The organism is Dermatophilaceae bacterium Sec6.4 (assembly GCA_039636865.1).
Taxonomy (GTDB): Bacteria; Actinomycetota; Actinomycetes; order Actinomycetales; family Dermatophilaceae; genus Allobranchiibius.
In genome coordinates, this window is the sequence record CP144172.1 from 572,626 (window position 1) to 801,613 (window position 228,988).

The 228,988-nt window shown below is 66.1% G+C and carries 222 protein-coding genes, 1 pseudogene and 2 riboswitches (2 of these 225 running past the window's edge); of the genes and pseudogenes, 115 read left to right on the top strand and 108 right to left on the bottom strand.

Translation table 11 applies throughout. The annotated features are described in order from the left end of the window. A protein-coding gene (locus V3G39_02820; GenBank protein XAS76988.1) for a geranylgeranyl reductase family protein crosses the window boundary here: on the bottom strand, window positions 1-260 show its start. Its footprint begins 892 nt before the window's first position; only the first 260 of its 1,152 coding nucleotides appear in the window; its start codon is at window positions 258-260; its stop codon lies off the left edge, out of view. Window positions 261-386: 126 nt separating this feature from the next. On the opposite strand from V3G39_02820, the gene V3G39_02825 reads away from it, so the two are divergent. The 10 genes from V3G39_02825 to V3G39_02870 all read left to right on the top strand — a co-directional run bounded on the left by V3G39_02825 (window position 387) and on the right by V3G39_02870 (window position 10,481). After that, window positions 387-1,895, top strand: a complete 1,509-nt coding sequence (locus tag V3G39_02825; GenBank protein XAS78165.1) for an NAD(P)/FAD-dependent oxidoreductase — start codon at window positions 387-389, stop codon at window positions 1,893-1,895. A 1-nt stretch (window position 1,896) separates the two neighbouring features. Continuing rightward, window positions 1,897-3,162, top strand: coding sequence for a glycosyltransferase family 4 protein (locus tag V3G39_02830; protein XAS76989.1), 1,266 nt, complete (start codon window positions 1,897-1,899; stop codon window positions 3,160-3,162). Beyond that, a complete protein-coding gene (locus V3G39_02835) occupies window positions 3,159-3,869 on the top strand; it encodes a class I SAM-dependent methyltransferase (GenBank protein XAS76990.1) in 711 nt (236 codons plus the stop codon). The genes V3G39_02830 and V3G39_02835 overlap by 4 nt, the downstream gene beginning before the upstream one ends. Next, window positions 3,866-5,005, top strand: coding sequence for a prenyltransferase (locus tag V3G39_02840; GenBank protein XAS76991.1), 1,140 nt, complete (start codon window positions 3,866-3,868; stop codon window positions 5,003-5,005). Before V3G39_02835 ends, V3G39_02840 begins: the two co-directional genes overlap by 4 nt. Next, window positions 5,005-5,616, top strand: coding sequence for a class I SAM-dependent methyltransferase (locus tag V3G39_02845; protein ID XAS76992.1), 612 nt, complete (start codon window positions 5,005-5,007; stop codon window positions 5,614-5,616). The genes V3G39_02840 and V3G39_02845 overlap by 1 nt, the downstream gene beginning before the upstream one ends. Beyond that, a complete protein-coding gene (locus V3G39_02850; GenBank protein XAS76993.1) occupies window positions 5,585-6,082 on the top strand; it encodes a DUF2599 domain-containing protein in 498 nt (165 codons plus the stop codon). Before V3G39_02845 ends, V3G39_02850 begins: the two co-directional genes overlap by 32 nt. 314 nt (window positions 6,083-6,396) lie before the next feature. Next, complete coding sequence (locus tag V3G39_02855) at window positions 6,397-7,026, top strand: hypothetical protein (GenBank protein ID XAS76994.1); 630 nt, start codon at window positions 6,397-6,399, stop codon at window positions 7,024-7,026. Window positions 7,027-7,059: 33 nt separating this feature from the next. Then, window positions 7,060-8,151, top strand: coding sequence for a CoA transferase (locus V3G39_02860; protein XAS76995.1), 1,092 nt, complete (start codon window positions 7,060-7,062; stop codon window positions 8,149-8,151). A gap of 74 nt (window positions 8,152-8,225) precedes the next feature. Further along, entirely contained in the window at window positions 8,226-8,780 is a 555-nt protein-coding gene (locus V3G39_02865; GenBank protein ID XAS76996.1) for a DJ-1/PfpI/YhbO family deglycase/protease, read from the top strand. A 93-nt stretch (window positions 8,781-8,873) separates the two neighbouring features. Beyond that, complete coding sequence (locus V3G39_02870) at window positions 8,874-10,481, top strand: APC family permease (GenBank protein XAS76997.1); 1,608 nt, start codon at window positions 8,874-8,876, stop codon at window positions 10,479-10,481. On the opposite strand, the gene trxA is transcribed toward V3G39_02870, so the two are convergent. Further along, window positions 10,482-10,847: a thioredoxin gene (trxA, locus tag V3G39_02875; protein XAS76998.1), complete on the bottom strand. Its 366-nt coding sequence runs from the start codon at window positions 10,845-10,847 to the stop codon at window positions 10,482-10,484. A gap of 126 nt (window positions 10,848-10,973) precedes the next feature. Here trxA and V3G39_02880 point away from each other — a divergent pair, with 126 nt between their 5' ends. From V3G39_02880 to V3G39_02895, 4 genes are all read left to right on the top strand, one after another. Next, entirely contained in the window at window positions 10,974-11,744 is a 771-nt protein-coding gene (locus V3G39_02880; protein XAS76999.1) for a dienelactone hydrolase family protein, read from the top strand. A gap of 16 nt (window positions 11,745-11,760) precedes the next feature. Further along, on the top strand, window positions 11,761-12,375 hold the full coding sequence (locus V3G39_02885) for a nitroreductase family protein (protein ID XAS77000.1): 615 nt from the start codon (window positions 11,761-11,763) through the stop codon (window positions 12,373-12,375). Between the two features lie 293 nt (window positions 12,376-12,668). Beyond that, the gene (locus V3G39_02890; GenBank protein XAS77001.1) at window positions 12,669-13,121 is read left to right on the top strand and encodes a cysteine dioxygenase family protein; all 453 of its coding nucleotides are present in this window, start codon (window positions 12,669-12,671) and stop codon (window positions 13,119-13,121) included. A 67-nt stretch (window positions 13,122-13,188) separates the two neighbouring features. Continuing rightward, window positions 13,189-13,983 carry a crotonase/enoyl-CoA hydratase family protein gene (locus V3G39_02895; GenBank protein ID XAS77002.1) on the top strand — a complete coding sequence of 265 codons (795 nt, stop codon included), beginning with the start codon at window positions 13,189-13,191 and terminating at the stop codon, window positions 13,981-13,983. Here the strand turns inward: V3G39_02895 and V3G39_02900 are convergent. Further along, the gene (locus tag V3G39_02900; GenBank protein XAS77003.1) at window positions 13,943-15,151 is read right to left on the bottom strand and encodes an MFS transporter; all 1,209 of its coding nucleotides are present in this window, start codon (window positions 15,149-15,151) and stop codon (window positions 13,943-13,945) included. The genes V3G39_02895 and V3G39_02900 overlap by 41 nt on opposite strands. A gap of 111 nt (window positions 15,152-15,262) precedes the next feature. Between V3G39_02900 and V3G39_02905 the strand changes: the two genes are divergently transcribed. Genes V3G39_02905 through V3G39_02930 form a run of 6 tightly spaced genes read left to right on the top strand, consistent with a single transcriptional unit; the run spans window position 15,263 to window position 23,068 of the window. Next, window positions 15,263-15,814, top strand: a complete 552-nt coding sequence (locus tag V3G39_02905) for a DoxX family protein (protein ID XAS77004.1) — start codon at window positions 15,263-15,265, stop codon at window positions 15,812-15,814. A 48-nt stretch (window positions 15,815-15,862) separates the two neighbouring features. Continuing rightward, window positions 15,863-17,908, top strand: coding sequence for an NAD(+) synthase (locus V3G39_02910; GenBank protein XAS77005.1), 2,046 nt, complete (start codon window positions 15,863-15,865; stop codon window positions 17,906-17,908). Further along, window positions 17,892-18,386, top strand: a complete 495-nt coding sequence (locus V3G39_02915; protein XAS77006.1) for a hypothetical protein — start codon at window positions 17,892-17,894, stop codon at window positions 18,384-18,386. Before V3G39_02910 ends, V3G39_02915 begins: the two co-directional genes overlap by 17 nt. Then, window positions 18,383-18,847, top strand: coding sequence for a hypothetical protein (locus V3G39_02920; protein ID XAS77007.1), 465 nt, complete (start codon window positions 18,383-18,385; stop codon window positions 18,845-18,847). The genes V3G39_02915 and V3G39_02920 overlap by 4 nt, the downstream gene beginning before the upstream one ends. 47 nt (window positions 18,848-18,894) lie before the next feature. After that, a complete protein-coding gene (locus tag V3G39_02925) occupies window positions 18,895-22,143 on the top strand; it encodes a DEAD/DEAH box helicase (protein ID XAS77008.1) in 3,249 nt (1,082 codons plus the stop codon). A 49-nt stretch (window positions 22,144-22,192) separates the two neighbouring features. After that, window positions 22,193-23,068, top strand: a complete 876-nt coding sequence (locus tag V3G39_02930) for an SDR family NAD(P)-dependent oxidoreductase (GenBank protein XAS77009.1) — start codon at window positions 22,193-22,195, stop codon at window positions 23,066-23,068. Between the two features lie 15 nt (window positions 23,069-23,083). Here V3G39_02930 and V3G39_02935 read toward each other — a convergent pair whose 3' ends face one another. From V3G39_02935 to ligD, 4 genes are all read right to left on the bottom strand, one after another. Then, window positions 23,084-24,052 (bottom strand): beta-carotene 15,15'-dioxygenase, Brp/Blh family, encoded by a 969-nt coding sequence (locus V3G39_02935; protein XAS77010.1) that lies wholly within the window; start codon window positions 24,050-24,052, stop codon window positions 23,084-23,086. 101 nt (window positions 24,053-24,153) lie between these two features. Next, window positions 24,154-24,987, bottom strand: coding sequence for a bacteriorhodopsin-like (locus V3G39_02940; protein XAS77011.1), 834 nt, complete (start codon window positions 24,985-24,987; stop codon window positions 24,154-24,156). A 126-nt stretch (window positions 24,988-25,113) separates the two neighbouring features. Next, window positions 25,114-26,028: a MerR family transcriptional regulator gene (locus tag V3G39_02945; protein XAS77012.1), complete on the bottom strand. Its 915-nt coding sequence runs from the start codon at window positions 26,026-26,028 to the stop codon at window positions 25,114-25,116. 41 nt (window positions 26,029-26,069) lie between these two features. Continuing rightward, window positions 26,070-27,023, bottom strand: coding sequence for a non-homologous end-joining DNA ligase (ligD, locus tag V3G39_02950; protein ID XAS77013.1), 954 nt, complete (start codon window positions 27,021-27,023; stop codon window positions 26,070-26,072). A gap of 200 nt (window positions 27,024-27,223) precedes the next feature. Between ligD and V3G39_02955 the strand changes: the two genes are divergently transcribed. The 4 genes from V3G39_02955 (at window position 27,224) to V3G39_02970 (ending at window position 31,536) form a co-directional block, all read left to right on the top strand. After that, a complete protein-coding gene (locus V3G39_02955) occupies window positions 27,224-27,469 on the top strand; it encodes a hypothetical protein (GenBank protein XAS77014.1) in 246 nt (81 codons plus the stop codon). A 65-nt stretch (window positions 27,470-27,534) separates the two neighbouring features. Further along, window positions 27,535-27,795: a hypothetical protein gene (locus V3G39_02960; protein XAS77015.1), complete on the top strand. Its 261-nt coding sequence runs from the start codon at window positions 27,535-27,537 to the stop codon at window positions 27,793-27,795. A gap of 11 nt (window positions 27,796-27,806) precedes the next feature. Next, entirely contained in the window at window positions 27,807-29,627 is a 1,821-nt protein-coding gene (gene glmS, locus V3G39_02965; GenBank protein ID XAS77016.1) for a glutamine--fructose-6-phosphate transaminase (isomerizing), read from the top strand. A gap of 136 nt (window positions 29,628-29,763) precedes the next feature. Then, window positions 29,764-31,536 carry a long-chain-acyl-CoA synthetase gene (locus tag V3G39_02970; GenBank protein ID XAS77017.1) on the top strand — a complete coding sequence of 591 codons (1,773 nt, stop codon included), beginning with the start codon at window positions 29,764-29,766 and terminating at the stop codon, window positions 31,534-31,536. 92 nt (window positions 31,537-31,628) lie between these two features. Here the strand turns inward: V3G39_02970 and V3G39_02975 are convergent, their stop codons facing one another. Continuing rightward, entirely contained in the window at window positions 31,629-32,387 is a 759-nt protein-coding gene (locus V3G39_02975; GenBank protein ID XAS77018.1) for a histidine phosphatase family protein, read from the bottom strand. Here V3G39_02975 and V3G39_02980 point away from each other — a divergent pair. The 5 genes from V3G39_02980 (at window position 32,386) to V3G39_03000 (ending at window position 36,276) form a co-directional block, all read left to right on the top strand. Beyond that, window positions 32,386-33,039 carry a histidine phosphatase family protein gene (locus tag V3G39_02980; GenBank protein ID XAS77019.1) on the top strand — a complete coding sequence of 218 codons (654 nt, stop codon included), beginning with the start codon at window positions 32,386-32,388 and terminating at the stop codon, window positions 33,037-33,039. The genes V3G39_02975 and V3G39_02980 overlap by 2 nt on opposite strands. 169 nt (window positions 33,040-33,208) lie before the next feature. Next, window positions 33,209-33,856 (top strand): N-acetyltransferase, encoded by a 648-nt coding sequence (locus V3G39_02985; protein ID XAS77020.1) that lies wholly within the window; start codon window positions 33,209-33,211, stop codon window positions 33,854-33,856. Next, window positions 33,771-34,445, top strand: coding sequence for a 4a-hydroxytetrahydrobiopterin dehydratase (locus tag V3G39_02990; GenBank protein XAS77021.1), 675 nt, complete (start codon window positions 33,771-33,773; stop codon window positions 34,443-34,445). Before V3G39_02985 ends, V3G39_02990 begins: the two co-directional genes overlap by 86 nt. A gap of 232 nt (window positions 34,446-34,677) precedes the next feature. Then, entirely contained in the window at window positions 34,678-35,604 is a 927-nt protein-coding gene (locus V3G39_02995) for an alpha/beta hydrolase (protein XAS77022.1), read from the top strand. A 114-nt stretch (window positions 35,605-35,718) separates the two neighbouring features. Beyond that, window positions 35,719-36,276 carry a hypothetical protein gene (locus V3G39_03000; GenBank protein XAS77023.1) on the top strand — a complete coding sequence of 186 codons (558 nt, stop codon included), beginning with the start codon at window positions 35,719-35,721 and terminating at the stop codon, window positions 36,274-36,276. Between the two features lie 22 nt (window positions 36,277-36,298). Here V3G39_03000 and V3G39_03005 read toward each other — a convergent pair whose 3' ends face one another. Continuing rightward, complete coding sequence (locus V3G39_03005) at window positions 36,299-37,117, bottom strand: hypothetical protein (protein XAS77024.1); 819 nt, start codon at window positions 37,115-37,117, stop codon at window positions 36,299-36,301. A gap of 103 nt (window positions 37,118-37,220) precedes the next feature. On the opposite strand from V3G39_03005, the gene V3G39_03010 reads away from it, so the two are divergent. The 3 genes from V3G39_03010 to V3G39_03020 all read left to right on the top strand — a co-directional run bounded on the left by V3G39_03010 (window position 37,221) and on the right by V3G39_03020 (window position 40,679). Next, window positions 37,221-38,888, top strand: a complete 1,668-nt coding sequence (locus V3G39_03010) for an FAD-binding dehydrogenase (GenBank protein XAS77025.1) — start codon at window positions 37,221-37,223, stop codon at window positions 38,886-38,888. Between the two features lie 208 nt (window positions 38,889-39,096). After that, the gene (locus V3G39_03015) at window positions 39,097-40,170 is read left to right on the top strand and encodes an AI-2E family transporter (protein ID XAS77026.1); all 1,074 of its coding nucleotides are present in this window, start codon (window positions 39,097-39,099) and stop codon (window positions 40,168-40,170) included. A gap of 2 nt (window positions 40,171-40,172) precedes the next feature. Continuing rightward, window positions 40,173-40,679 (top strand): NUDIX domain-containing protein, encoded by a 507-nt coding sequence (locus V3G39_03020; GenBank protein ID XAS77027.1) that lies wholly within the window; start codon window positions 40,173-40,175, stop codon window positions 40,677-40,679. Between the two features lie 129 nt (window positions 40,680-40,808). Here V3G39_03020 and V3G39_03025 read toward each other — a convergent pair whose 3' ends face one another. The 3 genes from V3G39_03025 to V3G39_03035 form a co-directional block, all read right to left on the bottom strand. Further along, window positions 40,809-41,786 (bottom strand): NAD(P)H-quinone oxidoreductase, encoded by a 978-nt coding sequence (locus V3G39_03025; protein ID XAS77028.1) that lies wholly within the window; start codon window positions 41,784-41,786, stop codon window positions 40,809-40,811. A 152-nt stretch (window positions 41,787-41,938) separates the two neighbouring features. After that, window positions 41,939-42,478, bottom strand: coding sequence for a nucleotidyltransferase family protein (locus V3G39_03030; GenBank protein ID XAS77029.1), 540 nt, complete (start codon window positions 42,476-42,478; stop codon window positions 41,939-41,941). Window positions 42,479-42,482: 4 nt separating this feature from the next. After that, the gene (locus V3G39_03035; protein ID XAS77030.1) at window positions 42,483-42,629 is read right to left on the bottom strand and encodes a hypothetical protein; all 147 of its coding nucleotides are present in this window, start codon (window positions 42,627-42,629) and stop codon (window positions 42,483-42,485) included. A gap of 177 nt (window positions 42,630-42,806) precedes the next feature. Here V3G39_03035 and V3G39_03040 point away from each other — a divergent pair, with 177 nt between their 5' ends. Then, window positions 42,807-43,109 carry a DUF427 domain-containing protein gene (locus tag V3G39_03040; GenBank protein ID XAS77031.1) on the top strand — a complete coding sequence of 101 codons (303 nt, stop codon included), beginning with the start codon at window positions 42,807-42,809 and terminating at the stop codon, window positions 43,107-43,109. Between the two features lie 59 nt (window positions 43,110-43,168). On the opposite strand, the gene V3G39_03045 is transcribed toward V3G39_03040, so the two are convergent. After that, entirely contained in the window at window positions 43,169-43,942 is a 774-nt protein-coding gene (locus V3G39_03045; protein XAS77032.1) for an IclR family transcriptional regulator, read from the bottom strand. Between the two features lie 152 nt (window positions 43,943-44,094). On the opposite strand from V3G39_03045, the gene hutH reads away from it, so the two are divergent. From hutH to V3G39_03075, 6 genes and pseudogenes are all read left to right on the top strand, one after another. Then, window positions 44,095-45,645, top strand: a complete 1,551-nt coding sequence (gene hutH / locus V3G39_03050; GenBank protein XAS77033.1) for a histidine ammonia-lyase — start codon at window positions 44,095-44,097, stop codon at window positions 45,643-45,645. 48 nt (window positions 45,646-45,693) lie between these two features. Continuing rightward, a complete protein-coding gene (hutU, locus tag V3G39_03055; protein XAS77034.1) occupies window positions 45,694-47,349 on the top strand; it encodes a urocanate hydratase in 1,656 nt (551 codons plus the stop codon). Window positions 47,350-47,391: 42 nt separating this feature from the next. Then, window positions 47,392-48,570 carry an allantoate amidohydrolase gene (locus V3G39_03060; protein ID XAS78166.1) on the top strand — a complete coding sequence of 393 codons (1,179 nt, stop codon included), beginning with the start codon at window positions 47,392-47,394 and terminating at the stop codon, window positions 48,568-48,570. Beyond that, window positions 48,567-49,883, top strand: coding sequence for a formimidoylglutamate deiminase (locus V3G39_03065; GenBank protein XAS77035.1), 1,317 nt, complete (start codon window positions 48,567-48,569; stop codon window positions 49,881-49,883). The genes V3G39_03060 and V3G39_03065 overlap by 4 nt, the downstream gene beginning before the upstream one ends. After that, window positions 49,880-51,043 carry an imidazolonepropionase gene (gene hutI, locus V3G39_03070; GenBank protein ID XAS77036.1) on the top strand — a complete coding sequence of 388 codons (1,164 nt, stop codon included), beginning with the start codon at window positions 49,880-49,882 and terminating at the stop codon, window positions 51,041-51,043. Before V3G39_03065 ends, hutI begins: the two co-directional genes overlap by 4 nt. Before the next feature lie 380 nt (window positions 51,044-51,423). After that, window positions 51,424-52,728: pseudogene (locus V3G39_03075) on the top strand (N,N-dimethylformamidase beta subunit family domain-containing protein). 44 nt (window positions 52,729-52,772) lie between these two features. On the opposite strand, the gene ugpC reads toward V3G39_03075, so the two are convergent. Next, the gene (gene ugpC, locus V3G39_03080) at window positions 52,773-53,852 is read right to left on the bottom strand and encodes a sn-glycerol-3-phosphate ABC transporter ATP-binding protein UgpC (GenBank protein ID XAS77037.1); all 1,080 of its coding nucleotides are present in this window, start codon (window positions 53,850-53,852) and stop codon (window positions 52,773-52,775) included. A 162-nt stretch (window positions 53,853-54,014) separates the two neighbouring features. Here ugpC and eda point away from each other — a divergent pair, with 162 nt between their 5' ends. Then, the gene (eda, locus tag V3G39_03085) at window positions 54,015-54,716 is read left to right on the top strand and encodes a bifunctional 4-hydroxy-2-oxoglutarate aldolase/2-dehydro-3-deoxy-phosphogluconate aldolase (GenBank protein XAS77038.1); all 702 of its coding nucleotides are present in this window, start codon (window positions 54,015-54,017) and stop codon (window positions 54,714-54,716) included. A 25-nt stretch (window positions 54,717-54,741) separates the two neighbouring features. Here the strand turns inward: eda and V3G39_03090 are convergent, their stop codons facing one another. The 7 genes from V3G39_03090 to V3G39_03120 form a co-directional block, all read right to left on the bottom strand. Beyond that, window positions 54,742-55,716 carry a 1,4-beta-xylanase gene (locus tag V3G39_03090; protein XAS77039.1) on the bottom strand — a complete coding sequence of 325 codons (975 nt, stop codon included), beginning with the start codon at window positions 55,714-55,716 and terminating at the stop codon, window positions 54,742-54,744. Continuing rightward, entirely contained in the window at window positions 55,709-56,815 is a 1,107-nt protein-coding gene (locus V3G39_03095; protein XAS77040.1) for a beta-propeller fold lactonase family protein, read from the bottom strand. Before V3G39_03095 ends, V3G39_03090 begins: the two co-directional genes overlap by 8 nt. Next, window positions 56,808-57,647, bottom strand: coding sequence for an NAD(P)-dependent oxidoreductase (locus V3G39_03100; GenBank protein XAS77041.1), 840 nt, complete (start codon window positions 57,645-57,647; stop codon window positions 56,808-56,810). Before V3G39_03100 ends, V3G39_03095 begins: the two co-directional genes overlap by 8 nt. Then, window positions 57,638-58,627, bottom strand: coding sequence for a mannonate dehydratase (locus tag V3G39_03105; protein XAS77042.1), 990 nt, complete (start codon window positions 58,625-58,627; stop codon window positions 57,638-57,640). The genes V3G39_03100 and V3G39_03105 overlap by 10 nt, the downstream gene beginning before the upstream one ends. Beyond that, entirely contained in the window at window positions 58,624-59,484 is an 861-nt protein-coding gene (locus V3G39_03110; protein XAS77043.1) for a hypothetical protein, read from the bottom strand. The genes V3G39_03105 and V3G39_03110 overlap by 4 nt, the downstream gene beginning before the upstream one ends. A 14-nt stretch (window positions 59,485-59,498) precedes the next feature. Then, entirely contained in the window at window positions 59,499-60,713 is a 1,215-nt protein-coding gene (locus V3G39_03115; protein XAS77044.1) for an AGE family epimerase/isomerase, read from the bottom strand. A 68-nt stretch (window positions 60,714-60,781) separates the two neighbouring features. After that, window positions 60,782-62,068, bottom strand: a complete 1,287-nt coding sequence (locus V3G39_03120; protein ID XAS77045.1) for an ROK family transcriptional regulator — start codon at window positions 62,066-62,068, stop codon at window positions 60,782-60,784. A gap of 522 nt (window positions 62,069-62,590) precedes the next feature. Between V3G39_03120 and V3G39_03125 the strand changes: the two genes are divergently transcribed. The 10 genes from V3G39_03125 to V3G39_03170 all read left to right on the top strand — a co-directional run bounded on the left by V3G39_03125 (window position 62,591) and on the right by V3G39_03170 (window position 76,246). After that, window positions 62,591-63,559, top strand: coding sequence for an extracellular solute-binding protein (locus V3G39_03125; protein ID XAS78167.1), 969 nt, complete (start codon window positions 62,591-62,593; stop codon window positions 63,557-63,559). 165 nt (window positions 63,560-63,724) lie between these two features. Beyond that, window positions 63,725-64,654 (top strand): sugar ABC transporter permease, encoded by a 930-nt coding sequence (locus V3G39_03130; protein ID XAS77046.1) that lies wholly within the window; start codon window positions 63,725-63,727, stop codon window positions 64,652-64,654. Continuing rightward, entirely contained in the window at window positions 64,651-65,490 is an 840-nt protein-coding gene (locus V3G39_03135; protein XAS77047.1) for a carbohydrate ABC transporter permease, read from the top strand. Before V3G39_03130 ends, V3G39_03135 begins: the two co-directional genes overlap by 4 nt. Before the next feature lie 120 nt (window positions 65,491-65,610). Then, window positions 65,611-68,232, top strand: coding sequence for a glycoside hydrolase family 2 TIM barrel-domain containing protein (locus V3G39_03140; GenBank protein ID XAS77048.1), 2,622 nt, complete (start codon window positions 65,611-65,613; stop codon window positions 68,230-68,232). A gap of 56 nt (window positions 68,233-68,288) precedes the next feature. Continuing rightward, a complete protein-coding gene (locus V3G39_03145) occupies window positions 68,289-69,230 on the top strand; it encodes a sugar kinase (GenBank protein XAS77049.1) in 942 nt (313 codons plus the stop codon). A gap of 87 nt (window positions 69,231-69,317) precedes the next feature. Beyond that, window positions 69,318-71,603 (top strand): glycoside hydrolase family 2 protein, encoded by a 2,286-nt coding sequence (locus tag V3G39_03150; protein XAS78168.1) that lies wholly within the window; start codon window positions 69,318-69,320, stop codon window positions 71,601-71,603. Further along, on the top strand, window positions 71,507-72,106 hold the full coding sequence (locus tag V3G39_03155) for a DUF5110 domain-containing protein (protein ID XAS77050.1): 600 nt from the start codon (window positions 71,507-71,509) through the stop codon (window positions 72,104-72,106). The genes V3G39_03150 and V3G39_03155 overlap by 97 nt, the downstream gene beginning before the upstream one ends. A 36-nt stretch (window positions 72,107-72,142) precedes the next feature. Next, complete coding sequence (locus V3G39_03160) at window positions 72,143-73,507, top strand: cellulase family glycosylhydrolase (protein ID XAS77051.1); 1,365 nt, start codon at window positions 72,143-72,145, stop codon at window positions 73,505-73,507. A 65-nt stretch (window positions 73,508-73,572) separates the two neighbouring features. Then, a complete protein-coding gene (locus V3G39_03165; protein ID XAS77052.1) occupies window positions 73,573-74,442 on the top strand; it encodes a substrate-binding domain-containing protein in 870 nt (289 codons plus the stop codon). Between the two features lie 367 nt (window positions 74,443-74,809). Continuing rightward, window positions 74,810-76,246 (top strand): DUF222 domain-containing protein, encoded by a 1,437-nt coding sequence (locus V3G39_03170; protein ID XAS77053.1) that lies wholly within the window; start codon window positions 74,810-74,812, stop codon window positions 76,244-76,246. Window positions 76,247-76,296: 50 nt separating this feature from the next. Here the strand turns inward: V3G39_03170 and V3G39_03175 are convergent, their stop codons facing one another. The 6 genes from V3G39_03175 to V3G39_03200 are packed head-to-tail and all read right to left on the bottom strand — an operon-like array spanning window position 76,297 to window position 85,921. Further along, the gene (locus tag V3G39_03175) at window positions 76,297-79,860 is read right to left on the bottom strand and encodes a hypothetical protein (protein ID XAS77054.1); all 3,564 of its coding nucleotides are present in this window, start codon (window positions 79,858-79,860) and stop codon (window positions 76,297-76,299) included. Next, window positions 79,857-80,825, bottom strand: a complete 969-nt coding sequence (locus tag V3G39_03180; protein ID XAS77055.1) for a glycosyl hydrolase — start codon at window positions 80,823-80,825, stop codon at window positions 79,857-79,859. Before V3G39_03180 ends, V3G39_03175 begins: the two co-directional genes overlap by 4 nt. 16 nt (window positions 80,826-80,841) lie before the next feature. Then, on the bottom strand, window positions 80,842-82,164 hold the full coding sequence (locus V3G39_03185) for a glycosyl hydrolase family 28 protein (GenBank protein XAS77056.1): 1,323 nt from the start codon (window positions 82,162-82,164) through the stop codon (window positions 80,842-80,844). 30 nt (window positions 82,165-82,194) lie between these two features. After that, window positions 82,195-83,424 carry a D-mannonate dehydratase ManD gene (gene manD, locus V3G39_03190; GenBank protein ID XAS77057.1) on the bottom strand — a complete coding sequence of 410 codons (1,230 nt, stop codon included), beginning with the start codon at window positions 83,422-83,424 and terminating at the stop codon, window positions 82,195-82,197. Further along, on the bottom strand, window positions 83,421-84,914 hold the full coding sequence (locus V3G39_03195; GenBank protein XAS77058.1) for a mannitol dehydrogenase family protein: 1,494 nt from the start codon (window positions 84,912-84,914) through the stop codon (window positions 83,421-83,423). Before V3G39_03195 ends, manD begins: the two co-directional genes overlap by 4 nt. Then, a complete protein-coding gene (locus V3G39_03200) occupies window positions 84,911-85,921 on the bottom strand; it encodes a LacI family DNA-binding transcriptional regulator (GenBank protein XAS77059.1) in 1,011 nt (336 codons plus the stop codon). Before V3G39_03200 ends, V3G39_03195 begins: the two co-directional genes overlap by 4 nt. A 195-nt stretch (window positions 85,922-86,116) precedes the next feature. Here V3G39_03200 and uxaC point away from each other — a divergent pair, with 195 nt between their 5' ends. From uxaC to V3G39_03220, 4 genes are all read left to right on the top strand, one after another. Continuing rightward, on the top strand, window positions 86,117-87,547 hold the full coding sequence (uxaC, locus tag V3G39_03205; protein ID XAS77060.1) for a glucuronate isomerase: 1,431 nt from the start codon (window positions 86,117-86,119) through the stop codon (window positions 87,545-87,547). 105 nt (window positions 87,548-87,652) lie between these two features. Then, window positions 87,653-88,621 (top strand): acetylxylan esterase, encoded by a 969-nt coding sequence (locus tag V3G39_03210; GenBank protein XAS77061.1) that lies wholly within the window; start codon window positions 87,653-87,655, stop codon window positions 88,619-88,621. 356 nt (window positions 88,622-88,977) lie between these two features. Continuing rightward, the gene (locus V3G39_03215; GenBank protein XAS77062.1) at window positions 88,978-92,304 is read left to right on the top strand and encodes a hypothetical protein; all 3,327 of its coding nucleotides are present in this window, start codon (window positions 88,978-88,980) and stop codon (window positions 92,302-92,304) included. A 241-nt stretch (window positions 92,305-92,545) separates the two neighbouring features. Beyond that, window positions 92,546-93,430: an oxygenase MpaB family protein gene (locus V3G39_03220; protein XAS77063.1), complete on the top strand. Its 885-nt coding sequence runs from the start codon at window positions 92,546-92,548 to the stop codon at window positions 93,428-93,430. 2 nt (window positions 93,431-93,432) lie between these two features. Here V3G39_03220 and V3G39_03225 read toward each other — a convergent pair whose 3' ends face one another. Beyond that, window positions 93,433-93,750, bottom strand: coding sequence for a DUF4235 domain-containing protein (locus V3G39_03225; GenBank protein ID XAS77064.1), 318 nt, complete (start codon window positions 93,748-93,750; stop codon window positions 93,433-93,435). An 89-nt stretch (window positions 93,751-93,839) separates the two neighbouring features. Beyond that, a riboswitch (TPP riboswitch) is annotated at window positions 93,840-93,943 on the top strand. 20 nt (window positions 93,944-93,963) lie between these two features. On the opposite strand from V3G39_03225, the gene V3G39_03230 reads away from it, so the two are divergent. From V3G39_03230 to V3G39_03245, 4 genes are read left to right on the top strand one after another with little or no spacing between them, the layout of a single operon-like run. After that, window positions 93,964-95,100 carry a thiamine ABC transporter substrate-binding protein gene (locus V3G39_03230; protein ID XAS77065.1) on the top strand — a complete coding sequence of 379 codons (1,137 nt, stop codon included), beginning with the start codon at window positions 93,964-93,966 and terminating at the stop codon, window positions 95,098-95,100. After that, entirely contained in the window at window positions 95,079-96,806 is a 1,728-nt protein-coding gene (locus V3G39_03235; GenBank protein ID XAS77066.1) for an iron ABC transporter permease, read from the top strand. The genes V3G39_03230 and V3G39_03235 overlap by 22 nt, the downstream gene beginning before the upstream one ends. Next, on the top strand, window positions 96,806-97,849 hold the full coding sequence (locus V3G39_03240; GenBank protein ID XAS77067.1) for an ABC transporter ATP-binding protein: 1,044 nt from the start codon (window positions 96,806-96,808) through the stop codon (window positions 97,847-97,849). The genes V3G39_03235 and V3G39_03240 overlap by 1 nt, the downstream gene beginning before the upstream one ends. Window positions 97,850-97,901: 52 nt before the next feature. Next, window positions 97,902-98,936: a phosphatase PAP2 family protein gene (locus V3G39_03245; GenBank protein ID XAS77068.1), complete on the top strand. Its 1,035-nt coding sequence runs from the start codon at window positions 97,902-97,904 to the stop codon at window positions 98,934-98,936. 84 nt (window positions 98,937-99,020) lie between these two features. Here V3G39_03245 and V3G39_03250 read toward each other — a convergent pair whose 3' ends face one another. Continuing rightward, complete coding sequence (locus V3G39_03250) at window positions 99,021-99,830, bottom strand: thioesterase family protein (protein ID XAS77069.1); 810 nt, start codon at window positions 99,828-99,830, stop codon at window positions 99,021-99,023. 236 nt (window positions 99,831-100,066) lie between these two features. Between V3G39_03250 and V3G39_03255 the strand changes: the two genes are divergently transcribed. The 5 genes from V3G39_03255 (at window position 100,067) to V3G39_03275 (ending at window position 105,903) form a co-directional block, all read left to right on the top strand. Next, window positions 100,067-101,278 (top strand): hypothetical protein, encoded by a 1,212-nt coding sequence (locus V3G39_03255; GenBank protein ID XAS77070.1) that lies wholly within the window; start codon window positions 100,067-100,069, stop codon window positions 101,276-101,278. A gap of 115 nt (window positions 101,279-101,393) precedes the next feature. After that, window positions 101,394-101,930 (top strand): PadR family transcriptional regulator, encoded by a 537-nt coding sequence (locus V3G39_03260; protein XAS77071.1) that lies wholly within the window; start codon window positions 101,394-101,396, stop codon window positions 101,928-101,930. Next, entirely contained in the window at window positions 101,927-102,697 is a 771-nt protein-coding gene (locus V3G39_03265; protein ID XAS77072.1) for an ABC transporter ATP-binding protein, read from the top strand. Before V3G39_03260 ends, V3G39_03265 begins: the two co-directional genes overlap by 4 nt. Beyond that, window positions 102,694-104,133 carry an FtsX-like permease family protein gene (locus V3G39_03270; GenBank protein XAS77073.1) on the top strand — a complete coding sequence of 480 codons (1,440 nt, stop codon included), beginning with the start codon at window positions 102,694-102,696 and terminating at the stop codon, window positions 104,131-104,133. Before V3G39_03265 ends, V3G39_03270 begins: the two co-directional genes overlap by 4 nt. Window positions 104,134-104,538: 405 nt before the next feature. Beyond that, window positions 104,539-105,903 (top strand): DUF222 domain-containing protein, encoded by a 1,365-nt coding sequence (locus V3G39_03275; GenBank protein XAS77074.1) that lies wholly within the window; start codon window positions 104,539-104,541, stop codon window positions 105,901-105,903. Between the two features lie 157 nt (window positions 105,904-106,060). Here the strand turns inward: V3G39_03275 and V3G39_03280 are convergent, their stop codons facing one another. Then, entirely contained in the window at window positions 106,061-107,725 is a 1,665-nt protein-coding gene (locus V3G39_03280; protein XAS77075.1) for a long-chain fatty acid--CoA ligase, read from the bottom strand. Between the two features lie 127 nt (window positions 107,726-107,852). Next, entirely contained in the window at window positions 107,853-108,746 is an 894-nt protein-coding gene (locus tag V3G39_03285; GenBank protein ID XAS77076.1) for a hypothetical protein, read from the bottom strand. Window positions 108,747-108,857: 111 nt separating this feature from the next. On the opposite strand from V3G39_03285, the gene V3G39_03290 reads away from it, so the two are divergent. Next, entirely contained in the window at window positions 108,858-109,607 is a 750-nt protein-coding gene (locus V3G39_03290) for a fructosamine kinase family protein (GenBank protein XAS77077.1), read from the top strand. Between the two features lie 71 nt (window positions 109,608-109,678). Here V3G39_03290 and V3G39_03295 read toward each other — a convergent pair whose 3' ends face one another. After that, entirely contained in the window at window positions 109,679-110,302 is a 624-nt protein-coding gene (locus V3G39_03295) for a hypothetical protein (GenBank protein ID XAS77078.1), read from the bottom strand. Between the two features lie 134 nt (window positions 110,303-110,436). Between V3G39_03295 and V3G39_03300 the strand changes: the two genes are divergently transcribed. Both V3G39_03300 and V3G39_03305 read left to right on the top strand, forming a co-directional pair. Further along, complete coding sequence (locus tag V3G39_03300) at window positions 110,437-111,726, top strand: MFS transporter (GenBank protein XAS78169.1); 1,290 nt, start codon at window positions 110,437-110,439, stop codon at window positions 111,724-111,726. A 126-nt stretch (window positions 111,727-111,852) separates the two neighbouring features. Continuing rightward, a complete protein-coding gene (locus V3G39_03305) occupies window positions 111,853-113,409 on the top strand; it encodes a S53 family peptidase (GenBank protein XAS77079.1) in 1,557 nt (518 codons plus the stop codon). 99 nt (window positions 113,410-113,508) lie between these two features. Here V3G39_03305 and V3G39_03310 read toward each other — a convergent pair whose 3' ends face one another. The 8 genes from V3G39_03310 to V3G39_03345 form a co-directional block, all read right to left on the bottom strand. Next, entirely contained in the window at window positions 113,509-114,855 is a 1,347-nt protein-coding gene (locus tag V3G39_03310; protein XAS77080.1) for a DUF2254 domain-containing protein, read from the bottom strand. A gap of 242 nt (window positions 114,856-115,097) precedes the next feature. After that, the gene (locus V3G39_03315) at window positions 115,098-115,985 is read right to left on the bottom strand and encodes an SDR family NAD(P)-dependent oxidoreductase (protein XAS77081.1); all 888 of its coding nucleotides are present in this window, start codon (window positions 115,983-115,985) and stop codon (window positions 115,098-115,100) included. 13 nt (window positions 115,986-115,998) lie between these two features. Continuing rightward, entirely contained in the window at window positions 115,999-117,639 is a 1,641-nt protein-coding gene (locus V3G39_03320; protein XAS77082.1) for a GMC family oxidoreductase, read from the bottom strand. Beyond that, window positions 117,636-118,385, bottom strand: coding sequence for a gluconate 2-dehydrogenase subunit 3 family protein (locus V3G39_03325; protein ID XAS77083.1), 750 nt, complete (start codon window positions 118,383-118,385; stop codon window positions 117,636-117,638). The genes V3G39_03320 and V3G39_03325 overlap by 4 nt, the downstream gene beginning before the upstream one ends. Continuing rightward, window positions 118,385-118,831: a hypothetical protein gene (locus V3G39_03330; protein ID XAS77084.1), complete on the bottom strand. Its 447-nt coding sequence runs from the start codon at window positions 118,829-118,831 to the stop codon at window positions 118,385-118,387. The genes V3G39_03325 and V3G39_03330 overlap by 1 nt, the downstream gene beginning before the upstream one ends. Beyond that, window positions 118,828-119,289, bottom strand: a complete 462-nt coding sequence (locus tag V3G39_03335) for a hypothetical protein (protein XAS77085.1) — start codon at window positions 119,287-119,289, stop codon at window positions 118,828-118,830. Before V3G39_03335 ends, V3G39_03330 begins: the two co-directional genes overlap by 4 nt. A gap of 1 nt (window position 119,290) precedes the next feature. Next, on the bottom strand, window positions 119,291-121,093 hold the full coding sequence (locus V3G39_03340) for a glycoside hydrolase family 15 protein (GenBank protein ID XAS77086.1): 1,803 nt from the start codon (window positions 121,091-121,093) through the stop codon (window positions 119,291-119,293). Continuing rightward, window positions 121,093-121,260, bottom strand: a complete 168-nt coding sequence (locus tag V3G39_03345; protein ID XAS77087.1) for a hypothetical protein — start codon at window positions 121,258-121,260, stop codon at window positions 121,093-121,095. The genes V3G39_03340 and V3G39_03345 overlap by 1 nt, the downstream gene beginning before the upstream one ends. A gap of 142 nt (window positions 121,261-121,402) precedes the next feature. Here V3G39_03345 and V3G39_03350 point away from each other — a divergent pair, with 142 nt between their 5' ends. Together V3G39_03350 and V3G39_03355 are read left to right on the top strand one after the other, a co-directional pair. Continuing rightward, window positions 121,403-121,912 carry an OsmC family protein gene (locus V3G39_03350; GenBank protein ID XAS77088.1) on the top strand — a complete coding sequence of 170 codons (510 nt, stop codon included), beginning with the start codon at window positions 121,403-121,405 and terminating at the stop codon, window positions 121,910-121,912. A 48-nt stretch (window positions 121,913-121,960) separates the two neighbouring features. Beyond that, the gene (locus V3G39_03355; GenBank protein ID XAS77089.1) at window positions 121,961-122,302 is read left to right on the top strand and encodes a tetratricopeptide repeat protein; all 342 of its coding nucleotides are present in this window, start codon (window positions 121,961-121,963) and stop codon (window positions 122,300-122,302) included. Window positions 122,303-122,372: 70 nt separating this feature from the next. Here the strand turns inward: V3G39_03355 and V3G39_03360 are convergent, their stop codons facing one another. After that, a complete protein-coding gene (locus V3G39_03360) occupies window positions 122,373-122,921 on the bottom strand; it encodes a YceI family protein (protein XAS77090.1) in 549 nt (182 codons plus the stop codon). An 89-nt stretch (window positions 122,922-123,010) separates the two neighbouring features. On the opposite strand from V3G39_03360, the gene V3G39_03365 reads away from it, so the two are divergent. Beyond that, on the top strand, window positions 123,011-123,478 hold the full coding sequence (locus V3G39_03365) for a MarR family transcriptional regulator (GenBank protein XAS77091.1): 468 nt from the start codon (window positions 123,011-123,013) through the stop codon (window positions 123,476-123,478). A gap of 110 nt (window positions 123,479-123,588) precedes the next feature. Here the strand turns inward: V3G39_03365 and V3G39_03370 are convergent, their stop codons facing one another. Genes V3G39_03370 through V3G39_03380 form a run of 3 tightly spaced genes read right to left on the bottom strand, consistent with a single transcriptional unit; the run spans window position 123,589 to window position 126,647 of the window. Next, window positions 123,589-124,758, bottom strand: a complete 1,170-nt coding sequence (locus tag V3G39_03370; protein ID XAS77092.1) for a low temperature requirement protein A — start codon at window positions 124,756-124,758, stop codon at window positions 123,589-123,591. Between the two features lie 60 nt (window positions 124,759-124,818). Further along, window positions 124,819-125,838 carry a sigma-70 family RNA polymerase sigma factor gene (locus V3G39_03375; GenBank protein XAS77093.1) on the bottom strand — a complete coding sequence of 340 codons (1,020 nt, stop codon included), beginning with the start codon at window positions 125,836-125,838 and terminating at the stop codon, window positions 124,819-124,821. A 17-nt stretch (window positions 125,839-125,855) separates the two neighbouring features. Beyond that, complete coding sequence (locus tag V3G39_03380; GenBank protein XAS77094.1) at window positions 125,856-126,647, bottom strand: VOC family protein; 792 nt, start codon at window positions 126,645-126,647, stop codon at window positions 125,856-125,858. Between the two features lie 278 nt (window positions 126,648-126,925). Between V3G39_03380 and idi the strand changes: the two genes are divergently transcribed. The 9 genes from idi to V3G39_03425 all read left to right on the top strand — a co-directional run bounded on the left by idi (window position 126,926) and on the right by V3G39_03425 (window position 134,872). Further along, on the top strand, window positions 126,926-127,552 hold the full coding sequence (idi, locus tag V3G39_03385) for an isopentenyl-diphosphate Delta-isomerase (protein ID XAS77095.1): 627 nt from the start codon (window positions 126,926-126,928) through the stop codon (window positions 127,550-127,552). Continuing rightward, the gene (locus V3G39_03390) at window positions 127,549-128,244 is read left to right on the top strand and encodes a 1-acyl-sn-glycerol-3-phosphate acyltransferase (protein ID XAS77096.1); all 696 of its coding nucleotides are present in this window, start codon (window positions 127,549-127,551) and stop codon (window positions 128,242-128,244) included. Before idi ends, V3G39_03390 begins: the two co-directional genes overlap by 4 nt. 47 nt (window positions 128,245-128,291) lie before the next feature. After that, window positions 128,292-129,365 (top strand): glycosyltransferase family 2 protein, encoded by a 1,074-nt coding sequence (locus tag V3G39_03395; GenBank protein XAS77097.1) that lies wholly within the window; start codon window positions 128,292-128,294, stop codon window positions 129,363-129,365. Beyond that, window positions 129,362-130,540 carry a cytochrome P450 gene (locus V3G39_03400; protein XAS77098.1) on the top strand — a complete coding sequence of 393 codons (1,179 nt, stop codon included), beginning with the start codon at window positions 129,362-129,364 and terminating at the stop codon, window positions 130,538-130,540. Before V3G39_03395 ends, V3G39_03400 begins: the two co-directional genes overlap by 4 nt. Window positions 130,541-130,583: 43 nt before the next feature. Further along, complete coding sequence (crtI, locus tag V3G39_03405; GenBank protein ID XAS77099.1) at window positions 130,584-132,077, top strand: phytoene desaturase family protein; 1,494 nt, start codon at window positions 130,584-130,586, stop codon at window positions 132,075-132,077. Then, window positions 132,074-132,982: a phytoene/squalene synthase family protein gene (locus V3G39_03410; protein XAS77100.1), complete on the top strand. Its 909-nt coding sequence runs from the start codon at window positions 132,074-132,076 to the stop codon at window positions 132,980-132,982. The genes crtI and V3G39_03410 overlap by 4 nt, the downstream gene beginning before the upstream one ends. A gap of 19 nt (window positions 132,983-133,001) precedes the next feature. Next, window positions 133,002-133,361 carry a lycopene cyclase domain-containing protein gene (locus V3G39_03415; protein XAS77101.1) on the top strand — a complete coding sequence of 120 codons (360 nt, stop codon included), beginning with the start codon at window positions 133,002-133,004 and terminating at the stop codon, window positions 133,359-133,361. Window positions 133,362-133,370: 9 nt separating this feature from the next. Continuing rightward, window positions 133,371-133,706 (top strand): lycopene cyclase domain-containing protein, encoded by a 336-nt coding sequence (locus V3G39_03420; GenBank protein ID XAS77102.1) that lies wholly within the window; start codon window positions 133,371-133,373, stop codon window positions 133,704-133,706. A 128-nt stretch (window positions 133,707-133,834) separates the two neighbouring features. Then, complete coding sequence (locus V3G39_03425; GenBank protein XAS77103.1) at window positions 133,835-134,872, top strand: 2-oxoglutarate and iron-dependent oxygenase domain-containing protein; 1,038 nt, start codon at window positions 133,835-133,837, stop codon at window positions 134,870-134,872. A gap of 47 nt (window positions 134,873-134,919) precedes the next feature. On the opposite strand, the gene V3G39_03430 is transcribed toward V3G39_03425, so the two are convergent. Further along, window positions 134,920-136,512: a DHA2 family efflux MFS transporter permease subunit gene (locus tag V3G39_03430; GenBank protein ID XAS77104.1), complete on the bottom strand. Its 1,593-nt coding sequence runs from the start codon at window positions 136,510-136,512 to the stop codon at window positions 134,920-134,922. Between the two features lie 105 nt (window positions 136,513-136,617). On the opposite strand from V3G39_03430, the gene V3G39_03435 reads away from it, so the two are divergent. Next, a complete protein-coding gene (locus V3G39_03435) occupies window positions 136,618-137,244 on the top strand; it encodes a TetR-like C-terminal domain-containing protein (GenBank protein ID XAS77105.1) in 627 nt (208 codons plus the stop codon). Window positions 137,245-137,535: 291 nt separating this feature from the next. Here the strand turns inward: V3G39_03435 and V3G39_03440 are convergent, their stop codons facing one another. Further along, on the bottom strand, window positions 137,536-137,856 hold the full coding sequence (locus tag V3G39_03440) for a TraR/DksA C4-type zinc finger protein (protein XAS77106.1): 321 nt from the start codon (window positions 137,854-137,856) through the stop codon (window positions 137,536-137,538). Between the two features lie 48 nt (window positions 137,857-137,904). Here V3G39_03440 and V3G39_03445 point away from each other — a divergent pair, with 48 nt between their 5' ends. Continuing rightward, entirely contained in the window at window positions 137,905-138,486 is a 582-nt protein-coding gene (locus V3G39_03445; protein ID XAS77107.1) for a hypothetical protein, read from the top strand. Between the two features lie 168 nt (window positions 138,487-138,654). Here the strand turns inward: V3G39_03445 and V3G39_03450 are convergent, their stop codons facing one another. Continuing rightward, window positions 138,655-139,746, bottom strand: a complete 1,092-nt coding sequence (locus tag V3G39_03450; GenBank protein ID XAS77108.1) for a hypothetical protein — start codon at window positions 139,744-139,746, stop codon at window positions 138,655-138,657. 277 nt (window positions 139,747-140,023) lie between these two features. Here V3G39_03450 and V3G39_03455 point away from each other — a divergent pair, with 277 nt between their 5' ends. Both V3G39_03455 and V3G39_03460 read left to right on the top strand, forming a co-directional pair. After that, window positions 140,024-141,427 (top strand): hypothetical protein, encoded by a 1,404-nt coding sequence (locus V3G39_03455; GenBank protein XAS77109.1) that lies wholly within the window; start codon window positions 140,024-140,026, stop codon window positions 141,425-141,427. Window positions 141,428-141,456: 29 nt separating this feature from the next. Next, the gene (locus V3G39_03460) at window positions 141,457-142,674 is read left to right on the top strand and encodes a cysteine desulfurase-like protein (protein XAS77110.1); all 1,218 of its coding nucleotides are present in this window, start codon (window positions 141,457-141,459) and stop codon (window positions 142,672-142,674) included. A gap of 99 nt (window positions 142,675-142,773) precedes the next feature. On the opposite strand, the gene yidD is transcribed toward V3G39_03460, so the two are convergent. Genes yidD through V3G39_03475 form a run of 3 tightly spaced genes read right to left on the bottom strand, consistent with a single transcriptional unit; the run spans window position 142,774 to window position 144,250 of the window. Next, complete coding sequence (yidD, locus tag V3G39_03465) at window positions 142,774-143,202, bottom strand: membrane protein insertion efficiency factor YidD (GenBank protein XAS77111.1); 429 nt, start codon at window positions 143,200-143,202, stop codon at window positions 142,774-142,776. After that, entirely contained in the window at window positions 143,195-143,452 is a 258-nt protein-coding gene (locus tag V3G39_03470; protein ID XAS77112.1) for a hypothetical protein, read from the bottom strand. Before V3G39_03470 ends, yidD begins: the two co-directional genes overlap by 8 nt. 33 nt (window positions 143,453-143,485) lie before the next feature. Next, a complete protein-coding gene (locus V3G39_03475) occupies window positions 143,486-144,250 on the bottom strand; it encodes an ABC transporter permease (protein ID XAS77113.1) in 765 nt (254 codons plus the stop codon). A 128-nt stretch (window positions 144,251-144,378) separates the two neighbouring features. On the opposite strand from V3G39_03475, the gene V3G39_03480 reads away from it, so the two are divergent. Beyond that, window positions 144,379-145,743 (top strand): HAMP domain-containing sensor histidine kinase, encoded by a 1,365-nt coding sequence (locus V3G39_03480; protein XAS77114.1) that lies wholly within the window; start codon window positions 144,379-144,381, stop codon window positions 145,741-145,743. Here V3G39_03480 and V3G39_03485 read toward each other — a convergent pair. Beyond that, window positions 145,719-146,393, bottom strand: coding sequence for a response regulator transcription factor (locus V3G39_03485; GenBank protein XAS78170.1), 675 nt, complete (start codon window positions 146,391-146,393; stop codon window positions 145,719-145,721). The genes V3G39_03480 and V3G39_03485 overlap by 25 nt on opposite strands. Window positions 146,394-146,442: 49 nt before the next feature. Then, window positions 146,443-147,198: a phosphatase PAP2 family protein gene (locus tag V3G39_03490; protein XAS77115.1), complete on the bottom strand. Its 756-nt coding sequence runs from the start codon at window positions 147,196-147,198 to the stop codon at window positions 146,443-146,445. A 186-nt stretch (window positions 147,199-147,384) separates the two neighbouring features. Between V3G39_03490 and V3G39_03495 the strand changes: the two genes are divergently transcribed. Beyond that, window positions 147,385-147,789, top strand: coding sequence for a hypothetical protein (locus V3G39_03495; protein XAS77116.1), 405 nt, complete (start codon window positions 147,385-147,387; stop codon window positions 147,787-147,789). 66 nt (window positions 147,790-147,855) lie between these two features. Here the strand turns inward: V3G39_03495 and V3G39_03500 are convergent, their stop codons facing one another. Next, window positions 147,856-148,809, bottom strand: a complete 954-nt coding sequence (locus tag V3G39_03500; GenBank protein ID XAS77117.1) for a sugar-binding domain-containing protein — start codon at window positions 148,807-148,809, stop codon at window positions 147,856-147,858. Between the two features lie 147 nt (window positions 148,810-148,956). On the opposite strand from V3G39_03500, the gene V3G39_03505 reads away from it, so the two are divergent. Then, on the top strand, window positions 148,957-149,394 hold the full coding sequence (locus V3G39_03505; protein ID XAS77118.1) for a VOC family protein: 438 nt from the start codon (window positions 148,957-148,959) through the stop codon (window positions 149,392-149,394). A 79-nt stretch (window positions 149,395-149,473) separates the two neighbouring features. Here the strand turns inward: V3G39_03505 and V3G39_03510 are convergent, their stop codons facing one another. The 6 genes from V3G39_03510 to V3G39_03535 all read right to left on the bottom strand — a co-directional run bounded on the left by V3G39_03510 (window position 149,474) and on the right by V3G39_03535 (window position 153,876). Beyond that, complete coding sequence (locus V3G39_03510; protein XAS77119.1) at window positions 149,474-150,238, bottom strand: N(G),N(G)-dimethylarginine dimethylaminohydrolase; 765 nt, start codon at window positions 150,236-150,238, stop codon at window positions 149,474-149,476. A 42-nt stretch (window positions 150,239-150,280) separates the two neighbouring features. Further along, complete coding sequence (locus tag V3G39_03515) at window positions 150,281-150,955, bottom strand: HAD-IA family hydrolase (GenBank protein ID XAS77120.1); 675 nt, start codon at window positions 150,953-150,955, stop codon at window positions 150,281-150,283. Window positions 150,956-151,138: 183 nt separating this feature from the next. Beyond that, window positions 151,139-151,867, bottom strand: coding sequence for an urea carboxylase-associated family protein (locus V3G39_03520; GenBank protein ID XAS77121.1), 729 nt, complete (start codon window positions 151,865-151,867; stop codon window positions 151,139-151,141). Then, window positions 151,864-152,589: a guanitoxin biosynthesis heme-dependent pre-guanitoxin N-hydroxylase GntA gene (gene gntA, locus V3G39_03525; GenBank protein ID XAS77122.1), complete on the bottom strand. Its 726-nt coding sequence runs from the start codon at window positions 152,587-152,589 to the stop codon at window positions 151,864-151,866. The genes V3G39_03520 and gntA overlap by 4 nt, the downstream gene beginning before the upstream one ends. Before the next feature lie 83 nt (window positions 152,590-152,672). After that, window positions 152,673-153,206, bottom strand: coding sequence for a hypothetical protein (locus V3G39_03530; GenBank protein ID XAS77123.1), 534 nt, complete (start codon window positions 153,204-153,206; stop codon window positions 152,673-152,675). 169 nt (window positions 153,207-153,375) lie between these two features. After that, entirely contained in the window at window positions 153,376-153,876 is a 501-nt protein-coding gene (locus V3G39_03535; protein ID XAS77124.1) for a hemerythrin domain-containing protein, read from the bottom strand. Between the two features lie 365 nt (window positions 153,877-154,241). Between V3G39_03535 and V3G39_03540 the strand changes: the two genes are divergently transcribed. Together V3G39_03540 and V3G39_03545 are read left to right on the top strand one after the other, a co-directional pair. Continuing rightward, entirely contained in the window at window positions 154,242-154,934 is a 693-nt protein-coding gene (locus tag V3G39_03540) for a TVP38/TMEM64 family protein (protein XAS77125.1), read from the top strand. Continuing rightward, window positions 154,931-155,428 carry an SRPBCC family protein gene (locus V3G39_03545; protein XAS77126.1) on the top strand — a complete coding sequence of 166 codons (498 nt, stop codon included), beginning with the start codon at window positions 154,931-154,933 and terminating at the stop codon, window positions 155,426-155,428. Before V3G39_03540 ends, V3G39_03545 begins: the two co-directional genes overlap by 4 nt. Before the next feature lie 63 nt (window positions 155,429-155,491). Here V3G39_03545 and V3G39_03550 read toward each other — a convergent pair whose 3' ends face one another. Continuing rightward, window positions 155,492-156,172, bottom strand: coding sequence for a hypothetical protein (locus V3G39_03550; protein XAS77127.1), 681 nt, complete (start codon window positions 156,170-156,172; stop codon window positions 155,492-155,494). 31 nt (window positions 156,173-156,203) lie between these two features. Between V3G39_03550 and V3G39_03555 the strand changes: the two genes are divergently transcribed. Beyond that, window positions 156,204-156,389: a hypothetical protein gene (locus tag V3G39_03555; protein ID XAS77128.1), complete on the top strand. Its 186-nt coding sequence runs from the start codon at window positions 156,204-156,206 to the stop codon at window positions 156,387-156,389. A gap of 6 nt (window positions 156,390-156,395) precedes the next feature. On the opposite strand, the gene V3G39_03560 is transcribed toward V3G39_03555, so the two are convergent. From V3G39_03560 to V3G39_03585, 6 genes are all read right to left on the bottom strand, one after another. Next, a complete protein-coding gene (locus V3G39_03560) occupies window positions 156,396-156,944 on the bottom strand; it encodes a GNAT family protein (GenBank protein XAS77129.1) in 549 nt (182 codons plus the stop codon). Between the two features lie 160 nt (window positions 156,945-157,104). Continuing rightward, entirely contained in the window at window positions 157,105-158,727 is a 1,623-nt protein-coding gene (locus V3G39_03565) for an iron ABC transporter permease (GenBank protein XAS77130.1), read from the bottom strand. A gap of 30 nt (window positions 158,728-158,757) precedes the next feature. Then, the gene (locus V3G39_03570; GenBank protein ID XAS77131.1) at window positions 158,758-159,885 is read right to left on the bottom strand and encodes an extracellular solute-binding protein; all 1,128 of its coding nucleotides are present in this window, start codon (window positions 159,883-159,885) and stop codon (window positions 158,758-158,760) included. A gap of 61 nt (window positions 159,886-159,946) precedes the next feature. Continuing rightward, window positions 159,947-161,053: an ABC transporter ATP-binding protein gene (locus V3G39_03575; GenBank protein ID XAS77132.1), complete on the bottom strand. Its 1,107-nt coding sequence runs from the start codon at window positions 161,051-161,053 to the stop codon at window positions 159,947-159,949. A gap of 31 nt (window positions 161,054-161,084) precedes the next feature. Then, entirely contained in the window at window positions 161,085-162,203 is a 1,119-nt protein-coding gene (locus V3G39_03580) for a hypothetical protein (GenBank protein XAS77133.1), read from the bottom strand. A gap of 239 nt (window positions 162,204-162,442) precedes the next feature. Continuing rightward, window positions 162,443-162,982: a PepSY domain-containing protein gene (locus tag V3G39_03585; protein ID XAS77134.1), complete on the bottom strand. Its 540-nt coding sequence runs from the start codon at window positions 162,980-162,982 to the stop codon at window positions 162,443-162,445. Window positions 162,983-163,228: 246 nt separating this feature from the next. Between V3G39_03585 and V3G39_03590 the strand changes: the two genes are divergently transcribed. Next, the gene (locus V3G39_03590) at window positions 163,229-164,005 is read left to right on the top strand and encodes an HAD-IB family hydrolase (GenBank protein XAS77135.1); all 777 of its coding nucleotides are present in this window, start codon (window positions 163,229-163,231) and stop codon (window positions 164,003-164,005) included. A 21-nt stretch (window positions 164,006-164,026) separates the two neighbouring features. On the opposite strand, the gene V3G39_03595 is transcribed toward V3G39_03590, so the two are convergent. From V3G39_03595 to V3G39_03605, 3 genes are all read right to left on the bottom strand, one after another. After that, window positions 164,027-165,412, bottom strand: a complete 1,386-nt coding sequence (locus V3G39_03595; protein ID XAS77136.1) for a HAMP domain-containing sensor histidine kinase — start codon at window positions 165,410-165,412, stop codon at window positions 164,027-164,029. 1 nt (window position 165,413) lies between these two features. Next, a complete protein-coding gene (locus V3G39_03600) occupies window positions 165,414-166,091 on the bottom strand; it encodes a response regulator transcription factor (protein XAS77137.1) in 678 nt (225 codons plus the stop codon). A gap of 678 nt (window positions 166,092-166,769) precedes the next feature. Beyond that, window positions 166,770-167,867 (bottom strand): cellulase family glycosylhydrolase, encoded by a 1,098-nt coding sequence (locus V3G39_03605; GenBank protein XAS77138.1) that lies wholly within the window; start codon window positions 167,865-167,867, stop codon window positions 166,770-166,772. A gap of 117 nt (window positions 167,868-167,984) precedes the next feature. Between V3G39_03605 and V3G39_03610 the strand changes: the two genes are divergently transcribed. From V3G39_03610 to V3G39_03620, 3 genes are all read left to right on the top strand, one after another. After that, complete coding sequence (locus V3G39_03610; GenBank protein XAS77139.1) at window positions 167,985-168,758, top strand: SCO family protein; 774 nt, start codon at window positions 167,985-167,987, stop codon at window positions 168,756-168,758. Window positions 168,759-169,024: 266 nt separating this feature from the next. Beyond that, on the top strand, window positions 169,025-169,642 hold the full coding sequence (locus V3G39_03615) for a hypothetical protein (GenBank protein XAS77140.1): 618 nt from the start codon (window positions 169,025-169,027) through the stop codon (window positions 169,640-169,642). 383 nt (window positions 169,643-170,025) lie between these two features. Then, window positions 170,026-170,940: a bifunctional methylenetetrahydrofolate dehydrogenase/methenyltetrahydrofolate cyclohydrolase gene (locus V3G39_03620; protein ID XAS77141.1), complete on the top strand. Its 915-nt coding sequence runs from the start codon at window positions 170,026-170,028 to the stop codon at window positions 170,938-170,940. 79 nt (window positions 170,941-171,019) lie between these two features. Here the strand turns inward: V3G39_03620 and V3G39_03625 are convergent, their stop codons facing one another. Beyond that, on the bottom strand, window positions 171,020-171,808 hold the full coding sequence (locus tag V3G39_03625; protein XAS77142.1) for an MBL fold metallo-hydrolase: 789 nt from the start codon (window positions 171,806-171,808) through the stop codon (window positions 171,020-171,022). Window positions 171,809-171,952: 144 nt separating this feature from the next. Further along, a complete protein-coding gene (locus tag V3G39_03630) occupies window positions 171,953-172,576 on the bottom strand; it encodes a maleylpyruvate isomerase family mycothiol-dependent enzyme (GenBank protein ID XAS77143.1) in 624 nt (207 codons plus the stop codon). A gap of 75 nt (window positions 172,577-172,651) precedes the next feature. Here V3G39_03630 and V3G39_03635 point away from each other — a divergent pair, with 75 nt between their 5' ends. Continuing rightward, window positions 172,652-173,656 (top strand): NAD-dependent epimerase/dehydratase family protein, encoded by a 1,005-nt coding sequence (locus V3G39_03635; GenBank protein ID XAS77144.1) that lies wholly within the window; start codon window positions 172,652-172,654, stop codon window positions 173,654-173,656. A 66-nt stretch (window positions 173,657-173,722) separates the two neighbouring features. Here the strand turns inward: V3G39_03635 and V3G39_03640 are convergent, their stop codons facing one another. The 8 genes from V3G39_03640 to V3G39_03675 are packed head-to-tail and all read right to left on the bottom strand — an operon-like array spanning window position 173,723 to window position 183,021. After that, the gene (locus V3G39_03640; protein ID XAS77145.1) at window positions 173,723-175,066 is read right to left on the bottom strand and encodes an MFS transporter; all 1,344 of its coding nucleotides are present in this window, start codon (window positions 175,064-175,066) and stop codon (window positions 173,723-173,725) included. Beyond that, window positions 175,063-175,563 (bottom strand): universal stress protein, encoded by a 501-nt coding sequence (locus V3G39_03645; protein ID XAS77146.1) that lies wholly within the window; start codon window positions 175,561-175,563, stop codon window positions 175,063-175,065. The genes V3G39_03640 and V3G39_03645 overlap by 4 nt, the downstream gene beginning before the upstream one ends. A 29-nt stretch (window positions 175,564-175,592) precedes the next feature. After that, window positions 175,593-177,596: a proton-conducting transporter membrane subunit gene (locus tag V3G39_03650; protein XAS77147.1), complete on the bottom strand. Its 2,004-nt coding sequence runs from the start codon at window positions 177,594-177,596 to the stop codon at window positions 175,593-175,595. Next, window positions 177,593-178,408: a hypothetical protein gene (locus V3G39_03655; protein XAS77148.1), complete on the bottom strand. Its 816-nt coding sequence runs from the start codon at window positions 178,406-178,408 to the stop codon at window positions 177,593-177,595. The genes V3G39_03650 and V3G39_03655 overlap by 4 nt, the downstream gene beginning before the upstream one ends. A 22-nt stretch (window positions 178,409-178,430) precedes the next feature. After that, window positions 178,431-179,933, bottom strand: a complete 1,503-nt coding sequence (locus tag V3G39_03660) for an NADH-quinone oxidoreductase subunit C (GenBank protein XAS77149.1) — start codon at window positions 179,931-179,933, stop codon at window positions 178,431-178,433. Further along, window positions 179,923-181,422 (bottom strand): proton-conducting transporter membrane subunit, encoded by a 1,500-nt coding sequence (locus V3G39_03665; GenBank protein XAS77150.1) that lies wholly within the window; start codon window positions 181,420-181,422, stop codon window positions 179,923-179,925. The genes V3G39_03660 and V3G39_03665 overlap by 11 nt, the downstream gene beginning before the upstream one ends. Before the next feature lies 1 nt (window position 181,423). Next, window positions 181,424-182,089, bottom strand: a complete 666-nt coding sequence (locus V3G39_03670) for a hypothetical protein (GenBank protein XAS77151.1) — start codon at window positions 182,087-182,089, stop codon at window positions 181,424-181,426. 11 nt (window positions 182,090-182,100) lie between these two features. Continuing rightward, complete coding sequence (locus V3G39_03675) at window positions 182,101-183,021, bottom strand: NADH-quinone oxidoreductase subunit H (GenBank protein XAS77152.1); 921 nt, start codon at window positions 183,019-183,021, stop codon at window positions 182,101-182,103. A 79-nt stretch (window positions 183,022-183,100) separates the two neighbouring features. After that, window positions 183,101-183,174, bottom strand: a riboswitch (Fluoride riboswitch). 95 nt (window positions 183,175-183,269) lie between these two features. Between V3G39_03675 and V3G39_03680 the strand changes: the two genes are divergently transcribed. Further along, window positions 183,270-183,848: a histidine phosphatase family protein gene (locus tag V3G39_03680; protein ID XAS77153.1), complete on the top strand. Its 579-nt coding sequence runs from the start codon at window positions 183,270-183,272 to the stop codon at window positions 183,846-183,848. Here the strand turns inward: V3G39_03680 and V3G39_03685 are convergent. The 3 genes from V3G39_03685 to eno form a co-directional block, all read right to left on the bottom strand. Beyond that, entirely contained in the window at window positions 183,845-185,362 is a 1,518-nt protein-coding gene (locus tag V3G39_03685) for a hypothetical protein (protein ID XAS77154.1), read from the bottom strand. The genes V3G39_03680 and V3G39_03685 overlap by 4 nt on opposite strands. Next, complete coding sequence (locus tag V3G39_03690) at window positions 185,359-187,002, bottom strand: hypothetical protein (GenBank protein ID XAS77155.1); 1,644 nt, start codon at window positions 187,000-187,002, stop codon at window positions 185,359-185,361. The genes V3G39_03685 and V3G39_03690 overlap by 4 nt, the downstream gene beginning before the upstream one ends. Before the next feature lie 112 nt (window positions 187,003-187,114). Further along, window positions 187,115-188,371, bottom strand: a complete 1,257-nt coding sequence (gene eno / locus V3G39_03695; GenBank protein XAS77156.1) for a phosphopyruvate hydratase — start codon at window positions 188,369-188,371, stop codon at window positions 187,115-187,117. 302 nt (window positions 188,372-188,673) lie between these two features. Here eno and V3G39_03700 point away from each other — a divergent pair, with 302 nt between their 5' ends. Next, window positions 188,674-189,957 carry an MFS transporter gene (locus V3G39_03700; protein ID XAS77157.1) on the top strand — a complete coding sequence of 428 codons (1,284 nt, stop codon included), beginning with the start codon at window positions 188,674-188,676 and terminating at the stop codon, window positions 189,955-189,957. 129 nt (window positions 189,958-190,086) lie between these two features. Here the strand turns inward: V3G39_03700 and V3G39_03705 are convergent, their stop codons facing one another. Both V3G39_03705 and V3G39_03710 read right to left on the bottom strand, forming a co-directional pair. Then, the gene (locus V3G39_03705; GenBank protein ID XAS77158.1) at window positions 190,087-191,673 is read right to left on the bottom strand and encodes a hypothetical protein; all 1,587 of its coding nucleotides are present in this window, start codon (window positions 191,671-191,673) and stop codon (window positions 190,087-190,089) included. Next, the gene (locus V3G39_03710) at window positions 191,670-193,265 is read right to left on the bottom strand and encodes a hypothetical protein (GenBank protein ID XAS77159.1); all 1,596 of its coding nucleotides are present in this window, start codon (window positions 193,263-193,265) and stop codon (window positions 191,670-191,672) included. Before V3G39_03710 ends, V3G39_03705 begins: the two co-directional genes overlap by 4 nt. A gap of 852 nt (window positions 193,266-194,117) precedes the next feature. Between V3G39_03710 and V3G39_03715 the strand changes: the two genes are divergently transcribed. From V3G39_03715 to V3G39_03730, 4 genes are read left to right on the top strand one after another with little or no spacing between them, the layout of a single operon-like run. After that, the gene (locus V3G39_03715) at window positions 194,118-194,942 is read left to right on the top strand and encodes a DUF4397 domain-containing protein (protein ID XAS77160.1); all 825 of its coding nucleotides are present in this window, start codon (window positions 194,118-194,120) and stop codon (window positions 194,940-194,942) included. Window positions 194,943-194,982: 40 nt separating this feature from the next. Continuing rightward, a complete protein-coding gene (locus V3G39_03720; GenBank protein XAS77161.1) occupies window positions 194,983-195,633 on the top strand; it encodes a class F sortase in 651 nt (216 codons plus the stop codon). 3 nt (window positions 195,634-195,636) lie between these two features. Next, entirely contained in the window at window positions 195,637-196,215 is a 579-nt protein-coding gene (locus tag V3G39_03725) for a sigma-70 family RNA polymerase sigma factor (GenBank protein XAS77162.1), read from the top strand. Then, window positions 196,212-196,880 carry an anti-sigma factor gene (locus V3G39_03730; protein XAS77163.1) on the top strand — a complete coding sequence of 223 codons (669 nt, stop codon included), beginning with the start codon at window positions 196,212-196,214 and terminating at the stop codon, window positions 196,878-196,880. The genes V3G39_03725 and V3G39_03730 overlap by 4 nt, the downstream gene beginning before the upstream one ends. Window positions 196,881-197,019: 139 nt before the next feature. On the opposite strand, the gene V3G39_03735 is transcribed toward V3G39_03730, so the two are convergent. Next, window positions 197,020-197,649 carry a hypothetical protein gene (locus tag V3G39_03735; protein ID XAS77164.1) on the bottom strand — a complete coding sequence of 210 codons (630 nt, stop codon included), beginning with the start codon at window positions 197,647-197,649 and terminating at the stop codon, window positions 197,020-197,022. A gap of 318 nt (window positions 197,650-197,967) precedes the next feature. Between V3G39_03735 and V3G39_03740 the strand changes: the two genes are divergently transcribed. Further along, window positions 197,968-198,291 (top strand): GNAT family N-acetyltransferase, encoded by a 324-nt coding sequence (locus V3G39_03740; GenBank protein ID XAS77165.1) that lies wholly within the window; start codon window positions 197,968-197,970, stop codon window positions 198,289-198,291. 167 nt (window positions 198,292-198,458) lie between these two features. Further along, window positions 198,459-198,953, top strand: coding sequence for a GNAT family N-acetyltransferase (locus tag V3G39_03745; protein XAS77166.1), 495 nt, complete (start codon window positions 198,459-198,461; stop codon window positions 198,951-198,953). 66 nt (window positions 198,954-199,019) lie between these two features. On the opposite strand, the gene V3G39_03750 is transcribed toward V3G39_03745, so the two are convergent. Further along, window positions 199,020-199,286, bottom strand: a complete 267-nt coding sequence (locus V3G39_03750) for a glutaredoxin domain-containing protein (GenBank protein ID XAS77167.1) — start codon at window positions 199,284-199,286, stop codon at window positions 199,020-199,022. A gap of 4 nt (window positions 199,287-199,290) precedes the next feature. Then, the gene (locus V3G39_03755; protein ID XAS77168.1) at window positions 199,291-199,896 is read right to left on the bottom strand and encodes a peroxiredoxin; all 606 of its coding nucleotides are present in this window, start codon (window positions 199,894-199,896) and stop codon (window positions 199,291-199,293) included. A 192-nt stretch (window positions 199,897-200,088) separates the two neighbouring features. On the opposite strand from V3G39_03755, the gene V3G39_03760 reads away from it, so the two are divergent. From V3G39_03760 to V3G39_03770, 3 genes are read left to right on the top strand one after another with little or no spacing between them, the layout of a single operon-like run. Further along, the gene (locus V3G39_03760) at window positions 200,089-200,238 is read left to right on the top strand and encodes a hypothetical protein (GenBank protein ID XAS77169.1); all 150 of its coding nucleotides are present in this window, start codon (window positions 200,089-200,091) and stop codon (window positions 200,236-200,238) included. Between the two features lie 9 nt (window positions 200,239-200,247). Further along, window positions 200,248-200,904, top strand: a complete 657-nt coding sequence (locus tag V3G39_03765) for an SRPBCC family protein (GenBank protein XAS77170.1) — start codon at window positions 200,248-200,250, stop codon at window positions 200,902-200,904. Next, window positions 200,901-201,590 carry a DUF4166 domain-containing protein gene (locus tag V3G39_03770; protein XAS77171.1) on the top strand — a complete coding sequence of 230 codons (690 nt, stop codon included), beginning with the start codon at window positions 200,901-200,903 and terminating at the stop codon, window positions 201,588-201,590. The genes V3G39_03765 and V3G39_03770 overlap by 4 nt, the downstream gene beginning before the upstream one ends. Here V3G39_03770 and V3G39_03775 read toward each other — a convergent pair. The 10 genes from V3G39_03775 to V3G39_03820 all read right to left on the bottom strand — a co-directional run bounded on the left by V3G39_03775 (window position 201,559) and on the right by V3G39_03820 (window position 213,597). After that, entirely contained in the window at window positions 201,559-202,497 is a 939-nt protein-coding gene (locus V3G39_03775; protein XAS77172.1) for a hypothetical protein, read from the bottom strand. The genes V3G39_03770 and V3G39_03775 overlap by 32 nt on opposite strands. 105 nt (window positions 202,498-202,602) lie before the next feature. Then, a complete protein-coding gene (locus V3G39_03780) occupies window positions 202,603-203,742 on the bottom strand; it encodes a GNAT family N-acetyltransferase (protein XAS77173.1) in 1,140 nt (379 codons plus the stop codon). Further along, window positions 203,742-204,683, bottom strand: coding sequence for a hypothetical protein (locus V3G39_03785; GenBank protein XAS77174.1), 942 nt, complete (start codon window positions 204,681-204,683; stop codon window positions 203,742-203,744). Before V3G39_03785 ends, V3G39_03780 begins: the two co-directional genes overlap by 1 nt. Next, complete coding sequence (locus V3G39_03790) at window positions 204,680-205,864, bottom strand: glycosyltransferase family 4 protein (GenBank protein XAS77175.1); 1,185 nt, start codon at window positions 205,862-205,864, stop codon at window positions 204,680-204,682. Before V3G39_03790 ends, V3G39_03785 begins: the two co-directional genes overlap by 4 nt. Beyond that, window positions 205,864-206,658, bottom strand: a complete 795-nt coding sequence (locus V3G39_03795; protein XAS77176.1) for a polysaccharide deacetylase family protein — start codon at window positions 206,656-206,658, stop codon at window positions 205,864-205,866. The genes V3G39_03790 and V3G39_03795 overlap by 1 nt, the downstream gene beginning before the upstream one ends. Next, a complete protein-coding gene (locus V3G39_03800) occupies window positions 206,655-207,332 on the bottom strand; it encodes a hypothetical protein (protein XAS77177.1) in 678 nt (225 codons plus the stop codon). Before V3G39_03800 ends, V3G39_03795 begins: the two co-directional genes overlap by 4 nt. After that, window positions 207,329-208,624 carry an O-antigen ligase family protein gene (locus V3G39_03805; protein ID XAS77178.1) on the bottom strand — a complete coding sequence of 432 codons (1,296 nt, stop codon included), beginning with the start codon at window positions 208,622-208,624 and terminating at the stop codon, window positions 207,329-207,331. Before V3G39_03805 ends, V3G39_03800 begins: the two co-directional genes overlap by 4 nt. After that, window positions 208,621-210,069: an oligosaccharide flippase family protein gene (locus tag V3G39_03810; GenBank protein XAS77179.1), complete on the bottom strand. Its 1,449-nt coding sequence runs from the start codon at window positions 210,067-210,069 to the stop codon at window positions 208,621-208,623. Before V3G39_03810 ends, V3G39_03805 begins: the two co-directional genes overlap by 4 nt. Next, complete coding sequence (locus V3G39_03815) at window positions 210,066-212,153, bottom strand: glycosyltransferase (protein XAS77180.1); 2,088 nt, start codon at window positions 212,151-212,153, stop codon at window positions 210,066-210,068. Before V3G39_03815 ends, V3G39_03810 begins: the two co-directional genes overlap by 4 nt. A 1-nt stretch (window position 212,154) precedes the next feature. Further along, window positions 212,155-213,597: a sugar transferase gene (locus tag V3G39_03820; protein ID XAS77181.1), complete on the bottom strand. Its 1,443-nt coding sequence runs from the start codon at window positions 213,595-213,597 to the stop codon at window positions 212,155-212,157. 500 nt (window positions 213,598-214,097) lie between these two features. On the opposite strand from V3G39_03820, the gene V3G39_03825 reads away from it, so the two are divergent. Continuing rightward, on the top strand, window positions 214,098-215,267 hold the full coding sequence (locus tag V3G39_03825) for a helix-turn-helix domain-containing protein (GenBank protein XAS77182.1): 1,170 nt from the start codon (window positions 214,098-214,100) through the stop codon (window positions 215,265-215,267). 30 nt (window positions 215,268-215,297) lie between these two features. On the opposite strand, the gene V3G39_03830 is transcribed toward V3G39_03825, so the two are convergent. Both V3G39_03830 and V3G39_03835 read right to left on the bottom strand, forming a co-directional pair. Continuing rightward, entirely contained in the window at window positions 215,298-215,993 is a 696-nt protein-coding gene (locus V3G39_03830) for a hemerythrin domain-containing protein (GenBank protein ID XAS77183.1), read from the bottom strand. Window positions 215,994-216,012: 19 nt separating this feature from the next. Then, complete coding sequence (locus tag V3G39_03835; GenBank protein ID XAS77184.1) at window positions 216,013-216,717, bottom strand: TetR/AcrR family transcriptional regulator; 705 nt, start codon at window positions 216,715-216,717, stop codon at window positions 216,013-216,015. Between the two features lie 515 nt (window positions 216,718-217,232). Here V3G39_03835 and V3G39_03840 point away from each other — a divergent pair. Beyond that, window positions 217,233-217,751: a hypothetical protein gene (locus V3G39_03840; GenBank protein XAS77185.1), complete on the top strand. Its 519-nt coding sequence runs from the start codon at window positions 217,233-217,235 to the stop codon at window positions 217,749-217,751. A gap of 40 nt (window positions 217,752-217,791) precedes the next feature. On the opposite strand, the gene V3G39_03845 is transcribed toward V3G39_03840, so the two are convergent. Then, window positions 217,792-218,268 (bottom strand): SAM-dependent methyltransferase, encoded by a 477-nt coding sequence (locus V3G39_03845; GenBank protein XAS77186.1) that lies wholly within the window; start codon window positions 218,266-218,268, stop codon window positions 217,792-217,794. 164 nt (window positions 218,269-218,432) lie between these two features. Here V3G39_03845 and V3G39_03850 point away from each other — a divergent pair, with 164 nt between their 5' ends. Next, window positions 218,433-219,434 (top strand): EamA family transporter, encoded by a 1,002-nt coding sequence (locus tag V3G39_03850; protein ID XAS77187.1) that lies wholly within the window; start codon window positions 218,433-218,435, stop codon window positions 219,432-219,434. Window positions 219,435-219,443: 9 nt separating this feature from the next. Here the strand turns inward: V3G39_03850 and V3G39_03855 are convergent, their stop codons facing one another. Beyond that, window positions 219,444-220,124 (bottom strand): NAD(P)-binding domain-containing protein, encoded by a 681-nt coding sequence (locus V3G39_03855; protein XAS77188.1) that lies wholly within the window; start codon window positions 220,122-220,124, stop codon window positions 219,444-219,446. Window positions 220,125-220,299: 175 nt separating this feature from the next. On the opposite strand from V3G39_03855, the gene V3G39_03860 reads away from it, so the two are divergent. Together V3G39_03860 and V3G39_03865 are read left to right on the top strand one after the other, a co-directional pair. After that, a complete protein-coding gene (locus tag V3G39_03860; GenBank protein ID XAS77189.1) occupies window positions 220,300-220,482 on the top strand; it encodes a hypothetical protein in 183 nt (60 codons plus the stop codon). A 212-nt stretch (window positions 220,483-220,694) separates the two neighbouring features. After that, window positions 220,695-221,144: a hypothetical protein gene (locus V3G39_03865; protein ID XAS77190.1), complete on the top strand. Its 450-nt coding sequence runs from the start codon at window positions 220,695-220,697 to the stop codon at window positions 221,142-221,144. Between the two features lie 20 nt (window positions 221,145-221,164). On the opposite strand, the gene V3G39_03870 is transcribed toward V3G39_03865, so the two are convergent. Together V3G39_03870 and V3G39_03875 are read right to left on the bottom strand one after the other, a co-directional pair. Continuing rightward, a complete protein-coding gene (locus tag V3G39_03870) occupies window positions 221,165-221,692 on the bottom strand; it encodes a signal peptidase I (protein XAS77191.1) in 528 nt (175 codons plus the stop codon). 107 nt (window positions 221,693-221,799) lie between these two features. Beyond that, window positions 221,800-222,555, bottom strand: a complete 756-nt coding sequence (locus V3G39_03875; GenBank protein XAS77192.1) for a hypothetical protein — start codon at window positions 222,553-222,555, stop codon at window positions 221,800-221,802. Between the two features lie 375 nt (window positions 222,556-222,930). On the opposite strand from V3G39_03875, the gene V3G39_03880 reads away from it, so the two are divergent. Continuing rightward, the gene (locus V3G39_03880; protein XAS77193.1) at window positions 222,931-223,773 is read left to right on the top strand and encodes a GNAT family protein; all 843 of its coding nucleotides are present in this window, start codon (window positions 222,931-222,933) and stop codon (window positions 223,771-223,773) included. A gap of 181 nt (window positions 223,774-223,954) precedes the next feature. After that, on the top strand, window positions 223,955-224,623 hold the full coding sequence (locus V3G39_03885) for an SDR family oxidoreductase (GenBank protein XAS77194.1): 669 nt from the start codon (window positions 223,955-223,957) through the stop codon (window positions 224,621-224,623). Between the two features lie 23 nt (window positions 224,624-224,646). Here V3G39_03885 and soxR read toward each other — a convergent pair whose 3' ends face one another. After that, window positions 224,647-225,198, bottom strand: a complete 552-nt coding sequence (gene soxR / locus V3G39_03890) for a redox-sensitive transcriptional activator SoxR (protein XAS77195.1) — start codon at window positions 225,196-225,198, stop codon at window positions 224,647-224,649. A 6-nt stretch (window positions 225,199-225,204) separates the two neighbouring features. Here soxR and V3G39_03895 point away from each other — a divergent pair, with 6 nt between their 5' ends. Both V3G39_03895 and V3G39_03900 read left to right on the top strand, forming a co-directional pair. Further along, window positions 225,205-225,789 carry a questin oxidase family protein gene (locus tag V3G39_03895; GenBank protein XAS77196.1) on the top strand — a complete coding sequence of 195 codons (585 nt, stop codon included), beginning with the start codon at window positions 225,205-225,207 and terminating at the stop codon, window positions 225,787-225,789. Between the two features lie 35 nt (window positions 225,790-225,824). Continuing rightward, window positions 225,825-226,151, top strand: a complete 327-nt coding sequence (locus V3G39_03900) for a hypothetical protein (GenBank protein ID XAS77197.1) — start codon at window positions 225,825-225,827, stop codon at window positions 226,149-226,151. Window positions 226,152-226,191: 40 nt separating this feature from the next. Here the strand turns inward: V3G39_03900 and V3G39_03905 are convergent, their stop codons facing one another. Next, window positions 226,192-226,482: a hypothetical protein gene (locus tag V3G39_03905; protein ID XAS77198.1), complete on the bottom strand. Its 291-nt coding sequence runs from the start codon at window positions 226,480-226,482 to the stop codon at window positions 226,192-226,194. A gap of 545 nt (window positions 226,483-227,027) precedes the next feature. On the opposite strand from V3G39_03905, the gene V3G39_03910 reads away from it, so the two are divergent. Together V3G39_03910 and V3G39_03915 are read left to right on the top strand one after the other, a co-directional pair. Then, window positions 227,028-227,330 carry a hypothetical protein gene (locus V3G39_03910; protein ID XAS77199.1) on the top strand — a complete coding sequence of 101 codons (303 nt, stop codon included), beginning with the start codon at window positions 227,028-227,030 and terminating at the stop codon, window positions 227,328-227,330. Window positions 227,331-227,362: 32 nt separating this feature from the next. Next, a complete protein-coding gene (locus V3G39_03915) occupies window positions 227,363-227,815 on the top strand; it encodes a universal stress protein (GenBank protein XAS77200.1) in 453 nt (150 codons plus the stop codon). A 27-nt stretch (window positions 227,816-227,842) separates the two neighbouring features. On the opposite strand, the gene V3G39_03920 is transcribed toward V3G39_03915, so the two are convergent. From V3G39_03920 to V3G39_03930, 3 genes are all read right to left on the bottom strand, one after another. After that, window positions 227,843-228,205, bottom strand: coding sequence for a DUF488 family protein (locus V3G39_03920; protein ID XAS77201.1), 363 nt, complete (start codon window positions 228,203-228,205; stop codon window positions 227,843-227,845). 42 nt (window positions 228,206-228,247) lie between these two features. Continuing rightward, window positions 228,248-228,676 carry a PRC-barrel domain-containing protein gene (locus V3G39_03925; protein ID XAS77202.1) on the bottom strand — a complete coding sequence of 143 codons (429 nt, stop codon included), beginning with the start codon at window positions 228,674-228,676 and terminating at the stop codon, window positions 228,248-228,250. Window positions 228,677-228,914: 238 nt separating this feature from the next. Beyond that, on the bottom strand, window positions 228,915-228,988 hold the final stretch of the coding sequence (locus tag V3G39_03930) for a TMEM165/GDT1 family protein (protein ID XAS77203.1). The gene runs 526 nt beyond the window's last position; only the last 74 of its 600 coding nucleotides appear in the window; its start codon lies off the right edge, out of view — the gene reads right to left on this strand; the stop codon is at window positions 228,915-228,917.

Consider the following 228,988-nt stretch of genomic DNA (forward strand, 5'->3'; position numbering starts at 1 on the left):
AGTCGGCGGTCGCTGTGCCGGTCCGTCCAGCGCCCGCCGGCGAGGGTCACGGTGGCGCGGTGGATGTCGGCGCGGGAGGGCACCTGGAAACCGGCCGGCAGGTTGGCCAGCGTCGGCCCGATGAGCCCGCCCCCGCAGGTCTTGTAGCGGGGGAACTTGGCCCGGTCCAGCAGCAGCACGTCGGCTCCTGCGGTGGCAGCTGCATGGGCGGCACTCGAACCGGCGGGCCCGGCGCCCACCACGATGAGGTCATATGGCATGGGATCAGTCTGCCGGGCGTTCGAGTGGCTGCGCGCATCCGGTCACGGCGGGGACGCCGTGAATTGCGGACCCCTTCGCACAAGGGCGGATCGGTTAGGGTTACTCGAGGGTAATCAGCAGCTGTGGTGGAGGGTTTTATGCATGATCTGTCGGATCACTACGACGTCATCGTCGTCGGCGCAGGGCTGTCCGGCATCGACGCGGCCTACCGGCTGCAGACGATGTGCCCGGACAAGGACTACGCGATCCTGGAGGCACGCAGCAATCTCGGCGGCACCTGGGATCTGTTCAAATATCCTGGCGTGCGGTCTGATTCGGACATGTACACACTCGGCTTCCCCTTCGAGCCATGGACCAGCGACAAGTCCATCGCCGATGCCGCCGACATCCTGGGCTATCTGAAGTCCACGGCCGCGAAATACGGCATCGACCAGCGCATCAGTTACGACAGCAAGTTGCTGGCCGCCGACTGGACGAGCGCCGATGCGCGCTGGACGCTGACCGTGGGCACACCGACCGGCGACCGGACGGTGACGGCGAATTTTGTCTACCTCTGCTCCGGTTACTACGACTACGCGCAGGGTTACACGCCCGAGTTCGCCGGTCGCGAAGACTTCACCGGGCAGGTCGTACATCCGCAGTTCTGGCCCGAAGACCTGGACGTCGATGGCAAGAACGTCGTGGTGATCGGCTCCGGGGCGACCGCGGTCACGCTGGTGCCCGCTCTCGTCGAGCGCGGAGCACGGCCCACGATGCTGCAGCGCTCGCCGTCCTACGTCGTCAGTCAACCGGAGATAGACACCGCGGCCGCGAAACTACGCAAGCGACTGCCCAGCCAACGTGCGCACGACATCGTGCGATGGAAGTACGTGTTGGCGACGCAGGGTTTCTACCAATTCGCCCGGCGGATGCCGAAAACTGCAAAAATGTTGCTGCGCAAGGGAACCGAGGCCGAACTGAAAGGTAGCGGCGTAGCGATCGAGCACTTCATGCCGCGCTACAACCCGTGGGATGAGCGGCTGTGTGTCGTGCCCGGCGGCGATCTCTTCAGGGCGCTGCGCAGGCAGCAGGCCGAGATCGTCACCGACACCATCGACCGCTTCGTACCCGAGGGTGTGCGGACCTCGGACGGGCGGGTGCTGCCGGCCGACATCATCGTCACCGCGACCGGCCTCAATATGCTCGCCGGCGGCGGCGCCACACTGCGCGTCGACGGTGAGCCGGTGCAGTTGGGCAACCGCTATATCTACCGGGGGATGATGCTGGAGGGTGTCCCGAATGCGGCAATGTGCATCGGGTACACCAACGCGTCGTGGACGCTGCGCGCCGACCTGTCATCGCAGTACTTCTGCAGGTTCGTCAACCACCTTGACGCGACCGGCGCGGCGTACGGCTACCCGACCGCGCACGAGAGGATGCGTAGCAAACCTGCCATCGACCTGCAGTCCGGCTATGTGCAGCGCTCGATCAAGGACTTCCCGCGTCAGGGCGATCGGATGCCGTGGTTCCTGCGGCAGAACTACGTGCGGGACAACCGCGACATCAAACGCGCCGACATCACGCAGGACATGACGTTCGTGGCAGCGGGCGCGGTGCAGACGCCGAACGACGATCTGCACGTCGGCGTGGCGTGACGTGCGCGTTGCGCTGTCGTCCTACCGCTCCAAACCCCACTCGGGTGGGCAGGGCGTCTACGTCCGCAACCTCTCGCGGGAGCTCGTAGCGCGCGGCCACCAGGTGCAGGTGTTCAGCGGGCCGCCCTACCCGGAGCTGGATCCCGGCGTCGGGCTGACCCGCGTGCAGAGCCTCGACCTCTACCGCCACCCGGATCGCTTCCACCACCCGAAATGGTCTGAATTGCACTCCGATGTGGACGTATTGGAGTACCTCACGATGTGTACGAGCGGCTTCCCCGAGCCGCGCACCTTCGGCGTCCGGTTGGAACGACTGCTGCGGCACCGGGTCGACGAATTCGACATCCTGCACGACAACCAGACACTCGCGCCGGGCATCCTGCGGCTGGAACGGTGCGGGCTGCCGCTGCTCACCACGATCCACCACCCGATCAGCCGTGACCGGCGTTTGGAGTTGGAGGCTGCGCAGGGATGGCAGCGGCTCACCAAACGCCGCTGGTACGGCTTTGTCTCGATGCAGGCGCGTGTCGCGCGGCGGAGCGCCCACCTGCTGACCGTCTCGCAGAACTCTGCGATAGACATCGAGCAGGACTTCAAAGTCTCGCCGGACCGGATGAGCGTGGTTCCCGTCGGTGTCGACATACAGACATACCGGCCGCCGACCCTGCCGCGGGTGCCCGGTCGGATCGTTACCATCGCCAGCGCAGATGTGCCGCTGAAGGGGCTGGACGTGCTGATCCGGGCGCTCACCGCGATGCCCGCGAGCGCGTGGAGCGAGCTGTACGTCGTGGGTCGTGCCTCGGATCGCACGGGCAAAGCCCTTGCTGAGGCGGGGCTGCTGGACAAGGTGGCGTTCGTGCACGACCTCAGCGCCGCAGACCTCGCCGCGCTGATCGGCTCGGCGCAGGTCCACGCGATCCCCTCTCTCTACGAGGGGTTCTCACTCCCTGCCGTCGAGGCGATGGCCTGCGGTACGCCGATCGTCGCCTCCCGCGTAGGGGCGCTGCCGGAGCTGGTCGCCACCGATGCCGGGTTGCTGGTGCCGCCGGGAGACGCCATGGCGTTGGGTCATGCGCTGACCGAGGTTCTGGCCGACCCGGCCCGGCGCGCGATGATGGGTGAGGCCGGTCGTGCGCGCGCGTGTTCGACCTACAGCTGGCGGGCTGTCGCGCAGGCGACCGAGCGCGTGTACGAGCGGGTGGTCGCCGATCGACGTGCGGTGACTGAGGCGACAGCGGTAGGCGCGGCGAAGGAGAATGCAGCGTGATCACGATCAGGTTCGACGCGTTCGACGTGCAGGCGGGGATGAGTTTCATCGATGTCGGTTGCGGTCAGGGCCGGCACTCCTACGAGGCCTACCGGCGCGGTGCGCACGTCACGGCGTTCGACCTGTCCGAGTCCGACCTCGCCGACGTGAAGTCGATGTTCGGTGCGATGGAGCTGGAGGGTGAGGGCGGCGAAGGTGGCACTGCTGAGGTGCGACACGGCGATGTGACGGAGATGCCCTACGCCGACGGTACCTTCGACCGGGTACTGGCTTCGGAGATCCTGGAGCACATCCCGAACGTGGATGAGGCGATCGCTGAGATCGCCCGCATCACGAAACCCGGTGGGCTGGTCGCGGTGACCGTACCGCGTAACTGGCCCGAGCAGATCTGTTGGAAGCTCTCCGATGAGTACCACGAGGTCGAAGGCGGCCACGTGCGGATCTTCAAGGCTTCTGACCTGGTGGCCAGGCTGACTGCGGCCGGCCTGGAACCGATCGGCCAGCACCACGCGCACGCGCTGCATTCGCCCTACTGGTGGATCAAATGCGCGTCCGGCACCGAGAATGAGAACGTGCTTACCCGTAGCTACCACCGGATGCTCGTCTGGGACATGATGTCGGCGCCGAAGGTGACCCGGCTCGCGGAACGGGCGCTGAACCCGGTGCTCGGCAAGAGCTTCGTGGTCTATCTGCGTAAGCCGGTATGACGGGGCAGCCGCTCGCGGTACCCGGCATACTGAGTGCTGAACAGATAGCTCACACAGGTCGATTCATCGCATCTCAGCAGTCGGCCGATGGTGCGATCCCATGGTTCACCGGCAGTCATCTGGACCCGTGGGACCACGTCGAGTCGGCGATGGGACTGTCGGTGTCCGGGCATCATGGCGCGGCGCTCGCTGCCTACGACTACCTGGCCCGCGCGCAACGGCGCGACGGTTCGTGGCCGATGGTGACACGCGGTGCCCACGTCGAGGACGCCGCAGCCGACACCAACCAGTGTCTGTACATTGCGACGGGGGTGTGGCACCACTACCTGGTGACCGGGGATGCCGACGTGGTGGCTCGCTACTGGCCGACCATCGAGCGCGCAGTGGGGTTCGCCTCAGGCGCCGTGCTCGGTTCAGGCGCCCTCGCGTGGGCGGTGTCTGCCGTCGGGCAGGTGCAGGATTTTGCGCTGGTCACCGGTAATGCGAGCGCTGCCCAGTCACTGGAATGCGCGGTATCGATCGCCGAACGCCTTGGTCACGACCGGCCCGCCTGGCGCGCATTGAGCGAAGGAATACATGACGCGCTGAGGGTGCTACCGACGGCGTTCGCCGACCGAGACCGTTTCTCGATGGACTGGTACTACCCGATCCTCTGCGGGAGTATCCGTGGCGATGCGGGGCGGGCCCGGATGGATGCTTCCTGGGACCGCTTCGTGTGGCCCGAGCGTGGGTGCCGGTGCGTCGAGGATCAGCCGTGGATCACCGCTGCCGAGACCGCCGAGCTGGTGGCCGCCCTCGATGCGTTGGGCGAGTATGACCGGGCAGCAACCATGTTTGCCGATATTCAGTTCCTGCGTGATGAGGAGTCCGGCGGCTACTGGACGGGCCGGAACATCCCGCAGGGTGTGCACTACCCGGTGGAGCAGACAAGCTGGTCCGCGGCCGCCGTACTATTCGCCGCCGATGCACTGACCCAGACCACGGGTGGCGCCGATCTCTTTCGCGACGCGAACTCTGCCCGCCCTTCATCGGCTGCCCGCTCTGCATCAAAAGGTGGCGAAAACGTCGACGGTTTGGCCTATAGCTCCACCATTCGACCGTTTGCCCACCCTTCGATGGAGGGGGAGGTGCGCTGATGGCGATTCCCGCGGAGGCCGCTCAGCGGGTGGCGCAGATCACCGGTTTCATGCCGACCGACGAGGGCGAGGCGTTGTACGACGTCGCGTGCGCTGCCGGCGCGGGCACCTGGTTGGAGATCGGTACCTACTGCGGCAAGTCGACCTATCTGCTCGGTAACGCGGCCCGGGTTGCGGGGGCTCGCCTGGTCACTGTCGACCACCACCACGGCTCGGAGGAGAACCAGCCCGGGTGGGAGTGGCACGACACCTCGATGGTCGACGCGGTCAGTGGTCGGCTGGACACGTTTCCGTACTTTCGACCGGTGCTCGACGAGTTGGACGATGTGTGTTCGGCAGTGGTCGCGCAGACCGAGGTCGTCGCCCGCTGGTGGTCGACCCCGATCGAGTTGCTGTTCCTGGACGGCAACCACACCGAGCAGACCGCGCAGCACGACTACCGGGCCTTCGCGCCGCATGTCACGCACGGCGGACTACTGCTCGTGCACGACGTCTTCCCCGATCCGGCCGACGGCGGACAGGCGCCCTGGCACGTCGTGCAGGCGGCACTCGCGGATGGTTTCGAACAGGTGGCGCAGCATGGCTCGCTCCGCGTACTACGTCGTCCCTAGCGCTCTCTTGATCGCGGGCGCCCTTGTCGTTACCGGATGCTCGCAAGGTCGTAGTGCTGCACCGGCGTCGACTGCCGGGTCCCCAGGTGCTGCCTCCAGCAGTGTCCCGCCCAGTTCCAATACGCACCGCCCCTCCCCGTCGGGTGTAGTTCTGACCCCCACCCCGGCGTATATCGAGCGCGTTCGATGGGTGCCAGGCGACCGAGGCCGCAGCCTGCACGTGGTGCCCACGGCTACGGGCCGGTCCACCAGGATCGGCGGCGCGATGGCCCGTGCGTGGCGCCAGGTGGTGCAACGGGCCCCGGCAGCGAACACGCCCACGATGAAGGCGCAGTTCGACTGTCATTGGGAACTTGCCCGGCTCGCCGCCCCGAACAAACCGTCCTGGAACTTGGAGACCTGGCGACCGGTGGTAAGCGCACAGCGCATGTTCGACACCCGCTGCAACCCCGGCGGCCCCGAATAGCCGGACCGGTGCCGCGTGGTCCCAGCCCTTCAGGCATGCGTATCGGCGCGGAGGAGAAGCGCGATCCCAATGCGCATCGGGGCCGTCATTGCCGGACATCTCCTCCCTGCTCATACATCTCCCCTGGACGGGGCCGAGGTCGGGACGCCTGGATGGTCCGCCTCGCCCGCTGAGCGTTGCAGCTGAACTGATGCTGATTCGTGATCTCCGGCGCCCAACCACAGCAATTCGTAGAGCGTCTCAATGAATGTCACGGAGGCTTCGCTCCACGGAGTCGGTCTTCCTGCCATTCATCGCATACCAAGGGGAGAGTCATGAAGAAGTTGAGCAAGATCATCTGCACGGTCGGGGTCGCCACCGCATCGGTCGGGGGTGCAGCAGGGATCAGCAGCGCGCACGCGGCGACACCGGCCGTGAACCAGTACGTGCACGGGAGCACCGCGATCGCGAGGTTCGACACCTACGCTGCATGCGCGCCGCACGCCGCGTGGATGAAGTCCCTGGTGAAGGAGAACGCGGTGTCCCACCACGCCATGCTCAAGCCCGGAGAACCAGCCAACGCGCGGGCTGCCTACCGCACCATGTGCTACCCGACTGCCACCGGGCAGTGGAGCTACTACGTGTTCTACACGGCGACGGCTCCGCTCGTAAAGGGTGACGCGCACGTCGCAACCTGGTTGCCCGGTGACCACGTGAACTACTTCCAGCACCACATCTGGCATGCGGGCACGCAGTGGTCCAAGGCTGCGTGCAACGGCGCGTTGAACTCGATGGTCAAGAAGACCATCGCGGGCGCGGACATCAGGCTGACCTCAGCCCCGTCCTCGTGCACCTACGAGAACGGGTGGACCTACACGGTCGACTACCTCGGCACTTCGACCAGCTCCGGGTTGTACGGCGACAAGTTCTCGTCGCAGTGGGCCGTGTGGGACATCCTCTACTGAGCTACCTCATCGGGCACGACTAGCGTCGGGCACATGACGGGTGCTCTGGACGGACTGCTGATCGCCGACTTCGGCCGGGTGCTGGCCGGTCCGTACGCCACGATGATGCTGGCTGATCTGGGTGCCGAGGTCGTCAAGATCGAACGACCCGGCACCGGTGACGACACCAGATCCTGGGGTCCGCCGTTCGACGATCGGGGGATCGCGACGTACTACCTCAGCGTCAACCGCAACAAGCGAAGCGAGGCCCTGGATCTGCGCGATACCGACGATCGAGCCCGCGCTGTGGATCTCGCAGCGCGGGCCGACGTGGTGGTCGAGAATTTCCTGCCGGGCGCGTTGGATCGCCTGGGCCTGGGGTACGACGCCGTGCGCGCGCTCAACCCGGACGTGATCTATTGCAGCATCACCGGATTCGGCCAGGACAGCGCTCTGCCGGGGTATGACCTGGTCGTGCAGGGCGTCGGCGGATTGATGTCGATGACCGGGCCGGCGCCCGGTCAGCCCATCCGCGCCGGCGTAGCCGTGGTCGACGTGTTGACCGGTCTGCACGCGGCCGTCGGGATCCTCGCCGCGCTTCGGCATCGCGACGCCACGGGTGAGGGTCAGCGCGTCGAGGTCGACCTGATGTCATGCCTGCTCTCCAGCTTGGTCAACCAGTCCAGCGGTTACCTGCTCGGGGGTTCGATCCCGCAGGCGATGGGCAACAAGCATCCGTCGCTGGTGCCGTACGAAGTCTTCGCGGCGCGCGACAAGCCGCTTGTCATCGCCTGCGGCAACGACCGTCAATTTCGTTCACTGGTAAGGGTGCTCGGTGTGCCGGAGCTTGCCGACGATGCGCGGTACCGCACCAACACCGCCCGCGTGGAGCATCGCGAGGTGTTGGTGCCCTTGCTGAATAAGCTTCTCCGGAGCGCCGACGCACACGACTGGGCGCACCGGATGTCAGCCGTCGGGGTACCGGCCGGTCCGGTCAACAACCTGGCCGAAGCGTTCGAGTACGCCGTGGGCCAGGGCCTGAAGCCCATCGCGGACTGTGACGGTCAGCGCCAGGTCGCGAACCCGATCCGGATGTCCGTGACGCCGCCGACCTACCGGACCGCACCCCCGGCTCTCGGAGAATAAGGACCCGCACGCTTGAGCGCGGACCGGAGCGGGTAAGTAACGGGAAAATCCCTATCCGAAGAGGTCCGTCAGTTATGCCTGGAATTGAATCCAAGAAGATCCTCGTCATCGTCACCAACTACGGCATCGAGCAGGACGAGCTCGTCGTGCCGGTGCAGAAGCTGAAGGAGGCGGGCGCGCAGGTGACTGTCGCCGCCGTCGACAACGACACGGTCAGGACCCTGGTCGGCGACAAGGACCCCGGCCAGGACGTCACTCCCGATATCGCGCTGGCCCACGCGGACGCCGCCGACTACGACGCGCTGTTGGTCCCGGGCGGCACCATCAACGCCGACACACTGCGCACCGAGGACGACGCGACCGCTCTGGTCACCGCCTTCGCGGACGCGGGCAAACTCGTTGCCGCGATCTGTCACGGGCCGTGGGTGCTGGTCGAGGCCGACGTACTCAAGGGCAAAACGCTCACGTCCTACGAGTCGGTCGCGACCGACATCCGCAATGCCGGCGCCACCTGGGTCGATCAGGGCGTGCAGGTATGCCCATGCAACGGCTGGACGCTGATCACCTCACGCACGCCGGATGACCTCGACGAATTCGTCCCCGCCATCGTGGACGCCTTAGGTCGTTGAACTCGGATTCAGTAACGATCTGACAACGACGCTTCCTCGTGTCGGTGAGCGCCCCTAGTTTAGGTGCGTTCACCACATCCTGGGAGGCACGCGATGGCCAGTAGCACGCCGGCAGAATCTGTCGAATCGACCGACTCGTCGGGTAAGGGCCTCAGCGGAGGCGCTCTCGGGCTGATCTCCAGCGTCGTGATCGGCGTCGCGTCGACCGCCCCGGCCTACAGTCTGGCCGCAACGCTTGGTTTCATCGTCGTGGGTGTGGGCGTCCAGGCGCCGCTGATCGTGATCCTGGCCTTCATTCCGATGCTCTTCACCGCCATCGGCTACCAGGAGCTCAACAAGGCGGACCCGGACTGCGGAACGACCTTCACCTGGGCGACTCGCGCGTTCGGACCCAAGACCGGCTGGATCGGTGGTTGGGGCATCATCGCCGCCGACATCCTGGTAATGGCCAGCCTCGCGCAGGTCGCCGGGCAGTACGGTTTCCTACTCTTCGGCGCCGACAAGATCGGTCGCGACCCCACCAGCGGATGGGTGCTGCTGGTCGGCGTCATCTGGATCGTCGTGATGACGGTGATCTGCTACCTGGGCACCGAACTGTCGGCTCGGCTGCAGCAGGTGCTGCTGTCCATCGAGCTGGTCGTACTGGTGCTTTTCGTCGTGATCGCTCTGGCGCGCGTCTACACCGGCAACGGTGCCGCGACATCCATCAAGATCGACTGGTCCTGGTTCAACCCGCTCGAGATCGACAGCTTCTCGACGTTCTTCCGCGGCTTGCTGCTGATGCTTTTCATCTACTGGGGCTGGGACAGTGCGGTGTCGGTCAATGAGGAGACCGCCGACCCCGACAAGACGCCCGGCCGCGCTGCGATCATCTCCACGGTCATGCTGGTCGTGACCTACACGTTGGTAACGCTGGCTGCGCAGTCCTTTGCGGGGGTCGGCGACAAGGGCATCGGTCTGGGCAACACAGACAACTCCAGCGACGTGCTCTCAGTGCTCGGCAAGGCCGTCTTCGGTGCGGGCACATTCGGCAGCATCATGACCCACGTGCTGATCCTGATGGTGCTGACCTCGGCGGCGGCCTCCACCCAGACCACGATTCTGCCGACGGCGCGTACCGCGCTCTCGATGGGCGTCTACCGGGCGCTACCGAAAAACTTTGCGGAGGTGCACCCGAAGTTCAAGACGCCGACGTGGGCCACGCTCGGTTTCGGCGGTATCTCGATCGTGCTCTACATAATCCTCAACTACACCTCCAATGCCGCCCTGGTGATCGCCGACTGTGTGACCGCGCTGGGCATGATGATCGCTTTCTACTACGGCCTGACCGGATTCGCCTGCGCCTGGTACTACCGAAAGACGCTCCGCGACTCCACGCGCGATCTGTGGATGCGCGGCATCCTGCCCACTCTGGGCGGGGTCATCATGTACTTCGCGCTGGCCTGGAGCCTGCATGACAACTGGCTCAGCCCCGCGAAGGACACAGCGGCGTCCTACACCGGCTTCCACGTGCCCGGGTTGAACTGGGAGGTCGGCGGCGCGTTCATCCTCGGCGTGGGCACCATGCTGATAGGTGTGGTCATCATGCTGGTGCTGATGCGTACGATGCCGGCGTTCTTCCGCGGTGAGACTCTCAACCGCAACACCAAGACGCTGGTCCCGGACGTCGCCGTACTGGACGTGCCCACCGACCTGGACTGATTACCTGTCGGCGAGTTTGCTGCGCACGGAGTCCATGTCGAGCTCGCGTACCTGCGCGATCAGGTCGCTCAGCATTCTCTTGTGCATGGCACCGGCTTGAGCGAAGACCATGACCCCGTCACGGAACGCCATGACCGTCGGGATCGAGGTGACATTGAGGGCCTGCCCCAGTGCGCGCTCGGCCTCGGTGTCGACCTTTCCGAATGTTATGTCGGCGTGCTCAGCGCAGGCCTGCTCGAAGATCGGTGCGAATTGCTTGCACGGGCCGCACCAGTCAGCCCAGAAGTCGACGAACACAATGCCATCGCCGCTGACTGTCTGGGTGAAGGTGTCACTGGTCAGTGTCTTGATGGACGCGGTGCTCATGCTGCTCCTGGTGCGATATCTCGGGTGATGTGCTTACCGGTGTCAGCGTCTGCGAGGGCGGGAAGATTCCGGTCGCGGTACGCCCCGCCGTAGATGCAGACTTCGCAACCGGTGATTATGAGGGGTATGGGCAGCATTGAGACCGCGTCATCGGCACTGCAGGGCTGGACTCGGGCGGCCTACGACGCCGATGGGCGTACCTACGACACCTACCGGCGGGGCGTCGGGCCCGGCGTCATCGTGATCCACGAGATCCCGGGCATGACGCCCGAAGTGATCGGTTTTGCCCAAGAGGTGGTTGACGCGGGTTTCACCGTCGTGATGCCACACCTGTTCGGTGACCCTGGGCGACCGTTCAGTGCCCGGTACATCGCGTCCGTCGCGCCGCGGCTGTGCGTGCGAAAAGAGTTCACGACATTTGCGACCGGCGCTACCAGCCCGATCGCTGGGTGGCTGCGATCGCTGTCCCGGTCGCTGCACGATGAGCTCGGCGGACCGGGCACCGGCGTGGTGGGGATGTGCTTCACCGGCGGCTTCGCCCTCGCGATGATGGTCGACGATTCCGTAGCCGCTCCGGTTCTCGCACAGCCGTCGCTGCCGTTCCCCGTCGGTGCTCGGCGGGCCGCTGACCTGGGCCTGAGCCCAGCGGACCTGAGCATTGTCAAGGCGCGGGCCGCGGCGGGATGCGCAGTCCTGGGCTTGCGGTACGCCGACGACAAGGCGACCGGCACCCGGTTCGCGACGCTGGAGCGTGAGCTCGGACCAGCTTTCACAGCGATCGAATTCCCCGGATCGAAGCACTCCACATTGACTGCGCACCGTCAGCAGGAAGGGGTGGACAAGGTGCTGGACTTCCTGCGCGACCGACTGTCTTCGAGCCCGGGCTCGCAGGACTGACTCGTAGGCTTTCGACGTGACCACGCGAGAGACCGGCCCGCCGATTCTGGACCTGTTGCGCGGTCGACGGTCACCGTCCGTATTCGACCCGTCGCACGAATTGTCCGATGCGGACCTGACGGCTCTGCTGGAAGCAGCCCGCTGGTCGCCGTCATGCGGCAACGCGCAGCCGTGGGCGTTCGTCGTGGCCCGCCGGGGAGATGATGCGCATGCCCACCTGGTGGCCGCGCTCAGCCGTGGGAACAGCGGGTGGGTGCCGTCCGCGAGTGTCGTGCTGGTCGGCGCTGCCCGCACGACCCCGGACGGGGGCAAGCCGATGTTTGCCGACTACGCGCGGTACGACCTCGGCCAGGCGGTCGCGCACCTGTGCGTGCAGGCGGAATCGATGCGACTCGGGGTGCATCAGTTTGCGGGTTTCGATCACGACACGCTCACCGTGGCCTACCAGGTGCCCCCGGAGTGGACACTGATGGCCGGCGTGGCGATCGGGCGGCCGTGGCCGGTCGACGAGCGAGTGGATGTCGACGCGTTCACGGCAGAACGTGAGCAGCGCGAACGTAAACGAAAACCGCTGTTCCAAATAGCTTTCGGAGAAAAATTCGGCGAGGCGGCACTCCCCGAAACCACCTGATTCCCAGGTTTCCGACACTCGCCCGGCGAGTCGCTGCCTGTAATCCGACACTCGCCCTGAATCCCGACACCGGACCGACGAGTGGGCATCGAGCAGGCCGGCCTCCTTTCATATGTGCTTGATCACGATGCCAGTCCGTGATCTAGTGAGGACATGCACTACCTGACCGCCACCGCACCGATGCGCGCAATGACGCGCACGGCGGCGTGGCATCGCTGTCGCGTCTGAGCCCATCCGCTCGTCCCGCCAGCCGCCGGTTCTGACCGGCTTCTTCCAATCCCGGAGATCACCTGATGGATACCGCCTCAATCGGCATTCGGACGTTCAACGACGCGCACCTGCTGCGCATCGCCCGCCTTTTCGCGGGTAACCACGACCTGTCGTCGCGCGTTGACATGTCCGCGACGCGGCGGACCCGCGTCGAGTTGGACACCTCTGCCTACCTGGAGGTGTGGCTGATGGCCTGGCCGGCAGGCGCGACGTCCGGGTGGCACGATCACGGTCAGTCCAGTGGCGCGTTGCATGTCGTTCGCGGAACCCTGACCCAGGAGACCTGGCGCGAACGGCAGCGGGTCGAAATCGATCTGCGTGAGCAGGAGGAGTTCAGTTTCGGGCCGGGACTGGTGCACAACATGACCAATATCGGTGACGACGTCGCACTCTCCGTGCACGCCTACTCGCCGGGGCTGACGCAGATGACGCCGTATGAGTGGCGGGACGGTCGACCGCAACCCGTCGTTGTCTGACCCCGTCGCCGGGCGGCTGCGCGACCGAAACGGTGGACGAGAGGGCAGGTTTCGTAGGGTAAGCGCCATGTCCGACATCACCTACGAGGTCTCCGGCGGTATCGCCGAAGTGCATCTCGCACGCCCCGAGAAACTCAATGCTCTTACCCTGCCCATGTTGCTCGGGCTGATCAGCACCGCCCGCTCGCTGGCCAGGGATCGCGCAGTGCGGGCGGTCGTCATCTCGGGCGAGGGCGATTCCTTCTGTGCCGGGCTCGATTTCGCCGACACATTCGGGCAGCGCAACGCCGTCATCAAGGGGATGCTGCCGCGACCGTGGCGGGGCACCAATACCTTTCAGGAAGCCTGCTGGGCCTGGCGCCGTCTGCCCGTCCCGGTGATCGCCGCAGTGCAGGGGCACTGCTTCGGTGGCGGGGTCCAGATAGCCCTCGGTGCTGACTTCCGGATCACCGCGCCTGATGCGAAATGGTCTGTTTTGGAGGGTAAGTGGGGTCTGATCCCGGACATGAGCGGGATCGCGTCGCTGACGCAGCTCATCGGCATCGAGCAGGCCAAACGCCTGACCATGACCGCTGAGGTCTTCTCCGGTGAGCGTGCCCACGAGCTCGGTCTGGTCTCCCAGGTCAGTGCGGACCCGCACGTCGATGCGCTGGTTTTGGCGCGAGACCTCGCAACTCGATCACCGGATGCTCTCGCGGCCGCCAAGCGACTCTTCGAGACGCGCTGGAATGCAGGTCCCCGCCGAACCTTCGCGAGCGAGCGCATCGAACAGGTGCGGTTACTCACTGGCAAGAACGCGAAGATCGCTCGTGAGGCAGCGTTCAAACGAGAGGTGCCGGCGTTCGCGCGCCGCGCCCGCTGAACAGTCCGCGCAGCACCCACAACGCCGTGAGCGACGAGAGGGCCACCAGGATCGTGAGCGCGGCCGCCGGTGAGATGTGCTTGGTGAGGGTCGCCATGACGGTCGGCGCCGCGAAGCCGATGTAGGTGAGGCAGTAGAAGACCGCATTGGTCATCGCCAGCTGGTGCGGCGGCGCGAGACGTTCGACCGCCGTCAGTCCGCCGACCAGGAGCAGACCATAGGAAGCACCGAGGACGACACCCGCCACGGGTACCAGTAGCCATTGGTCGGTTGCAGCGGCAAGAACGGCGAGCAGGGTCCCGACGATCGCGCAGGCCATCCCGGCCGGCGTGGTGGCACCGGGACGTCGTGCTTCCAGGTGGCGGGCCCGCTGTTGGATGAGGATGCCGGTGCCGAGGGTGATGCCCGCCATCAGGCCACTGAATGCGACGTCCCAGCTGCCCACCTGCTGCCGCACCACGCTCGGCAGCACGATCAGGCCGATGGTCGCGCAGCCGAAAACCCACGGTGCGGCAGGCGCGATATCCGCCCAGAAAACGCCGCTGAGTGCGACATGTCGCCCATCTGCCACCTGCTCGCGGTGATCGAGCGCATCGGTGGTCGTGCCCGTTTCGGGCGTGGTCCAGGCGAGTAAGGTGACGGCAAGCATGAGCGCGATGTGCACGATGTAGGACGTGATCTCGGGCGCCGGGAGCCACTGCGCGATCGGCCCGCTGATCAGTGGGCCCCCCATGAAGCCGGCGGACAAAGCAATCGCTGCCCGTCGCGCGCCGGTCCCGGTGGGAGCGTCGGTCGACAGCTCCTTGACCCAGGTCGTGCCAGGCGCCATCGCTGCGCCGGTCGCCACGCCGTACATCACCCGGCCGATGAACAGCGCTGCCTCGCTCCAGTGACCGATCAGCAGGACGCCGGAGGCGAGGGTAGCCAACACCATCGTGGGGCGCAGGATGGCGCGGTGTCCGTGGCGACCTGCGAGGCGCGCAGCGAGGATCAGGGCCGGCACCAGGCCGATCACATAGGCCGCGAACATCGAGGTGGTGACCAACTCGCTCAGGTGCTGCTGCGCTTCGTAGACCAGGAGTAATGGGGCGAACTGATTGGCACCCCAGCCGACTGCGAAAAGCGCCAGACATACCCGTAGCCAGGGGTAACGAGCAAGGACAGGCATCCGGATAGCCTGCCTGTTTGTCTTGTGATCAGCCCCATTGCGGTAAGCCACTGAGACCGATCTCACGCTGTCGCGGTTCGTTTGTTGACGCATCACCTATAAGCTGCCGTCATGACTTCGACACAAGACCTCGGTTTGCTTGCACTGCGCGTCGGCCTCGGCGGAACGGTCGCCGCACACGGCGCCCAGAAGCTCTTCGGCTCCTTCGGCGGTGGCGGCCTGGAGGGCACCGCTGCATTCTTCGACAGCGCGGGTTTCAAGCCGGGTAAGGCCAACGCCGTCATCGCCGGAATCAGCGAGACAGGCGGCGGTGCACTGTTGGCTCTCGGCTTGGGCACCCCTGCCGCTGCGGGCGCGGTGACCGGCACGATGGCGGTCGCTGGCGCGATGCACGCACCGAACGGCTTCTTCGCTCAGCAGGGCGGCTTCGAGTACCCGGCCGCCATCGCACTCGCCGCCAGCGCGCTCGCGCTGACCGGGCCGGGTGCCATTTCGCTGGATCGCGCCTTGGGTCACGCCCTGAACCGGCCGTGGATGCGCGCCTTCGCACTCGCCGCCGTCGTACCCGCGACCGCGTTGGTGCTCAGCCGCCGCAAGAAGGCCCTCGCTGCGGTGTCGGCCAGCGTGCCGGTCGACGGTATGGCCGACTCGCTCGACGACTGACCGTTTCGCAGCCCTGGCGCGGGTGGGCTCATCTGGGAGACTGGGCCCATGGAGTTCCGGTCGGCATACGCGCAGGGGTTCGCACGGGTAGCTGCCTGCACAGCCCCCACCGCAATCGCCGATCCAGCGACCAATTCCAACACGTTGATCGAGCAGCTGCGGCTCTGCCACGAAGATGCTGTGGCGATCGCGGCGTTCCCTGAGATGTGCCTGACCGGCTACGCGATCGATGACCTGGTGTTGCAGGATGCAGTACTGGACGCTGTGCTGGTCGCCCTCGGGCACATTGCCGCCGAGACAGTTGATCTGCTGCCGGTGGCGATCGTCGGTGCACCGTTGCGCAAGGGCCATCGGGTCTACAACTGCGCAGTCGTAATTCATGCGGGCGCGATCCTCGGTATCGTGCCCAAGTCATACCTCCCCACCTACCGCGAGTTCTACGACAAGCGGTACTACGCCGCCGGCGACGATCAGGTGGGTCAGTCGATCACGCTGGGGGACAGGCAGATTCCCTTCGGTCCTGATCTTCTCTTCAATGCCTCAGACGTGCGCGGTCTGGCGCTGCACGTCGAGGTGTGCGAGGACATGTGGGTGCCGATTCCGCCCAGTTCGCTGGCCGCGCTTGCGGGCGCCTCCGTGCTGGTCAACATCTCCGGCAGTCCCATCACCGTCGGTCGGGCCAACGACCGCCGGATGATGGCTGAAGCGCAGTCGTCCCGTTGCCTCGCTGCATACGTCTATGCGGCGTCGGGCCGAGGCGAGTCGACCACAGATCTGTCGTGGGACGGCATGACGATGGTTTACGAGAACGGCGAGCTGCTCAGCGCCGGAGAGCGGTTCGCGGATGGCCCCGTGCGCACGATGGTCGACGTCGACCTGGACAAATTGCGCCAGGAGCGTCTGCGCGACGGGTCCTTCGATGACAACGCGCGCACGTACGCCGACCGGGTCGGCCCGTTCCGCACGATCTCCTTCACGTTGTCGCCGCCCGCGACCGATATCGGCCTGCGCCGTCCTATCGACCGGTTCCCGTTCGTGCCGAACGATCCCCGGCAGCTCGCCCAGGACTGCTTCGAGGCGTGGAACATCCAGGTGTCGGGCCTGATGCAGCGGTTGCGCGCCATAGGTCAGCCGAAGATCGTGATCGGGGTGTCCGGTGGGCTCGACTCGACCCATGCTCTGAGCATCGCGGCGCGCGCTATGGACCGGATGGACAGGCCGCGCAGCGACATCCTGGCGTACACGATGCCCGGTTTCGCCACCAGCGATGCGACCAGGTCGAACGCCGTCGCCCTGTCTGAGCAACTGGGAGTCACCTTCGCCGAGTTGGACATCCGACCGGCAGCCACCCAGATGCTGAAGGACATGGGCCACCCGTTCGGGCGTGGGGAGCCGGTCTACGACGTGACCTTTGAGAACGTGCAGGCGGGGTTGCGCTACGACTACCTCTTCCGGATCGCCAACCACGAAGGCGGCATCGTGCTCGGCACCGGCGATCTGTCCGAGCTGGCCCTCGGGTGGTGCACCTACGGCGTGGGCGACCAGATGTCGCATTACAACGTCAACGCGGGCATCCCCAAGACGATGATCCAGCACGTCATCCGCTGGGTCATCAGCTCCGGACAGATCGACGAGCGCGTGCACGACACGCTCGTATCGATCCTCGCCACCGAGATCAGTCCCGAGCTGGTGCCCGCCGGCGCGGACGAGAAGCCCCAGTCGACGCAGGCGATCATCGGACCCTATGAGTTGCAGGATTTCACCCTCTTCCATGTGCTGCGCTACGGCTTCGCGCCGTCCAAGATCGCGTTCCTCGCGTTGCACGGCTGGTCCGATGTCCAGCAGGGCGCGTGGCCGCCGGGGTTCCCCGAGGGTGAGCGGGCGGCATACGACCTGCCGCAGATCCGCAGCTGGCTCGAAGTCTTCGTGCAGCGGTTCTTCGGCTTCAGTCAGTTCAAGCGGTCAGCGCTGCCGAACGGGCCGAAAGTTGTTGCCGGAGGGTCACTTTCGCCACGCGGCGACTGGCGTGCTCCCTCTGATGGCAATGCCCGGGTATGGCTGGAGGAGTTGAGGCGCAATGTCCCGGAAGCGTAAACAGGCAACCGAGGTCATCTACCAGCGCGCAGCGGTACAGCAGCGGTTGCTGCTGAATCCGCGGCGGTGGCTGATGTGGGCACTCGTGTTGGCGGTCTGGGTGCTGTTCGCAGCCCTGGTGACTGCGTTTCTGCAGCTGGAGTCGATCACCAGTGTCCTTTTGACGACCGCAGGCGGCGTGATTGCTGCGCTGCTCATCACCGCAGTCGTCAAACCGGCAACCCACCAGATCGCCCTGTCCGACCGCGCGCTGGTCGTTACCACCCGGCGGGGTGACCAGGTGTACGACTGGGCGCATACCCGTGAGGTGACAGTGCAGACCGCACGTTTCACCAACGCACACGAGCTCAAGGTCGAGCGACGCCCTGGGGTCGCCGACGAGGTCGTCGTGCGCACTGACAAAAAGACGTGGGCTGCACTCGTGGCACGGATGACCAGGGTCGCGGAAGTGAACGACGTCCCCGTGGTCACAAAATGAGCGAGAGGACGGTGATCGCCGCGCCGCGCGCCGCGATTCCGGTCGGTGCATGGCTCCGCGTCGGGGTGATACTCGTTGCTGCGGCTGCAGGTGTTGCGGCCACCCGGCTGTGGTGGATCCTGATCGTTGCCGCAGTGCTCGCGGGGGTCGTTGTGTGGGATCTGCGCTGGTCCGGCGGGCGCCGCGATCTACGCGCGACATCAGACGGCCTCGTCGGCATCCATCGCGGTAAGGCCAGGAGCGTGTCGTGGTCGCAGATGGAGGGTGTCGAACTGGTGCGGCCGCGCTCGGCGTTCGCCCGCCCGGTCGCGCATGTCGAGGTAGTACGCCGTGACGACCCGTACGACACGGCGTTCGTGACCCTCGTCGTCTTCAGTAAAGCCGATGCCGATGAGATCGGCGCACGGCTGCAGGCGGTGTGCGATCAGCATGGGGTGCTCTTCCAGACAGAGGTGATCTAGTGCAGTGAGGGCCGGGGTTGTCGGGGGTGGGCGGTAGCCTCGCCACGGTGAGCGATCCGTGGCGTGCGCAGGCTGGGGACCGGTCTGTCAACAGCTTCCAGGTGCGGGGCGCGGAGTGGTTGCGCGAGGTCAGCGACGCCGACATCGAGGCCTATGTCGGCGACAAGGCCTTCGAACGGGCGCTCGGGTATGTCGACGCGGAACGGGTCATCTCCATCAACACCGGTGACCAGGGCCGGATGCTGCTCGGCGTGATCGGCGGCAGTCGTGACCACGACTACACGACATTGGTTACCCGTACCGCCGATATCGGGCCCACACCGCGCTGGACGTCGCGCTGCTCCTGCCCGATGCAGGCCCGGTGCAAACACGTCGCGACGCTGCTGATCGTCGCCCGCGAATCGCTCGGCGGGACGGTCGAAATCGACAGATCGGTGCTGTGGCGGCAGTTCGTGGCGCAGTACGCCGACCAACCCAGCAAGACGACCCGTCGCCTCGGCCTGCGGATGGTTCCCACCACTGCGCCGTCCACCCGATACGACAGCACGCCGTCACGGCGGATCGCGATCGTGCCGACGTACATGGGCAAAACGAGCCGCTGGGTGAAGGAAGCCGCCTGGCACGACGTGCTGCACGACAACCCGCAGCGACCGTGGGAGAGCGACCAGCATGATGCCGTGATTGCGCTGTACCGGCTCGCCGATGCCGGGTTGCTGCCGAACGAGCTGTATCTCGACCAGTTCGCCGCCACGATGTGGGCCGCGCTGGCGCGAGCGTCCGACGCTGGTGTTGCGGTCATGCAGGCGTATGGCGTCAGCTCCAACCTGGACCTCGCGCCCTGGCCCGTCACCCCGCAACTGGACATGGCGGAGGACGACGACGAACTGGTGCTGCGAGCGCTGTTGCCGGGCCTGCCCGTCGGCGAGCGGATCCTGATCGGTGAGCCCGCGCACGGAGTGGCGATCATCGAGCGGGGTGGGGCCATGACGTTGGCAGGCTTTACCGCGCCGGCCCGACCTGCGATGGACCAACTCCTGCGCTGGGGGCAGCTGCGGGTGCCTGCTGCGGATGCTGCAGAGTTCCGGTTCGAGGCGCTGCCCCGGCTCGTCGAGCGCGGCGCGCTACCGAAGCTGCCCGGGCCGGAGGCCGAGCGTGAGCCGCTGCGGTTGCAGCTGAGGGTCGACAGTCCAGCCGAGCACGAGATCCGCATTCGTGCCGGCTTCAGGTATGCCGACTCGCGGGTGCACCCGGTCGCCCTCGGCTGGGCAGCGGCAGGGCGTGACCGCGGCAGCGAGCGGGAGTTGGTGCAGCGACTCGAGCCGCTGCTACGCACCGCCGGGCTGTTGGAGCCGATCGGGGGCTTGGGTTGGTGGCCCCGCGCCGAGCACGTTCTCACCGGGTGGGCGGCGGTCCGTGCCGTCGAGCAGGTGCCGGAATGGAGTGAGCACGAAGACCTGCATGTGGTCGTGGAAGGCGAGCTACCGGCATATGAGCAGGTCACCGACGCGCCGCTGATCGAGATCGGCACCAGCGATGGGCTCGACCCCGACTGGTTCGACCTGCGGATCACGGTCACCATCGGTGGCGAAGAGGTGCCGTTCGAACCACTGTTCGCCGCACTCGTGCGAGGCGATGAGGGGATGCTGCTGGAATCCGGCACCTGGTTCACTCTGGATGATCCGTCGCTGCACAGGCTGCGCACCCTGATCGAGGAGATGCGTGGGTTGATCGACCGCGACCCGGGAGCGTCGTTGTCGGTCAACCGCTTCCACGTCGGGCTCTACGACGAGTTGGTTGCCCTGGGTGTGCCGGGTGAGCAGTCCACTCGCTGGAGTACCGCCGTCGGCAAGCTGCGGGACGTCGAGAACATCGAGCCGCCAGAGCTGCCGATTGGCCTGCAGGCGACCCTGCGGCCATACCAACGCGAGGGATTCTCGTGGCTCTCGACGCTGTGGGAGTGCGATCTCGGTGGCGTGCTGGCCGACGACATGGGCCTGGGTAAGACCGTGCAAGCCCTCGCGATGCTGGCGCGTGCGCACGAGATGGGCGAGTTGACCGAGCCCGTTCTGGTGGTCGCGCCCTCGTCGGTGGTCGGCACCTGGGTGTCCGAGGCCGCGAAGTTCGCTCCTGACATTCCGGTGGTCGCGTTGCCGCAGACCTCCCGCAAACGCGGCCGACCGCTCGCAGAGTCGATCGGCGACGCCAAGATCGTGGTGACCTCCTACGCCGTGCTGCGCCTGGATGCGGACGCTTTTCGCGAGCACTCCTGGCGGGGGCTGATCCTGGACGAGGCGCAGTGGGTGAAGAACCATCGGTCCAAGACGTTTCAGGCAGCCAAGCGGATCGGTGCACCGTTCACCCTGGCGATCACCGGTACCCCGCTGGAGAACTCACTGATGGATCTGTGGTCGATGTTCGCGCTCGCGGCCCCCGGTCTGTATCCCGATCCGGAGGTGTTCTCACAGCGGTACCGCCGACCTATCGAGAGCGGCCGCGAGCCCGAGCTGCTCGATCAGCTGCGCCGGCGGATCAAACCGCTGATGCTGCGGCGCACCAAGGAGGCGGTGGCCTCGGATCTACCCGCCAAGCAGATCCAGCTGCTGCACGTCGAGCCCTCTGGGCGACATGAGGCCACCTACCGGCGCCACCTGCAGCGCGAGCGGGCCCGCATCCTCGGGTTGCTCGAGGACGCCGACACCAACCGGGTCGCGATTCTCGCGTCGCTGACCAAACTGCGCCAGCTTGCCCTCGACCCGCGGCTGGTCGATGACAGCTATCCGGCGGGCGAACAGTCGGCCAAGCTCACCGTGCTGACCGAGCACCTGCGGGAACTGCACGAGGAGGGGCACCGTGCGCTGGTCTTCAGCCAGTTCACCTCCTATCTCGGGCTCGCGCGCGATGCCCTCGATGCGGCGGGTGTCACGACGTCCTACCTGGACGGGTCGACCCGCAACCGCCAGCAGGTGATCGACGGCTTCAAGGCCGGTGATCAGACCGCGTTCCTCATCTCGCTCAAGGCAGGCGGGGTTGGCCTCACGCTGACCGAGGCCGACTACGTCTACCTGCTCGATCCGTGGTGGAATCCCGCGACCGAGGCGCAGGCGATCGACCGGGTACACCGCATCGGCCAGGCGCGACCGGTGACCGTCTACCGGATGGTGTCTCAAGGCACCGTGGAGGAGAAGGTCGTGGCATTGCAGGATCGCAAACGGGACCTCTTCACCTCGGTGATGGACACCGGTGGCGCGATGTCCGGTGCCGTCACTGCCGCCGACATCGCTTCGCTGCTCGAATGATCTGATGACTCGTCCTGCATCCCGGCGTACTCGCCGGTAGTGTCGGCGCATGAAGTTACCGCTCTCGCATCCTCGTTCGTATGCCGGTAAGCGCGCCCTGGTCACGGGCGGCTGCAGTGGATTCGGGCTGGCACTGGTCAACCTTCTGGCTGCCGAAGCCGCTCGGGTGCTGGTCGTCGACGTCCACGAACAGGCGCCGGAGGGTGTGCTGCCCGCAGGGGTGGAGTATCGGCAACTCGACGTGCGCTCGGACGAGCAGTGGGATGAGGCCCGGTTGTGGGTGGAATCGAACTGGCACGGGCTGGACCTGCTGATCAACAACGCCGGGGTTGCAGCGGGCGGCCGGATCGATATGCTCTCGATGGACGACTGGAGCTGGATCATCGACATCAACCTGCTCGGTGTCGTCCGCGGTTGCCGCACCTTCACGCCGATGATGAAGGAAGCGAACAGCGGGCAGATCGTCAACACGGGGTCGCTCGCAGGTTTGGTCCACGCGCCGGGCATGTCGTCCTACAACGCGGTCAAGGCCGGAGTCGTGGCAGTGTCTGAGACCTTGCTACACGAACTGTCGCCCTGGAACATTTCTGTCTCGGTGATCTGCCCGAGCTTCTTTCGCACCAACCTCGCCTCGTCACTACAGGGCAAGGACGTGGAGATGGAGCTGAGTGCGGTCGACCTGATCAACAAGGCGCCACGCAGCGCCAAGCAGGTCGCTGAAGTCGCCTATGAGGGTATGAAGGTCGGTAAGTTCCTGATCATGACGGATGCGGAGGGTCGAATCGCTTACCACAGCAAGCGATTCAATCGTCGTGCGTACAGCGCCGCGATGAAGCGCACAGGTGCCACACTGGCCGAGGGGCGCCCGTTGATGCCGGCGTTCGTGGAGAAGTTCCAGGCACGAGCGGCCAGACGCTCGAAGTAGCACGACGTCGAGCCTTTACCCCGTCAGAGCCCAGCTGCGCGCTTCGTTGCGGTCCAGTGCAGCCACTACTGCGGCGTGCGGAAATGTCAGGGCCAGTAGCACTCCTATTTCGGCATGCAGTCCCGCCAGGTCCCGAAGCAACCACATCGCTGCCACTGCGCTCAGGGCTGCGAGGGAGGGTAGCGAGCCGGCCACCAACAGTCGCCGCGCGGCGTTCCACCAGTCTCGGGAGGAAGGTACCGAAGCGGAGGGCTGCCGGGCGAGGTCCAGAAGCCGGCCCGTGTGGCGCACGGCGTGCCAGAGCCCGAACCAGACTCCGAAAGCTGCCACGGGAGGGGCGACAGCGAAGGCGAGCGTCAACAGGGCCAACTCTGCGGCGTCCAGGAACCGATGGCGACTGAGTTGTACTGCGATCGCGACCACAACGGCCACGGCAACAAGTAGCAGACCCACTGGAGCACTGGCCGGCAACACGCGGGCGAGCCAGCTGGACATCGGTCGTACCAGCTCCGCGGTGCGGTCGGGCCGAGCCCAGAGCAGCAGGCCGACAACAACCAGCCCCGGAGCGACTGTCGCTGCCCACTCCTCACGCGGACCGGGGACGGCCCGCCCGGCGCGCTCGGCAGTCGTCACGACCTCGCCCCGGCCGAAGTGCAGTGCCGACAGGACGAGGAACGCCACGATGGTTACGGACGGCATGATGAGCGAGGCCGTGAAGGCGAGGCCCGCGACGCCGGCATATGCAACTACAAAGGCCAGCAGTCGAGTACCACGGGTTGTGGCGCAGGACCTGCTATCCGCAGAAGTCGTGGACCACCGCGGGACAAGGTGGTCGACTGCGCCGTGTGGGATGCCCAGGGCCGCCCCGACCACCGCGATCGGGACAGCGAGGGAGTCGGCTGTGTGTGGTGCCAGAAGGGAGAGGACGACGAGCGCGACGAGCGCGGCAATCGGGAGGATCGTCAGCAGTGGCAATGCTGCCATTGCGGTTGTCTGCGCTCTGGGTTTTTCACGCACATCTGACGCGCACCCACCGGCCGGCCGCCGAGCTGGCGCGGCGACCGACCGAACGTGCGGGGGCAAGGTCAGGCCGCGTCTGGCTGGACCACGCGTGCGTGGTCGTCGTCGTACTGCGCGTCCTCGAGGCGACTCTTCATCCGGGCAACCTTGAAGATGACCAGACCATAGGCGGCCTTGGCGAGAATGTCCGCCACGCTGTACCCGGCCTGTCGTAGAACGAAGCCGTTTGCGCCGCCGAAGAAGCTACCGCCGATGATCGGGAACAGGTAGGCAATCGGGTAGACGGACCACAGGACGACGAGCGAGATGCGGAGCAATTTGATCGTTCCCACAACCTCCCGCGGTTGGCGGTCGAGGGACTTGCTCAGCTCGACGAACAGCACGTAGACGATGTAGATGAACGGAATCATCGAGAGTCCGCCCCACAGCGCACGGATACCGGTGCTCGTGGCAATCTCACCCGGGTAGCCGAGCAGGATCATCAGGGCCGAGGCAGGCACCAACTTGGTCAACAGCCCGCGCTGGTCCTTACGGCCCAGGGCCATGACAGCGATGGTCTCAACGAGCAGCAGCGGCACGGTGAGTAGCCAGTCGACGTACCGATAGGCCTCATTGAACTCCACGTTCGACAAGGCATGGGCGGCGGTGACGGTGGCGCCGGCTGGATAGCTGGCATTCAAGTTGTTAAATATTCTGAAGTAGTGGTACGCGGCGATACCACACACTATGGCCGAGACAACCAGCGCATTGCGGTAGCGCGGGGAAACCCGGTCACGGGAGAAGAGCAGGTAGATCGCTGTGAAGAGCATGGATGCGATCACTAGGGAAAAAAGGTTGTAGACAGTGGCGAACTGGCTTGAGGTGAGGGAAGAGATGTTGATGCCAGATGCTGTGACCATCGGCGCTCCTGGGTGATGCGGCGTCGTTGCCGCTTCCATTGCCCACCATGTGGCGGACCGGAAGATGGTAACTCGCTGAATGTCAAATCAGCAAGTTGTGCAACTTTGAGAGAAAAACTGCGGAGCTCAGCCGGTGCTGTCCTTGGTAGCTGCAGTGACAAGTTCATCGACTGCGCCTGCCAGGTCGGTGCAGCGGTGGGCACCGCCTACGTCGGCGCCGGCCCAGCCGGGCCCACCGACCACGATGGTGATGCGGCGATGAGCCTTGGCGAGCATCGGAAGATCGGCCACCGCGGTGTCATCGGGGGTGGAGAGCCACACGAACGCGGCCAGCGCACGGGTGCGTTTTGCGGCGGCGACGAGGGCAGGTACCGGGGTGCGCGGCCCCAGTAGGCGTGAAGGGACGCCGCGCTCGGCCAACGCGGCCCGCACAGCGTGCAACGCCAGGACATGTTCGTCGCGGGGACCGGCGGCCAGCAGGACCGGCGGGTCCTGCGGTCGACCGATGACCTCGGCAACATGCCGGACAAATGCCGTGCTGACTGCCTGGCTGAGCAGGTGCTCGATCTCGATGCCATTGCCGGTCCGCTGCCAGTATTCTCCCGCCGACACCAGCACCGGTCGGATCACGTCCTGCCACGTCGCCAGCGTGCCTTCGTCGCGCAGGGCCTGGATCACTGCATCCTCGACGGCCATCTCGTCCAGCCGGGAAGCGGCGCGGGCAACCCCGCGGGCTCGGGGCCCGGCACCCGGCACGGCGAGCACTGAGCCCCCGGCGCCCGAGCGCCGCGACGAGGGCCCCGTTGTCGGCGCAGGCAACGTCACGCCCAACTCGGTAGCAGCGGCGTTCGCCGGCGTCAGACCACTCACGACCGCGGTGTGCACGCGTTGCAACCGGGAAAGGTCGTCCATCGTGTATCGGCGGTGCCCTCCTGGCGTGCGGCCGGAGGCTGTCATCCCATAACGCGAACCCCACATGCGCACGGTGGACGGCGTGACGCCCAGCCGCCCCGCGACGTCCCCGACCGAAAGTAGCTCCACTCAAAGATCGTGGCACACGCCCCTGGCATAGTTCACAGCTGTCAGGACTCCTGGTCCGGTGGCGCCTGCTCGTCTCGTTCCGCCCACTCCAACAGGGTGTCCAAACCGAACGCCGTGTCGTCGATTTCCGAATGCAGGTCACCCAGTCGGGCGAACCGTTCAGGCATGGTCGCGATCGTCATGTCGCCTGGCTCGACGTCATCCACCTCGGACCACTGGATGGGCGCCGACACCGTCGCCTCGGGGTTACCGCGCACCGAATACGCGCTCGCAATGGTGTGGTCGCGGGCGTTCTGGTTGTAGTCCACGAAGACGGCAGCAGGGTCACGGTCCTTGCGCCACCAGGTCGTGGTGATCTCCTTCGGTCCACGGCGTTCGAGCTCGCGGGCAAAGGCGAACGCAGCACGGCGTACATCGGCGAACTCCCACCGTGGCTCGATGCGCACGTAGATATGCAGACCCGAGCCCCCGGAAGTTTTTGGGAAGCCACGGATGCCGAGCTCGTCCAGCACCTCGTGCGCCAGGTGCGCGGTGCGGCGGACCGCGTCGAAGGAAGCCTCCGGCATCGGGTCCAGGTCGATGCGCCACTCGTCGGGCCGCTCGGTGTCGGCGCGCCGGGAGTTCCAGGGGTGGAACTCCACAGTCGACATCTGCACGGCCCAGAGGACACTGGCCAACTCTGTGACGCACAGCTCGTCGGCGGTGCGGTTCCAGCGAGGGAAGTGGATCTGCACTGTTTCCAGCCACTCCGGGGCACCGCGTGGCACCCGCTTCTGGTGCACCTTCTCGCCCTCGACGCCCGTCGGGAAGCGGTGCAGCATGCATGGTCGCTCCCGCAGCGCCCGGACAATCCCGTCGCCGACGGAGAGGTAGTAGTTCGCCAGGTCGAGCTTGGTCTCCCCGCGGCCGGGGAAGTAGACGCGGTCGGGATTCGACACGCGTACCGTGCGGTCGCCGACTTTCAGCTCGACTGCAGGGCTACCTTTGCTCGCCATATCTCAGGAACCTACCGGGGCGCTGCGTGGGCACGTGTACGCACATTGCGCACTGTTGTCCCGAACTGTCGTCCTACGGGTGGGGTGTGCGAGTTGCCGCGCATCCGCTGGGCGTCATGCAGTGGATATGCTCGCGGTTTCATTCGCTGATTCCCAGGTGCGCGCCCGCCGGGGACCCCGACGAGCTGAGCAGGTGCGACATGAAGAGAAGAAAGTTGATCTTCTGTATCGGGCTCAGCATTGCCTCGGTCGGTGCTGGATACGGCATATGGGGCGTGGTGCTGTTGAGTCGAGGGGGTGACAGCGCCAATATCGGCTCAGGGATCGCAATTCTGCTGGGTGGGATGCTGCTGTTGCTGGGTGCCGCAGCCATGTTGTCGACGCGGGTCTTTCGCAGGCGAAGCGCAAAATCGCCCCTGCCGGTGCGGCGATCCACGCCCGAATAGGTTTATATTTGCCCGATATCGGGCAAATTCGTGCATGTGATGGGATTTCGCAGCAGAATCGACGGGTGCCAGACGAAGAAATCGTCCGGCGGGTCGCTGAAACGAGCGGACTGTCGGAGGCTGAAGCGACGCGTGTCGTCGATGACGTGATTGCCTGGTATGCCGAGCCGGTCGAGCAGTTCGTCCGGCGCCGCCACGCTCATCACCAGACCTACGGCAAACGCAACGAGGCGATCTTCGACCTCGTTGCTGCCGAGCTGGCGGCCAGAGTCGTTGCGGCACCAGAACTCTCAGCCCGGCAGGTGCGCCGGATCATCTATGGATAGGACACCCCTCCATGTGCGGAATTGTCGGATACATCGGGTCGGGCCAGGCTGCTCCAGTGCTGCTGGAAGGGCTCACCCGGCTGGAGTACCGCGGCTACGACTCCGCCGGTATGGCGCTGCTGACCGCCTCCGGCGCGAAGGTATTCCGCGCCGTCGGTCGGGTGCGTGATCTGCAGGAGGCGCTGCCCAAGCGGCTGTCCGCCAAGGTCGGGATCGGGCATACCCGGTGGGCGACACACGGACCTGCCACCGAGATCAATGCGCACCCGCACCGCAGCGCCGATGGGCGAATCATGCTCGTCCACAACGGCATTGTGGATAACGCTATTGCGTTGCGTGCCGAGCTGACTGCGGCCGGAGTCGAGTTCGTCTCCGACACCGACACCGAAGTGCTGGCCCACCTGATCGGCCGTTCGACCGCAGACTCGCTGGAGGACCGGGTGATCGAGACCTTGGGCCGGATCACCGGAACGTACGCGATCGCGGTCCTGGATGCGCAGCTGCCCGACCGGATCGTCGTCGCCCGGCAGGGCTCGCCGTTGATCCTCGGGATCGGCGATCACGAGATGTTCATCGGCTCCGATGCCTCCGCCCTGGTGCGCCACACCTCCCAGGTGATCCACCTCGACGACGGTGAACTCGCGACCGTCACGGCCGGCGGTTACGAGACCTACACGATCGATCACGCACGCACCTCCAAGCAGCCCGAGGAGCTGACCCTGCGAGCCGAGGAGCTGCAGCTCGAGGGGTACGACACGTTCCTGCACAAAGAGATCCACGAGCAGGCGACCTCCCTGGAGCGCATGCTGTCGGGTCGGTTGGACGACCGGTTCGCCACCGCGCGCCTCGATGGGCTCGGCCTGGATGCCCGGGACCTACGTCGTTTCCGCCGCATCAAAGCGATCGGCTGCGGTAGTTCGTACTACATCGGTCAGCTCGGCGCGTCGATGATCGAGGACCTCGCCCGCATCCCCGCCGACGCCGAAGCGGCGTCCGAATTCCGCTACCGAAACCCGATCATCGAGACCGACACGCTCTATGTCGCGGTCAGCCAGTCGGGCGAGACCGCGGACACTCTCTTCGCGGTGCGCGAGATCCAACGCAAGGGCGGCCGGGTCGTCGGCCTGGTCAACGTGGTCGGATCGACGATCGCCCGCGAGTGCGATGGCGGGATCTACCTGCATGCCGGCCCGGAGATCAGCGTCGCGTCGACGAAGGTACTGACACACATGGGCGTCGGCTTCGCGCTCCTGGCGTTACTACTGGGACGGGTGCGCGACCTGTCGTACGCCGATGGCGCCCGGATCGTGGCAGGGCTGCGGGCGTTGCCGGGCCAGATACAGGACGTGTTGGATACCGAGGAGGAGATCGCGCTGGTCGCCAAAGAACTCGCGCAGGCGCCGTCCTCCTTCTTCATCGGCCGCACCCGCGGGTATGCCGTGGCGCGTGAGGGTGCCCAGAAGCTGAAGGAGATCAGCTACCAGCACGCCGAGGCCTACCAGGCCAGCGAACTGAAGCACGGCCCGCTGGCGTTGATCTCGCCGCTGATGCCGACGGTCGCCATCGTGCCGGACGACGAATTGATCGAGCGCAACGTCGGCGCCCTGCACGAGATCGCCGCCCGCAACGGCCCGGTCATTGCGATCACCCACCCGGGAGTCGACTTCGGCGACCTGAGGGTGCAGCGCATCGTCGTACCGCATGGGGAGATCGAACTGGACCCGATCCTGATGACGATCCCGCTGCAGTTGTTGGCCTACCACGCGGCAAGTGCCCTGGGCAGGGATATCGACCGACCACGCAACCTCGCCAAGTCCGTCACCGTGGAATGAGCGCCGGACTACTGGCACGGGGGTAGGCGGACTCGCCGGTCGAGAGTCGGGAAACTTGTGAGGTAATGCTGTGCCGCGACTCGGCTAACATCGAAATTGGTTACTCGTGCCTCACGCCGTCACCCGAAGGAGTGCCATGAGCACCACTGTCCGCCAGCGCGTCAGCCTGTTCGATGTCGCCAAAGGCGGCCTGTTGGCCCTGCCCGAGCTGCGTCACACCGTTACCAAGGGGCCAGGGCTGACGCTCAGGCCCAGTGCGGTGATGTCGATCGGGTCGGTGTTCCAAAAAGAGGCCGCGGCCCATCCGCAGCGTCCCTTCCTCAAGAGTGGCGACCGGGTCATCAGTTACGGCGATGCCAACGCGCAGGTCAACCGGTACGCCTACACGTTGATCGGCGCGGGGGTGCGGCGCGGGGACGTCGTGGGCCTGTTGGCGGTCAACGACATCGAGAACATCCTGATCTTGCTCGCGACCGTCAAGCTCGGCGCGGTGGCGGGTCTGCTCAACCATCACCAGCACGGTGAGGTGCTCGCGCACAGCCTCGGGATCCTCGGTGCCCGGGTGCTCGTCGTCAGTGATGACCTACGCGACGACCTGGCCAGTGCGGGTGACGCCGTGGCCTCCCAACGTGTCCTGACGATGTCCGAGTTGCGTCAGATGTCACAGGGCGCCTCCACCGCAGACCCGAAGATCACCGCCCAGATCATCGCCAGTGAGCGCGCTTACTACATCTTCACGTCCGGCACCACGGGGATGCCGAAGGCATCGGTCATGACGCACTTTCGCTGGTTGAAGTCCTACGGCGGTCTGGGCGCGCTCGGTGTCCGGCTGGGTGGGCAGGACACCCTCTACTGCCCACTGCCGCTCTACCACAACAACTCCGTGACGGTCGCCCTCGGAGCGGTGCTGCACGGCGGCGCAGCACTCGCAGTCGTCCCGAAATTCTCGGCGAGCCGTTTCTGGCAGGACTGTCGCAGATTCGACGCGACCTCCTTCGTCTACATCGGGGAGCTGTGCCGCTACCTGCTCGCGCAGGAACCGTCGCCGGACGACACCCGACACAAGGTGCGCGTCATCGTCGGCAACGGTCTGCGGGCCGATATCTGGAAGGAGTTCCAGAGCCGGTTCGCGATCACGCGGATCGCCGAGTTCTACGGCGCCAGCGAATGCAATATCGCCTTCATCAATGCCCTGGACGTCGACGAGACGGCAGGTATCTGCCCGCTGCCGCACAAAGTGGTGGTCTACGACGACGAGTCGGGTCAGCCGCAGCGCAACGCACGTGGCCGGCTGCAGGCCGTCCGGGTCGGGCAAATCGGTTTGCTGCTCGCGAAGGTGACCGATCGCCAGCCGTTCGACGGGTACACCGACGACAACGCCTCGGAGGCCAAGCTGATCCGCGACGGTTTCAGGACCGGCGACTGCTGGTTCAACACCGGCGACCTCGTTCGCAAGCAGGGCATGCAGCATGTCGCGTTCGTGGACCGGGTCGGCGACACCTTCCGGTGGAAGGGTGAGAACGTCGCGACCACGCAGGTCGAAGCCGCACTCGGACACGCGCCGGGTGTGCGGGACTGCGCGGTCTACGGCGTCGCGGTACCCGGGACCGACGGCAAGGCGGGGATGGCGGCGGTGCAGATGTCAGACGGTGCCGTCTTCGACGGCTCGGCGATGGCTGTCCACCTGATCGGCGCACTGCCGTCGTATGCCGTGCCGCTCTTCATCCGGCTGGTCGACTCACTGGAGGTCACCAGCACCTTCAAGAGCCGCAAGGTGCAGCTGCGTACCGAAAGCTTCGACGGTGCAGGACCGGACGAGGTGTGGGTGCTCAGCGTCGCGAAATACGTGCCCTACAACGACGATTACCCCGCAGATGTCGCCTCGGGCAAGGCGCCCCGGTACCGCTGAGCCTCGTCCAGTGGCAGACAAAGTCATCGACCGGCGTAGGTATGAGTGCGCCACTGGGCAGGTTTGTCTGCCACTCGGGGTAGGGACGCAGCTCAGCGGTTGGTGACCAACGTGGCGACTTCGAGATGGCTGATCTCGTTGAAGGTCAACAGGTGCGGGCCGGTCTTGTCGATCTGCAACCGGGTCACGCCGGTGTTGAAGCCGGCCATCGACAGCTCGCGCCAGGTCGGCTCGGGTTGCCCGCCGAGCAACCCGGTGACCAGCCAGGCGATCACCCCGATGGATGAGACGACCAGGGTGCGTTCACCGTCGGCGCCGACCAGCGACTCCAGCGCGCCTGAGACCCGCGTCGTGAATCCCTCGAAGGTTTCCGCGTAATCCTCGTCGTGCTCGCCGCCGGCCCAGCGCGTGATCGCCTGCAGGAACATGTCCTCGAACGCGGCCCGGGGTCGCAGGGTGCGCACCATGTCGGCCTTCATCACCAGCATGTTGCGGTACGCGGGACGGAAACCGGTGATGACCTCGACGTGGTCCATCTCGTTCCACGCGGGGTCGTAATCGATTTCCAGTTCGGCGGTGTCGTGTGACTGCGTGTCGTCCAGCTGCGCACCGACGAGGATCTCCGCAACGCTCTGACGGTGACGTTTCATCGTGCCGCAGACGATCCGGTCGGGCGCCCAACCGCGCCTGCGCAACGACTCGCCCAGCGCGCGAGCCTGCTGATGCCCGGTGGGTGACAACTGGTCGTAGTCGGCCTTGCCGAAAGATGCCTGTCCGTGCCGGACCAGGAAGACCGTGCGCGCCATACCGCAGATGATCCCATTGCGCCCGGCCTGCGACGATGTGGCCATGCGGTTGATGCTGATCCGGCACGGACAGACCCCTGCCAACGTCGCGGGCTCCCTGGACACGTTCCTGCCGGGGCCCGGTCTGACCGAGCTGGGCACCCGGCAGGCCGAGGCGCTGATCGGCGAGCTGGCGGGTGAGAACGTGCAGGCCGTTTTCGCCTCTGAGGCCACCCGTGCGCAGTTGACCGCCGCGCCCATAGCCGCAGCGCGCGCGCTGGGCGTCGAAGTGCTGCCCGGAGTCTTCGAGGTGCAGGCGGGAGCACTGGAGCGGCGCACCGACAAGACCAGCGTGCTGGCCTATCTCGACGTGCTGCGGCAGTGGCGCGACGGCGACCTGGACGCAGCAACTCCCGGCGGTGAAGACGGCCACCAGATGATGACCCGCGTCGATGCTGCCGTGCGGGAGATCTGCGCGCGCGGTCTGGAGTGCGCCGTGCTCGTCAGCCATGGTGCGCTGATCCGCACCTGGGCGGGCTGGCGTTGCCCGCAGGTGGATCAGCTGGGCGCCACACCGCTGGAGAACACCGGCATCGTGATCCTCGACGGCGATCAAAGTACGGGCTGGCGGCTGGTCTCATGGTCCGACCACCCCGCCGGAGGCCTGGAGGACGATCAGCCCGAGACCCCCGAAGCGGATCCGACGGGCGCAGGCTGACCGTAGGTCGGTTGCTGCCAGGAGGAGCCTCCAGTCCGGCGACGTCAGCGGAGTGCAACGCCGATCGGTTTGTTCGCGAATGACGCCATGTGAGTCGGACCGTGAAAAGAGGCGTCCAACGACCAACTCGGCTTCCGCGCATTCCGCCACAGCGTCCTAGGCTCCGGGCGTGGAGATTCGCCCAGAACTGCCGACCGACGCCTCATCGGTTCGACGTGTGCATCGGATCGCTTTCGGCGATCACGGTCAGGTCGTCGGTGAGCTCGTGGCCGACCTACGTCAGCTCCTCACGACGGAGACCGGCCTGTCGTACGTTGCCGTTGAGGGCAGTGAGGTGGTCGGACACATCTTGTTCACCCCCGCCGTCTTGGACGCCCCGCGAGAGCTGGTGGCGGTACAAGTCCTCAGCCCCCTGGCTGTCCTGCCCACCTGCCAGGGCAGTGGCGTTGGCTCCGCCCTGGTCACGATGGGAATCCAGATCATGGCGGCGAGGTCGGTGCCGGTTGTGTTCCTCGAGGGCGACCCCGACTACTACTCGCGCTTCGGGTTCCTGTCCGGCGAACATCACTGCTTTCGCAGGCCATCGCTACGCATTCCCAAACCGGCCTTCCAAGCTCTCACGCTGCCGTCCTACGAGTCCTGGATGACGGGGACGCTGGTCTACCCAGATGCCTTCTGGCGCCACGACGCCGTGGGCCTGCGTGGAGCTGACCGCGTAGCAGAATGGTCCGATGGCCGAGATGAATCCCCCGCCGGGCCGCCTCAGCGGCGACCAGATCTCCGAGATGGACCTGCCCGACTGGCGCTCGATTCATGAGGCGCTGGAGTCTCGTTTCGACACCGGTGACTTCGTTCGTGGCCTGAAACTCGTGGCGGACATCGGCCAGGTAGCCGAAGAACTCAACCATCATCCGGACCTCGACCTGCGATACAGCCACCTCAACGTCCGGCTGATGAGTCACGACGTAACAGCCAAGACCTGGCGCGATGTGGAACTCGCCCGGAGGATCTCTGCGCTGGCTGCGGCCATGGGCGTGAGCGCTGACCCGCTGGCGGTGTCTCGGCTGGAGGTTGGCCTGGACACCTGGGATGCCGATGAGATCAGGCCGTTCTGGTTGGCGGTGCTCGGTCTGCGTACGCACCCGCGATTCACCGATGACCTGGTCGACGCGAACGGCAATCTCGCGACGCTGTGGTTTCAGCACTGCGACGCCCACGACGAGCCAACCCAGCGGTACCACCTCGACCTGCGGGTGCCGCCTGAGGTTGCCGATGTGCGGATCGAGGCCGGCCTCGCCGCAGGCGGAACGCTGGTATCGGAAGAGAAGAAGCCACGCTTCGTCGTGCTGGCCGACCCGCAGGGCAACAAGGTCTGTGTCTGCACCCAGATCGGTCGTAGCGACTGATGGCAGGGCCGACACCGCGCAGAAATTGTGCAGAAATTGTGCTGACGGACCTCACTCGGTCGAATCCGGCTCACCCCGAACGGATTTCGATGCTTGTCCTCCCACCCCTGCTACTTCGCGGGTTGCTCGGTCGTTGAGTGTGTCGACCAAGCACCGGCTTCCTACTCATCGATGAGGCCCGCTGCGCGGGGGGCGTCGACCAATCCGGGCAGGGTGCAGGTTAGATGCAGGTGTGAGCGACAGCGAAACCTATGCCCAGGTCGGCGATATCAAGGTCCGGTACGAGCGGCATGACGGCCCGGTGGACGGCCCGACGTTCCTGCTCGTGCACGGCCTGGGCGGCTCCCTGGACAACTGGGCCTCGGTCGTGCCGCTGCTGACGCATCGCGGCAGTGTCGTGAGTCTCGACCTGGGTGGCTTCGGGAAGACCCAGGTCGCGCCTCATCGGGCGGCTGTATCGGAGAATCTGAAGTTGCTGCACGCGTTCGCCCGGCAGGTCATCGACGGCCCGGTCGTGCTGGCCGGTAACTCGATGGGCGGCCTGTTGAGCGCTCAGTTGGCCGCCCGGGATCCGCAGCTGGTGAGCGGCGCCGTGTTGATCGACCCGGCCATCCCGGCGGTCTTCCGCGGGTACCCGCATCGCGAGGTGATCCGCGGTTTCGCGATGACGACGCTGCCGGGCCTGTCCCGCATCGCCGCGCGCCGCCTCGCCGCAAGCACCGTGCGGCAGGAGGTCGAGCGCACCATCGCCATGGTCACCTCCCGATTCGACAACGTCGATCCTGCGGTGATCGACCGGCACGTGGAGCTCTCGGAGTACCGCCTGCGCAACATTCGCGGCGCCGGACCCAGTTTCGAAGCGGCAGCGCGCTCGTTGTTGGCGATGCTGACCCAGCGCAAGCGGTACTACAGCGTCGTCGGCCGGATCCAGGTGCCGGTGCTGCTGCTGCACGGAGACCGCGACAAGCTGGTCAACGTGCGATGCGCCAGGGCGCTGGCCAAACGCAACTCCTCCTGGACATACATCGAGGGGGCCGGAATCGGCCATACACCGATGTTGGATTTCCCCGCGTGGACTGCCGAACAGATGCTCACCTGGACCGACGCGAAACTCGGCGAGCTACGCCACACGTCGAAGGCTCCGAAGACACATCCGTAGGTCCGTGGCCGGGCACGACAGCCGGATGCAGCTCGCACCCTGCCTGCACCGAGGCTGCCCGGAGCGCCTCGTGTCGATTTGCCGGGCCGCCGCGAGCCGGGGCACAGTGGAGCCATGTCTCGCTCCCGCGTCCTCGCCGCACCGGTAATCCCTGCTGCCGTGCTCGCCGGGGCGATGGCCCTCAGCGCCTGCAGCGCAAGCTCGAAAACAGCTGCGAGTACGACCTCGGCGCCGTCTACGACCAGCTCTTCGAGCGCACTTTCCTCGTCCGGTGCGGGCAGCACCTCCCCGTCCACCAGTTCGACGTCCAGTTCCTCAACGAGTCCCACCTCGACGGCGCCCACCCTGAACCTCGAGCTCGGTAAGTCCTGCCTGATCGCCACGGCCAAGGTCGCGGCCGCCACGATCCGCTGGAACGCCTCCCTGAAGACGCAGAAGTCGAGTCTCATCTCCTCCGCTGCGAAGAACTACCGCAGCACCGCGTCGGACATCCGCAAGACCACCAAGTCAGCGGCCGACAAGACCTACACGTCCTACGTCGATGCGGTCGCCGGGGACATGGAGACGATGGCTGCGCAGAGCAACGCCGGCAAGGCGACAGTCTCCGGAACCGCGTTGACCAAGGACTCTAAAAAATTGGCCAGCTACTGCCAGCGCAAGACCATCAGCTGAGTCTCCCGGCGTGCCGACGGTGTCAGTCTTCGAGCGCTTGCCGGGTGGCTGAAACTTTCGCGACGTCCGCCTGAGCGGTAGTTCGGTTGCGCTCCGCCTCGGCATATGATTTTTCCGCCTTCTGTAGGGCGGTACGCGCCTCGACGAGATGCTTTTCGGCCCTGTCACGGGCCTGACCGGCCGCCTCTGCCTGCTGCCCAGCCCGCTCGAGAGTGGCCTGCGCCCGTGCCAGCCGCGCAATCGTGGCCTTGCGGACAAGCTCGCGTTCGGCATCGAGCCGTCTGCCATCCGATGACTCGCCGTCAGTGGCGGTCACTGGACCACCCCGGATCAAGCGCAACGGCGTGGCAACGGCATCCGAGAGGTCGACTTCTCCGAAGCCGTTGTACCGCAACGCAGTGACGAGTGCCCCACCCGTCACTGCGGCCTGTGCGGCTGGGTCGGCGAGGGCCGCAGTGAAGGTATCGGTCACTTGCTCGCGGACGGCCGGACTCACGCGATCGCCGGACCCGCATGCGGCGTCGGTGAGGTGGGTCAGTAGCGCGACCCGCTCGACGCTGAGCTCCTTCATCGCAGCGCCATCCAGCCGCGACTGCGCCGAGCGCAACCGTTCGCCCAGCTGCGCCAGGCCGGCCAGCTCCTGCGGCCACCCGCGGGCGAGCACATTGACGAGATACGCCGCTGCCGTGGGCTTACGCAGGGCGCGTACCTCGCGCACGAGATCACCGGCGCCGGCGGCTTTGGCATCGGCGGCCAGGGCTGCGCGGGTGCGGACAAACGCGGCGGGCTCAACGGCATAGAGGCGGTCGACGGCCTCGGCGAGGGTAGGAGCATCGACCATCCGCTCAGTATCTCGCCTTTTGGACATGCGCAACGGGGCACATGTGCCCCGCTGCGCATGTCCAAAAGGCGAGGGGCCGGGGCCGGCAAAGTAAGTTGGTGATATGGACGCTGACGTGATCGTTGTGGGTGCCGGACTGGCCGGTTTGGTGGCCGCCGGTGAGCTGGTCGCCGCCGGCAAACGGGTGGCTGTGGTGGAGCAGGAGAATGCTGCGAACCTCGGCGGTCAGGCGTGGTGGTCATTCGGCGGTCTCTTCCTGGTCGACACCCCCGAGCAGCGCCGGATGGGCATCCGCGACTCCGCCGACCTCGCATGGTCGGACTGGCAGGGCAGCGCGGCTTTCGATCGCCTCGACGACGAGGACTCCTGGGGCGAAAAATGGGCGCGGGCCTACGTGGAATTCGCCGCTGGTGAGAAGCGTGCCTGGCTGAAGGACAAGGGAATGGGCTGGCTCGCCCTCGTGGGATGGGCCGAGCGCGGAGACGGTCGCGCCGACGGGCACGGCAACTCGGTGCCGCGTTTCCATATCACCTGGGGCACCGGCACCGGTGTGGTCAAACCGTTCGTCGACGCGGCGCTGCAGGCCGCCGAAGCGGGCCGGTTGACCTTCTACCACCGGCACCGGGTGACCGGCCTGGTGACCGACGGCGGCGTGGTGACGGGCGTACGCGGCGACGTACTGGCATCGGACGAAGCCCCGCGCGGTGCGCCGAGCAGCCGCGAAGTAGCGCGCGAATTCGAACTGACCGCGCAAGCGGTGATCGTCACCAGCGGCGGTATCGGCGGCAATCACGACATGGTGCGCGAATGGTGGCCGGAGCGTCTGGGCACCGCGCCGAAGCAGATGATGACCGGCGTGCCGGCATACGTCGACGGCGCGATGATCGCGGTGAGTGAAGCGGCGGGGGCGCGAACGGTCAACCGGGACCGGATGTGGCACTACACCGAGGGCATCGCCAACTACGCACCCGTGTGGCCGCAGCACGCGATCCGCATCCTGCCCGGCCCGTCGGCCATGTGGTTCGACGCGCTCGGGCGACGGTTGCCGATGCCGTGCTGGCCCGGTTTCGACACACTCTCCACGCTGCGTCACCTGCGCACGACGCCAGATCTGCAGCAGCACGACCACTCGTGGTTCATCGTGACGAAGAAGATCATCGCCAAGGAGTTCGGGCTGTCCGGCTCGGAACAGAACCCCGACATCACCGATCGCGACCTACGTGCGCTCGCTTCCCGGGTGACGTCTGCGCCGCCTGCACCGGTTCAGGCCTTTATCGACAAGGGGCCCGATTTCGTCGTTGCGGAAGGACTGCGTGAGCTGGTCGGCAAGATGAACCGACTCACCGACGAGCCGCTGCTGGAGCACGATCTCATCGAGCGTCAGCTGATCGCGCGCGACCGCGAGGTGGCGAACAAATACGCCAAGGACGCCCAGATCACGGCCATCCACGGGGCGCGTCGCTACAGGGGAGACCGGATCGCCCGCGTCGCGGCGCCGCACCGCATCCTGGACCCCGGCGCCGGTCCGCTGATCGGTGTCAAACTACACATCCTCACCCGTAAATCGCTCGGCGGGATCCAGACCGACCTGTCTTCGCGCGCCCTGAACGGCCGCGGCGAGCCGGTGCCGGGGTTGTACGCAGCGGGGGAGGCGGCCGGATTCGGCGGCGGCGGTGTGCATGGATACAACTCTCTGGAAGGAACCTTTCTCGGCGGCTGCATCTTCTCCGGACGGGCGGCCGGGCGGGCGGCAGCGGCGGCGGTGCAGTGAGCACCCCGCCGCGTGACATGCTCCCGGTATGACGTCCCGTTGGGGCCCGCCCAGGGCACGTGCCACGTCGGCTCCATCCCCATCGGGTGCGCCGCCGGCTGATACATCACCGACCGACCCGGAGCCGGTGGCCGGTAGGTCGACACCTGCCGATCTGGCTGACGACGTGATGCGCCAGGTCACCGATCGTCCAGGTGAAGTGATGCAGGTGGCTAAACGCCCGATCGACGACGTCAGTTTCGGGGTGCAGGTCGCGGCATGGTGGTCGGTCTGCATCCTGCTGATCCTCGCCGCTGTTGCGGCCATCGGCGCCTTGCTGCTGCAGGTCTACCTCGTCACGGTCACCGTGACGATCGCGATCCTGCTCTGTGCCCTACTCGAACCGGCGGTCTCCCTGCTACGGCGTACCGGACTACCGCGTGCGATCGCCGCACTTCTGGTGTTCGTGCTGGGGATCGCTGCGATTTCCTTTCTGACCTGGTACGCGGTATCCCAGATCGCGGACGCCAAGGATGTGCTGATCGGGCAGGTACAGGACGCCGCCAACACCATTCGAAACTGGTTGGTCACGGGCCCGCTCAAAGTGGCGCCGCTGCAAGCCGACAAGTACACGACGAACCTTGGCAACACCCTTGCCTTCAACCAGGCGAACATCGTGTCCGGGGTTGCGGCTCAGGCCAGTAGCGCGATCGGCATCCTTTCCGGAACGGTGCTGTGCCTGTTCGCGACCCTCTTCATGCTGCTGGACAACGGCTCGATGTGGCGCTGGGTCGTGCGGCTCGCGCCGACCCACACCAGGGACCATGTCGCGACCGTCGGGGTCGCCGCCTGGAGCACGCTGACGGCCTACATGCGCAGCCTGGTGCTGCTGGCCGGCATCAACGCGCTGGCCATGGTGCCCGTGCTGTGGTTGGCCGGGATGCCGCTGGTCGCAGCGCTGACCGTGCTGATCTTCCTCGGCTCGCTGGTGCCCCTGATCGGGGTCATCCTGGCCGGGATCATCGTCTGCCTGATCGCGCTGGTCACGAAGGGGGCGCTCACCGCCATCGTCGTTGCCGTGCTGCTGGTGCTGATCGTGCAACTGTTCGGCAACCTCCTGAACCCGATCATCCTGGGCAAGGCCGTAGACCTGCATCCGCTGGCGATCCTGGTCACGGTCACCGCGGGCACGTTGATCGCAGGTGCGTTCGGTGCGTTCGTCGCAGTACCTCTGGTCGCAGTACTCAGCAACGGCATCAAAGCGATCCGACTCAGCCGGCTGCCCGAAGAGCTGGAAGGCTAGCGATGTCGCACGCTCATCCCGGGCCTCTGAGACGTCTCGCCCTGCGGGTCTACCGGGTCGTGCCAGCAGGTCCGAGCCATCTGGTCACGCGGGTGGTCAAACCGTCGTACACGGTGGGCGCGATAGCGCTGATCGAGTGGGACGGGCGGGTGCTCGCACTGCGCCAGACCCACCGCATCGGGCTCTCTCTGCCGGGGGGCCTCGTCGACCGCGGCGAGCAGCCGCAGCAGGCGGTGGCCCGCGAGGTCCTCGAGGAGACCGGCCTCCGGGTCACCTCAGGAGACATCTTCGCGACGACCTTCGACCCGCAGTTGCGGGTGGTCGACGTGATCTTCCGGGTGCGATGTGACCGGGAACCACAGGTGCGGGTCGCGAGCGAGGCAACGGGTTTCGAGTGGATCGACCCCACGAAGTGGCCCCCCGGGCAGGCCGACGAGTCGACGCAACGCATCCTGGACGGAATCGTGGCGGCACACGCGGAGCCAGAAACCGGCGCCCTGCTGAGTTGATCCACGAGTTCCCCGACACTCGAGCTCCCCGACGGGCGAGTCGGCGGAAGTTTCCCGACCCCCGCCATGAAACCCGACTCTGGACCGGGGAGTTGCATGCCTGGCCCGCGGGTCTTCCCCGGGATGAGGTCAGGGGGTCAGCAGCACCTTGCCGATGTGACTCGATTCGTTCAGGATCCGGTGGGCATCGGCGGCCTGCGCCAGCGGTAGCCGCGCATGCACGATCGGCGCCACCCTGCCCGCCTCGATGAGCGGCCATACGTTTTCCCGGACGGCCGCCACGATGGCTGCCTTGTCGGCAAGATCACGCGATCGCAGCCCAGTCGCGGTGACCGATCCGCATTTGCTCAGCAACAGTCCCAGATTCAGCTCTCCAGTGACCCCACCGAGCATCCCGATCGTCACGAGGCGACCATGACGGGCGAGCGATTTCACGTTGCCTGGAAGGTATTTGCCACCGATGCCGTCGAGGATGACGTCAGCGCCATGTCCATCGGTGGCCGTGGCCAGCGCCTCGACGAAATCCTGCTCGCGATAGTTGATGAGGATGTCGGCACCGAGCTCGCGGCAACGGTCCAACTTGCCCTGCGAACCGGCAGTCGTCGCGACGCGCGCCCCGAGGGCATGGCCCAACTGGATCGCCATCGTGCCGATGCCGCTCGAGCCGCCATGCACCAGGAGGGTTTCGGCCTTCTGCAGGCCACCCACCATGAAGACGTTGGACCATACGGTGCAGGCAACCTCCGGCAGCGCGGCAGCATCGACCAGACTGACACCGTCGGGAACGGGTAGCAGTTGCGTGACTGGCACGACGACCTGCTCGGCATACCCCCCGCCGGTCAGCAGCGCGCATACCTCGTCGCCGACCTGCCAGCCGTGGGCCCCCGCGCCGAGCGCGGTGATCGTGCCACTGACCTCGAGACCGAGCAGCTCGGATGCCCCGGGCGGTGGCGGATACTTGCCCATCCGCTGCATGAGATCCGCGCGATTGACGCCTGCGGCCGCGACTCGCAACAGCACCTCACCGTCCCCGGGAGTGGGGTCCGGCACGTCGGCCAGGGTCATTGCATCTTCGTCGCCGAACTCGGGAAGGGTGATTGCCTGCATGCCTCGACGCTAGCCGGTGGCCAGCGGCGTGCGTGGAGAGGTATCGGGGGAATCTGCGACGACTTGCCGGTCGAGTGGCGGGTTGCCTGCCGAGTGTCGGACGTCCGCACGCGACTCGCTGGTCCAGTGGCGGGTTACTGGGGAGTGGCGGGTCACGGGAGGTCGGCTGTCGTGTCGATGTCGTGGGCCTGCTGCCCGCTGACGTCGTGTGGTTCGTACCGCAGGTTCGTCAGCCAACTCATCAATGAGGCCCCAGCCGGGTCGGTCGGCAGCGCGCGACGTCCTGGTTCGGTGCGGGCGGCCAGCAGCAGGGGTTGTAGGCGGCCGTCCGGGGTACGCGCGGCGATGGCGTCGACCTCGTCCGGTTCGTCGTCGAGGCGGCCGGCAAGAATGAGCGGCATGTCGGACATATGCGGCATATCGGCCCCGAGCAGGACGAATGAGCGGGTCTCGACCAGCGCCAACCCGGCGGCGAGGCCCGCAAGCGGCCCGCCGTGCATCGGCTCCTCGCGCACCCAGACGACCTCCCGGGATGTTCGACGGGCGGGTCCGACTGCCACGATCGGCCAGCTGGCCGGGAGCGAATCGAGCACGTGATCCAACAGTGGGCGACCGTCGATGAGCGCTCGCGTCTTGTCGGACCCGAACCGTGACGAGCGGCCCCCGGTGAGCACAATCGCGGTGGCCGGCATGGTGTCAGTCTGCCGCCCATGTCGCGGTCGCGGCGAATGTGTGGTGGTCGGTGCGGCTGGTCGCGAATCGTCTGGTGATGGCGCGGTGCGTCTCCGCGCAGATCTCCTTCTTCGACGGGCGGGCCTCCCCTCTGACACGCCGATCGGGCATGGTGCGTGCGTTCTGGGAGCGCAATCACCCGGGGTCACTGGGGCCTGATGACAACCCTGCTGGGTAGCGTCAACGCAAGAACCGTCGAAGCCCGCTGTGGAGGACACCATGCCGAAGAACCCGCACTCTCTTTCTACTCACCCGATCACTGTGGAGCCGTCAGGCGGGCGAGTTGTCGTGCGAGTCGGTGATGTCGTGGTCGCCGATACGCGCGACGCTCTGGTGTTGCGCGAGGCGTCGTACCCGGCCGCCTACTACCTACCCGCGGCGGCCGTCGATGCTGGCGTGCTGCGTTCGAGCGACACCACGACCTACTGCCCGTACAAGGGTGACGCCACCTACCGAAGTCTGCAGATCGGCGTTGCTGCTCCTCTGCAGGACGCTGCCTGGGTCTACGAGGACCCGAACGATGCGGTCATCTCGATCCGAGGCCACCTGGCGTTCTATCCGGACAAGGTGTCGATCACCCTCGAGGACTGAACTCGGGGTTCTGTCGTCGCGACTCGCCGGTCGAGTGGCGGGAAACCCCGTGTGGGTGCTCACAACGTGGGGCGGTGGCCCAGGCGGTGGGAGAGCTCTGTCGCGGCAGTCCTCGTGCGGTCGATGATGTTCTGCACAGTCGTGGGGTCGGTTTCGCAGTGCGGGTACGTCACGGCTATTCCTGCTTCCGGATGGCCGTTGTGGTCCAGGACTGCGGCGGCCACGGAGGCGAAACCAGCAGTCACCGAATCTTTTTCGCGGGCGTAACCGCGCTGACGGACCTGCGCGAGCTCGGAACGCAGGGCCGTGAGTGAGGCCGGACCGCGGCCGTCGCGTTGCACGAATGCTGCGCGGTCGGGGTACAACGCCCGAAGCTGACTGGCCGGCAGGGCCGCGAGCATTGCAAGACCCGAGGCAGTGAGTCCGGCTGGCAGCCGCACCCCGACGTCGGTGACCAGCGACGGGCGGCGCGGCGCGCGTTCCTCGATGACGTAGAGCACGTCGCGACCGTGCAACACGACCAGGTGTGCGTTGTGCGTGGTGGCGTCGACCAACCGGATCAAGGCGGTGCGGGCGATCCGCTGCAAGGGCGCCTGGCGGTTGTACGCCGACCCCAACTCGAACGCGGAAACGCCCAGGCCCCAGCGCTTCCGCTCACTCAGGTGGGTTACGAAACCGCGATCGCGCAGAGTGGCGAGCAGGTGATAGGTGCTTGATCGCGGGATGCCGACCTCGCGCCCGATTGTTGCTGCTGACACCGGTTCGGCGTGCCGTGCCATCGCTTGAAGGATGGCGAGCACATGACCTGCAGCGGGTGCGTTGTCGGTTGCCATCGCGGATCCTCGCGTCGGGTCGCATCTTTTGGTGAGGGTGCGGCAATTGCCGCACCCTCACCAAACAATGCGACCGGAACGCCATATCTCGTATCCGAGACAGTGTATGACCTGACGCACTGTCGCCGAGTCGTGCGGAGCGGTGCAATGAGTTGGTGAGTAATCAGAGTGAGCACGCGCACGTGGCCGTCGGTATCGGGCCGTTGACGATCGAACAGGTCGTGCAGGTGGCGCGCGGCGGTGCGCCCATCGTCATCAGCGACGCGTCACTGGCGGAGGTGCGCCGCAGTCGGGAGATCATCGAGCATCTCGCGGGTGACGTCATCCCGCACTACGGCATCTCCACCGGCTTCGGTGCACTGGCCACCAAGCACATCCCGACAGAGCAACGAAAGCAATTGCAGCGCAGTCTGATCCGCTCGCATGCCGCGGGCTCCGGCCCAGAGGTGGAACGTGAGGTCGTTCGGGCGACGATGCTGCTGCGCATCTCGACCCTGGCGACCGGGCGCACCGGCATCCGCGAGGAAACACTCGCCGCGTATGTCGGGATGCTGAACGCCGGGATCACCCCGGTCGTGCATGAATACGGCTCGCTGGGGTGCTCCGGTGACCTGGCGCCGCTGGCGCACTGCGCCCTCGCATTGATGGGGGAGGGTCCGGTGCGCGACGCGTCCGGCGTCGAACGGTCGGCCGCCGAGGCGCTGCACGAGGCCGGACTGCATCCGGTCGAATTGGCCGAGAAGGAGGGTCTGGCCCTCATCAACGGCACCGACGGCATGCTCGGGATGCTGTGTATGGCGATCGTCGACCTTCGCCACCTGCTCACCACCGCCGACATCAGCGCTGCGATGAGCGTGGAGGGACTACTGGGCACGGACGACGTATTCGCCGCCGACCTGCACGCGCTGCGACCACACACCGGGCAGGCGCTGAGCGCCGCGAATATGCGGACCATGTTGGCTGATAGCGCTATCCGCGAGAGTCATCGTGATCCAGCCGCGTGCACCCGGGTGCAGGACGCCTACTCGCTGCGGTGCGCACCGCAGGTCGCCGGAGCCGCCCGCGACACCCTCGCCCACGCCGAGCTGATCGCGTCCCGTGAGTTGTGCGCAGCGGTCGACAATCCGGTCGTCACCCTTGATGGACGGGTGGAGTCGAACGGCAACTTCCACGGAGCGCCGGTCGCGTACGTGCTGGACTTCCTCGCGATCGTGGCCGCCGACGTGGCCTCGATGAGCGAGCGGCGTACCGACCGGTTCCTGGACCCCGCGCGTAACGCCGGCCTGCATGCGTTCCTGGCCGACGACCCCGGTGTCGACTCCGGGTACATGATCGCTCAGTACACCCAGGCGGCAATCGTCTCCGAGCTCAAGCGGCTCGCCGCACCGGCCAGTGTCGACTCGATCCCGTCCAGCGCCATGCAGGAGGACCACGTCTCGATGGGTTGGTCCGGCGGTCGCAAGCTGCGCCGCTCGGTCGACGGGCTGACACGGGTGCTGGCGATCGAAGTACTTACTGCCGCAAGGGGAATCGCCCTACGAGGTCCTCTTGAACCGGCACCCGGCACGGCGGCTGTCGCCCGCGCGTTACCCGGGCCCGGGCCGGACCGCTTTCTCGCTCCCGACATCGAGGTTGCCGTCCAGTTGGTCGCCAGTGGCGACATCGTCGCACTCGCTGAGAGTGCCGTCGGGCGGTTGGCCTGACGGGCCGGCAACAGCATTCACCGCACCGCACTACACAGAGGAGAAATCATGGAAGGCGCTCGACCGGTTCGCGCACCGCGTGGCACGACCCTGACCGCACAGTCCTGGCAGACCGAAGCTCCGATGCGGATGCTGATGAACAACCTCGATCCCGAGGTCGCTGAGCGCCCCGACGACCTGGTCGTCTACGGCGGCACCGGCCGCGCAGCACGCGACTGGCGCTCCTTCGACGCGATGGTCCGCACGCTGCAGACACTGCGGCAGGACGAGACGATGCTGGTGCAGTCCGGTCGTCCGGTGGGTGTCATGCAGACCCACGAGTGGGCGCCGCGGGTGCTGATCGCCAACTCCAACCTTGTCGGTGACTGGGCGAACTGGCCGGAGTTCCGGCGGCTGGAGCACCTCGGCCTGACGATGTACGGGCAGATGACCGCCGGTTCCTGGATCTACATCGGCACCCAGGGGATCGTGCAGGGTACCTACGAGACGTTCGCGGCGATTGCCGAGAAGCGCTTCGGTGGCACCCTCTCGGGCACCCTCACCCTGACCGGGGGCTGTGGCGGGATGGGCGGGGCCCAACCGCTTGCGGTCACCCTGAACGACGGCGTCTGTCTCATCGTGGATGTCGACGAGACCCGGCTGCGCCGCCGGATGAACGACCGGTATCTCGATGAGGTCGCGACCGATCTGGACGACGCCGTCAAGAAGGCGATGGACGCCAAGCGAGCGCGCCGTGCGTACTCCGTCGGCGTTGTCGGAAACGCGGCGGTGATCTTCCCGGAGTTGCTGCGTCGCGGCGTCGAGATCGACATCGTCACCGACCAGACCAGCGCCCACGATCCGTTGTCCTACCTGCCCGACGACATAGACCTCGGCGACTGGCACGAGTACGCCGAGAAGAAGCCGGACGACTTCACCAACCGGGCTCGCGCGTCGATGGCCCGGCAGGTCAAGGCCATGGTGGAGTTCCAGGATGCCGGAGCAGAGGTCTTCGACTACGGAAACTCCATCCGTGACGAGGCCCGACACGGGGGATACGACCGGGCATTCGAGTTCCCGGGCTTCGTCCCCGCGTACATCCGACCGCTGTTCTGCGAGGGCAGGGGCCCGTTCCGCTGGGTAGCACTCTCGGGTGACCCGAAGGACATCTACGCCACGGACAAGGCCGTGATGGATCTCTTCCCGGACAACGACCGGTTGCAGAAGTGGATGCGCGGCGCCAAGGACAAGATTGCCTTCCAAGGACTGCCCGCCCGCATCTGCTGGCTGGGGTACGGCGAACGCGACAAGGCCGGCCTGGCGATCAACGACCTTGTCGCGAGCGGCGAGGTGTCGGCGCCGATCGTTATCGGTCGCGACCACCTGGACTGTGGCTCGGTCGCCTCGCCCTACCGCGAGACGGAATCGATGTTGGACGGGTCGGACGCCATCGCGGACTGGCCGTTGCTGAACGCGATGATCAACTGCTCCTCCGGTGCGACCTGGGTGTCGATCCACCACGGTGGCGGCGTCGGTATCGGCCGCTCGCAGCACGCGGGGCAGGTCACGGTCGCCGACGGCACCGCGCTGGCCGCTGAGAAACTGCGCCGCGTGCTGACCAACGACCCCGGTATGGGCGTCATCCGGCACGTCGACGCGGGGTACGAGCGGGCCGAGCAGGTCGCCGCCGAGCGGAATGTCCGCGTGCCGATGCGCGAGGGCTGAGCGGTGACTTCACCCGCCCGGTCGTACGCCGGGTTCGACCGGATGTGGGCCGACCTGGAACCGATCGGGCGCGCTGCGTCCGGTGGGTATCGACGATTCGCCTGGACTCGCGCAGACCACACCCTGCGGGAGTGGTTCGCGGGTGAGTGCACGTCACGCGGGCTCGACCTGACACTCGATCGGATGGGTAACCAGTGGGCGTGGTGGGGCGACCCGGACGCTTCTCCCGGTGCCGGTGTTGTTGCCGGCTCGCACCTCGACTCGGTGCCGGACGGCGGCGCATACGATGGCCCGCTCGGTGTGGTCAGCGCGCTCGCCGCGGTAGATGCATTGCGGGAGAGTGGTTTTGAGCCGACACGACCGATCGGGGTGGTGAACTTCGGCGACGAGGAGGGTGCCCGATTCGGGGTGGCGTGCGCCGGGTCGCGGGTCATCACCGGTGCGCTGGACAGCGACCGGGCGCTCGGGCTGACCGACGTCGACGGCGTCACGATGGGTCAGGCGCTCAGTTCGGCGGGCCGTTCCACTGCCATCGGACGCGACGACGCGACGCTGGCTCGGATCGGAGACTTCGTTGAGTTGCACGTCGAGCAGGGCCGCGCGATGGCAGACGCCGACCGCTACGACCAGGTCAGCGCCGCGGTCGCGGTCGGCACCGACATCTGGCCGCACGGTCGCTGGCGACTCGACTTCGACGGCACTGCCAACCACGCAGGTATGACCCGGTTGGCGGACCGGGACGATGCGATGCTCGCCTGCGCATTGGCCATCGCGGACGCGAGAAACCTTGCTGCCCAACATGGTTGCGTCGCGACAGTAGGCAAGCTGCTGGTGACCCCGAACGGCGTCAACGCGATCCCGTCCCACGTGACCGCCTGGCTGGACGCACGCGGCGCCGACGAGGGTGCCGTGCTGGCGATGGTGGCGGCGCTCGAGCAGCAGGTGACCGCATCGGTCGCGCAGGAATCGTGGACACCGACGACCCGCTTCGACGGCTCACTGGCCGCGCGACTGCGCTCGGTGCTCGGCGACGTGCCGATGCTCGGGACCGGCGCCGGCCACGACGCGGGCATCCTGGCCAATGCCGGTGTCCGGACGGCCATGCTCTTCGTGCGCAACCCGACCGGGGTCTCACATTCACCGGCGGAGTTCGCCGAACAAATCGACTGTCACGCGGGCGTTGCCGCGCTGACGGACGTGCTGCGAGAGCTGGCCGGATGACGGCGTACTGGGCGAGGCACGCGTTGCTGCCGCGAGGCGTCGCTGCAAACGTGCGCTTCGAGATCGCCGAAGGACGCTTCACCTCGGTGACGCCGGACCAGCCACAGGGCGATGCGCACCTGTTGCCCGGTGTCGTCATCCCTGGTCTCGCCAACTGTCACAGCCACGCTTTCCACCGGGCGCTGCGCGGTCGCACCCACGCGGGCGGGGGCACGTTCTGGACCTGGCGACAAGGCATGTACGCCGTCGCGGCGCAGCTGGATCCGGATTCCTACCTGCGACTTGCACGGGCGACCTACGCCGAGATGGCGCTCGCCGGGATCACCAGCGTGGGCGAGTTCCACTACCTGCACCACCAGCCGGGCGGGCGGCCTTACGACGACCCGAACGCGATGGGTGAGGCGATGCGGCAGGCTGCCCGGGAGGCGGGGATCCGGCTGACGTTGCTCGATACCTGCTACCTGGCCGGTGGGCTGACCGCTGATGGTCACGTCCCACTGAGTGGGGAGCAGCTGCGTTTCGGCGACGGTGACGTCGGGCGCTGGGCGACCCGGGTGAGCGCGTTGAAAGATGACGACACGACCAGGATCGGCGCGGCGATCCACTCGGTGCGGGCGGTGCCGCGTGAGGCGATCGGCACAGTGGCTGCGGCGAACGGCGACCGCCCACTGCACGTGCACCTCTCGGAGCAACCGGACGAGAATGACGCATGCATGAGCTACTACGGCGTCACGCCCACCCGGTTGCTGCACGATGCGGGCGCGCTCGGCCCGCAGACGAGCGTCGTACACGCCACCCACCTGAGCACCGAGGGCATCGCCCTGCTCGGCGGATCGGGGATCACCGCGTGCTTCTGCCCGACGACCGAGCGCGACCTGGCCGACGGCATCGGACCCGCGCGCGCTCTTCATGACGCCGGTGCGTACCTGAGCGTCGGCAGCGACCAGCACGCGGTGATCGACATGTTCGAGGAACTGCGGGGGCTGGAGATGCATGAACGGCTGTCCAGTGGTCGTCGTGGTCGGTTCGATCTGCAGGAGTTGCATCATGTGGCGACCGCTCAAGGGAGCCTGGGTTGGCCCGCCGCCGGCGTCCTGGTCCGCGGTTTCCTGGCGGACCTCGTCGCGGTGCGCACCGATTCGGTTCGTACTGCTGGCTCTGACCCTGCGCAGATCTTCTACTCCGCGACGGCTGCTGACGTGCACACGGTGGTCCGCGACGGTGAGGTCATCGTCGAAGACGGTCACCACCGCCTCGGCAATGTGGGCAGACTGCTCGCCGGCGCCATCGAACCGCTCGGGAGGAAGTCGTGACCAGCACACTCGTCAAGAACATCGGTGAGCTCGTCACGGTGGACAGCGACCGAGGTGATGGCCTGGGCATCATGACCGAAGTCGCCCTCGTCGCCACCGATGGCCGGATCGACTGGATCGGCGCCGGGGCCGATGCACCCGCCGCAGATCTTGTGATCGACGCGGAACACCGCTGCGTCATGCCGGGGTTCGTCGACAGCCACTCCCACCTCGTCTTCGCCGGCGACCGCTCCGGTGAGTTCGAAGCGCGGATGACCGGCACGCCGTACGACGGCGGCGGTATCGCGTTGACGATGACTGCCACCCGGCGCGCGACCGACGACGAACTGCGCTCGCTCGTGCGGGCCCGCGTCGCGCAGATGCGCGCGCAGGGCACCACGACGGTGGAGATCAAAAGCGGTTACGGATTGACGGTTGCAGATGAGGTCCGGGCGCTGCGGATCGCCGGGGAGTTCACGACCGAGACCACCTTCCTCGGTGCGCACGTCGTGCCGCCGGATGCGCGTGCGGACCGGGGCGCCTACCTCGACCTGGTCACCGGCGAGATGCTTGGCGCGTGCGCGCCGCATGCGCGATGGATCGACGTCTTCTGCGAGCCGCACAGCCCGCATGCATTCACCGAGGAGGAGTCGCGGCGGGTGCTGCGTGCAGGCCGGGATGCAGGTCTGCTCGCCCGGGTGCACGGCAACCAACTCGGCCACGGCCCGGGCGTACAGCTCGCCGTGGAGGTGGGTGCCGCGAGCGTCGACCACTGCACTTACCTGTCGGACGGAGACATCGCGGCGTTGGCTGAATCTAACACTGTCGCAACGCTGTTGCCCGGGGTTGAGTTCTCCACCCGCTCGCCCTACCCGGATGCGCGACGGCTCATCGACGCGGGTGTGCAGGTCGCGCTGGCCACCGACTGCAACCCCGGCACCTGCTATTCGGGCTCGATGCCGTTCATGATCGCGGTCGCAGTCCGCGAGATGGGAATGACTCCCATCGAGGCGGTCCGGGCGTCGACCGCGGGCGGTGCGGCTGCGCTGCGGCGCGACGACGTCGGTGTCCTTCGGGTCGGTGCCCGGGCAGATCTGGCAATGCTGGAAGCGCCGAGTTACCGGCACCTTCCCTACCGTCCGGGTGTGCCGCTCGCGACGGTCATCCTGAGTGGTGGGTGATGCATGCGCACCCGTCCTATTCTCGATTACTGCACTAGTATCCGGTGGTTCAGCGGGATCAACGGGAGCGCACGGGGAGCAGCATGCGTAGTTCGACCAGGATGTATGCGGGTCTGATCGCGGTCGTCGCGACGGTTGGTGTCGCCGCGTGCTCGACGTCTGGTGAGAAGGTCTCCCCTGGTGCGCAGCCGAGCACGCACAAGAGCGCTGCGCCCGCCCCAGGCACCCCGGCACCACCTGATCCCCGCGTCGTCGTGGCCGCCGAGAACGCCAAACCCGGCACCATCTCCTGGCAACTACCCAAGGCCAAGTGGGCCACCGACACCGAACTGGCCGGCTGGGTGAACCACACATCGGTACTGCCGGGTCAGTCGGTGCGGATGTTCACCACCGCGACCGTGCCCACGTACACGGTGTCCGCCTACCGGATGGGTGACTATGCGGGGAAGGGCGGCCGTCTGATCTGGAAATCTTCGTTGCTGCGCGGTGTACGGCAACCCTCCTGCCCGGTGCGCGCGCACCACATGGTCGATTGCAGCAACTGGAAGCAGACGGCGCAGATCAGCACGACCGGATGGCCGGCCGGGCTGTACCTGCTCAAGCTCGACGGTTCGGACGGCAGGAGCAAGTACATCCCGCTTACCCTGCGCACCCGCGATCTGGCCGGCAAGCTGGTCCTCGTCAGCGCGGACGCGACCTACCAGGCATACAACCAGTACGGCGGGTACTCCCTCTACGCCGGTAAATAGGGCTTCGCCGATCGCGCGAATGTCGTCTCGTTCAACCGCCCGTATGACCGCTCCGGCGCACGGTATGTCACCGCCGGTGAGCGACAGATCGTCACTATTGCCGAGCGCAACAAGCTACCCGTTGCGTATGTGAGCAATACCGACATTGCGGCCGATCCCAGCATCCTGGCGGGAGCGGCCGGGGTTGTATCTCCCAACCATGACGAGTACTGGGACACCGCGATGCGCAACGCCTACATCAGTGCGCGTGACAGTGGCACCAACCTGGCTTTCATGGGCGCGAACGCCCAGTACTGGCGGGTGCGATTCGCAGCCGACGGCCGGGAGATGATCGGTTACAAGTCGACAGCGCTTGATCCGGTGAAGAACAACGCTGACACCACCACGTTGTGGCGAAATGCCCCACAAGCCCGCCCCGAGAACGGATTGGTCGGGTTGATGTACGAATGCTTCCCGGCCACCGGGCCGCTCACGGTGACGGTGCCGGGCTTCTGGATGTTCAAGGGGACCGGAGCAAAAGCCGGATCAAGGTACCCCGGCGTGGTGGGTGTGGAGATCGATCGTGCGTATCCGATTCCGGGAACGCCGAAAACTCTCGAAGTGGCTGCGCATTCGCCGGTGCAGTGCGGCCGGATCGGCATGACGTACTCCGACCTCGGCTACTACACGGTCGACTCCGGCGCGGGTGTCTTCGCCTCCGGCAGCATGGGATTCGCCATCGGGCTCGGCGCGATCAACAAGGGTGCCGGGATCACCCAGCAGTCATCGGCATTCGTGACGAAGGTCGCGCAGAATCTCTTCACCGCGATGGCCGCGGGACCGATGGGCAAAGCGCATCCCGCGCACCCGAATCTCGCAGCACTGCACGCCAACCCCAGTCCCTCAACCGGTAGCGGCGCCAACACCGGCACCGATCCGGGCGACGACGACGAGTGATCGTCGGACCGCCCGGTTCGGTGTGGCGTGGATGTGGCGAGCGCTCAGGCTTCGATGCGCTGACCCGTTTCGTTGTTGAAGAGGTGCATGCGCGCTGAGTTATGGGTGAAGTAGATTTTGGCACCCTTCTCGGGGACGTCGCGGCCGTCGACCCGGGCAACGATCGGCACGTCACCGTCAGGTGTGGTCGTGTGGCCGTAGATGTAGGCGTCCGCACCGAGTTCTTCGACGACGTCGATGTCGACCGGTAGGCCTTCACCCCGTTCATTGCGGACCAGGTCTTCTGGTCGCACGCCGACGGTAACGGTCGCTCCTGCCTGGGTGAGCGCCTCGCGGGAGATCGGCGCCACCGTGTTACCGAGTTTGACACCTCCGTCGGTGGACGGGGCCTGCAGCAGATTCATCGCGGGGGAGCCGATGAAACCGGCGACAAAGACGTTGTTGGGGTGGTCGTAGAGCTCGCGGGGGGTCCCGCATTGCTGCAGCACGCCGTCTTTGAGGACCGCGACACGGTCGCCCATCGTCATTGCCTCGACCTGGTCGTGCGTGACGTAGACCGTCGTGACACCCAGTCTGCGCTGCAGCGAGGCGATCTGGGTGCGGGTCTGCACGCGTAGTTTCGCGTCGAGGTTGGACAGCGGCTCGTCCATCAGGAAGACCTGCGGTTGACGCACGATCGCCCGACCCATCGCCACTCGCTGACGTTGACCACCGGAGAGTGCTTTGGGTTTACGGTCCAGGTACTCGCTAAGGTCCAGCATCTTGGCCGCCTCTTCGACGCGGGTCTTGATCTCCGGACGGGCCACCCCGGCGATCTTCAACGAGAAACCCATGTTGTCGGCCACGCTCATATGGGGGTAGAGCGCATAGTTCTGAAACACCATCGCGACATCGCGTTCCTTAGGGGTCAGATCGGTGACGTCGCGGTCACCGATCATGATGCGACCTTCGTCGACGTCCTCCAGTCCGGCGAGCATGCGTAACGACGTGGACTTGCCGCAACCCGATGGTCCGACCAGCACCAGGAATTCACCGTCTGCGATTGCAATGTCGAGCGCGTCGACTGCGGGGCGGTCGACGCCGGGGAACCGTCGTACGGCCTTGTCAAAAGCAACTGTTGCCATCAGCTTTCTCCTTCACCGGCAGGAACGTGCCGGACGATCCGAGTGAAAGGTACCGAATATGATCGGCCCTGGAATGCAGGTACTTCACGGTCTGCGATGCAATGGAGATGGCATCTATGGCGGCCGGTTCCGGACATCAGATCTGCCGAAAGGAGCCGTGACATGCAGGGACCGGGTGGGCTCAGCATCCGCGAGGTGATCGACGCCGGGCCGGTGCTGCCCGTCGTGGTGATCGAGGATCCTTCGGGCGCCGTCGCGTTGGCGAACGCGCTGCTGGAGGGTGGAATCACCGTCATCGAGATCACCCTGCGCACTGCGGGTGCGTTGGAGGCGGTTGCCCGGATCGCTGAGGACTGCCCGGACATGATCGTCGGCACCGGAAGCGTCCGAACGCCGCATCAGGTGCAGCAGGCAGCGGACGCAGGTGCGCGGTTCCTGGTGACGCCCGGTTCTCCGCAGGGACTGCTGGCCGCCTGTGCGGGCTCGCGGTTGCCGACTCTGCCCGGCGCCGCGACGGTGACCGAGATGCTCACCCTCGCAGAACGCGGCTTTTCGGTCGTGAAGTTCTTCCCCGCCGAGCAGCTGGGCGGGGCCGACGCTCTGCGGGCCATCAGCGGGCCTGTTCCCGATCTCGACGTGTGCCCGACCGGTGGCATCACGCAGTACCTCGCGGCGGACTACCTGAAGCTGCCGACCGTGCCCTGCGTCGGCGCTTCGTGGGTAACCCCGGCCGGCGCCCTGCGGGAAGGCGACTGGGCGCAGGTCCGACGGCTGGCCCGGCGCGCGCAGGAACTGCGTCGCGAGATTCAAGACGCAGAGATTCAGGACGCCGAGATCCAGGATGCAGAAGTCCTGCCGGGATGACCGTCGAGTGCTCGTCGCCATGGGGTCAGCCCGCAGCCTGAGCACGTGAGTAGTGCCCCGCGACGACTCGGGCAGCCGGTTTGCCGTAGACGCAGTAGTCGTCATTGGCTGCAGCAGTTTCGGCGTTGTACAGGGCGGCCGGCCAGTCCCACAACATGAAGCCGCCCACCCAGGGACGCCTACCCGCCGCGGTCAACATCTCATCGAGGTAGTCGGCCTGTACCTGCCCGTCGGGAGCGCCGATGAGCGTCCAGTCGTTGGGGCGGGCCTGCGCACCGACCCGGCTCGGGCAACCTGCCTCCAGGAAGCAGAAGGGCTTGTCGTACTGCGTGACCACGGCCTCGATGCGGTCCAGCTCGCTCTCCCAGTCCCCGCTCGGGTAGTACCCGCTGGCCGAGATGACGTCGACGGCATCCCACCAGGTGACGTGGTCTTCCTGGTACTTGTCGCAGTTGTAGGTGATGGGTCCGGCGTAGACGTAGCGCACGTCGGCGATGAGCTCCCGCCACAGGGTCTCCTGCGAATCGGCGCGTACCGTCTCACACCCGATGCAGAAGAGGTCGACGTCCAGCTCAGCGGCCAGCCGGGCATGATGGACGATGTACTCCCGGTAGGCGCTGAACCACTGGCCCCAGCTTGGTTCGCCGGGCACGTCCCAGTCGAAGAAACCGATGTAGGCCCGCCAGGTGCCGTCGGCGACGTTGACCATCGGTTTGAGGCACACCTTCAGGCCCTGGTCCCGAGCCCGGTGTACTGCGGCGCGTACCTCGTCATCGGTCAGGGACGGGGAGTCGCGGAACGGGATCGCCGTGGACTGGGCGGTCTCCTGCACAGCCGCGTAGGCGAGGGTCACCCAGTTCACGTTGAGCTGCGACATGGCTGCCATCGACTGCTCCGCCGCCGGCGTGGTCCAGGTGCCGCGCACTCCGGTGAAGCCCCACGTCATCCCGCATACGGGCGCATCCCATCCGGTCGGGCCGGCGGTAGGTCGTTCACTCACTGACTACTCCTTCATGGGAAACGGTGACGGGCAGGACGCACGTGGGGCTGTTGATCCGGGCCACCTGTCCTACGTGCTGCAACGCCCCGGTGGTGTGGTCGGCACGGATCAGGTCGATCGCGTGCCCCCGCTCTGCTGCCACATACAGGAACTGCCCGAAGATCGACAGGTGTCGTGGCCACGCGCCGACGTCGACGCGGTCGACGAACGTCAACCGGCCGTCCGCGAGCAGGAACGAGGTAACGCAGTCGGCGCCGCGGTTGCTGACGTAGAGGACGCGGCCACCGGGGGCGACCTCGATATGGGCTGGATAGTTGCGTGGGGTCGGTGGGTGACCCGGACCCTGGGCCGGCGTCCTGACCCATTCGAGCGTGGGGGTTCGCATGCCGCGACCCAGCGACGTCAGGTCCGAGCTCAGCTCACCGACGACGACGAGCTGCTCCAGCGGGGAGCCGTCGGTTCCGACCCCAGGAACGACCACGACCTGGCGCGGTCCGGTGCCCGGTGCCATCGCCACCACTTCTGAGGCAGCCAGCGGCTCGCTACCGCCCACCTCGTACCGCACGATCTCGTCGGTGCCCAGATCGGCGAGCAGGAAGGTGCCGGCGGCGGTGTTCGCAGCCAGATGCGGATGCGCAGCCTCCTGACGATCCGGATCGGGCCCGGAGCCCTGTCGGCTGGTCACTGCGGTGGGCTCGGCGGCGATGCCGTCCTCGTCCAGGGGCAGGACAGCGACACTGCCGCCCTCGTAGTTGCTCACGATCAGGTGCGTGCCGTCGGGCGTCACCACGGCGTGGCACGGCGCCGCGCCGCCGCTGCTGCAACTGCCCAACGACGTCAACATCCCGTCCGCAGCGATTCCGAACGTGGACACGACACCCTGCGCGGCCTCGGTGAGCGCGTAGATGACGGGCAGTCGTGGATGGGCCTGCAGGTAGGACGGGGACTGCAATGAGTAGGTCGATCGCAACGACAGCGCACCGGTGGCCGGATCGGCAGCGAAGATCGTGATGCCCGTGCCGGTGCCCAGCGCATCGGTGTAGGACCCGACGTACAGCAGGTTCTGGCCGGCCACCTGTCGGCCCCGTTGCTCAGTCATCGTCCAGCGACTGCGGGGTCAGGCCCAGCAACCGGGTCGCTCTGGTGCAGTCGAAGAAGCCCCGGTGCCCGCTCAGGTCGCCGCGGACCGGAACGTCCGGGTAGTGCTGCGCGAGCAATTCGGCCGTTGGGCGCGTGCTGCTGGTCGTCGGGGCCACGACGTAGATGACATGGCTGCCGGTGACGTCGGCCTGCACGGCTGCCAGGGTGGCGGAGGTCGCGTCAGCGAGTGCGGTGTAGCCCCACAGGTCCTTGGGCGCGGCCGGCGGCAGGTCCCGTTTCCAGCCGGCCAGGCTCGACGGGTCGCGCAGCACCGCATGTACGCGGAGGCAGACGATCGTCGCCGACGGGTTCCGCCTTCCGAAGTCGGCGGCCTGCGCCTCGGCCACCCACTTCGACAACGAGTACGGGTCGTGGGAGTAGGTCGGGTGGTCCTCGGTGATGGGGAACCAGTCGTAATGGGGAGTGTGACTGTAGGCCCCCCCGATGGCATTGATGCTGGAGGCGAGACACACCTTTGTGATGCCGTTGTCGGCGGCTGCGAGCAGGGCGTTGTAGCTCGCGATCACATTGTTGTGGTGCACCTGCGGCTCGGGTGCGGCGGTGGGTTTGATGTAGGCAGCGAGGTGGATGACGGCGTCGCAGCCGCGTACCGCGTCCCGCACAGCGGGGTAGTCGGTCATATCGACCTCAACGGGGTGCACCGCCTCGTTGTCGGCGGACCGGTGCGCGCCGGGCAGATCCAGGGCGACGACGCTGTGCCCCTGCTCGACTGCGGCAGCCGTGACCGCAACTCCGAGCAGACCCCCGGCCCCGGTGACCGCTATCCGCATGAGTCCCGACCTGCTGCCTCACGCAGACCCTTGAGGTACCCGATGGCGAACAGCCGACCGTAGGGGGAGTAGCCCGGACGGTCGTTGCTGTCGCCTTCGACCGTGGGCACGTGGTCGGGGCGCAGTACCCCGTCGAAGCCGACCTCGCGGTAGGCGCTCAGACAGGCGAGCAGGTCGGTCGGGCCGTCGTCGTGCCACGTCTCGTGGAAAGACTGGGCGGTGCCGCGCACGTCGCGCATGTGCACGAAGAAGATCTTCTGCTGGCGCCCGAAGTGCTGGATCACGCCCGGCAGATCGTCGGACATCAGCGCGAAGTTGCCCTGACAGAGCGTGATTCCGTTGACCGGGCTGGGGACCAGGTCCAGCAGCCGGTCGTAATTCTCGATGCTGCGCATGATGCGCCCCACTCCGCGCAACGGGGAGATGGGCGGATCGTCCGGGTGCATCGCCAGCTGCACGCCGGCCCGCTCGGCCACCGGGACGACGCGTTCCAGGAAGTGCTGCAGGGTCTTCCACAGCGTTTCTTCCGGCAATCGGCCCCACGGGGTGCCCGGTGCGTCGGCCAGCAGGGACGCGTCAAAGCTGCTGACCAGCGAACCGCCCCGCGACGGGACCGCGGTGTTGGTACGTACCCAGTTGAAGTCGGCCATCCATTCGTAACACCACACCGGGATGCCGAGGCGGCCCATGTTCTCGATGAGCGTGCAGACAGTGTCGATCTCGGCCTCACCGCCGGGTAGGCCCCGTTTGGCATTGTTCAACGGTGGCCGGGCCTCGATCACGGCCAGCTCGAAACCCTGTGCCTGGTAGAGCTGTTGCATGCGCAGCAGTGGCATGAAATCCCATGGCTGCTCGCCGTCCTGGAGTGTGTCCGCAGGGGGCAGTCCCCCGACGGCGTGGCGGACCCCGGCCTGTCGCATCAACGGCCACAGCACGGTTTCGCTGGTGTCCGGCGGCAGGAATTCGGCGATCTGGATCATCGCGTCGCACCTGACTGCTGCGCGGCTGACTGCTGGGTGGCTGTCCGCTGCGAGAGCCAGGCCTGGTAGGCCAGCTCGATGTGGTCGGCCCAGGGTTCGTCGTCGATCTGGGCGCTGCTGAAGCTGCCGTCGGTAATCGCGCCCTTGCCGTACTCGTCGCGGATGCTGACGTCCTGCGCCGCGTCGGCGACCCGCTGGGCGAGATGGGCAGGGATGAAGACAACACCGGTGGGAGTGCCCAGCACGACATCACCGGGCAGGACGGTGGCAGGGCCGATACGCACCGGGAAGTTGACGCCGGCGAGCACCACGTCGGCAATGGCGGTGGGGTCCGTGCCGCGGCAGAAGAAGTTGACGCCGTCCAGTTCCTGCAGGCCGGCGAGGTCGCGCACGCCGCCGTCGATGACGGCGCCCACCCCGGTCCGGACCGCGATGGCCGTGCCGAGGTTGTCCCCGATCACGGTGCCATCGGCGATCTTGCCGAAGATGTCGGTGACCATCACGTCGCCCTGCTGCAGCAGCGAGATCACCCACGAATTCTGCTTATCAGGCTCACGGTGACCCTCGCGCGCGCCGGCTGCGACGACGACCGCGTCCAGGTCCGGGCGGTGCGGCAGGAACTGGCAGGTCAGCGCCCGACCGACCAGCGGGGTGCCCGGGTGGGTCTGCAACCAGCCGCCGGAGAACTGTCGGTGGTACCCGGCATCGCGCAGCACCGACCAGGCCTGCTCCGTCGTTGCGGCCCGCAGTCGGGCCAGGATCGCGTCGGGCACGTGCGGGCGACCGTCGGGTAGCCGCTCGCCGGTCCAGTCAGGGGTGAGCTCTACGACGTCGGCGGGGTCGGGGGAAACGCGCATCGGTCTGCTCCTTCCTATCGGTTGCCGGCAAGAGCGGCGGGGGCGGTCGGGGCCAGCGGAAGGCGCGGCAGCAGGGTGGCGTGCAGGGAGTGGTAGAGATCGGGACGACCTGACCAGACGGTCGCGGCCGGCTGATTGCCGGGGTCCAGCTCATGACGCCAGGAGCCGTCATCGTCGATCAGATAGGTGGCTGCGTAGTCCCACCAGGTGCGGTACCAGGTGTCGTACCCGCGGTCACCGGTGTGTTTCAGCAGCGCTGCAGCCGCGCAGATCGCCTCCGCGACCACCCAGTGCATCCGCTGCCGGACCACGGGAGTGCCTGTCCAGTCGGTGGTGTAGACGAAACCGTCCGCACCGTCGACGGCCCACCCGTCGGCGACGGCCCGCTGGAAGAGCTGGACGGCCCCGTCGGTGAGGACCGGTGCATCACCCACCCCGGCCGCGGCCACATGCAGGGCGAGTCTGGCCCATTCCAGGCCGTGCCCCACGGTGGCGCCGTACGGCTGGAACGGGTGGTCCGGTTCGTCGCGGTGGTGCTCCATCATCGGGGACCACTCGGCGTCGAAATGCTCCGGTACCCGCCACCCGTTCCCACGCGCCCAGCCCAGGACAGTCGTGGTGATGCGCGCGGCCCGCTCGCGCCAGCGGGGGTCGCCGGTTGCATCCGATGCGGCCAGCAGCGCCTCGACGCTGTGCATATTGGCATTGATGCCGCGGTAATTGCTGTATTCGGACCAGTCGGCGGCTGCCTGATCACGGTGCAGACCGTAGGCCTCTTCCCAGAAACGAGCGTCCAACACGTGCAGTGCCTCGTCCAGGAGCGCTCGTGCGCCGGGAATGTCGGCAAACGTGGCGCTGGAGGCGGCCAGTACGACGAACGCGTGCGCGTACGCCTCTTTCGCGTCGTCGCATTCCGGGCCGGGACCGATGGAGGCGAACCACCCCGCGTTGACGGCGTCGCGCAGCTGTCCGGTCAGACCCTGCAGGGCGCGGGCGGCAAGCGGCGCGCAACCGGGGATGCCCGCCAGGTGACCCAGGCTGTAGGCATGCAGCATCCGAGCAGTCACGTAGGTGTGCACGGGCTTGGCCTGGTCCGGTCGGCCCTGCTCGTCCAGCCACCAGGATCCCCCGCCCGGGTGGGGGAAGTTGCGTGCGAACTGCAGCTGGAGTGCGGTCTGGCGCAGCAGCCACGCCCGGTGGTCCGGCTGATCGATCCACGAGGTGGTCATCGACGCTTCCCTTCTCGAACGGTCATGGATCGCTGGGGGTCGCGGTGATCTGGTCGTACGGGTCACGGTCACTTCGCGGCCGCTGCTTCGGGGACTGCTCCGGCGGAGCTTCCGCCGGCCGAGATTCCGCGATCCGGGTCGGAGATGATCAGGGACAGGCCGGAGGCCGAACTCTGTGGAGCGAGCTCGCTCTGCAACACCATCGCTGCGGCGCCGGTGGCCGCTGCATCGGTTGCGTTCGAGGAGATGCTCACGGTGACCGGGTGCGCTCCGCGGGCGAAAAACGTCTGCTCCAGACGCTGCTGAATGGCAGGCAGGAACAGCGGACCGGCGACCGCGAACGCAGGTCCGGTCAGGATCACCTGGTCGAGATCGAGGATGTTGGTCAGGGTGTGCACGGCGACGGCTACGTCATCTGCAGCACGGTCGAAGATCCGGGCAGCTGCGGGGTGGCCGTTCATAGCGGCTCGCGCGGCTGCGGCGAACTGCTCGTCGATCAATGCCCCGCTCAGATCGCAGCCGGCGCGCTGCGCCGCCTGCACGATTGCACCGGCGCTCGCCACCGTCTCCAGGCAGCCGTTGCTACCGCACCAGCAGGGCAACCCGTTGCGCACCACGCAGATGTGCCCGATCTCGCCGGCGTTGCCGCTGGCACCGACGATCGGATGACCCGATGCAAGAATTCCGGCGCCTATCCCGGTGCCCATGTAGACGGCTGCGAACACGCTCGTCGGGTCCAGCGCCCCCGCCCAGAACTCACCGATGGCAGCCGCGGTGGCATCATTTCCCAGGACAACCGGGAGGCCGGTTGCGGCCGCCAGCGCGTCCACGAGCGGGAATTCGATCCACGGCTGCATCTCCGGCGTGGACAACGCAATACCGGTTGCCGTGGTCGCCGGTCCGGGGGAGACCAGACCGACACCGGTCAGTCGTTCGAGGGTCAGGCCGACCTGCGTGACCAGAGCCGTCACGTCCGCAGCCATCCGCTGCACCACCTGCTGCGGGTCCTGGGTGTCGGTGCCGCCCCGGCGTGACCAGCGGGCCACCACATGCCCGGACAGATCGGCCAGAACGTAGGTGGTCGCGGTGTGGTCCAGATGTACGCCGACCGCGAAACGCGACTCGATGCCGAGGCTGAGCAGCACAGCCGGCTTGCCACCGGTCGAGGCTGCCCGGCCGGACTCGACGATCAGGCCGTCGTTGATCAGCCCGCGTACGACGACGGTCACGGTGGCTGCATTCAGACCCGTGCGCCGCGCAAGAGCAGCGCGACTGATCTGTCCGGCTGCCCGGATCCCATCGAGCAGCAGCGCGCGATGGGCGGCCAACGCCGTGCTGGATGACCTGGTCGCCATCTGAGTCCACCTCCTACGACTTCGGTAACGATTTGGGGTTCCAGCGTCCCACCGAAGCGGTTGGCCTTGACTTACTGTAAACACTACATTAAGAATGTGGCATCAGTCACAGTTCGCCGAAGATCTTCCAGTCGGCCCAGACCAGCAGTACCGCCGCCCCGCTCGGGTCGGCCCATTGAGAGGACAACACATGCTTCACTCCCAGCGCGGACGCTCCGTGGTCGCCCTTGTCGCCGTGAGCTCGTTCGCCGGTCTCGGCCTGGCTGCCTGCGGGTCGAGCAGCGGCGGCTCCTCGTCGAACGCATCCGGCCCGCCGTCCGGAACGATCCTCGTTCTGACGAACCGCACCGACATCGTCAATACCGAACTGCCTGCCTACGCCAAGGAGTTCAACAAGATCTACCCGAAGGTCACGGTGAAGTTCCAGGCCCTCACCGACTACGCGGGCGACGTCAAGACCCGGATGAGCACGAAGAACTACGGCGACGTGTTGCTGGTACCGACCGACATCCCCCCACGCAACTGGCCACCTTCTTCGAACCGCTCGGCACAACGGCTGAGATGGGCAAGAAGTACCGTTTTGCGGACGCGATTGCCAATGCCGGCAAGGTCTACGGGCTCGCTACATTCGGCGACGCAAACGGCATCGTCTACAACAAGAAGATCTTCAAACAGGCCGGCATCACCTCCGAGCCCACCACGCCCGGTCAGCTGATCACCGACCTGAAGGCTGTCAAGGCCAAGACGGCAGCCACTCCCTACTACACGAACTACAAAGACGGCTGGCCGTTGGCGTGGCCCGCTGGGACGATGGGCGCCGTCAGTGGCGACGTCAATGCGAACGTGAAGATGGCTTCCAACCCCACGCCGTGGGCCGCTGGATCCGAGATGAACACGCTCGACAACCTGCTGTACACCATGGTCAAGGACAAGCTGACCGAGAAGGACCCGACCACAACGAACTGGGAAACCTCCAAGTCACTGCTGGCAACCGGCAAGATCGCCATGATGCCGCTCGGGTCGTGGGCTCTGCCGCAGATGCAGCTGGCCTCCAAGACCGCCGGTACCGACCCCGCCGACGTCGGCTTCATGCCGATGCCGTTCCAGACCAATGGCAAGTCCAATGTGCCGATCGGGCCGGACTGGACCCAGGGTGTCAGCGTGCACTCCAGCAACAAGAAGGCCGCCATGGCCTGGGTCACCTGGTTCACCGACAAGTCCGGTTACTACAAGCCCAATGGTGGCGTTCCGACCTTGAAGTCGCTGCCGCTGCCCGACAGTCTGACGTCGCTGAAGGGCGCGAACATCCTGCAGATGGTGCCTTCGCCCAAGTCAACTGCGGTCGACAAGCAGTCCGAGATCGCCATCACCCAGCCGGACCCGTACCGCAAGCTCGTCGACTCTGCCCGCGGTGCCTCGGGCACGACGGAGCAGCAGTTGTTCGACCAGTGGAACAAGGCGTGGGGCGCCGCGATCAAGTCCGTCGGCTGACCCGTTCCCTGTCCTTAGTTACGCGGCAGGCAATGCGTTGCCTGCCGCGTAACGGCAAGGTCTTCACCCCAGCACGCCCAGCACGCCCCCACACAGTGGCGACCGCCCGCATCCGGTGCACGGTCTCGCACAGAGGAGAAATCAATGAGTGGTCTCACGTCGGGGGTGCTGTCGCGCACCCAGGACAGGAGTGCGCGTAAAGCGAAAAGCCGTCGCAAGGGCCGCGGCGGGGTCAGTGGCTCGAAAGTAACCCCGTATCTGTTTCTGCTCGTTCCCGTGGTGCTGCTGGTTGTATTCACCTACATCCCGGTCGTCAATCTGTTCTGGTACTCGGTCACCAGCTGGGACGGGCTGAGCCCGAGCAAACCTTTTGTCGGCCTGACCAATTATGAAGATTTCTTTACCCGGCCTGAATTGTTCAGGGTCTTCTTCGTGTCGCTGTACTACATCGGCGCGTCGGTGCTCCAGATGGGCCTCGCGCTGTATTTCGCCACAATTCTCAGTTTCAACACGAAGTTCAAGAACCTTTTCAAGGGAATTCTCTTCTTTCCCTATTTGATCAACGGCGTCGCCGTGTCGTACATCTTCCTGTTCTTCTTCCAGCCCGGTGGGACGCTCGACTCCGTGCTCGGCGTGGTCGGTATCCACAACACCCTGCTGTGGCTCGGCAATCCGCACATTGTGAACGTTTCCCTCGCCGGTGCATCGATCTGGCGGTTCATGGGGCTGAACTTCGTGCTGTTCCTCGGAGCCATCCAGTCGATCCCGACGGATATCTACGAGGCGGCCGAACTGGACGGCGCCAACCGCTGGCACCAGTTCCGGTACATCATTGCGCCGGGTATCAAGCCGATCATCAGCCTGACCTTCATCCTGGCGATTGCCGGCAGTCTGTCGGCCTTCGAACTGCCGTTCATCATGCTCGACGGTGCCAACGGGTCGGCCACCTTCGTCATCCAGACCATCAAGATCGCTTTCCAGGACAACAAGGTCGGGCTCGCCTCGGCAATGGCCGTCGTCCTGCTGGCCATCGTGCTGATCATTACCTGGGTCCAACGCAAGCTCGTGCCAGATGAGGATGTGTCCCTTTCATGAAAAGCTCCCACAGCATCAAGTCTCGCGCCGCCGCAACCGGTAAATACACGAGCCTGGTTGTCTATTCGCTGATAACCCTCGTGCCGCTGGTCGTTCTCGTCATCACGTCGCTGAAGACAAAGAAGGACTACGCGACCAGTGGGCCGCTGGACCTGCCACGACATGTGACGTTCGCCAACTTCAAATATGCATTCGTGCAGGGCGACATGGCCAGCGCCTTCATCAATACGACGATCATCCTGGTCATCTCGACCGTGGCTTCCATCATCATCGGGACGATGGCCGCCTATGCGATCAGCCGATTCAATTTCCGCTTCAAGAAGACGGTGGTGGCGGCCTTCCTGCTGGCCGCGCTGGTGCCGGCCGTGACGACGCAGGTTGCCACGTTCCAGGTTGTCAATGCGCTCGGGGTCTACGACACCCGTAAAGCTGCGATCATCCTCTTCACAAGTACCGATATCGTCTCGATCTACATCTTCATCCAGTTCATGCGCTCCATTCCGATTTCGCTGGACGAGGCTGCCAAGTTGGATGGGTGTAACCACTTCACCATCTACCGCAAGATCATCCTCCCGTTGTTGCGGCCGGCGATTGCCACCGTGGTCATCATCAAGGGCATCGCGATCTACAACGAGTTCTACATTCCGTATCTGTACATGCCCGACCAGAACCTCGGTGTCGTCTCCACGTCGCTGCAGCGCTTCATCGGGCCCAGAGGCACCGAGTGGGAGCAACTATCGGCCGGCGCGCTCATCGTCATCGTGCCCACGCTCGTCATCTTTCTGGTGCTGCAGAAGCAGATCTACAACGGCATATCGGCCGGCGCGACCAAGTAGACATTTCGGTGGGTAGGGCCGGGGACGGTCACGTCCCCGGCCCTGTTCATGCCCGCGACACCATTACCCACGCCCATCACCCGAACTCCCCGAGTTTGTTGAGATGAAGAGGTTTCCCCGATGAAACGCACGCAGTTGCACGACAACTGGACCATGCAGGCCGGCGGAGGATCAGTCCCGGATGCCGTCGCCCACCGGACCATCCCTGCTGCGGTGCCCGGTTGTGCCCACACCGATCTGATGTCGGCGGGGCTGATGCCCGATCCCTATCTCGACATGGTCGAGGACGAGGTCGTGTGGGCGCATCGCGCGAACTGGACCTACGAACGTCCGATCGACATTGCCCGGGCCGCACCCGACGAGCGGGTCGACCTTGTCTTCGAGGGGTTGGACACGGTGGCCACGGTGCGCCTGGGTGACACCGAGCTGGGTCGGACCCGTAACCAGCACCGCACGTATCGGTTCGATGTACGCGATCACGCGGGAGCGGGTGACGCCACCCTGCAGGTCGCTTTCGCCTCGGCCCTGATCCACGCGGAGGAAGAGGAAAGCCGCGTCGGTGCCCGGCCGCGGGTCTACCCCACGCCGATGAACATGGTGCGCAAGATGGCCTGCAGTTTCGGCTGGGACTGGGGCCCCAACCTGCAGACCGCAGGAATCTGGCGCCCCGTCCTGCTCGAGCGTTGGCGGACGGCTCGGCTGGAGTCGGTACGCCCGATCGTCAGCGTCGACCCGGACGGGAGCGCCTGCGTGCTGGTGCATGTCGACGTCGAGCGCTCCGGTCTGGAAGGTTCGGGGACGCAGGGTGCCGGGACGCAGGGTGCCGGGACGCAGAAAGCCGAATCGGCGCTCACCGTCGACGTTCGACTGTCCCGAGGGTCCGACATGGAGCACGGCACTTGGAACGCATCGGTTGAAATACCCGCAGGATCCTCGGCGGGCTCGGCCACGGTGGTCGTGACCGACCCGCAGCTGTGGTGGCCGGTCGGATACGGACAACAACCGCTCTACGACCTCGATGTCACCCTGTCCAGTACTGACGCGGATGCCGGAAATGCAGATACCGACAACGCGGCGCTGGACACCTGGCACCGTCGGATCGGCCTGCGGACAGTCACGCTGGACACTGATCCGGACGACCACGGCACCTCCTTCGTGCTGCGGGTCAATGGCGAGCCGGTCTTCGTACGCGGCGCCAACTGGATCCCGGACGACCACTTCGTCAGCCGCATCACCCGGGACCGCCTGGACCGACGGATCACCCAGGCCGTGGGCGCGAATCTCAACCTGCTGCGGGTGTGGGGCGGCGGGATCTACGAGTCCGAGGACTTCTACGACCTGTGCGACGAGGCCGGGATCATGGTCTGGCAGGACTTCCTGCTGGCCTGCGCGGCCTACCCCGAGGAGGAGCCGCACCGCAGCGAATTCGAGGCCGAGGCCCGCGAGCACGTTGCGCGGCTCACCCCCCATCCGAGCCTGGTGATCTGGAACGGCGGCAACGAGAACATCTGGGGGTTCGAGGACTGGGGTTGGCGCGAGCCGCTGGCCGGTCGGACCTGGGGCCTCGGTTACTACACGGAGCTGTTCCCCAGCATCGTTGCCGAGCTGGACCCGAGTCGGCCGTACTGCCCCGGTAGCCCGTTCTCGCCCGGTAGTCAGCACCCGAATGATCCCGACCACGGCACCCACCACGAGTGGGAGGTCTGGAACCGGACCGACTACACCAACTACCGGGGCGACATCCCCCGGTTCTGCTCGGAATTCGGCTTCCAGGCGCCGCCGGCATGGAGCACCCTGCAGCGAGCGGTGCGTAACGCCGACGGTTCGCCGCTGTCCAAGAGCGACCCCGTCTGGCTGCTGCACCAGAAAGCCGAGGAGGGTAACGACAAGCTGGACCGTGGTCTGGAACCACACCTCGGTGTGCCGCAGGACTTCGCGGACTGGCACTGGGCCACCCAGTTGAACCAGGCACGGGCCGTCGCGCATGCGGTCACCCACTACCGGTCCTGGTGGCCCCGCACTGCGGGATCCATCGTGTGGCAACTCAACGACTGCTGGCCGGTCACTTCCTGGGCGGCGATCGACGGCGACGAACGGCTCAAGCCGCTGTGGTGGGGGTTGCGCGCCGCGTATGCCGACCGCGTCCTGTCCGTGCAGCCGCGCACCGACCCGGCCACCGGTGAGAGTGCTCTGATGGTTGCCGTCATCAATGACTCGGCACTGCCCTGGACCGGCACGCTGCAGGCGTCCCGCCAGACGTTGGCGGGTGAGAATCTCGCACAGATGACGTCCGTGGTGGACGTCGCTGCGCGCTCCGTGCAGCTCGTGCCGGTGCCCGAGGACGTGCAGAATCCCGGTGACCCACGCGGTGAGGTCCTCGTCGTACAGCTGGCGGACCCGTCAGCTGAGTCCGACGTGCCGGCGGGTGATGTGCACTGCTGGGTCGAAGACCTCGAGCTGGCCCTGGACCCGTCGGCGGCACAGATCGATGTCGTGGCTGTCGAGGGTGGATACCGCCTCACCGTGCACGCCCTGTCACTGGTCAAGGACCTGATGGTGCTGGCCGACCGGGTGGACCCCGAGGCAACTGTCGATGCCGGCCTGATCACGCTGCCGGCCGGTACGTCGGTCACCGTGACGGTGCACTCGCCCCGGTCCGGCCTCACGCAGGCACTGACCGCGCGGTCGGTCGTGCGCAGCGCCAACGACCTGCAGTCCCAACATGTTGCGGCGCCGGTCTGACCGTGCCCCCAGGTGAGAGGGGAAAACAGGCGCCCATCCGGGCTGCACGCCTTGAGGTGGTCACCATCGGGGAGGCCATGGTCGGCCTGCTCGCCGACGACGGATGCGACCTGACCCTCTCGCGGCGCTTCGAGCGGCAGGTGGTCGGGGCCGAGGCAAACGTCGCCATCGGCCTGGCCCGGTTGGGACGCCGGGTCGGCTTCATCGGTCGGGTCGGTGCCGATGCCTTCGGTGACGGGCTCGTTCGTGGGCTGCGCGCAGAGGGGATCGACGTGTCGCACCTGGTCCACGACGGCCAGCACGCGACGGGCGTTCTGTTCCGCGATGTCTGTGTCGACCGGCCGATCCAGGTGGCGTACTACCGCTCCGGTTCCGCAGGTGCTGCACTGTGCCCGGCCGATATCGACGAGCAGTACCTGGCCGACGCCCGACTGTTGCACCTGACCGGCATCACACCCATCCTGAGCGATACGGCGTGGGCGGCGACGCGGGCAGCCCTCGCCGCAGCGAAAAGTGCTGGAACAGCCGTGGTCTTCGACCCCAACCTGCGGCGGACCCTCTGCCCGGATGCAGTCGCAGTGCCCAGGCTGCGCGAAATCATCGGCGGCACCGACGTCCTACTGGTCGGACTCGAGGAGTTGCATGCGCTGGTCGGCGACGGCCACCAGATGCAGGACGCGGCACGTCTGCTGCTGACCGAAGGTCCCGAGGTCGTCGTCGTGAAAGACGGCATCCGGGGGTGCTGGGCCTTCGACCGGGACGGGTCCTTCCACCAGCCGGCCTGGCAGGTGACGGCGCTCGATCCGGTCGGCGCGGGCGATGCCTTCGCCGCTGGTTTCATCCACGCCTGGCTCGACGAACTGCCGGTCCCACGAGCTCTCGTCACCGCAGCCGTCACTGCCGCCTTGTGTGTATCGACCCGCGGTGACAGCGCCGGGCTGCCCTTCGCGCGGGACGTGGCCGCCGTCGAGCTGGGGGCGATCGATGTCAGACGTTGAGACCGCGGCGCGCAGCGGCACTGCACCAGCGCGATCGATCAGCACGGATAGACCCGATATGAAGACTTCAGGAGACTTACGGTGACGATGACGACCCTCTCGCAGGGATGGACCCTCAGCCTCGGTGCAGGACACGGCGGTGCGGGTATTCCCGCCTCGGTTCCGGCCACCGTGCCGGGTTGTGTGCACACCGACCTGCTCGACGCGGGACTCATTCCCGACCCCTACGACGGCAGTAACGAGAAACTCGTGCAGTGGATCGGCGAGGCCGATGCGCAGTACCGCACCACCTTCGCCTTTGTCGACGAAGGACACGAGCGCGTCGACCTGGTCGCGCAGGGTCTGGACACCGTTGCATGCGTGACGCTCAACGGCACCGAGGTGGGGCGCACCAAGAACCAGCACCGCAGCTACCGGTTTGACGTGCGCTCTCTGCTGTCCGAAGAAAACCAGCTGGTCGTGGACTTGGATGCGCCGCTGCGTGCGGCGCGCGAGTCGGAGCAGCGGATCGGCGCCAAACCACTGGTCGGCGATGCGCTGCCCTACAACGCGTTGCGCAAGATGGCTTCCAACTTCGGGTGGGACTGGGGGCCCACGCTGACCACGTCGGGGATCTGGGCACCGATCAGCATCCACCAGTGGTCCACGGCTCGTCTCGCAACTGTGATTCCCTCCGTCACGGTCGACGAGGCCGGACGCGGGCGGGTGGATCTGGCGGTCGACCTGGAACGCACCGGTGCGCACGAGGTCACGGTGGACGTCGAGCTACAGGCTCCGAACGGCACGGCGACCCGGCACACCGAGACGACCACCGCGGCGCGCGCGCAGCTCGCCCTGACGGTGGACGAACCGCAGTTGTGGTGGCCGCGCGGGTACGGGGATCAGCCGTGTTATGCACTGACAGTGCGGGTTTCGTACGACGGCGTCGAGCTGGACAGTTGGACGCACGATGTCGGGTTCCGCACCGTGGTCGTGCGGGTCGAACCGGACGAGCACGGCACCTGTTTCGAATTCCACATCAACGGTCAGTTCGTATGGATCAAGGGCGCGAACTGGATTCCGGGCGACTGCTTCCCGAGCCGGATGACCCGCGAGGGGTACGAGGCGGCCATCCAGCACGCAGTCGATGCAGATCTGAACCTGGTGCGCGCCTGGGGCGGTGGAATCTACGAGAGCGATGACTTCTACGACGCGTGCAACCGGCACGGCATCCTGGTCTGGCAGGATTTCGCCTTCGCCTGCGCGGGATACTCCGAGGTTCCGGAGATGTGGTCAGAGGTCGAGGCGGAGGCACGCGAGAACGTGGCGCGGCTCGCGCCCAACCCCTCGCTCGTGCTGTGGAGTGGTGGCAACGAGAACATCGAGGGTTACCTGAGGTGGGGTTTCAAGGAGCGGATGGCGGACGGCGAGGCTTGGGGAGGCGGCTACTACAACGAGCTGTTGCCGGGAATCGTCGCCGAACTCGATCCGGGCCGTGCCTACATCCCCTCCAGTCCGTATTCACCTGCCGACTGGACCGACCCGACGAACCCGGACCACGGTCCGGTGCACAGCTGGAAGGTGTGGTTCAGCGCGGACTATCTCACCTACCGCGACGCGACCCCGCGGTTCGTGGCCGAATTCGGCTTCCAGGCGCCGGCCGCCCACGCGACCCTGATGCCCGTGATCCACGATGACCACCCGGCACCTGACTCACCCGACATGCTGGCCCACCAGAAGGCCATCGACGGCAACGGCAAGCTCGAGCGCGGTTGGGAGACACACCTGCCCGACCCGACGTCGTTCGACGACTGGTATTTCACCACCTCGCTGAACCAGGCCCGCGCCATCACGTGCGGTGTCGCGCACTACCGGTCGCACGCGCCACGCAACGCCGGGTACATCATCTGGCAGCTGAACGACTGCTGGCCGGCGATCAGCTGGGCGATGGTCGACAGCGGCGGTCGTCGCAAGCTGCTGTGGTACGCGCTGCGGGCCCTCAACGCGCCCCGTCTGCTGCTGCTGCAACCGCGTGAGAACGGTGTGGCACTCATTGTGAGCAACGACAGCGCGGACGCCTGGCAGGACACGGTCGAGGTGGCTCGAGCCGGGTTCGACGGCCGCATACACGACATGGACGAGGTCGTCATCGACGTCCCGGCACGGTCAACGGTCACCATCGAACTCGGAGCCCACCTACAGACCCCGGTCGATCCCGCCCAAGAGCTGATCGTCGCGAGTTGCGCATCTGCCAGCGCCGGGCGCCGAGCCTGGTGGTGGTTCGAGGAGGACCCGAGGTGTTCGACATCGTCGACCAGTTCATGCTCGGCCCGTCGCTGCTCGTGGCCCCGGTCACTGAGCCGATGCTGCACGGCCCGGACTCCACGCCGTTGACGGACGTGCCACAGTTCCGCACGGTCTATCTGCCGGAGGGCACGGACTGGTTCGATTTCTGGACCGGTGAGCGCTACCGCGGCGGGCAACGCATCACTGCCGCCGCCCCGCTGGACCGCATCCCGGTGTTCGTCCGCGCCGGCACGATCCTGCCGTTGGGCCCGCAGGTGCAGCACACGGAGGAGGACCCGTGGGGACCGCTGGAGCTGCGCATCTACCCCGGTGCGGATGCGTCGTTCGACCTCTACGAGGACGCAGGCGACGGCTACGGCTACGAGGCAGGCGAGTTCGCCTTCGTGCCGATCCGCTGGGATGACGACGCGCAGACCCTTACCGTCCAGCCGCGCGAAGGTGACTTCGCCGCGGTACCTGCGCAGCGGTCGCTGCATCCCGTGGTCGTCTCGACCAGCACGTCCGCCATATCCGCCCCATCCGATGTGTCGGATGCGGCGATCTCCTACGACGGGACCGGCGACCGATGGTCGGCGACGCCCGCCCGATGAATACCAGTGAAATCACCACCAACAGGAGGAATGTTCATGTCTGAGATCAACCGTCGTAGTACCCGCAGGACCATGCTCACAGGAGCGGCCGCAGCCGCCGTGGGGGTCGGAGTGGTGCCCCAGGCGCTCGCCGCGACCAACACCACGGATCACCTGACTGCAGAGCATCGGCGCCCCAAGAAGGGTGACCCGTCGCCGAAGCGCCCTTTCGTCACCACGCGCAACGGCAACTTCATGATCGGTCGCGACAAGTTCCGCTTCGCCGGCACCAACACCTACTACCTGCACCAGCAGTCGCATTACATGATCGACGCCGCGCTCGATGACGCCGCGAAGATGGCCCTGCCGGTGATTCGCGCCTGGGCGTTCGCCGACGGCCTCTCCAACGCCATTCCCATGCAACCGCAGCCCTACACCTACGACGAGGCAGCGTTCGACAGCCTCGACTACGCGGTGTGGCGGGCCGGCCAGCTCGGTATCCGGCTGTCCCTCGGATTCACCAACAACTGGTCGTCCTACGGCGGTATGCCGCAGTACGTCAGCTGGTTCCTCGGGCTGGCCGACGACGAGTACGGGACAGCGGTCAACCACGACAAGTTCTACACGACCGCATCGATCAAGAAGTGCTACAAGGCGTGGGTCAAGCACGTCGTGACAAGAGTCAATCCCTACACGGGGCTGCGATACAACCAGGACCCGACGATCATGACGTGGGAACTGGCGAATGAACCGCGCAACCGCAGCGACAAGACCGGCAAGGTGCTGCTGGCGTGGGCGCGGGAGATGAGTGCCTACGTGAAGTCGGTGGCGCCGAGGCAACTGGTCGCGCTGGGCGACGAGGGCTTCTACGGGGAAGCCGGGAACACCGACTACCCCTACTCGGACTATGAGGGCAACCACTGGAAGGAACTCACCGCGCTGCCGGATATCGACTACGGCACCGTGCACATGTACCCGCAGAGTTGGGGCACCGCCGCCCAGGCCGATCCCATCGGGTGGGGCACCAAGTGGATCACCGACCACATCCGGGACGGCAAACGTCTCGGGAAGCCCGTCATGATCGAGGAGTTCGGGCTCACCATCGAGCCCGGTCCCATCCCCGACGCCGCTACCCGGACGAGCGGTTACCAGACCTGGACCACGACGGTGCTCAACGCAGGTGGCGCAGCAGACATGTTCTGGCTGTTGACCTCTCGCAACGACGACGGCTCGTTCTACGCGGACTACGACACCTTCCGCATCATCTGGTACCCCACTGACCCCAGCTACCCCACTGCTCAGGTGTTGAGCAATCACGCCAAGGTCATGGCCGGAGTGAGCCTTGCGCCAAACCGGGCAGCGCGGGCTCTGCAGGCACCTCCACGGGTCATTCCGAAGGTGAAGGCCGCGAAGCTGCCCTGATTTTCCACGACAGCGGGGTAGCAAAGTGGCATTCATGGCCGTTGACCCGCAGCTAGCCTGTCCCGATGCAGCATTCCTCTGACGTCGTCGGTCTGGTCCTGGCGCGGCCCGCCCGCATGCTGGGAATCGAACCCTTCTTCGCAGAGTTCATCGCGGGCCTGGAGGAGAGACTGTCCGCAGACGGGCGGTCTCTCCTCCTGCGGGTGGTCGCCGACCATGCGGCGGAGATGGCTGAATACCGTCGATGGGCGGGCGGCTCGATGATTGAGGCCGTCGTCGTGGCCAACCTGCACACCGGTGACCTGCGGGTACCCCTGCTCCTGGAGTTGGGGCTACCCGCAGTCGCCGTCGGTGGTACCGCCGACGGGATGGCCATCTCCAATATGTGGGTCGACAACGCCCAGGCCGTGACCGACGCCGTCACGTGCCTGGCGCACCTGGGTCACGAACACATCGCGCGGGTCAGCGGGCCGAAAGAGCTGCATCACACCCGCCTGCGCGACGAGGCCTTCGCCGCTGAGTGCGAACGCCGGTCGATTCGTTCGGCTGTCATCCCGGCCGACTACTCCGAGGAGTCCGGCCGCGACGCCACCCTTGCGCTGTTGCGCGTTCCCCAGGGACCGACCGCGATCATCTACGACAACGACGTGATGGCGCTCGCCGGCCTCGCCGTCGCTGCCACGATCGGCAGGAAGGTACCGACCGATCTGTCGATCCTGGCGTGGGACGATTCCACCCTGTGTCGGCTGTCCAACCCGTCGTTGTCAGCGATGACGCTCGATGTGCACGGTCTGGGAATTCAGACGGCCGGTGCGCTGCTGGACACGTTGGCCGGCAGCGCCGCAAAGGTCTACCAAGTGCAGCCGCCACACCTGAGTATGCGTGGATCCACCGCAGTAGCGGATCTGAGCCGAGCCGGGGTTGCTCCGAAGTGAGCTGAGTTGCGGCCGGGGCCTGACCTTGTCCGGTCATCGGGCGGTCTACTAGATCCCGGTGGGACCGGCTGGTGATGAATGTGCGGATACTCAGCCGGTGGCTGGTTGAGCGCCGCGGGTCAGCGCCCTGGACAAGGTCCGAGTACTCGAAGCAATACCACTCAGGACAGATGTGGCAAGGCTGGGAAAAAGGTCTGTGGAGAAGCCTCTTCGGAAGCATCCAGAAAGCAGGGATGTGGATAACTAGATGCCCAATTATGTTCGGCGGCAACAATATTGGATGAATTAACCCTTGCCTGATTGCTCGAACACCCGTATGATAAAGACATCAGTTCGAATCGTTTCTACGTGGTGGAAGGGGCGCATCGTGAATTCCACAGCCATTGATGTCGCGCTGACACCACCTCCGATGATCGTTTCCGCCACGCTGTGTGTGGGTGCCGCGCTGGTGGAGCTGGTGATTCAGTTCGAGGCCGGTCTGCGCGAGTTGCCAGGTGCTTTGTATCAACTGGATGAGGCTGGGTTGGGAAGCCTGGTGGGTTCGTTGTTGGGGATTGTGGGGCGTGCCGAGAATGTGGCTGCGTTGGCCACGGCGGATGCCTTGACGCGGGGGACGGTTGCGAATTCGACTGCAACTGGTGCACCGGGGTGGGTGGCGCAGCAGGCGCATGGGGTGGATCCGGTGGTGGTGCATCGGGCGGGGGCCGTCGGGCGTGATTGCGCGAACCCGGTGAATCGGGTTGTGGCGCAGTCGTTGGCTGCCGGGTCCGCGTCGGTACCGGCTGCGGCGGTCGCCTTGCGCGAGGTGCCGAACGTGCTGAAGCAGTTGCCGTGCGCGGACCGGGACGACCTGTTGCTGCGGTATCTGAGCTTGACCAGGTTCGGTTCGCGGGCGCTGAAGGAGTTGTCCACTCTCATCATTGGTCGTTTCGCGCCCGAGCAGTTGGTGCGTGATGAGCAGGTGCAGCAACAGCGCGAATCTGTGCACTGGTACGACCTGTCTGGTGGGTTGACCAGGTTCGAGGCCGATCTGTCTGCTGGGCACGCCGCGACGGTGAAACACGCGCTGCTGTTCCTGTCCGCGCCGGCACCGCAGCCTTGCCCTGACGGTGCGTTGACCAACGGGGATGGCGCCTGCTCAACCGTTGAGCAGGCGCAACCAATGGCCGGTGCCACGGCGCCTGATCGTGATGTTCGGACCCCGGGGAAGCGGCGTGCGGACGCGCTCGTGCGGTTGGTGGAGACTGCTGCGAACGTCCTGGATGGCACCGCGTCCCGCCCGGTGGGGGAGATCGGCGGCACCGCAAAACTCGTGGTGACCTTGGATTACGACACTCTGCTGGCCCGCCTGCAGGGCACCGGTCTCCTCGACGTGGCGGATCACGCAAGTGCCCCGACCTATCTGGCGGGTGTCGGGCGCACGACCGACGGGCAGCTACTCGATGCCGGGACCCTGCGGCGGTTGGCGTGTGACGCTGATCTGATCCCGATGGTTCTCGGCGGGGCATCACAACCATTGGATGTGGGCCGAGCAAAACGCCTCTTCACTGGCGGGTTACGAGCGGCGATCATCCACCGGGACCAGGGGTGCACGTTTCCCGATTGTGATCGACCGCCGGACTGGTGCGACGCACACCATGTGAATCCGTGGTGGTCAGGTGGCGAAACGAGCCTGGCCAACGCAGCACTGCTATGCGCTCGACATCACACCATCGTGCACCGTGACCTGCTGAGCGCACATCTGGAAGCCGAGGGCGTCACCTGGAACAGGACCCCCGGACTGATGCCGAACACGGCGAGCTGATGGGCGCAGGCACGCTACTTTGCCGTCGTAGAAATACCAGGTCGAGAGGGTCACTTCCCCGGCTGCGGACAGGGCGGCGCGTGGTCCGAGTGCGCCGACCCGGAAACGTCCGTATGCGCGATACCGAACGGCGGGACCAGGATGCCCGGCGCCGGTGCGCCTGCGCTGTCGGCCGGCCGTGGGTCGGGTGGCTGCACGCTGACCGGTTTCCCGCTCAGGTTGCTCAGCTGCACCGTGAGCGCCGACGGGTCGTGGCCCTGCCGCACCTGGACGTCGACTTCCTCCGGGATGGTCATCACCTCGAGGTTGCCCTCCCGGTATGCGCTCGCAGCCGCCGGCCCGAACCGGTCCAGCGGCAGGATCTCGGCTACCTGTGCATCGACCCGGGCAGTGCGTCCGAAGCGAGTGGAGGCTGCGGGTTCGTACTGTGCAGCAGCCTCGAACCGATAGCGGAAAGTCACCGGGCCCGGTTGCCAGGCAGGGGTGTTGCAGGGCCAGAAGTTGTTCATCACGTAGGAGAACAAGTGGCTCTGCTGCGCTGGGAATTGCGTCGGCCAGCGTCCGCGCACGATGTCACCGGTACAGAAGAGCGGCGCGTCCAGCGGCGTCCAGCGGATCTCGCCCTCCTGGGACTGGACCGAGACCGTGTTCGTGACCGCCGCCCACTCATTGGAGGCGCCCGGTCCGTGCTCGGTGGCCGGGGTCACCCAGCCGAGCGGGCGGTCGTACCGCAGCACCGGTGCGGTCCCGGCGAACGGGAAGGCCACGTAGACAGCCTCCATGTCAAGACACGGGGCCTTGCTGAAACTGATGTCGAGATCGCAGACCGCGCGCTCGTCGCGCAGCAGCAGCTCGATGGTCACGGCGTCCAGGCCTGCCCCGGCACCCCGCCAGCGCAGCCGCATCCCGTCGGGGGTGGGCTTCACGCCGACGAAGGTCAGCTGTGGCGACTCCTGCACCAGGTCACTGGGCTCGGGATCGGGGACGTAACGGAAGTTCTCGATCGACAGGGTCCGGGCGCGGTGGTGATCGTGGATGTCCGGCGGGTTGGCCAGCTGCTCGGATGCGTCCGCATCGAAGGGAGTCTGCGCTGCCCGGACGAGCTGGCCCAGCTGGACGGGCGAACCGTCCTGCAGCAGTTCCCGCCCACTGCCGCGGTGCACCAGCGAGCGGGGCAACTGAGTCGTCGCGTCGAGGCGAACCTCCCAGCCCTTACTGATGATCGGCTCATCGGCGGGTACCCGGATGAAATCGGGCGGGCCCTCGATGGTCGGGGAGGGTTGGCCGGGCCCAGCCTGGCCACCGGGCAGGGTGAGCTGTCCGGCGGTCATCGGCAGGAAGCGCCACGAGTGGGCCGCCATGGCGCCCAGGTGGATCCGGACCCGACGCAGGCCGGCGCAACTGCTGAGGATCTCGATCGGGACGGGACCGTCGGCGTCCAGCAGATCGACACCTTCGGGCAGGTCGAGCTCGCCGTCCAGGTCGGCCGTCCAGGCATGCGGGTTGTAGGCAAGGAACCCCGGGCCGTGTATGTCGGCCAGTTCGGACAGCTGTGCCAGGTGGCGCCGCATCTCGTCGATCGCGACGCGGTGGGCATCGTTGATGTAACGCACCTTCCAACCGAGCTGGTCGGCCACCGGCGACGCATGCGGGTGCGCCATGGTGCGGGCCCAGGTCAGGGTGTGTTCGGCCGCGACCGACAGATCGGCCCAGGCTCGATCCAACTCGGTGCGGTTCGTACGGACGTTCCCGGCGGCTGCAGACACGAGCGCGCCCAATGTCTCGGCGGCCGGTAGCAGCGCCTGGGTACGCCGGTAGACCGCGAAGTCCGCTGCAGCAGAACCGACTCCGTCCTCCCAGTAGGAGCCCGTCTCGCTGCGCCACAGCGGTAGCCGGTCGCGCAGCGGGGCGACCGCAGCGAGGTACTCATCAAAGGTGCAGACCCGGAAACGCGGCCAGGCGAAGGCTTCGTTCCAGCGCTGCACGAAGCCGGTGTCGCCGTCGGCAAGGTCTTCGTTGTCGGCATGGGTGCCGATCACGGCGAGGTCGCTGGGCAGGTAGTCCGGACGTTCGTAGCGCGACAGATAGCGGCCCAGACCGTCGGCGGCGCCGGCCACTGCCTGCGGGTCGGCGGCGATGAATCGCAGTTGCGAGTAGTGGTCGGCGAAGTGGGCGAGTACCTCGCTGCCGTCCGGTCCCTGCCAGCGCACCGGGGAGAGCAGGTGCAGCTCGTCGCTGGTATCGGTGGCTGCCCGGCCGTGGTTGGACATTCCGACGAAGGCCTCGATCCCGAGGTCGGCCAGGACCGTGGGGATGGAGCGGGAGTACGTCGGAACGTCGGTGAGGTTGGCGTAGCGCAGACCGGTGGTCCGCGAACGCGGTAGCGACAGGCTCATATCGGTCGAGCGGTACAACTCTTCCAGACTCACCACCCCCGTCAGGAAATTACTGTGGAACGCGTTCACCCCCAGGCGCCCGGCCGCGATGGCCTCGCGCATCGCGTCGCCCCGGTGGGGTGGCCTGGTGCGTAGGTACTCCCGGGCGATCACGCTGCCGTCGACGCAGAACCGGAAGTCGGGGTCCAGCGCCATCGCGTCCAGTGCGCGGTCGATATTGCGGCAGTGCAGTTCCAGGACCTTGCCCTGCGCGTCGGTGAATCCCAGGTCCAGGTGTACGTGCGGGATCAAATGCAATGTCCAGCGCCGGCATGGCGTGATCCGGTGCTGGTGCAGCTGTCCGTCGAGGTGAACATCGACCGTGCTGGGCGCGTCGAATCCAGGCACGGGCACCCGGAATCGCACCATCCCGAAGTCCCGGTCAGGGGGCGGGCCGGGCAAAGTTTCCTGCGAGTTCGGCCAGTCGACCACGACCGATGCGGGTGGCGTCGTACCCGCTGGCCACGTCACGTCCACGTCGACCAGTTCGGCCTCGGCACCTGAGTCGTCGGCGCCCGTCTCGCTGTCCTCGTCGGGTACGTAGAACGGTGTGGGTCGCAGCTGCACGACCGGCCCAGCCGGGATGGACGCGACCGACGTCAGCTCGACCCCCGACCACCGGATGTAGGAGCCGAACCACTGCCCGTAGTGACCGCGCGCCGCGGGTAGTGATTCCCCTGTGACGTAGCCGATCTCGTGAGTGGCGCCGAAGCGGCCCTCGCCCACGGCGGCGGCCCGGTCCAGGGCTGTGGTGACGGTGATGACGTGCGGACCGGGTGTCAGCCAGTCGGCCGGAAATCCGACCTGCAGGTCGACGAAGCCGGCTACCGGACCCGGCTCACCGGTCTGGGTGCGGTCCTCGCGGACGACCACGGGATGGAACAGGCCGCGGTGCGCCCCGTCGAGGGTGATCTCCAGGTCGGGGCACGGCCCGCGTTCGACGCAGAACTGCAGCGACAGCAGCACCGCGCTCGCCTGCAGAATCTCGAACCGGACAGCCACCCGGTGGCCCCGGAACCCGCCGCCCGCGTCGAACACCCCAGGGTGCACCGCCGGCCAGGACGCTGCACCTTCGGATCCATCGGACACGTCGAGCGTGATGGTCGGCAGACCGTCGGTCAGTTGCCAGTCCGGCGTACCGCCTTCCGCGGGACGACAGGCCCACAGGGTCGAACTCATGACGTCGCGGTGGCCGGTCGGTGGATCACCCGAGGGTCGGCGTACAACTCCCGCACCGCGTCCGGGCTGTTGTCGTCGGTGAGGAACGTGGTCCAGGTCATGAACCACGCCCACTGCGGCTGCGCGGAGAGGATCTGCGGGGTTGGCAACTCCCCTACCTCCCCGAGGGCGATCGGGCGGCCCTCGCCGAGCTCGAGGAGTTGATCGTGATGGGACTGGGCGTAGTCGTCGTGATAGACGTCGGCCGCAAGGATGTCGACGACGTCGTGGCCGGGATAGAAACCCGCGTAGTCGGTGGCAGTGTCACCCGGAGTGTCGCGCGGGGCGTTCGCGTTCCAGACCCAGATGAGGTTGTCGAGCCCGTGCACCTCGACGAGTCGGTGGTAGAGCTGGCGGTAGAGCGCGGCGTAGCCGTCCTGTCCGGGGCGACCGCCCCACCAGAACCACGTGCCGTTCATCTCGTGATAAGGCCTCCACAGCACCGGGATCTGCGCGTCGCACAACTGCGCGAGCAGCTCCGCGATGACGTCGACCTGTCGTTGCCAGCGGGTGTGGATGTCGGTGCCGGGGGTGAGCAGGTCGCGCCAGTCGTCGTCGGCGAGCATCCCGTTGCAGATGTCGTCATCGAAGGTGACCGGTTCTTCGCTGGTGGGCCGCACGGCGTGCCACATCAAGGTGATGACCGACCCGGCGGCGTGTTGGCGCTGGGCTTCGGCGATCACGTCGGGCCGGAAGTTGACGCCGTCCAGGTCGCCGTCGGCGGAGAAGCCGAAATCCTGACCCCAGACCGCCGGAGCATGCCCGGTGAGCTGCTCAGCAATATTGCTGTACCGGGAGATCTGCTGCGGTGCATTGTGCTGCCCGGACAGGGTCCGGGTGGCGGACACGGAGTAGACGAGGTCGAGCAGTGCGCGGGCCTGCGGTGTCGCCTGCTGATTCACCGGCGGATGAGACGTACGGGTCATCGGGTCTCCTTGAGGATCAGGTATGAGCGTGCCCGCCGCGCATGTCGGCGACTCGTAGGTCATCGACATCCACGACAGTCAGTGCCTCGTCGAGGTCCTGCGCCCGGTCGGCGCGAGGCTGGGCCCACACCACCTCGCAGTTCGCCAGGCGCACATCGGTAAGTCGTTCGAGGTGGATACCGCTGGTGACGTGCGGGGTCAGGGACATCCCGGGAAGTGGCCGCAGATCCCAGTGACCGCCGGGCGCGCCGGTCCACCGGTCGATCTCGACGCGGACGTCCGACAGAACGACCCCCTCGATACAGCCGGCTTCCTTCGAACGGATCAGGATTCCGTTCTCGCCGCGCGCCAGGATGTTGTGGAACCGGATGTTGCGCGCGGTGCCGCTGCCCCCGCGCCACGGGTAACTGGAGATGTGGATCGGCTCGCCGTGCCCCCAGAAGCGCTCGTCGCAGAACCGGGTCTCGACGACGATGTCGGTGAAGAGCACATTGTGCACCCCGCCGGGCTCGGAGAGTTTGAGTGCGAGCCCGCGGTTGCTGTCGGAGATCACGCACGCGCTGACCACGCAGTTGCGGATGGGTGAAGCGATCTCGGACCCGATACAGATCGCGGCCGACCGGCTGACGATCGTGCACCCGGTCACCGTGATGTCTCGGCAATCGCCGAATTCTTTGGATTCCTGGCAGGACTTGATGCAGATGCCATCGTCGGCGGTGACGATGTCGCAGTTCGCGATCCGTACCCGCTGACAGGTGTCGATGTCGATCCCGTCATTGTTCGGCAGCAGCAGGTCGTTGGCGATGGTGACCGCATCGATGAGGACGCTGCTGCATCCCGACAACCGGACCGTCCAGTACGCGCCGTCCACGATCCGCACGTCGCGGATCGTGACCCGCTCGCAGCCGATGAGGAAGATCGTGTACGGCCGCACGTGCGTCATCTCGTAGATGCCGCCGAGGTCGGAGGTGATGAAGAACCGGCCGCCGCCGTCGATGGTGCCGGCGCCGGTGATCGAGACATCCCGGGCATCGACCGCCGTGATGAACATGGTGCTCAGCTCGGGGTCCTCGCCGGGGGAGCCGTTGGACAGCCCACCGGTCGCCCGCCGCATCGTGTAGTCGGCGTCGTCGGGACTGGCCTGCAGGGTCGCGCCGGCCTCGAGGTGCAGTTCGATTCCGGAGCGCAGCGCGATGGTGCCGCAACGGAAGGTGCCGCCGGTCGGTATCACCACGCGCCCGCCCCCGTCGGCGTGGCATGCGTCGATGGTGGCCTGGACGGCGCCGGTGTCATCGGCCCGGCCGTCGCCCACGGCGCCGAATTCGGTGATGCTCCTCATCCGTTGCTTCGCCTCCAGTGGGTGGCTGGGCTACCAGTCATGGACCGTGCCGTCCTTCAGCCGGTTGAACGGTAGATACGCGGGTTGGTAGGGCATCGTCGCCGCGAGCTCGGTGTCGAGTTCCACGCCGATACCGGGAGCCTCACCGGGATGCAGGTAGCCGTCCTCGAAGCGGAAACTCTGCTGGAAGACCTGGTTGGTGAGCGCCCCGTGCGGCATGTACTCCTGGATGCCGAAGTTGTGGATCGCCAGGTCCAGGTGCAGCGCAGCCGCCATACCGACCGGTGAGATGTCGGTGGGTCCGTGGATGCCGGACTTGATCTGGTACTGCGCCGCGTAGTCCAGCAGCTTGCGCATCGCAGTGATGCCGCCAGTATGTGTGACAGCGGAGCGCACGTAGTCGATGAGCTGGTCGCGGATCAGGGTCTGGTAGTCCCACACCGTGTTGAAGACCTCACCGATGGCCAGCGGGGTCGTGGTGTGCTGGCGTACGAGTCGCAGGGCGTCCTGGTTCTCGGCGGGGGTGCAGTCCTCCAACCAGAACAGGTCGTACGGCTCCAGGGACTTGCCGAGCCGGGCGGCCTGGATCGGCGTCATCCGGTGGTGGCCGTCGTGCAGCAGCGGCAGTTCGGGCCCGAATTCGCTACGGACGGCTTCGAATACGGTCGGCAGGTGGCGTAGGTAGGCCGCGGTGTCCCAGTCCTCTTCGGCCGGTAGCGGGGCGCGCTGGGCCGGTTCGTAGTCGTACCGCGTGCCGGTGGCGCTGGGTTGGGCAGCGACCCCGTAGACGGCGTCGACCCCTGGGACCGATGTCTGCACGCGGATCGCGCGGTACCCCAGTGACTGGTGCTCGCGGATGGAGTCGAACAGCTCCGGCAGATCCCGGCCGGACGCGTGCCCGTAGGCGCGGATCCCGGTGCGCGAGGCGCCACCCAGCAGTTGGTAGAGCGGCATGTTCGCGGCCTTGGCCTTGATATCCCACAGGGCGACGTCGACCGCCGCGATCGCGGCCATCGTCACCGGGCCGCGACGCCAGTACGCCGATCGGTAGAGGAACTGCCAGGTGTCCTCGATCGTGTGCGCGTCCCGGCCGATCAGCAGCGGCACGACGTGGTCGCGCAGATAGGTGGCAACTGCCTGCTCGCGCCCGTTGAGGGTGCCGTCGCCCAGGCCGGTCACCCCGTCGTCGGTGGTGATCTTGAGGGTGACGAAATTGCGGTCCGGGCTGCAGACGATGACTTCGGCGGCGATGATCTTCACAGGAGTTCCTTCAGGTGGGTTGTGACGGCCCCGGCGAAGGCCTGGTGGTCGGGTAGATCGGCTCCGAAGATCTCGGGAAGGTCCAGCAGTGCAGCGGTGATCGAGCGCGGATCCGACCCGGCATCGCGGACAGTGCGGTGCAGAAGGGGCGCGAGCGGGTCCTCCAGCGGCAGCGGTCGGCCGGCGGCGTCGGTGGCCTTGGCGACGTAGGCCATCCACCCGGCGACCGCGAGTGCCACCGAGTCCGGCACGTGTCCCGCGGCCAACCGGTCGCGTGCGGTGGGCAGCAGCCGCACCGGCAGTTTGCGCGATCCGTCCATCGCGACCTGCGTCGTGCGGTGTCCGAGGGCGGGGTTGGCGAACCGGTCCAGCACCTGCCCGGCGTACTCCTGCGGGTCGATACCGGTCGGCACGTGCAGGGTGGGTATGACGTCGTCGCGCACCAGCGCCTCCGCGGCGTGCCGCAACCTCGGGTCGGCGACTGCCTCGGCGATCGTGTCGTGGCCGGCGAGCGCGCCGAGGTAGGCGAGCATCGAGTGGGTGCCGTTCAGGATGCGTAGCTTGAGCTGCCCGTACGGCGCCACGTCGTCGACGAACATCGCTCCCGCGCGTTCCCAGGCAGGCCGCGGTCCGGCGAAGTGGTCCTCGATGACCCACTGTCGGTACGGTTCGGCGACGACGGGGGCCTCGTCCCGGACACCGAGCAGCGCTTCGACCTCAGCGCGGTCCCGGTCGGTGGTGGCGGGCACGATGCGGTCGACCACGGAGCACGGGAAGGTGACGGAAGCGGCGACAAAGGCCGCGATGTCCTCTCCCTCACCAGAGGGCAGGGCATAACAGAAGTCTTCGACGAGTCGCTGCAGGATCGCTCCGTTGTCGGTCAGGTTGTCGCATGACATGACGGTGATCGGCCCGGCGTCGCTGTCGGCGCGAGCTTGCAGGCCCCGGACGAGCTGACCGATGACGCTGCGGCTGCCGGCCTGCCCGCGGCTGCGCCGCGTGAGGTCATGCGCCACCGCATCATCGGATCGGTCCAGTCCGCCGCGCTGCCCGGTCGGGTAGCCCTTCTCGGTCACGGTCATGGTGACGATGTGTGTGGCCGGGTCGGCGAGCCGGTGGAGCAATCGGTCACCCTCCTGCGCCGCGAAGAGGACATCGCTCACCTGGGCGACGATGCGCGCGGAACTGTGTGAGCGGCCGCGTTCCAGAACGGTGTAGAGGCCGTCCTGGGGTCTCAACTGATCGACGACGGTGCGAGAGCGTTGGGTGACGCCGCAGATGCCCCACCGGGTATCACCTGTGCTGACCGCTGCGTCCTGGGTCATCAGGGCCTGATGGGCGCGGTGGAACGCGCCGATCCCGAGGTGCACGATTCCGATCGCCTCGGTGAGCTCCGCGTCCGGTGGCAGCTGCACGTCAGCCTGCGGTGCGGGCAGGTGGGCGCGCGACAACCGCGGCAGCCGGCCCGATCGCGGCGTGTTGGCTGTCATCGGCGCACCGTTGCGCGTGGCTGCACAACGCCGGGCGGTGCGGTGGATTCGCGCACGATCAACCGGGTGGAGAGCGTGACATGCTGCGCCACCGCTGTCGGGTCGCGCATCGTCTGCAGCAGCAGTTCGACGGCTCGGCGACCGAGTTCCTTCTTCGGCACATCGACCGTGGTGAGCGCCGGATGAAGCATGGCTGCCATCTCGATGTCGTCGATACCTACGACGCTGAGGTCGCTCGGCACTCCCACGCCGCGGTCGCGCAGCGCGCTGATCAGCCCGACAGCGCACAGGTCGTTGTAGGCGACGACGCAGGTGACCCCGGCGACGAGTACGCCGTCGGCCGCGTCCCGGCCACCCTGGAAGGTCGGTGCGAAATTGCCGAGTTCGACCAGGCGCACTTCGGATGCAGCGGCCGCTGCCTGCAAACTATGCAGCCGTTCGCGGGAGGACCAGCTGGACCGGGGGCCGGCGAGATACCCCACGTCGCGGTGGCCGAGACCGGCCAGGTGTTCCACTGCCGCCCGCATCACGCTCGGACTGTCGATCGTGACGCTCGGGATCGAGCCGCTACGGCGGTTCGCCAGTACGACCGGCACACAGGTCGCGGCCTCGCGCAGCTGCGCGGTCTTCATCCGTGGTGAGCAGAGGATGATGCCATCGACCTGTTCGGCCAGCGAGCGCACGACGCCGAGTTCGACCTGCGGGTCTTCGTCGGTGTCCGCGATGAAGACCTGATATTCGCAGGTGCCGGCCGCGGCCTGGATCGCCTTGACGACGCTGGGAAAGAAGGGATTGGCCAGATCGGGCAAGACCAACCCCAGGTTGCCGGTGCGCCCGGTGATCAGGCTGCGTGCTGCCCGGTTGGGCCGGTACCCCATCGAGTCAGCCATCCGGGTGATGCGTTCGCGCGTCGTGGGGTCGACCATCGCGGGGTTGCCCAGCGCCCGTGAAACGGTCGCGGTAGAGACCCCTGCGGCTCGCGCCACATCGCGGATGGTGATGCCCATTCCGCTCTCCTCACGCCCCTTGTCAATCCCTCTTGGGCCGCATCAAGTCTGAAACCGTTTGCAGGACATGTCAAGGATCTACCGGTAAGGATCTGGTGTGCAATGCTTTGCACGCCTCTAGCGTGACCTGGGCGACTCAGCCGACTCAGCGAGCCCAGCCAGCCGTGGCCGAACCGTCGATGCCGAGGAGCTGCGATGTCTGCGAAGTTGACCCTGCACCCTGACCGCGCGCTGCCCTGCGAGCCACGGGTGCGGGAGGTCGCGCGTGCCCTCTACGGCAGCACCCGCGATCTGCCGCTGGTCTGCATGCACGGCCACGTCGACGCGTCGCTGTTCGCTCGCAACGAGCAGTTCGCCGACCCTGCCGCACTGTTGATCACTCCCGATCACTACGTGACCCGGATGCTGATCTCGCAGGGGGTGGCGCCGGAGGATCTGGGGGTGGCGCGTCGTGACGGCGGGCCGGTCGAGATCGATCCTCGGGCGATCTGGCGTCGCTTCTGCGAAGGGTGGCGGTTCTTCCGCGGGACCCCGTCCCGGTACTGGCTGGAGCACGAGCTGGTCGAGGTCTTCGGGGTCGATCTGGTGCCGTCGACGCAGACGGCCGACGCGATCTTCGACGTGGTGTCCGAGCGACTTGCCGACCCCGCGTACCGACCGATGCAGTTGCTCGACCGTTTCGGCATCGAGCTGCTCGCCACGACCGACCCCGCGCAGTCGACCCTTGCCGAGCACCGTCGCCTCGCCGAGCAGGGGCCTGAGCAACAGGGCCACCGGATCATCCCGACCTTCCGGCCTGATGCCCTCGTGCAGCTCGCGACCCCGACCTGGCGCCAGGGCATCGAGGAGCTCGCTGTCGCCGCAGACGTCGAGACCGGTGACTACGCGGGATACCTCGTGGCCCTGCGGGCCCAGCGGCTGCGATTCGTCGCAGCCGGCGGGTTGGCCACCGACCACGGGCACCTCACGGTCGACACCACCCCGTTGCCCGAGAGTGAGGCGGCTGAGATCTACCGTCTGGCTCGAGCCGGTGAGGTCTCCCCGCCGCAAGCGGCCGCCTTCGAAGCGCACATGCTCTTCACCTTCGCGCAGCTGGCCACCGAGGACGGACTGGTCATGCAGATCCATCCCGGGGTGCTCAGGGATCATCATCTCGACAGTTTCCGCATCTACGGTCCCGATATCGGCTTCGACATCCCCGTCCGCACCGACTACACCAGGGCCCTGCAGCCGATGCTGCAGCGGTTCGGCCGCGACCGCAATTTCCGGGCCATCCTGTTCACGGTCGACGAGACGAGTTACTCCCGCGAGCTTGCGCCGCTCGCGGGGGCCTACCCGTCGCTGCGACTCGGCGCCCCGTGGTGGTTCCTGGACAGTCCCGACGGGATGCGCCGCTTCCGCGAAACCGTCACCGAGACGGCCGGCTTCTACAACACCTCCGGATTCGTCGACGACACCAGGGCATTCGCCTCCATCCCGGCGCGGCACGACCTGTCGCGGCGGATCGATGCCGGCTACCTGGCCCGGCTCGTGTGCGAGCACCGCCTGACCCAGGACGAGGCCGTCGAGACCGCGATCGACCTTGCCTACAACCTGCCCAAGACGTCGTACGCACGACGCGCCTGACCGCGGCCCGCGCCTTTACGGACTGCGACAACCCGCGACACCACGACCACCCACCCGACTTGCCCGAACCCGACTTGCCCGAACCCGACTTGAAGGAGAGCGATCATGGCGTTCTACGACCTACCCGCCGCGGAGCTCGCGACCTACGATCCGCAGTTGCCCACTCCTGCGGATCTGCGGCAGTTCTGGGACGACACCCTGTCGGAGGCCAGGAGCTTTCCGCTGGCTGTCCAATTCACACCGGTGCAGACTCCGCTGACTGCCGTTGAGGTGTACGACGTGACGTTCGCGGGCTGGGGCGGACACCCGATCAAGGCCTGGCTGCTGGTGCCGGTGCACCGCGAGGGGCGGCTGCCGTGCATCGTGGGCTACCTCGGCTACAGCGCAGGACGCGGCTACCCGCACCAATGGCTGACCTGGCCCAGCGCCGGGTTTGCAACGCTCGTGATGGACACCCGCGGTCAGGGGTGGAGCCCGCATACGCCGGGTGCCACCGCCGACCCGGTCGGCAGCGGCCCGTCGGTGCCCGGATTCCTGACCAAAGGCGTGGAATCGCGAGAGACCTACTACTACCGCCGCGTCTACACCGACGCGGTACGCGCCATCGAGGCTGCGCGCAGCCACCCTCGGGTCGACCCCGACCGGATCGGTCTCGAAGGTGGCAGCCAGGGTGGCGGACTGGCGATGGCGGCGGGCGCGCTGTGCCCGGATGTACGGGCGGTCGCGGCGAACGTCCCGTTCCTCACCCACATCCGGCGAGCGACCGAGATCGGGGTGGAGCACCCCTACGCCGAGCTGGTGCAGTATCTGCGCAGCCGTCCCGATCGGGTGGAGGAGACCTTCGCGACGCTGTCCTACTTCGACGTCGCGGTGCTCGCCCGCCTCGCGACCGCGCCTGCGATCTTCGCGGCGGGGTTGATGGATCCGATCTGTCCGCCGTCGTGCTGCTACGCGGCGTTCAACGCGTGGGGCGGGCCCAAGGAGGTCTTCGGCTATCCCTACAACCAGCACGAGGGCGGCTCGGGGCTGCACGACGGACGCGTCCTGCAGTTCTTCCGCGACCGACTCGGCTGACCGCCCACCGGCAGGTGCCGCGGTCGCATCTTGTGCCCAGGGTGTAGCTATTGCCGCACCTGCATCAAAAGATGCAACCCGAGAGAGGCAGCGGGGCGGCGCCGGTCGGTGCCCTCCGCCTTGGCGTTTCAGGAGACCAGTGTGCCGACGATGGGTAATTCGCCTGCCTATTGACAATGTGCCCCGATCGCAGGACCGTTACCTCGTCGCCGGTAGCGGGACTGACGACGACTCTCTTGATGAGTTTCCGTAGCCCCCTGCACCCGAATGTCGCTTTCGAATGGCACGTTCCTTTTCCCTGGTTCACGCCGGGTCCCATTCATGCTTATTACCTGCTCCGAGTAGGCGGCTCCATCATGCGCGCAGTACGCAAAACGACATTCGTTGTCGCGTTGTTCACCGGATTCGGTTTGAACGTCGGGTGGGCCCAGGCGGATCCGCCGCCGACGCCGGTAAAGGGACTACCGAGCCTGACTGCCCCGATGATCACCGGTCTCGCGAAGAACGCGGACCAGAAGGTCATCGTGATCATGAAGAACCAGCACCTGAATGTGCCGGCGACTCGCAAGAACGCCGGCGTTCGCGCCGGCTTGGTGGCCACCGATCAGGGCCCGGTGATCGCCGATCTGAAGCACACCGGTGCCAAGAAGATCCGCACCACCAAACTCATCAGTAGTGTGCTGGCCACCGTTTCGGCGGGTGAAGCGAAGCGTCTTGCCGCCGACCCGAACGTCGCCGCAGTGGTGCCTGACCTGAAGATCTCGATCCCGGCACCCGTCACTCAGCAGGCGCCGACGACCGAACCTTCCTGTCAGCCCGGTTCGGACGGGGTCGAGCTGGACCCGGAGGCGCTGAGCGTCATCCACGCGAATTCCACGAATCCCAACGATCAGACCGCCAGCAAGCTGGGTATCACCGGCAAAGGGGTCACCGTCGCCTATATGGCCGAGTCGATCGACCCGAACAACCCCGGCTTCGTCCGTGCGGACGGTACGCATGTGTTCACCGACTACAAGGACTTCACCGGTGAAGGTGCCAACACCGACGTCAGTGGCGGCGAAGCAATCCTGGACGCGAGTTCCATTGCCGCCCAGGGCAGGCAGGTCTTCAGCATTCCCGGGTGCAAGTTCCGGGTCGAAGGAGTCGCCCCTGGTGCGAACCTGGTCGGGCTCAAGGTGTTTCCCACCGGTGACCTGGTCGCGAGCACCTCCGGACTGCTGGAAGCCATCGAGTACGCCGTCACGGTCGACCACGTCGACATCCTGAACCAGTCCTTCGGTTACAACCCACTGCCTGACACCACCGCAGACCTCATCCGTCAGGCCGACCAGGCCGCGATCGAGGCAGGGACCACCGTTGTCGTCTCCACCGGCGATGCCGGGCCGACGAACACCATCGGGTCACCGTCTGCGGACCCCCAGGTGATCAGCGCAGGCGCCACGACGACATTCCGCACCTATGCGCAGGCGAACATCGCCAACTACTCCTCGATCAAGGCGACCGGGTGGGTGAACAACAACATGAGCGCCCTCAGCTCCGGCGGCATCACGGAGGGAATCAAGAGTCCCAACCTGGTTGCTCCCGGTGACTTGAACTGGGTGCTGAACAACAGCACCAAAGGCGTCTACAACGCCGGCATCAGCGGCGGCACCAGCGAGGCGGCTCCCCTCACGGCAGGTACCGCGGCACTCGTGATCCAGGCTTACCGGCAGACGCACTCCGGAGCCAGTCCCACACCTGCGCTGGTCAAACAGATCCTCACCTCAACGGCCGATGACCTGGGACACCCCGGTTATCAGCAGGGCACCGGGCTGCTCGACAGCTACAAGGCGGTGCAGGCGGCGATGTCGGTCAAGACCAGCGCCGGCGCACCCACGGCAACCGGCAGCACCCTGCTGACCAGCATCAGCCAGCTCGATGCCGCCGGTGCTCCCGGCCGCAACCAGCGCTTCCGCCTGGGGGTCACCAACGCCGGGCAGAGCACGCAGACGGTCAAACTGTCCGGGCGGACCCTCGGTGCCTACCACCAGGTCAGTTCCAAGAAGGTAATGCTCGGCTCGAGCGTCGGGGAACACTTCAACGGCGTGAACGCGCAGAAGATCACTTTCAAAGTGCCGGTCGGCGCGTCGCGGCTGCAAGCTGACGTCGCCGCACCGACCAACGACTCCAGCCTGGACGTCACTCTGCTGGATCCGCTGGGTCAACTTCAGGCGTACAGCCTGCCTCAGGGTGGCGGCAACCACGGTGCGGTCGACGTTCGCTACCCGGCGTTCGGCACCTGGACGGCGATCATCACCGACGCTCCAGCGGCTGCCGGCGGGTATGAAGGGCCGGTCCGATTCCAGGCCTCAACCGCGACATACCAGTCGTTCGGCAAGGTGTCTCCGAGCTCGATCACCCTCGCTCCCGGAGCCTCCCGTACGGTCACCGTTTCGACCCGGACGCCGTCCGCGCCTGGGGACCTCAGTGCTGCTCTGGTACTCAACGCACCGTTCGGCCGGCAGACCTCGGTACCCATCAACCTGCGTAGTCTGGTCCCGCTCCGCGGTGACTCGGGCACGTTCAGTACCTCGGTCACCGGCGGGAACGGTCGCGGCGGCAGCCCGGCTGTTACCAGGTTCTTCCAGTTCGACGTGCGCGCCGGGCAGCGTGCGCTCGACGTCCAGACGACGGTGTCAGCGGCTGCCGTCGACAACTACAACCTGTATCTCGTGGACCCCAGCGGTGAGACCGTCGGACACGCGAGCAACCAACTGGTGGTCGGGATGAAGCCGTCCGGTCCGGTGACGGTGCTGGAACGCGGTGCGCGGTCGCACGTGCTGAACCCTGCTCGCGGCCGGTGGACCCTCGTGGCAGCGTTTGCCAACCCGGTGGCCGGAACTGCATTGTCGACCACCTTCACGGGGACGGTGCGGCTCGCGCCGTTCGTGCCCGTTGTGTCCGGGCTGCCGAACAGCAGCACGACGACTCTCGCCGCAGGCAAGACCCACGTGGCCAAAGTGACCGTGCGCAATGACGGTTCTGCCCCGGAGACGTACTTCGTGGATCCGCGGCTCAACTCTTCCACCACGATTTCGCTGCCGTCGTACACGCCGGCCACCAACCTGACGTTGCCTTTCGGGCCGGCGGCGGCTGCGACACCGCAGTGGATCGTGCCGACCGAGACCAGCTCACTGGACGCTGCTGCCGAGGCGACCGCACCGGTCACGTTCGACTGGGCGCCCTACCTGGGCAACCTGGGTGGCGACCTGAACGGTGACCCCGACCTGGGCGCCACCACCTCCGGCAACACCGCTGCAGGTCACTGGGCCGGCTCACCGGTGACGCCGGGGGACTGGCTGATCAGCCCGGCACTGGTCGGTCCGTTCACCGGCCCGGCACCGAAGGCGACGGTCAACCTCGCGATGTCGGCCACTACCAAGGCCTTCGATGCGTCGACCACTTCTACGACCGGCGACTTCTGGGCCACTGAAGCCGGCCAGGGTGGCACCTTCACACCGGTGATTGTCCAACCGGGCCAGAGCACGACGATCTACGTCACGATCACCCCATCGGGTAAGCGCGGCCACGTTGTGCAGGGCACGCTGTACGTGGACGACGCGTCGTCGCTGAGCCCGTTCGGCCAGGCAGTCCCCTCAGGTGAGGAACTGGCTGCGATTCCGTACAGCTACCGAGTGGGTTGAGGCAAGCGGGTTCAGGCAAGTGGGTTGAGGGGAGTGGGCCAGCACCGGGACGCGTGTCCTGGTGCTGGCCCACTCGTTCGTTGCGCGCAGCCAGCGCTGGGGTTGCGCTTTGTGGTGAGGGGGTAGCTATTGCAGCACCCTCGCTACACGATGCAACCTCCGGCAAATGTTCTGAGTGCGGGGAGCCGGGGCGGGCGGGTGGCTTCAGATGCCAGAACTGCCCCGCGCATACTAACAAGTGATGAACTCTTTGCTGCGAATGCCGGTCGCGGGCGCCCAGCGCGCCTTGGGAGAACTTTTGCGCTCGAAGGTGGCCGGTGACGACGCGCCCGCGAAAGCCAAGGGCATCTGGGAAGCCGAGGGACCGCGCTGGTTCACCGAAGCCGACCCGATCTGGCGGGTGCATGCGCACGCGGCGATGTTCCCCGGTGGGGTTGCCGCATTGCTGCTGCAGTCTCTGCATCCGTCCGCGATGGCCGGAGTCGCCGGGCACAGCGGGTACCGCGGCGATCCGTGGGGGCGGTTGCAGCGCACGAGCTACTACATCGCGGCCACCACATTCGGCACGATCGCGCATGCCGAGGAAGTCATCGAGCATGTCTCCTCGATCCACCAGCGGGTGCGCGGCAAGGACGACGAGGGCGTGCCGTACTCCGCATCCGATCCTGCTCTGCTGAGCTGGGTGCACATCGCCGAGATTCACAGCTTCCTGGCGGCGTATCAGATGTACTCCGGTAGCCCGCTGACCGCTGATGAAGCCGATACCTATGTCTCCCAGGCGCGTACGGCGTCCACTCTGCTCGGTGCGACCGACCTGCCAACGAACGTGGGGGAGTTGCGCGAGCAGCTGCAGGACCACCGCAAGATCTTGCGGTCAACACCTGCAGCAGTCGATGCCGGGCATTTCCTGCTGCGCGAACCGCCGCTGCCGTTCGGTGCCCGCCCGGGATACCTGCTGGTTGCGCGCGGTGGCGTTGCGGCGCTGCCGATGTGGGCGCGTCGAGGGCTGAATCTCTCAGGATTCGATCTCGTGCGCCGCGCCGACACCGTCGCTGGCAGCCTCAGCGTCGCCACCATCACCTGGGCGATGTCCAGCCTGCGCGATGCTGACGCGCAGGCCAGCTAGCGCTACTTCTTCGCATCCTTGGCGAGTTGCTTCTCGCGCTTCTCGACAGCCTTCTGAGCGGGCGGCGCGAGCTGGCCGGTGGAACGGGTGTAGTACTCGGCGACCTTGCGCTCGACCAGAGTCGCAACGCCCGCGAGGAGGGCAGCCGACAGGACGGCATACAGCGTGGCCTCGGTGTGCGAGCGCTCCGGCTCGTACTGGTCCTCGGGCGCCTTGCTGCCGGTGGCAGCAGCCCACCCGGTGTCGGTGAGCTTCATCGCGACCTTCTTGGACACGACGCTCGTCCCGAGGGACATGACCTTCCAGGCAATCGAACCCATGAGTGGACCTTCCGACGTGAGCAAGTGGGGTTTGGCCCAAACCTACCCCGAGCACGTGGCCGGGCGCCCGACGTGCGTATCGTCATCCTCGGAAACGACAGGGGAGCGCAGCAGCGCTGAGAGTGCGGATAGGCCGCAGACCCTCGAACCTGATCCGGTTAGTACCGGTGTAGGAAGTCTCGAGGCCCCTCGATAAGAGGAGGTCGATTCCAGGTGAAGTACACGAAGATGTCCACTGCAGCCGTGCTGGCGATGACGATGCCCGTGCTTGCCGGGTGCTCGTTGAGCAGCACCGGCGCAAGCCCCACCGCCAGCGGCGCCAAGGTTTCAGGCGCATCAACTACCGGTGCGAAAGGTTCGGGCTCAACGGGTTCGGGCGGCGCGGTGACCAACAAGAACGTTGTCCTGGTCACCCACGACTCGTGGGCTGTGCCCAAGCCGGTGCTCGCGGCGTTCACCAAGGAGACGGGGTACAAGGTCACCGTCCGCGCCTCCGGCGATGCCGGTCAGCTCTCGAACTCCTTAGTGCTCACCAAGGGCAACCCGACCGGGGACGTCGTCTTCGGCGTCGACAACACCTTCGCGTCCCGGGTGGCCAAAGCCGGCGTCCTGGAAAGCTACTCACCGAAGCTACCGGCAGGGGCGGCGAAGTACGCGCTGACCGGTGCAGCGGCCCCGGTGCTCACCCCGATCGATTTCAGCGACGTATGTGTGAATGTCGACGACGCGTGGTTCACGGCCAAGGGCAAGACCCCGCCTGCCGGCCTGGACGACCTGACGAAACCGGCGTACAAGGGCCTTTTCGTCAGCCCTGGTGCCGCGACGTCCTCACCCGGTATGGCGTTCTTGCTCGCCACCATTGCGAAATACGGCGACTCCAAACAGGACGGATGGCAGCAGTACTGGAAGAAGCTGATGGCCAACGGCACCAAATTGACCAGCGGGTGGAGTGATGCGTGGGGTGTCGACTACACCGCCGGAGGTGGAAACGGTAGTCGGCCGATCGTGTTGTCCTACAACACGTCTCCCGCTGACACCGTGAAAGCAGGGAAGTCGACGACGTCGGCCCTGATGAACACCTGCTTCCAGGAGCAGGAATACGCCGGCGTGCTGAAGGGTGGCAAGAACTCGGCCGGCGCGAAGGCCTTCATCCAGTTCATGCTCGGCAAGACCTTCCAGGCCGCGATGCCCGCCAATATGTACGTCTTCCCGGTCGATGCGAGCGTGGCGCTTCCCGCCGGGTGGAACTCCTATGTCAAGACCCCCGCGAAGCCGCTGAGCATCCCTGCGGCGCAGATCAGCGACCAGCGCGACACGTGGATCACGCAGTGGCAGAACGCGACGTCCTGACGCTGCGATCACAGCAGAACCCGCTGCGCGCCAACACCCTTCGCAGGCGCGCAGCGGGCTGGTGGCCACTGCTGGTGGCGATCGTGCCGCTGGTCTTCCTGTCGATCTTCTTCGTGTTGCCCGTGGGCGGGATGATGGCGCGCGGTCTTCATCCGGATGGTCACTGGGCGCTCGGCGACGCATTGGGGGTCTTCGGTCGCAGCCGCCAGCAGCGGGTCGTGCTGTTCACGCTCGGCATCGCAGCAGTCGGGACGATCGCCACCACGCTGCTCGGCCTGCCCGTCGCCTACGCTCTCTACCGGCTGCGGATCCCGGGCGCGGGCATCCTGCGGGCGATCGTCGTGACGCCGTTCGTGCTGCCCACTGTGGTCGTCGGTGTGGCGTTCCGGACGCTGCTCACCAGCTCCGGTCCACTCGGATTCCTGGGACTCGACGGGGGCTGGATCGCAATTGCTCTCGCATTGGTCTTCTTCAACCTCTCGGTCGTCGTGCGCACGGTCGGCAGCGCGTGGGCCGGCCTGGACGCCCGACCGCAGGATGCGGCCGCCGCCCTGGGAGCCAGCCCCGCGCAGGTCTTCCGGACGGTCACGCTGCCCGCTCTCGCGCCGACGATCCTGTCGGCGGTCACTATCGTCTTCCTCTTCTGCGCCACGGCATTCGGAGTGGTGCTGACCCTCGGCGGATTGAAATACAGCACGATCGAGACCGAGATCTACCTGCAGACCACCGACATCCTGGACCTGCGGACCGCAGCCGTGTTGTCGATCGCCCAGTTCCTCGTGGTGATCCTGCTGCTCGTCGTCGTCGAGCGGGCCCGCGCCGGGGTCACGCCGACCCCGCAACGGGCCGGCGTGAGCGCGCGGCGTCGTCCCGCCCGCCACGACCTGCCGGTACTCAGCGCGACCGCCGCGGTCGTCGCGTTCCTGATCCTGCCCATCGCCAGCCTCGTGGTCCGCTCGCTGCAGGCGAACGGCGGGTGGAGTCTGGAGAACTACCAACGGCTGAGCGGCGTCGGGGACGGCAACGCGCTTCTCGTGCCGGTCATCGACGCGATCACCAGCTCCTGGCGCATCGCCATTGATGCGACCCTGATATCGGTAAGCCTCGGACTCGCCGTGGCGGTCGTCATCTCCTACCGTCCGAGTGGGCAGGCCGGCGGGCATGCGGGCGGCAAGCGCACCCGTCGTATCGCGGTGCTCGATGCGCTCTTCATGCTGCCGCTCGGCATCTCCGCAGTGACCGTCGGGTTCGGCTTCCTCGTGACGCTCGACAAACCGCCGCTGGACCTGCGTAATTCTCCCTACCTGATCCCGATCGCCCAGGCGCTGGTTGCGCTGCCGCTCGTCGTGCGGACCGTCGCGCCCGCCCTGTCCGCCATCGACGACCGCCAACGTCAGGCGGCGGCCAGCCTCGGCGCAGGCCGGTGGGGCGTGATCGCGACCGTCGACCTACCCGTGATCTGGCGGCCGCTGCTGGCCGCGACCGGTTTCGCCTTCGCGGTCTCACTCGGCGAATTCGGGGCCACCAGTTTCTTGGCCCGGCCGGAGAACCCGACGCTGCCCGTCGTCATCTATCAGCTGATCGGGCACCCCGGCGGGCAGAACTTCGGGATGGCCCTGGCAGCGTCGGTGCTGCTGGCCGCGATGACCGCTGCGGTGATGGCCGGCGTCGAAGGCCTGCGGGTCGGATCGGTAGGTAGGTTCTGATGGGTGAATTGCGTATCGACGCCGTGAGCGTGACCTTCGACGGGGCGCCGGCGCTGAATGGGATCGATCTCGTCGTGCCCACCGGTCGGACGCTGGCGGTGCTCGGTCCGTCCGGTTGCGGCAAGTCCACCCTGCTGCGCGTAGTTGCCGGGCTGCAGCAACCCGATCGCGGGCGGGTCAGTTTCGATGGGGCCGACGTCACGGACACCCCTACTCATAAGCGTGGGTTCGCGCTCATGTTCCAGGACGGGCAGCTCTTCGCTCACCTGGATGTCGCCCAGAACGTCGGGTACGCGCTCGCCCGCCGTCGGGTGCCCAAGAAGCAGATCCGCTCCCGCGTCGCCGAGTTGCTCGAGCTGGTGGGGCTGTCCGACATGCCGGACCGGCGGCCGGGATCTTTGTCCGGGGGCCAGCAGCAGCGCGTCGCACTCGCCCGGGCGCTCGCCGCGAAACCACGCCTACTGTTGCTGGACGAACCACTCTCGGCGCTGGACACGGCCCTGCGGGAGCAACTCGCCGTGCAGGTACGCGACGTACTGCACGCCACTGGGACGACGGCGGTGCTCGTGACCCACGACCAGGGCGAGGCCTTCGCCATTGCCGACGACGTGGCGGTGCTCCGCGCCGGGCAGTTGATCCAACACGGTGCGGCGCTGGACGTTTGGCGGCACCCGGCCGACGCCGACGCGGCGCTTTTCCTCGGCTATCAGAGCGTGCTGCCCGCGACCGTCGGCGAGTTGGTCGGGCACCCCGGTCGCGGCACCGCGTTGCGCCGTGGCGCTTTCACCTGCGATCCCGACGGCACGTTGGGCGCGACGGTCGTCTCCAGCGTGATCGGGCCCGACGGGCTACGGCTGCTGGTCGATGCCGATGGCCTCGGCCGGGTGCATGCGGGCATGAGCGGGGTCGATCTGTTCGGCATGGCTGCGAACGGGATGGCTCCCAACGGGGCGGGTGGCACCCGCGCGGGCAGCGCCGTACCGCCCATGGGTGCCCGGGTCCAATTGCTGGTCGATGTGCAGAAAGTCGCCGAGCTGCCCTGAGCACAGCAACCATCCATGAGGGATACAGGGTAGTTATCTAGTATCTCCGGCGATGACTTCACTCCAGAAGACCGCCACCGCGCAGTCCACCGACTGGGTTCTGGTGCGACGGCTGGCGATCGGTGGATACCTGTTCATCCTGGCGGTGACGAGCGTTCTGTTCGGGCTGCCGTTGGACCGCATCCCGATCACGCTGTGGGTGATCGCGGGACTCGCCTGTGCGAGCGTCGGCCGCGGATGGCGCGCGTTCGGGCGGGTGCTGTTGGACTGGTTGCCGTTCGAGGCGGTGCTGCTCGCCTACGACTTCAGCCGCGGTTTTGCCGGACAGTTCGACGAGGGCGGCCTGACTCCGCGTGACGGGGCGCACAACATCATCGGGGCACCACTGCACACTGTGCTCCCGATCGACGTGGACCGGACGCTTTTCGGCGGCACGCTACCGACTCAGTGGATGCAGGCGCATCTGCACAATTTCGCCCACCCTGCCTGGTACACGGTCTTTTTCAGTCTCAGCTACTTCAGTCACTTTCTGGTGACTCCCATCGTTGCTGTCGTGTTGTGGATCTGGTCGAGGGAGCGGTTCAGGGCGTGGGTCTACTGCGTACTGGGGCTGTCGATCATCGGACTCGCGGGGTATTTCGTTTTCCCGATGACCCCGCCGTGGCTCGCGTCGCAGCAGGGCTATATCCAGGGCGCGCCGGTGGGTCGGTATGCGGGTGAGGGTTTCGATCTCCTCAACCTGCACCCTTTCGCGAATGCGCTCGCGTTCGGTCAGGCGAAGTCGAACCTGGTGGCGGCAATGCCGTCGCTGCACGAGGGTTTCGCGGTACTGACCGCGGGATTCTTCCTGTTCGGGGCGCGCTGGTGGGTCAAATGTCTCCTGGTCTGCTACCCCCTGCTGATGGCCGTGACGCTGGTCTACTCCGGTGAGCACTACGTCATCGACGAGATCGCTGGCGCGTTGTGTGCGATTGCTGTGTTGGCGACGTGGCGACTGTTGCGGCGGTTGCGACGACACCGGCAACGGTCCTGCACCGACCCCAGTTTCCCGCCACTCGACCGGCGAGTCGTCAGCAAATCGACCTAGAACGCGATGTTCCCCGCACTGGGTCGGCGAGTGCGCCAGCCTCGGGGTGCCCATCCAGGATGCGGCTCCGTCGACCCCCTCGTATCAGCTCGGGAAGTGCCGGACGGTCAGGATCTGCTCGGCCCGCCCTACAGGTCCCTGGATGTCGCTGAGAGTGGTGGACGTCAGGCCGATACCGTCGCTGCCGAAGGACACTGCAACGTCCAACCCGACCCACGAGGGGTCCGGCGTCCGCAGCAGGTAGATGCCGAGGTCGACGTTGGGATACATCAGCTCATGGGGGCGCGCTCGCGTGGCGCTGCCGTTGGCCGCGTCGACGAGCATGATGAAGGATGCGATGGGATCGACGTCCTCATCGGCCAGGAGTGCCGCCGCGCTACGCACCCACACCGCGCGGCGACCCTCACGCCCACCAGGGGCGGTCCGCCATTGCAGCGACGCGATGAACTTGCCGCCCCATTCCGTGCCGCCTACCGCGTATTCCTCGCACTCCTGCGGGGGTGGGATGGTCGCGAGTTCGTTGCCTGCCACGTCGGCGGTATCGGTGAGTACCAGCCGCCAGGCGCGCGCCCGTACGACGACCCGTCCACCGATGACCGCCTCGGCCTCCAGCAGCTCGATGGTCCGACCGGGGCGGATCGTGCGCACCTCGATGTGAGTGTCTTCCAGCGGAATCAGCCCGAGGATCTCAAAGCTCAGGCGGGCGATCCGCATGCCCGTCCTCGGCTCGTGTTGGACCAGCGCCTGCGTGATGAGCCCGCTGATCGGGGCCATGTGCTGCTCGTCGTCGCGCCAGGCGCCCTGCACGCTGATGCTCGGGCGGTAGTCATCCGGGCCGAGGCGGGAGTAGAACGCGGGCACCTGCTGAGTGGGCGAAAGGGAGGCTGACGTCATACCCAGCACGGTACGAGACTGAGCGGCCGCGAAGGTCATGGAGGGCACGAAGGGGATGGAGTGGAGGTCACGGGTGATGCGCAAGCTGGGTTCCGGCTGGGAGATCGACATGCGCACGGTAAAAGGCGTCTGCTTTCGGTCTGAAGTTGGGCACGCTTCTTGTGCGGCGAGGGGCGCGGCCCGAGGGTTCGACATGCCGGCTGATCGTCGGCCCAGTCCCGCCAAGGAGATCCCGAATGCGTACTTCCCCCTTTGCTGTAGCCCTCGCGTTGGCGTCGGCGTCAGCGCTCGCTGCAGCGGTTGTTCCCGCCGCTTCGGCCACAGGTGTTGCCGGTGCTAACTCTCACGCCCGGCAGGCTCACTCGTGTTCGCAGTCGGTGGCCAAGGGCTATTCGACCTGCTTTGCGGTGAAGTTGGAAGATGCGAGAGGCATATCGGTCAACTCGGCGGGCCGAACGATCACCCCGCACGCGATCTCGGGCAAGACGCCCACTGACATCCGTGGCGCCTACAAGTTGTCCGGCCTGTCCTCCGCCGGGCGTACCGTCGCGATTGTCGACGCGTACGGCTACCCGAACGCCGAGCGCGACCTCGGTGTCTACCGCAAGCAGTTCGGTCTCGCCGCGTGCACCAGGGCGAACGGCTGCCTGACGGTGATGAGTCAGACCGGGAGCAAGACCTCGCTGCCCGCCACCAATGTCGGGTGGGACCAGGAGCAGGCGCTCGACCTAGACGCCGTATCGGCAGCGTGTCCGGACTGCAAGATCCTGCTGGTCCAGGCGAAGTCGGCGTCCAATACCAACCTGGGGACGGCGGTCAACAAGGCCGCTGGGCAGGCCGGCGTTGTCGCGATCTCCAACAGTTACGGCGGCGGCGACAGCTCGGACGCCACGTACGGCAGGTACTACAACCACCCCGGTATCGCGGTGACCGCGTCGACCGGGGACAACGGCTATCAGGGCGCGAGCTACCCCGCGTCGTCCCACTACGTGACCGCGGTGGGCGGTACGTCGTTGACAACATCTTCGAACGCCCGCGGTTGGACCGAGTCCGCGTGGAGTGGTGCCGGGTCAGGGTGCACGACCTACAACAGCGCCCCCAGCGGACAGAATTCGACACTGACGCACTGCTCAGGGCGTGCGATGGCCGACGTGTCGGCGGTTGCGGACCCGAATACCGGTCTCGCGGTCTACGCGCCGACCAGTTCGACCGCATCCTCATGGGCCCAGTACGGCGGCACGTCGCTGTCCTCACCGATCGTGGCATCGGTCTACGCCCTGTCAGGCAACACCGCCGGGTACGCGAACACATTGCCCTACGCGCACACCTCGGGATTGTTCGATGTAACCAGCGGTAGCAACGGCTCGTGCTCGTACTACTGCTCCGCGCAGAACGGCTGGGACGGCCCCACCGGGCTGGGCACCCCGAACGGCACGTCAGGCTTCTAAAGCCTCGATCTCGAACAACAAGGACGCCCCCGTTGCCACTGTCGGCTACGGGGGCGTCCTTGGTTGAAGAGGCGGAACCCTTGACATAGCTATTCACTGTGTGAATAGTTGAGCCATGTCGACAGGTCACGTAGTGCTGGGGCTGCTCTCACGGGGGAAGCAGCACGGCTACGACCTGAAGAAGGCGCACGACGATCGCTTCCCGTCCGCGAAACCACTCGCGTACGGGCAGGTCTACGCCACGCTGGAACGACTGCACCGCCAGGGTCTCGTCGAGGCCGTGGCGGTGCAGCGTGTCGACGGGCCCGACCGCACCGTCTACGCCGTCACCGACGCCGGGCGTGCAGCTCTGCAGGACTGGCTCGATGAGATCGAAGAGCCGTTCGCATTTGTCGCAAACCCGCTCTCGGTCAAGGTCACGATCGCGTTGCTCGCTACCAGCCAAGGGCAGGCGATCTCTTTCCTGCGCCGCCAGCGCGCCGCGCATCTGGACCGCATGCGGCACTTCACCAAGGTCAAGGTCAACCCTGCCTCGCCACTGGACGAAGTCCTCAGTGCCGATTACGCGCTCTCCCACCTGGACGCCGATCTGCGCTGGATGGACTCCGCTCTGCAACGCGTCACCGCACCCACCAAGGGAAATCAGCCATGACATCAACTGCCGATCTTCCTGACGACGCCGTTCCTGGAGCAGCCCCGGGCGGGCCACCTGCGGGCGTTGCGCTGCGGGCCCGCTCGGTCGTCGCTTCCTACGGCCGGGAACCGGCGCTGAAAGGTGTCAGCCTGACCCTTCACACCGGTGAGATTCTCGCGGTGACCGGGCCATCCGGCTCCGGCAAGTCAACGCTGCTGATGTGTCTCGCCGGGATTCTGTCGCCCGATGCAGGAGATGTCTTCTACGGCGACCGGCGGATCAGCGGCGAGAGCGAAGCGATGCGTTCGCGCCTTCGGCGACGCGAATTCGGGGTGCTGTTCCAGTTCGGTCAGCTCGTGCCGGAACTGTCCGCCGCCGAGAACGTCGCTCTCCCATTACTGCTGGACGGTAGGCGACGCGGTCCGGCCATGGTTGCTGCGATGACCTGGTTGCAGCGATTCGATGTCGGCGCTCTGGCCGATGTCCGACCGCCACAGATGTCCGGCGGGCAGGCGCAGCGGGTGGCGATCGCCCGCGCGATGGTCACCGAGCCGCAGATCCTCTTCGCCGACGAACCGACCGGGTCCCTGGATTCGCTGAACGGCGAGCAGGTGATGACCCAGGTAACGCGAGTGGTCCGCGAGGCGGGCACCAGCGTCATCCTGGTCACTCACGATGCGCGCATCGCGGCATACGGCGACCGCGAGATCCAGCTGCTCGATGGCCAGTTGGCCGATGTATCTGTTGAAGGCGAACACCTGCTCGTGGGGCATGAGCAGTCATGAGTAGGGCGCGGGGGCCGCGGCTCTCGACCATTGTGCGGCTCGCTCTGGCCGGTGGTCGATCGGATGCGTTGCGGATCGTGTTGACAGTGGTCGGTGCGCTCGTTGCTACGTCGATGTTGCTGTTGGGGGTGGCAGTCACGCAGATCGGACCTCGCGACGGTCCGTACTTCACCGACCTGCTCAATCAGTCGGGTCTGCACCCGGGTGTCGTCTTCGCGATGGTGATGCTGAGCCTGGTGACCTTGTCCTTCGTCGGGCAGTGCAGCCGGATCGGCGCTCCGGCGCGCGATCGTCGGTTGGCTGCCATCCGGATGGCGGGCGGTACTCCTCGAGACGCTCGCACCATCCTCGCTGCTGAGACGTTCGGCTCCGCGTTCGTGGGGGCTCTGCTTGCCGGCATCCTCTATCTCGTCATGCACCGGTGGTTTCCGATCGGCAAGAAACTTGAGGTGGGCTTTCAGGTGGACGGCCAACCGCGTGACCGGCAGCTCGTCCTGCCGACCGATGTGCTGCCGCATCCCGTGGCGTTCATCGTCGTGCTCCTGGTCGTCCCGGTGGGAGCCTCGCTCCTCGGACTGGTGGCGCTGCGGAGGACCGCGCTCACGCCTTTCGGGGTGACGCGGCGGATCGCGCACCGCCCGCCCGCCATCGCGCCAGTGGTCATCTTCCTCATCGGTGCAGTGGGTCTGGCCGGATTCTCCGTAGTCCCAGTGGCGCGGGTCGGCTTCAACCTGGTGTTCTTCCTACTCATCCCGGCACTTTTCGTGCTGACGGCTGTCGGGGTCATCTTCGGATCGGCATCCTTCGCCTACTACCTGGGTCAGGTGCTGGCATCGCGCACCCGTCGACCCGCAGTGCTGATCGCATGTCGGCGGATGGTCGACGCCCCGTTCACAGCCAGCCGATCGAGCGCCGCGGTTGTTCTTGCCGTACTGATCGGTGCCGGAGCCCAAGGGCTGCGCGCGAACTTCCTCATCGCGACCAGCGAAGACGGGAACCCGGACAACTTCTTCATCACCGCGTTCGACCTGGTGGACATTGTGCTGGCTATCGCGATCGGCATCGCCGTCGCAGGCTTGTTGGTGGTTGCTGCGGAGGGCGTCGTCACGCGTCGGCGTACGTTGGCGGCCCTGGTCGCGACCGGCGTACCGCGTCGCACGTTGGCCATCGCGACGTTGCTGGAAGTGATTGCGCCGTTGGCACCCGCAGTGCTGGTGACCACTTTCGTCGGTGTGCTCGCGGCGCGAGGTGTCTACGGCACGAGCGCAGACCTTAACCTCAATGGACGCACGAGATCGGTGGCGATCCCGATTCCCTGGGTCAACCTGACCGTGCTCGCGGCGGGGACGTTGCTCGTCGCGACGGCGATCACTGCGCTGTCGCTGCTGTTCCTGCGTCGGGCCACTGACCTCACCGAGCTGCGTACCGCCGCCTGAACCGTCGTTTGTAAGAGGCCGTTTGCCGTGGTGTGCGACGTCTTTCGGAATAATTGACGGCACCCGTAAGGCTGGCGCCAATACGTATTCAGAGGGGTGTGGGTAACTTCTTTCCTGTACTGCGGAATGAGGGGGATGTGGATAACTTGCTTTGAGCAATATTTCCTTCTGAATGGCTATTTGTGGCCGGTTTTCTCTTGCGCTGCACTTCGAAGATATGTACGATAGAGGAGTCAGGTAAAAGCTGAAAACAATCGTAAGGAGGGGGAGCCATGGTCTATTCGGACATTCACAATGAGTTGGTGTCTCCCCTGCCAGTTATCCCGGCTGAGCCGGGAATGGGTGCACAACCTTACCGAGCTTTTGGCTACCTTTGCATCATCGTTGGATAGGTGGCCTGGCGCATTGTTCCAATTGGACGAGAATGCTCTGGGCGAGGCCGTCGCCACCATGCTGACCCTGGTCGGGCGTGCGGAGAAAATCGCCGCGTTGGCGACTGCTGAGGCACTGACGCGGGGGACCGTCGCGAACTCAACGGCCACCGGTGCACCCGGGTGGGTCGCGCAGCACGCGACTGGCGTTGATCCGGTCGTTGTGCACCGGGTCGGTGCAGTGGGGGCAGAGTGCGCCAACCCCAGGAATGCGGTGGTAGCGCAGTGCCTCGCGGTCGGTTCTGCCTCGGTCTCGGCGGCTGCGGTGGCACTACGCGAAGTGCCGCGGGTGCTGAAGTATCTTCCGGGCGCAGATCGCGACGCCATGACGCTGCGGTACCTGTCGTTGACGTCGTTCGGGTCGCGGGCGTTGAAAGAGTTAAGCACCCGGATCATCGGTGAGTTCGCTCCGGAGCAGCTGGTGCGTGAAGAGGAAGTGCAGCAGCAGCGTGAGTCGCTGCGGTGGCTTGACCTGTCCTGCGGGCTGACCCGACTGGAAGCAGACCTGTCAGCCGGGGCCGCGGTCAAACATGCATTGCAGTTCTTATCGGCGCCGGCAGCGCAGCCCTGCCCTGCCGGTCCGCCGATAAGCGGCCCTGACGGCCCTGCCGGCCCTGACAGAGCCGGGGCCGGTCAGGCGTTGGAAGCTTGGGTTACTCCTCCTGAGCGTGATGTACGTACGCCGGCGAAACGTCGGGCCGATGCGCTGATGCGCCTGATCTCGACGGCCGCCGACGTTTTGGATGGCACTGCGGCTCGGCCGGTCGGCGAGGTCGGTGGTAGCGCAAAGCTCGTCGTGACCCTCGACTACGACAGCCTGGTCGCGGGTCTGCAGGGAACCGGTCACCTCGATGAAGCCGGGCATCTCACTGAAGCCGGGCGGCTGATCGGACGGGGCGACCTCAGCGTCGCGCGCGGTGCCGTCGACCCGACGTACCTGCCTGGAATCGGTCGCACCAGCGACGGGGACTACGTCGATGCGGGAACCCTGCGGCAGCTCGCCTGTGACGCGGATCTGATCCCGATGGTCCTGGGCGGAGCATCCGAACCGTTGGATGTGGGCCGCGCGAAACGCCTCTTCACCGGCGCGCTGCGCGCAGCGGTCATCCAACGGGATCAGGGGTGCACCTTCCCGCACTGCGATCGGCCACCGGACTGGTGCAACGCCCATCATGTGAATCCGTGGTGGTCCGGCGGGCAGACGACTCTGAGCAACGCGGCGCTGTTGTGCGCGCGCCATCACACGATCGTGCACCGGGACCTGCTCACCGCCTACGTCGGCGCCACGGGGGTTACCTGGGATCTCACCCCCGGACTGATGCCGAAGATGGCGAGCTGAGCCGGCCGTGGTCTCACCGACTCCGATACTGCGCAGCCAGATCGCGCCAACCCCACAACCAGCGCCGTGGTTGTTGCAGCAGCGCAAGAACGCCGGGCCGGTCGCGCTGAAAACCACGGCCGACCCGGCGGACCAACTACCTCAAGCTCCGATTTGCTCAACCGGCGGTGCTGACCTCCAGCTCACCATCGGCGTAACGCTGACGCAGTACCTTCTTGTCGAACTTGCCGACGCTGGTCTTGGGCACCTCGTCAATGACGGTCCAGCGCTCCGGCAGCTGCCATTTGGCGACCTTGCCGTCCAGGAATTCCCGCAGCTCGTCCGCGCTGGTCGTCGCGCCCGAGCGCAGCACCACCGCAGCCAACGGGCGTTCGCCCCACTTCTCATCCGGCACCCCGACCACGGAGGCCTCCACGACGTCCGGGTGGCCCATGATCTGGTTTTCCAGGTCCACCGAGCTGATCCACTCACCACCGGACTTGATGACGTCCTTGGATCGGTCGGTGAGTACCAGGAATCCGTCGTGGGTGAGCTTGCCGACGTCGCCCGTGCGTAGCCAGCCTTCGTCGAATTTCGCTGCCGCGTCGTCGATCTCGCTCTCGGACTCGGTGCCGTTGGAGTAATACGAACCGGTGATCCACGGCCCGCGCACCTCGATCTCGCCGACACTCTCGTTGTCCCAAGGCTGGGTCTGCCCGTCCGGTCCCATGACGCGCGCCTCGACACCGCAGAGCAACCGGCCCTGCGACGCGCGGTAGTCCCAGTACTCCTTCGACTCGTACTCGACGGCGCCGGGAGGGGAGGCGAGCGAGCCGACCGGCGACATCTCGGTCATCCCCCAGCCGTGGATGATCTCGATACTGTGCCGGTCCTGGAAGGCCTTCATCATGGAGGGCGGCGCAGCAGACCCGCCGATCATCAGCATCCGGCAGGTGGAGACATCTGCTTCCTCGTTCGCGTCCAGATACTGCAGCAACGCGTTCCAAACCGTCGGTACTCCGGCCCCGGTGGTTATCTTCAGGTCCCGGATCATCTGAGCCAGCGGCTCCGGCTGCAGATATTTGCCGGGCATCACCAACGATGCACCGGAGGTCATCGCGCAGTACGGATAGCCCCACGCGTTCGCGTGGAAGAGCGGCACGACCACGAGGAACTTCTCGGCCTGGCCGATGCCGAGGGCGGCAGTGACACCGGTCGCATGCAGGTAGTTGCTGCGGTGGGAGTAGACAACACCCTTGGGGTTGCCGGTGGTGCCGGAGGTGTAGCACATCGATGACGCACAGTTCTCGTCCAGATCTTCTGGCCAGTCGAAGGTGTCGATCTGTCCGGCGAGAAGCTCATCCCACTGGCGGACACTTTCGATGTGGTCCAGCGCTGCCATCGAGGCGCAGACCTCGTCGCTCACGTCAGTGCCGTTGATGATCACGTGACGCACGTTGGTCAGGTGCGGTAGGACCTGCGAGAACGGCTCGGCCAGGCTGTCATCGACGATGACGACTTCACTGCCGCCGTGCTGAGCGGTGTAGATGAGCTGCTCGGGGAAGAGGCGGATATTGATGGCGTGCAGCACTGCGCCCATCGACGGCACCGCAAGATACGCGGCGAGGTGTTCGGTGTTGTTCCACATGAATGTGCCGACGCGCTGGTCGCCGGTGATGCCCATACCGCGCAGAGCATTGGCGAGGCGGGCGCTGATCTTGCCCACCTCGCCATAGGTCGTGATTTCGGGTCCGTCCGCCTTCCAGGTGGTCACGGTGGAGTCGGCATGCACAGTCGTGCCGAACCGCAACAGGTTCGAGATCAGTAGAGGTGTGGTCTGCATGGTGCTCTTCATGTGACCAGAGTCTCATTCGAATGTGACTCCCGGGTAGGAACCCTCCAACCTCACCATCGGAAGGTCGGACGATTGCCGTACCTCGACGGGTTTCTGCGGCCGGGTGAAGTCGGGGTCAGCCGGTGACGCCCAGGTGTGTGGTGGGCGCCGACGGGGTCGGGGGCTGCGACGGTCCCTGTTGCTTACTACCAACGGTGACCGTCCGCGAGATCTTGGAGGTCAGGAAAAGATCTGTCACCCCGCAGAAGGACTGCGTGATGGTGACGACATGCTGTCCGGGGCTGACGCTTGTGGTGATCGGATCGCGACGGACGCGTACCGCAACCAGGGGGTCGGACTGGGTGCATTGCAGGCTGCCCGCGTCCGCTCCGCCGACCACCTTGCCATCGACGAGGACCTGATAGCTGCCCAGGTCCGCCTCGGCATCGGCGGAGTTCTTCGCGTAGACCTTGCCGGACAGGACGGCTGCGACTGAAATGGAGGAATTCTGAACTGTGATCAAGGGATCGACGTCGAGATAGGCGTCGCTCGGGTTGGCCTGCCCAAGCGGCACCTCGCGGGTAATGGTCGATGTCTGCATCTTGCCGTTGTCCCCGCAGTAGGTAACTGAAATCTTCACGGAATTCTTGAGAGAGACCGATGTGACGGATAGTGCGGGCTCGGTCTGCGTGTAGGGCACGAGCAGCGCGGACGCGAGGCAGGGTGAGGAACCGGCTGGGTTGCTTCCGCCGAGGTCCTTGCCATTCACTGTGACGTCGTAGTTGAAGACCCCCGTGTCGGGGTAGCGCGACTGCGCCGCTCGCACCTTGCCGGAGATGGTGGCGCCGACGTTGATGGTGTCACCCTTGACCGAGATGTGCGGGTCGATGTTCAGGTACGCGCCGGTGTGCGCCGAGGTCGACGATGCAGTCGGCGTCGAGGCGTGCCCTGATGCTGCTGCTCCGATCGTCGCACCCGCTGCCAGGACCCCGACACCGACGGATATTGCGAAACGACGTGAACTGGACACGATGACTCCCCTGTTTTCGTCGGCGTCAATCGCCGGCCTAATGAATAGACGCTCGAAGTATGTCGGGCGGTTGGTCGCTTTCCGGTAACGGTTCGGCGACACAATGGCAATGTGTGGAGGAAGGCAACGACCGGGCGGCCTGCAGCGTGGGAAGTGGCCGGGCTCGAGTGGCTCGCTGACGCGAAAGGGGCCCGCATCGTGCGGGTGCTGGAGCGCGACGCTACTGGCCTGGCTGGGTTTGGTTGGCTCGGCTTGGCCGAACTGACCTCCTCGCCCCCGTCCCGAGCTGCTGCGGAGGATTTCGGGAGGGCGCTCGCGGCCACCCATGCAGCCGGTGCCCCGGCGCACGGCGTGGGGCCGGACGGGTGGGGTGGCGACGGATACCAGGGCCCGAACGAGCACCTGCTGCCGCTGCTGTTAAGACCCTGCCAGAGGTGGGGTCAGATGTATGCCGAGCTGCGGATCCGGCCCCTGATGCATCATTCCCGTTGGCTGCAGGGGCCTGAGTTGGAGGCGCTCTGCGATCGCCTGACGGCCGGTGAATTCGACACTGATGATGCGCCTGCACGTATTCACGGTGACCTCTGGTCCGGCAACGTGATGTGGACCCCGGACGGTGTCGTGCTCATCGACCCATCCGCGCATGGCGGTCATCGCGAGTCCGATCTGGCGGCGTTGGGACTCTTCGGATGCCCGCAGCTGGAGCGCATTCTCGCGGCGTACGACGAGTGCGCGCCACTGGCCGACGGCTGGCGCGGCCGGGTGGCGCTGCATCAGTTGCAGATGGTCGCCATGCACGCCGTCGTCTTCGGCGGCGGATACGCCGATCAGGCGATCCGTATCGCTCGTCAATACCTGTAGGCCGGCCATCGGGGCCGCCCACTGGAGGTGACGCGCAGACCGCCCGTTCGTCGGCTCGGGTCGAGTCGCGGTCAGAACAAGTTGACGGCGCGGGCAGCCACGAGGGTGAGGCTGAGCACCGACACCACCCCGCCGAGCATGAACAGCATCTTGGCCCGCGGACTGACCGGCATCGTGTCCGTCGGGCTGAATGCAGTCGCGAGCGTGAAGGCGGTAAACAGGTAGTCGGTGAAGCACGGCAGGAACGCGGTGTCGTGCACGTCCTGCATCTGCGGGAAAAGCAGGTCCGGGTGCTCGCTGTCCCGCGCCTGCTCCGGGTTGCGGGCGAACGGCCCGCCCCGGTCGATTTCCCAGAAGAGCACTGCGTTGGCCGTGATGTTGGTCAGCTCGATCACCACGGCAGCAACGATCATCTGGTGGGCGGACACCTTGCCGCCGGTGGATATCGCGAAGACCAGGCGGGCCAGGTTGAGCGCATTGACCCCCAGGACGCCCAGCGCGGAGGCCAGCGCGACAATCCGGATGGCAGGTGCCTCGCGGTGCAACCGGATGGGATCGGACAGCACCAGCGGCAGCAGCAGCAGCGCCTGTACTGCCGGCATCAGCCACGACGGACCGAGCGAAGCCTGTTCGGGCAGGAAGAATTGCAGCACGAGGGCCAGGGCGACCAGCGCGCTCGCCGGCCATCGCCGCATCGATCTGCGTGGCGTTCTACGGAGATCCCTCACAACCGGTCAATCTAGGCGCACCGGGAGGCCCGGGTGTGCATCGCCGGGCGCTTGCGCATAGATTCACTATCTCCTACCGAGGAGGACACTGCGTGGCAAGCATGCGCGCGCTCTTGGCGGACACTGAACCGCTCAAGACGCCGGAGTTCCGGCGGTTGTGGACTGCTGACATCGTCACTCTGATCGGCGCTCAGCTGACAGTGGTCGCGGTGCCCGCCCAGATCTACGGCCTGACCCGCAGCTCCGCCTACGTCGGGCTTACCGGTGTCTTCGGTCTCGTCCCGCTGGTCGTTTTCGGGCTGTACGGCGGTTCGTTGGCCGACGTGATGGACCGGCGCACACTGTTGCGGATCACGACTGTCGGGATGATCGTCAGTAGCGGACTCTTCTGGGTGCAGGCGCTGATGGGGTTGCGCAACATCTGGTTGCTGCTCGTGCTCTTCTCCTTCCAACAGGCGTTCTTCGCCGTGAATCAACCCACGCGATCGGCGGTGCTGCCGCGCATCCTGCCTCCTGAGCAACTGCCGGCGGCGAACTCTCTGACGATGACGGTCTTTCAGTTCGGGGCGATCGGCGGCCCGCTGGTCGGCGGGGCACTGCTGCCGGTATTCGGCTTTTCGATGCTCTATCTGCTCGACACGCTGTTCCTGTTCGCCACGTTGCGGGCGGTGATCGCGTTACCTCCCCTGCCACCGGACGGCACCGCGAAGAAGGCCGGACTGCGTTCTGTCCTGGATGGATTCGCCTACCTCAGTCACCACAAGGTGCTGCTGATGTCATTCGCAGTCGACATCATCGCGATGCTGTTCGGGATGCCCCGCGCGCTCTTCCCGCAGATCGCGCACGAATCCTTCGGGGGTCCCGCAAACGGTGGCCTGGCCTTTGCGTTGCTCTTCGCCGCGATCCCTGCTGGTGCCGTCATCGGTGGCGTCTTCTCCGGATGGGTCTCGCGCACCGAACGCCAGGGCGCCGCCGTCATTGCGGCCATTCTGGTGTGGGGTGTCGCGATCATCACCTTCGGCCTCGCGGTCGGGTTTGCGCACGGCAGTCACGCAACGACGCTCCTGGTGGTCGCGTTGCTGGCTCTGGCGGTCGCTGGTGCGGCCGACATGGCGTCCGCGGCGTTCCGCTCCACCATGTTGATGACCGCGGCGAGCGACGACGTGCGAGGTCGACTGCAGGGTGTCTTCACCGTCGTCGTCGCGGGCGGTCCGCGGTTGGCGGACGTCGCGCACGGTGGGGCTGCCGCCATCGTCGGCACCTCGGCTGCTGCCGCCGGTGGTGGGGTACTGGTCGTGGTCGGTGTGACGGTCGCCGCGATCGCGGCACCGGTGTTTGTGCGCTACCGGGTCACCAGGCCCGATCGGATCATCGCATCGGTCAAGGGTTGAGTGCGCTCGCGTCCGGAGCAGCTCGAATGCGTCGTCTCGAAGGCGTTGTCTGTGATCGATTCTCCCTGGTGCATTGTCAGAGGCAGGGTGCACGATGAGCGGACTGGACGAGAACCGGAGGGTTTCATGACGAACGAGTCAGGACGTAGGACGAGGATCGCGGGCAGTGGGCGTGATGCCGTGCGCGGCGTGCACGCTGTGCAGCAGGTGGCCGACGACCGGCAGATCCAGGTAACGCTGGTGCTGCGCCGCCGGGACCAGCTACCGCCACCTGACAAGGGCGCGCCGGTGATGGGCAGCGCCGAGTTCGGCGCGCAGTACGGCGCCGATCCGGCCGATATCGCCGCAGTCGGGCAGGCCGTGACGGCTGCCGGCGCCGAGGTCACGATGACCGATGTGCCCGGTCGCAGGGTCCAGGTGCGTGGCAGCTACGCCGTCCTGAAGCAACTGTTCGAGGTCGACCTGCAGGATGTGCAGCTGCCTGGCGGGCAGAGCGAACGTGGCGCCTTCCGGATGCGCACCGGGTCGGTGTCGGTACCGGTGGAACTGGGCGACGCCGTCGTTGCCGTGCTGGGACTGGACAACCGCGACCAGGCACGCGAACGGGTCGCATTCGCGCGGGCGGTGTCCACGTCGTACACGCCCGTGCAGTTGGGGAAGGTCTACCAGTTCCCGGCAGGCACCGACGGTACTGGGCAGACCGTTGCCATCATCGAGCTCGGCGGAGGGTACGCACAGCAGGACCTCGACACGTATTTCACCGGGCTGGGGGTCGGCTCGCCGAACGTCACCGCCATCGGGGTCGACGGGGTACAGAATGCGCCGACCGGCGATGGGAACGGCCCGGACGGCGAGGTACTGCTTGATATCGAGGTCATCGGTGCGCTCGCACCCAAAGCCGAGATCAAGGTCTATTTCGCCCCCAATACCGACGCCGGCTTCCTCAACGCGGTGACCGAGGCGGTGCATGCCACACCCGCGCCGGCTGCTGTCAGCATCAGCTGGGGTCAGAGCGAGGACCAGTGGACTGCCCAGGCGCGTACTGCGATGGATGCCGCGTTCGCGGACGCCGGAGCGCTCGGGGTCGTGGTCACCACGGCTGCGGGAGACAACGGATCCAGTGATGGTGATACCAGTGGCGTGCACTGCGACTTTCCCTCCTCCAGCCCGCACGCGCTCGCCTGCGGAGGCACTTCGCTACAGGCGAGCGACACCACCGTCAGCTCCGAAACGGTCTGGAACAACGGTGGGACCACTGGTGCCACGGGTGGCGGAGTCTCCGACGCGTTCGCGCTGCCGGGCTACCAGTCCGCCGTCGGGGTCCCGGCTCGCGCCGCGGGCGGAGCCGGTCGGGGTGTGCCTGACGTCGCGGCGGTGGCGGACCCGGCAACGGGATACCAGGTGCGCGTCGACGGCACCGATACGGTCATCGGCGGTACCTCGGCGGTCGCGCCGCTCTGGGCCGCCCTGGTGGCGCGCCTCGTGCAGGCCACCGGGCGGCAATTTACCGACATTCACGGCACGTTGTACGCCGGGGCGATCTCAGGCGTCGCACCAGCGGGTTTTCGGGACATCATCAGCGGGTCGAACGGTGCCTACAGTGCCGGGCCCGGATGGGATGCCTGCACGGGCCTCGGTGTCCCTGTCGGCACGGACCTGCTGCGGCGGGTCAGCACCACCTGAAGCCGCCGAGCAAGAAAGCCGAGCAAGAAAGTTGTACGAACGTGCGCGCTCGACAGGGCGCGCACGTTCGTACAACTCGCACCTTCAAATGGCTCGAGCTCAGTCGCGGACCGCGGCAGCCGCGTCCAGCGCCTCGGCGACTTCTTTGCTCCACTGCGACGCCTCGCGTGCCTCGCCACTCGTGGCGTCGCGCGCAGCGGCCGCCTGGTCCAACCTGCGTAGCTCGTCGCGCACCAGCCACGCCTGATGCGGGTGTACCCGCCAGGCGAGATCGGTCAGGGCGCGGTAGAGCGCACGCAGCACGACCGGGTCGGACACGCCGTACAAGCGTGGCTGACGCAACGCATCGTCAACGATCCTGCCCAGATCGGGGCGACGGAGTACGACGCGCAGAGCGCCGCCATCGTCGTACAACCGGGCGTCGCCCAGGTTGCGGCGGGCCAGCATGCACAGGATGACCGAAATGTGGGAGATGGCGTGCACCGCTGTCGTCGGGTCATTGATACCGGGCGACAGGGCCTTGTTGGCCACGTCGCTCAGCTGCCGCAGGCCGTATCCGATGTCCTGGGTGTCGGTGCGCTCCATTCCGGTGTGCAGGCAGGCGCCCAGGTGCTCGGACAGATCGACCGGCTCGGCGTCCGGATCATCTGGTTGGTAGTAACCGAGGGGCACCTCGGCGACCACGAAATCCCCGGGCATTCGGTCGATGACCAGGGTGAGGTGATGTTTCACCGCCATCGCCAGCAGCTCCTGCTCGTCGACCCGGATGAGGAAACCGCTGGTATGTGAGCAGACATAACGGGACGTAGGGCCGTAGGCCGACACCGACCCACCGGAGATCACGTCATCCTGTGATGCGGGCTCAGTGACGTCTTCGACGACCTCGAGGCAATCGGTGGCAACCTTGCACAACAGCACTTCGGCCCGAATCTGCCGTACGAGGTGCGCGAGGAAGAGCACCAGGCCCAGGACGCTGACAACTCCCAGGACAAAAGAGAGCGTGACCGCGAGTTGCGGCACGAACGCCGATGAGGTGGATCCTTCGCTGCGCACGGCGCGCAGCACGGTGAGGGAGTACGCGAAGGTCCCCAGGAAGAGCGCCAGGGTGATCTGGACGAACAAGTCGCGGGTGAAGGTTCGTAACAGGCGCGGGGAAAACTGGCTGCTGGCCAGCTGCAGGGTCACCACGGTGAGTGAGAACGTCAGCGAGGTAACGGTGATCAACGAGCTGGCAACCGTGTCCAGCAACTGTCGCGCCGCGCCGGCATCGCCGCCGAAGAGGATCCCGTCCAACCACCCCGACACATTCCCGTCGATGTTCTCGTCCAGTCGCGGGATGAACAACCCGGCCAGGACCGCGATGAGGACGACGATGGCCGGAATGGGCCACAACTGGGTGCGCAGGCTGTCGCGCACCTGAGCAGCCCACCCACCAACCCGGCTCACGCGGCATCCTTCGGCGGGCGGGCGACGTTCTGGGTGCACTGTTCCACGCGCTCATCCTCCTACACCCACCAGTCATCGCGTTTGTGGTCGCTGGCGACGCAAACGCGGTCCGAAAGGGGCCCGAATGCTTCCGTTGTGGTCGCTGGCGACCACAACTATGGTCGCTGGCGACCACAACTATGGTCGCTGGCGACCACAACGCGGAGGGAGGGACGGGGGAGGGACGGAACGGGAGGCGGTGCTCAGCTGCGACGTCGGCGAATCGCGAGCAGCGACCAACCCCCGCGCTCACCTTCGGCGCCGGGCTTCGCAGTGGTCACGTTGCCGTCCGAGGCCGGCACGTCCGAGCCACGGAAGACCGCGAGCTGCACGAGCGGTCCGACGATCGCCCCGTACACCCGCGGCATCAGGTGGAAGCCGAGGGTCGCGATCTTGTTGGCGGGCCCGACGTCGACGTGCCGACGGGGTTTCTCGATGCAGTCGACCACGGCACGCGCCATCGTCACGGGTGACAACACCGGCGGCGGCGGCGCGGGCTCGCGGCCGGTGTAGTTGGCTGCTTGCTCGTAGATGGGTGTGTTGATCGCACCCGGTGACACCTCGCTGATGTGGATGCCGGGGGCGTCCCTGGTCTCCAACTGCAGGGTGCGGATCAATGCCAGTTGCGCCCACTTTGCGGTCACGTACGCGCCCATCTGCGGCACCACGATGTGCCCGAGCAGCGAGTTGACCACGATCAGCGACCCATGGCCCTGGCTGCGGAACACCGGCATTACGGCGCGCGCGAGGTTCGCGGTGCCGTGTACGGCGATGTCGACGACGGTGTCGAAGATGTGCGCGGGCACGTCCTCGATGCGTCCGTAGGCCATCACCTGTGCGGTGTGCACCACCACGTCGAGGCTGCCGTGCTCCGCCGTGATGGCCAGCACCGCCCTGCTCACCGCCGCTGCGTCCAGCAGGTCGGCGGGAGCGGTCGTCGTGCCCGCGCCCAGCTCGTTCGCCACGGCTGTCAGCCGGTCGGCGTCGCGGGCCATCAGCACGACCCGGTAGCCGCGGGCGATCAACTCGCGGGCGCTGGCCAGCCCGATACCCGAGCTGCCACCGACGACGAGTGCGACCTCGGCTCTCATCGCGCCACCGGATTCACTGTGGTGACATGACATCGGCCGCGCGGGCGGCGAGCGCCATGATCGTCAGGCCGGGGTTGGCAGCGCCCTGCGTGGGCAGGATCGAACCGTCGACCACGAAGAGGTTCTCGACGCCGAACACTTTGTACGAGGCGTCGATCACGCCGTCCTCTGCGCGTGTCGCCATCCGGGCTCCGCCCACCAGGTGGGCGAACCGTTGGATGGTCATCATCTCTTCGGCGCCGGCGGCCTTCAGAATGCCCTGCATGCAGTCGGTAGCGGCCTTGATCAACGCCTTGTCGTTGTTGCACAGTGAGTAGTTGAAGTGCGCGACAGGTAAGCCGTGCCGGTCCTTCTCATCGGCGAGCGTGACCCGGTTGTCCGCCTGGGGCAGCAACTCAGCGAGCGCTCCGATCGAGGCCCAATGCACGTAGTCGCGCATGTACTCACGCAGCGGCGCGCCCCAGTGGCCCTGTGCAGCAACATGTTCAGCCCATCCGATAGGCAGCGGGCCCACGGTCTGCAGGGACCAGCCACGCTTGTATGCCGCGGCCGGGTCGGTCTCGTAGAAGTGCTCGCTACTGGCCTCGGGCACCTGCGCCTTGAACATCCGCACTTCTTCGCTGAAGCGGCCGGCCGACTGCGGGGCGCCCTGCACCATCAGGTAGCGACCCAGCTGATCGTGGTCGTTGCCCAGACCGTTCGGGTGATCCTTGGTCGCCGAGAGCAACAGCAGGCGTGGGGTCTCGATGCTGTACCCCGCGACGGCCACGGCTTTCGCGCGCTGGCGGTGCTCGACCCCGTCTTTGAAGTAGGTGACACCGCATGCCTTACCGGTGCGCTCGTCGACCAGCACCTTGCTGACGTGGCAGTGCGGGCGCACTTCCGCGCCGTGTGCCAGCGCGTCGGGGATGTGGGTGATCAGCGGGCTTGCCTTGGCGCCGACTTTGCAGCCCTGCTGACAGAATCCGCGGTAGATGCAGTGCGACCGGTTGCCGAATCGCCCGTTCGCGATAGCTACCGGTCCGACCCGTGCCGGGACACCGGCCGCCTCGCAGCCGGCCAGGAAGATCGAACCGTTCCCACCGACCGGGTGCGCGTGGTGTGCGTACTTGTGCGGGTCGCCCCACGGCCAGTCCTGCCCCGCGACCGGCAGCTCCTGCTCTACCTGCTCGTAGTAGCCCTTGAGGTCGGCGTACGAGATCGGCCAGTCGACGCCCACCCCGTCGCGGCTGTGGGTGGCGAAGTCCGACGGGTGCAGGCGCGGTACGAATCCGGAATAGTGCACGAGCGATCCGCCGACGCCGCGGCCGGAGTTGTTCGACCCCAGCGGCACCGGGTTGGACCCGCCGATGACGCGCGACTCGTTCCAGTAGAGGTTGTGCGAGCCGCGTTCGTCGCTGACCCAGTCGGCATCCGGGTCCCAGAAGGGTCCGGCGTCGAAGGTCACGATGTCCCACCCGCGACGGGCCAGCCGCTGGGTGAGCACCGAGCCGCCGGCGCCTGCACCGACCACGACGAGGTCGACCTCGTCGTCTTCGGCGAAGTGACGCATATCGCGGCGTAGCTCGTGATTGACGCGCGAGCTGCCCGGCGGAACAAGCCACGCAGACTCATTGGTATCGCGTAGTGACTTGTAACTGAACCTGGTGCTCACACCGATCTCCCGTTCTGTGCGCCGCTGGTCGTGCCGTGCGGTGCGACGTAGCCGCCGGTCAAGGTCGCATGACTGTTACGGGCCCGCTCGATGCGGTCGGCGAACGGCACGGGGTCGCTGTCGTCGTGATCGGCGACCTCCCAGCGTTCGCGGGCATCCAGGCCGACGTTCTTGTAGCCGCGCGGGTAGGCCGGGCCGCCGAAACCGATCTCGTTCCAGGACCACGGGTGGGAGTAGAAGGCTGAGCAGGCGTACCGCGTCCACAGGCCCCACACCCGCGATGCCTCCCAGCCGTGCCAGGTGCCCTCACTGGACGAGGTTCTGCTGATGTTGTGGATGAGCGCGGCCTGTTGGCCGGCGCCCAGTGCGCCGAATCCTTTGCCGTAGGCGTCCTGTGCGTCCTGGTCGAGTGCGGCCAGGGTCTGCTGCCACGCCTGCGGATCCGGCGGCATGTCGTCGTAGTGCCAGCCGTCGGTCTCACCGGCGGCCAGTCGCGCATCGATCAAAGCAACGACGGGTATTCGTGGCTCGGCATCCTGCTCCAGCAGCAGGTCGCACAGCGGGCTGATGATCGCGTCCTCGGCTGCGGTGAAGAACGACAGATCGGTAAATGGCTGCAAACGCGACAACACGACACCAGCCGTCACATCGTCCCAACGGTCGACTTCGTCCATGACATCGAAACCGGGGAATCGGCCACGGCCCTGCGGCGTGACACCCGTGCGATGTGGCGCGCGGTAGGGCATCAGAGTGAATTCTCGCGACGCAACACGGAGGCGAGTAGGCCCATTCCGCCGACCAGCGTGGTGATCAGCGGCGCCAGGACCGGCGGCCCCATCTCGAAGTTGTAAGCGGCCATCTTCAGTCCGCCGGGCTTCTGCGCGACGCCACGCAGGTGCAGGTAGGTGCCCTGTAGGCCGTTGGCAACCACCAAGGCGCTCGCTATCGGCAGCACGACCCGCGCGGCGCGTTCGTTGCACACGGCGGCAATACCGGCGGGCACCAGCGTGGGCACCACGGCGATGGGTATCCACATCAATTTGTTGCCGAAGCTCGCGGAGTCGTGCGAGACGTAGATCTCCAGTGTGGTCACCACCGCTCCGCCCGCCGTCAGCCCTGCAAGGGTGCGTTGGAAGTGTCCGGTGCGCACGTTCTGCAACAGACCGGCACCGATCGTGGTCGAGGTGTTCATCGTTTCTCCTGTCGGTCACGCTGGGCGATGCGCAGCAACGGTCCACCACCGGGTGCCATCCCGAGCACCATCCGGGCGAGCTGGTCGCGGCGACGATCATGGGCGGGTGGGGTGGCTCTGCCCTGCACCAGGTCGCGGTAACCGATACCGGCCCAGGTGAGTGCTACGACGCCGTCGGTGATTCCGGCGCGCGCGCGGGAACGGTCGACCACGGCCAGGCCGAATGCGCTCGCTGCGTGGGCGAGGTCGACCCAGACCCCCATGGCGAGCACCTCGGGGCTGGGCTCGATTCCGGACAGGGCCGCCTGGGCGAGCTGGCGGGCGCCCAGGATCCGGGCGATGACCTCACTCTTCGTGTCGATCTTCAGCCCGTGGATCCGGCCGAGCGTGCTGTCCGGAGCCAGCAGCAACGCGCCACCCCATGCGGCTCGACCCAATTCGATATATCGCAGCTGCATGTCAGTTCCGTTCTTCCCGCTGAGCGGCTCGTACCGCGGCTGTAGCACGGATGTGGCTGAGGTGACTAAGGGCCTGCGGCAGGTTGCCGAGCTGGGCGTTGGTGCCGGGCTCCACCATCTCGGCCATCAACCCGAGCGGGCCGGCGACGATGTCCAATGCGTCGAGCAACTGCTGCGCCTCCTGAACCCGGCCGACCAGCGCGAGCGCGTGCGGCTGCCAGAAACTGCAGGCGGTGAAGGTCGCCTCCTCCTGGTGCACCCCGCTGTAGCGGTAGAGCAGCGGACCGGCGCCCAACTCGGCGTTGATCGCGTCGATGGTGCTCGACATGCGCGTGCCCCGCTCGAAACCCAGTTGGGCTCCGAGGAGCACGGACGCGTCCAGTTCTTCGGTACCCGCGTAGAAGGTGTAGGCCTGCTTCTCAGCTGACCAGCAGTGCTCATTCACCCATGCCTTGATGACAGCGGCCTCGCCGCGCCAGCGCCCTCCTGAGCCGATGAGATGGCCGGCTTCGGCGAGTTTCGCGGCGGAATCCAGCGCGCGCCAGCAGTTCATCTTGGACGAGGTGTACTGGCGGTTCGTGTGTAGTTCCCAGATGCCGGCATCGTCATGTCGCCAGACATCGGCGCAGCGGTCCGCGAGGTCCGCCAACTGGCGGTTGGAGCCGACGTCCAGCACATGACCGTGGAAGACCCAGTTCGCCACGGTGCCGAACAGATCGCCGTAGACCCCGAGCTGGGTCTGACCCGAGGCGCTGTTGCCGAGTTGGACGGGCAGGCTGTGGCGGTAACCGGGCAGTTCGGGCGAACGCACGCCGCCGTCCGGCTCGTTGCCACTCAACGTGTACATCACCCGCAGGTCAGGACCGTTGTTCTCGATTGCGTGCAGCAACCAGGCAACAGCCGAGTGGACTTCCTCGTGCAGCCCCAGCAGCGAGAGGGAGTCGATGGTGAACGCTGCATCGCGAGTCCAGGAGTAGCGGTAGTCCCAGTTCTTGGGACCGCCGATGCTTTCCGGGAGTGAGGTCGTCGCGGCTGCGGCGACGGCGCCGGTCTCGGCGATGACGAGGGTTTTCAAGGCCAGTGCGCTGCGGACGATCTGCTCGCGGTCGGCGCCTGCCCAGACAACACCCTTGCTCCACTCGCACCACGCGCGGGCACTGACGTCTATCCGGTGGTCGATGGCGTCGACGGAGCACATGAAGAGCGGGTCGGCGTCCGAGGCGACCACGCCGACGATGCAGCGGTCGCCGTCGGTGACTTCGAAACGGGATTGGACGCGGTCATGGGACATCTCGAGAGGGATCTGATCACTGCAACGCACTCCGAGGGTGAGCGTGCCGGCGTGGATGATCGGTCCGCGCTGATCGTCATCGACCCATGGCTCCCATTCGCGCATCCCGTCGCCGGGCAGGATGAGCAGGTCCATTTCGACCTGTCCCTGCACGCCCTCGATCCGACGTCCGAGCTCACCCCATGGCAGCGCCCCTGCCGAGCCGGAGTTGAGCGAGTCGGTAACGCGGACGACGCCGCTCGAGGTCGTCCAGATGGTCTCGACAAGGTTGGTGTCCGGCAGATAGCGCCACCGGTACGTCGCGTCGGTATCACTGGGACACAACCGGATACGACCACCACGCTCAGGGTCCAGCAGGCCCGACACAGGGGGCGCGGAATCCAGCCGGGGCGCAGCCCACCAGTCGATCGAACCATCGGATGCGAGCAACGCCACCCCACGCCCGTCGCCCAACACGGCGTATTCACCGATCGGCGCGTACCCGTCTGCGTCGCGGACCAGTCGATCACCCATCAGGACCGGCCGGCGTGGCGTGCAGTGGGCCCTGCGGGTTCTGCGGCGTCACGAGCCAGGACCACCACGTCATACTCCGCGCCCGCGAATCCACTTTCAGTGGCCCGACCGACCCCGGATACACACCCGGTGATGACCGCAGCCAAATGTTCGTTGTTGCCCGCCATTAAGCCGCACTTTCTCAGTCAACGTCTGGTTCTGCCCACCTGTCCGGCAACAGACGGCAGGGCGTTCGGTCTGTCGCAGACGTTACGCCCGTCGGCTGACTGTGCGCTGGGGTGAGTGTGGGGGCTGCCCCTACGGTGAACGGTGGTCGAGCATCGGTACGACGTACGGGTCCAGTGGTCGGGGTCGACGGGGGTGGGGTACGCCGGATACGGCCGCGAGCACACCGGGACCGTCGCGGGGCGCCAGGAGCGACTGAGCAGCGACCCGTACTTCGGCGGTGATCCGACGCTGCGCAACCCCGAGCAGTTACTGGTACTCGCGGCGAGCAGCTGTCAGATGCTGTCTTTCCTCGCGGTTGCGGCGCGCGCCCGGCTGGATGTGCTTGCCTACGACGACTTTGCGGTCGGGCTGATGACCGAGCTGGGCGGTCCTGCCTGGGTTGAGTTGATCGAGCTGAGACCGCGCATCACGTTGGCGCCGGGCAGTCGTACCGACCGGGTGCAACGGCTGGTGCAGCTCGCCCACCGGGAGTGCTTCATTGCCCGGTCCTTGCGCAGCGGGATGATGATCGAGGCTTCATTTGTTGTGGAAGGTGGCGACGACCTGACGGTCAGCCTGCACGATCCGCCCGATCCGGTCGAATACTGCTGAGCTGCTGCGAAGCCGTTGCGCGACGTCATCGATGCAGGAGGTTTGCCCATGTCCCAGATCGACAACACCCAGACCGGCGACTACACCCAGCTGCAGTACGCCGAGGAGCTCTACACCCGGCGTGACTACTCCGAAGCTGCCGTCGTCCTGGAGAAGCTGCTCGCCAACTCCGAGGTCACGCACGGGACGACTGCTGCGCGGCTGCTACTTGCGCGCGCCTACTTTCATTCCGCCCAGTTGAACGGTGCCGAACGGGAGGCCCGAGCCGTGTTGGATTCCCAGCCGACCGAGGGGTACGCGGCATTGCTGCTCGGTCGCACCCTGCAACGTCAGTCGCGGCACGCCGAGGCGCGTAACTACCTGGCGATGGCCAAGGTGTGGGGCCTGTAGGGCTGCCAGCACGCCGACAGCGCCCGTCAACGGTTTTCCAACTCCGTCAACGGGCGCGTTGCGAGCGGGGTCAGGCAGCTTTGATGGCGGACACGTCGAGCTGCAGGGTGATCTTGTCCGACACGAGCACGCCGCCGGTCTCCAGCGCTGCGTTGAAGCTGATGCCGTAGTCCGAGCGGGCGATCACGGTCGAGCCCTCGAAGCCGATGCGCTCGTTGCCGTAGGGGTCGACAGCGGAGCCGTTGAAGTCGAAGTCGATGCTGACCGATTTGGTGGTGTCCTTGATCGTCAGGTCGCCGACGATCCGCAGGGTGTCATCGTCCACCGCACTCACGTGGGTGGAGTGAAAGGTCATGGCGGGGTACTTCTCGACCTCGAAGAAGTCGCCGGTGCGTAGGTGGCCGTCGCGTTTTGCGTCGCGTGTGTCGACACTCGCGACAGCGATATTGAGGGAGACCTTCGCCTCGTGCAGGTTGGCGCCGGTGGTGGCGGAGCCTTCGACGTCGGTGAATGTCCCGCGCACCTTGGTGACCATTGCGTGCCGCGCGACGAAGCCGACCGCACTGTGCGCGGGGTCGATGGTGTAGGTGCCGTCGAGGTCTTTCAAGGTGGTGCTCATGCGGTACTCCCAGAGGTAGTGAGTGATGTGTCACCCAAATATCCGGCACCTTTAGTGATATGTCAACTAGGCACGGTAGGATCTCCTGCATGACGACCGAGGTGCGATGGCTCAGCGAACAGGAGCAGCGAATCTGGCGGCAGTGGCTGCACGTCAATTCCCGACTTACCGCGCGCCTGGCGCGAGAGATGATCGACGAGTCCGGGCTGTCGTTGCAGGATTTCGAGGTACTGGTCACGCTGAGCGAAGCGCCCGATCATCGCGTCAGGGTGGTTGCGCTCGCCGACGAGATGCAGTGGGAACGTAGCCGTCTGTCGCACCATCTCACCCGCATGGAGAAGCGCGGACTGGTCGAACGGCAGCAGTGCCCACAGGACGGTCGGGGCGCGGATGTCGTTCTTCTACCCGCAGGGCTGGCCGACCTGGAAGAGGCGGCGCCGGGCCACGTCCGGCACGTGCGGGGGTACCTGTTCGACGTGCTCGACCCGGCCGAACTCGCGCAGCTGGACCACGTGACGGCCAAGGTGCTGGCCGCATTGGGTGACGACGCGACGTAGGCGCCCGAACCCAAGTTTCGCTACCCCGGGTTTCCCGACACTCGACCGGCGAGTCGTCTCCAGAATCCCGACTCTGGCAATGTTTGCCGACACTCGACGGCCCTTCGTGCTCAGGGCTGAGAATGCCGACGGGTCGTCAGGGTGTCGATGAGCAGTAGCGCGACGAGCACGGCCAGTGTCAGCATGCCGACGGTCAATGCGGTCAGGTGTCCGCCGAGGGTCGCCAGCACCAGCAGCACCGCGATGGCGCCCAGATGCGGCAATGAGGCCGAATCGCGGATGAGCCGTAGGTAGACGAAGTGCCCGAACAGGAAGAGCCCGGAACCGCCGGCGACGAACCAGGATGTGCCGCCCGTCGCGTGGTGGCCGGGGTCGTGCAGCACGACGTCGTCCCCCGCGGCGGACAGGATGATTCCGGCGACGATCAGCGGATGGACGTAGTGGAAGGCGAACGCGGCGAGTTTGCCCGGGTCGTCGCTGGCCGTGATCGCTTCTACACCCTGCTCGGCAGTGCGGTCGAAGTACACCCAGAAGAACGCCACCGCACCGCCGAAGGCGCCGACGAAGGAGAAGGCCAGCAACGCACTCACGCTCTTGGAGTCCGCCAGCGGCGAGCCGATCGCAACGACCGATTCACCGAGGGCGATGATGACGAACAGCTGGCATCGCTCTGCGAAATGAGCGCCGTCGACAGCCCACTCGGACGTTTCCGATCGGCCCAACCACGGGGTCCAGAACTGACTGAACCCGCCGAGCAGGTCGAACGCGACGGCGGCCAGCCACAGCCAGCCGCGCCCTGGGCCGTCCACGAATCCGCCGACAAGCGCAAGCGTGCTCGAGACCGCGCACCAGCTGAAGATTCGGATGAAGTTGTTGTGCACCGCTGCACCGCGGGTTGCCAACACGGCGTATCCCGTGCGCCCCAGTTGCATTGCCGCGTACGCGCTACCGATCCACAGCCCGCGATCGGGCCCGTCGCCACCGCTGAAGGCATTCGGGATGGCTGCCGACATCACGAGGCTGCCGAGCATGACGGCGAACAGCATCAGTCGGGTGGGCCTCTTGTCAGGATCCAGGAAGTTGGTAACCCAGGTGGTGTAGACCCACACGTTCCACACCATGGCCAGGAGCAGCGCAGTCTGTGCGGCATTGCCCCAGGTCGGGTGCTCGACGAGCCGCACCGACAACTGGGTGATCGCGTAGACGTAGACCAGGTCGAAGAACAGCTCGGTATTCGTAACGGTCGCGTGGCCTGAGCGGTCCCGCATGAAACGGGGCATGAGTGGTCCTCAAGGGGATCGGGCTGGGTTGGCACACCGTAACGGCGTCCATCGGACGTGTCAGGGCACCGTCAGCGGTAGGCCGAACTGCGGGAACAGGGCCGGCGTGTCCAGGAATGACGTCGTCGTCGCGATCAGATTCCCTCGCAGCTCCAGTACGACCAGGGCCCACGCTGCATGACCGCCACCCGATGCAGGTCGGTACTGCCCGAACGCCGGTTGCCCGTTCGCGCTGGTCGACAGCAGCCGCGATCCGCGACATTCGCTGCCAGGCCCGCGCAGCCACGCCGCGACGTCAGCCGGCCCGCGCAACCACAGCGGATACGGCGGCATGTTCATCACCACGTCTTCGCGCATCAAAGCCACCAAGGCGTCGACGTCGTACCGCTCGAACGCCGCGACGTACCGCGACAACAGACCCGCCACGTCCCGGGTCGGTTCGGCGGGAGCTTCGTGGGGGCGCGCGGCCAGCGTCACGCGCGCCCGTTGCAGCGCGCTGGTGACCGATCCCGTGCTCACGTCGAGCAGCTCTGCGACCTCCGCTGCGGAATAGCGCAGGACCTCGCACAGGATGAGCACCGCCCGTTGGCGCGGAGGTAGGTACTGCAGCGCTGCGATGAATGCCAGTCGCACCGTGTCCCGCTCGATGCTCACCTGTGCAGGATCGACGCCGCCGAGCTGCGGTGTCGGCATCGGCAGGACCCATTCGGTGTCGGGCAGCGAGTTGCCCAGCTCCTGCAGCACCGGATGTCCGGCAGGGCCCAGATCCATCGGCCTGGCCCGACGGGATCCGCTGCGCTGGGCATCGATGCACACGTTTGTTGCGATCCGGTAGAGCCAGGTGCGAACGCTTGCCCGGCCTTGGAATCCCTGCGAGGAGCGCCACGCGCGCAGCATCGTCTCCTGTACCGCGTCCTGGGCGTCCGCGGGGCATCCGAGCGTCCGATAGCAGTATCCGGTCAGTTCGGCGCGGTAGGCCTCCGGATCAACGCCGGCCGCATCCTGCATGGTCGAGGTCACATCGGCAACGGTCGCATCGGGCACAGAGACCTCGGTTGTCATCGCATCGCTCGTGCTCATATCGCTGACCGTAGGTCTCAGGCAATGATCTTGACCAGGGTTCCGGTGGGATCGGTGAACGCCGACACCCGGCCGTGCGGACTGTCCGACGGCGGATGAACGACCGTCGCGCCGAGTGTGATCGCTCGCTGCAGGCTGGCGTCGGTGTCCTCGACACCGAAGTAGACCGACCACTGCGCCGGTGCTTCTGCGGCGACACCGCTCGAGCCCTCCGGTCGCTGCTCACCCGTCGTCATCACCCCGACGACGTCCCGGCCGTCGATGCGACCCGTCGTGTAACGGAACCCCGGCTCGTCAGCGACCTGCTGCGGTTCCCACCCGAACACGGTCCGGCAGAAGCTGACGGTGGCGTCGTGGTCCCGGGTGAGCAGCTCGAACCACGCGGCATGGCCCGGCTCGCCCTGGGTGATCAGCCCCGGGTGGGTGCCGGCCTGCCAGACACCGATCGGCGCGCCGCTGGGGTCGGCGACGACCGCCATCCTGCCCAGATCCATCACGTCCATTGCCGGCGCGATCACGGTGCCACCGGCTTGCATCGTTGCCCGACATACGCTTTCGGCGTCGTCAGTGGCCAGGTAGACCGTCCACACATCGGCGAGGGTGCCAGGCATGCCAGGGATTGCTGGCATGCAGCCTGCCACCCGCTCGCCGGCGAGGGTGAAGTTGAGGTAGCCGCCCATCTGCGGGTCTGGTTCCTGCGACTGCCACCCGAACAATTGGCCGTAGAACGTGCGACTGACCCCCTGATCGGACGTGCTGAGGTCGATCCAGGTGGGTGCTCCGGCGAGAGTGACGGGTTGTGTGGTCATGGGCTGCTCCTGGGGGTGTCCTGCGGGCCCGCGCGATGCGGTTACAGAGATAGACGACGCACGGTGATCGAAATCATCGATACGGCGAAAGCTCATCATCGGAGGATGCTGACGCCGCCGCTCGCGGTTGCCGGAAACTTCCGGGCCGCGGGGGAAGAAATGAGGTGGCCACAGTCGTTGAACACCTGATTGATAGCGTTTCAGAACACCGGCCAGTGTCCCTTCGGCGAGCGGCGTAAGCAGTGCACCCTGCAGTAAAGAGCGGTCAGTCCTCTGAAGTGGAGGTCGACTCCGTCCGTGAGATCCTCGACCCCGCCAGTGGGGAGGTCGAGCACGTCATCCTCCTCAACCCGGACGGGTCAGCCATCGGAACCCACGACAAGGCGACGGTGCACCACGCGGATACGCCGCTGCACCTGGGGTTCTCGTGTTACATCTTCGACCACCAGGACCGTTTACTGGTCACCCAGCGGGCGCTGAGCAAGCGGACTTTCGCGGGTGTCTGGACCAATTCGGTGTGCGGGCATCCTGCCGTCGGTGAGACATTGCGCGGGGCGGTGATGCGCCGGGTCCGACGCGAGTTGGGGCTCCCCATCGGGATGCCGCGCCTGGTGCTGGCCGACTTCGCCTACCGCGCGGAGATGAACTCGGTCGTCGAGCTCGAGCTGTGCCCCGTACTCGTCGCGCATACCCTCGGCGGGAGTGAGCCGCGCCCGATGCCCGACGAGGTCGAAGACTTCGAATGGGTGTCCTGGAGCGGTTTCACCGGTGCCGTGTTGGCCGGTGAGCGTCGTGTCTCGCCGTGGTGCCGCGAGCAGCTCGATGCGTTGGTGGCGCTCGGCGACTGCCCCGAACGCTGGCCCGACGCGGACCCCTCGCGGTTGCCGTCGGCGGTGACGCTGTGAAGATCCCCGCGAGGCTCACCGGTGGGACCTCGGACAGTGCAAAATCTGATGGCGCGACCCAGCTCTCTGCGAAGGTCGTGTACGCCGCGTTCGAACGGATGGTGCGCAGCAACCTGCGCTCGGTCAGCGTCCGCGGTCAGCTGCCCCCTGCGCCGATCGTGTGGTCGGGCAACCACCACTCCTGGTGGGACGCCTTCGTGGCCGCCTCGGTGCTCCGCCACGAGGGTCACCGGTTGACCCTGGTGATGGATGCCGAGAATCTGAAGTCCTTCGGCTTCCTCAAACCGCTGCACCTGGTGCCCAGCGACCGGCCCCGGCAGGGGCTGCAGGCGCTGCGGGACGGCACCACTCTCATCATCCTGCCCGAGGGCGAGCTGCTCGGCCCGGGCCCGATGCGCCCTTTACATCGCGGAGCCGGTTGGTTCGCCCAGCAGACTCGTGCCCCACTGGTGCCGGTGTCGCTGAGAGTCGTCTTCCGTGGTCACCAGCACGCTGAGGCCATTGTCGACATCGGCGCGCCGGTGGCTCCCGAGGACCTGGCGTCGGCAATGAGCGCCCAGCTCACCGCCCTGGACGAGCTGATCAGCACTGCCGATCCACGCGAACCGCTGCCGGGTTTCCGGCAGATAGTGGCCGGTCGCCGATCGATGGACGAGCGGATCAGCCAGCTGGCGGCCATGGTGCAGCGATGAGTCGGGGCCGGCAATGAGTCAGGTGCAAGCGTGAGTCAGGTACAGCAATGAGGAAGGTACTCACGGCGGTCACCGCGTTCATCGCGGTCAAGACCGTCATCGCGCTGTCCAACAAACGATCTTTTCCGGTATTGCGCAACGACCCGACCAGCACGGCCGGCGGGGTGTCGTTGATTGTGCCGGTGCGTGACGAGGCGGGCCGCATTCCCCCGCGGTTGGCGGGGATGCTCGCGCAGGACGTCGACGAGTTGATCTTCCTGGACGACTGCTCGACGGACGGCACGCCCGAGATGCTCGCCGAGCGGACCGCAGGCCACCCGCATGCCCGCGTGGTCGCAGGGGCGCCGATGCCGGACGGCTGGGTCGGCAAGACCTGGGCCTGCGCTCAGGGCGCCGACGCCGCATCGGGCGATGTGCTGCTGTTCTGTGACGCCGACATCGAACTCGGCGAGGGGGCCGTTGCTGCTGTGCTGACGCAGCTGCGCGAACAGCGCGCCGACCTGATGTCGGTCTTTCCCCGGCAGGAGACCAGGACGTTCGCGGAGCACGTGACGATGCCGTTGATCGACGATCTGCTGCTCACCGGGTTGCCGTTTCAGCTGCTGGATCAGCCGCTGGCCAAGGGTGCAGCCGCCGCGAACGGCTCGATCATGGCCTTCCCGCGAGCGTCCTATGACGCCCTCGGCGGGTTCGGCGCCGTCCGCACTGAGATCGTGGAAGACCTCGCGATGGCCCGGCATGTGCGTCGTAGCGGTCGCAAGATCGGGCTCGCGCTCGGCGGCGACCTGATCGGCACGCGGATGTATGAGGGTTACGACGAGCTGGTTGCCGGGCTGGGTAAGGGTTTGCTCGCGGTCATGGGTAACCGCCCGATGATGGTGGTCTTCACCGCCTGGCACCTGGTTGCCTACACGGCTCCTCCGCTGCTCACCGTTCGCCGACCGGCGTGGGCGATCCCGTGGGCGCTGGGAGTGGTTGAGCGGGTGATCATCGAGTCCACGACGGGGCGGCGCCAGTGGTGGCAGGCGCTCACCATGCCGCTCACCCCGGTCTACTCGGTGCCCGTGGCTGCCGTGTCGATCAGGCGCACCAAGCATTGGAAGGGCCGGTCCTACTCATGAGCGGACTGTTGCACATCCCGCCTATGTCCTCGCTGTTGATGCGGGACGGTCGGGCTACCGATTTCCCCGAGCCGACCCGTGAGCCGTTCGCAGGGCACCTCGGGCGCTGGGGCACCGACCCGCTGACTCTCATGCAGGAGGGTGCAGCGCTGGGACCGGTATTCCGGCTGCGTCTGTGGCGCACGGCCTACGTCGGCTACAGCCCCACGTGGAACCGGCTGGTGCTCGGCGATCTCGACACGTTCCGCAGCAAGGGCGGGATGAGTCAGTTGTCGCCCTACCTCAACGACGGCATCGTGGGCACCGACTACCCCGAGCATGCGCCGCGTCGGGCCGCATTGAATCCCGGTTTCTCCCGGTCCTCCGTGGCCGAGTTGTCCGAGCAGATGGAGCAGGTCGTACGGATGACCTTGCCTGCGGGACGCTTCGACGCGGTCGCCTGGGCGTCGCGGGTGGTGCGCGCGGTGCTGTCCAGAACGTTCCTCGGCACCCAGAGCACGCACCCGGTGCTGAATGACTTCCTGGACCCGATGACCTCCGCCCTGCCAGGACCGTTCCTGCCTCGTCCGAGGCGGTTCGCTCGGATGAACGCGGTGCTTGCTGCGCGGCTGAGAGATGCCGAACCGAACTCTCTCGCAGCGGTATTCGCGGAGCACGGTGGCCTGTCGGAGATGCGGGTGGCACTGGCCGCGGGATACGACACGACGGCGCACACGCTCGCCTGGCTACTGCGGCACGTCGCGCAACAACCGGCCTACCTCGCGCCGCCGCAGCACCGGAACGTCGTCCGTGAGGTGTTACGCCTCTACCCGGCGGGATGGCTCGGCAGTCGCATCACCTCACGCGACGTCGAATTCGAGGGGCGCACGATCCCGGCGCGCAGCATGGTCATGTACAGCCCGTTCCTCACCCACCGCGACCCGTCCCTGTGGGATGAGCCGCAGAAGTTTCGACCCGAACGTTTCGCGGACAGGATGCCTGCGTGGGGTTACCTGCCGTTCGCGGCCGGTCCGCGCACCTGCCTCGGCCGTCACTACGCAACCCTGCTGCTGCACGTGGTGCTGCAGGTTTTGGCCGACCGCACGTTGCGTTTTGTCAGCGGCGGCGACGAGATGAGGGCCGGCGTGACGCTCAGCCCCGCCGGCCCGCAGTACTGCGAGTTGCTCGCTACATGAGCTACCCGCCCGCCCACTCAATCCTTCAAGGAGCGCTCCACCCATGAGTCGTCGAGTCGTCATCATCGGAGCCGGCCTCGCCGGACTTTCAGCGGCCTGCCAACTGTCGCGCACCGGGCACGAAGTGGTCGTCGTCGAACGTGGCGATCACGTCGGTGGTCTTGCGGCGATGCGCGAGGACGCCGGTTTCACCTTCGACCTGGGCCCCACCGTGCTCACGATGCCCGACCTGATCGACGAAGCGTTGCAGGCCGCTGGCACCAGCCTGGCTGACGAGTTGACGCTGCAGCAGCTCGACCCGGCGTATCGCGCGCGGTTCGCAGATGGTTCGACGATGGATGTGCTGGCCGACCACGACGCGATGACGCAGCAGATCCGTGAGATGTGCGGGGCCCACGACGCGGCGGCGTACCAGAAGTTCGTCATCTGGTTGAAGCAGCTCTACGAGCTGGAGATGCCGCGGTTCATCGACCGCAACTTCGAGCGTCCGTGGCAGATCGCCAACCCGCCCGCCCCGGGCGTGAAGTTGCTGAAGATGGGCGGTCTGCGCCACCTCGACCCGCTGATCCGCAGCCGGTTCGATGATGAGCGGCTGCACCGGCTCTTCACCTTCCAGGCCCTGTATGCCGGGGTCTCACCGCAGCAGGCGCTGGGTATCTTCGCTGTCATCACCTACATGGACAGCGTGCGCGGGGTCTTCTTCCCCAAGGGCGGTATGCACGATGTGCCGCGTGCGCTGGCGCGCGCTGCCGAGGCCGCCGGCGTCGACATCCGACTGCGCACCGAGGTGACCGGGCTGCGGCGTACGCCGTCCGGCGAAGTCAGCGGGGTGGTCGTGCAAGGCGGCGCGGCGGGCGATGAGGTGCTCGCTGCCGACGTGGTGATCGCGACCGGGGACCTGCCCACGATGTACGACGTGTTGTTGCCTCAGACCAAACGCCCTCTATCGCTGCGTAAACCGAAGTTCTCGCCGTCTGCGGTCGTATGGCACGTGGGCACCGCGGACGCGGCACCCGACGATGTGCGTCACCACAACATCCACTTCGGCAAGGAGTGGGCCAAGTCGTTCGACGAGCTGCTCGACGAGCGGGTGCTGATGCGTGACCCGTCGCGGCTGGTGTCCGTGCCGTCGGTGACCGACCCGTCGCGGGCTCGACCCGGTGGCGCCGCGATGTACGTGCTGGAGCCTGCTCCGCACCTCGGCGGCGCGCTCGACTGGTCTCAGATGCGCGACCAGATGCGCGAGCGGCTCACCGGATTCCTACGCGGGGCGGGCTACCCGACCGACATCGTCAGCGAGCACCTCGTGACTCCTGGGGACTGGGCCGACCAGGGGCTCTCCGAGGGCACGCCGTTCGCGCTCGCACATACCCTCACCCAATCGGGCCCGTTCCGACCGACCAACTTCGCGCGCGGGGTGCCGGGACTGATCTTCGCCGGGCACGGCACCACGCCGGGTGTCGGGGTGCCGATGGTACTGGTCAGCGGCAAGTTGGCCGCGCAGCGTGCTCTGGCCCATCTGGGAGTGCCCCGATGAGTGTCGATCCGGCGCTGCTGGAGGTCGGGTACGCCCGCTGTGCGGTGCTGACCAAGGCCTATGGCACGACGTACTTCTGGGGAGCCCGTACCCTGCCCGCAGCCCAACGCCGCGACGTCTACTCCGTCTACGCACTGTGCCGACTCGCCGACGACATCGTCGATGCACCGCACGCCACCGACGGGGCGCATCGCGAGCGGACCGGGCAAGAGCTGGAGGCTTTCGTGGAGGCCTTCCGGGCGCATCGCGCCGGTGCGAGCGATGACCCGGTGCTGGCGGCTGCTGCAGATACTGCGGAGCGGCGCGACATTCCGCAGGAATGCTTCGATCGGTTCTTCGGCGCCATGGGCAGCGACCTGCTGGTCACGCACTATGCGACCTATGAGGATCTGCTCGGTTACATGGAGGGATCGGCCGCCGTCATCGGCGAGATGATGCTGCCGGTGCTCGAGCCCACCGATCGGCGCGCGTACGCCCCGGCTCGCGACCTCGGCCTGGCGTTCCAACTCACCAACTTCCTGCGCGATGTCGACGAAGACCGTGACCGCGACCGGCACTACCTGCCGTTGGAGGACTTCGAGCGGTTCGGCGCCGACCCGGATGCGCGTTCGGTCACGCCGGAGTGGAAAGCGTTGATGCGCTTCGAGATCGAGCGCACCCGTGCGCTCTACGCGCATGCCGACACGGGGATGGAATACCTGCCTCGAGCCTCTGCACGCTGCGTGGTGATCGCCCGGCGGCTCTACTCGCGCATCCTGGATCTGATCGAAGACGCGGACTACGACGTGTTCGCGGCACGGGTGCAGCTGCCGACCTGGCGCAAAGCGGGAATGGCGGCGCGATTGATGGCCACGCCCGCTTCGCGGTGGCAGGCCGCCGGGTCGCCGCCTGCCCGGCGCAGGTGACGAGACCGGGACCGAGATCGTGCAACACCTGACCTACCTACTCATCCTCGCCGGCTGCGTGGTGCTCACCCTTCCCCTGGAGTTCCTGATCGGAGCGCGGGTGTGGCGTCGGCCGCTGCTGGCCTTCGCTGCGGTTGCCGGCCCGGCTGTCGTGTTCATCGCCTGGGATCTGGTGGGTATCGACCGCGGCTGGTGGACCTATGGGGCCCGCTACCTCGTCGGTATCGACATCGGTCCGATGCCGCTCGAAGAAGTGCTCTTCTTCGTGGTGGTGCCGATCTGCGGGTTACTGACGTACGAGGCGGTCGGCATCTGCGGGCGGCTGCTGCGGGCGCGGCTGCCTGCTCGATCGCCGCGCGAGGCGGGCCGCGATGCCTGAGTACACGTGATGCCTGAATACACGGTGTCCGTCGTCCTCGGGTTGATCGTGGTGGTGGCGCTCGAGCTCGCGTGGCTGCGGACCGGGCTCTTCAAGACGGTGCGCTACTGGGCGTCGATGACGATCGTGGTCGCATTCCAGGTACTGGTGGACGGTCTGCTGACTCGTGGGTCCGAGCCGGTTGTTGCCTATGACGACTCGCAGAACCTTGGCATCCGGTTGCCGCCTGGTATCCCGATCGAGGACTTTGCATTCGGTTTTGCGCTGTGCACTGCGGTGCTGCTCGTCTGGGTGCGCCTGACCCGCCGTGCGCCGCCGAACAGTCGGCCCACGTCCACGTCCTAACTGGGCATGCTCTATGTCGGCGAGGGCGGCCGCGTACCGGCCCGGAGGCGGTCCACCGCTCCGTCGGTGCAGGGCAGAATGAATCAGTCCGGCCGCCACGTGCAGCGCCCTGCGAACGAGGAGTGATCATGTCCGCCTTTGAAGTGCCGACGGTCGATATCAGCGCGTACGTCGAGCGCGGCAGTCCAGCGGACCAGCGCGCCTGCGCGGCAGCGATGGATGCCGCGTGCAGTGCGGTCGGGTTCGTCCAGATCGTCGGGCACGGCATACCCGCTGACGCGATCAACGGGTTGAAGGCCGCGATGGACGGCTTCTTCGCCCAGGACCTGGACGTCAAGAAGGAGTACCGCACCCCGCCGCACATCAACCGCGGGTACGCACCGCCGAAGTCCGAATCGCTCTCCCTGTCCCTCGGCGTGGAGGCGGCGAATCGGATGAACGACTTCTTCGAGGCGTTCAACGTCGGTAGCCAGGCCAGCGACTTCCCCGCCCTGGGGCTACCGAAGGAGGACTACCCGGAGAATCTCTGGCCGAGCGTCGAGGACTTCCAGCCCCAGGTTCAGGCCTATTTCGCCGAAGCGGGTCGGGTTGCGCGAGTGCTGACCGACGTGTTCGCGGACGCTCTCGAACTACCCCACGGCTTCTTCCAGGGTTACACCGACCACTCGATCGACGTATTGCGGATGAACAACTACGCGCTTCCGGCGGGCACCGATGTGCAACTGGACGGCGACCTGACCGGGATGGGCGAGCACACCGACTACGGCATCGTCACGGTGCTCTGGGCGGATCAGGTGCGTGGCCTGCAGGTGCTCGATCACGACGGGGTGTGGCACGACGTGTCGCCCGCCGATGACGCGCTGCTGATCAACCTCGGTGACCTGATGGCGCGGTGGACGGGTGACCGGTGGATGTCGACGCTGCACCGGGTGAAGCCGCCGCTGGTGGACGGCAGTATCGAGCGCAGACGTTCCGCTGCCTACTTCCACGACGGCAACATCGACGCAACAGTGGCGGCGATGCCAACGGGAAAAGCCGGAGCGAGCGACTACCCGCCGATCACCGTCGGCGAGCACCTGCGCGCAAAATTGGCCGGCTCTCGAGCCGGCCGGTCGAACACTGCAGCGGGTAGCGAAGCCGAGCGGGTGCGAGCCGCCGCCCGCTGACCGCAACAACCTCCCCGAGTGGCATACCAAACCTTTGAGCGGCATACCTACAACTGGTGCACTCGATGGATAGGTATGCCACTCGGCGGGCGGGCGGGCAACCACGCGAGGGCCGCGATCGCGGCCGCACCGGTGACTGCGGCAGCAACCAGTGACCCGGCGGACAGCCCGTCGATGAAAGCGTGCCGAATGGCGCTCAGAGCCGGTCCCTGGATGGCCGCGGGCAGCTGCCCGACGGTATCCAAGCCCGCGACGAGGGATCCGCGTGCGGTGCGTATCGCCGCGGCCGGGGCACCGAGCGTGGTCAGTGACGTGGCGACGTGCGCGGCGTACATCGAGCTCAGGACCGACCCGATGACGGCGACGCCGAGCGTGCCGCCCAGCTCACGGGTGGTGTCGTTGACCGCAGATCCGGCGCCTGCCTTCGAGCGAGGGAGCGCGCCCATGATGGCTTCGGAGGCCGGGCCGGTCGTGAGGGCCAGCCCAGCTGCCATCAGCACCATCGAGCACACCACGCGACCCCAGTAGGACGACCCGAGGGTGACAGAGGCGGCGAGCGCGAAGCCGCCGCTCATCAACGCCAGGCCGGCCGTGACGACGAGCTTCGTGCCGACCCGCTTCATCAGCAGGATCGCGACGGGTGACAGCGAGCCGGTGACCAGAGCGAACGGCAACGTGGCCACCCCGGTGCGTAGCGGGCTGAAGCCGAGGATGACCTGGAAGTACAGAGTGATCAGGAAGATGAAGCCGAAGAGGCCGAAGAACGACAGCGAGATAGCGGCGCTGGCCATGGCGAACCGGGAGTTGGTGAAAAGCCGCATATCCAGCAGCGGCTCGGCGCAGCGGATCTCCCACGCAACGAACGCGGTGAGTACGAGGAGCGCGGCGGCGAAGCCTCCGAGGATCAGCGGCGATGTCCAACCTTGGGTCGGTGCCTCGATGATCGTGGTCACCAGCGCGGTGATACCGACGATTGAAAGGGCTGCGCCCCATGCGTCGAATGCGCCTGCTGCGTGGTCGCGTGACTCCGGGAGCAGTGCGCGGCCGAGGCCGAGCGCGACGAGCACCAACGGCACGTTGAGCCAGAACACCGAGGACCATCCGAAGTGGGTCAGCAGGAGACCGCCCGAGATCGGTCCGACCGCAACGGCCAGTCCGGAAACGCCGGCCCAGATGCCGATCGCGGTGGCCCGCTCGTGGGCGTCGGTGAAGACGTTGCTCAGCAGCGCCAGGGTCGAGGGGTAGATCAATGCGGCCCCGACGCCCATGGCAGCCCGGGCGACGACCAGCTGCCCGGTGGTCTGCGCCAGCGCTGCGCCGATTGAAGTGAGCGCGAAGAGGGCTAGTCCGACCTGCAGCATCCGCCGCCGTCCCAGCCGGTCGCCGAGGTTTCCACCGACCAGGAGCAGTCCGGCGAAGACCAGGGTGTAGGCATCCACCACCCATTGCAGGGAACTGGTGGAGGCACTGAGTTGCCGACTGATGCTCGGCAGGGCGACGTTGACGATCGTGTTGTCGACGACGACCAGCAGCACGCTCAGGCAGAGGACAGCGAGGACGCTCCACCGCCGGTCGTGGATTCTCGCGGTGTCGGTGTCGGTGTCGGTGTCGGTGCGGGCGCCGGCGGGTTCGGGGTGCATCCGGATCTCCTGTAGAACGTCGTGCTATTTCATTTGTGGGACACCGTTCTACAAGATGGGAAAGAAGTCAATCGGCGGACGTCGAGTGCATGGGAGGGTATGGCGATGACCTCGACGCGTGGCACCGATCCTGTGCCGAGATCCAGAGTCCGCACCCCCAGCGCCGAGCTGGAGACGCTGCTGATCGATGCTGCCGAAACGGTGCTGCAGCGCGATGGCGCGGCCGCCGTCACGGTGCGCGCTGTCGCGACCGAGGCCAATGTCGCGCCGATGGGGATCTACAACCGGCTCGGCGGGAAGGACGGCCTCGTCGACGCGTTGCTGATCCGCGGCTTCGACAAATTACGAGCTGCGGTGCAGGGTCGAGACGAGGGTGATGCGCTGGAGAATCTGCGTGCGTCCGGCGTGCGGTACCGCCGGTTCGCGTTGGAGAACCCCCAGTACTACGGGGTGATGTTCGGCGGCACGATCCCGCGGGCATCTTCCTCGGACGCGGTCCACGAGCATGCCGCAGCCGCTTTCGAGGCGTTGGTCGCGAATGTCGCGGCTGCGATCGCGGCGGCGAAGCCACTCGACACCGATCCGTTGGAGATGGCACAGCAGATCTGGAGCAGTGTGCACGGCGCTGTGTCGCTCGAGCTCGCTGGGCTCGTACTGACGGCCGACCCCGCAACGACCTATAGCGCCCTGCTCGACGTGCTGATGCGTGGGCTGCGACCGGGCGTTGGGTAGCACCCACCCGCTCTCGTTGGTCGATTATTCGGGCTGACAGCCCTTCGACGGGTGGCTGGCGTTACCACCGCCGGGCAGCGTCCGGTCCAACCCCCAGACGTCGCTGCCCTACGTCGCCGTGCGAGTCGCGATCACCTGTGGCGCGAGGGATACCACTTCCGCACCCGGTGAATCGGCAGCGACGGTGACCGGCCGGACGGCGTGCGGGATCCGCCGCGCCAGCAGCGTCAGCGGAGAGCGGGAAGAGGCCGAGGATGGGGTGAGCCCGCCTTCGGGCAATTGGAATTCTGGTCAGCTGTGTCTGATGCATTTCACGGCCCATGGTCGGGCTTCGAGTCGACCGACGGGGATCGGCTCGCCGCACACCTCGCAGCGGCCGTAGGTACCGTCGATGACGCGCTCGCGGGCTCGGCGTACGTCGCGCAGCATCGCGAGTAGTTGTTCCTGGGTCGACACCGCCGTCAACCGATCGACCGCCATGGAGGTGCCCTCACCGATGCGCTTACCGAACGAGATGGTGCCGACCTCGCCGATCGGTTTGGTGACTTCCGCAAGATCCGCCTCGAGTTCGGCTTCCTTCTGTGCCAGCAGATCGTCGATGTCGGTACCCATCCCGCCAGGCTAGGCGCCCAGCTCTCGACGTGTCCCTAATCTGGGCGCGTGAGTAGTTACGAGATCACCGGCGCCCGGCTGACTGTCCCCTTTCAGACGGGTGGGCGTGATGGACACACTGGGCGCGTCGAGGTCGTCATACGCCCGAACGACGACCCGGTGAGATCCGGCCACACCTCGGTCATCCCCGAGGTCGAACCGGCTGCACTGCAGGGTTTTCCGGTTGTGACAGCACATGTGCTGCTGGACGTCGTCGGCCCGGCCGGAGTGTTCGGATGGGTTCAGCTGGTCACTCAGCGACTGGACCGTGGGCGGATTCACCGGGCGATCGATGCCGTTGAGTGGATGGCGCCGATGTGTGCGTTCGGCTATCTCCCGACATTCATGGACGCGCCCGCGACGCCTGGTGACGTCGATACCGTCTGGAGCGCTGACACGTTCCTGGTGCGCCTGCCCGACGTGAGTCGCACCCGACACCTGCAGCCGCTGTGCGGATTTCAGTGGGGTTACCGGACGGTCGATGGCAGACCCGCAGGTCCACTACCGCTGCGTACGGCGGACGCCGCTGGGTGGCGCGACTTCCGAGTGGTGCTGGAGCGCGAATACCCCGACTGGCACTTCGACCTCTGATTCCCACCCGCCGAGTGGCGTAGCAACACTTCGAGCGGCATGGCCCTACCTGGTGCACTCGAAACATATGTATGCCACTCGGGGGCGGGGAGGGATTCGGAGTGCAGCGCACCTTTTCGCCAACCGGAGTCCGGTTGGCGGGCACGCTACACCCGCGAGGACCTGCGATCAGGGTCTGCCCCAGTTCAACGGAGCCCACTGGGTGAGTGCCCATGGGAAGTCGTTGACATCGAGTGAACCGTATTTCGAGAGGATATCTGTGGTCCACGGGTTCTGTCGGTAATTGTGAATCGCATTCACCGGGTGCTCCACGTTGAAAGCGTGGCAGAACAAATTCTTGTCTCCCGCCATCCCGCCGTAATTCTGCGCGGCTTGAGCTAATAGAAGGGTGAAGGGCCGGAGCTTGAGACCCTTCAGATTCAGGCCCGGCGGAATGCGGAACCACTGGCCTTCCGCGGGAGTATTGGGGTTGGCGTCGGTGCCATCACCCTGTTTGGCGGGCCACGACGACCCCCGCAGCGCATTGCTGATGGTGAAATCGAGCGCATGGTTGATTCGGCCGTTGCGAGCCTCGCTGATGCCTACCTGCATCAACGGGTTCAGCATGGACACGACGGCTGAGGAACCCTGCGTCAGCTGCATGGGGTAATTGGCCGACCGCAGGTTCGTGAAGCCGGGCGCGGCCTGGTAATACCCTCCGTACCCTGCGGTCCAGGTTCCATCGGAGCCGATCGCGCAGAGGAAATACTCCCGCATCAGGCCGGTGCCACGGTCGTAGACAGCCATTGAACGATCGCCACCATCAGCTGGTTTCGCCCACGGCGGCAACGGAATCCGACCGTCGAGTTGAGGGCAGGGGCTACCCGACGGTAGTGCTCGGGTGACTCTCATCGACACCGTCGGGCAGCCGCGAACGGTGGAATCGACGACATAGGTCGGGATGTTGTACGCCGTGGTGTTGAGCGACGTGACGACACCGAAGTGGTTGGTCGGCAGGCTCGGCATCCGAGCGGCGAGCGCGGCCGAGTTCGAGGCAAGCGGCATCGTTGCCACGCTCCGGGTGAACACCGTTCCGTCAGCGACGTACGGCGCCCAGAGATCTCCGGACCACATGCCGGGAGTCGCGTTGGGCTGACTCCGCCAGCGCCCGGGTGACCAGCCGGCGGCCAATGCGCTCGGCGCGGTCAACGCGGTGAGTGTGCCCGCTCCCACCAGCCCCAGAGCGCCGCGTCGAGTCAGTTCATTTTTTCCTGTGTCCATGACTTGAATGTATGAAACGCGCGGTAAAAAAGGGTGCCCAAAGCCCATTTTTGGTCAGATGGGAAACCTTCTGGTGATCTACTTGGACTTCGCAAACCCCACAGAGGGGAAGGCCTGACTATTTCATGAGAAGAAATCGTCGACCACCATTCAGCTTAGTAGATCTTTAACTCATTTTTTTGGGAAATGCGAATTCTCGGGATATCACGTGTAGCGACCGTCGCCTGCTCCACGCGGTTCAGCAGTCGACGGCCGCAGGGGGTGGCACGATCAGTGGATGCGCGATCCGTGGGGAGTCGATCAACCGCCTGAGACTACGGCCGTGCCGCCGTTGCCGCCCGGGCTTGCGGCGCACGCCGAAGTGGCGCGGATGGGCACACCGCTGCGGATCGATGACGATTACGTCGAGCCCGAGAATCTGCCCGAGGTGCAGGCGCTCATCGAGCAGGGTTGGAGCGCACTGTCGGACGCGCCGGTGAACTACCTCGTGCCGGCGGCATGGTCGGCGCGGCACCGTTGCTGGGTGCGCGACCGCACGCCGACCGCTCACCACCAGGGCAGCAGCACCAGCGACTACTACGGCTGGATCACGCCGATCGACAGTTTCGAACCTGCGCCGTGGTCACTCAGCCAGGAGATTGCTGCAGACGCCGAAAAGGCCGGCCTCCCCGAGCCGCCGCCCGACCGGCGCTGGCTGGTGCGGTCACCGTGGCCGGGCATCGAGGTGGACGACGTGCTGTGGCTGATGACCCGGCGTGGGGAGGCGCCGCTGATGACGGGTGAACCATTCGACGGCCCGTTGGACTTCCTCACACCGTTGCGCGAGTTGCTCGCTATGTCCCAGGACGAGATTGCACAAGCGATTCGCGCGGAGCTGGACCTCGACCCGCTCCGTTTCGTCGGGTTGCACAAAGTGGGTCGCGAGCTGGCTGAGCACGAGGTCGACCCTGACGAGTTCGAACAGTGGCGGGTAGCGCTCGGCCTTTCCGCCAAAGCCCTGCTGGCCTGGATGGGCAGTGCCCAACTGGTCGATGCTGGCATTGTCGGGTTCGTTCGGTCCTGGCGTGGGGCCGGCCTGCCGGGGGACCCGCCGCGCGATGCCGAACGTTTTGTCGGACGCGATCTGGGTGAGGTGCGCGGCTATCTTGACGCGGGTTTCACGCTCTACGACGCGGATCGGTTGGAGCCGGTGGGGCTGGCTCGGGCGGTGGCGTGGCGCGACGCCGATTTCAGCGAGAGCGACACGTATGAGTTGTTACGCGCGGACCCCGACCTGCACATCGAAGAGGCTCGGGCGTTCGACCGCGATGAGCTGCGCGAGTACCGACGAGATTGGATCTACTGGGGATTCAGCGCGGACGAGGCCCTCACATGGTCGGCGACCGGGCTCAGCGCGGGAGGTGCACGGCCCTGGCGAGCGGGCGGGCACGCCCCGCAGGAGGTACCACCGCAGAATCCGGACGAAATCCTGGTCTCGGTGCCTCCGGGCCTGCAACCGAACGGTGCGTCGTTCGGGTGGTTCGCCTATGCGCCAAGGGAGGGTCGACAAGGTTCGATGGTGGCTGCCGGTTATGACGTCTGGATGAACGAGTGGGAGAGCGTGCAGGATCCGCCCGGTACGCGCGGCCGCGGCCCGAGGCGCCGTCGCGGCGACCCGCACCCGTGGATCCAGACCGACTGAAACCCTCCCGGCGTAGCGTGGCGTCCGTGATGAATACGGCGAACCTGCAGACAACCGACCTCGATGTCGATGCGTTGCGTGCGCATTTCCCGGCGTTGCGTGACGGCACCGCATTTTTCGACGGACCCGGCGGCTCGCAAACCCCGGATGCCGTGGGCGCCGCTATTGCCACGACCATGACCGGTCCGCTGTCCAACCGCGGTACCGGAAATGAGGCGGCGCGCAACGCCGACCGGGTGGTGCTTGACTGCCGGGCTGCGCTCGGCGATCTGATGGGCGTGACCGCCGACACCGTCATCTTCGGCCGCAGCATGACAGCGCTGACTTTCGAGATGGCGCGCACACTGGCCGCAACCTGGTCGCCGGGCGACGAGATCGTGCTCAGCCGCCTCGACCACGACGCCAACGTGCGCCCGTGGACGATTGCCGCCGAAACCGCTGGTGTCACCGTGCGCTGGGTCAGCTTCGATCCGGCGACGGGCGAGCTCGACGACATTGCTGGCGCGCTCTCGCCGCGGACGAAGCTGGTGGCGGTCACTGCCGCGTCCAACGTGATCGGAACGATGCCGGATATCGCGGCGATCGCGGAACGGGCCCACGCCGTCGGCGCATTGCTCTACGTCGACGGGGTGCACTACGCAGCGCACGGCTTCATCGACGTCGCAGCGATGGGTGCGGATTTCTTCGCGTGCTCGCCGTACAAGTTCTTCGGACCGCACTGTGCGGCCTTGACCGGGCGTGCGGATCTTCTGGAATCGCTCACCCCGGCCAAGTTGCTGCCGTCTGCCGACCGGGTGCCGGAGAAGTACGAGCTCGGCACCCTGCCGTACGAGTTGATGGCCGGCACGACGGCGGCAATCGACTTCATTGCAGGCATCGCGCCGGGTGAGGGCGATCGCCGATCCCGCCTACGGCAGAGCCTGCAGGTCACCGGGCAGCACGAGGATCGGCTGCGGGACAAGACCGAAGCGGGCCTGCTCGCACTGCCCGGCGTCGCCATCCACTCGCGCGCTGCACGGCGTACGCCGACCCTGCTCGTGACCTGCGAGGGCCGCGACTGCGCCGCGATCTCGGAGCACCTCGCCGCCCGCGGCGTCAACGCGCCCACCGGGTCGTTCTACGCCTGCGAAGCGGCCGAGGTGCTCGGGCTCGGGTCCGCGGGAGGGCTACGGATCGGTATTGCGCCCTACACCACCGACGATGACATCGATCGCCTCGTCGACGGCATCGCCGACTACCTCAAGTAACGCCGAGCGATGGCCCGTACAGAGGCCGCAAAACCGAGCGAGGATGCGGCAATAGCTGCACCTTCACTAAAAGATGCGACCACGGCGGGCTGGGCCCGGTCAGGGGACTGGGTCGAAGCCGCCGCCACCCGGGCGGCAGCGGCGCAACCTGCCCCAAGTGAGCAACCCGCCGCGGGCCACCCCGTATCGCTGCAGTGATCTGATCGCGTATGCCGAGCAGCTCGGCTGGTGACGACACACCGGCCGAGCACGGCGTGCTGCCACGTTGACCTGGTAGGAGCGCACGGCGCGCACCGCGACCCGCCTGATCGGCGAGTAATCCTTCGTGGTGGCTGGAGCTTGCCCGAAGCCACGAGCCGTGGCCCACAGCAGCGACCACATCCCGGCAATCAGGAAGGGGTTGCAGTCCCCGCAATCCCCGCAATCCCCACAGTCTGCGCAGTCCGGACCGCAGCTTCCTGCCCCGCCGTCGCGCTTCTTCTTCTCGTCCTTGGACGGGAAGGCACTGCTGGGGTCGACCTCACTCACGGGGGAGTGAGCCGCAGGAGTGGGCGTCGGCCTGCGCCTGCTCGGCATGTGCCTGCGCGACGCGGCGCACTCGTTCGCGGCGCAGTCTTTCTTTCGGGTCGCGTTCCAGTGTCTGCTGGGCCGGTCCGACCAGCGAGACCCCGAGGTACTCCAACCGCCAGGTGAAGCGGTACCAGAGGGAGAGCCCAGTGGTGTCCTTGGGGATCTTCGTGGGCACGGCGGGTGCGGGGCGGGTGGTGTTGTCGGACATCGGTGCTCCCTGCATTGGCGGCCTGTCTGAAGATCAACTGTATTCGTGCTGGGAGGGGACCGTGTCGGGCGCACCGATCAGCCATAGCAGCAGGCTCGCTGTGATTGCCTCCGCGCACAGCAGCCCGACCAGCACCACGATCTGGAATCGGGCGGCGTCGGCTGCGCTCGCACCGCCGAGCAACGCTCCGATGAAGGCTCCTGGGAGGGAGACCAACCCGACCGTGCGGGTCTGGTCCAGTGCTGGGACGAGGGCTTCGTAGATGGATGAGCGTGCGATGTCGCGCATTGCCTGGCGCGGGGTGGCTCCGATCGACAGCCACGCCTCGATTTCGTCACGGTGATCGCGCAGGCCCTGGTCGAAGCGGCGTCCGGCGAGGGTCGCGGACGTCATGCTGCCGCCGATCACGATGCCGCACACGGCGACCAGGGTGCGCACGTCACGGCTCAGGCTCGGCAGCCCGACGATGATCGCAACCGCGACGAAGGAACCCGCCGCAATCGAGGCAATGACCGCCCGCGCAGCGTTGACGTGCCCGCGCAGTCGCCTGGTCGAGGTCCAGCAGGCCACCGAGAACATCACTGTGATGACCCCGATCACCGCGATGGGTGCCTGAAAAACCCCTCGTAATGCGGCCGCGATCACAGCGAGCTGGATAACGGCGCGCAGCGAAGCGACGATGACGGAGCGTAGGTGGGGCACCCCCGCAAGCCGCAGGACAACGCAGGCGATCGTCAACAGCAACACGATGCCGACAGCAAGGCGCACGTAGGTGTCGTCCACATGCACAGCGGTCACGCCCCCATCGTCCTGTCCCCAATTTTGGACATGCGTAACGGGGCAGATACGCCTCGTTGCGCATGTCCAAAATACGGGATGGACCGCTGCTCAGCCTCGACCCAGCGAACGCACGGGAAGATGGACCGGTGACCCGATTCCCCAGCGGCATCCGTGCCCGCCTGACCGCGTTGACCGCGATCGTCGTAGCGATACCGCTGCTGCTCGGGGTCGTCGTGATCGCCAACCTGCTGCAACGCTCGCTGAACGGCAGTCTCGAGCGAGCCGCCACGAGCACCGCCACGACGGTCGCGGCAGCCGTGCAACGAAGCGGACCGACCGGGCTGCGGGCAGTCACCGCGACTGTGCCGCCGGGGACCGAGGTCCAGGTTTACAACGATCCGGGCAATTTGGTGGCCGCCTACCCCTCCGACAGTGACGCAGACGGCCCGATATCCAGCGATCCTGGCAGGGTCATCCAGGGCGCAAAATATTACTGGTTGCCCGGTGACGTGGAGACCCCGCTGGTCGTGCAGATCAGCACAACTTATGGTGGGGAACGGTATTCGGTCGTCGCCAGCGCCTCGCAGGGTAGCCAGCACGAGGCAGTGAGCACGGCGGCCAAGGTGCTGCTCGCCGCGATTCCCTTCCTCGTCGGCGGCGCGATGATTCTGGCGTGGATCCTGACCGGGCGCACGCTGCGTCCGGTAGAGGCGATTCGGGAGCAGGCCGAGTTGATCACCGCTCGCAACCTGACGGACCGGTTGCCGGTCGGCCCGATCCAGGACGAGGTGGCAACCCTCGCGGAGACGATGAACCGGATGCTCGCACGCCTGGAGGTGGCGCAATCTTCCCAGCAGCGTTTCGTGGCAGATGCCAGTCACGAGTTGCGGTCGCCGGTCGCCACGTTGCAGGCGGCGCTGGAGATCGCCGAGCATGCCGGTCGCGCGCCGGGTGTCGAGACAATCGCGCTGATGAGTCGGGAGGCGGAGCGGCTGAACGAGCTGATCGACGGGCTGCTGCTGCTGACCCGCAGTGACAGCAGCGGGCTGGTGATCCGGCATCGCGATGTGGACCTGGACGATCTGGCCCGCGGCCACGGCGCACGGCTGCGAGCGACGACCGGCCACACGGTGCAGATCGACGCACCGCCGGTGCGCATTGTCGGCGATACCGAAAAATTGGACCGGGTGTTGCGCAACCTGACCGACAACGCTGCACGGCACGCGACCTCGTGGGTCGGTATACGCACCGGCGCCGAGCTGTCGCATGCATTCCTGGTTGTCGAGGACGACGGCGCCGGTATCGCGGGAGCCGACCGCGCACGAGTGTTCCAGCGGTTCGTTCGGTTGGACGAGAGCCGTAACCGGGAGATCGGTGGATCCGGTCTCGGACTGGCGATCGTGTCCGAGATTGTCCAGGCGCACGGCGGCACGATCCGCGTGGGGCAGGGAGCGCGGGGCGGCGCACAGTTCACCGTGACGCTGCCCTACGCCCCGGTCGTCAGCCGGTAACCGACCCCGCGCACCGTCTGCAGGGTCTGCACATCGAACGGGGTGTCGATCTTGCGGCGCAGGTAGCCGATGTAGACCTCGACGATGTTGGCGTTGTCGCCCAACGGCAACTCCCACACCGCGTCCAGCAGGCCGGCCTTCGTCAATACCTCCCCGGGGTGGCCCATCAGGTACTCCAGCAGCGCGAATTCCTTGGGCGTCAGGTCGATCTCCACGTCGCCCCTGAAGACCCGGTGCGTAACGGGGTCCAACTGCAACGAGCCGACCCGCACCGCTGTGTCCGCCCCGGTGCCCGCCCGGCGTGCCAGCGCTCGCAACCGCGCGACCAGCACGACGAAGCTGAACGGCTTGGTCAGGTAGTCATCGGCGCCGAGCTCGAAGGCGTCGGCCTGGTCCCACTCCCCGTCCTTGGCGGTCAGCATCAGGATGGGGGTCTGCGCGTCGAGCTCGCGGATGGCCTTCAACGCGTCGTACCCGTTCAAGCCCGGCATCATGATGTCCAGGACGAGCACGTCGTATGCGGTGGCACGAGCCTTCCAGACAGCCTCGCGCCCGTCATGCACGACCTCGACGGTGCAGTCGTACTCACGCAGGCCGTCGGTGATGACCCGCGCGAGGCTGCGGTCGTCCTCGGCGAGCAGCACATTCAGGTGCGGTGGCGCCGGAGTTGTCGGTGCAGGCATCGTGGTCATCTTCGGCTCAGGACTCTTCGGGTCGGTGTTCTTCGGGTCGGTGTTCTTCGGGTTGGTGCGGTCGCCGTACGGCATTCAACCGGTTGCGTGTGCTGCTCTCGAAAGGGTGCAACAGCCCGGTGACCGTGAGGATAGCCGCGCCCGCGATGAGCGGGGCGCCGGTGACGTCGCCGAGGTAATGGGCGCCGAGGACCAGTCGGCTGAGCGCGACCAGCAGCAGGAAGGGCACACCGATCAGCAGGATGAGGCGCTTCATGCCGTGCTGGTGACGCAGGGCGACGGCCGCGCCGAACACGATCCCCGCAGCCAGGGCGGTATGTCCGCTCGGGAAGCTGTCGGCCGCGTGCTCCATCACCAACGAGTGGACGGCAGCGGTAGGTGGGCGCTGACGGTGCACGAGCGTTTTCGCGATGGCGACCGAGAACCACCCGACGACTGCGAGGCCGAAGAACCACCCCGCGCTGCCGAGGTCGAAGCGCCACCAGATCAGCGCAGCCAACGCGAGCAGGACGAACGGCGCGAACATCGGCCCACCGACGACATTGACGGTGCGCGACAGGTCGATCAGGAATGTGTCGCGGTGCTGGGAGATGTTGATGTCGAGCGCGTATTCGCCGGTGGAGCGGGCGCCGATCGCTGTGAGCAGGAAGCCCAACAGCAGGCCGAGCACGCCGAGCGGCACGCCCCACGCGATCCACCGCATCAGCATCGGCTGGCGAGCGGTCACGATCGGTCGTTGGGTGGTCGGTGATGGAGCAGGCATGGGACGAGGGTGTCGGATGCGCGCTGTGAGGTCCCTGAGTAGTGACGGGTCATGTTCGACGTCGGTGGGCAGCAGCGTCTCAAATGGTGGTCAGCCTCTGCGGCGATGCACCATCGACGGCTCAGCACGCTCACAGGTCGCATGCCGGAGGATAGCGAATCCTGTTGTCTTTTGGAAGGTTTGGCTGTGAGCGCTGCTGCTGTCAATAACGCCCCAGTTCGAAATCCGCTGTTTGCCTCGCTGATCGGGGTGGTCGCTGTCATCGTGCTTTTTCAGGCGGTATGGGCGGGCATCTTCATCCGGGAAAGCAAGGAGTACAACGCCACCTGGGTGCAGGTCCACTCCCGTGGCGCAGACCTCGCGATCCTGCTGGCGGTGGTGGCTGCCGTCGTCGCTTTCGTGAAGCTGCGCGAGCGTCAGGACCTGTGGATCGGTGCGCTGGCGCTCGCGGTCGTACTGGTGCTGGAGTCCTATATCGGCGGGCTCGTCGGCGAAAGCTCCTGGGTCACCGCGGTGCACTTCCCGCTGGCGATGGCCATCATGGGCCTTTGCGTGTGGCTTCCGTTGCGTATCCGTAGCACCCGACACTGACCCACCGGTCTCGCGATGTTGGCGTGTGGAGCGGGCCCAGATGGCCCGCTCCGCACGTTCGAAAGCTCAGGGCTGCTCTGCCAGGAGCATTTCGGCAAGTCCGCGGTAGGTGATGAGAGTGCGCACGAGGCCGCTGGCCGCCAGTGCCTTGATCGCTGGCACCCGTTGTTCGTCGCAGGCGAGCGCGACGACGTCGCCGGCCCGCCGAAGTTGCTTCTCCGATACCGCGATCACCCGCTGCTGCAGTCCGTCACGGATGGCCTGGCCGTCGCGGTTGATGAGCAGCCCGGCGGTTTCGGCGACGGCACCTCGGGCAGCGAACAACGCCTGCTCAGCAGACGACAGAGCATCGTGCACGGTGGATTCGCCCGGCACCCACATACCGATGGCGATGACGGCCACGTCCAAACGGTCGCAGGCGGCCGAGGCCTGGGCAATGGAGTCCTTGCGGCGAAGGGCGGCCGTGATCGCGGGCTCGTCCACGACGAGTGGCGCGTGGAACATCACCGGCTGCCCGCCGACGGCGGCGGCGGCTCGACGGACGAGATCGGCGCTCTGAGCCTCTCCCGTCGCGTGTGCGACGACGCCGCACATCTGCACGACTGTGCACGGAGGCAGGCCGATGAGTTGTTTGACGAGCGCCTCGGTGGAGCGCGACCAGGCCAGCCCGAACGAGTGGCCGGACCGCACGGTGTCGGCAAGGTAACGCGCGGCGAGGGCGCCGACCTGCAGCCGCTTGTCGCCGGTCGCCGTGGACAGCACGAGGGCCCGTTTGATGCCGAGCGCCTTCGCGAGCTGCTCTGAGAGGGCCACATCGACTTCGTGCGGATCGCGGATCTCGATATGCACGAGACCGCTGGTGTGGGCGCGCTCCAGCAGCCGGGCGACCTTGAAGCGGTTGACGCCGAGCTTGTCGGCGATCTCAAGTTTGCTCTGCTGGTGCAGGTAGTACATCCGGGCGGCTTCCGTGGCCTGTCGAAGCTCCACTTCGGATCGCCAACCCTGCGCAGTACTCGTCATCAGCTGAACTCCTCGGGTCGCGTAGTCCAAGAGTGGGAGCGATCGGCAGGCTACGTCAACATTGGTGCGGCAATGCGAAGCGGGAACGCTCAAATGAGCGTTTTGGAGTCCGACTATCGGGGGCCCGCTCGTCGGTACGGTGTCGGCATGACCCGAGAACTGCAGATCACCTTCGACTGTGCCGACCCGGCTGCCCTGGCGACCTTCTGGGCCGCAGCGCTCGGGTACCGGCTGGAGTCGCCGCCACCTGGATTCGACACGTGGGATGCGGCGCTGGAAGCGTTCGGAGTGCCTCGAGCACAGTGGAACTCGCGCTCAGCAATCTCTCCGATGGAGGGCAACGGCTCGCGCATCTTCTTCCAACAGGTGCCCGAAGGCAAGACGGCGAAGAATCGCCTGCACCTCGACGTACGCGCCGCGCCAGGCCTCACCGGGGTTGAGCGGATGAGCGCGCTCGCGGCCGAAGCCACCCGGCTGGAGTTGCTCGGTGCGACGACTGCCTACCGTACAGAGCCGGACGGGGCCATGGAGACGGGATTCATCACGATGTGCGACCCCGAAGGCAACGAGTTCTGCCTCGACTGACCCACCCCCGGTTTCTCCGCTTTTGGACATGCGGAACGGGGCAGATGTGCCCCGTTGCGCATGTCCAAATCGCGAGACGTCAGATGGAGAGCGGAATGCTCAGGCAGGTCACGCAGCCCTCGCGCTTCTCGAATTCACTCATCGGCACCGGTCGGGTGCGGAAGCCGAGGTCTTCCAGCTCCGCAATGGTCCGCGGTGCAGAGTCACTGATCAAAAGAGTGCCGTCGATCAGTGGTACGACGTGACAACCAGCGTCTTCGTGTACTAGTCGAGCGGTCGGCAGGGCACCGGCCTCGACGAGATCCTCGCGGTGCATCAGCATGGTGCCGTCCGGTAGCGCCGTTACCGCTGACTTCAGGTGCAGCACCCCGGTCAGTCGTACCGGTACGACAGTGCGACCCAGCGGTGCGAGGAACGCGCGTAATTGCGCGATGCCTTCGCCGTTGGTGCGACCGCCGCGACCGACGTAGACGGTGTTGCCGACCTGCAGGATGTCGCCACCATCCAGGGTGCCGGGCTCGGTGATCCGGTGGATCTGCAAGCCGAGTTCGCGCAGCGCATCCTCGGTGCCGTCGACCTCTGCGCGACGTTCCAGCGCCCCGGGCCGAGCCAGTACCGCCACGGGGCCCACGACGACTGCGGTGTCCTCGACATAGACCGCGTCGGCAAGGTCGGGCGCGTCGTCGACATATTGCAGGGCATACCCCGCATCCTCCAGTGCCGCGCAGTAGGCCGCGTGCTGCTGTTGAGCCAGGTCGGTGTCGACCGCAACCCGATCAATGTGGGAGGTGATCCCGGACTCGAGCGCTGAACTGGTGCGACGCACCAAGGCAATAGGAGGCATTCGCCCACCCTGAGGCCAACTGGCGGTCCCCGTCAACGCGCGTCAGGCGTGATCGGTCGGCAGCATGGAGGCGAGCTGGCTGAACTGCACCCGGTCGACACGTTGCTGCGCGGCTGAGAAATCGTGCTCAGCGGTGTTGGCGTTGGGGAATGCGACGCACGCGATTCCGGCTGCCTGGGCTGAGGTGACACCGTCGATGTTGTCCTCGATCGCCACGCAGTGGGCGGCGTCGTCACCCAGGCTGCGCACCGCGTGCTGGTAGGCGTCGCCGGCGGGCTTGCGGTCCGGCACGCTGGTGATGTCCACGATCACGTCGAACATCTCGGCGGTGACCTCAGGTGTGAGCGCCTCCAGCAGGGCGGTGACGTTCTGGGTGGATGTGGTGGTGACCAGCCCTACTTTGAAACCGGCCTCCTTGGCGTCGGCAATGGTCGCGGCCACGTCGGGGCGCGCCGAAATGCCCGCGGTTGCGATGTCCTCCTGGAAGATCTGCGATTTCGTGAGGTGTACGGCCTGGGCGTCGACCTGCTCATCACGGGAGGCGGCGTAGGCGGCGATCCGGTCCGCACCCCCGCTGGCGCCGAGCATCTCCAGGTAGTCCTCGCGCGACCAGGTCCATCCCAGGTCGTGGGTGGCGAACGCCTTGTTGAACGACTCGCGTTGCAGCTCAGAGGTGTCCGCGAGAGTGCTGATGGAACCGAACAGAATGGCCGACATGGTGTTCTCCTTGTGAAGAGGAAGGAATGAGGGTGCGCCGGGCATCGGTTTGGACCACGGCTTCGCAGACGACCGTATCGACATCGACCCCGGTTTGGTCAAGAGTTGCCTGATGTCCAGGTCAGTCATGATCGCGGCTGAGGCCGATCCGTCCTCGCGGACAGGCTCACCCCGGTGGCCGCATCAGCCGATGAAGTCTTCCGGCAGGCTCGACAGGGTGCCGTGCTGCGGTCGGTCCAACCCGGTCTGGACCCGGATGTCGATGGGTGTGCAGGTTCCGTTGTTGGACTTCTCCGCCGAGCATGCAGTGACGCCGGCGTACAGGTCGACCTCGGCGCGGATGGCGAACAGGTCTCCAGGGTGGGTCGGTGGAGGGTCGATGTGTAGTCGCCCGTCCGGACTGGTCCACACGTCCATGAAGACGTTCATCGTGGTCCCGATCCGGTCCGGGGCCACCCCAACCGGGCCCAGTGCGTCGCAGAGGTTCGCGAAGCAACTGGGGTGTGGCGCGCCGCCGAACTCCGGGTAGAGCACGTCGAACGTCGCCTGGCTGCACGGTGTCAATGTCAGGTCGTGGATGCCGACGGTGTCCTCGATGATGGTGGCCATCACGGTGGACCGGTTGGACCACAACCGGTCGCCGGCGCTGACGTACAGCGTGTTGTTGTAGTCGACGGTGCGCCCCGCGGACAGGCATTCCTGGGGGTCATCTACAGCAGCCAGGTACAGGTCGGCGACCTGCTCACCGCACGGGTCCACGATCTGCAGAACCGCGCCGGCGGGGACGTGGACGAGCAGACCGGTCTGTGGCGGTAACCGGGTCCACCCGGGCGCGGGCCCGTCGCCGCCTCCGGCGTATGGGCGGGGCGGTGTGCTCGCGCTCGGGGTGGCCGGGCGGCGCGGGTCAGTCATCGGGTCTCCTCGTGCGGACGAAAGGATGGGCTCCATGCGTCACTGACGGCGCGCCCGGAGTACTGGCGGGCTTCGGAGGCCCCGCCGTGGTCCGCTGCCATCGGGTTGGTGTCGCCTTGCAGGCGTTCGTCGCGGGTGCGGATCGCATTGCGCATCCGGTCGAAACCGCCCTGCTCGCGTAGTAGTTCGAACTGCTCGTGCAGGTTGAACACCAGGGTGGGTAGCGGCGCCCGCCGCGCGATCCGTGACGCGCCGGGGTGCAGCCCGACGATGAAGAACGCCGTCCCGGCGTGGCTGAAGGCGAAATGCGGATCCGACGGGTCGGGTGACACCCCAGGCGCCCACGGGTGTTCGTCGTCGTCGTGCAATCCCTGCAGAACAGTCCACAACAACGCCTCGAACTGTGCCTCGGTTGCAGTGGTGGGGGAGCGGAACACCGCGATCAGTGACGCGAACGGTCCCTGCGGGTCTGTGGCGGCGGCGAACTGTTCCAACTGCTGGGCCAACTCACCCAGTTCGGCCCGCTCGCTCATCTCCTCCAACACCACGATCTGGGCGCCGTCACGCCGGAACACTGACCTGGCTCCCAGGCACGGATAGTCCGGGTGGGTGACCATCTCGTTCAGGACTTGCGCCACACCCTGGTCGGGGCCGGCGTGCAGATCCCGCTCAGCGGCGCTCCTGAGATAGGTCGGCAGCGCTGGAACCGTCTTACGCGCCATCAGGAACACCTCATCGGGGCATTGGTGGGACATAGATGCCCGGCAGGTCACCTGCCGGGCATCTGCGTCTATGCGGTCGGTCTTCAGATGTCCAGCAGGCCCTTGAGGCCCCGCTGCTGCTCGCCCTGTTGGGCGCCCAGCACCACCAGGACCCCGGTCAACGCGGGGATGGCCCACTGCAGCATCTGTAGCTGCTTCTGCGCCTTGGCGAGTTTGTTCGACGCGCCGGCCGAGGGCTCCGTGGCGCCGTCAGCACCTTCGCCGGCCTGTTCGGCGACCTGCTTGCCCAGCCATCCTGAGTACCCGGTCGCGCCCATCGCTGCGACTGTCACCACGGTCTTGACGATGGTGTTGGCCTGGGTTCCCCCATCGCGGGCGAGCCGCTTGCGATTGCCGCCGATCAGGCCGAGCCCGCCCACGGTGTGGATCCCGGCTGCAGCGATCTGAACGGGTGCCCAGCGGGCCCAACCCAAAGAGGACAGGCGGGCCCGCTCGGTGGGGTCCTTGGCCTTCGCGGTCGCACCGTTCAGGCCCACGGCGCCCATCAGCGAGCCCCCGAACCACGTCGCCAACGACAGGTCGTGCGCGATCCTGGACACAGTATTTGTTGAAGCCATCGGGTCCTACTTCCATCAGTCGGTCAGATACGCCTTCACCTAGGTCATACCCGCACTGAGGCCAGCCAAACCGGACCCACCCGAATGAACTGTGTAAGAGTCAGCCGCTCGCCGCGCGATCAGCTGGTGTCCAGTCAGCTGCGGCTGGAATGCACCCGCCGGCCACTGTTCAGCTGATGATCGCGTCGACCGTCTTCTTCAGTGCAGATGGCTGCGCGGGGGAGCGGGGAGCCTTCTCCTTCAGCTCGATCAGATGGGCACCGATGTCCTGCAACGCTTTGCGACCCAGTCCCGCACGCACCTTGGGGAACCATTCGTCTTCTTCTTCGTCCATGTGGTGACGGACGTTCTCGATCAGGACGGTCGTCTTGGCGTCGAAACGCTCGTCGGAGGGGTCCATGGCGAACAACTCCGTGGCGAGCACGTCCGCGACGTGGTGCTCTTCATAGGACTCCAGCACGTCCTGCTCCAGGTCCGGCAACAACTCGCGAACCCGCGGGTACATGCACTCGTTCTCGATGTAGGTGTGCACCGTCAGGGCCTCGATGATCTTGGCGACGAGGTCGCCCTTGGTCTTCGTCGCGTTGGGTCCGGCGTCCTGGAACTGGCGGAACAGTTTGCGGATCTGCTGGTGGTCTTCCTTCAGTAGCACGATGGCATCTGTACTCACGAAACTCTCCCTCTGTGGTGTACCGCGGACTCGGTCATGCCTGTCCAGGGGAGCTTATGTGCCCCGTCGGCCCGGTGTCTGTTGCTGGTGCTGTGGCCCGGCAGCGCAGCTGCAATTCGGGTCGCAACGCGGCAGCTGCAGGCCCAGCTCCGTTGCATTCGGTACCCGCACGAGGGGCAGCACAGTGGGTCGGAGATGCACTGCCCTGCGCGCCCGTTTCGTAGGCCTCAGGTGGGTCCGACCTACGCTGGAGCAATGAATCCCTGCGTCGCGCCGCCCCCCGACGCGAGATCCAACCGGCGTCCCCACGCTGCACCGCCACCGGTGTGGATGGCCCTGACGTCGATCGCCAGGGTCCCCCACTGATGGCAAAGCGACTCAACCGACTGGCGCTGATCCGGTTCGGGATCCTGTTGGCGTTGATTGCGGCCGGGACGGTCGCAGTGCTTCTTGTCGGCATCCCCGACGCAGCGACGTTGCGAGAGAATTTCGCGCAGGCCGGCGTACTGGGCGTCCTCGCCTTCATCGCGCTCTACGCGCTGTTGTCGCTGACGCCCATCCCCGCGTCCGCCCTGACGATCGCGGCGGGTATCAGCTTCGGATTGGTGCGCGGCATCCTCGTCGTCGACGTCGCCGCGACCATCGGTGCGATTGCGGCGCTCTACCTGGGCCGTCTACTGGGCCGGGACGCGGTGCGGGGAATGGCAGGAGCGCGGTTGGATTCCCTCGACGAGTTGCTCAGCAGGCGTGGTTTGGTGTCGGTGCTTCTCGTGCGGATGGTCCCGATCTTCCCGTTCGCAGCGGTCAACTACGCCTCGGGGCTCACGGCGGTCAAGGTCCGTGACTACGTGATTGGCACGGCGGTCGGTATCCTGCCCGCCTCCGTGGCGTACGTCGCCGTAGGGGCCTACGGCTCCAAGCCCGGTTCGCTGCCGTTCGTGCTCGCGGTCAGCTCGCTGGTGATCGTGACGGTGGTCGGCGGGGTCCTCGCACGGCGGCGCAGGCAGGGTCGCACCGTCCCGGAATCGATGGCACCCACCCATGAGGAGATTCGATGATCGCCGACCGTTGGGGTGTCACGCCCGCTGACATCGCCATGAATTACGGCTGTGACGACGTGGTGGCCGCGCCGGTCATGCAGGCCTGGCGCGGCGTCACTGTGCACGCCCCCGCCGAGAACGTCTGGCCGTGGATCGTGCAGCTGCGCCTGGCGCCGTACTCCTACGACTGGATCGACAATCTCGGCCGGCGCTCCCCGCAGGAGCTGCAGGACCTACCCGACCCGGTGGTGGGGTCGCCGTTCATGGCCACGGCCGGGCGATCGGTCGGCCAGGTGCTCAGTGTGACGCCGGGTGAGCAGCTCACCGCCCGCATCCTCGCCTCAGTGATGTCCTATGTCGTGGTGCCGGCCGGTGCCGACAGCCGCCTGCTGATGAAGATCGTGATGGGTAGCGGCAAGGCTTTCGCACCCCTGGTCAGCATGGGCGACCTGGTGATGGCCCGGCGCCAACTCCTCAACCTGAAGGCGCTCGCGGAGCGCTCGGCATCCTGACCGGCAACGCGGCAACGCGGCAACGCGGCAACTCGGCCGATGTTCACCTTCAGTCGGTCACGCTCAGTGGCAGGGCGGTGAGATCAGGCGCCTGCCGTCCGTTAGATCCAATGCTGCAACGACGTGCCAGTCACCAGCCGGGAGCGCGTAGCCGAGATCGGGCGAACAGCTGTCGGTGCCTACCCAGATCGGAATCTGCACAGATTTTCCTGGCACCGCGGAAAAGACGACCAGCGGCGATATCTGCATGCCGAAGCAGCTGCCGACCCCCACACCGTTACGGTCGACGATCACCCCGGTGAGGTTCCCGTTGGTCTCAATGTCGACGGCGGTGGCGGTGAGGTCGGTCAGCGACACGTCGAAGATCTCGAAAAATCCAGTTCGTACCGCCACCGGATCCACGAGTTCGATGCGCAGCTGAACCGGGTCTGCGAGAGTTCGATCCGCATCGATGACGGGCCCGGAAGACACCCGGGGTCCCGGCGTAGGTCTGCTGTAGAAGATCTGATCCTGCTCCCGCTGCAGGCACATCAAGTCCTTGCGCAACGACTCCCACATCCGCAGGTGCTCCGGATCGACGCATTCGACGCGGACCCAGTCGGCGATACCGTACCGCTGAGCGACCGCGGCAATCGCGGCTCTGTCTCCGGCGGTCAGGTCGGTCACGGTGACGCGTAGGCCACGGTCGATATCGTAACGAGCCTCAGCGAAGCGATCGCCCGATGGAACCGCCAGCCCAAGCACCGTAGAAGGGTGAGGGGGCTACCGTCGGCAGATGGTGCAGGAACGTTCCGTCCCGCGATCGATCGTCTGGGCAACCGGCATATTCGTCGTCGGGTCAGCCCTGATCATTCTGCTGTTCCTCTGGCTGAACATGAGCATGGCTTTCATCGTTGCTCCGCTGATCATCGTCGCAGTTGCCTCTTACTCGGGTCACGGGTTCGCGCGCAAGGGTCAATGACCGATCTCAGCGCGTGAGGTCCTCCCAGGTGAACGGGGTCGTCACTCCGGTCTGCCAATCGCCGCGCAGGATCGCGTAGGCCACCGAGGCCACCGGGGCGCCCCCGGTCACCGGCCAACCCTGCCGGTAATGGGCCTCCTTGAGGAATCCGCAGCGTAGGAACGTGCGACGCATCGCGATGTTGTCCTCGCGGGTCTGCCCCTCGAAGCGGTGGACATCGGGCATCGAGGTGAAGATGTGCGCCGTGGCCGCCCGCAAGGCCTCGGCGCCCAGACCGCGCCCGCGCATCGACTCGGCGAGCCTGAGGTCGAACATCGGGTTGCCGTCGCTGAGTTCTTCGAATCGCAACAGGCCGACCCGCCCGAGCTGCTCATGTTCCACCCAGTACGAGTCGTTGTCCCCGTCTCGGTAAGCCCCGGCGTCGATGGCCCGGCCAACCTCGGCGGCGGTGCGGCGCACCCCGACGTGGAACGGGAACTCGTTGCTCGTCAGGAAGGTCACCAACGGCTCCCGGTCGGCGCCCGTCGGATCCAGCCGCATCAGAGATGTCTCCATGGCGCAACGGTAGGCAGTGTGGATCCGTTCTAATGTCGCGCCCTTGCTCGGTGTCGTCCGGGAGGAGATCCGGACCGAAAGTGACGATTTCGGTCCGATAAGGGGTGGCTTTCCTCCCCGACGACACATCGGCGGCCGCGGTCGGCCCGGGTGGTCCCGGCTACGGCAATTGAGCGGTGATCAGATCTTGATCGGATGGCGCCTGGTCGGTGGGGTGCTGGGCGCGGTCCTGATGCTCGCGGGTGGACCGGCTCGACGCCGGAGCGAGCCCGGCGAGGGTGTGCCGCACCAGCAGCCAGACGGGCACGATGCCCAGCAGCACCAGTAGGGCGGCATAGGGTGCGGCCGCCGAGAAATCGAGCGATTCACCGTTCGTGGTGGCCCACAGCTTGCTGGACAGGGTCGAGGTGTTGAAGGGCAGCAGCATGAGGGTGGTCGTCAGTTCCTTGCTCGCGTCCAGAGCCACCAGGATCGCGCCCGCCATGAAACCGGGTGCCGCGAGCGGCAGGGTCACCCGGACGAAGGTGCGTGACGGGCGTACTCCGAGAGAGGCCGCCACATCGTCGTAGGTGCGCCTCGCAGCCTGCAGGCCGACACGTTGGTTGGCCACCGCGAGCGGCAGATAGAGGATCACGTAGGCCGCAACGAGCACTGCCGCGGTTTTGTAGAGCGACGGCGCAAGCCGGGTGCTGAGGAAGACGAGCGCGAGCGCGAGGATGGCGCTGGGGATGGAGTGCGCGACCCAGACGGCCCGTTCGGTCAGGTGGGAGCGCGCCGAGGGTGCGCGGGTGACCCACCAGCTGACCGGCACCGCGACCAGCGTCGCGACGAGTGCTGCGGCCACGGCGTAGCCGATGGTGGTGGTCAACGGCCCGGTGATGCTGCTCCACGACGGTGCCGATGATCGGCCAGGACCGAGCAGGCCGCGCGTGGTCATCACCACGGTCGGACCGATCGCAAGAATCGGCACGACGATCGCGATCGCAGTCAGCGGCAGCCGCGCAGCACCGAGCGATATCCGGCGCGGGGGACGGGTCGAGCCGCGTGTGACCTCTGCGATCGAGCTGCCGCCGGCAATCCACCGGGTGCCGATCAGCACCAGCACCGCGAGGGCGGTGAGCAGCAGGGAGAGCGAGCGGGCCGACCGGTAGTCGCCGTAGTTGAGCATCTCGGCAACGATTTTCGTGGTGAGGGTGCTGCGTCCGAGCTGCGCCATCGCACCGTACTCGGCGAGCACGTGCAGCGCCACGATCAGCAGACCAGCGGCGAGAGCGGGCCTCAGCGCGGGCAGGCTGACGGTTCGGAACGAACTGAACCGGCGGCGCCGCAGCGTCGAGACCACCTCCTCGAGGGCCGGATCGATGCGTCGCAGTGCGATAACACAGGGCAGGAACACGTAGGGGTAGAGGGACAGCGCCAGCACGACGGCCGCTCCGGGCAGTGTCCTCAGACCGCCGAACGACGGAGCGTACGTCAGGGTGGCGGAGTACGCCGCGTACGCACTGACGAACCCCGGCACCGCGAGCGGCATCGAGAAAAGCACGGTCAGTAGGCGTGGTGCGGGCACCGAGGTACGCGTCACCAACAGCGCGCAGCCCACCCCGATGACTGCGCTGAGCGCCCCGATGAGCAGGGTCAGTGCGATCGTCTGACCAACGGCGGAGACGGTGGTGGAGTAGGCCAGTTGCGCCCGGATATCCGTGATCGAGGTGCCGCTGAGCAGCAGGTAGCCGATCGGCACCAGTGACATGCCTGCGACGGCGACCGCTGCGAGAGCGGTCACCGTCGAGGAACGGGTCGAGTGGTGCAAGGCTCAGCCCTGCGACATTCCGAGTTGCTTGAGCAGGTCCTCGGCCTGCGAGGAGTTGGCGAAGATGTCCATGTCATATTTCGGCGACTTGATGCCGTCCAGGCTCCCGGCGACCGAGCTGGCCACGCCTGGTGCGACGGGGTACTGGCCCTCGGATACGTCGGCCGGTCCGGCGACGACCTGCTGGCCACCATCCTTCGCGGTCAGCCAGGCGAGGAATTTCTGCGCTTCGCCAACGTGCTTGCTCGACTTCAGCACGCCCGCGCCGGAGGACAGAATCAGGTTGCCGGGGTCGGTTTCAGGGAAGTGGAAGATCTTCGAGGTCAGCTTGTCCGGGCCGCCCTTCTGACCGGCCAGCACCCACCAGTAGTAGTGGTTGGACAGGCCCATCGCGTGGGTGCCCGCCTCGACGGTGTCGCGCACATTGCCGTTCTTCTGTTCATTGACGCCGTTGGCTTTGATCGCCTTCAGGAAGGTGGTCGTCTTTGCCATGCCGATGGTGGAGATCAGGTACTGCGTCGTGGCGACGAAGGCGCCCGATGGTGCCCAGGCGAACTTGCCCTTGTATTCGGGCTTGGTGATGTCGGCGAGTCGCTGGGGTAGCGCGTCGACCTTGATCTTGGTCGGGTTGTAGTAGAGGACGCGGGCGCGGGCGGCGTAGGCGACCCACAGACCCTTGGCCGAGTTCAAGCCGGGCCGCACCTGCGCGAGGGTGGATTGGTCAACTGGGGTGAGCAGGCCCTGTTTGCCGAGTCGGGCGATGGGCCCGGGGTCCTCGGACAGAAAGAGATCAGCCTTGCTGGCGCTGCCTTCGGCCTGGATCTGACCGGGTGTCGCGTCGTTCTGGATGTTGAACTGCACGCCTGTTTTCGCGGTGTAGGCCTTGGCAAGGCCCTGGATCAGCTCCGCGTGCTGGTCGGTGTAGACGGTCAACCTGGCGGTCGATTGCGCGCCGGACGCGCCGGACGCACCGGACCCGCTGGATCCGGCCGGGGTCGAGCCGGTCGAACTACCACACGCTGCGGTGGTGGCGACGAGAGCGCCGACAACGGCGGCGAGGCAGCTGCGGCGCGCTACGAGGGCGCGCCTGGGCCGGCCGTTCGAAAATGTGTGGGTGGTCGGAGATGTCACGGCTGATTACCTCTGGGATGGAGTGACGGAACAACCCCACCTAACATCACATAGGTAAGCCTTACCTAATTGACTGATCAGCCGGTGCTGCAATGGCGTCCGCCAGCGGGTAGGTCGGCACTGCCGACACGGTCGCCACAGCGACCTCCTGGCGCGCGTCGTACTGCATCGACCCAGCCACCCGCACCGAAATGATCGGCCCGTCGGTGAGCTGTACGCGCACCAGCGAGTCATGCCCCGAAAAGGCTTGTGAAACAACGTAACCCGACACGGATGCAGGATGATCCAGCGCACCGGACGTCGTCGTTATCCGGAGATTTTCGGCGCGGACCAGGACCTCGCAGGGCCCCGTGTCAAGGGTGGGGTCGGCGGGTCGTAGCAGGCCGAGGGGGCACCGCACGCTGGTACGTCCGTCGATCACCTCGATCCGGCCCTGCAGGACTGTGGAGTCACCGAGGAACCGGCCCAACTCGGCGTCCGCGGGAAGGTCGTAGACACTGCGCGGGGCGCCGGCACTGACGACGTGACCGGCGCGCATCACGATGAGGTGATCGGCCACGGCCATGGCCTCGTCCTGATCGTGGGTGACCAGCAGCGCGGTGGTGTCCAGCCCGCGCAGCAACTCACGCACCTCTTCGCGCAGGTCGACCCGAAGATGTGCATCCAGGGCGCTGAAGGGCTCGTCGAGCAGAATCAGTTGTGGAGCCGGGGCAAGCGCGCGGGCCAGCGCGATCCGTTGCTGCTGGCCGCCGGAGAGTTGATGGGGGCGACGGGTGGCGAAGTCGACCATCCCGACCAGCGTGAGCAGTTCCTCGACCCGGGTCTGCCGCGCCGCTTTGGGTAGATCGCTGATGCCGAAGGCGATATTGCGGGCGGCGTTCAGGTGCGGGAAGAGCGCGCCTTCCTGCGGCACGATCCCTACCCGGCGTTCATACGGCGGGACCGTGTGGCCGGCGGCGAACAGGTCGTGTCCGGCGAGTTCGATACTGCCCGCATCGGGCGTCTCAAAACCAGCAATGCATCGCAACAGAGTGGTCTTGCCCGATCCCGAGGGTCCGAGCACCGCGGCGAAGGCGCCGCGCTCGACATCCATATCGACGCCGTCGAGCGCAGTGGTCGATCGCCCGGAATCGGGGTAGGACTTGCTCAATCCACGGACTCTCAGCACTCGTCCACGTTAACGCCATCGAGGTCAGCCGTTACTTCCCGCCGGCTGATTCGGCAGCCAAGGCTCGGTCCGTGGCGCCGATGAGACGGCGCCAGGGAGCTCGTAACCGGCTCGCGGGCACCGTGAGCGTGACGAGCAGCGAGAGCAGGAAGACAGCCCGCAGACCCCCGGAGGCGCCCGGTGGTAGCAACGATGTCGGGAGCAGATCGATGAGGAACCACGCGACGACGGCAGTAGTGATCCACGGCACGTGGCGGCGCCGATCGGCGAGGTCGACATAGAGGCAGGCCAGGATCAGCCCGGAGGTGTAATAGGGATAGGTGCCCGGATCCAGGAGCATCCGCACGGCGAGGGCCACGGCCGGGATGGCGAACGCACGGTCGATGCGTAGGCACCAGAGCGCGAGGACAACGGCGAGAATCAGCTGCGCCATCCGATCCCAGCCGGGGGTCTGCGCGGCCGTCACGCCCAGTGCACGCAATGCGGAGTCGGGCGCATTGACGATCGTGAACGAGCTGATGGATGTTGTCCGGTGGTCCGCCAGGAGGAAGGGCAGCCACGGCAGCGCACACAGACCCGCGTAGGCGGCCAGTAGGCGCACGCGCCCCACCGGATACAGCAGTAGGAGTGCCGCGAAGGGCAGCGCCCAGGGTTTCGCACCGGTCGCGGCAGCCAGCAGGACGACGGTCAGCCATGGTCGACGTTGCGCGACGGCGACCATCGCTGCCGTCGTCAGGGTCAGCGCAAGGACATCGTCGAGGTGCCCGTAGTGAACGCTGAGGACCGACCATGCGGGTATCAGCAGGGCGCCGGCGTACAACGTGATCCGGGCAGAGACGGGCTCGCCGCGCAACGTCGCACGCAGATCCAACAGGAACTTCAGGTTGAGCGCGCCGAGCGCGGTCATCAGCAGGGCGGCGGCATACGCGTTCAACGGACCGCTGATACCCATCACGACAGCTGCCACCAGCAGCGTCAGCGGACCCATCTGCAGATCGGGATGGGTGGCGTAGACATGCAGGCCGCCGCCAGGCGTGCCCGGCTGCAGCAACGAGCGTCCTCCGGTGACGAAATAGTGCCACGAGTACAACCCGCCGATGCCCTGCAGCATCGACCAGACGAGCACCCAGACGCCCAAAACCAGCCACACCTGTGTTCGTGAACGTCGATCGACGAGTCGTGCCGGCAGCCGCTCGAGAACTGGAGTCGCAGCATTGGGAGAGCGATCCGCCTGATGCACTGACACATCCGTATTGTTCCGCGCAGGAGCTGTGAAGGTGCTGAATGGAGTGGGCTGCCCGGCGCCGGGAGTTTCTGCACGGATCGAGCGCGCGGACCCCGCCGCCCTGCTGGTAGCAGAGCGGCGGGTCCGAAAATCACCGAGCAGAGTCACGGACCGGTGGTAGCGGACGTGCCGCCCTGGGGGGCCTGTCCGGACACGCCGGGTGTCGTGGCGCCGGAGGAAGCACCCCCGTCAGTGCTGTTGTCAGAGGCCTTGTTCTCGGTCCCCTCATTCTCCTGATCGGTTTGAGTGGCCAGGACTTTCGCATTGCCCGCGTCGATGATCACGTCGGTTTCCTTGGTCGACGTGACGACAGTGACGCTGTAGACGACGTTGCCGCCCTCATTGGTGAGCTCGACCGAGGTGGCCGTGCCACCGGTCACGGATCGAGCACCCGCGGCAGCAGCCTGTGCCAGATCGATCCTGGCTACTTTGGTCAGAGCAAGGGCGGCGGCAGCTTCGCTACCGGAATCCTCTTTGGCACTGGTGGTGATCGAGGACCGGTAGGTGGCTTTGTCGTTACCGGCGCCATTGGAGGTCGAGGCGTATGCCAGGCCCGCTCCACCGAGTAGGACGGCACCAGTGACGGGTAGTGCGATCGCGATGGGCAGCAGTCGTCTGCGGGTGATAAAAGTGGGGGTCTTCATGGTCGTCGGTCCTTTTCGGTAGGTCGCCCTCGAGGTCGGGCTGATGACCGATAGGTTCCTATCCGCGTGCTGAACCGGGCCTGAACGACGCTGAGGGCGCTCTCAGTCCGGTTGCGCACTGCAGGGCCTTCAGCGAGCGCACAGCGGATTGCGTGCACAGTGGAGCGTTCACTAGCGGCAGCCGGATCGGTACGCGACAGATTCGGGGCGGGACGATTCGTGGCACGAAGATGAGGGGAGTCACCGATGGCGTCGCACGAGAAGCACCAGGCGCGACCTGTCCACGCCGCTGATCGAAATGGCGACAACGACCTGCCGGGTGTCGCCGTGTATGTCGACCTGGACAACACGGTCATCGACGGATCCGCTCTTTTCCACGTCGGTCGTGCGTTGGCAGCGCAGGGGTTACTCGAGCGCGGCGTGCTGATGCGGATGGCGGCTCACCATGCGGTCTACCGGATCGCCGGTGAGCGCCCGCGTCTCATCGACGCGGCACGCGAACGCAGCCTCGGTCTCGCTGCCCAGCTACGGGTGGACGATGTTCTGGACAGCGTGACGCAGATGTATGACAAAATACTTGCGCCGCGGCTGTCGATGGGGATGGTGGCTCGCCTGGACGCGCATCGACGCGCAGGTGCACATGTCTGGCTCGCAACAGCGGCCCCGGTCGAGCTCGCTGAGCTGATCGCGTTCCGATTAGGCCTGTCCGGGGCGCTCGGTACTCGCGCCGAAGTGGTCGACGGCGCGTGGACAGGCCGACCGGATGGACAGTTGCTGCACGGCCAGGCGAAGGCATGTGCTGTTACCGATCATGCGGTGGAGCATGGTTGGGACCTCGCGGACTGCGTCGCGTACAGCGACTCGTTGCAGGACATGCCGCTCCTCAGCGCGGTCGGTCACCCGTGCGCAGTGAACCCGGAGCGTTCCCTTCGGTTGATCGCCCAACGGCGCGGGTGGCCGGTCCTGCAGTTCCGCGATGGCCAGGCGCGCCGGCGGATGAGGGTTGCCCGTAGATCCAGCTGATTCGTCGGTGAACTGCTCACCTCATGGTGCTGCCGGCAGGGTCACTGTGAACACCGCGCCAGGATGGTTGTCGGTGATTGTCACCTTGCCGCCGTGCCGGACCACGACATCGTGCACGATAGCCAGCCCCAGGCCTGCGCCTCCGGCATCACGGCCGCGGGCGTCGTCCAGCCGGGTGAATCGTTCGAAAACCCGCTGCCTGTCCGCCGGTGCGATACCGGGTCCGTCGTCGCCGACCGTGAGTACCACCTCCCCGGGCGTTGATTCAAGACGCACGACGACCGACGTGTGTGCGTGTCGTACCGCGTTGTCCAGCAGGTTGCGGGCGATGCGGTCCAGTGCTGCACGGTCACCAAGCACCTGGCCGGCAGACACTGCGCTCGCGTCCACGCGAACTCCACGACTGCCCGCACGGCGCACCTCATCCAGGACGAGATCGTCGAGATCGACCAGTTGGCGGTGGGAGTCGGTGTTCGCGTCCATTCGCGCCAACGCGAGCAGGTCATCCACCAGGTAGGACAGTCGCTCGGTGTCGGTGAGCATTTCACCGAGTCGGGCGACATCGACGTGTGTGTCGGGATGCAACGTCGATATCTCCAGTTGCGCGCGTAACGCTGCGACGGGATTGCGCAGCTCGTGCGCTGCATCGGCCACGAACTGCCGCTGAGTGGCGCTGGATGTCTCGATACGGGCGAGCAGGTCGTTGAACGTGTCGGTCAGTCTGCCGAGTTCGTCGTTGCTCAGGGCCGGTTCGAGACGGCCGATCACCCCCGTCCCAGGGAGCGCCGCCGCCTGTCGACGGATGGATTCCACCGGCTTGAGGGCACGTCCGACCAGCAGCCAGGCCACCAGTGCCAGGGCGAGCGACAAGAGGGGCACCCCTGCCGCCAGCGTGCCGATGAGCTCGCTGGTGCTCTGCTGGATGTCCTTGGTGGGCAGCGCCGCGTATACCGTCACCGGGCCCGCAGGGGTGCGGACTTTGAGCGCAGCCACTCGGTACGGACCGTCGCCGCCGTCGCCGTCGTCAACGCCGCGCTGAGTTGATGTCAACGGGTCGTTGATCGCGAGGTTCTTCGGGGCAGTGAACATTGTCACTGTCGGATGATCCAGATTCGATGATCCGGCGACGACCTGTCCGTCGCCGGCCACCACTTGCACGATCGGCGCGCCGTCTCCGGAGCTGGGCAACGTCCCGGCCGAGCTCCCGCGCGCAGCATCGACAGATACGTTCTGCGCCTGGTTGGTCACAGTTGCGTCGAGGTTCGCGACGAGCGAGGTATGGACTCGCCACACCAGTAGCGCGGCGGCGATGAGCATCCCTGATGCGATGACCACAGTCGCTGCGGCGGTCAGCCGTGCACGAAGGGAGCGCCGCGACCACCAGGAGACCGGGCGGGTGTCGACCACCTCAACCCCCGTCGGTGCGCAACCGGTATCCGACGCCGCGGACGGTCTCGATGCCGGCGCGACCGAACGGCACATCGATCTTCTTGCGCAGGTAGCCGATGTAGACCTCCACGATGTTCGAGTCACCCTCGTAGAACTCGTCCCACACGTTGGTCAATATGGCTTGCTTGGACACGACCTGCCCACCTCGTCGCAACAGGTACTGCAGGACGGCGAATTCCCTGGACGTCAGTGAGATCTCGGTGTTACCACGATGGCATCGGTGAGTGGCCGGGTCGAGGGTCAGATCGCCTGCCGACAATACGGTCGGACGCGCCGGCGACCCTCGACGGACGAGCGCCCGCAGGTGGGCAAGCAGCACTACATAGGAGAACGGTTTGGTGAGGTAGTCGTCGGCACCCAGATCCAGGGCGTCGGCCTCGTCGTACTCGCCTTCCTTGGCGGTGAGCATGAGCACCGGGGTCCACAGGAGTTGCGCTCGCATGCGCTTGAGTACTTCGTAGCCGGAGAGTTTGGGCAGCATTATGTCGAGCACGATGACGTCGTAGGGGGTCTCGGTCGCACGCCACAGGCCGTCCTCACCGTCATGCGCGATGTCGACAGTGAAGCCGTCTGCGCTCAGGCCGCCGGCGACTGCTGCGGCTAGTCGTCGTTCATCTTCGACCAGCAATAACCGCATCGACTGTCCTCTTCCCGTGTGTGATGAATGCCGAGCGTGCCCCTCGAAAGCTGTGGCTTTGCTGAAGACCAGGATTCGAATACGTTCCGAAGCCTGGTTCGGCACTGCTGAGCCATCGCAGAGCGGTGGGCATAGCGCCGCTGCGCACCTCGAAGCGGTGACCCGCATCGGACACCCCCATCCAGACGTCTGTTGCCGGTGATCGGAGACGCAGAGATGTGAGCAGGTCGTACCGCGTCGGGCCCGCTGAGCGCTGTCCGTAAGGTCGCCAGGCTCCCCAGATCGGATGGTCGTAGCTGCCGAAGAGCAGCGCCGCACCGAACCGGTCAGGGTGCAGGAACCCGCTGATCTGCGCACAGAATCCGCCGGCGCTGTAGCCCGTGACAGCCCAGGAATTTCGGTCCGGCCGGACGCGCAGGCGATCCATGACCCACGTGGGCACCGATGTATTGGGCCAGGTCTCCATGGCCACACCGCCTGAGTTCGTGCATTCGGTGTCCAGGCCGCCGGGTGTGTGTGGACCAGCGGCACGGCTGAGGCCGGGGATGGTGACCTCCAGGTAGTGCCTGCGTGACCAACGGTCGCGTTGCAATCCGCGGTGCTGCGCGAAAGCAGACACGGGATGTAGGCGCGATGGAGGATCGCTGGTCAACGCGGGAAGCACGGTGAACGGAGCGTTCAGGAGGGTGGCCAGCCCCCGCGCAGCCGGTAGATCTTGTAGAGCGTGGCCATTGCCGGTTTCGGTGACAGGTCGGTGTTCAGCAGCCCGTAGTTGTTCTCCTGCGGCGTGCTGTCAGTTCTGTCCCGCAGGTTGTACCAGAAGACGTTGGTCACCTGCGGATACTGGGCGCTCAGCAGTTCCAGGGTGCCCTGCAGGTACTGCGCCTGCTGAGCCTCGGTGACGCCCTGGTTCCAGTTCTCCGGCGAGGGCGATGAGTGCGAAGACCACCCGAACTCGGTCAACCAGATGGGCTTCGTGGCATCGCCGTACTTCGTCATCACCGCGATCAGGGCAGGTAGGTGGTTGATTCTCCAGATCCCACCGGCATCAGGTGCTGACGGTGGCAGGTTCGAGGGACTCATGTAGGGGTGGACCGCGACCGCATCCGTGTACCGGCTGATTCCCAGTTGATACAGCTTGCTCCACCAGGCGTCATCCACGTAGGAGACGCCGGCGGCCATGACCGTCATGGTCGGGTCGGCGCCCTTGACCGCGACGTAGGCCGCCTTCTCCATTGCGAAGTAGTCCCGCACGCGGTTGCCCTCTGAGGACGGGGTGAAGAAGTCGCTGCTGTTGGGCTCGTTCCACAGCTCGATCGCGTTCACCTTGCCCTTGAAGCGTTGGGCCATGCTCGCGGCGAACGCTGCGTAGGTCGCCGGGTCACTGGGCGGCGCGAGAATGTCCGAGCTGCCCTGGTGGGCCCAGGCGGGGGTGGTGGAGATGACGGCGAGCACCTTCAAACCCTTGGCCGATGCGAGGTTCACGGCGTTGTCGTACCGCGCCAGTGCAGCAGCGTCGTAGGTGCCCCGGGAGGGCTCGATATCGGACCACATGAGGTCGGTCCGGATCCACGTCCCCCCACTGTTCTTGAACCGTTGGAGCGCTGTGTTGCGTTCGGCATCCGTGGAGTAGTTCCACACGCCGTGGAACGTGGCCCCGAATGCGGGCTTGTCGGTCGACGGTGGCCGGGCCTTGGCAGTCCCGGTCGTGGTGAGTATCGCGGCGGTCAGAGCCATCGCGGTGACGACGAGTTTCAGCTTCGAGAATGGGCGCATTCCGTTCGACGTTACGGGGGCAGTGACATTGAGCTCACAGCCGGTGCCCAGGATGTCACCACGGTGCCGTGGGCAGCGGCTGCATTCTCGTTCAGGTTGCCGACCTACGCTGCGTAAGTGAGTAGCCTCTTACGCAAGGTCCGCACCGTCGCCACGCTCACAGCAGTCTCCTCGTGCGTGATGGCCTTGGCGGGGTGCGGTGGCAACAGTTCCGATGCGGTTCCCACCCCGGGAGGCAATATCGGCACCATCATCGATCAGGCGTTGCCGAAGTCGGTTCTGGGACTGGCATTCACCGACACCACCGGGAAGACCGTGCGACTCAGTGACTTCGCCGGTAGGACGATCATGCTGTCGGACACGATGACCCTCTGCCAGGAAACCTGCCCGCTGGACACGGCCACCCTCGTGCAGACCGCCCGTGCCGCGGACAAGGCCGGGATGAAGAACGTCGTCTACCTCACGGTCACGATCGACCCGGCGCGCGACACCGTTCCGCAGATTGCGGCATACCGCCGGCTCTACACCCCGACACCGGCGAACTGGGAGGTACTGACCGGCAGCGCGTCCAGCGTCAATGCGTTGTGGAGCTTCCTCGGAGTGTGGCGGCAGAAGACCGCGGACCTTCCCGGTGCAGCCCCGAAGAACTGGCGAACCGGTCAGCCGCTGACCTACGACATCAGCCACTCCGACGAGGTCTTCTTCATTGACAAGCAGGGTCACGAGCGGTTCCTGCTCGAAGGGCCGCCGGTCGCCGCGAAAGGTCAGATCCCGGCAACGGTCTACAAATTCATGAGCGTTGAGGGACACAAGAACGTGCTGCACCCGCCGACGTCCGCGTGGACGCAGGCGCAGGCCACCACGGTGCTGCGGTGGGTCAACTCGGTCTGAGCGGCTCGCACGACTGGTGCTCGCGGTAGAAGCTGAGCAGGTTGCCATCCGGGTCGGAAAAGTCGAAATAGTCGATAACGCCGGGAACGTGCTGCAGGGGTCCAACGACAATTCCCGCTGACTGCAGGCGTTCGCGTTGCCTTCCCGCATCATCGACGCCGAGACGCACCACCACCCCAGCGCCGGACCGAGTGGTCGCCGTGGTGACGCGACCCGACCACGATCCTCCTGCGCTAGGAGGAGGTCGCACCGTAGGATCGCGCTTCATGTCCTTCGAAGACCGGTTGGTAAGACCCGCGCGGCCGAAATCTCCGGGACTCGCTGTTTTCGCCGGTGTCGTTGCGGGTCTTGCTTTCCTCATGATGCTCGTGTCGGTCGCCCTGGGCGGAAATTCCGGGCTGATCGCGATTCGCAGCGTTGCGCACCCTGTGCTCTTCGGGCTGGTCTTTCTGCTGGCTGCCACGACCTCGGTGGTTGCTGCGGTCGCCGAACGCCGAGCGGCCATCATCACCGCGAGCGCTGGTGGCGCGGCGGTTGCAGTGCTCTTTGCCGCTGCGCGGATCATCGATGCAGGCTCCTACGACGAGCCGGATCGGCCCTACCAGTCTCCAGATGGTCGGTATGTGCTCGTTGTGGACCACTGGTCGGCCATGATCGATCCGATGTGGGACCTGGTGCTGGAGCAGAAATCAGGAGCGACCAGCCGGTACTGGCGGTTCGGATGTGTCAACGGCGACTACGACGGACTGAGTTCGGTGCGCTGGGTTTCGAATAGTGAGCTCGCCATCACCGTCGATGACGGCGAAAAGCGGGTGAAGATCAGCGCAGCTGGCCCAGGCCCGGTGGATCCCGCACTCCGCTCGTGCCGCGGCTCCTACTCCTAGGGAACGACGTCTGGATATTTGCGGTGTCCGTGCGGCGATCGCTCAGTGGGATCTGTAGATCTCCCGTCGGTGTCCAACACGGCGCACATGTCTTCGGCCAGTTGGAGGATCTCCTGCAGATCGTCGGCGTCGATCACTGCGGCGACTCTGCGGCCCCCGCGGGCAAAGTAGACCGGTGAATGCACGGGCCCCACACCTGGACCGCCATGAACATCCTCGATCATCGCCAGGCCCGGCCCATTTTTCAGGGTTGCCCATCGCTGTGACCGGCCGTTTGGAAGTATCAGTGCCAGACGTGTAATCGTGGGGTTTGTGAGTGAGAGTGTGTGCGCGATGGGTGCCGGGGAACTGTTGCGGAGCAGCGCGGCAACGTTGGTGGCCGCGTGACCGCCGTTGTGCTCGACCCATCACCGATTGCTGCGCAGTACCGGGCGGAGGTCTCCCGTGATGTCGCTCGTCTTGCGGAACAGGGCAAAACGCTGCACATCCTTGGCCTGCTGGGTCAGCAGGAAGGTCCGGCCGCGACCTACGCCCGCTACGCCCGACGCGGATGCGAGGCTGTCGGCATCGACCTGGACGTGCGTCACGTCGCCGCCGATCAGGTCGAGCGGGCTGTCGCCATGGCCAACGTCGATCCCGAGATCGACGGCATCTTCCTCTACTACCCGCTCATAGATCGCGCGGGAGACCGTTGGCTGCGTGAGCTCGTCGATCCTCGAAAGGACGTCGAGGGCCTGCACTCGTTCTGGAGCACGCTGCTGTACGAGAACCAGCGGTTTGTCGATCCTGAGCACACCAAACGCGCCATCCTGCCCTGCACGCCACTCGCGATCCTGAAATTGCTGCAGCATGCCGGGATGCGCACGGGCACCGGCGTCGCGCCTCTGGAAGGCGTCACTGCCTGCGTCATCAACCGCAGCGACCTGGTGGGTCGACCGCTGGCGGCCATGCTCGCCAACGACGGGGCGCGCGTGCATTCGCTCGATCTCGCTGCAAGTGTCACCTTCGAACCCGCGATCGGCAGGCGGGCACACGACGCGCGTGACTCCGGAATCGACCGCGCCAGCGCACTGGCGGCGGCCGATGTTGTCATCTCAGCGGTCCCCTCGCCGGCGTTCGAGCGAGTCCGCGGCGATGAAATCCGTGAGGGCGCAATTTGTGTCGATGTCGCTGAATACACCAACTTCGACGAATCGATCCTGCAGCGGGCAAGCGTGTTCGTCCCCCGCGTGGGTCCACTCACGATTGCCATGGCGATGCGGAACCTCATCCGCCTGGCTGCCCTACGCGCCCGATAGGGCCACCGCGCTACTGCTCCGCATGCGGACGCACTTCGGAACTCAACGACCGGTCGTGGTTCCTCGGCCGGGTCTCGCTCTACTTCTGCCCGGACGCCGGGTGGGGTCGGGCCCGCTCGCTGAGGTAGTCGTCGATGATCTCGTTGAATCGGTCGAAGTGCAGTACGGGGCCATGCCCCGAGTAGACGACGCCGACATCGAGGTCCTTCAGACGTCGCATGCTGGTGACGTAGTCATCGATGTTCGACCCGTGCAGTTCGTCGAGGAGTTGCTCGTCGGTGTCCAGGTCGTAGATGACATCACCGGAGAACAAGGCCCGATCCGCCGCGTCGTACAACGCGACACCGCCTGGACTGTGTCCGGGCAGGTGCAGGACCCTCAGTTGCCGGTCGCCGAGATCGATGATCTGACCATCGGTCAGGCTGGCGCAGTTGCGGGCGGGGAGCAGCGTGTAGTCCTGGGGGCGGTACCCAGGGTGGGGCACCGCCTTGATCAGCCAGGCTGGGACGGGCTGCGTGCTGCTCAGTCCGAGTTCCTCGGCCAGTTCGTGACCGCGCAGGGTGCTACCCCCGGTTGGGTCGGTGATGTTTTCCAAAGGGTGCGCGTGACACAGGTCGAACTCGTGAGCGCCGCCGAGATGGTCGAGGTGGGCGTGCGTGATCACCACGATGGGGTCGCGCGCGAACAGGTGCGGGAGTTGCTCGCGAAGGCTGGCGATGCCCAGCCCGGTATCAATGATGATGTCTCGATCCCGTCCGCGCAGATGCCAGATGTTGGCGCGCAACAGGGAGCGCACACCCGGCTCGACGATGACGCTGAGATCATCACGGATCTGCGTGGTGACGAACCAGTGATCGATAACGGGCATACCCGGGTCGGTTGGACTGACAGCAGACATCTCAGCCCGCGAACAACGGGAGCAGCGCGGAGGTTCCGGCTATCGGGATGCAGCGATGCCTGACATGTCGGCTCGGTGACTCGAACACGGCGATGAGGACGGCAATGCCGCAGATCATGTCGGACAACCCAGTCGGTCGACGCCGGGACCGTGCAGTTCGGTAAGGGCATGCGAACGGCCCGAAATGACCATCAGCAGCGACAGTGCCGGTCCGGTCACCAGCGCTCCGTCACCGATCGTCACGTCTGCATCGTCAGCGTGCAGTCGAAGGGATGCAATGCGTTGTTTCGATCCGCCCAGGGCAGTCGACGTCCGCGCCTGATAGAGCAGGGACGTCACCGTGACGTCTATCGGGTAGGCCCGAGTGATGCCCAGAGGCACCCGGATGTCCTCTCCGTGCACGACTTCCTCGACCAGCCTGCTGTCCAGCGACGCGGGCGGGGTCGAGGTTCGCTGCACGACATCCCGCAGCTTCGCGAGGGTTTCGGCGGGGGTGGCGCCACGCTCGCGTTCGACACCTGCGGCGGTCTGCCGGTCGAAGTCGAACCGAGCCCGGGCCATATCGCGTACGACGCCCCATCGGGTCGCCTTTGCATTGTTGACCAGGTGCGCTGCCACATCCCGCACGGCCCAACCTGCACAGAGTGAGGCCTGCTCCCACTGTGCATTCGTCAGGTCGGTGAGGTCCTGGATGAGGGCCCGGCGTTCGGCGTGGACCAGGGTCCAGACGTCATTCATCGGCACAGTCTTTCAAGAAACTCGCGGGATGGACCGACGCGAGCTGACAGGCGCCCTGCGTGTTGGATGGGCGGTATGGATCTTCTTGTCTTGGGCGGAACCGCGTGGCTGGGCCACCAGATCGCATCGGAAGCAGCGCAGCGCGGGCACACGGTGACCTGCCTTGCCCGTGGCCAGTCCGGACCGTGCCCACCCGAAACGCGGTTCATTGCCGCCTATCGGGATCGCGACGACGCGTACGACGAGGTGACCGGTCAGCAGTGGGATGCCGTGATCGACGTCGCACGCCAGCCGGGTCAGGTGCGTAACGCCGTCCGGGCGCTCGAGCCGGTGAGTTCGCGTTACCTGTTCGTCTCCTCGGCCAACGTCTACGCCAGCCAGCGTGAGCGCGGTCAGGACGAGGATGCCGCGGTGTTGCCCGCGCTCGTCGCGGACGTGATGGACTCGATGCAGGACTACGGCGCGGCGAAGGTGGCATGCGAGCAAGCAGTGGTGGCCGCCTTCGGCCCGAGCCGCTCGTTGATCGCCCGCGCCGGTTTGATCGGCGGTCCGGGGGATGAGTCCGGGCGCTCGGGGTACTGGCCGTGGCGTTTTGCGCACCCCTGCAACCCTGTCGGCGCCGTACTGCTGCCGGACGATCCAGACGTACCGACCGCGCTCATCGACGTCCGAGACCTCGCGGGATGGTTGGTCAGCTGCGCCGAAACCGGCGTGGCGGGGATCTTCAACGCGGCGGGGGCGCCGTGCTCACTGACCGATCATCTGGCGGTCGCGCGAGAGGTCGCCGGTCACGACGGTCCGGTGACGAACGCCTGGCCTGATTGGCTGACCGAGCACGGGGTGCAGATGTGGATGGGCCCGTCGTCGTTGCCGCTGTGGATCGATGACCCGGACTGGTACGGCCTGGCCGACCACGCGAGCGCGCGTGCCTTCGCCGTCGGACTGGTGACCCGGCCATTGCGCGAGACGCTGCTCGACGTCCTGGCCTGGGAGGACGCCCGCCCGGAACCGGGGTTGCACGGTGCGGGTCTGGCCGACGACGAGGAGCATGAGTTGTTGCGCCAGCTGGGCCTGCACTGAGGAACACCGCGCGATGGTTCTTGCAGCGGTGACCGCAGGGATCAGCGCTCGTCGAGGTCGGTCCCACTACCCCTGTGTTGCCGTCTTCTGTGTGGCTTCGGTGGCGGGCTTCGGCGCTGCCTTCAGGGCGATCGCCATGACACCGGCCACCACCATGACGAATCCAACAGCCCACAGCCCTGCCTTTTCGTTGCCGGTGAGATCGGTGAGCCAACCGGTGATATAGGGGCCCAGGAAGCCGGCCGTGTTGCCGATGGAGTTGATCAGCGCAATGCCGCTGGCGGCTGCTGCGCCGGCGAGGAAGTTGGTCGGCAACGCCCAGAAGGTCGGCAGGGCGCACATGATGCCGACGGTGCAGATCGTTACCGCGATCATCGCCGCCACGGGTGAGCCGAGGTAGAGCGTCACCGGGATCGCCATGCCACCGATGATCGTGGGTGCCGCGACGTGCCAGACGCGTTCGCCCGTCCGGTCGCCGTGGTAACCCCACGGCACCATGGCCAGCGCGCCGACCACGAACGGGATGGCGGTGATCAGACCGAGCTGCAGGATCGAGTAGGTCACATGGAACTGCGACTCGAACCCTTTGATGATCGTGGGCAGGAAGAAGCCCACGGCGTACAGGCCGTAGACGATGCCGAAGTAGACACCGGCCAGCGCCCATACCCGGCCGCTGGCGAGAGACTCCCGGATACCGATCTGATAGGTCCCGCTGCGTTGCGCGTCCTCGGTGGCGATGGCCTGAGTCAAGGCGTCGCGTTCTTCCTGCGGTAGCCACTTCGCGGTGGCGGGTCGGTCATCGAGGAAGAACCAGCAGATGACACCCAGCAGCACTGCCGGGATCGCCTCGACCAGGAACATCACCCGCCAGCCGTCCAGCCCGAACCAACCGTGACCGTGCTCGATCAGCAGGGCGGACATCGGAGCGCCGATGGCCGAGGACAGCGGAACGGCGGCCATGAACCACGCGGTCGCCTTCGCCCGTTGCTCCTGGGGAAACCAGAACGTCAGATACAGGATGATGCCGGGGAAGAAGCCGGCTTCTGCGATGCCGAGCAGGAAGCGCAGGAAGTAGAGCAGCCCCGCGCTGTTGACGAACGCGATGGCGCCGGCCACGATTCCCCAGGTCACCAGGATGCGCGCGATCCACCGGCGCGCGCCGACCTTGTGCAGGATCATGTTGCTCGGCACCTCGAGCAAGAGATAACCCAGGAAGAAGATCCCGGCGGCGAAGCCGAAGCCGGTCGAGCTCAGATGCAGCGCATCGTTCATCCCGTTGGGTCCCGCGAAGCTCATGTTCGAGCGGTCCAGGTAGTTGATCAGGTAGAGCAGGCCGAGGAACGGGATGAGCCGACGGGTTGCCTTCCGGGTGGCGCGGGCCAGCTGCGGTGACGATACGGGCGCGGTCATGAAGAAATTTCATCAGCGGTCGTGACAATCAGGATAGATCGACCGCCGTGATGCAGCAGGTGGTCACTGACCGAGTTTTTACCGCTGGAGCTGAAGAATTCTTTCCTGCGGGAGCCGAGGAGATGTCCTAGTGCCGACGCGACGGCATGAGCGTGCAGGTGTTGCCCGACGACGATCATTCCGGCATCGACTTGTTCAGAAAGCAGCAGCATCTGTCGCCAGGCATCGCCGTCGACCGCGTGGTAGGTCCAGGCATCGGCCGGCAATGTGATCAGCTGTCGCGCGTGTTGTTGAAGCTTCTTCAGGTGTTCGTCGAATTCTTCCTCCCAGTCCATCGAGTCCGGGTCGATCGGGGTATCCCGCATACCGATGACATGTACGACGTGTAGGTGCACCTGCAACGCCGCACTGAGTTCAACTGCCTGCAGGAGCGCTTTACGACTTGCCTCGTGGTCATCGAAGCCCACCACGATCGGCTTGTTTCGTAGATCATTCATTGCGATTCGCTCTCCTTCGACTCAAACATTCAGTTCCAGAACGTGATGACACTGATCACGGCGAGAACTGTGATCAGCATGTACGCGAGGTACGCGTCCAGGCGTCCCGATTGCAACCGCTGAGCAGTGCGCGCAATGCTCCGGACCAGCGCCCAGACAGGCTGGTACGTATAGCGTTCGACGACGTCATCAACGTTCGCCTGACGGTGCAGTGAGCCGTCGACGGTTTCGGCGATATCGATGGCGCTGCTGTGGCGTGCAGTGGGTGTGGTGATGTCCGAACTCATCAGCATGGTCGACAGGATCCGGCGCATCGGGTTGGCGAACGCGAAAGCGGTGTAGCCGGATCGACGGTCGACCCCGGGGGAGCCCGATCCCCAGGTCGCTGTCCGGCGTACCAGGAACAGCCGTCGTCCCGATACTGCACAGGTGAACATGATGAGGACGCCGCACAGCATGGGCACCACAATCCACAGCTTGCCGGGGGACAGCGCCGAGAACCCGGAGTAGACAGGTTGGATGACCCAGCCGGGTGCGTTGGCGGCGTCCACGTGTGTGCCCACGAGTTGGTGCAGACCAACGGAGATCAGTTGAATCTGCCAGTGTGCCGCTGCGGCTACGCCCAGGCAGGCGACGCACAGCGCGCCCACGCCGATGCGGAACATGTTCGACCGGTCGGTGTGTGGCGTATCGACCACAGGGGGGTGATTGCCGTACGCGATGAATCCCACGACGCGCACGAAGGTCAGTCCCGCGACGCCGACACTGAGGGCAACGAGTGACCCGGCCACCACGGCACCCAACTGGTATTCCAGCTGCGTCGCCCGAAATTGCTGCATCAGCGACTGCAACGTCAACCACTCGGAGGCGAAGCCGATCGTGAACGGCATCCCGGCGAGGGTCAGGGAGCCGATGACCAGTCCGATGCCCGCTGCGGGTAGCCGGCGCCCCACTCCCCGTAGATTCTCGATCTCCAGGGTCCCGGTGTCGTCCTCGATCGCAAGCGTTGCGCTGTAGAGCAGTGATTTGCCCAGCGTATGCGCCATCACCTGGGCCGTAGCGGCCAGGAGGCCGGCCGCCATCAGCTTCGGTTGGTGGATGTCCGCTCCAACCAGGGCCATCGAGAATCCAGTGGCGATGACCCCGGCGTTCTCCACACTCGACCAGGCGACAAGGGTCGCCAGATTCGTTGATACAGCTGCCTGTGCGATACCGAAGATCGCGGTGATGCCACCGAGCACCAGCATCGTGGTCGTCAACCAGGCCGGTGGAGCCCCGAGGATCTGCAGGGTGCGCCACCAGCCGTAAAAGCCGATGTTGACCGCCACTCCGGCCATCAGCGCCCGCGCCGGTGCACTGGCGGCGGAATAGCTGCGCGGTAGCCAGATCTGCCAGGGGGCCAGTCCGGTTTTGATCGCAAACCCGATCAGCAGCAGCACGTATCCGGCGTCTCTCGATGCGCCCTGCGGCACCTGTGACCATGAGGACAGATCAAGTGAGTGGGAAGACGCAGTCAGCAGCAGACCACCGATCAGCAGCGCGGCCCCGCTTGCCTTACCGAAACTCGCGGCATACAGCGAGGACGGACCGCTGCGCGGGTGCTGTCGATCAAAGTTCGTCAGCAGATAAAAGGCGAAAGTAACGCCTTCCCACCCGAAAAGAAGCGTAAACAGGTTGCGCGCACTTACGACGATCAGGGCGGCGACCAGCAGTGCGGCGACCAGGGCGGGAAGCGGTCTACGCTGCGCCCGTTTGCTCCCGAAACCGCTCAGGCACAGAGGTATTGCCGGTACGAAGCAGATGACCAGGAACAGCCCCGATAGTCGATCGACGCTCAAGGAAAACGCTGCCGGTGCCCCGAGGAGAACCCGCAAATCGCTGTTGCGATCGGTGAGGCCGGCAACACCGGCGCCCAGTCCGAACAGCGCGCTGATCGTCAGCAGTGACCACGCGAGCCGCCAGGCGATCAGTCGGTTCGGTACCAGGCAGGAGAGGGCCGCGAGTCCGGCGACGAGGATTGCTGCCGCGATCATGACGGGCGCTCCACCGCAGGCAGCTGATCCGGCGTGGGCAGCCGATCCAGCGCCAGTAGAATCCCGTGCAGCAGGGCGAAGGGCGAGGCAGGCGCTCCGGGCACGAAGACATCGACGTCCAGTAATCGTGCTGCTCCGAGCCCGGGTCCGGTCAGCCCGCCGCTGATCGCCTCGGCGCCTGTTGCGATGACGACCACAGGGTCGGGCATGGCCGCTCGGGTGCGGCGCAGCGGTGGGATCATCTCGCGCGATCCGATGCCGGTCACGAGCAGGATGTCGGCGTGCCGAGGGCTGGCCGTGAAGAAGATTCCGAGTCGCTGGACGTCGTAGATGGGGTTGAGTAGCGCCCGCACTTCCCACTCGTCGCTGCCATCGGATCCTGCATCGACGTGCCGGATGTGGACCGATCGGCGCAACGCCCGCACGCGCTCGGCGAGGTCCGCGCGAACGGTGCCGGGGTCGGGGTCGTCCCCTTGGTCAGCTACCAGGAGTCGACGGTCGCGGCGCGCGGTATCGCTGCCGGGGCGCCAGGCGAACAGGTCGGGGCGCTGTCGCACACATCGGCCGCACATGATGCAGGCACCGTGATCAACGGCGAGTCCGGCCGTGACATCGATCGCCGCCACGGGGCAGATCCGGGCCACGTCGTCGGTTTCGTGCGCCGCGACGCCGCCTACGGGCAGCACACTGCCGGCAAAACTGCTGAAGTACCCATCCGGGCGTTTGGGCCACCTGCTCGTTACCGTTCCTTGTCGTAGCCCACGGGTCAGCCAGATTCCCGACATCAGCGTTGCCTCCTCATGGTCGGGCACAGGGTCATGACACTGCAGTGCTTCACATCGCCACCCCCGCGTAACACAGCCCGAAACTGGCCTCGATGAACGGCAGGTCGGTAAAGACGTCCCCGTCGAATACATGCCGCAGCAGCACCATGTTGTGAAAGGACGCGCTGCGCGCGAAACAACGCGTGATCCGACCGTCATCGAATCGCACGCTGTAAAGCACCTCTCCAGCAGCAGATTCCGCGACGCCGATGAAATCGCCGTCGTGCACCACGACCGGTGCCGCGAGGTCGTCGTCGTCGGCGCGGGTGGCCAGGCGACTTGCTGCCTCGTTGACCAGCGCGGTTGAGGAGGCCATCTCCTCCTCGCGGACCCGCATCCGGCCCAGCGCGTCGGTGAGGTGGCTGGTCGCTACGACGAACGGATCCAGGAGCGGGTAGGCGTCGTAAGGGCGCAGCGTGCGCGCGTCCAGTGACATGTCGCTGGCCCGACCGATCGGGCCGAGGGCGCCGTAACGCTGTGCCAGGTCGGCTGCCAACCGGCCAGTGCCGCGCAGCCGGTCCAAGAAGGATGCAGACCTGTTGAGACTGATGAGATCTCGCGCGATCGCCCGGTGTAATTGGGTCAACTCTGCGGAAAGCTCCTGCGGATGATCTCGCAGTGCCATCGTCACGCCACCGGGCACGACGACGCCGCGACCGAAACGACTTCCGGTCGCGTGCGACATCAGCCGCATGACCCGTTCCTTGTGCGTTCCGAAGCGCGCGACGGCGACGGACAGGCCGGCGCATTCGCACAGTTGGGTGACCACGTCCAGGTGATTGGCGACGCGTTCCAGCTCGGCGAGGATGACCCGGATCAACTGCGCCCGGGCCGGCACCACAATGCCGAGGCCTTCTTCGAGGGCGTGGGAGAAGGCAAGCGCATGGGCCACGGAGTGCACGCCCTCCACCCGTTCGGCGAGCAGGACGGCGTCCTCAGCCGTGTGGTGTTCGAACCGTTTGGCGATCTGCCGGTGCTTGTAGTGCGGACGGATGTCCAGGCGGAGGATGTCTTCGCCGCCGGTTTCCAGCAGCAACTCCAACGATTCGACGATCCCGGAGCGCACCGGCCCGAAGGGCAGAGTGAACACACCCTGACCGCTGACGCTGACAGGGGCCAGGTAGTCGCGACTGGTCAACTCCACGTCGGACGCACTCTCACTGCTGCCAGGACGAGGCGCAGGCACGCCGTCCACCTTCGGTAGCAGCAGCAGATCCAACTGGGGATGGCCGACCGGTTCGATCCCGGACAGATTGTGCAGCGCGCGTTCGTACCAGACTGCGGCCGGTACCTCGGGGGTCAGCGCCGGGTAACTGCGCTCTTCGCCGAGCGCTGTGCGCGCGAGCTCCAAGGTGGGGCCGTTGCTGAGAACGGCGACCAGTTCGGGGATGTCGCCCACCTCGGTCGCATACAGACCGGCGAGTCGGCCACCGTCGGCACACGACCGCAGCACCCGGTCCCGCCATTGCGATACCTCGGTGAACCTGGGCACGCTGGTTGGTTCAACCGACATAGGACACCCCACTGAGCTGGCCCGCGCCGGTATGCAGCAACGTCGCCAGCGGCCCGGGCAGCCACAACCCCAGCAGCAGCAGAGCCAAGATCGCGATCACCATCGGCACGACCATCCATGCCGCTGCCTCATGCACTGCGGCCTGTTCGCCGGCCTGCGGTCTGCTGACGTCCGGTTCACCGGATGCGGCCGACCGGATGGTGGCGCCGGCAAGCCCGATGAAAGCGAGCACCACCAGCACGACCAGCACGGCCCCGGTGGTCGTGTGTCGAGCCTCGAACCCGCCCTGCACGATGATGAATTCGCTGCGGAAGACACCAAAGGGCGGCATCCCGCACAGCGCAAAGACCGCGATAATGAAGATCGACGCGGTCCAGGGCATTCGGCTGAGCGCTCCACGCACCCGCGAGAGTGCTTTGGTGCCGAAACCTTGCACCAAGCTACCCGCTGACATGAACGCCGCGCCCTTTGCTGCAGCGTGCACCAAAACGTGCAACAGCACGCCGAACATCGCGGTCGTGACCCCGAAGCTGACCCCGATGACCATGATCCCCATGTGTTCTACGCTCGAATACGCCAACAGTCGCTTCACGTTGCGTTGCTCCAGCAGATACAGAGCTGCCAGCAGCAGGGTCAGCACTCCGAAGCACAGCAGGACTCGCTGCGGGAAGGTGGCCCCGACGGTCGCCACGGTGACCTGGTAGAAGCGCAGGATGGCGTAGAGGCTGACGGCCAGCAGCGAGCCGGACAGCAGCACCGACAGCGGAGTAGGGGCCTCGGAATGCGCGTCGGGTAACCATGTGTGCATCGGCACGATGCCGACCTTGGTGCCGAAACCGACCACGGCCAGGACGAACGCCAACCGCACCGGTGTCCCCGGCAGTTCAGAGGCGTGGTGCAGCAGGTCCGCGAATGCCAGGTCGTAGGAGTTGCCCAACACCTGGGCGCCGGCGTAGTACATGAAGATGGTGCCCAGGAGCGCGATTCCAAGCCCGCAGGACGCAATCATCACGTACTTCCACGCGGCCTCCGAGGCAGCTTCGGTGTCGTCGATCGCCACCAGCACTGCGGAAACGACTGTCGTGACCTCGACGCCGACCCAGATCAGGGCCAGCCCGTTGACCGAAGGCGCGGCGAGCATGGCCCATGCGAACAGGTTCATCCCGGCCAGGAACTGACGTTGATACCTGCGGTAGTCACGAGGAGTCTTCTCGCGCTCCTCGGCCTTGAGGTACCCAGTCGTGTAGATAGCGACGACGGCGTACAGGAAGGAGGTCGCCAGCAGGAATACCAGCGATAGTGCGTCCACCCGAAGGAAACCGGCGGTGACCGGATGGTCACCGACAGTCGGTATCAGCGAGATGGCCAATGCGAAGCTCACGACGCCCGCGACGATGGTGACCAGATTGGCGGCCAGCCCGCTCAGCACTGCACTCAATGCGGTGGCCACCAAAGGCACCACCATCAACACGATCAGAATCCAGCCCATGTCAGCCCCTCAGCGAAGTGAGGTCGGCAGTGGACAATGACGAAACATGTCGGTGGTGAGTGCGCATCAGGATGCCGAACACCACCACGGCGATGAGCAGGTCGAAAAGGAACGCGACCTCCAAGACCAGCGGGAGTCCGGCGGCGACCACGAGGCTCGCCACGGAGACCCCGTTGTCCAACGAGAAGAAACCGATCGACTGACTGACCACGTCGCGCCGCACGATCATCAGTACAAACGCCACGAGCACCACGGCTACCGCGAAACTCAGGGCACTGGTGGGCAGCACTGTCGAATGTATATGTAGTGCTCCAACGGCGAAGAAACCGAAGACCGCGATGATAATGGAAAGAATGACTTCGCTGGCTACCCCCAACGCGCCGCTACCGGCAATCTCAGTTTCGGAATCGGTCATCATTCGGGTGATGACCCACGGCACGATGAGTGCCTTGAGCGCGAAAGAGATCACCGCAAGTATATAAAGTTCCGGCAGTGACTTTTCGTAGGCGATGACGATCGCCAGCAGACTAACGACCCCCGACTGCGCGGCATACAGCCGCACCTGGGCGCGCAACAGGGCTGCCCTGAGCATCACAAACTCCAGCAGGAGCACGATCAGGCTGATCGTGCTGGTTACCCCGTCAAAAACGCTCGGCGCGTTAGCCACGGCGTCGTGCATCAGCTACCTCCAAGGAATAGCGTGCAGACCGCGAATACTGATAGCAGGAATGCCGCGGCGACGAACTCGGTGATTTTGAAGAGCCGCAACTTGGCAAAAGAGTTGTCAATGCACATGATCAACACGCCTAAAACTGCGGCCTTCGTCAGTAGGGCGCAGGCGGCGCCGATGACCGGAAGAGGTGCCGTGCCCGCACTCAAACCCCATGGTGCGGCGAAAATGTTCAACAGGATCGTGAAGAGCACCAGTTGTTTGATCATCGATCCCCAGTGCAGCAACGCCAGGTAGGGGCCTGAGTGCTCGAAGGACCGCGCCGTCTCGATCATGCCCAACTCGATGGTCCCGGTATGGGTCTCGATCGGTATGCGCGCTGTCTCGAACAGAATTGCCATGAAGAGCGCGAAGGTAGCCAACAGGTGGGCGGGCCGGACGATCTGTTCAGGTCCACTACGCACCGTCGCCGCGAGAGCGAAGGGCGAATCCGTGGCGGTGATCGCAGCCACGGTGAAGAACACCATGAGCAGCACCGGTTCGGTGATCGCACCAAAAGACTTGGCCCGGCTCGCACCCAGTTGCGCATACGGGTCCCCGGTTTCGGCGGCTGCAGCAGACGCCAGGAAACTCCCGAACGCCAACAGGAATCCACCGCCCAAGATATCGCCCATATCAGCCAACGGCAGCGGGTATGTAGTCAGTACTGGAATGAGCATCGGCACGGTGAGATAACAGGCGAGGGAAAGTATCGGCGCTATCAGGAAAATTGGTCCTGCTCCCGATGGCGCCAGAGACTCTTTGCGGAACATTTTGGACAAATCAAAATACGGCTGCAAGATCCTCGGGCCGCGACGTCCTTGGAGCTTGGCTTCGATAGTGGCGATGAATCCACTGATCGCCGGTGCTCCGATAGCTATCGTGAGCACCTGGGCACATTGGATGATCGACGTCGTCGGGAAGTTCACCTACGATCGTCGCCCGGTCGATTCACAGCAAGCCCTTCCGATAGCGGAAGGGGCTATTAGCCGATAGGCGGTTCGGGCTTGGTGGCCCCGGCGAGCTCCATCGCCGTTGTACTACGTGCATGTAAGCAGGGCGGACCGTTCGCCGTCAAGGGGCTTTGGCGCGAAGGGAACCGTGCCGTAGGGTCGAAATTCAGCGAAGGGTTGATGAGATGACCGACGACTCCACCCAGGTCTTGCTCGTGCGTCACGGCGAGACCGTGCTGAACGCCGGGGGCCGGTTACGAGGTCGTCTCGATCCAGATTTGAACGACGTGGGTCGACGTGAGGTCGCTGCACTGGCACGCGCGCTGGTTGCCTATGACGTGCGTACCGTCTACACCAGTCCACTGTTGCGGGCTCGGCGAACCGCACGCGCGATCGCCGACGCCTGCGCGGGAAATGTCGAGATCGACGAACGGCTCAACGACCGCGACTACGGGCAGTGGGCCGGTCAACTGAGGGAGGACGTGTTGTCCCGCTGGGGATCGATCGACGCGGCACCCGGTGTCGAGCCCGCCGCCGACGTCGTGGCGCGGGCCATGGCCGCGTTCGCGGATCTTGCGGGCCGACCCGGCACGGTGCTGGTCGCGCATGACGCCATCAATCAGCTGCTGCTCCAGCAGGTTGACCCGAGCCTGGCTGGTCCTCCGCAGCAGCACACCGCGTGTTGGAATGTCCTGGAACGCAACGGGGGTCAGCCCTGGCGCATCATCGCACTCAATCAGATCGCCGTCGAAACCCTGCGCTAGTCAGTCGTGGTCGGCGGCGAACCGAACGTGCGCTGGTAGAGGTCGACGCCATAGCTGGTGCGCTGTGCCGCCCCTTCTGCTAGTCGAAAGGTGCGCTCGCCGCTCTCGTCACGGTCGGCACGTAGGAACAGCGTGGTCTGGTCGTGGTGCTGTTGGAATCGGTGTGCGAGCTCATAGAGATGGGTGACGAACACGACGGTGATGCCGACCTGTTCCAGGGCCCGGAGAATGTCTGTGGCAATCTCCGCAGCTTCGCGTTCGTTGGTCGCGGCGAATGATTCGTTGAACAGCAGCAGCGCATGTGGTCGGATCCGGGTAGCGATGCGGCTCATTCGGCCCAGCTCTTCTTCGAACTTCCCGGTGGTCATGGTGGCGTCTTCTTCGCGGGCGTAGTGGGTGAACACGCCTGCGACGGTGGCGGCAGTGAACGACTGCGCTGCTACCGGCATGCCGGCCTGCATCATCAGGTATGCGAGGCCGACGCTGCGCAGGAAGGTCGACTTACCCCCTTGGTTGGCGCCGGTGATGAAGATGAGCGGCTTGCCGTCCGCTCGCAGGTCGTTGCCCTTGATTCGCGCGGGGGAACGCAGCCCCAGGCATGGATCGTAGAGGCCGCTCGCTGTCAGGGACCGGCTGCCCGTAGCGCACGGCTGGGGTCGACAGATGGGGAGTTGCCGCGCCGCTAGTCGCTCCCGCAGGTTCAGGCAACCCACGTAGAAGGCCAGCTCTAGGCGAAGCGCGGTGAAGAAACTCAGAATGTGCTTGGCGGCCGCAGCCAGGGCGTCGGCAGCGAGAGTGAGGGCCCGGTCGCGCAGGCCCGCGAGGTCCTGCGCAGCGCCGTCGTCGTCGCGCGGCATGGTGCGGCTGAAGTAGGGGCGTTTGACCGGCGGGTGCCTGGAAAGCAGGTGGCTCTCGTTTTCGCTGCGAGGTGCGCGTAGCACGTAGTCGACGCCTTGGCTGTGTGAGCCCAGGTGTGCGCTGGCCACCACGCCGTGCGGGAAAGTGAGCGTACGTAGATGCGCGGCGATCTCGGCGAAGTAGCGGTCATCGAGTTCGGCGTCGATCTCGGCGAAGAAGCGACTGAACGCAGGCGAGGTGAAAGTGCCGGCGTGCTGCCCGGCCAGGGCGCGCAGCTGCTTCAGCACTTCGACGAACATCGTCAGAGCGTTCATCGAGCGGCCAAGCAGGGCTGCACTGCTACTGCTGAAGAAGCTGGCCCGGTAGATCGCGCGTTCCTGATCAATGGCCGCAGCAGCGAGGTCGTACAGTTCGCGGACTACGCCGGGCCGGGCCACGCAATCGGCCAGCGTCTGGCTGCGGTAGTCGATCTGGGCGGGATCGAGGAGTACGGCGAGGGTGGCGGTGCGGATCGAAGCGTGCACGACCTGGTCGTCGCCGGCGGCCGCAGCCCACAGCGTGGCGAGGTCGAGGTCTGCGATGAGGTCGGCATCGCCCGGGCGGTCGTCATGGGTGGGATCGAAGTCGCGGTCCGCGAACATCAGCATCGCTCTCATCGGTTCAGCTCCTGCACGAGTCGCTGGAACCCGAGACCGTATTTGTCGGCGATAGCTCGGGCATACGCACGGCCGTCGGCCGGCTTACGAATCACTTTGTGGGTGCGGGTCGCCGGGTCGTTCGGGTCGATGGTGCTGACCATGCTGACAGTCTTGTCGTTGAGGACCGCCAGTTCGTCCAGAAACGTGACGCACACGCAGAGCGCATCCAAGTCGGATACCCGCTGAAGAATGTGCCGGCTCAACAGCAGTGCATCGTCGGTGGTGGTCGAGTTGAAGATCTCGTTGAGGATGACCAGGCTGGCCGGAGTCGCGAGGGCGAAATCATCGCGTAACTGGTCCAGTTCGGTCTGCAACCTGCCGGTCATGGTGGTGCTGTCCTCGGCGCGTTCGAAGTGGGTGAAGATCTGATCGCACACGAAAAGTTGGGTATCGAGGCCGGGGACGGGACAGCCGAGACGGGCGAGGTAGTGCAGCTGGCCGACGGTGCGGGCCATCGTGGTTTTGCCGCCGTTGTTCGGCCCGGAGATGACCAGGATGCGTTCCTCGCCGGTGAGGGTGATGTCGTTGACCACCACCTCATGGTCAGTCCCGGCCGGAGCGGATGCGACCTCAGGGGACCTGCCGCCACGTTGCGGATGACGCCGGTGACGCGACTGCTCGAGCTTGTGGGCCAGCGCCATGTCGAAGGTGTGCAGTGCCTGCTCCGTCTTGTCAGTATCTGACAGTCGGGGATAGCTGAATGGGAGGTTGGCCGTGCGCAATGGGGCCAGGTGGTCCAGGTAGGCGAGGTAGAACTGAATGTCGCGTTCGAACTGGGCGATCGCGGGATCCAGGTAGTCCAGGTGCTGGGCGCAGAACGCGTCCACCTCCGCGAACAGGACGGGATACAACTGGGCGACCAGATCCAGGACGCCGGTGCCTGCGTAGGCATCATGCTCCTGACTGCGGATGTTCGGTTTCTCGACGTCTGATTTTTCATCCTCCGTCGTGTCATCTGGTTGCTGGAAGCGGGCGAATGTTGTGGCGACGCGGTCGCCGTAGTCACCTTCGCCGTCGTACCCGGCCACTGTGATCCGATCGCCGCGGACGACCACGACGTACTGCACGTCGGCGAGTTCAGCTTCGAGGCGGGCGACCTCATTGTTGAGCTGAAGGAACTGCTCAGAGTTCACATAGTCATGCAGGTAACTGGTCAGGGTGCCCAGACCGCGAGAGGTGGGCGCAGCTGCCCGTAGACCTTCGGTGAGTGTGAGCACCGACTGGCAGTACTCCTGGACCGCGTTCAGGAAGAACCGGGTCCGGTAATGATGTTGCAGGCCATGGTCATCCTTGCGTATCTCCTTGGTGCGGTAGCCGAAGGCGAAGACAAGTCGCCGTTTTGTGAAGTCCCTGATCAGTGATCCGACCTGGTCTCGTTCGACGTCTTTGAAGACCTCGTGGCGGTAGTTGAGGTCGTCGAGATCGCGCAACGGCGACCAGTACAGCGGGCTCAGGTGGTAGTCAGCCTGACCCTCGTTGATGGCGGTAACGACCTGGTCAAGATTGAGATCGCGAAAGTACCCGGGCTCCTGCACTTCGCGATCTTCCTGCTCGGACGGGCGCCTGCCAGCCGGATAGAGCACGTCTGGGCGACGCATCACCGAACCCAGTACTGCTGTGGTCGATGAAGTGCAGCAGGGCGCGTCCCGATCCACGACGCGTGCGCTGGGTCAACTGTCGTGTCGGATGGCATCAGAGACGGATGACACATCAGAGACCGAAGAGCAGGTTCTCGTCGGCTTCGATTCTGATCAACCGGTTGTATTTCGCGATGCGCTCGCCCCGCGCGGGAGCGCCGCTCTTGAGTTGACCGCACCCGCCGCTGACGGTGAGGTCGGCGATGAAGGTGTCGTCGGTCTCGCCAGAGCGGTGGGAGACGAACTGCGCCCACCCGGCTTCGCGGCATACCCGCATGGCCTCGAGTGTTTCGGTGACCGTGCCGACCTGGTTGACCTTGATGAGCGCCGCGTTGCCGGCTTTGCGCGTGATCGCCTCGCGGATGGTCACCGGGTTCGTGCACAGCAGATCATCGCCCACGAGTTGCACTTTGTCGCCCAGGCGTGCGGTCAGCCGCTCCCAGCCCTCCCAGTCCGATTCGGCCAGGCCGTCCTCCAGTAGGCGGATCGGATACCGGTCGATGAGTTCTTCGTAGCGGGTGATCATGTCGTCGGTCGAGAGGGCTTCACCGGCGACGTGGTAGCGGCCGTCGCGGTAGAACTCGCTGGAGGCCGGGTCCATCGCGATCGCGACACCGTCCCGGCCCGGCTGGTAGCCAGCTGCTTCGATTGCTTGCACGAGATAGTCCAGGACGTCCTCTGGTTGAGTGATCTGCGGGGCGAACCCACCCTCGTCCCCCAGGCCGGTCGCGAAACCTCTATCTGCGAACAGGCGTCGCAGCGCGCCGTAGATCTCCGAGCCCGCGCGCACTGCCTCCGCGATGGACGGCGCACCCACCGGGGCGATCATGAACTCCTGGAAGTCCAACTCGTTAGCTGCGTGTGCGCCGCCGTTGACGACGTTGAAATGAGGCACTGGGAGTCGTGGTGTCACGCCCTCGGGGCACAGCGCCCGCCACAGCGGTTGACCTGATGCATACGCACCTGCTCGTGCTGCGGCAATCGACACACCGACGATCGCGTTGGCACCCAGCCGTGACTTGTTAGCGGTCCCGTCCAGCGCGATGAGGGCCGCGTCGAGCTCGGCGAGGTCGTCGAATGGGCGGCCGATCAGGGCATCGGCGATCTCGCCCGTCACGTTGGCTACTGCGGTGCGCACGCCGAGCCCGCCGAAACGGTCTGGATCGCCGTCGCGCAGCTCCACTGCCTCACCTGACCCGGTCGAGGCCCCAGAGGGCACGCCCGCTTCGACCATCGGGCCATCGGTCAAGCTCAGTGTCACGGCGAGCGTCGGCCGGGACCGGGAGTCCAGGATTTCGAGCGCATCGAGTGTTGCGAGCGTCAGTGCCATGTTGGTCTCCTTGAGGTAGCAGGTGCGATTCTCCGCCCCTGCGGGCCCAGCTCGCGGCGACACAACAGCACGACCGTCCCGCTGCGAGTAGTCCCGAGATTTCAGAATCTAGTCCTCCACGGCGGGGTCGTGTCTCCCGCCGTCGAACGAAGGGGCCGGACTGACTGCGGCAAAGGTCGCTCCAATGGCGGTATCGATCGACTAGCCATAGTTGCGGGCCTACATTGATTATTTGGAGACCGGCCCGGTCTAGGCACGCGGTAGCCGTCGGCGGCTCTTCCCGTAGCTCAGGAGGTAGGGCATTGCCCGATAACGTCGATCAGGAATCGACAGCGCCCGAGCCTGACTCGGCTCACGGGGCGGGGCTGAAGTCGGGCGGCCCTGGTACCTCTTGGGCGTCGCGCGGGGTTTTCGGGGTCGGTGCTGCGTCACTGTTCTCCGACTCCGGGCACGAGATGGTCACGGCGGTGCTGCCGACCTTCATCACCTCGACCTTGCACGCCGGCCCCGCAGCCTTGGGCGCGATCGACGGGGTCGCGGATGCGCTGACCGGGCTGAGCAAGCTCGCGGGCGGGCCCCTGGCGAACGACCGGACTCGCCGCATCAAACTCGCTTCCAGCGGCTACCTCGGAACAGCCATTGCGACGGCCGCGATCGGGTTGGCCATGACTGTCTGGCAGGTTGCCATCCTGCGCGCGCTGGCATGGGTCTCTCGCGGTATCCGCAGCCCAGCCCGGGACATGATGCTGACCGACCTGGCCAGGGAGGAGGGCTATGGGCGCGCCTTCGGCCTCGAACGAGCCGGCGACAATGCCGGCGCCATCGTCGGACCGTTGTTGGCGGCGGGCCTGGTCACGGTGCTCGGCCTGCGGCACACCATCTTGTTGGCGTTCATTCCCGGCGCCCTGGCAGCCGTCGCGATCACCATCGCCGGGCGGGAAGCGCGCCGCACGGTCGCCGATCCAACCGCGCGGGAGACGCTGTCCTTCAACCTGCGCGAGCTGCGCCGTGCCGGTTTGGGTCAAGTGTTGACCCCGGTGGCATTGTTCGAGTTCGGCAATCTGGCCACGACACTGCTCATCTTGCGAGCGACCGACCTGCTGCACACCGACGCCCGAAGTCTGACCGCCGCGACCAGCCTGGCCATACTCCTGTACGCCGCGCACAACGCTGCGGCAACCGTCGCCTCGCTCGGCGGTGGGCAACTCGCTGACCGCATCAATCCGCGGGTCGTGTTCGCAGCCGGCGCCGCCACGTACGTCCTCAGCTACCTGCTGTTCGCCGTCGACGAACACGCCTGGCCGCTGGTGCTTCTGGCGTTCTTGCTGTCCGGGGTCGGGATCGGCCTGGCCGAGACTGCGGAGTCGACGGTCGTGGCGCGGGGGCTGCCGGCCCGATTGCGGGCGAACGGATTCGGGGTGCTCGGGTTGACCCAGTCCCTCGGTGACCTGGTGGCCACTGTCGTCGTCGGTGTGCTGTGGTCGCTGGTTTCGCCGACTGTCGCGTTCTGCTACGCCGCAGCCTGGATGCTCGCTTCCCTCGCGGCAAGCGGTCTGCTGCACCCACGGGCGCCCGCCACAAAGTGAAACCCGCTCGGTGCGTGCGGGGCACCAGCCGGTATTGATAAGCGACCCGAGCCGAGCTGCTTCGCCGATCTGCGGCTGGATCGGATCGCCGGTACCGTCACACGAGTGGCTGCCTTCGCGGCACCTGGGTCAAAGAGATGATCCGACCGCTGCCTGTTCGGCGGCTTCATCCGACGTTGTCGGGGACGGGCGGGTGGCGCCATCGGTATCGAAGGTTCGTCGGTAGAGGTCAGCCCCGAAAGCGGTCGGAGTAGGGGGCGCGACTTCGAGGCGGAAACTGCGGTTTCCGTCATCGCTACGGTCGGCCCTCAAGCACAGGGCGGTGTCATCATCCACATACCGGCCCGCCAGATCGAACATGTGGGTCACAAAGACGACCCTGACATCCTGCTCGCGTAAAGCTGCGACCAGTTCTGCGGCGATCTGTGAGCCTTCGCGTTCGTTGGTTGCGGCAAACGATTCGTTGCACAGAAGCAGAGCGCCGGGCCGGATGTCATCGACGATGGTGCTCATCCGGGCGAGCTCCTCATCGAATTTGCCGGCGACCATGGTGCGGTCTTCTTCGCGCATGAAGTGCGTGAACAACCCGGTCGTGAGGCTGCAGGAGAACTGTGAGGCCGCCACGAACAACCCGGACTGGGCCATGGTGAACGCCAGGCCCACGCTGCGCAGAAAGGTGGATTTGCCCCCCTGGTTGGCACCTGTGACCACAATCAGGTCGATGTCATCAGATCGCAGATCGTTACCGATCACCTCGCAGCCGCGACGCAAAGCCAGGCAGGGCTCGTACAGACCGGCAGCCTCCAGTGTGCGACCAGGAGCCTGGACAGTCGGCCGGCACACTTCGTGTCCAATCGCGGTCAGCTTGGCCTGCAGGTTCACAGCACCCAGATAGAAGGCGGTCTCCGCGCGCAATGCGACGAAGAAGTCGAGCACGTGGTCCACCGCCTCGCTGAGCGCGCGAGCTACCAGGCTGACCCCCCGGTCCCGCATTCTTGCCAGAGCCTCGAAACCGGCCTGGTCTCGGTCGGCAATGGTGAACCCATAGGTGGGTTGCTTCAACTGACCGTGATGCCACCAGCTGCCACGATTGCGATCCAGAGGCGCGCGCAGGACATAGTCGGTGCCTGCGTTTCCCGGGCCGAGACTGGCGCTCAGCACCAGACCGTGGGTGAAGCCGAGCGTTTTGACGTGGTGTTCGATTTCTTCGAGGTAGTCCTCGCCCAGTTCGGTCCGGGCCTGTTCGTAAAAGCGGATCAGGCCGGGGGAGGTGGCCTGGCTGCCCTTCCGCTGCGCCAGTTCCCGCAGCGACCGCAGAGTGCTCACGAACAATGCGAGGACCTTGACCGATCGACGCAACGTCTGTTCACCGGAATCGCGAAATGGGCTGCGGTAGACGTCATTCTCCGCATCGACGGCATCCACTGCAAGCTTGTGCAGCGCGCGTATCGCGTCCACATCGCGGAGGGCGTCGATCAGTATTTCCTGCCGATAGACGATTTCGTCGGGGTCAGTCAGCGGCTGGTGCATCACGGCAGCTGCGACCGCGCGCACGAATTCATCTCCACCTCCCATGGCGTCCCACAGCACGTCCAGCTCCAGGTCGGCAACGTCCGCACCACCGGGGCTGGGGTACTTCGTATTCTTCGTGACCCGTGACCGCCGACTGGTCAGCATGGTCAGGTCGCGGTCAGGGAACAGCAACAAAGACCTCATGAGCCCACCCGCTCGCTCACCTGGTCATGCGTCAGGCCGTACTTAGCGGCCAGCGCGCGGGCGTAGGCGCGGCCATCGGCGCGCTGGCGTACTACCTGGAAAGTACGGTGCCCCGCATCGTTCGGATCTACCAGACTGACCATGCTGACGGTGGATTCATTCAAGGTCGAAAGCTCCTCCAAGAAGGTCACACACACTGCGACCGCGCCCAGGTCCGTGACCCTCGTCAAGATCGCGCGCGAGAGGTACTGCGCGTCGTCGACCGTGGTCGAGCTGAACATCTCATTCATGATGATCACGCTGCGATCGGTTGCGACGGCGAGCGTGCTGTGCATGCTGTCCAACTCGTTCTGCAGGCGACCGGCGAGGGTAGTGAGATCTTCCTGCCGCTCGAAGTGGGTGTGGATCGCGTCGCACAGCATGATCTGTACCTCTCTGCCAGGCACGGGGCACCCTAGGCGCGCCAAGTGGTGCAGTTGCCCCACGGTGCGAGCCAGCGTCGTCTTGCCACCGTTGTTGGGCCCGGACACCACCAGGATGCGCTCTGGGTCCTGCAATGTGACGTCGTTGAGGACCACGGGCTGGTCAGTGCCGCAACGGACTGCCAACGGCAGGTCGTACACATCCAGCAGTTTGACCGCAGTGTGGTCGCTGGTGAGGACGGGCATGGTCAGCGGTAGCCCCCGGTCGCGCAACTGGGCCAGGTAGTCCTCGAACATGAGGTAGAAGCGGATCTCTGCATCGAAGCTGACCACGGTCGGGTCCAGGAAGTCGCCATGATCAGCGCAAAACCGATCGAGGACGGCGAAGTGGTCGGGAAAGATGTGAGCCGCCTGAGTGAGGACACCGGCCTCGACGCGATCCAACGATCCGCCGTGCCGGGGCACCGACACCTCGGCCTCTCGTTCACCATCGTTGTTGCGAAAACGCGCGAACGTGTCGGTGACTTGAACGCTGTAGTCGGGCTCGTCGTCATACGCGGCGACGGTGATCCGGGCGCCCTCGAGCAGTACTGCATACTGCACCGTTGCCAGGGCGCCGATGGCTGCACTGCGAGCGTGAGTCAGTGCGCGGAAGGTCTCAGAGTCGAGGTATCCCCGCAGGTAAGTAGATATTCCCTGCAGCCCTGTCGATAGCGGATCTGCGTCGGCCAGGTCGGACTGCAGGGCGCAGAGAGCCTCGCAATATGTGGTGCTGGCATCCAGTTGCCAGCGTCGACTCTCGTAATACTCCGAGCGTTTCTGCGCGTCGCCCAGCTGTTGCCGCACGGTTCGCATTGCGTCACCGAAGTCATCGATGACCGCGCGTACCCGGTCCGTTTCAACGTCGGTGAAGACCGCCTGTCGGAAACTGATCAGCTCCGGATCGTCCAGCGCATGACGCAGGTATCCGGTCAGCTTGTACTCGTCCGCCTTGCCGGTGACACCTGTGACGAACTTGTCCAGGTTGAGATCCTGGAAATACGCCGGCTCCGCCAGGTCGCTCACACCTTCAGGTGCCGGGTGGTCGCCGTACAGCACGCTCCATCCCCGCCCCGCGCGCTGCTGCAGATCGGCGGCACAAATCGCGCCGCCATCCAGCGTCCTCGCCATCAACGGCCTGCGAACTCGGCGGCATCCGACGGCGGCACGTCGTCAAGGTGGGAGCCACTGATTTCGATCACCGGCCGCCGGTCGTTCAACCTCGCATCCGCCGGGCCCCACCCGCTATGGCCCGATCGGTTGCTGCGAAGAGCCCCGCCCTGGCTGTGATAAAAAACTCCACCCGCCATACCGCCGGGGCCCCCGACGGGTGACCTCTCGGCGCGCGGACCGCTGATGTCAGTGGGTGCGTACCCGCTGTGCTGGGCGTTCTTCGCCGCGTTGCAGGTCATTCCCAAGTCTGTCGGCGCGTACCCGGTGTGGCGTGGCACTGCGTGCGCGGCCGCCGACGTCGTCACAACATCACTGGTGGTTGCCGCACCGCCCGGTGTGTCGTCACGGTGCTGGGCGGCACTACCTGCCGTCCCGGATAACTCTCGTGAATGCTTGAAGAACGACATGGCCTACCTCGCATCAAATGATCGAAGTAGGGCCCATCAGCCAACAGTGGCGGTTCGACCGCGAGGTCCGGTGAGGTCCATCACCAAGATTGATAGTGTCACTTTGTTTACCGGGAAGCAACGACAGGTCGGGCCGGTCCTATTCGACCAGGCAACCGAGTCCTCTCAATTCGGATCTGGAGCCTATCTCGACGCACGATATGACCCCGCACAGACCGTGTCCCATGATCGTGCGAGCGGGTTGCAATTCTGGTGGGAGCGATGTCCAGCCCGGCTCCACCAAAAGAAATGGCTGTTGGTGCATCCGTTCGAGGTACCTGGGCGGAAGTAGGGGTAAGGCCGCTTCCTGGTGGCCGGTGCAACGAGCCTCCAGTGCTCGACCAATCCGTCGATGGGATCCCTGATGAAGACTCGTAACCTCGCCGTTCCCGGCGTGCTCGTTCTCGCCATGACTGGCCCGGCCGCGCTGCTGATGGCCGCCCCGGCCCAGGCTGCTGACACCGCGATGGTGTCGGTCTTCCACGGCGTGCCCGGCGTCACCGTGGACGTCTACGCCAATGGCAAGCCGCTGTTGACCAATTTCAAACCGGGCACGCTGACCGACCCTGTGGCATTGCCTGCCGCCACCTACGACCTCAAGGTGACCGCAGCAGGTGCGGGCGCCAAGGGCAAGGCCATTGTTGAGGTCAGCGATGTGAAGGTCCCGGCGAAGGCAAATATCACAGTCGTAGCCCATCTGACCGCTGACTCGAAGCCGGCGTTGACGCCCTACGTGAACGACACCACGAAGATCGCGCCTGGTAAGGCCCGTCTGACGGTGCGCCATGATGCAGCGGCGCCTCCGGTCGATGTGCGCGCCAATGGCAAGGTCGCCTTCGCCAAGCTCACCAACCCCGGCGAGGCAAAGGCAGATCTGGCGGCTGGCACCATCAAGGCCGACGTGACGTTGGCCGGCACTGACACGGTGGCCATCGGTCCAGCCGATCTGCCGTTGGCTGAGGGCAAGAACACCATCGTCTACGCATGGGGTAGCGCCGCAGACAAGAACCTCAAGCTCGCCGTGCAGACCGTGGCGGGTATGTCGTCATCGCCCACCGGTGTTCCTTCTGGGACCGGTGGTTCGGCCGCTTCGCAGACTGACCGCTGGCTGTTGGCCGGTGGTGTAGCTGTCGGTGCCGGTGGCCTCGTTCTTCTCGCGGGTCGACGTCGTAAGAGCTCAAACGTCTGAGATGTCAGTAACTGGCGTACGCAGGAGGGTGGTCGCCGCTGTGGTGACTGCCCTCCTGGCCGGTTCGATTACGACATGGGCCACGTCCAGGTCGCAACTGCCGCAAACCGACGGGCGGGCAGCGTTGTCGCAAGAAGCCACCGCTACTTCGGCCCCCCAACCGCCGGTGGGCGTCTCCCCGGATCGGGTGATCCCGGCCCGTGCCGCTGACCTTGCAGCTCTGAAGGCAACCGCGGTAACTGCGGGGGTACCCACCAGACTCACCATCAACCGGCTGGGCATCTCGATGAGGATCATCCCCGTGGGCGTCGACGGGACCAATGCCATGTCGATTCCGCAGGATCCGAAAGTGGCCGGGTGGTACCGATTCGGCGCGCGGCCCTCTGATGCCTCGGGTGCAACGGTGATCGCAGGTCACATCGACACAGCAGCAGCTGGAACGGGCCCGCTGTCGCGCATCACCTCGGCGCGTCAGGGTGACCAGATCATCCTCGGGTCTGGGGCAGCATCGACGCAGTACACCGTGGAATCGGTCTCACGTATCCCCAAGTCGCAATTGGACCTGGCGAAAGTGTTCAACCGGGATTCTTCGCCGCGGTTGCATCTGCTGACGTGTGGGGGTCGATTCGACAAGGCCACGGGCCATTACGAAGACAACATCCTGGTGGTCGCTCGTATTGCGAATCGGTGAGCGATGACTACAGTGACGCCGATGGGTGGCCACAACAGCGACACCGGCGAGGTCGACGACATCTCCATCAGCTTCGCAGCGGGCGCGCCTGATGCTCTGAGGCAGGCCTACGAACGGTTCTCGCCACTGGTGCACACTCTGGCGTTGCGTGCCCTGAACGATCACCACGCTGCCGAGGAAGTGACCCAGGCGGTATTCGTCTCTGCGTGGCGGGGGCGACACACCCTACGCCCGGGCCCGCAGGCGTTGGCGCGATGGATCGTGGGGATTACCCGGCACCGGATCGCTGACCAACAGCAGCAGCGGTACCGGCTGCGCCGCGATGAGATGGCTGCGGCGAAAGTGGCTGCGGAACCGGAGCATGAGCGCATCGATCAGGTGGTGGAGGACCGGATCATCGTCCAGGACGCGGTGGCGGAGTTGGGGGATCCTCGAGGCATGGTCATCCGGATGGCATTGATGGAAGGGCGTTCCCATCGCGAGATCGCGGACCTGCTCGATATACCCATCGGAACGGTCAAAAGTCATATCCGGCGAGGTCTGATTCAGCTACGCGACCGTTTGAAGGAGGTGCACTCATGATGCATTACGACGACGAAACCCTGGCCGGGGTAGCTCTCGGCGAAGAAGACGACCCGGCGTTGTGGGCCCACCTTCAGGTCTGCCAGCAATGCTCGGGAAGTCTCGCTACATTACAACGCACCTTGTCCGTGGCGACCGCGAGCGGTGTTGAACAGTTGCGGCCACCCCCGCCGGACCTCTGGGGCCGGATCGAGACACAGGTGGCGACCGACCCTGTGCGGCGACGAAGGACTGCGCCCTGGATCGTTCTCGCCCTGGCGGCCGGGGTGGCCATCGGAGCCGTGGGTACCACCGCGGTGAGCAGGTCGGACTCGGTCGACCCTGTGCCGGTGGTTATTGCACGCACCCAGCTGGACGCCCCATCAACGAACCGGCCCGTGGGCACCGCGGAAGTGTTCCGCAACGGGACGGGCATCGACTTGAGGCTGGACGCGGGCCCGGTCGGTGGAAGTACGGGATATCTGGAGGTCTGGTTGATCAACCGAGACCTGGCGAGGACCGTATCGATCGGGATTCTCTCCCCGCGCAGCACCAGCCAGACTTTTGTGATCAGCCAGCGACTGCTCGACCAGGGATACGTCATCGTTGACGTGTCGCGAGAATCGTTCGATGCGAAATCTGCGCACTCGGGAAACACTTTGTTCCGCGGGACCCTGCACAGCTGAACCTGCCGCCGAGCCGCAGCTTTTGCGCCGGCGCGATGCCCCGGTCATTTACGCACTGGTTGCGCAGTCCACCTCGATACTTCGACACCGGAGCCGAACGGTTGACCCGACACCCGGATCCCGCGGCGTACCTACCTGGTCAAGGGTCGATCTGAGGCTGCGGTGCGGGTAGAGCCACGCTGAACTTCCGTGGGGCGGATTCGAGCGTTGGTTGATCACCCTGTGTGAGGTATGCGTGCATGGTGACCGCAAGCTCGGCGATGGGCCCAGGTGGCAGGTACGCGGAGGCGCCGGCATCCAGCAGCCGGCTCACGGGACCTGAGTAATGGATGTCGAGCTCTTCGTCATCGATCTCGGTGACCACGACGCGCGCATCCGGGAACTGGTGGCGAAGGCGTCCGAGCAGTTGGGGGCTGATCGGGTGGGTCAGCAGGACGTCCGTGCCAGGGGGTGCTTCGGTGAAGTCGAGGACGATGTAGTTCGCGCCGAGTTCATCGGACAACCGGCAGCGGGCAGCATCCGACAGTGACATGGTCGTGGCGACGACGGTGACCCCCTCCGGAACCGGTGCTGCCGGCGCGGTCTGAGCGCGAGCCCTGACAACGGTCCCTTCCAGCGCGATCGATCGAAACTGCAGTAACCCGATCGGTTGGCCGGCGCGGGTGAGTGTAATGGCGTCACCGGCCGTTGCTGCCTCGAGCACAGCACGCGCGCCGGGGGTCAGTTCCTCTAACGCCAGCTCCGGAACATCCCGACGCCGACCCCTCACACTGATACTCCGCGAACGTGGGTCACGTGCTCTTCTCCAGCTCTCTCAGGTGGGCCAGTGCAGCGAGCCCCCAGTCTCGCAAACGCGCCCCGAGCAGGACCGCTGATCGGGCCAGCTCATCGATTCGATGTCGAGTCCTCCCGCTCCCTCCATCTGGAGCTGCCCGTTCAGCGCGGCAACCGGGGTGGAAACCCGCAGCCCCTGGGAACGCGGGCGAGGACCTGCCTTGGCAGGACAACTTCAAGTGGCCTGCACGGTCCGCGACCATGCAGCGAAGCGCGCTCCATTGGTTCCTCTGCCGGTTCTACGATGACCGTCGTGCCACGAGATGTCCTGCATATGAAGCTCCTGGCGGGCGCATGGGGCCCGATGATCACCGCGGCCAGCCTCGCGGTGATGGTTGAGGGCAGGCTCATCGCCGCAGTGGTCGTGGTGCGTGACGACAAACACGACAGGGTGCCGCTGCTGGCGTTCGCGCTCACCGAACCGACCTGGCAACGTCGCGGTATCGGCGCGTGGCTGATTCACGAAAACATCACCCGTCTCGCCTCGCTGGGCGTGTCGGAGGTGCACCTCGCAGTGACCCGCGGCAACCCAGCGCAGGACTTGTACGAGCGCTTCGGATTCCGAGTAGTCGCCTGACAGTCATACCGTCGGGTTCGGCGATGCTGCGCGGCTCGACTGCGGGGTGGTGACCGTCCTACCGGTTACCGGCAACACCTATCGGGTCTCCCGTTTCAAACCCTGCGAGCAGTTGCGACTGGATCACCGGCCCACACCTGCAACTGTCAAAGTGACAAGCTGGCGGAATGAGCGACGTTGTGCGAGTGCGGTATGCGGAGGTCGATGACTGGCAGTCGGTTCGTGAAACCCGCTTGGCGGCGCTCGCGGACGCGCCGCACGCTTTCGGGTCGACGCTGGCGCGCGAGGTGGCTTTCGATGATCAGGAATGGCAACGCCGAATCCACGACAACGACTGGTTCCTGGCGTGGTCCGGTCAGCGGCCGGTGGGTGTCGTCGCCGGTGTCCATGAGTCGGGTCATCGCGACAGGCGCCACCTCACCGCAATGTGGGTGCACCCTGACCACCGGGGGACGGTCGCCGCGACTGACCTGGTTGAAGCTGTCTGCGACCTGGCAATGCTGCAGGGCGCCACGCTGGTCATCCTGCGGGTGGCCGACACCAGCCCGCGCGCGCGGGCTTTCTACGAGCGGCGCGGATTCCGGACAACGGGTCAGCGGGGGTCGCTGCCCAGTGCGCCCGAAATCGGCGAGGAACTCCTGCAGCGGTACCTCGAGGCTTGAGCGCGCCGCGACCAGGTGGTAACGCTGCCAGCCGGACAGCGACACGCTGACGCGAGAAGGCAGAGGTCACGCACGGATGGCAGCGACGACCTGACCTGGGGTCGGGTTGACCAGGGCCTCGCCGTTGACCACCACCGTCGGCACCGTCTCGTTGCCGTCGGCGACCGACCGCACGAAGGCCGCCGCATCCTTGTCCTTCCAGATGTTCACCTGGTTGAGGTGCACGCGTCGCAGTAGCAGGGCGAGGCGCAGCCGCATGCAGAACGGGCACCCCGGCCGCCAGTAGAGCGTGGCTGCGGGATTGTCACCGGCGGGGCCCTGCGATGTGTTCATCGGTTCAGACAAGCACATCAGGATGGGTGCGCAACCAGTCGACGACCTGCGCGGCGTGCGCATCCGGCGGGAACACGGGGTAGAAGACGTGCTCGATACGCGTGCCTCGCACCACCATCGTCAGCCTCTTGTAGAGCTGCTGCGCGCCTGCATTCCTACGTGGGACGGCCTGGGCGGTGAAGGTCGGCAGGACCAGCGCCTCGGCCAGTTGCAGCCTCGGATCGGAGAGCAGCGGGTAGGGAAGGTGCAGCCGGTTTGCGAGCTCACGTTGGTATTCGCTCGTGTCCGAGGACAATGCAAGCACCTGCTCGATTCCGACCTCGGCAAGTGTGGCGAGCTGATCGCGGAATGAGCACACCTCCTGGGTGCACCCCCTTGCGCCTGGGATCTGATCCCACGCCTGCGGGATGTCGACGCCCGGTTCCCCGGTCAGCGGATAGATGAACAGGACCCACCTCCCGGCCGATACCTCATCCAGCGTCACAAGGGATTCGTCGGTCGATGGCAACGCGAGATGCGGCATCCGTTGGTCGGGCAGGTGGTCGGCGGCCCCGTCGTCGACCGGTCCGGGTAGGTCGGTGGGTAGCGGTCCGGGCGCAGGTAGCGACATGCTTCACCTTCTGTCAGTCACAACGGGTGGGTTGGTGACGAATACAAATTATGACGCTCGACGACAGTTCTCCGCAGTGCGCAACAACATCCTGCTCGGGCAGAACCCGCGGGGCGGCAACGTCCACGGCGAGATGACCGCCCCCTGGGTGGATGTGCGGTTCTCTAAGCTCGCGGCGAGGGTGAGTCTGAGTTGTCGGTGTGGCGGCGGATGTGGCTGAGTCTGGGCCCGACCCGACTGATCCTCATCGTGTTGCTGCTGGTCGCACTGGCCGTGGTGTACCTCTCGATCGCGGCTCTGCTTCGCGGTGACTGGCTGCTCGCTTCGGCTGCCTGCGGCTAGGGTTCGTCGATGTCGCCCACCACCACGCGTCGCCCCTCGATCTACGTCGAGATCGAGATCGCGTGCCCGATCGATCGCGTCTGGGAGTTGACGCAGGACACCGACGCGCGTCCGCGCTGGGATCTGCGATTCAGTCGGATCACGTCTGTCGAGCAGCTCGACGGTGGCGGCTACCGGTTCCGCTATGAGCGCTCGCTCCTCGTGCACACGTTGCGCGGCACCGGTGTGTCGATCGGCGAAACGCGCCGCCCGGACGGCTCGCGCACCTCGGCGCTGCGCTTCGACACCACCGACCCGCTGTCACCGATGGGCGATGGACGCGGTTACTGGCGCTATCTGCCGACCGAGCGCGGCATGACCTTCATCACCGGCTACGACTACGAACCAGGATTTGGTCGACCCGGCGCATTGCTGGACCGGCTGGTGACCCGCCGGGCGATCGGCTGGATGACGGCGCTCAGCTTCGACCGGTTACGCATCTGGGCGGAGACGGGTCAGGCACCGCAGAAGTGGTCGATGCTGAGCACTTTCCTCTGGTGGCGTCCCGATCGACCACGAGCGTCCCGCTGTGCGCGTCACCCTCAGGACAGGGCAGCGTCTGTCATGGCGCAGGCCCCCACCATGCTCGCTGAGCTGGCAGACCCCCTGATAGTGCAGACCCCGTGACCTCGATATTCGAGCGAGCCCTGGGCGCCGATTTCGCACGACTGCACCCGATGATGCGCAGGCGTTTCGGCGTCGGACTGGACAGCGGCTACGCCTGCGTCGGGCGCGGCACGATGCAGCGCATCCGGCGCGGTCCGTGGTGGACGGTGCCGTTCCTGCACCTGGGCAGGGTGCGTAACATTCTGGTGCCGAATGTCGGCTCCGACGTGGCCTTCACGGTGGAGAACTACCCCTACCGAGACCCGTTCGGACGCGAAACGGTCACCTTCGTGCGGGAGTTCGCGATCACGCCCGGCAGGTCGGATCGGCCCTGCAGGTTCGACGCCACGATGATCTGGGCGGCTGATCGCGGTCGGGTCATCGACTACCTCGGCACCCACCAGCACCTGGCGGTCGACCTCGACCTCGCGGTCGATCCCGACGGGGGCCTGGCGCTGACCACCCACGCGCAACGCTTCTACGAGGGCCGGTGCATCGCATTCCGATTCCCGATGATCTTCAGCGGAGTCGCCGAGCTGCACGAGTCCTACGACGACGTGGCGCAGCTGTATCGGATCGACCTACAGGTACGGAATCCGGTGTTCGGCTTTCTCTTCGGGTACTCCGGCACGTTCACCTGCGACTTCCCGCCCGCGACCGACGCACCCGAGCGACTCAAGCCGGTCCGCCACGAGCTTCGGACCTGAGCGGCTGCACGCGGTCGGCAGGCGTGCTCGGGTCGGTGACTTCGGCCGCCCCGAAAACGGCCACGGCCACTGAACCGCCGACAGCGAGCACGAAGCCGAGCACCGCCAACCACGCCATCCCCGGGCGGGACGTATCGCCCAGCAGCAACACCCCGACGAGGCCGGGGACCACCGTCTCGCCGACCACCAGTGCAGCGGTTGCGCCGTTGACCGAGCCGAGCTGCAAGGCCACGGTGTGCAGATAGAAGCCGCCGGCCCCGGCGAGCACAATCGCCCACGCCGCGGGGTCTTCGGCCAGCACCGACCAGTCCAGCGGGCTCAGCCCGCCCACGATGCGTACCGCGATCGCGAGAACGCCGAACAGCAGGCCGGAGACGAGACCGGCGGCCACGGCGCCGCGTGAACCGAGCCGGTGCACAACAACGTAACCGACCGCGAAGATGAGCACCGACGCGAACAGAACGCCCCAGTGCACTGCGGAATTACGCGAGCCACCGCCCTCGGTGCCCGCGGCCAGTCCCAGCGCAGCCAGGGCCGCGATGACGGTGGCAATGGCCGCCCAGTCTCGGCCGCGCAGCCTGATGCCCAGGATCACGGTGCCGAGCAGCGCGGTGACCACCAGGTTCGCGCTGATGATGGTCTGGCACAGGAAGAGCGGAACCAGCCGCGCAGAAATCGCACCGCCGGCGAAACCAACCACGTCCAGCACCGTCCCGACGATGAACGCAACCGTGAGGCCGGCGGCGACCGTGGCCGCCATCGTCGGCCCCCCGGTTGCGGTGCGTCGGTTCGTAGCGCCCTGGGCGTCAGCTGCAGCAGCCGACCGGCGGGCACCGTAGGCCTGCATCACCGAGGAGATGCCGTAGCTGAAGCACGCAACGACAGCGGCGACCAGCCCGATCAGCATGCGCGGCAGTCTGCCAGGTGTCGGCGTAGCCGCTCTCAGGTGAGCCGGCGGCGAGTCCGACCTGGCATGCACCGCATCAGTCGGGACGGTCAGCGCCGATGTTGCTCAGCGCAGTCGTCGGATCAGCCCGGCCAGTGCCGGCGACCTGTCTCGAGCGGTACGGATCACCCGGCGGGTGTGGTGGTCCGCAGTGGTCAGTGCCGTCTCGGCGCCGGCCAGTCCAGGGGTGGACCAGGCGCGTAGCCGTTGCGTGCCGACTTCACCGGCGCTCAACCGCTTTTTGAACTCGTTGCTGCCCCGCATGAAGTCGACACGCTCGATGCTGGGATCGCCGTGCCAGGTCTGTAGGACGTGCGCCATCAGGATGGTGCCGGGCGAGACGTGCGCCAGACCGGGCGTCATCCGCCCGTCCCACATCCGCCGGGTACTGCCGACCTGGAGGGTGATGTAGTAGGCGATCAGCTCGGTACCCACCCGCAGCTCCCAGGCCTGCAGCAGGTGCTGGTCGCCCAGCCGGCGAAGCACCGCCTCCTTCGTGGCGGCGATCGCCGGGTCGCGGATCGCGCTGGGCCGTCCGAGTTCCCGCTCTCGCGCGTCGAACACCTCGTGGTACCCGCCGAGGTGGTCGAGTACCTCATCGGTGGTGTCGAGCGTCAGAATGCTGGGTTCGCCGCACTCCTGCGTGAGGCGGCGCTGCGCCTGTCGCGACTGCTGGCGGAACTTTTTCGGGGCCCAGTTGGTCGCGGTCCGGGTCGCAGCCCAGGTGAGATAGGGCAGCGGGTCGCCGGACTCCAGCCGGTCACTGGGACAGAGCGCGCCCAGCGCGTCGACGAAGGGATCGCTGTCGGGGAGCTGCTCCAGATCCAGCCGCCACCGGCCCAGCCCACCGAGCCAGATCACGACTGCGGCGGCGAGTTGGGTGGCCGCATGGTGGGTACGGGTGCACACCACCTGCTGGTCGGCCCACCCGTGCCCCGCGAGGCGGACGGTACTGATGCCGGCGACACGGCGGTGCGTGAGCAGCACCGCTGCGTCGAAGACCCGCGCCCCCGGTGACGGAGCCGCCGTCGAGCTCTCGATGGCGATGGTGACCAGTGGTGCGTCCTTGGCCCGGGCCCAGTCCAGCAGCCCGGGCAGGTCCGCGGGGGCGGCCCCGCCGTGTGCCTCGTACAGGTTGGTCAACGCGTCCTCGTCGGCCCGGATCCAGCCCTCGGTGCCGTGCAGGATTCGGGTCGTGGTCATCATCAGATCAGCGACCGGACGCCCTGCGGGTCGGACGGGTCGATCTCGAACGTCGCTGCCGGGCCGGCACCTGCCGAGCGGCGTCCGATCAGCTTGCGGCTGCTACGCATGAGACTCACCTTCGCGGCGGGTGCCAAGCCGCTCTCGGTGGTCGACCAGGACTGGCGTCGGGTCAGCGAACGGCCGTAGTGGTTGGCGGTCCACACGTGCTCCCTGCGGGTGGACTCCACGGTGCGGTACTCCGTCGACAGCGAGACATTGAGACCGGAGACGTTCTCGACACGGTGCGGACGGTTCTGGGGCCACCATCCGACCTGCCCGGCGCCCAGCTCCAGCACCGTCGCGGCGTCGTCGAAGTCCTTGCGGTAGGGAAGCTGCTCGTCACTGTTGCCGCTGACGATCTGCTCCAGATGCTGGGTGGACAGGAACGGCTCGCCACCGGGGTAGACGTAGACGCGCTTGCTCCCCCGCACGTGCCACAGCGCGTTCGGCTGGTTGTCGGCGTGGTAGTAGACCTGGGCGGTCGGTGAGGAGATGAGCAGGGTCGCCGAGACATCGGTGATGTCGAATCCCGGGGCGCGCTGGGCGATCTGCTCGTACAACGAGGTGAGCAGGTCGTGCATCTTCGGGTCGTTCTCGTGCACGCGCACGACGTTCAACCACAGCTGACCGCGGCGTACTGTCTCGAGCAGTTCGGCACCGGGCAGCGTGGAGATCTTGCCGCGCTGCCACTGCGAGGTCGCGACCGGGTCGCTGCCCATCGTGTAGGGGTGCACGCTCTCTCGGGGGATGGTGTCCAGCAGGGCGATGAGGGCTTCGTCTTCGAAGAGGCCGGTCTCTGCCAGCCGGTGGTTGGCGCGGTGCGCCGAACCGCTCTGGGTGGGTGACCATGCCGCGATGTCCTCGTCGGTCCAGTCGAGCAGATCCTTGGTTGTCGTGTTCATCGTGTACTCCTTGTTGTCGATGTTGCTGTGGGGACTGATTCAGTAGAAAGGGTGCTGCCGGGCTCGGGGCGGTGTCGGTGACCGCTGCGCGTCTGCGCATTCCGGTAGACGGTTCGTAGGAGGTCCAGCTGCAGATGGGGCGACCAGGTGCGCACCGCGAAATCGCGGCCCCGCAAGCCCCGGTCGTGAGTGCCAGGTAGGTCCAGAAGCGCACTGCGAACGGCGGCCATCATCGCGTCGCGGTCACCCGACGGCACCAGGATGTTCTCCGGCCCGAGGCTCTCCGCCATCCCGGCGACGTCGTATCCGACGACCATGCGTCCGGCGGCCTGCGCCTCCAGCGGAACCATCGCCATCGCCTCCCAGCGGGAGGGGACGATGACCAGATCGGCTGCGGCGTACCAGTCAGCTGCGTCCTGCGGTCCGACCAGGATGACGCCCGGCGGGCAGGAGAGGCTCAGCTCCTGCGCCAGCGGCCCCCCGCCGACGAGCACGAGCTGCGCGCCGGGCACCTCCTCGCGGATCGCCGGCCAGAGCGCGACCAGGGCGTCCTGGCCCTTCTGCTCGCACAGTCGACCGACGCACACGGCGTAGGGCTGGTGCAGATTCAGGCCGAGCCCGGCCCGTGCGGCAGCCCGGTCACCGACACTGCACCCAGCAGGATCGACCGCGTTGGGGATGACCGCGGCATGTCTCCGGATGCCTGCTGCGGGGGCCGCAGCGAGCTCCGCTTCGCTCACGCAGACGGTGACATGGGTCCAACGCTCCGCGCGGCGCTCCCACGCACGGCTGAGCAGCCCCGGTAGTCCGTTGACGGCTTCGAACGACCACGCGTGCGGTTGGAACACCGTGGCGATCCGCCCGCGGATGGCGAGTCGCCCTGCTAAACCCGCCTTGGAGCTGTGCAGATGTACCAGGTCCGGACCCCATGCGCGGATCAATGCTGACAGTGCCCGCACTTCGGTCAGCACTGCAGCGCCCGGTCCGCGGGTTGCCTCCCAGGGGAGCAGCTCGACACCCAAGGCGCGAACGTGTGCTGCGAGACGGCTGTCCGGCGGGCAGGCCACGGCGAGAGCGATATCGCTGTCGTCCGCGGCGAGTTGGCGGGTCAGGTAGTCCAGTAGCACCCGTGCGACGCCGGCCTCGCCGGGTTGACTGACATGCAGAATCCGAGTGGTCATCAGAGCGACGCCTCGGCGCGCGCAGAACGATCGGCCGAGCCGATGACGCGGTGTGCGGTACGCCGTACCGGGGCCATTGTTCCGAGTGCCCGGCGCGCGGTGGGATACCAGGGTTTCAGTTTGAGTGCGAAGGACCGGGGGGTGTCGATGGCGTTGACGTCCACCCGCGGCACCGCCATCGGTCCGCAACCCTCGTGCGTCGCGAAGCCCACTGCGAAGTCGGCGTTCCGCACGGCGGTGCGCGCTGCGTCGTCGTGATCTCCGTAGGGATAGGCGAATGCTACGGGTGGTGATCCGAGGAGGCCGGCCAGTCGGACCCGTGCGTCGCAGGTATGTGCCCGCAGCGTATGCGCCGGGACTGCCGTCATCGAGTGGTGCTCCCAACCGTGTACACCGACGTCGATGCCGTGGGTGGGTAGTTCGCGGACCTGATCCGAATCCATCAGATCGAAGGCCTGGTGCGCGTGCCCGGGTGACCGGTCGCCGAGCAGCCCCGCCGAGATGAAGCACAGCGCCGGGAATCCGTGCTGCTCCAGCAGCGGGGCAGCCGCCTGCAGCGTCGAGACGTATCCGTCGTCGAAGGTGAGGAGCACCTGACGGGCAGATCGGCGTGCCGGGTTGGCGCGCGCGGCCAGGTAACCGCTCAGGTCGAGAGGTTCGAAACCAGATCGGCGCAACGCGAGCAGTTGGGCCTCGAACGCCACCGGAGGAACGAACAGGTTGTGCGGATCGGTGATCGCAGGCACGTCGGCTATCCCGTGGTACATCAGGACCAGCGGGCCCCGCCGGGTCATGCGGGCCGACGTTTCAGGTAGATGACGCTCCCCGCGAGTACCGCGATGACGATGAGTCCGGCACCCATGTAGAGGACGCGCTTGGGGCCGGCGACCGTCGTTGCGGCGGTGGCTTCGGCCAGGGTGAGTACCTGTGCCCGCTTGTCGTTCTGCCCGCGGTCGACCGCGAGTGCTGCGACACCGTTGGCAACGGCGACGGAGGTCGACTTGTCCCTGGTGGTGGCCATGATGCGCAGCGTCGTGGTGTCCGGATCGACGGTGACGGCTACCTTCCCGGTGCGCATCTGGCTTCGGTAGGCGCCGGTCACCGAGTCGACGTTGGATTCGGCGGACAGGTAGACCCCGTACTCGCCGGCCAGCAGCTTCTGTTCGTCGGCCGGCACGTCGACGGTGCCACTGGACCGCAGCGCCACGATGCTGGTGGCCTCGTACGTGGTGGGCATCTGCTGTACGAAGACCGCGAGAACGGTGGCGAGTAGTAGGACGCCGACCCCGAAGGCGATCCAGAACTTCTGTTTGAGCAACGCGCCAAGGCCTGGCCGATTGCGCCGGGCCGGCGGCTGACCTGCAGTGGACTCCGCTGCTGCGGCTCGTGCTGCGTTCCGACTACCGGGGGAGTCAGGCTCTATGTCTTGTCGGTGGTCGATCCAGGAAAGGCTCACTTGGTCGGTCATGATTGAACTTCCTTTCGTGCGGGTTCGCGTTCTGGTTCAGTGGCGGTGGGTGTTGTTGTCGACTTCATTCGTCGGGCCAGTGGTCCGGCGGCTGCGCAGCCGAAGACGATCCACACCGCGACGTTGAGAATGGGGTTGCGCAAGGGCATATCGATCAGTCCGTGTGCGGCGGTTGCGGCCAGCGCCGCAAGGGGCGCAGCAGTGGTCCACCGGATGGTCGTGGCGGTTGGTCCGGACAGGTTTCGGGATCTGGTCATCAGGCGGGCGGCAATGAGCACGAGTGCCGCGCCCATGGCCACCAACGCGACGACACCGATGAAGCCTTGTTCGGCCAGCACCGTCAGCACGAGGTTGTGCGCGTGTTCGACCGGGTTGGCGTACAACCTGGATCCGGGAGTGAGGGTCTTGTTCTGGTATTCGCCCGGTCCGATCCCGAACAACGGGTGCCGGTCGGCCAGCCGCAGGGCTTCGGCCCAGATCTGCGGACGCTCGTCGTACGGTGCGGCGGCCCCGCTGGTGATGCTCTGCAGCCGGGTGGTCAAAATTCCCAGCACCGCATCGGACTGCGGGAGCAGCGCTGCTGCGGCCACCGCGGCTACCACCACGGCCAGCACGATCCGGGTCATCGCTTTGCGGGCATCTGGCAGCAGCACCACGATCATCACAAGCCCCACGAATGCCCCGAGGAAGGCACCCCGGGAGAGGCTGAGCGCGAGCGCACCGGTGATGGTGAGTGCGGAGACCGTCAGTGCCAGCCGGCGCAAGGTGCTGTGTGCGTACCGGGCGGCGATGATGGCGATCGGCAGGGTCAGTGCGCAGAAACCACCTAGTTCGTTCGGCTGGGAGAACAGGCCCTGCAGTCGACCCGACACCACGGAACCGCCGAGCTGACTGGTCAGCGACCCGATGTCGGACAGGCTCAGTGCGGCGATCACACCGGCCACCAGGGAGAGGACCTCGAGGATGACCGCGATCTGTGCCGAGCCGCAGACCGCGACGATCGCCGCCACGATGCCGAACCCCGCAACAGTGGCCACGGTGAGGTCGGTCGCGTGTGAGTCGGACGCGATGGGCAGGGACACGATCGTGGACAGAGTGAGCAGGCCCGCGGCGACCAGAGCCGGGGACGCGAAATCCCACAACCGCTCGCGGATCACGTAGAGAGCTGCCATCGCTGCTGGTACGAGCATCGCGACCAGGCCGATGCGTAGGCCGACTCCGGGCACCCGGGATCCGGCCAGGGGAAGTGAGACGACGACGGCGATCAATGTCGCGAACAAGGCGCGCCTCATGCTGTTGCACCCCGCCGGTTCAGGAAGTCCAGCAGCATCGTGCGGCGGGTGGGGTCGAATCGCAGGCTGATCCGGTCCCAGGCGAGCAGATAGACGACCGCGCCGACCGGCACTGCGATGAATACCGGGGAGGGCGCCAGCATGGCCAGACCCATCAATGCGGCACACCCGGCAGCCACCAGGACGCTGCGGTCCATGGTCGAGCCCGGCACGCGTCGGCGTAGACCGGTGTAGTTGATGCCCATCTGCACCAGGTATGAGGCGCTGGTCGCTGCTGCCGCACCGGTCGCGCCCCACGTCGGGATCAGCAGCAGGTTGAGCGCGATATTGGTCACGAGGGCTGCGAGGCTGGCAATCAGCACGATCGGGTCGGGTCGGCGCGCCAGCAGCGCGCTGCCACTCAGGTGGGCCATCCCGAATACGAGTGGTGTCACTGCGAGCCACGCGACGACGTGCGTCTTGGCGAAGTCCGGTCCGAACAGCAGGCCGACCAGCTGATCGCCGCGCACCAGCAGCACTGCGCAGTACGGCAGGTAGAGAGCCGAGATCAATGCGTATCCGGTGCGGATCGTGCGGGCGAAGTCCGCGCGGTCGATGTCGGGTTTGGCAAAGGACGGTGTCAGCACCCGGGACAGCGACCAGCTGACGAACAGCACGGTCTCCAGCAGCCGGTAGGCCGCGTTGTAGTGACCGACGGCCACCACTCCGGCGATGGCCGCCAGCAGCAGGGTGTCGATCCTGAACAGCGCCATCGAGACCAGCTCGTTGAGTCCGTTGACCGGGACGGCCCGCAGGTGATCCAGCAGGTCATGCCGCGTGACAGCCGTCCAACTGGGGCGGATGCCTGCTCGGCGCGTAGCGATCGACATGGCGGCGGCACCGGCGCAACTCGCGCTCAGATATGCCACGGATACCGCCAACACCCCCTGTCCTGTCAACAGCGCGGCGCCGACGAGTGCAACGGCGATGAACCGCTGCATCACCAGCACGATCGCCGGGCCCTCTTGGGAATGCCGGGAGGCAGAGGCTGCCCGGAACGCGTCGGTGATCGTGTCGACGAGGCCGGTGGCAACGAGGCAGAACACCGTCCAGGAGACAGGGCCGGAGCGAAGCAGCATGACCAGCAGAACAGCGCCCAGCACAGCCGTGCCGAGCCCGAACCGCAGCATCAGCAGCGCTGCCAGCAGCTGCCGCAACCGCTCGGGCGCAGGACCGCTGAGCTGTACGAGGCGGTCGTCCAGGCCGAGGGAGGAGATCGAGGCGAGCAGCAGACCCAGGCCCAACCCGAAGGAGAAGAGCCCGAAACCGGCCACCCCGAGGCCCCGCGCGACCACCGTGAAGGTCACCAGGGAGGCAACCTTGCCCAGCACTTCGGCAACGCTGAGCGCCACCACAGCGCGGGCCATCCCTCGAGCGGGGGGTGCCGCGACAGCCAGATCCGTCACTGCGGTCCTCGCAGGTATCCCGTGACGGCGCCGGCTGCCTTGACCACGTCGCGTAGTCCGGCCATCACGGGTACGAGGGCCATGACGCGCGCTGCCTGCGGCATCCGACTGGCTCGCTGCAGGGGCAGCGAAAGGTAGGCAGCGGCGCCTGCCAGCGCTGCGCCTCGGGCGAGGGGTCGACCGCCGGCGATGGTGGCTGCGGCGAACAGATAGGCGGCGACGCGAGCAGCGTCCCGACCCAGCAGTCGCGCGTCTCGGGAGTGCCCCGAGCCCTCGCCGTAGCGGTAGTACATCCGCAACGTGGCGCGTAGGGTCGCGCGCTGCTCCCAGGTGACGCAGGCGTCCCGGACCAGTAGCGCGGGGAAGTGACGCGCGATGGCGCGTCCGAAGGTGACGTCCTCGCCCGTTGCGAGATGCTCCGGAAAGCCGCCCGCGATGCGCCAGGCGTCCTTCGTGAACGCCATCGAACGACCGGTGGGCATCGTCGCGTCGAACGCCCGGCCGAGCAGTCGACCGTAACCACGGGACAGCACACCGGGGTGTGCGAGCTCGGAGACCTGGGGGTACCCGCAGGCGCTCACCGCGCGTTCGACAGGACTGTCGGCGAGGACCTCGTACGTGCCGGTCAGTAGGCCCGCGTCGGGTCGCGCGTCGGCGGCGGAGCGGAACGCGTCCAGCCACCCGGGGTGGGGTTCGCACCCCGCGTCGGTGCAGGCGATGAGTGCGTGTGCAGCGGCTTGGATGCCGATGTTGCGGCCTTGGGAGATACCTGCACCGGCGCGGACGATCAACATGATGCGCGGGTCGGCTGCGGCTGCGGCTTCGACCAGATCGGTTGTGCCGTCGGTCGAGCCGCCGTCCACGACGATCACCTGATCGGTCGATCGGAGTTGAGCACGCAGCGCAGGCAACAGCTCGCGGACGCCGTGCTCGTCGTTGAGCACCGTGACCACGACGCTGATCGGCGTTGTGCCGGCAGTACCCGCGCCGGGGCGGTGAACAGTGTCGGCGAGGAACTGAGCGAAAGCGGACGCCGCCGCGAGCGGGGTGGTGCCTGCCTCGGCGGCCGCGCGGCCGGACCGGGCCATGTCGCCTGAGAGTTCGCAATCTTGCAGGCGGGCCAGCGCGTCGGCCACCTGCTGCGGCGACGACGGTTCGACCGGGATGCCTGCGATGCCGATCCGCTCCGAAACCGGGGACACGCTGATCACCGGTACGCCTGCGGTCATCGCCTCCAGGGCGATCATGCTGAACGATTCGGTGCGAACGTGCTCACCCGGAAGGGCTTTGGTCAGGATGGCGGCGGCGTCGAAGGCGGCTGCCAGCTGACCGATGTCGTCGCGGGCCTGGTGCAGATGGAACCGACCTGTCACCTGGTGCGTCTCGGCGAGAAGTGTGAGGCGGTTGCGCTCGTCGGGGTAGGCCGCGTCGCTCACGCCGTAGACGTGCAGCGACCACTGGGCGGCGCGCTCGTCGGCGAGGGCGAGCACCGCGTCATCGACACCCTTGTACGGCACGAGTCGGGTGGCCATCAGAAGCCGGAAAGCTGATTCACCGGTGCGGTTGTCGTCGTCGAGGCCGAGTGCTGCGTGAGCTGCCGGCCGTGTCAGGGCGGGACCCGAGACGACAGGGGTGATGAGAAGGGGTCGATGTGGGGTTCGTCCCTGCGAGAGGTGGTCGCTGGTGCTGATCTGGCCATCGGTCAAGCGGTCCACGACGCGGGCCAGCCCGGGGAAGGAGTCGTCGTGACGTACCCACACGGTGCGTGTGCGGGCGATCAGGCCGGCGAGTCCGGTCACCAGGGCGGCTTTGACGCCGTGCGCGACCATGACGTCCGGGCGATCTCTGCGGCTCTGGGATGCGAGGGTGTACGCAGCGCGTACGAGCTGCACCGGTCCACGCCCTGATGGGATGACGGTGACATCGGTGTGCTGCCCGCGCCACCAGGCAGCGGTTGCGCCGTCGGCCAGGGCTGACACCTGGATGTCCAGACGGTCGGTGTGTGCGGCGAGCCGCTCCTGCCACAGCTCTGCGCCGCCACGGGTTGCGGCCGGGAAAACCAGCGTGACGTTCAGAGGTTCCATGTCAGCCACCGCGTTTCTTGACGACCTCGAGCACGGTGCGGCACAGGATCATCGCGTCCAGACCGAGCGACCAGTTCTCGATGTAGAGGTTGTCGAAGTAGGCGCGCTCGGAGATCGAGGTGTCCCCGCGCAGGCCCTGCACCGCGGCGTACCCGGTCATCCCGACCTGCATACGGTGGCGGTAGCGGTAGTTGCGGACCGTGGGCTCGTAGAGGCTGACGAAGTGCGGTCGCTCGGGCCGGGGTCCGACCAGGCTCATGTCGCCACGGAAGACATTGAGCAGCTGTGGTAGTTCATCCAGTGAGCTGGCACGTAGGAAGCGGCCCACTGGACCGATCCGGGCGTCGCCGACGATCGACCATGTCGTGTCGGACTCTGCAGCCGCTACGGGGCGCATCGACCGGAACTTCAGGATCATGATCAGCTTCCCGTTCCGCCCGACGCGCTCCTGGCGGAAGATGACCCCCGGTCCACCCTCGAGGCGCACGACCAGGGCAATGGCCAGGAGCACCGGGCTGAGCAGCAGCAACGCGGTCCCGGACACCAGGATGTCGAAGGTTCGTTTGATCCACGGGGCGACACCTACCCGCCGTGCCGGAGTCACCCGGCTGACCGGGATACCCCAGAGCTGGTCCGCGGTCGGTCCGTGACCGCCCTTGAGGCTGAACCACGCGGAGACGCTGTAGAGCTCGGACGTCGCGAAGTCGCACCGACGGATGACGTCGAACACCTCGTCTTCGGGCACGTCCGGAAGAGCCATCAGGACGACGTCGATGCGATGGGAATGCATGATCGAGGGCAGGTCGTGGATGGTGCCCAGGACGGGCCAGTCGTTCAAGGTCGGGCCACCTGCCTCCAGGACTCCGCCCGCGGAAAGACCCAGCTCGGGGTGCTCGCTGATCCGTCGGACCAGTTCACCCGCTGCCGTCCCACCACCCACGACGAGGGTGCGGCCCAGCAGTCGATCTCCTCTGCGGCGAGCCGTCGTGTCCAAGTGGTAGACCACGGCGCGCCCTACCAGCACCGCAGCCAGCGTCAGGAGGCCCAACGTGGTGAGGTTCGGGGTGCTGTTCTCACCGACGATTCGCACTCCCACCGCAGCCAGCGCGCCGCCGGAGGCCACCATGAAGACCAGCCGCAACAGCTCGTCCAGTACTGACTGCGTAAATCGTGCGCGGTACAGGCCGAACCAGTAACCGGTCAGCAGGATCCCCGCCGCGAAGATCAGCGCGCCCTTCAGCAGTTCGGGCCGGTAGATGGCGAACGCCATAGGTGCAGAAAGGTCGGTGAGTACGCGCACCATCGCAGACTCGCGGCGAACTTTCCGCTGCCGGATGGTGTTCGCGCTGAGCGGGGCCGAGTAGTGGCCGACCGCCGCACGACGATCGTCAACTGAGCTCGTTCCGGTGTTCGTCAACTCGATCGGGTCACCGGACAAGCTCACGTCAACCTCCTTGAATTGTGGGCATCAACTGCCCGGGACTGGGAACCAACCGTTCAACTGAACGAGTGTTCAGCTGCCTTACTTACCGATAATAAAGTTAACTTGGTGAAGAGTCAAGTAGTTTCAAAAACGACCGGATGAAGCGATCGTTTGTGATCATCAGCAGTTCGAGGCGGCTGTCTTTTCGGATTGGTGACGAATCAACAAATTTTCTGGACGCCCGGTCTGGGATGAGGCGATGTGTGAAAATTTGTTTGATTCGGGGTCGATTCGCGCCTACCGGAGTGGCAGTTGGTAGTGATATTCGGTGGCGACGCCCACGATTGGCCGGTCGTTGACTGGCGCCGCGCGCGAGCTCCAAGTCGGCGACCTTGAGGCCTCGTTTAACATAAATATGAGATATATAACATCTAGAAGAGTAACGGAGGTGATGTTAAAGTCATCAGGCCAGGCCGAATTCAGCAGAAATGCACGAGGCATCTGTCCGGGAAGGAGCTGCGTTGATTACCGAGATATCTGCTCAGCTGCTCTCCGATGTCGCGGCCGCCGGCGCCGCTGACGCGGGTGGTCTGTCCGCCGAGCTGCTCGGCGACTTTCTTCCCGTCCTGGTGGCGGCGGTTGCCACCGGGCGCCCGCTCACGCTGCGGCAGCTGCAGCCGTACGAGTCCTACGGCGATGCTGCCGCGCGCCAGGGCGTTGCGTTGCGGGCGTTACTGGACCTCTACTCCTCGTCCTCGTGGCGACTGTGGCGTCACCTTCCCCCCGTTGTGAACGCCCGCGAAGATCCGGACGCGGTCGTTGCGGCCGGCGAGGTGATGCTGCGGGCGGTCGACGATGTCGTGGCGGCACTGGCAGAGGGTTTTCAGAAGGCTCAGCGAGCGCTGGTCCGCACCCAGGAATCAGCTCGGCGCGAATTCGTGGACGATCTGCTCACCGGGGCGGGCGCTGTCGCCGATGTGCTGCAACGCGCCAATGGATTCGGCCTACAGCTGTCCGGACCGCACGCCGTAGCTGTGGTGCGCGCCGACCGTCCTTTCGTTGACGGGACGCCGCTGGTCGCGCAGCTGGAGCGGGCGGTGTCGGGGGGGACGGGTAATGCCGATGCCCTGGTGGCGAGCAAGGAGGGCCGGTTGATCGCGGTGTTTCCGGCCCCTGACCGGTCTGCCGTCAACGCGGTCGCAGATCGGTTGGGTGTTTCGCTCGGTCCGCGTTCTGCTGCTGGTTGGCAGATCGGGGTCAGCAGGCCTGCCACGGGTGCCGACGGAGTGGCGGCCGGTTACCGGGAGGCTCGCCAGACCTTGGTGCTGGCCGACCGGCTCGGGCTCACCGACCCGGTTATCGACGCTCGTGAGTTGTTGGTCTATCAGGTGATGCTGCGTGATCGGGTCGCGATCACCGATCTGGTCACCACGCTGCTCACGCCATTACTCGCTGCTCGCGGCGGCGCCGGCCCGCTGCTGGACACCCTCGGCGCCTACTTCAGCTGCGGGGGCAACACCGCCCAGACGGCGCGCGTTCTGCACCTCTCCGTGCGTGCGGTGAGCTACCGCCTCGATCGGATCCGCGACCTGACGGGGCACGACCCAGCGCAACCGACCGAGCGTTTCGCCCTTCAGGTCGCGGTGCTCGGAGCGAAGATGCTGGATTGGCCGTCAACTCCGCTCTCCTGAGGCAGCGTGTCCGGGGTGCTGGTCGTGGGCTCATCCAGCGGTGTCGGCCCGGTTTGGTTCTGGGATTGTGCCGTGGAGTTGGGCCAGGAAGTCGGTGTAGGCGGCGTGGCCGGTTTCGGCCCACATGGCAGCAACTGGAGGTGGGGTGTGAGCGTCCATCTCGGCCCGCTGCGCCGGCGTCATCTCATCGCTGATCAGACCGCGGATCAGCCACAGTTTGTCACCGGTGAAGGTCCGCATCCCGTGCTCGGGTAGCTGACCCCATTCCGCGACGTTGATGCACCGCGCGGCGATGGGCAGCACGGTGGCTTCCTCCTGATCCAGGTGCACTGTCAGTGCCTGGTTCAACGCCGCCAGGACGACCTGCAGCTCGTTTGTATTCGACGCGCTCGGGTCCGCGCGCCACGCCGCGAGACTGGTGTTGGCCTGGTCGATCGCGCCGTGCACGGCACCGTGTTGAGCGAAGATCGCGGCGATGATCGATGCATCTTCGGGGCAACGCTGCAGCAGCTTCGGAGTCAGCAACTCATCCTCACCGGTGTGGTGGGAGTCCAGCAGCCGCAGCACGTTGTCGTAGTACGTGCCCACGACCTCCGCACGATCCAGGTCCCCAGGTCTGACGCCACCGACGAGGTGTGGAGCGGCGTCCAAGGCCTGCCGGAACACCCGGTGGATACCGATCATGTCGCTGGTATCAGCAAGAGGTAGATCGCTGGTCATTGTCATGATTTCTCCATGGGTGGGGTTATTCGGGCGGGTCGTTCAGGGGTGTCAGAAGCAGGGTGAGCAGGCTGCGGCGCAGCCAGTTCTGGTACGTGTGGTGGCTCCAGCCGCGCACGGTGCGCAGCATCAGGTACGTGTCGGGGCTGGAGAGCGCCCACAGGGTGTCGGCGCTCTCATCAGGGCTGAGGCGCAGCCGCTCGGGGGGCAGCAAGCCGATCGCGGCCTCGAACGCGGCCGCTCGGCGCTCGAGCATTGCCCGCATCGTTTCGGCGGCTCCGGCGTCCACGCTCGCGGCATCGCGCAGCACGGTCCACAACGGACCCACCCGGTCCAGGGCGTCGCAGATCAGGTCCACCATCATGCACACCTGCTGGCGCGGGTCGGGTTCGGCGGCGATCAGCGGGTACGCCGGGGGCTGCAGCGCGGCAAAGGTCAGCGGCCGGTCCGCGTCCTGACCAGGATCGCCCCCGGTGGTGGCCCGCTCCATGATCATCTCGATCAACGCGGCCTTACTGCTGCCCGCGCGGTACACCGACGCGATCGCCAAACCGGCATCCGCGGCGATATCGAGCATCTTTGTGTCGGTGTACCCATCGGTCAGGAACCGCGCCCGGGCTGCTACCAACACCCGCTGCCGGGTATCAGCACGTTCGAGTTGGGCGCGTTGGCGACGGCTGCGCGCATCGTAACCGCGCTTTTCTGCCGGCCGATCGGCATCAGTTAACACTAGATCTCCAATGTGATGAGAATCTGACTATCGTAACATTCATCGACGTGGTTCGGGCCCTCTTGGACAGCTACCCATCCTGACCTCGCCGCCGCATGAGGCATGCCGCGCGACGCCCGTAGCGAGCATCAGAAGGCTGCTGCTGACCAGGGGGAAGATCGTGAACGCAGCATCAGAAACACCCCAGACAGTGCCGCGGCTTTCGCGACGTAGTCTCGCCCGAGGCACGGTCTGGCGTCTGCCCGTCATCGCGGTGGGGTCGATGGTCCCTGCCGCGCGCCGTTGGGTGTGCTCACCGGGCTACTCGACTTCTGGATGCCGAGCTGATGTCCGACGCGAAAGCCGCTGTTTCGCTGCATCCTCACCGGTGGGTGCAGTAGTACTGCGCGGCATCACTGGACCTCGATTTGAGCGAGTGCTTAAATCGAGGGGTTCAGGTTCACGCAGTTGTTTCACCTCGGTGTGATCTGCGTCGGAAGCGTCGCACTGCAGAGTGCAGAAGAGTGGTGGCACAGATGGCCGGTTACCAACCGTGGCCCTCGAACGCGCGCGCCGAATTTTTGCCCGATCAGGTCACGTCGTGGTGGGGCGACGCGTGGTTCTTCGCCGCGTGGATCGTCGTTGCCGGGTACGCCGCTGCCGTCGGTTACCTGATATTTCCCACCGCGGGATTGGCCGTCGTCGGTGTCCTGCCCGTCGGTGCGGCGATCGTGGGTGGGGTCCTCGCATCACGACGTCGTCTGCATACGGTGTGGGGCGTGGCGTTGATCCCGGTCGCAGCCGTCACCGGCGTCGCGATCGGCGCGCATCATTTTGTGCAGGGTCAGGAGTGCAGCACGTCAGGCACTGCTGTGGCGCCCGCGGTCGGTCAGCCGATGCGCGAGACAACGAGCACGACCTGCACGGTCAATCATGCACCGCACATCTTCGCGAGCCTCGAGCCTTTTCTGCTCGGCTGCGTCGTGATGCTGCTGGTCGCAGCTGCACTCGCGGTCGCTTTCGGTCGTAGAGCGCGACGATCTGACCTGGCGTGAGCACACCGGATCGGAGGCTGACGCCTCGGCCGCGGGATTACTATCGCTCGCTTTGGGGGCGGTAGTAATCCGCCATCAGCTCGTTCGCCCAGCGGGGCTGATGCACGTCTGCGCGCGGCCCGAACTGTGTCATCCACGGCTTGATGTCCAGCACAGGTGAGCCGTCGACAGCGTCGAGCCCCTCGACGATCAGCGCGCGGTCCTGCACCTGCAGAAGGCGGCAGCGGCTGACCGCCAACCTGTTCGGTCGGCGCTTGCCGCGTTGCCCGAAGATCCCGACAAGCGGCCAGTCTTCGCGGCCCCGTGGGTGGCGCGCGGTCGTCTCTACAGAGGTGGGGTCGACCCGATCCAACACATAGACCACCTCGAGGTGGGAGAAGTCGCTCAACCCCGCGAGACTGTCAGCGCTGTATGCGGGGTCCAGCTCGATCCGGCACGTCGTACCGCCCCAGAAGTCGTCCTGCACGACTGTTCGTCCCTCGCGCACCATCGCTACCGGCACCATCGTGAAATCCATGCCGTCATGTTGGCACGACCAGGTGGGTTCGGGGCGGGCTCCGAACCTGTCGGTCTGGGCCGCGTGTTCCACCCCATGGGTCGGGTCCACGAGGGTGGCACTATCTGCGACATGAACGTTCAGCTCGTCAAGGCGCGCGGCGCAGGGCGGAGCCGGTGGCGAGTGTGAGCAGGGGCCGGGGTCTGGTATTGGTATGCGCCGCTGGAGTTATCTGGGGGACCATCGGGCCGGTGGTCGACCTTGTCCACGAACGGTCGATGCTGTCGGTCCTGACGATGAGCCTGTGGCGCGCCATCGTGGCCGTCGTCGCGCTCGCCGTCCTCGTGATCGCTGGCCGACAGTTCGACGCCTGCACGGCCCTGATTCGCGCCCACCCGGCGCGCATCCTGTTGATGGGTGCACTGACCGCTCTCTTCCAGTTGCTCTTCTTCGTCGCAGTACTGGCTGTAGGGGTCAGCGTGGCGACCGTGGTCGCATTGGGCTCCGCGCCGGTGTTCCTCCTCGTGCTGCACGGCGCGCAGCGACGACGGATGCCAGGATCGGCGCAGCTGGTCACCGTGCTGATGGGTGTCGCCGGGTTGCTGTTGGTCAGCCTGATCGGTGGTCACGCCAATGGATCGTCCCCGGCGTTGGGGGTTCTCGCGGCGCTTGCTTCCGGCGCGGCCTACGCTCTCAGCGCGGATGTGGGCAGCTCAGTTTCCCAGCGGCACAACGCAGTTCCCATGGCCGCAACCACGATGGTCGTGGTCGCGATGGTCGTAGTGCCTGCCGGCTTGGCGGTCGGACTTCTTCGGGGGGACCCGCTGGTGCCCACGGACGCCGCTACGTGGGCAGGTCTGGCGTATCTCGGCGCCGTCACCATGGCAATCGCCTACGTACTGCTGTTCGCCGGTCTGCGCACCCTGCCCAGCGCGTCGGCCACGGTGGCCACCCTGCTGGAGCCCGTCACCGCGGTGGTCATCGCGGTCCTCTTGTTGGGCGAGAGGCTCACCCTCGCAGGCCTGCTCGGCTCGGTCCTGATCGTCGCTGCGATTGCTTCGCTCGGGTTGGGACCGCAGGTCTCGCAGGTCGGTCACGCCATTCGCTCCGACCGGCCATCCGGCCACGAATCGGACTCACCCGAACCGGACGGGCACGGATCGTATCCGCACCCGCCCTACTTCTGACTCACTGCATCAGCGGATGGAGGTGTCCGCCTGCTCGAGCAAGGCTTGCAGCTCGACACTGTCGGCGCGCTTGGGCTTCTCGAAGTCGCCGTCCTCCACGTAGGCGCTGGCGTAGGCGGGCTGGTCACGCTGGAAGCGCCAACTGTCACTGAGGCTGCCGGTGTCGAAGACGTCGTAGCCGATCGCATCGATGAACTCGGTGACCGTCTTCTTGGCCGCTTCGTCGTCACCGGCAATCATCAGCGTGTTGCGGTCAGACGCGCCGCTCGGGCGTTGCATCGAGCCGAGGTGTTTGAAGAAGATGTTGTTGAATGCCTTGACCACGTGCGCCTGCGCCAGGTGCTGCTGAACGAGACCACTCGTGGTGATCTGCTTCTCGTCCAGCGCGGCGATTGCGCCATCGCGCTCGGGGTAGTAATTGCAGGTGTCAATGACGACCTTGCCGACCAGGGGCTCCACCGGCGCCGCGTCGATCTTGCCCAGGGGGATGGTGACGACGACGATGTCGCCTGCTGCTGCGGCCTGGCTCGAGGTTGCCGCGCGTGCCTTCGGCCCAAGACTATCGACGAGGTCAGTGAGCGTCTCCGGTCCCCTCGAGTTGGACACGACGACGTCGTAACCCGCGTCGACTGCAAGTTTGGCGAGGGTGCCGCCGATGTTTCCGCTTCCGATGAATCCGATGGTGGTCATGGAATGGGCAAGACTGGATAGGAACGAAATATTCCTCAGGGAAATCCAGTCCTGATATCGCCGACGCGCAGTTCCTAGGGGAGCGTGAATCGTCAGCGATCATTGCGTCTGCAGTGGGACCACCTGAACTCCCAATCGCTGTTCTTTATCCGTGTTGTCCGACCGAGGAGCCTCCATGGCCCACGCTGCACCCGCTACCGCGGTCTCGCCACGCAATACTCATGTCTTTCGGCGGGTCGGCCTCGCCCTTGACGCTGCCGGCCTCCTCCTCGTGCTCGCCTCGCTGAGCACCGCCGCGATGCAGGCATGGGCCCTGACAAGGCTGTCCGGGGGTGAGGATCCGGGGCCGCAGGCCTGATGAACTGGATGGTGAACGCTGATTCGACGCCTTTCGTATGTCTGCTCTTCGCCATCTGTGCCTTGATTCCAGGCGAGATCTTACGTCGGGGCGCATTCGGACCCTCCGACTCCACGGGCTCGCGATCCGGGGCTGAGCAGCGATCGTTCGCGGCGCGTTTCAGACCGATCGGGCTCCGACCACATGCTGTGTGGGGCGTGGTTCTCGGGGCGGTGGCGATAGCCCTTACCGTCGGTCTGGCGCGGTCGGCCACCGAGCAGGCCTGGCCGGCCACCGTCCGCTCCTATCGCGGGTCCTCGCTCTCGTCCCTGTTCGGCATTTGGGCCGCTCTCTTTGCGGCTCTGGCCTGCGCAACGGCCGGATCGTTCGTCAAAAAGGCCGTCTATCTTCGGGTCACCCGCCGACATGGTGAGAATGTTGCCGACGGGCTTCGTGGGCAGGCGTTCTGGGGTTGGTTCACGATGGTGTGGCGCTTCGACCTCTGGTTGTGCGGCACGGCAGGCATCGCGCTCGCGTACTCCGGCATCCAGCTCGCGGACGACCCGCACACTGCAATCGGGCTCGGTGCCTCGGGTGTCGTCCTGCTGGCGGCGGGGATGGGCGCAGCTGCGAACTACTGGCGGGCAGGAGTACCGATCGGCGTGGGTGTGTCCGCCCGCTGAACGGCAGCGGGCTACCCGCGTCAGGCTTCGGCCGCGATCCGGTGGGTCTCGTCGACATGCTGCTCGGTGTCCGCCACTTCCGCCGTGGGGTCGAAGAACAGTCCGTACAGCAGGATGAGCGCGAGTACCCCGGTTACGGCAGCAGCATCACCGGCCGGTTGTTTGAAGAAATAGACGACGTACCCCGCCTTCGGGATCGTCGTGGCCACGACGCCCTTCACCTGGTTGTGCCGGATGTTCCAGGTGTCCTTGACCTGGTTCGCGTCGCCCTTGGTCTGGATGGTGCCGTCGTTCAGGCTCACGATCCGGTGGGTGACGACATCGTTGGCCTGTCCAGAGTGCAGGAACGTGATTACCTCGCCGATGTGCAGCGTGCTGCTTGCCGGCCGATCGATGATCAGGTCACCGGTGTTGAGAGCCCCGGTCATCGAGCCGGTGTGAATGATGTACGCGCGGTAACCGGCCCGATGCAGTTGGACGCCGCCGATGATCGCGGCGCCGAGGAGCATTGCGAACAGTCCGATCATCAGGCGACGGGCAATGCTCACGTGCGTCCTCGTTCCGAGAGTGGAGTAGTGGGTGATAGCTCGGGCTGACCGAGCTATCACCCACCGCAGTTTATTCAGTTATTCAATGCCTAACGAGTGCTGATGATTCAGCGGCCGTTCGTGGTGTTCGCGTCGTACGGGCTCACGCCGGCCTGCTCCGCGACGATCCGGAATGGGATCTGGGCGGTGGTGCTGCCCTGCGAGGCCTGGCTGTCCAGGATCTTCGTGTAGCCGAAGGTGACGGCAGCGCTCTGGGCCGGATCAGAGGCGTTCAGACCCTTGCTCAGCAGGATGTACTGCGGGGCCGGGCACGAGTTCACGTAGCTGGGTGCGCCGGTTCCGGGCCCAGCTGCTCGGGTGGACTGATCGGTGCTTCCTCCGAGACCGGTGGTCGGGTCGATGTTGCAGTCCGCCGTCCGGTCGCCCGAGACGGTCCCGCGCCCGCCGCCGTTGGTCTTCTGCGAAGCGTCGGTCGAGAGGTTGTACGACTGGAACGTACCTACCGGGCCGGTGACCTGGAGGTGACCGTAGCGGCCGAGGGTGGCTGGATCCGAGGAGTAGCCGTTGAGGGCGTAGTCGCCACCGTTCGGGTCGTCGAACGCGATGTAGACGTCTTCGGGGCCATCGCCGTTGACCTTGTAGGTCACCTGCTGGGTCTTGAAGTCACCGGGTAGCGAGTTGGTGAAATCGAGAGTACTCGGGCTTGAGGTGACCGTGACGTGACCGGTGCTGGCAGCCATGTTCCCACTGGTCGCGGCGCTGAAGTAGGCGCCGGTGCCATGGGCGGTGAAGCCGACGAGCGATGCAGTAGCTGCGACGGCGACGGTGAAGCCCCCGACGCGAAGGGCCTTGCTCTTGTTCATGGTTCTCCTTGAGATAACTTTCCAAGAGCGCGCCAGTTATCCCCATCTGGCCCCCGGGAGCGACCAACACAGCAGAGGATCTGTGCCTCGCTCAAACCGGGCTTTGCCCGGCCACGGGACGAAAAATAGTGGAGCGATGAAGCTCGTGTCAAGAGCCCGCTGTAATCGCCTCAGGTGCGGGACTTTCATTGCGCATTTGAATGGCGAATTGGGCTTTTGATGAGTCTGCTGGCATGCGCTGCAGACTGCCGAAGAGAACCGAGGGGTTGCCTATATGCTCTTTGATCTACGCCTCAAACAGCAGGACCTCCCCGTCGCGTCCGCTGTGACGCGAAACGTCCGAGATTTGCACCACCTCGTCGTCGAATGGTCGTGGTGGCGACGCGATTCAACGGGGTGAGCGCCGATGTCCATGTCGGCGTGAGGCGCCCGGTGGTCCCGAAATTGGGTCGAATTTTTGAGGTGGCCGGATCGAGCGAGCGGGCCCGGCATACTGCGCGGGTGGAGATCAACGAGTTGGGCCAGCCGGTCGGGGATGTCGTGCAGGGGTGGGACGTGCCGGGTATGCCGTCAGTCCCCACGTTCACGGGACAGTACTGCCGGTTGGAGCGACTGGATACCGATCGCCACGCCGATCAGTTGTTCGCGGCAGACGCCCTTGATGTCGAAGGTGCGAGCTGGACCTATCTGCCCTACGGACCGTTCGCAGACCGGTCCGGTTACCGGGAATGGATCACGGGGGTTGCCCCCTGCCTCGACCCGTTTTTCTATGCAGTCGTCGCGACCGACCCGTCGGGGCAGTCCGCGCCAGGCACAGCAGTCGGGGTGTTGAGCTACCTGAGGATCGCTCCCACGGCCGGTTCGATCGAGGTCGGGCATGTCCATTTCTCACCACTGTTACAGCAGCACCGCGCGGCGACAGAGGCTCAGTTTCTACTGATGCACCACGTATTCGACGACCTGGGATACCGGCGGTATGAGTGGAAATGCGATTCGCTGAACGCTCCTTCGTGCGCTGCGGCGACGCGGTTGGGCTTCCATTATGAAGGCACATTCCGCCAGGACCGGGTGGTCAAGGGCCGCAATCGTGACACCGCGTGGTATTCCATCACCGACGCCGAATGGCCCCGGGTGCGCAGCGCATTCACGGCATGGCTGAGTGCTGAAAATTTCGACGATGACGGCCGCCAGAAGGCGCCGCTGCAGGCGCGCATCTGAGCCTCGGCTGGGCCGGTACGCGCTCGCTCACTTCGCCCACTGTGCAGCCCAGGTCCGGCGGGTGGCACTCAGCGTCGGATTCTCGGGGCGGCCAGGTCTCGCGGGTCGGACTAGGGCCCGTGCGTTGGGGTGAACAGGGCCACCTCATGCACGTGCTGGTACCGACCTGCACACTGTCTGCATGGCTGATCTCCCCGACAAGGTCTTCGTCGTCATCGGCGCCTCTGGCGCGCTCGGCTCCCGTATCGCTCAGCGGCTGGCCGATGCCGGAGCTTCCCTTACCGTCAGCGTTCATTCGGGCAGCTGCCCGGTCGAGGGCGCACACACCGTGACCGCGGACCTACGTGAACCTGCCGCGCCGCAGCAGATCATCGACGCCGCGATCCAGCAGCACGGTCATCTCGACGGTGTGGTCATCGCAGCCGGTATCGCCGCGTTCGGTCCGCTGACCGAGATCGGGGACGACACTGTGGACGACCTGGTGCTGGTGGACTTCCTCGGGCCTTTGCGCGTGCTGCGCGCCGCGTTACCCGTGCTGGAGCCCGGTGGGGTTGTCGCCGGGATCAGCGCCGTTCTCGCCGAGCAACCGGTTGCCGGGATGGCCACCTACTCAGCGGTCAAGGCTGCCGCGTCGGCGCTCTTCCTTGCGGCGGCGAAAGAAGCACGCAGGAGCAAGATCCGCGTACTCGACATCCGTCCCCCGCACACCGAAACGGGCCTGGCCGACCGTGCGATCGCAGGAGAGGCTCCGAAGATGCCGCAGGGCGCCGACCCGGACGCAGTTGCCCAGCGAATCGTGGAGGCCATCCTCGGCAACGAGCGCGAGCTACCCAGCTCGGCATTCGCCTGAGGAACTGCGACAGCGGGTCCGCCTCAACTGTCCGGCCGGTACGGGGATGTCCCAGGCGGCGGTAGAAACTTTTTCGGGTGACGTTCGTCGGTGGCAGTTCGTAACCACCGTGAACCGGCGCCCTCAGCGGCGGCAGCATCGTCGGGGTTGAACAATGCGCACCTGGTCAGCGACAGGCAACCGCAACCGATGCAACCGTCGAGGGTGTCCTGAAGGGCGCGCAACTCGCGAATACGGGCGTCAATCCGCGCTCGCCAGGGCCCGGACAAGCGAGTCCAGTCTTCTCGTGAGGGTGCGCGGTCCTTCGGGAGCTGGGTGAGCAGGTCGTGGATCTGCGCAAGCGTCAACCCCACGCGTTGCCCGGCGGCGACGAATGCCAACCGGCGCAAGACCTGACGGGGATAACGTCGCTGGTTGCCTGCGGTGCGTGTCGCGCTGAGCAGACCCAACCGTTCGTAGTAGCGCAGGGTCGCCGGGCTCAGTCCCGCTCCACCTGCGACACCGAACTGCTGGACCAGACGTACACACGGCTGCGAGCCACCGGTCCGGAGTTTCAGGGGTGGCTGTCCAACCATGGCCCAATGGCAGCCGATGCGATGATCCGCCTCGGTCGCGGTGCCGAGGTCGAGCGATGGGTGGATGGCTACGTGCGCCGCTTGGAGGACCCGCCGGCATCGCGGTGGTGGATCACGCAGGACGAATGGCCGCAGGCGCTCGGTGATCCTTCTCGACTCGGCGACTGGATCGCGCTCTTCGACCGGGAGCTGAGCGAGCAGTCGTGGCAGGCGGTTCTGGTGCGGTGGTGGCCCCGGCTGATCGACGGTGCCGTTGCCTCGGCCACCCACGGTTTGATCAGGACCGGGCACGCTGTCCGAGCACTCCTGGAAGCCCCGACCCAGGCTCGCGTAGCCGAACTTGCGCAGTCTCTCGGCTACTGGGCGGCGCGCCACCAGCGTCTGCCTGGGCATCCTCGCCCGAGTGGTGTTGCCAATCCGGACACCGCGCTGGAGGCCGTGCCACCCATGGATACCAGCGGCGGTATCGGTGCCCGGTTGAATGATCTCGCCCGCACGTCGTCCTGGCCGACCACTGTGGCGCGGTTGCACCTGCCTGGTGCGCCGGCGCAGGTTCCCGACGCGCTGGACGCCCTGGTCGACGCTCGGTAACTCACTATCAGCAGTGGGCTCACGCAAACCCGGTCATGCTGGTGCATTCTGCGACCGCACCGCGCGCCGCGAGTCTGGTGTTGCTTGCGCTGCCGCAGAGCCTGTGGATGCCTACCCTCGAGGTTGCCTGGGCGGTCACCGCAGCAGTCGGCTCGATCTACCGCCCCACGAACCCACGCCCGCCCCTGACCCGCAGTGAAGAGCGCAACGCGACGCCCGACCAGGTCACCGATCGCGCGGTCGGCAGCGGCGACGAGCATGCGATCAAGTTCGCCGAAGTGGCGCAGGAATCACATCGTCGCGGCAACCCTCATGCACTCCCAGCGGCGGCTCGCGCATGTCATCTCATCGCCGGCGACTGAGGCGGCCGGTCGCTGGGCGCGCGTCAGTGGTGACGTGCCATTACGTTTGCGCGCGCTGGATCTCGTCGACGGCCAGCTTGGCGGTCATCAGATCGACACCGGTGGCTTCTCGATAAATTTTCACCGCACGGATCGGCTCGCCCTTGTTCAACGCCTCGTGCACGTCGGTGAGATCCACGCTGGGCTGCAGCCCAGCGTGTTCAAGGAGCAGATCTACCTTTGTGTCCAGCCGTCGCAATGCCGCTCGCTGCAGATCTTGCTGCTTCAAACCCCAGGAGAACGACAATGCTGCACAGATGACAATTGCGCCGACAAATAAAAACGTCTCCATCTACGGACGATAGCCGCCAGCGCGGTGCGGCGCCTTTTACGGTGCGCAGATGGCGACAGCGCGAAAGGGACGGCACCGGGCGAATACGGACACGGGCGCCGATGGTCCGTCGCTGTGCCGCCCGGTATCGGGCGGTCCCGGAGCGAGTTTCGGCGGTACGCTTATTGATGCTGAGATCTTCAGCCAGTTCGGGAAAGATCCGGCCGTCCGCTGCCGCGTCTCGAAGCAGCAGCTTCTGGCCCGATCGCCAAGGGTCCGTGTCCTCGATGCAGGTTTTCATGGCTCTCCTCAGTACCCCACCGACTCAGACGACTCCCGATCGTGAACTGCACGCCGGACCGCGTCTCTCATCCGATCAGTCCCCTGCCGGCAGTGATCATTCGCAGTTCCGCCCACACGCGATGACACCGATCGAACGTGCGTTGGATCGCTGGGATGACGAGGGTGGACACGCTCCTCCTGGGCCGCACACCCACGCAGCGCCCGAAGTGTCGGAAGCCGAGATGTCCTGCTCCTGTGTGGCACTCGGGTTGCCATGTTCCTGCATGGCAGTAGCGGCTGTCAGGGGCACCAGATCCGTGGCCGATGAGAAGGCGTTTGCCGAAGCCCTCGCTGCGCTCGCCGAACTTGCAGACGACGCGCTGGGGGGCGTGGAGGGGCTGGACCGGGCGTCCTGCTCACCGAACATCACGTACCTCGCCCAGATCGGTATGGGTGCCGCGGCCCGCGGATGTTCGCAAGAGGGGTGGCGCGCAATGGTGGCGATCACTCAGGGGTCGGATGCGACGCGAGAGCTCGATCAGGCCGAAGAATGCATGCGGTACAGCGGTCTGTGGCCATGGGCCTGATCGTGGACGAATCGAAGCGAAAGGTCGAGCCAATGACTAACAGCACGCCAAAACCGCAGACGACGGAACGGATTGTGGTGGGGGTCGACGGATCGGCGGCCTCGATCGACGCTGTGCGGTGGGCGGCCCGCCAGGCCCAGCTCACCGGTGCCGCCCTGGAGGCGGTGATCGCCTGGCAGTACCCGATGTCCTCCAGTGGCTACCTGTTGGGCGTGCAGGACGATTGGCAGGCGAACGCGCAGTCCGTGATCGAGCATGCAATGGAACTGGCGGACCTGCCCGCGGACCTGGTCACGGCCCAACGCGTCATCGAAGGACACCCGGCAGAGATGCTGATCCAGACGGCGATGGGCGCTGATCTGCTCGTCGTCGGTAGCCGAGGGCACGGCGGATTTGCCGGCATGCTGATCGGCTCGGTCAGCGAACACGTCTGCTCGCATGCGCCGTGTCCGGTCCTCGTGGTCCGGCACCTGGAGGCTCAGTAGCGACCCCGCCCGTCGTGGCGAACACGCTCAGGGGCACAGCAACTGCACCAACACGGTGGCATCGCTGATGTCCGACCGCTTGCTGGCGGTCAGCAAAGTGAGCGGTCGGCGCTGCGCCAGTTGGCGTAGATGCTCCAGCACCTCGGCACGCTCAGGTTCCTGCAGCTCGATCCGGTAGCGGCGAGCGAACTCCTCGAATCGATCCGGTTCGTGCCCGTACCACTGACGCAGCTGGGTGGACGGTGCTATTTGCTTGCACCACTCGTCCAGGTCGGCTTTCTCCTTGCTCAGCCCGCGCGGCCAGATACGATCCACCAGCACACGGGCCCCGTCACCGTCGGCACGCGGATCGTACGGGCGTCCGACCCGGACGGTGTGGTTATCCGTCACAAGGTGGCCTCCGCGTCATTCCCGGCAGTATTTCGCTGTGCTTCACGGGTGACCCATGCCGCCACCGCCGATGGGGTATGGGGCGCCACTGCCCCGATAAGGGTTGCTGCCGTAATGCTTGTGGACGCTGACGTGATGTGGGTGGTCATCGACAAGATCCGGGTCATATTCCGGCGCCGATGCGACCTTCTCGCTCGACTGGTCGATGAGCACCTCGTCGGTGGTGATGCTGGTGATGGTTTCGACGGGTAAAAGCGTTCTCGTCTCGCCCATACCCAGGAAGCCAGAATGTTCAACCACCATGAAACGCACCTTGTGTTCCTGATCATCAACGAGTAGATCAGCCACCATGCCGATTTCGGCACCGTCTATATCTCTGACCGTGCGACCACGGACGTCATTGAGCACGCCTTCAATCGTCTGACCTCGGTCGCCCAGCGTGTAAAGGGTCGCAATCTCGTCGTCCGGCATGGCGTCATCTCCTGGAGTGGTCTGTACAGCTGTCGACGACTCGCCACCGCCGAGCAGTGGAGAAGTCCGCAGAGAATGCGACCGGGTGTGTCTGGTGTTGAGCGAGACTCCACGCGGCGGCGGTTGGCAGACTGCGAGATCCAGACCGGCTGCGAGGCAGCCAATTTCACAGTACGCGCGCCGGAGGGGCAAGTCCACAGCGCGCCTGCGGCTACCCATTATGCCCGCCGTCGCCGCGTTATCCGTTGATGGCGGTGGTGAGGCTGTAGATGCCGAGTCCGAGCATGACGACCGCAGCGATTCGGGTGATCC

What these genes read in the sequence shown, in the direction of transcription:
- V3G39_02840 (XAS76991.1), top strand. Translation starts at nt 3,866, where the DNA reads ATGACGGGGCAGCCGCTCGCGGTACCCGGCATACTGAGTGCTGAACAG.
- V3G39_02845 (XAS76992.1), top strand. Translation starts at nt 5,005, where the DNA reads ATGGCGATTCCCGCGGAGGCCGCTCAGCGGGTGGCGCAGATCACCGGT.
- V3G39_02850 (XAS76993.1), top strand. Translation starts at nt 5,585, where the DNA reads ATGGCTCGCTCCGCGTACTACGTCGTCCCTAGCGCTCTCTTGATCGCG.
- V3G39_02855 (XAS76994.1), top strand. Translation starts at nt 6,397, where the DNA reads ATGAAGAAGTTGAGCAAGATCATCTGCACGGTCGGGGTCGCCACCGCA.
- V3G39_02860 (XAS76995.1), top strand. Translation starts at nt 7,060, where the DNA reads ATGACGGGTGCTCTGGACGGACTGCTGATCGCCGACTTCGGCCGGGTG.
- V3G39_02865 (XAS76996.1), top strand. Translation starts at nt 8,226, where the DNA reads ATGCCTGGAATTGAATCCAAGAAGATCCTCGTCATCGTCACCAACTAC.
- V3G39_02870 (XAS76997.1), top strand. Translation starts at nt 8,874, where the DNA reads ATGGCCAGTAGCACGCCGGCAGAATCTGTCGAATCGACCGACTCGTCG.
- trxA (XAS76998.1), bottom strand. Translation starts at nt 10,847, where the DNA reads ATGAGCACCGCGTCCATCAAGACACTGACCAGTGACACCTTCACCCAG.
- V3G39_02880 (XAS76999.1), top strand. Translation starts at nt 10,974, where the DNA reads ATGGGCAGCATTGAGACCGCGTCATCGGCACTGCAGGGCTGGACTCGG.
- V3G39_02890 (XAS77001.1), top strand. Translation starts at nt 12,669, where the DNA reads ATGGATACCGCCTCAATCGGCATTCGGACGTTCAACGACGCGCACCTG.
- V3G39_02895 (XAS77002.1), top strand. Translation starts at nt 13,189, where the DNA reads ATGTCCGACATCACCTACGAGGTCTCCGGCGGTATCGCCGAAGTGCAT.
- V3G39_02900 (XAS77003.1), bottom strand. Translation starts at nt 15,151, where the DNA reads ATGCCTGTCCTTGCTCGTTACCCCTGGCTACGGGTATGTCTGGCGCTT.
- V3G39_02905 (XAS77004.1), top strand. Translation starts at nt 15,263, where the DNA reads ATGACTTCGACACAAGACCTCGGTTTGCTTGCACTGCGCGTCGGCCTC.
- V3G39_02910 (XAS77005.1), top strand. Translation starts at nt 15,863, where the DNA reads ATGGAGTTCCGGTCGGCATACGCGCAGGGGTTCGCACGGGTAGCTGCC.
- V3G39_02915 (XAS77006.1), top strand. Translation starts at nt 17,892, where the DNA reads ATGTCCCGGAAGCGTAAACAGGCAACCGAGGTCATCTACCAGCGCGCA.
- V3G39_02920 (XAS77007.1), top strand. Translation starts at nt 18,383, where the DNA reads ATGAGCGAGAGGACGGTGATCGCCGCGCCGCGCGCCGCGATTCCGGTC.
- V3G39_02930 (XAS77009.1), top strand. Translation starts at nt 22,193, where the DNA reads ATGAAGTTACCGCTCTCGCATCCTCGTTCGTATGCCGGTAAGCGCGCC.
- V3G39_02935 (XAS77010.1), bottom strand. Translation starts at nt 24,052, where the DNA reads ATGGCAGCATTGCCACTGCTGACGATCCTCCCGATTGCCGCGCTCGTC.
- V3G39_02940 (XAS77011.1), bottom strand. Translation starts at nt 24,987, where the DNA reads ATGGTCACAGCATCTGGCATCAACATCTCTTCCCTCACCTCAAGCCAG.
- ligD (XAS77013.1), bottom strand. Translation starts at nt 27,023, where the DNA reads ATGGCGAGCAAAGGTAGCCCTGCAGTCGAGCTGAAAGTCGGCGACCGC.
- V3G39_02955 (XAS77014.1), top strand. Translation starts at nt 27,224, where the DNA reads ATGAAGAGAAGAAAGTTGATCTTCTGTATCGGGCTCAGCATTGCCTCG.
- glmS (XAS77016.1), top strand. Translation starts at nt 27,807, where the DNA reads ATGTGCGGAATTGTCGGATACATCGGGTCGGGCCAGGCTGCTCCAGTG.
- V3G39_02970 (XAS77017.1), top strand. Translation starts at nt 29,764, where the DNA reads ATGAGCACCACTGTCCGCCAGCGCGTCAGCCTGTTCGATGTCGCCAAA.
- V3G39_02980 (XAS77019.1), top strand. Translation starts at nt 32,386, where the DNA reads ATGCGGTTGATGCTGATCCGGCACGGACAGACCCCTGCCAACGTCGCG.
- V3G39_02975 (XAS77018.1), bottom strand. Translation starts at nt 32,387, where the DNA reads ATGGCCACATCGTCGCAGGCCGGGCGCAATGGGATCATCTGCGGTATG.
- V3G39_02990 (XAS77021.1), top strand. Translation starts at nt 33,771, where the DNA reads ATGGCCGAGATGAATCCCCCGCCGGGCCGCCTCAGCGGCGACCAGATC.
- V3G39_03000 (XAS77023.1), top strand. Translation starts at nt 35,719, where the DNA reads ATGTCTCGCTCCCGCGTCCTCGCCGCACCGGTAATCCCTGCTGCCGTG.
- V3G39_03005 (XAS77024.1), bottom strand. Translation starts at nt 37,117, where the DNA reads ATGGTCGATGCTCCTACCCTCGCCGAGGCCGTCGACCGCCTCTATGCC.
- V3G39_03010 (XAS77025.1), top strand. Translation starts at nt 37,221, where the DNA reads ATGGACGCTGACGTGATCGTTGTGGGTGCCGGACTGGCCGGTTTGGTG.
- V3G39_03020 (XAS77027.1), top strand. Translation starts at nt 40,173, where the DNA reads ATGTCGCACGCTCATCCCGGGCCTCTGAGACGTCTCGCCCTGCGGGTC.
- V3G39_03025 (XAS77028.1), bottom strand. Translation starts at nt 41,786, where the DNA reads ATGCAGGCAATCACCCTTCCCGAGTTCGGCGACGAAGATGCAATGACC.
- V3G39_03030 (XAS77029.1), bottom strand. Translation starts at nt 42,478, where the DNA reads ATGCCGGCCACCGCGATTGTGCTCACCGGGGGCCGCTCGTCACGGTTC.
- V3G39_03035 (XAS77030.1), bottom strand. Translation starts at nt 42,629, where the DNA reads ATGCCCGATCGGCGTGTCAGAGGGGAGGCCCGCCCGTCGAAGAAGGAG.
- V3G39_03045 (XAS77032.1), bottom strand. Translation starts at nt 43,942, where the DNA reads ATGGCAACCGACAACGCACCCGCTGCAGGTCATGTGCTCGCCATCCTT.
- hutU (XAS77034.1), top strand. Translation starts at nt 45,694, where the DNA reads ATGGAAGGCGCTCGACCGGTTCGCGCACCGCGTGGCACGACCCTGACC.
- V3G39_03060 (XAS78166.1), top strand. Translation starts at nt 47,392, where the DNA reads ATGTGGGCCGACCTGGAACCGATCGGGCGCGCTGCGTCCGGTGGGTAT.
- V3G39_03065 (XAS77035.1), top strand. Translation starts at nt 48,567, where the DNA reads ATGACGGCGTACTGGGCGAGGCACGCGTTGCTGCCGCGAGGCGTCGCT.
- ugpC (XAS77037.1), bottom strand. Translation starts at nt 53,852, where the DNA reads ATGGCAACAGTTGCTTTTGACAAGGCCGTACGACGGTTCCCCGGCGTC.
- eda (XAS77038.1), top strand. Translation starts at nt 54,015, where the DNA reads ATGCAGGGACCGGGTGGGCTCAGCATCCGCGAGGTGATCGACGCCGGG.
- V3G39_03095 (XAS77040.1), bottom strand. Translation starts at nt 56,815, where the DNA reads ATGACTGAGCAACGGGGCCGACAGGTGGCCGGCCAGAACCTGCTGTAC.
- V3G39_03100 (XAS77041.1), bottom strand. Translation starts at nt 57,647, where the DNA reads ATGCGGATAGCGGTCACCGGGGCCGGGGGTCTGCTCGGAGTTGCGGTC.
- V3G39_03105 (XAS77042.1), bottom strand. Translation starts at nt 58,627, where the DNA reads ATGATCCAGATCGCCGAATTCCTGCCGCCGGACACCAGCGAAACCGTG.
- V3G39_03110 (XAS77043.1), bottom strand. Translation starts at nt 59,484, where the DNA reads ATGCGCGTTTCCCCCGACCCCGCCGACGTCGTAGAGCTCACCCCTGAC.
- V3G39_03115 (XAS77044.1), bottom strand. Translation starts at nt 60,713, where the DNA reads ATGACCACCTCGTGGATCGATCAGCCGGACCACCGGGCGTGGCTGCTG.
- V3G39_03120 (XAS77045.1), bottom strand. Translation starts at nt 62,068, where the DNA reads ATGGCGACCAGGTCATCCAGCACGGCGTTGGCCGCCCATCGCGCGCTG.
- V3G39_03135 (XAS77047.1), top strand. Translation starts at nt 64,651, where the DNA reads ATGAAAAGCTCCCACAGCATCAAGTCTCGCGCCGCCGCAACCGGTAAA.
- V3G39_03140 (XAS77048.1), top strand. Translation starts at nt 65,611, where the DNA reads ATGAAACGCACGCAGTTGCACGACAACTGGACCATGCAGGCCGGCGGA.
- V3G39_03150 (XAS78168.1), top strand. Translation starts at nt 69,318, where the DNA reads ATGACGACCCTCTCGCAGGGATGGACCCTCAGCCTCGGTGCAGGACAC.
- V3G39_03160 (XAS77051.1), top strand. Translation starts at nt 72,143, where the DNA reads ATGTCTGAGATCAACCGTCGTAGTACCCGCAGGACCATGCTCACAGGA.
- V3G39_03165 (XAS77052.1), top strand. Translation starts at nt 73,573, where the DNA reads ATGCAGCATTCCTCTGACGTCGTCGGTCTGGTCCTGGCGCGGCCCGCC.
- V3G39_03175 (XAS77054.1), bottom strand. Translation starts at nt 79,860, where the DNA reads ATGAGTTCGACCCTGTGGGCCTGTCGTCCCGCGGAAGGCGGTACGCCG.
- V3G39_03180 (XAS77055.1), bottom strand. Translation starts at nt 80,825, where the DNA reads ATGACCCGTACGTCTCATCCGCCGGTGAATCAGCAGGCGACACCGCAG.
- V3G39_03185 (XAS77056.1), bottom strand. Translation starts at nt 82,164, where the DNA reads ATGAGGAGCATCACCGAATTCGGCGCCGTGGGCGACGGCCGGGCCGAT.
- V3G39_03195 (XAS77058.1), bottom strand. Translation starts at nt 84,914, where the DNA reads ATGACAGCCAACACGCCGCGATCGGGCCGGCTGCCGCGGTTGTCGCGC.
- V3G39_03200 (XAS77059.1), bottom strand. Translation starts at nt 85,921, where the DNA reads ATGGGCATCACCATCCGCGATGTGGCGCGAGCCGCAGGGGTCTCTACC.
- uxaC (XAS77060.1), top strand. Translation starts at nt 86,117, where the DNA reads ATGTCTGCGAAGTTGACCCTGCACCCTGACCGCGCGCTGCCCTGCGAG.
- V3G39_03210 (XAS77061.1), top strand. Translation starts at nt 87,653, where the DNA reads ATGGCGTTCTACGACCTACCCGCCGCGGAGCTCGCGACCTACGATCCG.
- V3G39_03215 (XAS77062.1), top strand. Translation starts at nt 88,978, where the DNA reads ATGCGCGCAGTACGCAAAACGACATTCGTTGTCGCGTTGTTCACCGGA.
- V3G39_03220 (XAS77063.1), top strand. Translation starts at nt 92,546, where the DNA reads ATGAACTCTTTGCTGCGAATGCCGGTCGCGGGCGCCCAGCGCGCCTTG.
- V3G39_03225 (XAS77064.1), bottom strand. Translation starts at nt 93,750, where the DNA reads ATGGGTTCGATTGCCTGGAAGGTCATGTCCCTCGGGACGAGCGTCGTG.
- V3G39_03240 (XAS77067.1), top strand. Translation starts at nt 96,806, where the DNA reads ATGGGTGAATTGCGTATCGACGCCGTGAGCGTGACCTTCGACGGGGCG.
- V3G39_03245 (XAS77068.1), top strand. Translation starts at nt 97,902, where the DNA reads ATGACTTCACTCCAGAAGACCGCCACCGCGCAGTCCACCGACTGGGTT.
- V3G39_03250 (XAS77069.1), bottom strand. Translation starts at nt 99,830, where the DNA reads ATGACGTCAGCCTCCCTTTCGCCCACTCAGCAGGTGCCCGCGTTCTAC.
- V3G39_03255 (XAS77070.1), top strand. Translation starts at nt 100,067, where the DNA reads ATGCGTACTTCCCCCTTTGCTGTAGCCCTCGCGTTGGCGTCGGCGTCA.
- V3G39_03260 (XAS77071.1), top strand. Translation starts at nt 101,394, where the DNA reads ATGTCGACAGGTCACGTAGTGCTGGGGCTGCTCTCACGGGGGAAGCAG.
- V3G39_03265 (XAS77072.1), top strand. Translation starts at nt 101,927, where the DNA reads ATGACATCAACTGCCGATCTTCCTGACGACGCCGTTCCTGGAGCAGCC.
- V3G39_03270 (XAS77073.1), top strand. Translation starts at nt 102,694, where the DNA reads ATGAGTAGGGCGCGGGGGCCGCGGCTCTCGACCATTGTGCGGCTCGCT.
- V3G39_03280 (XAS77075.1), bottom strand. Translation starts at nt 107,725, where the DNA reads ATGCAGACCACACCTCTACTGATCTCGAACCTGTTGCGGTTCGGCACG.
- V3G39_03295 (XAS77078.1), bottom strand. Translation starts at nt 110,302, where the DNA reads ATGCGGCGATGGCCGGCGAGCGCGCTGGTCGCCCTGGCCCTCGTGCTG.
- V3G39_03300 (XAS78169.1), top strand. Translation starts at nt 110,437, where the DNA reads ATGCGCGCGCTCTTGGCGGACACTGAACCGCTCAAGACGCCGGAGTTC.
- V3G39_03305 (XAS77079.1), top strand. Translation starts at nt 111,853, where the DNA reads ATGACGAACGAGTCAGGACGTAGGACGAGGATCGCGGGCAGTGGGCGT.
- V3G39_03315 (XAS77081.1), bottom strand. Translation starts at nt 115,985, where the DNA reads ATGAGAGCCGAGGTCGCACTCGTCGTCGGTGGCAGCTCGGGTATCGGG.
- V3G39_03325 (XAS77083.1), bottom strand. Translation starts at nt 118,385, where the DNA reads ATGCCCTACCGCGCGCCACATCGCACGGGTGTCACGCCGCAGGGCCGT.
- V3G39_03330 (XAS77084.1), bottom strand. Translation starts at nt 118,831, where the DNA reads ATGAACACCTCGACCACGATCGGTGCCGGTCTGTTGCAGAACGTGCGC.
- V3G39_03335 (XAS77085.1), bottom strand. Translation starts at nt 119,289, where the DNA reads ATGCAGCTGCGATATATCGAATTGGGTCGAGCCGCATGGGGTGGCGCG.
- V3G39_03340 (XAS77086.1), bottom strand. Translation starts at nt 121,093, where the DNA reads ATGGGTGATCGACTGGTCCGCGACGCAGACGGGTACGCGCCGATCGGT.
- V3G39_03345 (XAS77087.1), bottom strand. Translation starts at nt 121,260, where the DNA reads ATGGCGGGCAACAACGAACATTTGGCTGCGGTCATCACCGGGTGTGTA.
- V3G39_03355 (XAS77089.1), top strand. Translation starts at nt 121,961, where the DNA reads ATGTCCCAGATCGACAACACCCAGACCGGCGACTACACCCAGCTGCAG.
- V3G39_03360 (XAS77090.1), bottom strand. Translation starts at nt 122,921, where the DNA reads ATGAGCACCACCTTGAAAGACCTCGACGGCACCTACACCATCGACCCC.
- V3G39_03365 (XAS77091.1), top strand. Translation starts at nt 123,011, where the DNA reads ATGACGACCGAGGTGCGATGGCTCAGCGAACAGGAGCAGCGAATCTGG.
- V3G39_03370 (XAS77092.1), bottom strand. Translation starts at nt 124,758, where the DNA reads ATGCCCCGTTTCATGCGGGACCGCTCAGGCCACGCGACCGTTACGAAT.
- V3G39_03375 (XAS77093.1), bottom strand. Translation starts at nt 125,838, where the DNA reads ATGAGCACGAGCGATGCGATGACAACCGAGGTCTCTGTGCCCGATGCG.
- V3G39_03380 (XAS77094.1), bottom strand. Translation starts at nt 126,647, where the DNA reads ATGACCACACAACCCGTCACTCTCGCCGGAGCACCCACCTGGATCGAC.
- V3G39_03395 (XAS77097.1), top strand. Translation starts at nt 128,292, where the DNA reads ATGAGGAAGGTACTCACGGCGGTCACCGCGTTCATCGCGGTCAAGACC.
- V3G39_03400 (XAS77098.1), top strand. Translation starts at nt 129,362, where the DNA reads ATGAGCGGACTGTTGCACATCCCGCCTATGTCCTCGCTGTTGATGCGG.
- crtI (XAS77099.1), top strand. Translation starts at nt 130,584, where the DNA reads ATGAGTCGTCGAGTCGTCATCATCGGAGCCGGCCTCGCCGGACTTTCA.
- V3G39_03410 (XAS77100.1), top strand. Translation starts at nt 132,074, where the DNA reads ATGAGTGTCGATCCGGCGCTGCTGGAGGTCGGGTACGCCCGCTGTGCG.
- V3G39_03420 (XAS77102.1), top strand. Translation starts at nt 133,371, where the DNA reads ATGCCTGAATACACGGTGTCCGTCGTCCTCGGGTTGATCGTGGTGGTG.
- V3G39_03425 (XAS77103.1), top strand. Translation starts at nt 133,835, where the DNA reads ATGTCCGCCTTTGAAGTGCCGACGGTCGATATCAGCGCGTACGTCGAG.
- V3G39_03430 (XAS77104.1), bottom strand. Translation starts at nt 136,512, where the DNA reads ATGCACCCCGAACCCGCCGGCGCCCGCACCGACACCGACACCGACACC.
- V3G39_03435 (XAS77105.1), top strand. Translation starts at nt 136,618, where the DNA reads ATGACCTCGACGCGTGGCACCGATCCTGTGCCGAGATCCAGAGTCCGC.
- V3G39_03440 (XAS77106.1), bottom strand. Translation starts at nt 137,856, where the DNA reads ATGGGTACCGACATCGACGATCTGCTGGCACAGAAGGAAGCCGAACTC.
- V3G39_03450 (XAS77108.1), bottom strand. Translation starts at nt 139,746, where the DNA reads ATGGACACAGGAAAAAATGAACTGACTCGACGCGGCGCTCTGGGGCTG.
- V3G39_03455 (XAS77109.1), top strand. Translation starts at nt 140,024, where the DNA reads ATGCGCGATCCGTGGGGAGTCGATCAACCGCCTGAGACTACGGCCGTG.
- V3G39_03460 (XAS77110.1), top strand. Translation starts at nt 141,457, where the DNA reads ATGAATACGGCGAACCTGCAGACAACCGACCTCGATGTCGATGCGTTG.
- V3G39_03470 (XAS77112.1), bottom strand. Translation starts at nt 143,452, where the DNA reads ATGTCCGACAACACCACCCGCCCCGCACCCGCCGTGCCCACGAAGATC.
- V3G39_03490 (XAS77115.1), bottom strand. Translation starts at nt 147,198, where the DNA reads ATGCCTGCTCCATCACCGACCACCCAACGACCGATCGTGACCGCTCGC.
- V3G39_03500 (XAS77117.1), bottom strand. Translation starts at nt 148,809, where the DNA reads ATGACGAGTACTGCGCAGGGTTGGCGATCCGAAGTGGAGCTTCGACAG.
- V3G39_03505 (XAS77118.1), top strand. Translation starts at nt 148,957, where the DNA reads ATGACCCGAGAACTGCAGATCACCTTCGACTGTGCCGACCCGGCTGCC.
- V3G39_03510 (XAS77119.1), bottom strand. Translation starts at nt 150,238, where the DNA reads ATGCCTCCTATTGCCTTGGTGCGTCGCACCAGTTCAGCGCTCGAGTCC.
- V3G39_03515 (XAS77120.1), bottom strand. Translation starts at nt 150,955, where the DNA reads ATGTCGGCCATTCTGTTCGGTTCCATCAGCACTCTCGCGGACACCTCT.
- V3G39_03520 (XAS77121.1), bottom strand. Translation starts at nt 151,867, where the DNA reads ATGACTGACCCGCGCCGCCCGGCCACCCCGAGCGCGAGCACACCGCCC.
- gntA (XAS77122.1), bottom strand. Translation starts at nt 152,589, where the DNA reads ATGGCGCGTAAGACGGTTCCAGCGCTGCCGACCTATCTCAGGAGCGCC.
- V3G39_03530 (XAS77123.1), bottom strand. Translation starts at nt 153,206, where the DNA reads ATGGCTTCAACAAATACTGTGTCCAGGATCGCGCACGACCTGTCGTTG.
- V3G39_03540 (XAS77125.1), top strand. Translation starts at nt 154,242, where the DNA reads ATGGCAAAGCGACTCAACCGACTGGCGCTGATCCGGTTCGGGATCCTG.
- V3G39_03545 (XAS77126.1), top strand. Translation starts at nt 154,931, where the DNA reads ATGATCGCCGACCGTTGGGGTGTCACGCCCGCTGACATCGCCATGAAT.
- V3G39_03555 (XAS77128.1), top strand. Translation starts at nt 156,204, where the DNA reads ATGGTGCAGGAACGTTCCGTCCCGCGATCGATCGTCTGGGCAACCGGC.
- V3G39_03560 (XAS77129.1), bottom strand. Translation starts at nt 156,944, where the DNA reads ATGGAGACATCTCTGATGCGGCTGGATCCGACGGGCGCCGACCGGGAG.
- V3G39_03585 (XAS77134.1), bottom strand. Translation starts at nt 162,982, where the DNA reads ATGAAGACCCCCACTTTTATCACCCGCAGACGACTGCTGCCCATCGCG.
- V3G39_03590 (XAS77135.1), top strand. Translation starts at nt 163,229, where the DNA reads ATGGCGTCGCACGAGAAGCACCAGGCGCGACCTGTCCACGCCGCTGAT.
- V3G39_03600 (XAS77137.1), bottom strand. Translation starts at nt 166,091, where the DNA reads ATGCGGTTATTGCTGGTCGAAGATGAACGACGACTAGCCGCAGCAGTC.
- V3G39_03605 (XAS77138.1), bottom strand. Translation starts at nt 167,867, where the DNA reads ATGCGCCCATTCTCGAAGCTGAAACTCGTCGTCACCGCGATGGCTCTG.
- V3G39_03615 (XAS77140.1), top strand. Translation starts at nt 169,025, where the DNA reads ATGTCCTTCGAAGACCGGTTGGTAAGACCCGCGCGGCCGAAATCTCCG.
- V3G39_03625 (XAS77142.1), bottom strand. Translation starts at nt 171,808, where the DNA reads ATGCCCGTTATCGATCACTGGTTCGTCACCACGCAGATCCGTGATGAT.
- V3G39_03630 (XAS77143.1), bottom strand. Translation starts at nt 172,576, where the DNA reads ATGAATGACGTCTGGACCCTGGTCCACGCCGAACGCCGGGCCCTCATC.
- V3G39_03635 (XAS77144.1), top strand. Translation starts at nt 172,652, where the DNA reads ATGGATCTTCTTGTCTTGGGCGGAACCGCGTGGCTGGGCCACCAGATC.
- V3G39_03640 (XAS77145.1), bottom strand. Translation starts at nt 175,066, where the DNA reads ATGACCGCGCCCGTATCGTCACCGCAGCTGGCCCGCGCCACCCGGAAG.
- V3G39_03645 (XAS77146.1), bottom strand. Translation starts at nt 175,563, where the DNA reads ATGAATGATCTACGAAACAAGCCGATCGTGGTGGGCTTCGATGACCAC.
- V3G39_03650 (XAS77147.1), bottom strand. Translation starts at nt 177,596, where the DNA reads ATGATCGCGGCAGCAATCCTCGTCGCCGGACTCGCGGCCCTCTCCTGC.
- V3G39_03660 (XAS77149.1), bottom strand. Translation starts at nt 179,933, where the DNA reads ATGTCGGTTGAACCAACCAGCGTGCCCAGGTTCACCGAGGTATCGCAA.
- V3G39_03665 (XAS77150.1), bottom strand. Translation starts at nt 181,422, where the DNA reads ATGGGCTGGATTCTGATCGTGTTGATGGTGGTGCCTTTGGTGGCCACC.
- V3G39_03680 (XAS77153.1), top strand. Translation starts at nt 183,270, where the DNA reads ATGACCGACGACTCCACCCAGGTCTTGCTCGTGCGTCACGGCGAGACC.
- V3G39_03685 (XAS77154.1), bottom strand. Translation starts at nt 185,362, where the DNA reads ATGAGAGCGATGCTGATGTTCGCGGACCGCGACTTCGATCCCACCCAT.
- V3G39_03690 (XAS77155.1), bottom strand. Translation starts at nt 187,002, where the DNA reads ATGCGTCGCCCAGACGTGCTCTATCCGGCTGGCAGGCGCCCGTCCGAG.
- eno (XAS77156.1), bottom strand. Translation starts at nt 188,371, where the DNA reads ATGGCACTGACGCTCGCAACACTCGATGCGCTCGAAATCCTGGACTCC.
- V3G39_03705 (XAS77158.1), bottom strand. Translation starts at nt 191,673, where the DNA reads ATGAGGTCTTTGTTGCTGTTCCCTGACCGCGACCTGACCATGCTGACC.
- V3G39_03710 (XAS77159.1), bottom strand. Translation starts at nt 193,265, where the DNA reads ATGGCGAGGACGCTGGATGGCGGCGCGATTTGTGCCGCCGATCTGCAG.
- V3G39_03715 (XAS77160.1), top strand. Translation starts at nt 194,118, where the DNA reads ATGAAGACTCGTAACCTCGCCGTTCCCGGCGTGCTCGTTCTCGCCATG.
- V3G39_03725 (XAS77162.1), top strand. Translation starts at nt 195,637, where the DNA reads ATGACTACAGTGACGCCGATGGGTGGCCACAACAGCGACACCGGCGAG.
- V3G39_03730 (XAS77163.1), top strand. Translation starts at nt 196,212, where the DNA reads ATGATGCATTACGACGACGAAACCCTGGCCGGGGTAGCTCTCGGCGAA.
- V3G39_03745 (XAS77166.1), top strand. Translation starts at nt 198,459, where the DNA reads ATGAGCGACGTTGTGCGAGTGCGGTATGCGGAGGTCGATGACTGGCAG.
- V3G39_03750 (XAS77167.1), bottom strand. Translation starts at nt 199,286, where the DNA reads ATGAACACATCGCAGGGCCCCGCCGGTGACAATCCCGCAGCCACGCTC.
- V3G39_03755 (XAS77168.1), bottom strand. Translation starts at nt 199,896, where the DNA reads ATGTCGCTACCTGCGCCCGGACCGCTACCCACCGACCTACCCGGACCG.
- V3G39_03765 (XAS77170.1), top strand. Translation starts at nt 200,248, where the DNA reads ATGTCGCCCACCACCACGCGTCGCCCCTCGATCTACGTCGAGATCGAG.
- V3G39_03775 (XAS77172.1), bottom strand. Translation starts at nt 202,497, where the DNA reads ATGCTGATCGGGCTGGTCGCCGCTGTCGTTGCGTGCTTCAGCTACGGC.
- V3G39_03780 (XAS77173.1), bottom strand. Translation starts at nt 203,742, where the DNA reads ATGATGACCACGACCCGAATCCTGCACGGCACCGAGGGCTGGATCCGG.
- V3G39_03785 (XAS77174.1), bottom strand. Translation starts at nt 204,683, where the DNA reads ATGAACACGACAACCAAGGATCTGCTCGACTGGACCGACGAGGACATC.
- V3G39_03790 (XAS77175.1), bottom strand. Translation starts at nt 205,864, where the DNA reads ATGACCACTCGGATTCTGCATGTCAGTCAACCCGGCGAGGCCGGCGTC.
- V3G39_03795 (XAS77176.1), bottom strand. Translation starts at nt 206,658, where the DNA reads ATGACCCGGCGGGGCCCGCTGGTCCTGATGTACCACGGGATAGCCGAC.
- V3G39_03800 (XAS77177.1), bottom strand. Translation starts at nt 207,332, where the DNA reads ATGACCGACCAAGTGAGCCTTTCCTGGATCGACCACCGACAAGACATA.
- V3G39_03805 (XAS77178.1), bottom strand. Translation starts at nt 208,624, where the DNA reads ATGAGGCGCGCCTTGTTCGCGACATTGATCGCCGTCGTCGTCTCACTT.
- V3G39_03815 (XAS77180.1), bottom strand. Translation starts at nt 212,153, where the DNA reads ATGGAACCTCTGAACGTCACGCTGGTTTTCCCGGCCGCAACCCGTGGC.
- V3G39_03830 (XAS77183.1), bottom strand. Translation starts at nt 215,993, where the DNA reads ATGACAATGACCAGCGATCTACCTCTTGCTGATACCAGCGACATGATC.
- V3G39_03840 (XAS77185.1), top strand. Translation starts at nt 217,233, where the DNA reads ATGGCCGGTTACCAACCGTGGCCCTCGAACGCGCGCGCCGAATTTTTG.
- V3G39_03845 (XAS77186.1), bottom strand. Translation starts at nt 218,268, where the DNA reads ATGGATTTCACGATGGTGCCGGTAGCGATGGTGCGCGAGGGACGAACA.
- V3G39_03855 (XAS77188.1), bottom strand. Translation starts at nt 220,124, where the DNA reads ATGACCACCATCGGATTCATCGGAAGCGGAAACATCGGCGGCACCCTC.
- V3G39_03860 (XAS77189.1), top strand. Translation starts at nt 220,300, where the DNA reads ATGGCCCACGCTGCACCCGCTACCGCGGTCTCGCCACGCAATACTCAT.
- V3G39_03875 (XAS77192.1), bottom strand. Translation starts at nt 222,555, where the DNA reads ATGAACAAGAGCAAGGCCCTTCGCGTCGGGGGCTTCACCGTCGCCGTC.
- V3G39_03885 (XAS77194.1), top strand. Translation starts at nt 223,955, where the DNA reads ATGGCTGATCTCCCCGACAAGGTCTTCGTCGTCATCGGCGCCTCTGGC.
- soxR (XAS77195.1), bottom strand. Translation starts at nt 225,198, where the DNA reads ATGGTTGGACAGCCACCCCTGAAACTCCGGACCGGTGGCTCGCAGCCG.
- V3G39_03895 (XAS77196.1), top strand. Translation starts at nt 225,205, where the DNA reads ATGGCAGCCGATGCGATGATCCGCCTCGGTCGCGGTGCCGAGGTCGAG.
- V3G39_03900 (XAS77197.1), top strand. Translation starts at nt 225,825, where the DNA reads ATGCTGGTGCATTCTGCGACCGCACCGCGCGCCGCGAGTCTGGTGTTG.
- V3G39_03905 (XAS77198.1), bottom strand. Translation starts at nt 226,482, where the DNA reads ATGGAGACGTTTTTATTTGTCGGCGCAATTGTCATCTGTGCAGCATTG.
- V3G39_03910 (XAS77199.1), top strand. Translation starts at nt 227,028, where the DNA reads ATGGCAGTAGCGGCTGTCAGGGGCACCAGATCCGTGGCCGATGAGAAG.
- V3G39_03915 (XAS77200.1), top strand. Translation starts at nt 227,363, where the DNA reads ATGACTAACAGCACGCCAAAACCGCAGACGACGGAACGGATTGTGGTG.
- V3G39_03925 (XAS77202.1), bottom strand. Translation starts at nt 228,676, where the DNA reads ATGCCGGACGACGAGATTGCGACCCTTTACACGCTGGGCGACCGAGGT.